General features: G+C 55.1%; 214 protein-coding genes, 2 tRNA genes, 2 other RNA genes, 1 pseudogene and 1 riboswitch (2 of these 220 cut by a window edge). Of the genes and pseudogenes, 92 read left to right on the top strand and 127 right to left on the bottom strand.

What is annotated here, in order from left to right; genetic code table 11:
• On the bottom strand, positions 1 to 311 hold the start of the coding sequence (locus IAI47_RS03850; protein WP_008925664.1) for an MFS transporter. The gene continues 853 nt to the left of window position 1, outside the view; the window shows 311 of its 1,164 coding nt (coding positions 1-311); it begins with the start codon at positions 309 to 311; the stop codon falls past the left edge of the window.
• A 360-nt stretch (positions 312 to 671) separates the two neighbouring features.
• Between IAI47_RS03850 and IAI47_RS03845 the strand changes: the two genes are divergently transcribed.
• A complete protein-coding gene (locus tag IAI47_RS03845) occupies positions 672 to 1,298 on the top strand; it encodes a serine protease (RefSeq protein ID WP_008925665.1) in 627 nt (208 codons plus the stop codon).
• A 304-nt stretch (positions 1,299 to 1,602) separates the two neighbouring features.
• Here IAI47_RS03845 and lysS read toward each other — a convergent pair whose 3' ends face one another.
• From lysS to xerD, 5 genes are all read right to left on the bottom strand, one after another.
• The gene (gene lysS / locus IAI47_RS03840; protein WP_003852896.1) at positions 1,603 to 3,123 is read right to left on the bottom strand and encodes a lysine--tRNA ligase; all 1,521 of its coding nucleotides are present in this window, start codon (positions 3,121 to 3,123) and stop codon (positions 1,603 to 1,605) included.
• 2 nt (positions 3,124 to 3,125) lie between these two features.
• Positions 3,126 to 4,224, bottom strand: a protein-coding gene (gene prfB, locus IAI47_RS03835) for a peptide chain release factor 2 (RefSeq protein WP_143756065.1) whose coding sequence is annotated in 2 segments (ribosomal slippage) — positions 3,126 to 4,148 and positions 4,150 to 4,224 — 1,098 coding nt in all. Because the reading frame shifts where the segments join, the coding sequence is not laid out codon by codon here.
• Positions 4,225 to 4,455: 231 nt separating this feature from the next.
• Positions 4,456 to 6,192: a single-stranded-DNA-specific exonuclease RecJ gene (gene recJ / locus IAI47_RS03830; protein ID WP_008925667.1), complete on the bottom strand. Its 1,737-nt coding sequence runs from the start codon at positions 6,190 to 6,192 to the stop codon at positions 4,456 to 4,458.
• A 3-nt stretch (positions 6,193 to 6,195) separates the two neighbouring features.
• Positions 6,196 to 6,909, bottom strand: a complete 714-nt coding sequence (gene dsbC / locus IAI47_RS03825; RefSeq protein WP_003852889.1) for a bifunctional protein-disulfide isomerase/oxidoreductase DsbC — start codon at positions 6,907 to 6,909, stop codon at positions 6,196 to 6,198.
• 21 nt (positions 6,910 to 6,930) lie between these two features.
• Positions 6,931 to 7,824, bottom strand: a complete 894-nt coding sequence (xerD, locus tag IAI47_RS03820) for a site-specific tyrosine recombinase XerD (protein WP_003852887.1) — start codon at positions 7,822 to 7,824, stop codon at positions 6,931 to 6,933.
• A gap of 102 nt (positions 7,825 to 7,926) precedes the next feature.
• Here xerD and fldB point away from each other — a divergent pair, with 102 nt between their 5' ends.
• Positions 7,927 to 8,445 carry a flavodoxin FldB gene (gene fldB, locus IAI47_RS03815; RefSeq protein ID WP_003852885.1) on the top strand — a complete coding sequence of 173 codons (519 nt, stop codon included), beginning with the start codon at positions 7,927 to 7,929 and terminating at the stop codon, positions 8,443 to 8,445.
• A gap of 79 nt (positions 8,446 to 8,524) precedes the next feature.
• Here fldB and IAI47_RS03810 read toward each other — a convergent pair whose 3' ends face one another.
• Positions 8,525 to 8,935: a protein YgfX gene (locus tag IAI47_RS03810; protein ID WP_008925669.1), complete on the bottom strand. Its 411-nt coding sequence runs from the start codon at positions 8,933 to 8,935 to the stop codon at positions 8,525 to 8,527.
• On the bottom strand, positions 8,910 to 9,176 hold the full coding sequence (gene sdhE / locus IAI47_RS03805) for an FAD assembly factor SdhE (protein ID WP_003852881.1): 267 nt from the start codon (positions 9,174 to 9,176) through the stop codon (positions 8,910 to 8,912). The genes IAI47_RS03810 and sdhE overlap by 26 nt, the downstream gene beginning before the upstream one ends.
• Before the next feature lie 226 nt (positions 9,177 to 9,402).
• Between sdhE and ygfZ the strand changes: the two genes are divergently transcribed.
• Positions 9,403 to 10,389: a tRNA-modifying protein YgfZ gene (gene ygfZ, locus IAI47_RS03800; RefSeq protein WP_008925670.1), complete on the top strand. Its 987-nt coding sequence runs from the start codon at positions 9,403 to 9,405 to the stop codon at positions 10,387 to 10,389.
• Between the two features lie 49 nt (positions 10,390 to 10,438).
• Here ygfZ and IAI47_RS03795 read toward each other — a convergent pair whose 3' ends face one another.
• Positions 10,439 to 11,104 carry a hemolysin III family protein gene (locus IAI47_RS03795; RefSeq protein WP_008925671.1) on the bottom strand — a complete coding sequence of 222 codons (666 nt, stop codon included), beginning with the start codon at positions 11,102 to 11,104 and terminating at the stop codon, positions 10,439 to 10,441.
• A gap of 169 nt (positions 11,105 to 11,273) precedes the next feature.
• On the opposite strand from IAI47_RS03795, the gene IAI47_RS03790 reads away from it, so the two are divergent.
• The gene (locus tag IAI47_RS03790) at positions 11,274 to 11,993 is read left to right on the top strand and encodes a MurR/RpiR family transcriptional regulator (RefSeq protein WP_003852874.1); all 720 of its coding nucleotides are present in this window, start codon (positions 11,274 to 11,276) and stop codon (positions 11,991 to 11,993) included.
• A 115-nt stretch (positions 11,994 to 12,108) separates the two neighbouring features.
• The gene (locus IAI47_RS03785) at positions 12,109 to 13,548 is read left to right on the top strand and encodes a 6-phospho-beta-glucosidase (RefSeq protein WP_003852873.1); all 1,440 of its coding nucleotides are present in this window, start codon (positions 12,109 to 12,111) and stop codon (positions 13,546 to 13,548) included.
• A 30-nt stretch (positions 13,549 to 13,578) separates the two neighbouring features.
• On the opposite strand, the gene IAI47_RS03780 is transcribed toward IAI47_RS03785, so the two are convergent.
• From IAI47_RS03780 to IAI47_RS03745, 8 genes are all read right to left on the bottom strand, one after another.
• On the bottom strand, positions 13,579 to 14,322 hold the full coding sequence (locus tag IAI47_RS03780; RefSeq protein ID WP_008925672.1) for an SDR family oxidoreductase: 744 nt from the start codon (positions 14,320 to 14,322) through the stop codon (positions 13,579 to 13,581).
• A gap of 66 nt (positions 14,323 to 14,388) precedes the next feature.
• The gene (gene gcvP / locus IAI47_RS03775) at positions 14,389 to 17,262 is read right to left on the bottom strand and encodes an aminomethyl-transferring glycine dehydrogenase (protein ID WP_187961171.1); all 2,874 of its coding nucleotides are present in this window, start codon (positions 17,260 to 17,262) and stop codon (positions 14,389 to 14,391) included.
• An 80-nt stretch (positions 17,263 to 17,342) separates the two neighbouring features.
• Entirely contained in the window at positions 17,343 to 17,729 is a 387-nt protein-coding gene (gene gcvH, locus IAI47_RS03770; RefSeq protein ID WP_003852867.1) for a glycine cleavage system protein GcvH, read from the bottom strand.
• A gap of 23 nt (positions 17,730 to 17,752) precedes the next feature.
• On the bottom strand, positions 17,753 to 18,850 hold the full coding sequence (gene gcvT, locus IAI47_RS03765) for a glycine cleavage system aminomethyltransferase GcvT (protein ID WP_008925674.1): 1,098 nt from the start codon (positions 18,848 to 18,850) through the stop codon (positions 17,753 to 17,755).
• Positions 18,851 to 19,282: 432 nt separating this feature from the next.
• Positions 19,283 to 20,485 (bottom strand): FAD-dependent 2-octaprenylphenol hydroxylase, encoded by a 1,203-nt coding sequence (gene ubiI / locus IAI47_RS03760; RefSeq protein ID WP_003852862.1) that lies wholly within the window; start codon positions 20,483 to 20,485, stop codon positions 19,283 to 19,285.
• 13 nt (positions 20,486 to 20,498) lie between these two features.
• The gene (gene ubiH, locus IAI47_RS03755) at positions 20,499 to 21,677 is read right to left on the bottom strand and encodes a 2-octaprenyl-6-methoxyphenyl hydroxylase (protein ID WP_033743128.1); all 1,179 of its coding nucleotides are present in this window, start codon (positions 21,675 to 21,677) and stop codon (positions 20,499 to 20,501) included.
• The gene (gene pepP, locus IAI47_RS03750) at positions 21,674 to 22,996 is read right to left on the bottom strand and encodes a Xaa-Pro aminopeptidase (RefSeq protein WP_008925676.1); all 1,323 of its coding nucleotides are present in this window, start codon (positions 22,994 to 22,996) and stop codon (positions 21,674 to 21,676) included. The genes ubiH and pepP overlap by 4 nt, the downstream gene beginning before the upstream one ends.
• Before the next feature lie 46 nt (positions 22,997 to 23,042).
• Positions 23,043 to 23,621: a YecA family protein gene (locus IAI47_RS03745; protein WP_003852855.1), complete on the bottom strand. Its 579-nt coding sequence runs from the start codon at positions 23,619 to 23,621 to the stop codon at positions 23,043 to 23,045.
• Positions 23,622 to 23,791: 170 nt separating this feature from the next.
• On the opposite strand from IAI47_RS03745, the gene zapA reads away from it, so the two are divergent.
• The 3 genes from zapA (at position 23,792) to IAI47_RS03730 (ending at position 25,029) form a co-directional block, all read left to right on the top strand.
• Entirely contained in the window at positions 23,792 to 24,121 is a 330-nt protein-coding gene (gene zapA / locus IAI47_RS03740) for a cell division protein ZapA (protein WP_008925677.1), read from the top strand.
• 39 nt (positions 24,122 to 24,160) lie between these two features.
• Positions 24,161 to 24,343, top strand: a non-coding RNA gene (gene ssrS / locus IAI47_RS03735) — 6S RNA.
• A gap of 92 nt (positions 24,344 to 24,435) precedes the next feature.
• Positions 24,436 to 25,029: a 5-formyltetrahydrofolate cyclo-ligase gene (locus IAI47_RS03730; RefSeq protein WP_033743153.1), complete on the top strand. Its 594-nt coding sequence runs from the start codon at positions 24,436 to 24,438 to the stop codon at positions 25,027 to 25,029.
• A 256-nt stretch (positions 25,030 to 25,285) separates the two neighbouring features.
• On the opposite strand, the gene serA is transcribed toward IAI47_RS03730, so the two are convergent.
• Both serA and rpiA read right to left on the bottom strand, forming a co-directional pair.
• Positions 25,286 to 26,524, bottom strand: a complete 1,239-nt coding sequence (gene serA, locus IAI47_RS03725; RefSeq protein ID WP_003852850.1) for a phosphoglycerate dehydrogenase — start codon at positions 26,522 to 26,524, stop codon at positions 25,286 to 25,288.
• 279 nt (positions 26,525 to 26,803) lie between these two features.
• A complete protein-coding gene (rpiA, locus tag IAI47_RS03720) occupies positions 26,804 to 27,463 on the bottom strand; it encodes a ribose-5-phosphate isomerase RpiA (RefSeq protein ID WP_003852846.1) in 660 nt (219 codons plus the stop codon).
• 181 nt (positions 27,464 to 27,644) lie between these two features.
• On the opposite strand from rpiA, the gene IAI47_RS03715 reads away from it, so the two are divergent.
• Positions 27,645 to 28,550: a LysR family transcriptional regulator ArgP gene (locus tag IAI47_RS03715; protein ID WP_008925678.1), complete on the top strand. Its 906-nt coding sequence runs from the start codon at positions 27,645 to 27,647 to the stop codon at positions 28,548 to 28,550.
• 30 nt (positions 28,551 to 28,580) lie between these two features.
• Here the strand turns inward: IAI47_RS03715 and IAI47_RS03710 are convergent, their stop codons facing one another.
• From IAI47_RS03710 to tkt, 7 genes are all read right to left on the bottom strand, one after another.
• Positions 28,581 to 29,306 (bottom strand): oxidative stress defense protein, encoded by a 726-nt coding sequence (locus IAI47_RS03710; protein WP_003852844.1) that lies wholly within the window; start codon positions 29,304 to 29,306, stop codon positions 28,581 to 28,583.
• Positions 29,307 to 29,450: 144 nt separating this feature from the next.
• The gene (gene argO, locus IAI47_RS03705) at positions 29,451 to 30,074 is read right to left on the bottom strand and encodes an arginine exporter ArgO (protein ID WP_003852843.1); all 624 of its coding nucleotides are present in this window, start codon (positions 30,072 to 30,074) and stop codon (positions 29,451 to 29,453) included.
• A gap of 125 nt (positions 30,075 to 30,199) precedes the next feature.
• Entirely contained in the window at positions 30,200 to 31,081 is an 882-nt protein-coding gene (gene mscS / locus IAI47_RS03700) for a small-conductance mechanosensitive channel MscS (protein ID WP_003852840.1), read from the bottom strand.
• Positions 31,082 to 31,289: 208 nt separating this feature from the next.
• Entirely contained in the window at positions 31,290 to 32,369 is a 1,080-nt protein-coding gene (gene fbaA, locus IAI47_RS03695; protein ID WP_003852838.1) for a class II fructose-bisphosphate aldolase, read from the bottom strand.
• Between the two features lie 105 nt (positions 32,370 to 32,474).
• A complete protein-coding gene (gene pgk / locus IAI47_RS03690; protein WP_187961170.1) occupies positions 32,475 to 33,638 on the bottom strand; it encodes a phosphoglycerate kinase in 1,164 nt (387 codons plus the stop codon).
• 51 nt (positions 33,639 to 33,689) lie between these two features.
• Positions 33,690 to 34,709: an erythrose-4-phosphate dehydrogenase gene (gene epd, locus IAI47_RS03685; RefSeq protein ID WP_003853362.1), complete on the bottom strand. Its 1,020-nt coding sequence runs from the start codon at positions 34,707 to 34,709 to the stop codon at positions 33,690 to 33,692.
• 314 nt (positions 34,710 to 35,023) lie between these two features.
• Complete coding sequence (tkt, locus tag IAI47_RS03680; protein WP_008925680.1) at positions 35,024 to 37,018, bottom strand: transketolase; 1,995 nt, start codon at positions 37,016 to 37,018, stop codon at positions 35,024 to 35,026.
• A 271-nt stretch (positions 37,019 to 37,289) separates the two neighbouring features.
• On the opposite strand from tkt, the gene IAI47_RS03675 reads away from it, so the two are divergent.
• A complete protein-coding gene (locus tag IAI47_RS03675) occupies positions 37,290 to 38,048 on the top strand; it encodes a M48 family metallopeptidase (protein ID WP_003853364.1) in 759 nt (252 codons plus the stop codon).
• 64 nt (positions 38,049 to 38,112) lie between these two features.
• Here IAI47_RS03675 and IAI47_RS03670 read toward each other — a convergent pair whose 3' ends face one another.
• The 3 genes from IAI47_RS03670 to speA form a co-directional block, all read right to left on the bottom strand.
• Entirely contained in the window at positions 38,113 to 38,523 is a 411-nt protein-coding gene (locus tag IAI47_RS03670; RefSeq protein WP_008925681.1) for a YidB family protein, read from the bottom strand.
• 192 nt (positions 38,524 to 38,715) lie between these two features.
• Positions 38,716 to 39,636: an agmatinase gene (speB, locus tag IAI47_RS03665; RefSeq protein ID WP_003853366.1), complete on the bottom strand. Its 921-nt coding sequence runs from the start codon at positions 39,634 to 39,636 to the stop codon at positions 38,716 to 38,718.
• 170 nt (positions 39,637 to 39,806) lie between these two features.
• Positions 39,807 to 41,783, bottom strand: a complete 1,977-nt coding sequence (speA, locus tag IAI47_RS03660; RefSeq protein ID WP_003853367.1) for a biosynthetic arginine decarboxylase — start codon at positions 41,781 to 41,783, stop codon at positions 39,807 to 39,809.
• Positions 41,784 to 42,623: 840 nt separating this feature from the next.
• Here speA and metK point away from each other — a divergent pair.
• Together metK and IAI47_RS03650 are read left to right on the top strand one after the other, a co-directional pair.
• A complete protein-coding gene (metK, locus tag IAI47_RS03655; RefSeq protein ID WP_003853369.1) occupies positions 42,624 to 43,775 on the top strand; it encodes a methionine adenosyltransferase in 1,152 nt (383 codons plus the stop codon).
• A 534-nt stretch (positions 43,776 to 44,309) separates the two neighbouring features.
• Complete coding sequence (locus IAI47_RS03650; RefSeq protein ID WP_003853371.1) at positions 44,310 to 45,707, top strand: sugar porter family MFS transporter; 1,398 nt, start codon at positions 44,310 to 44,312, stop codon at positions 45,705 to 45,707.
• Positions 45,708 to 45,787: 80 nt separating this feature from the next.
• Here the strand turns inward: IAI47_RS03650 and IAI47_RS03645 are convergent, their stop codons facing one another.
• The 3 genes from IAI47_RS03645 to IAI47_RS03635 are packed head-to-tail and all read right to left on the bottom strand — an operon-like array spanning position 45,788 to position 48,399.
• Positions 45,788 to 47,011, bottom strand: a complete 1,224-nt coding sequence (locus IAI47_RS03645; protein WP_003853373.1) for an O-antigen ligase — start codon at positions 47,009 to 47,011, stop codon at positions 45,788 to 45,790.
• Between the two features lie 25 nt (positions 47,012 to 47,036).
• Positions 47,037 to 48,185, bottom strand: coding sequence for a glycosyltransferase (locus tag IAI47_RS03640; RefSeq protein WP_008925683.1), 1,149 nt, complete (start codon positions 48,183 to 48,185; stop codon positions 47,037 to 47,039).
• A gap of 55 nt (positions 48,186 to 48,240) precedes the next feature.
• A complete protein-coding gene (locus IAI47_RS03635) occupies positions 48,241 to 48,399 on the bottom strand; it encodes a hypothetical protein (protein WP_003853375.1) in 159 nt (52 codons plus the stop codon).
• On the opposite strand from IAI47_RS03635, the gene IAI47_RS03630 reads away from it, so the two are divergent.
• The 6 genes from IAI47_RS03630 to ruvX all read left to right on the top strand — a co-directional run bounded on the left by IAI47_RS03630 (position 48,398) and on the right by ruvX (position 52,594).
• On the top strand, positions 48,398 to 48,910 hold the full coding sequence (locus IAI47_RS03630; protein WP_078804940.1) for a SprT family zinc-dependent metalloprotease: 513 nt from the start codon (positions 48,398 to 48,400) through the stop codon (positions 48,908 to 48,910). The genes IAI47_RS03635 and IAI47_RS03630 overlap by 2 nt on opposite strands.
• Positions 48,911 to 48,985: 75 nt before the next feature.
• Positions 48,986 to 49,690 (top strand): deoxyribonuclease I, encoded by a 705-nt coding sequence (gene endA / locus IAI47_RS03625; RefSeq protein ID WP_008925684.1) that lies wholly within the window; start codon positions 48,986 to 48,988, stop codon positions 49,688 to 49,690.
• Between the two features lie 70 nt (positions 49,691 to 49,760).
• Positions 49,761 to 50,492, top strand: coding sequence for a 16S rRNA (uracil(1498)-N(3))-methyltransferase (gene rsmE, locus IAI47_RS03620; RefSeq protein WP_008925685.1), 732 nt, complete (start codon positions 49,761 to 49,763; stop codon positions 50,490 to 50,492).
• An 87-nt stretch (positions 50,493 to 50,579) separates the two neighbouring features.
• The gene (gene gshB, locus IAI47_RS03615; RefSeq protein WP_003853383.1) at positions 50,580 to 51,524 is read left to right on the top strand and encodes a glutathione synthase; all 945 of its coding nucleotides are present in this window, start codon (positions 50,580 to 50,582) and stop codon (positions 51,522 to 51,524) included.
• Between the two features lie 87 nt (positions 51,525 to 51,611).
• Complete coding sequence (locus IAI47_RS03610) at positions 51,612 to 52,175, top strand: YqgE/AlgH family protein (protein ID WP_033743129.1); 564 nt, start codon at positions 51,612 to 51,614, stop codon at positions 52,173 to 52,175.
• Complete coding sequence (gene ruvX, locus IAI47_RS03605) at positions 52,175 to 52,594, top strand: Holliday junction resolvase RuvX (RefSeq protein WP_003853387.1); 420 nt, start codon at positions 52,175 to 52,177, stop codon at positions 52,592 to 52,594. Before IAI47_RS03610 ends, ruvX begins: the two co-directional genes overlap by 1 nt.
• Here ruvX and IAI47_RS03600 read toward each other — a convergent pair.
• Entirely contained in the window at positions 52,588 to 53,595 is a 1,008-nt protein-coding gene (locus tag IAI47_RS03600; protein ID WP_003853390.1) for a type IV pilus twitching motility protein PilT, read from the bottom strand. The genes ruvX and IAI47_RS03600 overlap by 7 nt on opposite strands.
• 14 nt (positions 53,596 to 53,609) lie before the next feature.
• On the opposite strand from IAI47_RS03600, the gene IAI47_RS03595 reads away from it, so the two are divergent.
• From IAI47_RS03595 to hemW, 4 genes are read left to right on the top strand one after another with little or no spacing between them, the layout of a single operon-like run.
• The gene (locus IAI47_RS03595) at positions 53,610 to 54,317 is read left to right on the top strand and encodes a YggS family pyridoxal phosphate-dependent enzyme (RefSeq protein WP_008925687.1); all 708 of its coding nucleotides are present in this window, start codon (positions 53,610 to 53,612) and stop codon (positions 54,315 to 54,317) included.
• Positions 54,318 to 54,329: 12 nt separating this feature from the next.
• Positions 54,330 to 54,884 (top strand): YggT family protein, encoded by a 555-nt coding sequence (locus IAI47_RS03590; protein ID WP_003853395.1) that lies wholly within the window; start codon positions 54,330 to 54,332, stop codon positions 54,882 to 54,884.
• A 21-nt stretch (positions 54,885 to 54,905) separates the two neighbouring features.
• Positions 54,906 to 55,499 (top strand): XTP/dITP diphosphatase, encoded by a 594-nt coding sequence (locus IAI47_RS03585; RefSeq protein ID WP_003853397.1) that lies wholly within the window; start codon positions 54,906 to 54,908, stop codon positions 55,497 to 55,499.
• On the top strand, positions 55,492 to 56,631 hold the full coding sequence (gene hemW / locus IAI47_RS03580) for a radical SAM family heme chaperone HemW (protein WP_008925688.1): 1,140 nt from the start codon (positions 55,492 to 55,494) through the stop codon (positions 56,629 to 56,631). Before IAI47_RS03585 ends, hemW begins: the two co-directional genes overlap by 8 nt.
• 49 nt (positions 56,632 to 56,680) lie before the next feature.
• Here hemW and IAI47_RS03575 read toward each other — a convergent pair whose 3' ends face one another.
• The 3 genes from IAI47_RS03575 to trmB all read right to left on the bottom strand — a co-directional run bounded on the left by IAI47_RS03575 (position 56,681) and on the right by trmB (position 58,508).
• Positions 56,681 to 57,397: a DUF2884 domain-containing protein gene (locus tag IAI47_RS03575; protein WP_003853402.1), complete on the bottom strand. Its 717-nt coding sequence runs from the start codon at positions 57,395 to 57,397 to the stop codon at positions 56,681 to 56,683.
• 65 nt (positions 57,398 to 57,462) lie between these two features.
• Entirely contained in the window at positions 57,463 to 57,789 is a 327-nt protein-coding gene (locus tag IAI47_RS03570) for a YggL family protein (protein WP_003853403.1), read from the bottom strand.
• The gene (gene trmB / locus IAI47_RS03565) at positions 57,789 to 58,508 is read right to left on the bottom strand and encodes a tRNA (guanosine(46)-N7)-methyltransferase TrmB (RefSeq protein ID WP_008925689.1); all 720 of its coding nucleotides are present in this window, start codon (positions 58,506 to 58,508) and stop codon (positions 57,789 to 57,791) included. Before trmB ends, IAI47_RS03570 begins: the two co-directional genes overlap by 1 nt.
• 154 nt (positions 58,509 to 58,662) lie before the next feature.
• On the opposite strand from trmB, the gene mutY reads away from it, so the two are divergent.
• Genes mutY through mltC form a run of 3 tightly spaced genes read left to right on the top strand, consistent with a single transcriptional unit; the run spans position 58,663 to position 61,154 of the window.
• Complete coding sequence (gene mutY / locus IAI47_RS03560; RefSeq protein ID WP_033743130.1) at positions 58,663 to 59,748, top strand: A/G-specific adenine glycosylase; 1,086 nt, start codon at positions 58,663 to 58,665, stop codon at positions 59,746 to 59,748.
• Positions 59,748 to 60,020, top strand: a complete 273-nt coding sequence (locus IAI47_RS03555) for an oxidative damage protection protein (protein WP_003853409.1) — start codon at positions 59,748 to 59,750, stop codon at positions 60,018 to 60,020. Before mutY ends, IAI47_RS03555 begins: the two co-directional genes overlap by 1 nt.
• Positions 60,021 to 60,074: 54 nt before the next feature.
• Complete coding sequence (gene mltC / locus IAI47_RS03550; RefSeq protein ID WP_003853410.1) at positions 60,075 to 61,154, top strand: membrane-bound lytic murein transglycosylase MltC; 1,080 nt, start codon at positions 60,075 to 60,077, stop codon at positions 61,152 to 61,154.
• 971 nt (positions 61,155 to 62,125) lie between these two features.
• Here mltC and IAI47_RS03545 read toward each other — a convergent pair.
• Positions 62,126 to 64,279: an ornithine decarboxylase gene (locus tag IAI47_RS03545; RefSeq protein WP_008925691.1), complete on the bottom strand. Its 2,154-nt coding sequence runs from the start codon at positions 64,277 to 64,279 to the stop codon at positions 62,126 to 62,128.
• 561 nt (positions 64,280 to 64,840) lie between these two features.
• Here IAI47_RS03545 and IAI47_RS03540 point away from each other — a divergent pair.
• On the top strand, positions 64,841 to 65,824 hold the full coding sequence (locus IAI47_RS03540; protein ID WP_008925692.1) for an MDR family oxidoreductase: 984 nt from the start codon (positions 64,841 to 64,843) through the stop codon (positions 65,822 to 65,824).
• A 28-nt stretch (positions 65,825 to 65,852) separates the two neighbouring features.
• On the opposite strand, the gene IAI47_RS03535 is transcribed toward IAI47_RS03540, so the two are convergent.
• The 6 genes from IAI47_RS03535 to IAI47_RS03510 all read right to left on the bottom strand — a co-directional run bounded on the left by IAI47_RS03535 (position 65,853) and on the right by IAI47_RS03510 (position 72,480).
• A complete protein-coding gene (locus tag IAI47_RS03535) occupies positions 65,853 to 66,350 on the bottom strand; it encodes a CinA family protein (protein WP_004571224.1) in 498 nt (165 codons plus the stop codon).
• A 91-nt stretch (positions 66,351 to 66,441) separates the two neighbouring features.
• Entirely contained in the window at positions 66,442 to 67,218 is a 777-nt protein-coding gene (locus IAI47_RS03530; RefSeq protein WP_187961169.1) for a heme ABC transporter ATP-binding protein, read from the bottom strand.
• The gene (locus IAI47_RS03525; RefSeq protein ID WP_008925694.1) at positions 67,218 to 68,216 is read right to left on the bottom strand and encodes an iron ABC transporter permease; all 999 of its coding nucleotides are present in this window, start codon (positions 68,214 to 68,216) and stop codon (positions 67,218 to 67,220) included. Before IAI47_RS03525 ends, IAI47_RS03530 begins: the two co-directional genes overlap by 1 nt.
• The gene (locus tag IAI47_RS03520) at positions 68,209 to 69,030 is read right to left on the bottom strand and encodes a hemin ABC transporter substrate-binding protein (protein WP_008925695.1); all 822 of its coding nucleotides are present in this window, start codon (positions 69,028 to 69,030) and stop codon (positions 68,209 to 68,211) included. Before IAI47_RS03520 ends, IAI47_RS03525 begins: the two co-directional genes overlap by 8 nt.
• Positions 69,027 to 70,058, bottom strand: coding sequence for a hemin-degrading factor (locus IAI47_RS03515; protein ID WP_004571228.1), 1,032 nt, complete (start codon positions 70,056 to 70,058; stop codon positions 69,027 to 69,029). The genes IAI47_RS03520 and IAI47_RS03515 overlap by 4 nt, the downstream gene beginning before the upstream one ends.
• 49 nt (positions 70,059 to 70,107) lie before the next feature.
• Entirely contained in the window at positions 70,108 to 72,480 is a 2,373-nt protein-coding gene (locus IAI47_RS03510) for a TonB-dependent receptor domain-containing protein (protein WP_008925696.1), read from the bottom strand.
• Between the two features lie 239 nt (positions 72,481 to 72,719).
• On the opposite strand from IAI47_RS03510, the gene IAI47_RS03505 reads away from it, so the two are divergent.
• Positions 72,720 to 73,016, top strand: coding sequence for a SelT/SelW/SelH family protein (locus tag IAI47_RS03505; protein ID WP_004571230.1), 297 nt, complete (start codon positions 72,720 to 72,722; stop codon positions 73,014 to 73,016).
• Here the strand turns inward: IAI47_RS03505 and IAI47_RS03500 are convergent, their stop codons facing one another.
• The 8 genes from IAI47_RS03500 to IAI47_RS03465 all read right to left on the bottom strand — a co-directional run bounded on the left by IAI47_RS03500 (position 73,017) and on the right by IAI47_RS03465 (position 79,986).
• Positions 73,017 to 73,556: a PadR family transcriptional regulator gene (locus tag IAI47_RS03500; protein WP_004571231.1), complete on the bottom strand. Its 540-nt coding sequence runs from the start codon at positions 73,554 to 73,556 to the stop codon at positions 73,017 to 73,019.
• Positions 73,557 to 73,627: 71 nt separating this feature from the next.
• Positions 73,628 to 74,410, bottom strand: a complete 783-nt coding sequence (locus IAI47_RS03495) for a siderophore-interacting protein (protein WP_004571232.1) — start codon at positions 74,408 to 74,410, stop codon at positions 73,628 to 73,630.
• A gap of 320 nt (positions 74,411 to 74,730) precedes the next feature.
• Entirely contained in the window at positions 74,731 to 74,925 is a 195-nt protein-coding gene (locus IAI47_RS03490; RefSeq protein ID WP_004571233.1) for a hypothetical protein, read from the bottom strand.
• 218 nt (positions 74,926 to 75,143) lie between these two features.
• On the bottom strand, positions 75,144 to 76,013 hold the full coding sequence (locus IAI47_RS03485; RefSeq protein WP_004571234.1) for a helix-turn-helix domain-containing protein: 870 nt from the start codon (positions 76,011 to 76,013) through the stop codon (positions 75,144 to 75,146).
• Between the two features lie 218 nt (positions 76,014 to 76,231).
• Entirely contained in the window at positions 76,232 to 76,405 is a 174-nt protein-coding gene (locus tag IAI47_RS03480) for a DUF2474 domain-containing protein (RefSeq protein WP_004571235.1), read from the bottom strand.
• 1 nt (position 76,406) lies between these two features.
• Positions 76,407 to 77,411, bottom strand: coding sequence for a cytochrome d ubiquinol oxidase subunit II (cydB, locus tag IAI47_RS03475; protein WP_008925697.1), 1,005 nt, complete (start codon positions 77,409 to 77,411; stop codon positions 76,407 to 76,409).
• 1 nt (position 77,412) lies between these two features.
• On the bottom strand, positions 77,413 to 78,825 hold the full coding sequence (locus IAI47_RS03470; RefSeq protein WP_008925698.1) for a cytochrome ubiquinol oxidase subunit I: 1,413 nt from the start codon (positions 78,823 to 78,825) through the stop codon (positions 77,413 to 77,415).
• A gap of 780 nt (positions 78,826 to 79,605) precedes the next feature.
• The gene (locus IAI47_RS03465; RefSeq protein ID WP_004571237.1) at positions 79,606 to 79,986 is read right to left on the bottom strand and encodes a helix-turn-helix domain-containing protein; all 381 of its coding nucleotides are present in this window, start codon (positions 79,984 to 79,986) and stop codon (positions 79,606 to 79,608) included.
• A 97-nt stretch (positions 79,987 to 80,083) separates the two neighbouring features.
• On the opposite strand from IAI47_RS03465, the gene IAI47_RS03460 reads away from it, so the two are divergent.
• Together IAI47_RS03460 and treF are read left to right on the top strand one after the other, a co-directional pair.
• Complete coding sequence (locus IAI47_RS03460) at positions 80,084 to 80,941, top strand: SDR family oxidoreductase (RefSeq protein WP_004571238.1); 858 nt, start codon at positions 80,084 to 80,086, stop codon at positions 80,939 to 80,941.
• Between the two features lie 356 nt (positions 80,942 to 81,297).
• Positions 81,298 to 82,956 carry an alpha,alpha-trehalase TreF gene (gene treF / locus IAI47_RS03455; RefSeq protein ID WP_050540840.1) on the top strand — a complete coding sequence of 553 codons (1,659 nt, stop codon included), beginning with the start codon at positions 81,298 to 81,300 and terminating at the stop codon, positions 82,954 to 82,956.
• Between the two features lie 72 nt (positions 82,957 to 83,028).
• Here treF and IAI47_RS03450 read toward each other — a convergent pair whose 3' ends face one another.
• The 5 genes from IAI47_RS03450 to IAI47_RS03430 form a co-directional block, all read right to left on the bottom strand.
• Entirely contained in the window at positions 83,029 to 83,535 is a 507-nt protein-coding gene (locus IAI47_RS03450; protein WP_008925699.1) for a ferritin-like domain-containing protein, read from the bottom strand.
• Positions 83,536 to 83,545: 10 nt separating this feature from the next.
• The gene (locus tag IAI47_RS03445; protein ID WP_008925700.1) at positions 83,546 to 84,028 is read right to left on the bottom strand and encodes a ferritin-like domain-containing protein; all 483 of its coding nucleotides are present in this window, start codon (positions 84,026 to 84,028) and stop codon (positions 83,546 to 83,548) included.
• Positions 84,029 to 84,531: 503 nt separating this feature from the next.
• Positions 84,532 to 84,696, bottom strand: coding sequence for a general stress protein (locus tag IAI47_RS03440; protein WP_004571242.1), 165 nt, complete (start codon positions 84,694 to 84,696; stop codon positions 84,532 to 84,534).
• 746 nt (positions 84,697 to 85,442) lie between these two features.
• A complete protein-coding gene (locus IAI47_RS03435; protein WP_008925701.1) occupies positions 85,443 to 86,408 on the bottom strand; it encodes a sensor domain-containing diguanylate cyclase in 966 nt (321 codons plus the stop codon).
• 632 nt (positions 86,409 to 87,040) lie between these two features.
• Positions 87,041 to 87,116 (bottom strand) — tRNA-Phe (locus IAI47_RS03430).
• 223 nt (positions 87,117 to 87,339) lie between these two features.
• On the opposite strand from IAI47_RS03430, the gene IAI47_RS03425 reads away from it, so the two are divergent.
• Positions 87,340 to 88,659: a PAS domain-containing methyl-accepting chemotaxis protein gene (locus IAI47_RS03425; protein ID WP_003848556.1), complete on the top strand. Its 1,320-nt coding sequence runs from the start codon at positions 87,340 to 87,342 to the stop codon at positions 88,657 to 88,659.
• A 27-nt stretch (positions 88,660 to 88,686) separates the two neighbouring features.
• On the opposite strand, the gene mrdA is transcribed toward IAI47_RS03425, so the two are convergent.
• The 10 genes from mrdA to prfC form a co-directional block, all read right to left on the bottom strand.
• Positions 88,687 to 90,558, bottom strand: coding sequence for a penicillin-binding protein 2 (mrdA, locus tag IAI47_RS03420; protein WP_008925702.1), 1,872 nt, complete (start codon positions 90,556 to 90,558; stop codon positions 88,687 to 88,689).
• A gap of 220 nt (positions 90,559 to 90,778) precedes the next feature.
• Positions 90,779 to 91,492 carry a purine-nucleoside phosphorylase gene (gene deoD, locus IAI47_RS03415; protein WP_003848553.1) on the bottom strand — a complete coding sequence of 238 codons (714 nt, stop codon included), beginning with the start codon at positions 91,490 to 91,492 and terminating at the stop codon, positions 90,779 to 90,781.
• A 26-nt stretch (positions 91,493 to 91,518) separates the two neighbouring features.
• Positions 91,519 to 92,742: a phosphopentomutase gene (deoB, locus tag IAI47_RS03410; RefSeq protein WP_008925703.1), complete on the bottom strand. Its 1,224-nt coding sequence runs from the start codon at positions 92,740 to 92,742 to the stop codon at positions 91,519 to 91,521.
• Between the two features lie 95 nt (positions 92,743 to 92,837).
• Entirely contained in the window at positions 92,838 to 94,166 is a 1,329-nt protein-coding gene (gene deoA / locus IAI47_RS03405) for a thymidine phosphorylase (RefSeq protein WP_008925704.1), read from the bottom strand.
• A gap of 61 nt (positions 94,167 to 94,227) precedes the next feature.
• On the bottom strand, positions 94,228 to 95,007 hold the full coding sequence (gene deoC, locus IAI47_RS03400; protein ID WP_008925705.1) for a deoxyribose-phosphate aldolase: 780 nt from the start codon (positions 95,005 to 95,007) through the stop codon (positions 94,228 to 94,230).
• A 248-nt stretch (positions 95,008 to 95,255) separates the two neighbouring features.
• Positions 95,256 to 96,053 carry a metal-dependent hydrolase gene (locus tag IAI47_RS03395; RefSeq protein WP_008925706.1) on the bottom strand — a complete coding sequence of 266 codons (798 nt, stop codon included), beginning with the start codon at positions 96,051 to 96,053 and terminating at the stop codon, positions 95,256 to 95,258.
• Entirely contained in the window at positions 96,050 to 97,102 is a 1,053-nt protein-coding gene (locus IAI47_RS03390; RefSeq protein ID WP_008925707.1) for a patatin family protein, read from the bottom strand. Before IAI47_RS03390 ends, IAI47_RS03395 begins: the two co-directional genes overlap by 4 nt.
• Positions 97,103 to 97,321: 219 nt before the next feature.
• Positions 97,322 to 97,483, bottom strand: a complete 162-nt coding sequence (locus IAI47_RS03385) for a DUF1328 domain-containing protein (protein WP_003848537.1) — start codon at positions 97,481 to 97,483, stop codon at positions 97,322 to 97,324.
• Positions 97,484 to 97,582: 99 nt separating this feature from the next.
• Positions 97,583 to 98,197, bottom strand: coding sequence for a molecular chaperone OsmY (osmY, locus tag IAI47_RS03380; protein ID WP_003848532.1), 615 nt, complete (start codon positions 98,195 to 98,197; stop codon positions 97,583 to 97,585).
• Between the two features lie 258 nt (positions 98,198 to 98,455).
• Positions 98,456 to 100,042 (bottom strand): peptide chain release factor 3, encoded by a 1,587-nt coding sequence (prfC, locus tag IAI47_RS03375; protein ID WP_008925708.1) that lies wholly within the window; start codon positions 100,040 to 100,042, stop codon positions 98,456 to 98,458.
• Positions 100,043 to 100,350: 308 nt separating this feature from the next.
• On the opposite strand from prfC, the gene IAI47_RS03370 reads away from it, so the two are divergent.
• The 7 genes from IAI47_RS03370 to IAI47_RS03340 all read left to right on the top strand — a co-directional run bounded on the left by IAI47_RS03370 (position 100,351) and on the right by IAI47_RS03340 (position 105,551).
• Positions 100,351 to 101,202 (top strand): MurR/RpiR family transcriptional regulator, encoded by an 852-nt coding sequence (locus tag IAI47_RS03370; RefSeq protein ID WP_008925709.1) that lies wholly within the window; start codon positions 100,351 to 100,353, stop codon positions 101,200 to 101,202.
• Between the two features lie 250 nt (positions 101,203 to 101,452).
• A complete protein-coding gene (locus IAI47_RS03365; protein WP_008925710.1) occupies positions 101,453 to 102,280 on the top strand; it encodes a transporter substrate-binding domain-containing protein in 828 nt (275 codons plus the stop codon).
• A gap of 3 nt (positions 102,281 to 102,283) precedes the next feature.
• The gene (locus IAI47_RS03360) at positions 102,284 to 102,913 is read left to right on the top strand and encodes a DUF1989 domain-containing protein (RefSeq protein WP_008925711.1); all 630 of its coding nucleotides are present in this window, start codon (positions 102,284 to 102,286) and stop codon (positions 102,911 to 102,913) included.
• Positions 102,897 to 103,544 (top strand): urea carboxylase-associated family protein, encoded by a 648-nt coding sequence (locus tag IAI47_RS03355; RefSeq protein WP_008925712.1) that lies wholly within the window; start codon positions 102,897 to 102,899, stop codon positions 103,542 to 103,544. Before IAI47_RS03360 ends, IAI47_RS03355 begins: the two co-directional genes overlap by 17 nt.
• Positions 103,545 to 103,550: 6 nt before the next feature.
• Positions 103,551 to 104,201 carry an amino acid ABC transporter permease gene (locus IAI47_RS03350; protein WP_003848526.1) on the top strand — a complete coding sequence of 217 codons (651 nt, stop codon included), beginning with the start codon at positions 103,551 to 103,553 and terminating at the stop codon, positions 104,199 to 104,201.
• Positions 104,201 to 104,866 carry an amino acid ABC transporter permease gene (locus IAI47_RS03345; RefSeq protein WP_033743155.1) on the top strand — a complete coding sequence of 222 codons (666 nt, stop codon included), beginning with the start codon at positions 104,201 to 104,203 and terminating at the stop codon, positions 104,864 to 104,866. Before IAI47_RS03350 ends, IAI47_RS03345 begins: the two co-directional genes overlap by 1 nt.
• Before the next feature lie 13 nt (positions 104,867 to 104,879).
• Complete coding sequence (locus IAI47_RS03340; protein WP_008925714.1) at positions 104,880 to 105,551, top strand: DUF1989 domain-containing protein; 672 nt, start codon at positions 104,880 to 104,882, stop codon at positions 105,549 to 105,551.
• Between the two features lie 44 nt (positions 105,552 to 105,595).
• Here the strand turns inward: IAI47_RS03340 and IAI47_RS03335 are convergent, their stop codons facing one another.
• Genes IAI47_RS03335 through IAI47_RS03325 form a run of 3 tightly spaced genes read right to left on the bottom strand, consistent with a single transcriptional unit; the run spans position 105,596 to position 107,835 of the window.
• Positions 105,596 to 106,699, bottom strand: a complete 1,104-nt coding sequence (locus IAI47_RS03335) for a M20 peptidase aminoacylase family protein (RefSeq protein ID WP_008925715.1) — start codon at positions 106,697 to 106,699, stop codon at positions 105,596 to 105,598.
• Positions 106,700 to 106,703: 4 nt separating this feature from the next.
• Positions 106,704 to 107,177, bottom strand: a complete 474-nt coding sequence (locus IAI47_RS03330) for a YjiG family protein (protein WP_003848518.1) — start codon at positions 107,175 to 107,177, stop codon at positions 106,704 to 106,706.
• Positions 107,167 to 107,835, bottom strand: a complete 669-nt coding sequence (locus IAI47_RS03325; RefSeq protein ID WP_008925716.1) for a nucleoside recognition domain-containing protein — start codon at positions 107,833 to 107,835, stop codon at positions 107,167 to 107,169. The genes IAI47_RS03330 and IAI47_RS03325 overlap by 11 nt, the downstream gene beginning before the upstream one ends.
• A gap of 488 nt (positions 107,836 to 108,323) precedes the next feature.
• Between IAI47_RS03325 and ftnA the strand changes: the two genes are divergently transcribed.
• Positions 108,324 to 108,830, top strand: coding sequence for a non-heme ferritin (gene ftnA / locus IAI47_RS03320; RefSeq protein ID WP_003848509.1), 507 nt, complete (start codon positions 108,324 to 108,326; stop codon positions 108,828 to 108,830).
• Between the two features lie 60 nt (positions 108,831 to 108,890).
• Here ftnA and IAI47_RS03315 read toward each other — a convergent pair whose 3' ends face one another.
• Together IAI47_RS03315 and IAI47_RS03310 are read right to left on the bottom strand one after the other, a co-directional pair.
• A complete protein-coding gene (locus IAI47_RS03315; protein ID WP_008925717.1) occupies positions 108,891 to 111,254 on the bottom strand; it encodes a TIM-barrel domain-containing protein in 2,364 nt (787 codons plus the stop codon).
• A gap of 10 nt (positions 111,255 to 111,264) precedes the next feature.
• A complete protein-coding gene (locus tag IAI47_RS03310) occupies positions 111,265 to 112,575 on the bottom strand; it encodes an MFS transporter (RefSeq protein ID WP_003848505.1) in 1,311 nt (436 codons plus the stop codon).
• 223 nt (positions 112,576 to 112,798) lie between these two features.
• Here IAI47_RS03310 and IAI47_RS03305 point away from each other — a divergent pair, with 223 nt between their 5' ends.
• Positions 112,799 to 113,863, top strand: coding sequence for a LacI family DNA-binding transcriptional regulator (locus IAI47_RS03305; RefSeq protein WP_003848500.1), 1,065 nt, complete (start codon positions 112,799 to 112,801; stop codon positions 113,861 to 113,863).
• Positions 113,864 to 113,904: 41 nt separating this feature from the next.
• On the opposite strand, the gene IAI47_RS03300 is transcribed toward IAI47_RS03305, so the two are convergent.
• Positions 113,905 to 116,754: a bifunctional diguanylate cyclase/phosphodiesterase gene (locus IAI47_RS03300; RefSeq protein WP_008925718.1), complete on the bottom strand. Its 2,850-nt coding sequence runs from the start codon at positions 116,752 to 116,754 to the stop codon at positions 113,905 to 113,907.
• Positions 116,755 to 117,026: 272 nt separating this feature from the next.
• The gene (locus tag IAI47_RS03295) at positions 117,027 to 117,638 is read right to left on the bottom strand and encodes a cupin domain-containing protein (protein WP_003848496.1); all 612 of its coding nucleotides are present in this window, start codon (positions 117,636 to 117,638) and stop codon (positions 117,027 to 117,029) included.
• Positions 117,639 to 117,947: 309 nt separating this feature from the next.
• Between IAI47_RS03295 and IAI47_RS03290 the strand changes: the two genes are divergently transcribed.
• Positions 117,948 to 118,430 carry a YlaC family protein gene (locus IAI47_RS03290; protein WP_003848494.1) on the top strand — a complete coding sequence of 161 codons (483 nt, stop codon included), beginning with the start codon at positions 117,948 to 117,950 and terminating at the stop codon, positions 118,428 to 118,430.
• Here the strand turns inward: IAI47_RS03290 and IAI47_RS03285 are convergent.
• The 3 genes from IAI47_RS03285 to IAI47_RS03275 form a co-directional block, all read right to left on the bottom strand.
• Positions 118,427 to 119,830: a PLP-dependent aminotransferase family protein gene (locus IAI47_RS03285; protein ID WP_008925719.1), complete on the bottom strand. Its 1,404-nt coding sequence runs from the start codon at positions 119,828 to 119,830 to the stop codon at positions 118,427 to 118,429. The two genes, IAI47_RS03290 and IAI47_RS03285, sit on opposite strands and share 4 nt — an antisense overlap.
• Positions 119,831 to 119,959: 129 nt before the next feature.
• Positions 119,960 to 122,104 (bottom strand): bifunctional diguanylate cyclase/phosphodiesterase, encoded by a 2,145-nt coding sequence (locus IAI47_RS03280; protein WP_033743133.1) that lies wholly within the window; start codon positions 122,102 to 122,104, stop codon positions 119,960 to 119,962.
• Between the two features lie 159 nt (positions 122,105 to 122,263).
• Positions 122,264 to 124,348, bottom strand: coding sequence for a bifunctional diguanylate cyclase/phosphodiesterase (locus tag IAI47_RS03275; RefSeq protein ID WP_008925721.1), 2,085 nt, complete (start codon positions 124,346 to 124,348; stop codon positions 122,264 to 122,266).
• A 543-nt stretch (positions 124,349 to 124,891) separates the two neighbouring features.
• Here IAI47_RS03275 and IAI47_RS03270 point away from each other — a divergent pair.
• The 5 genes from IAI47_RS03270 to IAI47_RS03250 are packed head-to-tail and all read left to right on the top strand — an operon-like array spanning position 124,892 to position 130,152.
• Positions 124,892 to 125,461, top strand: coding sequence for a spore coat protein U domain-containing protein (locus IAI47_RS03270; protein WP_008925722.1), 570 nt, complete (start codon positions 124,892 to 124,894; stop codon positions 125,459 to 125,461).
• Positions 125,462 to 125,507: 46 nt separating this feature from the next.
• Positions 125,508 to 125,999, top strand: coding sequence for a spore coat U domain-containing protein (locus tag IAI47_RS03265; RefSeq protein WP_008925723.1), 492 nt, complete (start codon positions 125,508 to 125,510; stop codon positions 125,997 to 125,999).
• A 25-nt stretch (positions 126,000 to 126,024) separates the two neighbouring features.
• Positions 126,025 to 126,723, top strand: a complete 699-nt coding sequence (locus IAI47_RS03260) for a molecular chaperone (protein ID WP_008925724.1) — start codon at positions 126,025 to 126,027, stop codon at positions 126,721 to 126,723.
• Positions 126,724 to 126,730: 7 nt separating this feature from the next.
• Positions 126,731 to 129,178, top strand: a complete 2,448-nt coding sequence (locus tag IAI47_RS03255; RefSeq protein WP_008925725.1) for a fimbria/pilus outer membrane usher protein — start codon at positions 126,731 to 126,733, stop codon at positions 129,176 to 129,178.
• On the top strand, positions 129,175 to 130,152 hold the full coding sequence (locus tag IAI47_RS03250) for a spore coat U domain-containing protein (protein ID WP_008925726.1): 978 nt from the start codon (positions 129,175 to 129,177) through the stop codon (positions 130,150 to 130,152). Before IAI47_RS03255 ends, IAI47_RS03250 begins: the two co-directional genes overlap by 4 nt.
• Here the strand turns inward: IAI47_RS03250 and IAI47_RS03245 are convergent.
• From IAI47_RS03245 to exbB, 3 genes are all read right to left on the bottom strand, one after another.
• Positions 130,149 to 131,474 carry an MFS transporter gene (locus tag IAI47_RS03245; protein ID WP_003848486.1) on the bottom strand — a complete coding sequence of 442 codons (1,326 nt, stop codon included), beginning with the start codon at positions 131,472 to 131,474 and terminating at the stop codon, positions 130,149 to 130,151. The genes IAI47_RS03250 and IAI47_RS03245 overlap by 4 nt on opposite strands.
• Before the next feature lie 236 nt (positions 131,475 to 131,710).
• Positions 131,711 to 132,133, bottom strand: coding sequence for a TonB system transport protein ExbD (gene exbD / locus IAI47_RS03240; protein WP_008925727.1), 423 nt, complete (start codon positions 132,131 to 132,133; stop codon positions 131,711 to 131,713).
• A gap of 6 nt (positions 132,134 to 132,139) precedes the next feature.
• Positions 132,140 to 132,862 carry a tol-pal system-associated acyl-CoA thioesterase gene (gene exbB, locus IAI47_RS03235; protein ID WP_181162245.1) on the bottom strand — a complete coding sequence of 241 codons (723 nt, stop codon included), beginning with the start codon at positions 132,860 to 132,862 and terminating at the stop codon, positions 132,140 to 132,142.
• 350 nt (positions 132,863 to 133,212) lie between these two features.
• Here exbB and IAI47_RS03230 point away from each other — a divergent pair, with 350 nt between their 5' ends.
• From IAI47_RS03230 to IAI47_RS03210, 5 genes are all read left to right on the top strand, one after another.
• Complete coding sequence (locus tag IAI47_RS03230) at positions 133,213 to 134,184, top strand: TRAP transporter substrate-binding protein (protein ID WP_008925729.1); 972 nt, start codon at positions 133,213 to 133,215, stop codon at positions 134,182 to 134,184.
• A gap of 49 nt (positions 134,185 to 134,233) precedes the next feature.
• Positions 134,234 to 134,740 (top strand): TRAP transporter small permease, encoded by a 507-nt coding sequence (locus tag IAI47_RS03225; protein WP_008925730.1) that lies wholly within the window; start codon positions 134,234 to 134,236, stop codon positions 134,738 to 134,740.
• 13 nt (positions 134,741 to 134,753) lie between these two features.
• The gene (locus IAI47_RS03220) at positions 134,754 to 136,040 is read left to right on the top strand and encodes a TRAP transporter large permease (RefSeq protein ID WP_003848476.1); all 1,287 of its coding nucleotides are present in this window, start codon (positions 134,754 to 134,756) and stop codon (positions 136,038 to 136,040) included.
• A gap of 133 nt (positions 136,041 to 136,173) precedes the next feature.
• A complete protein-coding gene (gene metC, locus IAI47_RS03215) occupies positions 136,174 to 137,364 on the top strand; it encodes a cystathionine beta-lyase (RefSeq protein WP_003848474.1) in 1,191 nt (396 codons plus the stop codon).
• Between the two features lie 174 nt (positions 137,365 to 137,538).
• Entirely contained in the window at positions 137,539 to 138,201 is a 663-nt protein-coding gene (locus IAI47_RS03210; protein WP_003848472.1) for a DedA family protein, read from the top strand.
• 50 nt (positions 138,202 to 138,251) lie between these two features.
• Here IAI47_RS03210 and IAI47_RS03205 read toward each other — a convergent pair whose 3' ends face one another.
• Entirely contained in the window at positions 138,252 to 139,160 is a 909-nt protein-coding gene (locus IAI47_RS03205; protein ID WP_008925731.1) for an AraC family transcriptional regulator, read from the bottom strand.
• Between the two features lie 204 nt (positions 139,161 to 139,364).
• Here IAI47_RS03205 and dkgA point away from each other — a divergent pair, with 204 nt between their 5' ends.
• Positions 139,365 to 140,189 carry a 2,5-didehydrogluconate reductase DkgA gene (gene dkgA, locus IAI47_RS03200; RefSeq protein ID WP_008925732.1) on the top strand — a complete coding sequence of 275 codons (825 nt, stop codon included), beginning with the start codon at positions 139,365 to 139,367 and terminating at the stop codon, positions 140,187 to 140,189.
• A gap of 99 nt (positions 140,190 to 140,288) precedes the next feature.
• On the opposite strand, the gene ftsP is transcribed toward dkgA, so the two are convergent.
• The 4 genes from ftsP to IAI47_RS03180 form a co-directional block, all read right to left on the bottom strand.
• Positions 140,289 to 141,719 (bottom strand): cell division protein FtsP, encoded by a 1,431-nt coding sequence (gene ftsP, locus IAI47_RS03195; protein WP_003848467.1) that lies wholly within the window; start codon positions 141,717 to 141,719, stop codon positions 140,289 to 140,291.
• A gap of 141 nt (positions 141,720 to 141,860) precedes the next feature.
• Complete coding sequence (locus IAI47_RS03190) at positions 141,861 to 142,598, bottom strand: 1-acylglycerol-3-phosphate O-acyltransferase (RefSeq protein WP_003848465.1); 738 nt, start codon at positions 142,596 to 142,598, stop codon at positions 141,861 to 141,863.
• 45 nt (positions 142,599 to 142,643) lie between these two features.
• The gene (gene parC / locus IAI47_RS03185) at positions 142,644 to 144,917 is read right to left on the bottom strand and encodes a DNA topoisomerase IV subunit A (protein WP_008925733.1); all 2,274 of its coding nucleotides are present in this window, start codon (positions 144,915 to 144,917) and stop codon (positions 142,644 to 142,646) included.
• Between the two features lie 189 nt (positions 144,918 to 145,106).
• Positions 145,107 to 145,871 carry a transporter substrate-binding domain-containing protein gene (locus IAI47_RS03180; protein ID WP_050540841.1) on the bottom strand — a complete coding sequence of 255 codons (765 nt, stop codon included), beginning with the start codon at positions 145,869 to 145,871 and terminating at the stop codon, positions 145,107 to 145,109.
• A 167-nt stretch (positions 145,872 to 146,038) separates the two neighbouring features.
• On the opposite strand from IAI47_RS03180, the gene IAI47_RS03175 reads away from it, so the two are divergent.
• Together IAI47_RS03175 and IAI47_RS03170 are read left to right on the top strand one after the other, a co-directional pair.
• Positions 146,039 to 146,620: an NAD(P)H-dependent oxidoreductase gene (locus IAI47_RS03175; RefSeq protein WP_003848461.1), complete on the top strand. Its 582-nt coding sequence runs from the start codon at positions 146,039 to 146,041 to the stop codon at positions 146,618 to 146,620.
• Between the two features lie 47 nt (positions 146,621 to 146,667).
• Positions 146,668 to 146,976 carry a putative quinol monooxygenase gene (locus IAI47_RS03170; RefSeq protein ID WP_003848459.1) on the top strand — a complete coding sequence of 103 codons (309 nt, stop codon included), beginning with the start codon at positions 146,668 to 146,670 and terminating at the stop codon, positions 146,974 to 146,976.
• A gap of 380 nt (positions 146,977 to 147,356) precedes the next feature.
• Here IAI47_RS03170 and IAI47_RS03165 read toward each other — a convergent pair whose 3' ends face one another.
• The 6 genes from IAI47_RS03165 to nudF all read right to left on the bottom strand — a co-directional run bounded on the left by IAI47_RS03165 (position 147,357) and on the right by nudF (position 152,807).
• Positions 147,357 to 148,256 (bottom strand): LysR substrate-binding domain-containing protein, encoded by a 900-nt coding sequence (locus tag IAI47_RS03165; RefSeq protein ID WP_003848458.1) that lies wholly within the window; start codon positions 148,254 to 148,256, stop codon positions 147,357 to 147,359.
• Positions 148,257 to 148,350: 94 nt separating this feature from the next.
• Positions 148,351 to 150,246, bottom strand: coding sequence for a DNA topoisomerase IV subunit B (gene parE / locus IAI47_RS03160; RefSeq protein ID WP_003848457.1), 1,896 nt, complete (start codon positions 150,244 to 150,246; stop codon positions 148,351 to 148,353).
• Positions 150,247 to 150,294: 48 nt separating this feature from the next.
• Positions 150,295 to 150,876: an esterase YqiA gene (gene yqiA, locus IAI47_RS03155; RefSeq protein WP_003848456.1), complete on the bottom strand. Its 582-nt coding sequence runs from the start codon at positions 150,874 to 150,876 to the stop codon at positions 150,295 to 150,297.
• A gap of 3 nt (positions 150,877 to 150,879) precedes the next feature.
• Positions 150,880 to 151,707: a 3',5'-cyclic-AMP phosphodiesterase gene (gene cpdA / locus IAI47_RS03150; RefSeq protein ID WP_003848455.1), complete on the bottom strand. Its 828-nt coding sequence runs from the start codon at positions 151,705 to 151,707 to the stop codon at positions 150,880 to 150,882.
• Between the two features lie 42 nt (positions 151,708 to 151,749).
• Entirely contained in the window at positions 151,750 to 152,175 is a 426-nt protein-coding gene (locus IAI47_RS03145; protein ID WP_008925735.1) for a DUF1249 family protein, read from the bottom strand.
• On the bottom strand, positions 152,172 to 152,807 hold the full coding sequence (gene nudF / locus IAI47_RS03140; RefSeq protein ID WP_033743135.1) for an ADP-ribose diphosphatase: 636 nt from the start codon (positions 152,805 to 152,807) through the stop codon (positions 152,172 to 152,174). The genes IAI47_RS03145 and nudF overlap by 4 nt, the downstream gene beginning before the upstream one ends.
• Before the next feature lie 213 nt (positions 152,808 to 153,020).
• On the opposite strand from nudF, the gene tolC reads away from it, so the two are divergent.
• The 3 genes from tolC to IAI47_RS03125 all read left to right on the top strand — a co-directional run bounded on the left by tolC (position 153,021) and on the right by IAI47_RS03125 (position 156,469).
• Positions 153,021 to 154,487 carry an outer membrane channel protein TolC gene (gene tolC / locus IAI47_RS03135; RefSeq protein ID WP_003848452.1) on the top strand — a complete coding sequence of 489 codons (1,467 nt, stop codon included), beginning with the start codon at positions 153,021 to 153,023 and terminating at the stop codon, positions 154,485 to 154,487.
• A 142-nt stretch (positions 154,488 to 154,629) separates the two neighbouring features.
• On the top strand, positions 154,630 to 155,301 hold the full coding sequence (locus tag IAI47_RS03130) for a DUF1190 family protein (RefSeq protein ID WP_003848451.1): 672 nt from the start codon (positions 154,630 to 154,632) through the stop codon (positions 155,299 to 155,301).
• Positions 155,302 to 155,308: 7 nt separating this feature from the next.
• Positions 155,309 to 156,469, top strand: a complete 1,161-nt coding sequence (locus tag IAI47_RS03125) for a glutathionylspermidine synthase family protein (RefSeq protein WP_008925737.1) — start codon at positions 155,309 to 155,311, stop codon at positions 156,467 to 156,469.
• Positions 156,470 to 156,521: 52 nt separating this feature from the next.
• On the opposite strand, the gene ygiD is transcribed toward IAI47_RS03125, so the two are convergent.
• Both ygiD and ribB read right to left on the bottom strand, forming a co-directional pair.
• Entirely contained in the window at positions 156,522 to 157,307 is a 786-nt protein-coding gene (gene ygiD / locus IAI47_RS03120; RefSeq protein WP_003848449.1) for a 4,5-DOPA dioxygenase extradiol, read from the bottom strand.
• A gap of 235 nt (positions 157,308 to 157,542) precedes the next feature.
• A complete protein-coding gene (gene ribB, locus IAI47_RS03115; RefSeq protein WP_003848447.1) occupies positions 157,543 to 158,199 on the bottom strand; it encodes a 3,4-dihydroxy-2-butanone-4-phosphate synthase in 657 nt (218 codons plus the stop codon).
• Positions 158,200 to 158,309: 110 nt separating this feature from the next.
• Positions 158,310 to 158,467, bottom strand: a riboswitch (FMN riboswitch).
• Positions 158,468 to 158,637: 170 nt separating this feature from the next.
• On the opposite strand from ribB, the gene IAI47_RS03110 reads away from it, so the two are divergent.
• Positions 158,638 to 159,024: an accessory factor UbiK family protein gene (locus tag IAI47_RS03110; protein WP_008925738.1), complete on the top strand. Its 387-nt coding sequence runs from the start codon at positions 158,638 to 158,640 to the stop codon at positions 159,022 to 159,024.
• A gap of 43 nt (positions 159,025 to 159,067) precedes the next feature.
• On the opposite strand, the gene hldE is transcribed toward IAI47_RS03110, so the two are convergent.
• From hldE to IAI47_RS03095, 3 genes are all read right to left on the bottom strand, one after another.
• Complete coding sequence (gene hldE, locus IAI47_RS03105) at positions 159,068 to 160,492, bottom strand: bifunctional D-glycero-beta-D-manno-heptose-7-phosphate kinase/D-glycero-beta-D-manno-heptose 1-phosphate adenylyltransferase HldE (protein ID WP_003848444.1); 1,425 nt, start codon at positions 160,490 to 160,492, stop codon at positions 159,068 to 159,070.
• A 70-nt stretch (positions 160,493 to 160,562) separates the two neighbouring features.
• Positions 160,563 to 163,415, bottom strand: coding sequence for a bifunctional [glutamate--ammonia ligase]-adenylyl-L-tyrosine phosphorylase/[glutamate--ammonia-ligase] adenylyltransferase (gene glnE, locus IAI47_RS03100; RefSeq protein ID WP_008925739.1), 2,853 nt, complete (start codon positions 163,413 to 163,415; stop codon positions 160,563 to 160,565).
• Between the two features lie 33 nt (positions 163,416 to 163,448).
• Positions 163,449 to 164,759, bottom strand: coding sequence for an inorganic triphosphatase (locus tag IAI47_RS03095; protein WP_008925740.1), 1,311 nt, complete (start codon positions 164,757 to 164,759; stop codon positions 163,449 to 163,451).
• A gap of 272 nt (positions 164,760 to 165,031) precedes the next feature.
• On the opposite strand from IAI47_RS03095, the gene IAI47_RS03090 reads away from it, so the two are divergent.
• Together IAI47_RS03090 and IAI47_RS03085 are read left to right on the top strand one after the other, a co-directional pair.
• Entirely contained in the window at positions 165,032 to 165,652 is a 621-nt protein-coding gene (locus IAI47_RS03090; protein WP_008925741.1) for a TIGR04211 family SH3 domain-containing protein, read from the top strand.
• Positions 165,653 to 165,810: 158 nt separating this feature from the next.
• Positions 165,811 to 167,043 (top strand): multifunctional CCA addition/repair protein, encoded by a 1,233-nt coding sequence (locus IAI47_RS03085; protein ID WP_033743156.1) that lies wholly within the window; start codon positions 165,811 to 165,813, stop codon positions 167,041 to 167,043.
• Between the two features lie 15 nt (positions 167,044 to 167,058).
• On the opposite strand, the gene bacA is transcribed toward IAI47_RS03085, so the two are convergent.
• Together bacA and folB are read right to left on the bottom strand one after the other, a co-directional pair.
• Complete coding sequence (bacA, locus tag IAI47_RS03080) at positions 167,059 to 167,877, bottom strand: undecaprenyl-diphosphate phosphatase (RefSeq protein ID WP_003848438.1); 819 nt, start codon at positions 167,875 to 167,877, stop codon at positions 167,059 to 167,061.
• A 190-nt stretch (positions 167,878 to 168,067) separates the two neighbouring features.
• Entirely contained in the window at positions 168,068 to 168,427 is a 360-nt protein-coding gene (gene folB, locus IAI47_RS03075) for a bifunctional dihydroneopterin aldolase/7,8-dihydroneopterin epimerase (protein WP_003848437.1), read from the bottom strand.
• A 108-nt stretch (positions 168,428 to 168,535) separates the two neighbouring features.
• On the opposite strand from folB, the gene plsY reads away from it, so the two are divergent.
• Complete coding sequence (plsY, locus tag IAI47_RS03070; protein ID WP_003848436.1) at positions 168,536 to 169,141, top strand: glycerol-3-phosphate 1-O-acyltransferase PlsY; 606 nt, start codon at positions 168,536 to 168,538, stop codon at positions 169,139 to 169,141.
• A gap of 29 nt (positions 169,142 to 169,170) precedes the next feature.
• Here the strand turns inward: plsY and tsaD are convergent, their stop codons facing one another.
• The gene (gene tsaD, locus IAI47_RS03065) at positions 169,171 to 170,184 is read right to left on the bottom strand and encodes a tRNA (adenosine(37)-N6)-threonylcarbamoyltransferase complex transferase subunit TsaD (RefSeq protein ID WP_008925743.1); all 1,014 of its coding nucleotides are present in this window, start codon (positions 170,182 to 170,184) and stop codon (positions 169,171 to 169,173) included.
• A 278-nt stretch (positions 170,185 to 170,462) separates the two neighbouring features.
• Between tsaD and rpsU the strand changes: the two genes are divergently transcribed.
• The 3 genes from rpsU to rpoD all read left to right on the top strand — a co-directional run bounded on the left by rpsU (position 170,463) and on the right by rpoD (position 174,714).
• Positions 170,463 to 170,678: a 30S ribosomal protein S21 gene (gene rpsU / locus IAI47_RS03060; RefSeq protein ID WP_001144069.1), complete on the top strand. Its 216-nt coding sequence runs from the start codon at positions 170,463 to 170,465 to the stop codon at positions 170,676 to 170,678.
• 118 nt (positions 170,679 to 170,796) lie between these two features.
• Positions 170,797 to 172,542: a DNA primase gene (dnaG, locus tag IAI47_RS03055; RefSeq protein WP_003848432.1), complete on the top strand. Its 1,746-nt coding sequence runs from the start codon at positions 170,797 to 170,799 to the stop codon at positions 172,540 to 172,542.
• Between the two features lie 330 nt (positions 172,543 to 172,872).
• The gene (gene rpoD, locus IAI47_RS03050) at positions 172,873 to 174,714 is read left to right on the top strand and encodes an RNA polymerase sigma factor RpoD (protein WP_003848431.1); all 1,842 of its coding nucleotides are present in this window, start codon (positions 172,873 to 172,875) and stop codon (positions 174,712 to 174,714) included.
• Positions 174,715 to 174,788: 74 nt separating this feature from the next.
• On the opposite strand, the gene mug is transcribed toward rpoD, so the two are convergent.
• Complete coding sequence (gene mug, locus IAI47_RS03045) at positions 174,789 to 175,307, bottom strand: G/U mismatch-specific DNA glycosylase (protein ID WP_003848430.1); 519 nt, start codon at positions 175,305 to 175,307, stop codon at positions 174,789 to 174,791.
• Positions 175,304 to 175,888 (bottom strand): TetR/AcrR family transcriptional regulator, encoded by a 585-nt coding sequence (locus tag IAI47_RS03040; protein WP_008925744.1) that lies wholly within the window; start codon positions 175,886 to 175,888, stop codon positions 175,304 to 175,306. Before IAI47_RS03040 ends, mug begins: the two co-directional genes overlap by 4 nt.
• Before the next feature lie 138 nt (positions 175,889 to 176,026).
• Between IAI47_RS03040 and IAI47_RS03035 the strand changes: the two genes are divergently transcribed.
• The 4 genes from IAI47_RS03035 (at position 176,027) to IAI47_RS03020 (ending at position 178,107) form a co-directional block, all read left to right on the top strand.
• A complete protein-coding gene (locus IAI47_RS03035) occupies positions 176,027 to 176,818 on the top strand; it encodes an SDR family oxidoreductase (RefSeq protein ID WP_008925745.1) in 792 nt (263 codons plus the stop codon).
• 202 nt (positions 176,819 to 177,020) lie between these two features.
• A tRNA-Ile gene (locus tag IAI47_RS03030) sits at positions 177,021 to 177,096 on the top strand.
• A gap of 172 nt (positions 177,097 to 177,268) precedes the next feature.
• Positions 177,269 to 177,844, top strand: a complete 576-nt coding sequence (locus tag IAI47_RS03025; protein ID WP_008925746.1) for a hypothetical protein — start codon at positions 177,269 to 177,271, stop codon at positions 177,842 to 177,844.
• 104 nt (positions 177,845 to 177,948) lie between these two features.
• Entirely contained in the window at positions 177,949 to 178,107 is a 159-nt protein-coding gene (locus IAI47_RS03020) for a hypothetical protein (protein ID WP_182630122.1), read from the top strand.
• Positions 178,108 to 178,830: 723 nt separating this feature from the next.
• Here the strand turns inward: IAI47_RS03020 and IAI47_RS03015 are convergent.
• The 4 genes and pseudogenes from IAI47_RS03015 to IAI47_RS21945 all read right to left on the bottom strand — a co-directional run.
• Positions 178,831 to 179,844, bottom strand: a pseudogene (locus IAI47_RS03015) (hypothetical protein); the annotation flags it as partial.
• A gap of 131 nt (positions 179,845 to 179,975) precedes the next feature.
• Positions 179,976 to 180,299 (bottom strand): DUF1493 family protein, encoded by a 324-nt coding sequence (locus IAI47_RS03010; protein ID WP_008925748.1) that lies wholly within the window; start codon positions 180,297 to 180,299, stop codon positions 179,976 to 179,978.
• A complete protein-coding gene (locus tag IAI47_RS03005) occupies positions 180,296 to 180,751 on the bottom strand; it encodes an STM2901 family protein (RefSeq protein WP_008925749.1) in 456 nt (151 codons plus the stop codon). Before IAI47_RS03005 ends, IAI47_RS03010 begins: the two co-directional genes overlap by 4 nt.
• An 86-nt stretch (positions 180,752 to 180,837) precedes the next feature.
• Positions 180,838 to 180,915: a hypothetical protein gene (locus tag IAI47_RS21945; protein ID WP_231001659.1), complete on the bottom strand. Its 78-nt coding sequence runs from the start codon at positions 180,913 to 180,915 to the stop codon at positions 180,838 to 180,840.
• Between the two features lie 70 nt (positions 180,916 to 180,985).
• Between IAI47_RS21945 and IAI47_RS02995 the strand changes: the two genes are divergently transcribed.
• The 3 genes from IAI47_RS02995 (at position 180,986) to ddlA (ending at position 186,301) form a co-directional block, all read left to right on the top strand.
• Positions 180,986 to 182,002 (top strand): tyrosine-type recombinase/integrase, encoded by a 1,017-nt coding sequence (locus tag IAI47_RS02995; protein WP_008925750.1) that lies wholly within the window; start codon positions 180,986 to 180,988, stop codon positions 182,000 to 182,002.
• Positions 182,003 to 182,097: 95 nt separating this feature from the next.
• Positions 182,098 to 183,897, top strand: coding sequence for a hypothetical protein (locus tag IAI47_RS02990; protein ID WP_187961168.1), 1,800 nt, complete (start codon positions 182,098 to 182,100; stop codon positions 183,895 to 183,897).
• A gap of 1,306 nt (positions 183,898 to 185,203) precedes the next feature.
• Entirely contained in the window at positions 185,204 to 186,301 is a 1,098-nt protein-coding gene (gene ddlA / locus IAI47_RS02985; protein ID WP_008925753.1) for a D-alanine--D-alanine ligase, read from the top strand.
• Positions 186,302 to 186,321: 20 nt separating this feature from the next.
• On the opposite strand, the gene IAI47_RS02980 is transcribed toward ddlA, so the two are convergent.
• The 4 genes from IAI47_RS02980 to IAI47_RS02965 form a co-directional block, all read right to left on the bottom strand.
• Positions 186,322 to 187,743 carry a GGDEF domain-containing protein gene (locus IAI47_RS02980; RefSeq protein ID WP_008925754.1) on the bottom strand — a complete coding sequence of 474 codons (1,422 nt, stop codon included), beginning with the start codon at positions 187,741 to 187,743 and terminating at the stop codon, positions 186,322 to 186,324.
• A 268-nt stretch (positions 187,744 to 188,011) separates the two neighbouring features.
• Entirely contained in the window at positions 188,012 to 189,487 is a 1,476-nt protein-coding gene (locus IAI47_RS02975) for a SulP family inorganic anion transporter (protein ID WP_008925755.1), read from the bottom strand.
• Positions 189,484 to 190,119: a carbonic anhydrase gene (locus IAI47_RS02970; RefSeq protein WP_008925756.1), complete on the bottom strand. Its 636-nt coding sequence runs from the start codon at positions 190,117 to 190,119 to the stop codon at positions 189,484 to 189,486. Before IAI47_RS02970 ends, IAI47_RS02975 begins: the two co-directional genes overlap by 4 nt.
• Before the next feature lie 569 nt (positions 190,120 to 190,688).
• Positions 190,689 to 191,498 (bottom strand): 5'-nucleotidase, lipoprotein e(P4) family, encoded by an 810-nt coding sequence (locus IAI47_RS02965; protein ID WP_008925757.1) that lies wholly within the window; start codon positions 191,496 to 191,498, stop codon positions 190,689 to 190,691.
• Positions 191,499 to 191,604: 106 nt separating this feature from the next.
• Between IAI47_RS02965 and IAI47_RS02960 the strand changes: the two genes are divergently transcribed.
• Positions 191,605 to 192,312 (top strand): polyphenol oxidase family protein, encoded by a 708-nt coding sequence (locus IAI47_RS02960; protein ID WP_008925758.1) that lies wholly within the window; start codon positions 191,605 to 191,607, stop codon positions 192,310 to 192,312.
• A gap of 192 nt (positions 192,313 to 192,504) precedes the next feature.
• Positions 192,505 to 194,523: an NADPH-dependent 2,4-dienoyl-CoA reductase gene (locus IAI47_RS02955; RefSeq protein WP_008925759.1), complete on the top strand. Its 2,019-nt coding sequence runs from the start codon at positions 192,505 to 192,507 to the stop codon at positions 194,521 to 194,523.
• Here the strand turns inward: IAI47_RS02955 and rlmG are convergent, their stop codons facing one another.
• Positions 194,524 to 195,642: a 23S rRNA (guanine(1835)-N(2))-methyltransferase RlmG gene (gene rlmG / locus IAI47_RS02950; RefSeq protein WP_008925760.1), complete on the bottom strand. Its 1,119-nt coding sequence runs from the start codon at positions 195,640 to 195,642 to the stop codon at positions 194,524 to 194,526.
• An 83-nt stretch (positions 195,643 to 195,725) separates the two neighbouring features.
• Here rlmG and IAI47_RS02945 point away from each other — a divergent pair, with 83 nt between their 5' ends.
• Positions 195,726 to 196,229 (top strand): M48 family metallopeptidase, encoded by a 504-nt coding sequence (locus IAI47_RS02945; protein WP_008925761.1) that lies wholly within the window; start codon positions 195,726 to 195,728, stop codon positions 196,227 to 196,229.
• Here IAI47_RS02945 and IAI47_RS02940 read toward each other — a convergent pair.
• Positions 196,226 to 197,914, bottom strand: a complete 1,689-nt coding sequence (locus IAI47_RS02940) for a chloride channel protein (protein WP_008925762.1) — start codon at positions 197,912 to 197,914, stop codon at positions 196,226 to 196,228. The two genes, IAI47_RS02945 and IAI47_RS02940, sit on opposite strands and share 4 nt — an antisense overlap.
• Positions 197,915 to 198,060: 146 nt before the next feature.
• On the opposite strand from IAI47_RS02940, the gene IAI47_RS02935 reads away from it, so the two are divergent.
• From IAI47_RS02935 to sstT, 3 genes are all read left to right on the top strand, one after another.
• Positions 198,061 to 199,047, top strand: a complete 987-nt coding sequence (locus IAI47_RS02935; protein WP_008925763.1) for a Gfo/Idh/MocA family protein — start codon at positions 198,061 to 198,063, stop codon at positions 199,045 to 199,047.
• 255 nt (positions 199,048 to 199,302) lie between these two features.
• Complete coding sequence (locus IAI47_RS02930; protein ID WP_008925764.1) at positions 199,303 to 200,271, top strand: TerC family protein; 969 nt, start codon at positions 199,303 to 199,305, stop codon at positions 200,269 to 200,271.
• 235 nt (positions 200,272 to 200,506) lie between these two features.
• Entirely contained in the window at positions 200,507 to 201,739 is a 1,233-nt protein-coding gene (gene sstT / locus IAI47_RS02925; RefSeq protein ID WP_008925765.1) for a serine/threonine transporter SstT, read from the top strand.
• A gap of 186 nt (positions 201,740 to 201,925) precedes the next feature.
• Here sstT and IAI47_RS02920 read toward each other — a convergent pair whose 3' ends face one another.
• From IAI47_RS02920 to uxaC, 3 genes are read right to left on the bottom strand one after another with little or no spacing between them, the layout of a single operon-like run.
• A complete protein-coding gene (locus IAI47_RS02920; protein WP_008925766.1) occupies positions 201,926 to 203,416 on the bottom strand; it encodes a UxaA family hydrolase in 1,491 nt (496 codons plus the stop codon).
• 4 nt (positions 203,417 to 203,420) lie between these two features.
• On the bottom strand, positions 203,421 to 204,869 hold the full coding sequence (locus IAI47_RS02915) for a tagaturonate reductase (RefSeq protein ID WP_008925767.1): 1,449 nt from the start codon (positions 204,867 to 204,869) through the stop codon (positions 203,421 to 203,423).
• 2 nt (positions 204,870 to 204,871) lie between these two features.
• Entirely contained in the window at positions 204,872 to 206,287 is a 1,416-nt protein-coding gene (gene uxaC / locus IAI47_RS02910; RefSeq protein WP_008925768.1) for a glucuronate isomerase, read from the bottom strand.
• Between the two features lie 399 nt (positions 206,288 to 206,686).
• Between uxaC and IAI47_RS02905 the strand changes: the two genes are divergently transcribed.
• The 10 genes from IAI47_RS02905 to IAI47_RS02860 all read left to right on the top strand — a co-directional run bounded on the left by IAI47_RS02905 (position 206,687) and on the right by IAI47_RS02860 (position 213,450).
• Positions 206,687 to 207,991 carry an MFS transporter gene (locus IAI47_RS02905; protein ID WP_008925769.1) on the top strand — a complete coding sequence of 435 codons (1,305 nt, stop codon included), beginning with the start codon at positions 206,687 to 206,689 and terminating at the stop codon, positions 207,989 to 207,991.
• Positions 207,992 to 208,077: 86 nt separating this feature from the next.
• A complete protein-coding gene (gene exuR / locus IAI47_RS02900) occupies positions 208,078 to 208,854 on the top strand; it encodes a transcriptional regulator ExuR (protein ID WP_003850218.1) in 777 nt (258 codons plus the stop codon).
• Positions 208,855 to 209,177: 323 nt separating this feature from the next.
• Entirely contained in the window at positions 209,178 to 209,852 is a 675-nt protein-coding gene (locus IAI47_RS02895) for a DedA family protein (RefSeq protein ID WP_003850219.1), read from the top strand.
• Positions 209,852 to 210,199, top strand: a complete 348-nt coding sequence (gene mzrA / locus IAI47_RS02890) for an EnvZ/OmpR regulon moderator MzrA (RefSeq protein WP_003850221.1) — start codon at positions 209,852 to 209,854, stop codon at positions 210,197 to 210,199. The genes IAI47_RS02895 and mzrA overlap by 1 nt, the downstream gene beginning before the upstream one ends.
• A 189-nt stretch (positions 210,200 to 210,388) precedes the next feature.
• Positions 210,389 to 210,763 (top strand): DUF1090 domain-containing protein, encoded by a 375-nt coding sequence (locus tag IAI47_RS02885; RefSeq protein ID WP_033743157.1) that lies wholly within the window; start codon positions 210,389 to 210,391, stop codon positions 210,761 to 210,763.
• A 35-nt stretch (positions 210,764 to 210,798) separates the two neighbouring features.
• A complete protein-coding gene (locus tag IAI47_RS02880; protein WP_003850224.1) occupies positions 210,799 to 211,104 on the top strand; it encodes a YqjD family protein in 306 nt (101 codons plus the stop codon).
• 2 nt (positions 211,105 to 211,106) lie between these two features.
• Positions 211,107 to 211,502 (top strand): phage holin family protein, encoded by a 396-nt coding sequence (locus IAI47_RS02875; RefSeq protein WP_003850226.1) that lies wholly within the window; start codon positions 211,107 to 211,109, stop codon positions 211,500 to 211,502.
• Positions 211,502 to 211,786 (top strand): YqjK-like family protein, encoded by a 285-nt coding sequence (locus IAI47_RS02870; RefSeq protein ID WP_003850228.1) that lies wholly within the window; start codon positions 211,502 to 211,504, stop codon positions 211,784 to 211,786. Before IAI47_RS02875 ends, IAI47_RS02870 begins: the two co-directional genes overlap by 1 nt.
• Before the next feature lie 202 nt (positions 211,787 to 211,988).
• Positions 211,989 to 212,384: a DoxX family protein gene (locus IAI47_RS02865; RefSeq protein ID WP_008925770.1), complete on the top strand. Its 396-nt coding sequence runs from the start codon at positions 211,989 to 211,991 to the stop codon at positions 212,382 to 212,384.
• Between the two features lie 91 nt (positions 212,385 to 212,475).
• Positions 212,476 to 213,450, top strand: coding sequence for a glutathione S-transferase family protein (locus IAI47_RS02860; RefSeq protein WP_008925771.1), 975 nt, complete (start codon positions 212,476 to 212,478; stop codon positions 213,448 to 213,450).
• 422 nt (positions 213,451 to 213,872) lie between these two features.
• Here IAI47_RS02860 and rnpB read toward each other — a convergent pair.
• Together rnpB and rsmI are read right to left on the bottom strand one after the other, a co-directional pair.
• Positions 213,873 to 214,251: RNase P RNA component class A (gene rnpB, locus IAI47_RS02855), an RNA gene on the bottom strand.
• Positions 214,252 to 214,284: 33 nt separating this feature from the next.
• A complete protein-coding gene (rsmI, locus tag IAI47_RS02850; RefSeq protein ID WP_003855541.1) occupies positions 214,285 to 215,151 on the bottom strand; it encodes a 16S rRNA (cytidine(1402)-2'-O)-methyltransferase in 867 nt (288 codons plus the stop codon).
• 62 nt (positions 215,152 to 215,213) lie between these two features.
• Here rsmI and IAI47_RS02845 point away from each other — a divergent pair, with 62 nt between their 5' ends.
• The 4 genes from IAI47_RS02845 to dolP are packed head-to-tail and all read left to right on the top strand — an operon-like array spanning position 215,214 to position 218,798.
• The gene (locus IAI47_RS02845; protein WP_008925772.1) at positions 215,214 to 217,256 is read left to right on the top strand and encodes a penicillin-binding protein activator; all 2,043 of its coding nucleotides are present in this window, start codon (positions 215,214 to 215,216) and stop codon (positions 217,254 to 217,256) included.
• On the top strand, positions 217,214 to 217,609 hold the full coding sequence (locus tag IAI47_RS02840; RefSeq protein ID WP_008925773.1) for a YraN family protein: 396 nt from the start codon (positions 217,214 to 217,216) through the stop codon (positions 217,607 to 217,609). The genes IAI47_RS02845 and IAI47_RS02840 overlap by 43 nt, the downstream gene beginning before the upstream one ends.
• Before the next feature lie 14 nt (positions 217,610 to 217,623).
• Positions 217,624 to 218,211 carry a DnaA initiator-associating protein DiaA gene (gene diaA, locus IAI47_RS02835; RefSeq protein WP_003855538.1) on the top strand — a complete coding sequence of 196 codons (588 nt, stop codon included), beginning with the start codon at positions 217,624 to 217,626 and terminating at the stop codon, positions 218,209 to 218,211.
• Between the two features lie 14 nt (positions 218,212 to 218,225).
• Entirely contained in the window at positions 218,226 to 218,798 is a 573-nt protein-coding gene (dolP, locus tag IAI47_RS02830) for a division/outer membrane stress-associated lipid-binding lipoprotein (RefSeq protein WP_008925774.1), read from the top strand.
• A 52-nt stretch (positions 218,799 to 218,850) separates the two neighbouring features.
• Here dolP and IAI47_RS02825 read toward each other — a convergent pair whose 3' ends face one another.
• Positions 218,851 to 219,555: a pirin family protein gene (locus tag IAI47_RS02825; protein ID WP_003855536.1), complete on the bottom strand. Its 705-nt coding sequence runs from the start codon at positions 219,553 to 219,555 to the stop codon at positions 218,851 to 218,853.
• Positions 219,556 to 219,684: 129 nt separating this feature from the next.
• Here IAI47_RS02825 and IAI47_RS02820 point away from each other — a divergent pair, with 129 nt between their 5' ends.
• Positions 219,685 to 220,584: a LysR family transcriptional regulator gene (locus IAI47_RS02820; RefSeq protein WP_003855535.1), complete on the top strand. Its 900-nt coding sequence runs from the start codon at positions 219,685 to 219,687 to the stop codon at positions 220,582 to 220,584.
• A gap of 4 nt (positions 220,585 to 220,588) precedes the next feature.
• On the opposite strand, the gene IAI47_RS02815 is transcribed toward IAI47_RS02820, so the two are convergent.
• The 11 genes from IAI47_RS02815 to pmbA all read right to left on the bottom strand — a co-directional run bounded on the left by IAI47_RS02815 (position 220,589) and on the right by pmbA (position 230,271).
• Positions 220,589 to 222,499, bottom strand: coding sequence for a transcription antiterminator (locus tag IAI47_RS02815; protein WP_008925775.1), 1,911 nt, complete (start codon positions 222,497 to 222,499; stop codon positions 220,589 to 220,591).
• A 104-nt stretch (positions 222,500 to 222,603) separates the two neighbouring features.
• Positions 222,604 to 223,347 carry a KDGP aldolase family protein gene (locus tag IAI47_RS02810; protein WP_008925776.1) on the bottom strand — a complete coding sequence of 248 codons (744 nt, stop codon included), beginning with the start codon at positions 223,345 to 223,347 and terminating at the stop codon, positions 222,604 to 222,606.
• Positions 223,344 to 224,465, bottom strand: coding sequence for a DgaE family pyridoxal phosphate-dependent ammonia lyase (locus tag IAI47_RS02805; RefSeq protein WP_008925777.1), 1,122 nt, complete (start codon positions 224,463 to 224,465; stop codon positions 223,344 to 223,346). Before IAI47_RS02805 ends, IAI47_RS02810 begins: the two co-directional genes overlap by 4 nt.
• A complete protein-coding gene (locus IAI47_RS02800; protein ID WP_008925778.1) occupies positions 224,449 to 225,579 on the bottom strand; it encodes an amidohydrolase/deacetylase family metallohydrolase in 1,131 nt (376 codons plus the stop codon). The genes IAI47_RS02805 and IAI47_RS02800 overlap by 17 nt, the downstream gene beginning before the upstream one ends.
• Positions 225,580 to 225,622: 43 nt before the next feature.
• Positions 225,623 to 226,264 (bottom strand): DUF4310 family protein, encoded by a 642-nt coding sequence (locus tag IAI47_RS02795; RefSeq protein WP_008925779.1) that lies wholly within the window; start codon positions 226,262 to 226,264, stop codon positions 225,623 to 225,625.
• A gap of 11 nt (positions 226,265 to 226,275) precedes the next feature.
• Positions 226,276 to 227,052, bottom strand: coding sequence for a DUF4311 domain-containing protein (locus IAI47_RS02790; RefSeq protein WP_008925780.1), 777 nt, complete (start codon positions 227,050 to 227,052; stop codon positions 226,276 to 226,278).
• A 127-nt stretch (positions 227,053 to 227,179) separates the two neighbouring features.
• The gene (locus tag IAI47_RS02785) at positions 227,180 to 227,479 is read right to left on the bottom strand and encodes a DUF4312 family protein (RefSeq protein WP_008925781.1); all 300 of its coding nucleotides are present in this window, start codon (positions 227,477 to 227,479) and stop codon (positions 227,180 to 227,182) included.
• 2 nt (positions 227,480 to 227,481) lie between these two features.
• A complete protein-coding gene (locus IAI47_RS02780) occupies positions 227,482 to 227,838 on the bottom strand; it encodes an SFCGS family glycine-rich protein (protein WP_003855529.1) in 357 nt (118 codons plus the stop codon).
• Positions 227,839 to 227,851: 13 nt separating this feature from the next.
• Positions 227,852 to 228,187, bottom strand: a complete 336-nt coding sequence (locus IAI47_RS02775; RefSeq protein ID WP_003855528.1) for a glycine dehydrogenase — start codon at positions 228,185 to 228,187, stop codon at positions 227,852 to 227,854.
• 294 nt (positions 228,188 to 228,481) lie between these two features.
• Positions 228,482 to 228,868 (bottom strand): cytochrome b562, encoded by a 387-nt coding sequence (gene cybC / locus IAI47_RS02770; protein ID WP_003855527.1) that lies wholly within the window; start codon positions 228,866 to 228,868, stop codon positions 228,482 to 228,484.
• Between the two features lie 62 nt (positions 228,869 to 228,930).
• Positions 228,931 to 230,271, bottom strand: a complete 1,341-nt coding sequence (gene pmbA, locus IAI47_RS02765) for a metalloprotease PmbA (RefSeq protein WP_033743140.1) — start codon at positions 230,269 to 230,271, stop codon at positions 228,931 to 228,933.
• Between the two features lie 114 nt (positions 230,272 to 230,385).
• Here pmbA and yjgA point away from each other — a divergent pair, with 114 nt between their 5' ends.
• Positions 230,386 to 230,686: the 5' portion of a ribosome biogenesis factor YjgA gene (yjgA, locus tag IAI47_RS02760; protein WP_003855525.1), read on the top strand. It continues 245 nt past the right edge of the window; the window shows 301 of its 546 coding nt (coding positions 1-301); its start codon is at positions 230,386 to 230,388; its stop codon lies beyond the right edge, outside the window.

The raw sequence follows: 230,686 nt of genomic DNA, 5'->3' as shown, positions 1-230,686 counted from the left end.
CAGAGTGCGGTAACGATTCTGGCCAGCATCAGCAGGTTGTAGTTGTAAGCCAGCGCACACAGCAGGTTGCCGACAATAAAGATCACCATCAGCAGAATCAGCGTTTTTTTACGCGGTAGTCTGGCGGTCAGCAACGCCATTATCGGCGCACCAATTGCTACCCCCAGCGCATAGCCGCTGATTAGCCAGCCCGCCGACGGAATCGACACCTGAAGGTCACGCGCCACCTCCGGCAGCAATCCCATAATGACAAACTCGGTGGTTCCGATGGCAAACGCACTTAACGCCAGCGCCATTAATGCTACAGGCATAACACTCTCCCGGTTTCATTTGCAGGTGAACCGCGCGGACACGCAGCCCCTCGACGCTTATTAATTTTGATCTGCGTCACAGTGAGTATTACAGCATAGCGCTGGTGCACGACATAGCCTGTATGCAGCAAAGGATTATTGCTGAGGCCGCAATAATCGTGTCGCTGTGCCTGTCGCAACTTTCTTTCTCTGCCTGCGGACCCTACCTTAAAGACCCTGGCGAACCCGGGCAAGGTTGCCATTCTCCGTGAACCGATTACGCTTTTTAATGCGTATTTAATTAATAAATCCTTAACGTTGCCGATATATCCCTAATGAATTGCCAGGTGATGTAATCAACTGCTGACGCAGGGAGAGAGAATGCAACGACTCATAGCCTTAATGGTTTTAGGCTTAACCGGCTGCTCGGTGGGGCATTATGAGTACAGTAAAGAAGCGGAAAAACGCGTTGATATGACCGTGACCGGCATTCCTACCGTGCTGGGGTTAGGCACGCTGGGTACTACCATCCCGCTGACGCCGGAGTACAGCCTGACCGCTGCGCACGTGGCGAAGTTCTCTCTTTACCGGGTTAAAGCCTGGCACCCGCAATGCGATCTGGCCGTGGTCTACCATAAAAACAGCGAAATGAATCTGCCACCCAACTTCCGCAACAGCCATATTGGCGACCAGGTGAATCTCTATGGTTACAGTTTTATTTCGGCCATGCCGGTCAGCTCCAGCGGACAGAACCTGATTAATACCACGCTGGCGAACAGCTGGAATAAGCCGGACTGTGTTGTAGTCGCGGCGAATGCGGGTGTGGTGAAAGGGATGTCAGGCGGTGCGGTCTATAACGCCTCTGATGATACGCTGGCGGGTGTGATTATTGGCTACAGCAATAACATCAATGACAATGTCAGCGGTAAGACACTTTATAAGAACGTTGCGCTCTATGTGCCCTATTCCCGCTTTCAGAGCTGGTTGAATCAGGCGATTAAGTCCTGATGTTTGCTGAATGGACAGTGGTAAAAAAGGCCGTAACTTCCGGGCTTTTTCGTGCTGACAACGCCGAATCAGAGTGCATCTGACAGCAACGTATAAAGTAAGCGCGCAGGGAATACGGTCAGAAAAGGAAAGCGTCCCGCGCCAGGGATGGCGTGGGCCGAGCGGTCATGGATGACGGCTTTTGCGTCTTTCCGATCTGACCGTCTTCCCTGAGCAGGCTCGATCTCATAGCGAACCAGGCCATACTCTTTCAGCAGACATAAAAAAGGCCGGTATGCCCGGCCTTTTCTGAGAACAGTCAGACTTACTTGCTGCCTGGACGCAGTGCAGGGAACAGAATCACATCGCGGATAGTGTGGCTGTTAGTAAACAGCATCACCATACGGTCAATCCCGATACCCAGACCGGCGGTTGGCGGCAGGCCATGTTCCAGCGCGGTAACATAGTCTTCGTCGTAGAACATCGCTTCGTCGTCACCGGCATCTTTGGCATTCACCTGCTGCAGGAAACGCTCAGCCTGATCTTCCGCATCATTAAGCTCGGAGAAGCCGTTACCGATTTCACGACCGCCAATGAAGAACTCAAAGCGATCGGTGATTTCCGGGTTCTCGTCGTTACGACGGGCGAGTGGCGAGACTTCAGCCGGATATTCAGTGATGAAGGTTGGCTGAATCAGATGCGCTTCAGCCGTCTCTTCGAAGATCTCGGTCACGACGCGGCCCAGACCCCAGCTCTTCTCCACTTTGATATGCAGGGATTGTGCAATCGCCACCGCTTTATCAAAGTCTTCCAGATCGGCCAGATCCGTTTCCGGACGGTATTTCTTGATCGCTTCACGCATGGTCAGTTTTTCAAACGGCTTGCCGAAATCAAACTCCTGCTCGCCGTAAGGCACGACCGTGCTGCCCAACACATCCTGCGCCAGAGTACGGAACAGGCTTTCGGTCAGTTCGATCAGATCTTTATAATCCGCATAGGCCATATAGAGTTCCATCATGGTGAACTCTGGGTTATGACGTGGCGAAATACCTTCGTTACGGAAGTTACGGTTGATCTCGAACACGCGGTCGAAGCCACCCACTACCAGACGCTTCAGGTAAAGCTCTGGTGCAATACGCAGATACATATCGATATCCAGCGCATTGTGATGGGTGATGAACGGACGCGCAGAGGCGCCGCCCGGGATCACCTGCATCATCGGGGTTTCCACTTCCATAAAGTCGCGGCCTACCATGAACTGGCGAATGCCGGCCATGATCTGCGAACGAATTTTGAAGGTGTTGCGTGACTCTTCGTTGGCGATCAGATCAAGGTAACGCTGACGGTAACGGGTTTCCTGATCGGCCAGGCCGTGGAATTTGTCCGGCAGCGGGCGCAGGGCTTTGGTCAGCAGGCGCAGTTCTGAACAGTGAATCGACAGTTCGCCGGTCTTGGTTCTGAACAGTTTGCCACGCGCACCCAGGATATCGCCGAGGTCCCATTTCTTGAACTGCTCGTTGTAGATGCCTTCAGCCAGATCGTCACGAGAGACGTAAAGCTGAATCCGGCCGCCCACATCCTGCAGAGTAACGAAAGAGGCTTTACCCATGATACGGCGGGTCATCATGCGTCCGGCGACGCTGACCTCAATATCCAGCGCTTCCAGCTCTTCATTGCTCTTCTCGCCATAGCTTTCCAGCAACTGGTTTGAAAGGCTGTCACGACGGAAGTCGTTGGGAAACGCCAGACCGTTGGCACGCAGCGCACTCAGCTTTTCGCGGCGCGTTTTCAGTTCGTTATTTAACTCAACGGCGGCATCAGCGCTCTGCGGTTGTTGTTCAGACATGTCTATAACCCTGCTTTTAAACTTGCTTCAATGAATCGATCCAGATCGCCGTCCAGCACCGCCTGGGTGTTACGCGTCTCTACGCCGGTGCGCAGATCTTTGATGCGTGCATCATCGAGAACGTAAGAACGGATCTGACTTCCCCAGCCAATGTCGGACTTGTTGTCCTCCAGCGCCTGTTTCTCAGCATTTTTCTTCTGCATCTCAAGCTCGTACAGCTTCGCTTTCATCTGCTTCATCGCCTGATCTTTGTTCTTATGCTGAGAACGGTCATTCTGACACTGGGTGACAGTACCGGTTGGAATATGGGTAATACGTACCGCAGATTCCGTCCGGTTAACGTGCTGGCCGCCCGCACCCGACGCACGATAAACGTCAATGCGCAGATCGGCTGGGTTGATGTCGATATCAATATCGTCATCCACTTCCGGGTAGATAAAGGCAGAGCTGAATGAGGTGTGACGACGGCCGCCTGAGTCAAACGGGCTCTTACGCACCAGGCGATGCACGCCGGTTTCGGTGCGTAACCAGCCAAAAGCGTAGTCGCCTGACACGCGAATAGTGACAGACTTGATGCCTGCAACTTCACCTTCAGACTCTTCAATAATTTCAGTTTTGAAGCCTTTCGCTTCGGCCCAACGCAGATACATACGCATCAGCATGCTGGCCCAGTCCTGCGCTTCGGTGCCGCCGGAACCCGCCTGCAGATCGATATAGCAGTCGGCGCTGTCATACTCGCCAGAGAACATGCGGCGGAATTCCAGTTCGCCCAGCTTGCCCTCAAGGACGTCCAGCTCGGCAACCGCTTCGTCGAAAGTCTCTTCGTCTTCCGCTTCTACAGCCAGTTCAAGCAGACCCTGCACATCTTCCAGGCCCTGCGACATCTGATCCAGCGTCTGCACGATCGCTTCCAGCGAGGAGCGCTCTTTGCCCAGCGCCTGAGCGCGCTCAGGTTCGTTCCAGACATAGGGCTGTTCCAGCTCGGCGTTTACTTCTTCGAGGCGTTCTTTCTTGGCATCGTAGTCAAAGATACCCCCGAAGAACGTCGCTGCGCTCACTGAGGTCCTGAATACGGTTTTTGACCGGGTTAATTTCAAACATGGCTTTGGCGTCTTTCTTATGTTCGATGGGACAGGAAAATTAACGCACAAGTTTACCCGAAACTGGCGGCAGATTGTAGCGCTGAGACAGCAGGCTGATGCCGGGGTTGCGTGACGTGTCGCATTTGCTTATCGGATCGCGGTGACATCCTCACGCGCAGCAGAATAACGCAGAAAACAATCGGGCGGTCGCGCATCTGCCGTAACCGGAGACGCGCGCACCCTGTTTAACTCAGTTCAGCGGCCAGATATGGTCGATGATCAGCTGCACCGAGCGGTTACCACGATACTCATTGATATCCAGCTTATAGGCCAGCTCAACCTGACGAATGCTGCTGTCGGGCCACAGCGTGGTATCGACATTAAAGGCGATACCGTCGATCAGCGGACCGCCGTCCAGCGGCTCGACCATGACTTTAAGATGTCGCTCGCCCACCAGCCGCTGTTGCAGCAGCTTAAATTTGCCGTCAAAAGCGGGTTCCGGGAACGCCTGGCCCCAGGGCCCGGCTTCGCGCAACATCTCGGCGGTCTGCAGGGAAAACTCCTGCGGCTGCAGGGCGCCATCTGACCAGATGATGCCCTGCAGCGATTCGCCATCCAGCCACTCACCGACCAGATCGGCAAAGCGCTGACGAAACTCCTCGTAGCGTGCGGTCTCCAGCGATAAGCCGGCTGCCATGGCGTGACCGCCAAACTTTAGCATCATACCAGGATTCAGGGTATCCAGACGCTCCAGCGCATCGCGCAGATGCAGTCCGGCAATCGAGCGGCCCGACCCCTTCAGCGTGCCGTCGCCTGCTGGCGCAAAGGCAATCACGGGACGATGGAAGCGCTCTTTAAGACGTGACGCCAGAATCCCCACCACGCCCTGATGCCATTCGGGATGATAGAAGGCCAGCCCCAGCGGCAGATCGCGCTGCTCGCGCTCCAGCGCCTGACACAGCGCCAGCGCTTCGCTCTGCATGCCCTGCTCGATCTCTTTACGCGTCTGATTCAGCGCGTCCAGTTCGCTGGCCAGCATCCGCGCCTGGCTGAGATCGTCGGTCATTAACAGCGCAACGCCCACCGACATATCGTCGAGCCGGCCTGCGGCGTTGAGTCGTGGTCCCAGCGCAAAGCCGAGATCGCTGGCCGCCAGCTGACGGGCATCGCGATTAGCAATCTCCAGCAGCGCGCGGATGCCGGGCCGGCATTTTCCGGCACGGATGCGGCTGAGCCCCTGCCACACCAGAATGCGGTTATTGACGTCGAGTGGCACCACATCGGCTACCGTGCCTAGCGCGACCAGATCCAGCATCTCCGCCAGATTCGGTTCCGTGCGGGTGGTGCCAAACCAGCCCTGGGTTCGCAGATGGGCGCGCAGCGCCAGCATCAGATAGAACGCGACGCCCACGCCCGCCAGCGCGCGCGAGGGAAAGTTGCAGTCCGGCAGATTGGGATTCACGATCGCCTCAGCGGCGGGTAAGGTCTCACCGGGCAGATGGTGGTCGGTAATCAGCACCGGAATCCCGTGCTGATGGGCAAAATCAACGCCAGCGTGAGAGGAGATGCCGTTATCGACGGTCAGGATCATCGCCGCGCCGCGCGCACGCGCCTGCTCAACCACTTCCGGGCTAAGGCCATAACCATCTTCAAAGCGGTTAGGGACCAGATACTGCACGTTGCCGCCGCCCATGCTGCGCAGCGCCATGACCGTCAGCGCGGTACTGGTCGCGCCATCGGCATCAAAGTCGCCCACCACCATAATGCGACGCCCATCCAGCAGCGCCTGATGCAGCAGTTCCACTGCACTCTCAATTCCGCTTAAAGACTGGTACGGCAGCAGGTTTTTCGCACCGCGCTCCAGCTCTGCGGCGTCACGCACGCCGCGTTGCAGATAGAGCCGCTTCAGCAACGGCGGCAGCGTGGCCGGTAGCGCATCGTCAACCGTCACCTCACGGCGACGCAGTTCCACTTCCTGTTTTACCACCGATTAACCACCACGCTTCTGATTGTCCAGCACCTGCTTCAGCTCCTGCGGCGACTGATAACCCGGGATCATCATGCCGGTGTCAGTCAGCATCGCAGGGGTGCCCTGAATGCCAAACAGCACGCCCAGTTTGTAATGCTGAGAAATATCGATTTTGCAGCTGTCTGGTGCGGCCATCTTCGGCGCATTGCCTTTCATCGCCTCATCAAACGCTTTATTGCGGTCAGCGCTGCACCAGATCGCCTTCATTGCCGGTTCGATCTGACCATTCAGTCCCTCTCGCGGAAACGCCAGGTAGCGCACGGTAATGCCCAGCGCATTGTAGTCCGCCATCTGCTCGTGCAGCTTGTGGCAGTAACCACAGGTGATGTCGGTGAAGACGGTGATCACATGCTGCTCTTTCGGGGCTTTGTAGACGATCATCTCCGGCACCAGCGCCTCGACTTTTTTGTCCAGCAGCTGGTTGGTGACGTTGACCGGCTGTTTGCCGCTGACGTCATAGAGCGGGCCCTGGATCATATGTTTGCCGTCATCGGTAACATAGAGCACGCCGCTTTCCGACAGCACGGTTTTAAAGCCAGGCAGCGGGGATGGACTGATCTCCGTCTGGTTCAGACCGAGCTTTTTAAGGGATTGCTGAATGGCGCTGTCATCGGCCTGTGCGAGACCGGAAAAGGCGCTGGCTAACAGGGCCAGCATGGCAAAATGCTTGTTCATTTTTATCCTTATGGCCGCGAATCAGGCTCGCGGATGGTGTTGTTGATGCAACTGACGCAGGCGCTCAGTGGCGACGTGCGTATAAATTTGGGTGGTGGAGAGATCGCTATGTCCCAGCAGCATCTGTACGACACGCAGATCTGCACCGTGGTTCAGCAGATGGGTCGCAAAGGCATGACGCATTACATGCGGCGATAACTTTTCGCTGTCGATCCCCGCCAGCGTGGCGTAATGCTTGATGCGATGCCAGAAGGTCTGGCGCGTCATCTGCTGCGCCCGATTGCTGGGAAACATCACGTCCAGCGTCTGCCCATTGAGCAGCCACGGACGACCATGTTCCATATATTGCTCCAGCCAGTAAACCGCTTCTTCACCTAAAGGCACCAGCCGCTCTTTATCGCCTTTACCGATAACCCGGACAACGCCCTGCCGCAGGCTGATGTCGCTGAGCGTCAGGCCAATCAGTTCGGAGACACGCAGGCCGGTGGCGTAGAGCAGCTCCAGCATTGCTTTGTCGCGTAGCTCCAGCGGAATATCGATATTCGGCGCCTGCAACAGTCGTTCGACCTGCGCTTCACTGAGATCTTTCGGCAAACGCTGCGGCAGTTTTGGCGCGGACAGCAGTGCGCTCGGATCGTCCGGTCGCAGCTTTTCGCGATAAAGATACTGGAACAGGCGACGCATGGCGCTGAGCAACCGCGCTGAGCTTGTCGCTTTGTAACCGCCCTCCAGCCTTTCGGCCAGGAACTGCTGCAGATCCAGTGGCGTCACGCTGAGCAGCGTCAGCTGATGATGCGCCAGCCAGCCGGTCAGCGTCTGAAGATCCTGACGATAAGAGGAGAGAGTATTCTGCGCCAGATTGCGTTCAATCCAGAGCGCATCAAGAAACTGTTCTGTCAGATCGCTGTCCTGCACGTTGTCTCCGCCGTCTGGTGTAAAATCATGCTCATTATGCCTGATTCAGCAGCGCTTCTGGTACAATTGCGCCAAAGTCAGTATTTACAGAGTGTTATCTGCATGAAAATCGGTCTTTTTTACGGTTCAAGTACCTGTTACACCGAAATTGTAGCGGAGAAAATTCGCGATTTTATTGGCGAAGAGTTAGTGACGCTGCATAACGTGAAAGATGACGACCCACGCCTGATGGAACAGTACGATTTGCTGATCATGGGCATCCCGACCTGGGATTTCGGTGAGTTGCAGGAGGACTGGGAGGCGATCTGGACGCAACTGCCCGCGCTGAATCTGCAAAACAAGATTGTTGCGCTGTATGGCATGGGCGATCAGATTGGCTATGGCGAGTGGTTTTTAGATGCGCTCGGCATGCTCCACGATTTGCTGCAGCCCATGGGCGTGCGGTTTGTCGGCTACTGGCCGCTTGAGGGCTATGAGTTCACCAGTCCTAAACCGCTGAGTGCCGATGGCTCGCAATTTGTGGGTCTGGCGCTGGATGATGTGAATCAGTTCGAGGTCACCGATGAGCGCGTTGAACAGTGGTGCGAGCAGGTATTAACCGAAACCGCTGCACTGCTCTGAACGATTCCGTGCTCTGGATTGCCGCTGTAGAACCCGGGCGCCTGCAGATGCCGGCAGATAATAGTCTGACCTGTTGCCATTAATGTCGCGCTTTGCTGAAACAGCAGGCGCGTAATGCACGCCATTCGCCGGGCTGCATATTGTCCCGCATCAGCCACCATCTCAGCGTAGCGCCCTTTTCACTCCTGGCCACCAGCAAGACGCCAATCGGTAACCAGCGCAGCGGCTGGGTCGGTCGCCAGCGTTTTCCCTGCCAGATCCAGCAATGACCGCCTTCCCGCTGTAACTCACCGTGCCGCTGACGCAATCGCCGGAAGCTGCACCAGCCTTCAGCCAGCAACAACAGAATAACCGGCACTTTAATCAGCCAGCCACCCACCGGCAGCGGCATCAACACGACGCCAGTCACGGCTGCCACCAGCCAGGCGCACAGACATCCGCACGCCAGGCGGGAGGGCTGCAGCTTACATTGCCACGGGGCCGCGATCATGGTTACGCTGCTGGATCAAATTCACCATCCGCTTAAGCTCTGGATCTTTTGGCTCACCGTGATTCATCAGCCAGTTAAACAGGTCGGGATCGTCACTCTTCAGCAGGTTAACAAAGACCTGCTTATCAGTGTCATTAAGCGTGTCATACTCAAATTTGAAGAACGGCATAATAGCCACATCCAGTTCCAGCATGCCGCGACGGCAAGCCCACTGAATACGTGATTTATCATTAATATCCATGCATCAATTTCCACAATTCACAACGTGGCCGCTAGTGTAACCTGGTTTAATGCAGCTCGCAGGCGCAGCGTCGCAGGCTGTGCAACCTGCCACATTTCAGATTGTAGCTTTTCAGGGTTATCACGCCTTTTGTGCGCCGTTTTCCGTAAACAGGTTGCATTGCCAGTCGGCTCTTTTAACATTGAAGACAATGTTCCGGATGAACCTTCTAATACAGGATATCTCCATGCCCACTTTTACTTTACCGCCGCGCCAGCCTGCCGCGTCGTCTCGCCTGCCATTAACCCTGATGTCACTGGATAGCTGGGCGCTGGTTTCCATTACCGGTGCTGACAGTACCGCTTACCTGCAGGGTCAGCTAACGCTGGATGTCGCGGCGCTGGATGCAGACCACCATTCGCCCGCCGCACACTGCGATGCCAAAGGCAAAATGTGGAGTAATATGCGCCTGTTCCATCGCGGCGAAGGCTATGCCTATCTGATCCGCCGTGAACTGCGCGACACCCAGCTGACTGAGTTAAAAAAATACGCGGTGTTTTCGAAAGTGACGATGGCAGCTGACGATGAGTGCGTGTTGCTGGGCCTGGCCGGTTTTCAGGCCCGCGCCGCGCTGGCAAATCTGTTTGATAACCTGCCCGACAGCGAAAAACCAGTGGTGCAGCAGGGAGAAACCACGCTGCTGTGGTTTGCCCAACCCGCCGAACGTTTTCTGATTGTTACCTCGCTGTCACAGGCAGAAGCGCTGAAACAGAAGCTTAATGACGATGCTCAGTTTAATGACAGTCAGCAGTGGCTGGCGCTGGACATTGAAGCGGGCATTCCGGTAATCGATCCGGCCACCAGTGTGCAGTTTATTCCTCAGGCCACCAACCTGCAGGCACTGGATGCTATCAGCTTCAAAAAGGGCTGCTATGCCGGTCAGGAGATGGTCGCCAGAGCGAAATATCGCGGTGCCAATAAACGCGCGCTCTACTGGCTGGCGGGTCAGGCAAGTCATCTGCCCGAAGCCAATGCTCCACTGGAGTTACAGATGGGTGAGCGCTGGCGTCGTACCGGCAGCGTGCTGGCTGCGGTGCAGTTAGATGATGGAATCAGCTGGATTCAGGTAGTGCTGAATAACGATCTGGAGCCGGACAGCGTGCTGCGGGTTGAAGGTGACGAAGGCGGGCATCTGACCATTCAGCCGCTGCCCTACTCGCTGGCTGAAGAGTGATGTAACCGCATGGCCCTTTCATTAACGGAAGGGCCATGCCGCAAACTACTCAGCGCACATAAAAATAGATGGCGCAGAAGTGGCAGAGACTGCCGCCCAGCACAAACAAATGCCAGATGGCGTGGTTAAAGGGAATGCGGCGTGCCACATAGAAAATCACCCCAAGCGAATAGATAATTCCGCCTGCGGCCAGCAGCCAGATGCAGCCCGGCGGCAGGATCATCGCCAGCTGATAAACCACAATCAGCGACAGCCACCCCATGCAGAGATAGGTCACCAGCGACAGCGCTTTAAAGCGATGTGCAATCGTGAGCTTGAACACAATACCCGCCAGCGCCAGCCCCCAGATCACCCCCATTAAGCCATACGCCAGCGGCGTCCTCAATCCGACCAGCAGAAATGGCGTATAGGTCCCCGCAATCAGCAGATAGATGGCACAGTGATCGAGCTTTTTCAGCCAGGGTCTGGCGGGCCCATCCGGGATTGCGTGATAGAGCGTTGAGGCCAGAAACAGCAAAATCATGCTGCCGCCATAGAGGCTGTAGCTGATAAAGGTGATGGTGTCAGCCTGCCTCTCAGTGGCCTGATGGAGCATCAGCACCAGCCCGACGATGCCAGACAGGCAGCCAAGACCGTGACTGATACTGTTGGCAATCTCCTCGGTAATGGAATAGCCCGCAGAGGGTCGATGTTTTTGAGAGAGTGTGGTGGTCATATTAGTTTCCTGAACAGCGCCATAGCAGTAGTCACTGTTACCCAGCCTACCCAATAATTTTTTCAGTGTACACGTGTACGCTAAAAATGCTCACAGAAATTCACTATCCCTTAAACCACGTACTGAATCTGGTAAACTGACCATCGGTCAACTGTTTAATGAGTCATTCATGTTTTCGCATCGCGATCTCGCCCGCCTTAACGATCTGGAAATGCAGGTCTATCAATTCATCATTAAGCACCGCGAGGGCGTCAGCTATATGACGATTCGCGAGCTGGCTGAGCAGGCTGCCGTCTCCACCACCACCGTGCTGCGCTTCTGCCGCAAGATGGATTGTGAAGGCTGGTCAGAGTTCCGCATCCGCCTGCGCTTAAGCGAACAACAGCGTGCACCGCTGCTCAACACGGCGGGCGTCAGTGAAATGCTGAGTTTTTTCAAGAGTATTAATAACCCGGAGTTTGAACAGCTCATCACGCAGGCTGCGCAGAAAATTAATCAGGCGGATCGGGTTTTCTTTATTGGCGTCGGCACCTCCGGCAGTCTGGCAAAATATGGCGCGCGGTTTTTCTCTAACCTCGGTAAATTCAGTCACGCCATTGACGACCCCTACTATCCGGTCAGCACTGACCTGTATGAAAATGCCGTCGCCATTATTTTATCGGTCTCCGGCGAAACGGAAGAGATCCTGCGCATTGCCAGTCAGTTCAGCCTGAAGAAGTGCAAAATCATTGCGATAACGAATACAGAAAGCTGCTCTCTGGCGAAGATTGGTGATTTTAACCTCTGCTATCACGTGCCGATTATTCGCATGGCCGACAATTCTGACATTACCACTCAGGTGCCGGTGACCTATATTATTGAAGCAATAGGCCGCCAGCTGGGGAAATAAAACAGCCTGTTTTTTGGATGTAACAAACGTAATTCCAGGCGCGCTGTTATATCGTGACTTTCAATATTGCCTTGCTACACTCAGCTCAATTTCAATATCCGTAATGGAGTAAAGCATGAGTGCAGAATTGCAGTTACCAAAAGGCTTTCTTTGGGGCGGTGCGGTCGCGGCGCATCAGGTTGAAGGTGGCTGGGATCAGGGCGGCAAAGGCGTCAGCATTGCTGACGTGCTGACCGGCGGTTCACACGGCGTTGACCGCGTGATCACCGACGGCGTACAGCCTGGTCATTTCTATCCGAACCACAAAGGCGTGGAGTTTTATTCTCATTATAAACAGGATATCGCGCTGTTTGCCGAGATGGGCTTTAAATGCTTCCGCACCTCCATTGCCTGGACCCGCATCTTCCCCAATGGAGATGAGCAGCAGCCTAATGAAGCGGGCCTGCAATTCTATGACGATCTGTTTGATGAACTGCTGAAGTATGGCATTGAACCGGTCATCACGCTTTCGCACTTCGAAATGCCTTATCACCTGGTCAAAGAGTATGGCGGCTGGCACAACCGCAAAGTGGTCGACTTCTTTGTGCGCTTCAGCGAAGTGGTGCTGAACCGCTATAAGAACAAAGTGAAATACTGGATGACCTTTAACGAGATCAACAACCAGCGCAACTGGCAGTATCCGCTGTTTGGTTACTGCTGTTCAGGTGTGATCTTTACCGAGCATGAGAAACCTGAACAGGCAATGTATCAGGTCATGCACCACCAGTTTGTTGCCAGCGCTAAAGTGGTGAAGCTCGGTCACGACATCAATCCTGACTTCCAGATTGGCTGCATGATCGCCATGGTCCCTGTCTACCCGTTCTCCTGCCACCCGGACGATGTGGTGCTGGCGCAGGAGTCGATGCATCAGCGCTATGTGTTCAGTGACGTGCAGATGCGTGGCTACTATCCGGCCTACACGCTCAGGGAGTGGGCACGTAAAGGTTATGACATTCAGATGGAAGCGGACGATGCTGAGACGCTGCGCCAGGGCTGTGCAGACTATGTCGGTTTCAGCTACTACATGAGCAACGCCGTGAAGAGCGATGCCAGCGGCGTTGACGATCCCATCACCGGCTTTGAAGGTGTGGTGAAAAACCCGCATGTGAAAGCGTCAGACTGGGGCTGGCAGATCGATCCGGTCGGCCTGCGTTATGCCATGAACGAGATGTATGAGCGTTACCAGAAGCCGCTGTTTATTGTCGAAAACGGCTTTGGTGCGATCGATAAGCCCGGCGCTGACGGCCTGATTGAAGATGATTACCGCATCGACTACCTGCGTGCGCACATCGAAGAGATGAAGAAAGCCGTAGCGTATGATGGTGTGGATTTAATGGGCTACACACCATGGGGTTGCCTGGATTGTGTCTCTTTTACCACCGGCCAGTACGATAAGCGCTACGGCTTTATTCATGTGAATAAAAACGATGATGGCAGCGGCGACTTTTCTCGTGCGAAGAAGAAAAGCTTCAGCTGGTATCAGCAGGTTATCGCCAGCAACGGCGAAAACCTCTGATTCCTGAAGCCGCATAAGCTACGAAGTGAGTTAACGACCACCGGCAGCGTCAATGATGCTGCCGGTGACGTATGAGGCCGCATCGCTGGCCAGCCAGACAATCGCTTCCGCTACCTCTTCTGCCTCACCGCCGCGCCCCATCGGAATCGCGCTGGCAAGTCTGTCTACCCTGCCCGGCTCTCCACCATCGGCATGCATCTCTGTATAGATAAATCCCGGACGTACGCCATTGACCCGAATCCCCTGCTGCGCCACTTCCAGCGACAATCCTTTGGTCAGCGTATCCATCGCCCCTTTTGAGGCGGCGTAATCTACATATTCGCCAGGCGCACCGGTACGCGATGCGGCCGACGAGACGTTTACAATCGCGCCGCCCTGACCGCCGTGATGCGTGCCCATCCGCTTAACCGCCTCACGACAGCAGAGAAAGGATCCGATGACGTTGGTCGCAAAGACCTTTTGCAGTCGCGCCGCCTCAAGCTGTTCGGTGCGGCATTGCTGAAACAGAATCCCGGCGTTGTTCACCAGCAACGCCAGCGGCATAGAGTGCTTGTCGAGCTGCGCAAACATCGCCATCATCTGCGCTTCATCACTGATATCCGCCTGAACCGCAAAGGCTTCACCGCCCTGCTGCTGGATCTGTGCCACCAGCTGTTGCGCTTCGGCCTCGCGCTGACGATAGTTCACTGCAACCCGATAACCCCGGGCTGCCAGTAATAGTGACGTGGCCCGCCCGATACCGCGGCTGCCACCCGTAACCAGTGCCAGTTTCATGCTGATTCTCCATAACAAAGGGCCGACGAATCGGCCCCTGATGATTAACGCTTGCCCGTAGGGAGATTACTGATAATCGCTCATCGGCACGCAGGAGCAGAACAGATTGCGGTCGCCAAACACATCATCCAGACGTTTTACGGTCGGCCAGTATTTGTTATGGCTGCCTGCCGGGAAGACCGCCAGTTCACGGCTGTAAGGATGTGACCACTCACTGACGATTTCCAGCTGGGTATGCGGCGCATTAACCAGTGGGTTATCGTCCAGCGGCCATTCCCCTGCCGCCACCCGGTCAATTTCCATACGGATCGCCAGCATTGCGTCAATAAAGCGATCCAGTTCGATTTTACTCTCTGACTCGGTCGGCTCCACCATCAGCGTACCCGCCACCGGGAAGGACATGGTCGGCGCGTGGAATCCGTAATCGATCAGGCGCTTAGCAATATCCAGCTCACTGATGCCGGTTTGCTCTTTCAGCGGACGGATGTCGAGAATACATTCGTGCGCCACACGGCCATCGCGGCCGGTATAGAGCACCGGATAAGCAGACTGCAGGCGGCTGGCAATATAGTTAGCATTCAGAATCGCGACCGAACTGGCCTGTTTCAGCCCTTCGGCGCCCATCATGCGAATATACATCCAGCTGATCGGCAGAATAGAGGCGCTGCCAAACGGCGCTGCGGAGACCGCGCCCTGCTGCGTCAATACACCGTCGATTTGCACCACGCTGTGCCCCGGAACAAACGGAGCCAGGTGCGCTTTCACGCCAATCGGTCCCATACCCGGACCGCCGCCGCCGTGCGGAATGCAGAAGGTTTTGTGCAGATTGAGGTGCGAGACATCTGCGCCGATGTAGCCTGGCGTGGTGATGCCGACCTGCGCATTCATGTTCGCGCCATCCAGATACACCTGACCGCCATACTGATGCACGATCTGGCACACTTCACGGATGGTCTCTTCATAGACACCGTGTGTGGAGGGATAAGTTACCATGATGCAGGAAAGTTTGTCGCCCGCCTGCGCTGCCTTTTCACGCAGGTCGCCAAGGTCGATGTTGCCCTGTTTGTCGCACGCGACCACGACCACATCCATGCCCGCCATCTGGGCTGAGGCCGGGTTCGTACCGTGTGCCGAACTCGGGATCAGACAGAGATGACGCTCGCCCTCGCCGCGACTTTCGTGATAGCGGCGGATCGCCAGCAGCCCGGCATATTCCCCCTGCGCGCCAGAGTTAGGCTGCATGCAGAGTGCATCATAGCCGGTGAGCTGCACCAGCCACTGCGACAGCTGGCCGATCATCTGCAGATAGCCGGTAGCCTGTTCAGCCGGGCAGAATGGATGCAGCTCAGCAAACTCCGGCCAGGTGATCGGGATCATCTCAGCGGCAGCGTTGAGCTTCATGGTGCAGGATCCGAGCGGGATCATCGCCTGATTCAGCGCCAGATCCTTTTTCTCCAGGCTGTGCATATAGCGCATCATCTCGGTTTCGCTGTGATGACGGTTGAACACCGGATGGGTCAGGATTTCGCTGTGACGCTGCAGGCCCGCAGGAATCGCGTGGCTTTCACTGGCGACTTCGCTGTCGAGTTTTTCCAGATCCTGCCCATGTTCATCACCCAGCAGAATAGCAAACAGCGCCAGAATATCTTCGCGGCAGGTGGTTTCATCCAGCGTGATGCCAACGGCATTATGGATGTCGCTGCGCAGGTTAACGCCAAAGCTCAGAGCGCGGTTCAGCACAGCGGCTTTATCCGCCACTTCCACCGTCAGCGTATCGAACCAGTGCTGATGGCGCAGTTTCAGGCCGCCCTGCTGCAGTCCGGCTGCCAGGATGCTGGTGAAGCGGTGAATGCGTGAGGCAATACGTTTCAGACCAGCCGGGCCGTGGAAAACTGCATAGAGACCCGCAATGTTTGCCAGCAGCACCTGCGACGTACAGATGTTGGAATTAGCCTTTTCACGACGGATATGTTGTTCACGGGTCTGCATCGCCATGCGCAGTGCTGTGTTGCCTGCGGCATCACGTGACACACCGATGATGCGGCCTGGCATAGAGCGTTTATGCTCGTCGCGGCTGGCGAAGAAGGCAGCGTGCGGACCGCCGTAACCCATCGGCACGCCGAAGCGCTGAGCGGAACCAAAGACAATATCTGCGCCCTGCCTGCCTGGCGCTTCCAGTAACACCAGCGACATAAAGTCTGCCGCCACGCTGACCACGACTTTGCGTGCTTTCAGCCCGGCAATCAGCGCGCTGTAATCGTGCGCGTTGCCCGTCGTTCCCACCTGTTGCAGCAGCACACCAAACAGGTCGTCGTGATCCGCGGCCTTGTCGGCGCTGTCGATGATCAGTTCAAAACCGAACGTCTCTGCACGAGTCCGGACCACATCCAGCGTCTGAGGATGAATATCGTCGGCAATGAAGAATTTATTGGCGTTTTTGAGCTTACTGACGCGTTTTGCCATCGCCATCGCTTCGGCTGCAGCCGTGGCTTCATCCAGCAAAGAGGCGGACGCAATATCCATGCCGGTAAGATCCAGCGTCAGCTGCTGGAAGTTCAGCAGTGCTTCCAGGCGGCCCTGCGAGACTTCAGGCTGATACGGGGTATAGGCAGTGTACCAGCCCGGATTTTCCAGCATATTACGCAGGATAACCGGCGGAGTGATGACCGCGCTGTATCCCATACCAATCCAGGATTTGTAACGCAGATTCTGACTGGCAATGGCTTTCAGTTCGGCCAGCGCCTGCTGTTCAGTCGCGGCTTCGCCAACGGCGGGTGGACCCGGCAGCTGAATATCTGCCGGCACAATCGTGCTGATTAACGCGTCCAGCGAACGGGCACCAATCGCGTCAAGCATCTGCGCCTGCTGCTCAGGTGAAGGACCGATATGGCGCTCAATGAATGCACCGTTGTGTTCAAGCTGGCTGAGAGTCTGAGTCATTAGCAGTAAATCCTGAATCGGGCTGGGGGAACCGGAGAGCAAACAAAAATCTGCGGCCTCTGTCTGAGGCCGCCTGACGATTACTCGTCGATGGAGGCTTTATAAGCATCCGCATCCAGCAGCGTGTCGATTTCAGACGCGTCACTGGCTTTGATTTTAAATAACCAGCCGCCGTCATAAGGCTCGCTGTTGACCTGCTCCGGTGAGTCAGTCAGGGCATCGTTGACCGCCACAATCTCACCGCTAATTGGCGCATAGATATCTGACGCCGCTTTAACGGACTCTGCCACCGCGCACTCTTCACCGGCGGCAAACGTCGCGCCCACTTCCGGCAGATCGACAAATACCATGTCGCCCAGTAACTCCTGCGCATGTTCAGTAATACCCACGGTGTAGCTGCCATCGGCTTCTTTGCGCACCCATTCATGGCTGTCGCGGTACTTCAACGTATTCGGCACATTGCTCATTGGCCATTTCTCCTGAATAAAATTTACTGAGCGACCGGTTTACCGGCGCGGACAAAAACGGGACGGGTAACCTGGACGGGCATCTGGCGGTTACGGATCTCAACGATGGCGGTGCTGCCGACCGAGGCCGGTACGCGCGCCAGGGCGATGCTGCAACCCAGCGTCGGTGAGAAAGAACCACTGGTGATGATCCCCTCCTGTGGCTGCCCCTGGTCATCGGTGAAACGCACCGGCTGGCCGTTACGCAGCACCCCTTTTTCTGTGAGAATCAGCCCCACCAGCTTTTCTGTGCCGCGTTCACGCTGCAGTTCCAGCGCTTCCCGGCCAATGAAATCGCGGTCAGAAGGTTCCCAGCACACCGTCCAGCTCATGTTGGCGGCCAGCGGTGAAACGCCTTCGTCCATCTCCTGACCATAAAGATTCATTCCGGCTTCCAGGCGCAGTGTGTCGCGTGCGCCCAGTCCGGCAGGTTTTACGCCAGCTGCCAGCAGGCGCTGCCAGAAATCGGCTGCCTCACCGGCGGGCATCGCAATTTCATATCCTGCTTCGCCGGTGTAACCGGTGGTCGCGATAAACAGGTCACCTGACTGCACACCAAAAAACGGCTTCATGCCAGCCACAGCCTGACGCTGCTCCTCGCTGAACAGCGTCTGCGCTTTCTGCTGCGCCTGCGGACCCTGCACAGCAATCAGCGCCAGGTCATCGCGTTCCATCAGCGTAATGCCATAACCCTGCGCATGTTGTGTGATCCACGCGAGATCGTTTTCACGGGTTGCGGAGTTCACCACCAGCCGGAAGAACGATTCGCTCATAAAGTAAACAATCAAATCGTCAATGACGCCACCCGACGCATTCAGCATCCCGGTGTAAAGCGCTTTGCCTGGCTGCGTCAGTTTTGCCACATCATTCGCCAGCAGATAGCGCAGGAATTCGCGGGTACGCGGTCCTGTCAGGTCGACGATGGTCATGTGAGAGACATCAAACATCCCGGCGTCAGTGCGCACCACATGATGTTCATCCATCTGGGAGCCATAGTGCAATGGCATCATCCAGCCATGAAAATCCACCATGCGGGCACCGCAGGCCTGATGCTGTTCAAACAGAGGTGTTTGCTGAGTCATAACCATCCTGTGCAGAAGCGAGTGAGGGCAAAATTGCGCCGGAATTGAGTGCCGACGCAAACGTTCTCTTACGACTGACGTTACCACCGAATCTGACGATTAACCATAAGCAAACCGGGGTCGAACGCAGATGCACAGCCTAACCAGAAACAGCCTGTGACAGGATAAAAAACTGCAATTTTGTGATTAATCGCGCAATAAATGCAGGGACTTTAAATATACACAGCAAATTTATGCGGCAAGGCGTTCAGGATGTTAAAAAAATCCCGCTGCCCGCGAAGAGATGAATGAGAAAAAGTAATGCGAAATTGCTAGCAAAATTAGAATAAATCAAACGAAGACCCGGACTGGTGCAGCATTGCCTTTTGGTGGTGCAGAGGGATTCAGACATAAAAAAAGCCAGCAGACGCTGGCTTATCAAAAGGCGAGAATTTAGCGAAGCCAGGCGGGCAAATCATTCAGGCCCATCGCCTGCTTCAGCATCATAGGTTTTACCCCTGGCAGACGATCAGCCAGTTTCAGACCGACGTCACGCAGCAGTTTTTTCGCCGGATTATTGCCAGCGAACATCTCCCGGAAGCCCTGCATGCCAGCCAGCATCATTGCGGCGCTGTGTTTACGGCTGCGCTCGTAGCGACGCAGATAGAGGTGCTGACCAATATCTTTGCCCTGCTGATGCAGGCGGCGAATCTCGCCAATCAACTCGGCGGCATCCATAAAGCCAAGGTTTACGCCCTGCCCCGCCAGCGGATGAATGGTGTGAGCCGCATCGCCCACCAGCGCCAGACGGTGTGCCGCAAAGTTGCGGGCATAGCGCGCTACCAGCGGGAACGATTTGCGCTCGCTTTCCAGCTGACACAGGCCGAGGCGCATATCAAACGCCACTGAGAGCTGCTGATTGAACAGCGCTTCCGGCATGGTTTCCAGACGGCTCGCTTCCTGTGGCGAGAGCGACCAGACGATGGAGCTCAGATGCGGATCCTGCATCGGCAGGAAAGCCAGAATACCGTCGCCGTGGAACACCTGGCGGGCCACCGCGTCGTGCGGCTTCTCAGTGCGGACGTTAGCCACTAACGCACGGTGATCGTAATCCCAGAAAGTCAGCGGAATATCGGCTTTGTTGCGCAGCCAGGAGTTAGCACCGTCAGCGGCAATCAGTAATCGCGCGCTTAACATACTGCCATCCTGCAGCGTAACAAAGGCTTCGTTGTCACCAAATGCCACCTGCTGTAACTGCGAAGGTGCCATTATCGTCACGTCGCTGCAGGCGCTGGCACGTTGCCAGAGCGCAGTGTGAATCACCGGGTTTTCGACGATATGGCCCAGATGTGACAAGCCCTGCTGCTCATCATCAAAAGCGATGGAGCCGAAGCTGTCCTTATCCCACACTTCCATGCCGTGATATGCGCGGCAGCGCAGCGAAAGAATGGTCGACCAGACATCCAGCTTCTGCAGCAGCCTTTCGCTGGCGGCGTTTATCGCCGACACGCGAATCGACGGTGACGCACTCAGCGCCAGCGGTGGCTCCGGCGATTTTTCCAGCACGGCGATACGCAGTCCGCTGCCCTGCAAGCCGCAGGCCACCGCCAGCCCCACCATACCGCCACCGGCGATCACCACATCAAAAGTTTGCATCTGAGCCTCTTTATTAACGCTTAACCCAGCCAAGCGTACGCTCAGCCAGTTGATTTCGTAGCCACGGCAGATGATCCATCGCCAGCAGGCCCAGGTTACGTCCTGCCACCAGTGGACCATACTGGTTTGCAAAAACGCGCACCAGTCCGTCGGTGATGCCGATAGTGGCGGCGCGATCGGGCTGACGACGCTGCAGGTAATGATGCAGCACGGTATAGCTGCCGGGATCCTGCTGTTGACGATGGGCGGCTGCCAGCGTTTCAGCCAGCGACATCACATCGCGCAGGCCAAGATTGAAACCCTGCCCGGCAATGGGATGCAGCGTCTGTGCTGCATTGCCCACCACCGCCACACGGTGCGTCACCGGCGACATCGCCCGGTGCAGCGCCAGCGGGTAGTATTCTCGCTGACCCGTGTGAGTAAATTTGCCCAGCCGCCAGCCAAAGGCACGCTGCAGCTGACTCAGGAATTCAGCCTCGCTCCACTGCTCAATGCGTTCGCGCTGCGAAAGCGGATGACACCAGACCAGCGAGAGACGGTTGCCAGACATCGGCAGCAGCGCCAGCGGGCCATGCTCGGTGAAACGCTCGAAAGCGCGGCCCTGATGGGGCAGCGCAGTGGAGACATTGGCAATTACCGCGAGCTGCTGATAGTCGTCTCTTTGCCACTGAATACCGCACGAGGCGGCCAGGGCAGAGCGCGTGCCATCCGCGGCCACCAGCAGCTTGCCGCTGAGTTGTTCGCCACTGTCCAGTGTCACCTCAACCTGCTGGTCGCTTCGGTGAGCCTGGGTAACGCGTGCAGGACAGCGCAGCGTCACGCCTGGCGCTTTTTTCAGTTCCGCAAACAGCCGCTGACCGACATCAAACAGCTCGACAACCTGCCCCAGCGCCGGAATGTCATAATCAGCCGCCGCCAGTGACACAAAGCCCGCGTGACCGCGATCGGAGACATGGATATGGGTAATCGGCGTGGCGCAACGGGCAATGCGCTGCCACAGGTTGATATCCGCCAGTTGCTGGCAGGTTCCGGCCGCGAGGGCAATCGCGCGGCCGTCAAAACCGGGATGCGCCCGGCTGCCTGGCTCGCTGCTTTCAATCAGCGTCACCGGCAGTGTGCCCTGGGTGAGATGGGAGATCGCCAGCGCCAGCGTCGCCCCGGTCATGCCGCCTCCGGCAATCAGAATTGTCATGCCTGTTTTGCCGCCGCCATCAGTGCTTCAATCTCATCGGCTTCTTTCACGACGCTGTCGGTGAGATTCTCAATGCCCTCTTCCGTGATCACAATGTCATCTTCGATTCGGATGCCAATGCCGCGATATTGCGCGGGTACATCCGCATCCGGCCCGATATAGAGACCCGGCTCAACGGTTAACACCATGCCCGGCTCCAGAATCCGATCGCGACTCGGGGTGCCGTAGTGACCTACGTCGTGAACGTCCAGCCCCAGCCAGTGGCCCAGGCCATGCATATAGAACTGGCGATGTGCGTCTTCGGCGATCAGGGTATCGATGTCACCCTCCAGGATACCCAGCTCCACCAGACCGGTCATCATAATGCGCACCACTTCGTCATTCACTTCGCGAATGCTGACACCAGGCCGGAACATCTCAAGCGATCGCTTCAGCGAAGCCAGAACGATGTCATAAATGGCGCGCTGCGCCGGGCTGAATCGGCCGTTAACCGGGAAGGTACGGGTGATATCACCGGCATAGCCGTGGAATTCACAGCCAGCATCGATCAGCACCAGATCGCCGTCGCGCATCTCACTTTCGTTTTCGGTGTAGTGCAGAATGCAGCCGTTCTCGCCGGCCCCCACAATGGTGTTATAGGAGGGATAACGCGCGCCGTGACGGGTAAATTCGTGATGGATCTCCCCTTCCAGCTGATACTCAAACATGCCCGGCTGACAGGTTTGCATCGCGCGAGTATGCGCCAGTGCACTGATTTTCCCGGCGCGGCGTAACAACTCAATTTCATCCGCATCTTTAAACAGGCGCATCTCATGCACCCATGGACGCCAGTCAGTGACGGTGGCTGGCGCGCTAAGATTCTGGCGGAAACCGCGACGCAGTTTATCCAGTGCGCTGAACACCAGAGTGTCTGCGTGAGCATATTCGCCCTGCGCATGGTAAATCACATCCAGGCCGTTCAGCAGCAGGTGCAGCTGTTCACCAATATCGGTCCAGGGTAAGGCACGATCCACGCCGAGTTTATCGGGCGCGGCCTCCTGACCCAATCGACGACCAGACCAGACTTCCGCTGCGGGGTCACGCACGCGGTTAAACAGCACGCTGTGGTTGTGATTTTCATCGCTTTTGATCAGCACCAGCAATGCCTGCGGCTCATTAAAGCCGGTGAAATAACTGAAGTCGCTGCTCTGGCGGAAGGGATATTCGGTGTCGTTACTGCGCGTCACTTCAGGCGCAGCAAAAATCAGCGCTGCGCTGCCAGGCACCATCTTCGCCAGCAGCGCCTGACGACGCTGCAGGTATCGTTCCAGTGAAATCATCTCTGCACTCCCTGTAAACTGACCGGTTAAACGCGTTGACCTGAAATTAGTGTAGCGTCGGTTTTTGCACTTCTGGCGCGGTTGGCTGCGGACGAGTGAAGGTATCGTGGCACAGCAGTGCAGCGACACGCACATATTCAATCACCTCTTCCAGCGACTGCTCCAGTTCTTCCTGGTCTTCATCCTCTTCGTAACCGAGTTGGGCAATCGTACGCAAATCATCGATTGCTTCGCCGGTTTCGCCGGTGACTTTATCCAGTTTAGGCTGTGTTACGCCCAGACCGAGCAGAAAATGGTTAACCCAGCCTGCCAGCGCATCGGCACGGTCAAATACGGTGATGTCGTCGTCCGCAGGCAGCATGAGCTGAAACAGGAAACCCTCATCTTCCAGCGTAGTGGCCGTGTGCTCGTGCAGCGCCGCCAGCGGCACCGCAAGCGTGTGTGAAAACGCCATGCCTTCGTTAGCCAGATCGTGTACCAGCGTTTTCCAGCTGGTGTCCTGGTTACCGCCGCAGAGGATGCCGCTTAGCAGGCCATGCATTTCTGCAGGCGTCATACCAACACCCTGCTGTGAGAGCACTGCCGCGAGCGCGTTGTAATCGGGGGTTGCGTTCTGTAAGGACATAAGTTTTCATCGTCGTTGGCAGAATAAGTTCGTGTTATGCTACCACTAGCTGCCTCAAGGTTTCCAGAAAAGGGGTTGTATCTTATTTCGTGGGTCTATATAGTTGCCCGCCTCCCAAGCCATTGACAGCTAAGGGAGTTGCGAGCGAAGTAATCAGTCAGGAAGGTGGCATGTCTGCACAACCGGTAGATTTACAAATTTTTGGTCGTTCGTTGAGAGTGAATTGTCCGCCAGAGCAGCAAGATGCGCTCAATAGCGCGGCTGAAGATCTCAATCAACGGTTGCAAGATCTAAAAGTTCGCACTAGAGTCACCAATACAGAACAACTGGTGTTCATCGCCGCGTTAAACGTCTGCCACGAGCTGGCGCAAGAGAAAGTGAAAACGCGCGATTATGCTGCTAATATGGAACAGCGTATCCGTATGTTGCAGCAGACGATTGAACAGGCATTAGTTGAGCAAGGTCGCATCTCTGAGCGTGAGGGTGCGAAGTTCGAATAAAACTTCATGGTTGCTATACTAAAGTAACGGTGAGGTAAATTTTCTCTGAGATGTTTGCATGTGGGCCAGTCCCCTGAGCCGATATTTCGAAAAAACAGAATGTGACGCTCGTAACCTGTGTGCATGCTCGGTTCGTCCGAGAAGCCTGATGGTTATGACGGCATGTTCACCTTGAACCAAGGGTTCAAGGGTTACAGCCTACGGCGGCATCTCGGAGATCTCTCTTCCTGCAGTCCTGCTTTCATCCCCATACCGACATGTTATAGTCGCTGTTCAGCGACTTATCAGGCGGGGAAATCATGTCTGAATCTTCCATGTCATCACCTTCAATGATACAGCGTCAGGTTATCCGTCAGCAGGTACGCCATTTGCGCCGTGCAATGACTGAAGATCAGCAGGCCCAGGCGGCCGAACAGCTCGCTGAACTTGCCCTTAACTATGCGCCGATTACTCACGCGCGCAACATTGCCCTGTTCCTGTCAGTTGATGGTGAGCTGAATACCCGTCCGCTGATTGCCAGGCTCTGGCATCTGAAGAAAGCGGTCTATCTGCCCGTTTTGCATCCCTTCTCGCCCGGTCATTTACTTTTTCTGCGCTACACGCCCGATACCCCATTGCATATCAATAAACTACGTATTCCTGAACCGCCGCTGGATATCCGGCAGTTGATCACGCTTGATCAGTTGGATCTGATGATGGTGCCATTGGTGGCGTTTGATCAGCATGGGCAGCGTCTGGGCATGGGCGGCGGCTTCTACGATCGCACCCTGCAGAACTGGCGACAGCACGGCTTTTTGCCGGTTGGTCTGGCCCACGATTGTCAGCAGGTCGATAGCCTGCCGGTGGCAGAATGGGATGTACCTTTGCCGGCGGTAATGACGCCGTCAAAGCTCTGGCAGTGGGAGTAGAAGAGCCGCTGTTATGGGCTTTTTCAGACGGATCAGCACCCCGAATCAGGGCGAATTTTGCAACAATGAAATAGCACCACGCGAAGGGGACACGGTAAGAAGAGGAAAGCGGCCCCCGCGCGGGCCAGGCAGTCAGGAATGACGTGTTTGCGACTTTCCGATCTGACCGTTTTTACTGAGCAGGCTCAGCCTCACAGCAGATCGTACCTGATAGCACGAAGTGGCGCTATTTAGCGCCACTTCGTGTCTGCATCGCTTAGTAAAGCAGACGGGCGCGGATAGTACCCGGAATCGCCTTCATCAGCTGCAGCGCGTTCTCGGCCACTTCTGGCTCGGCATCAATGTCGATAACCACATAGCCCATAAACGGCGAGGTTTGCAGATACTGGGCGGCGATGTTGATGCCCTGCTCTGCGAAGATCTGGTTGATGGCTGTCAGCACGCCTGGACGGTTCTCATGGATGTGCAGCAGACGACTAGCGCTGATACCGTGAATCGGCAGTGAGACTTCCGGGAAGTTAACAGCTGACAGCGTCGAGCCGTTATCGGAATATTTCGCCAGCTTGCCCGCCACTTCAATCCCGATGTTCTCCTGCGCTTCTTCCGTCGAACCGCCAATGTGCGGCGTCAGGATCACGTTGTCGAATTCACTCAGTGGAGAGATAAACGGCTCGCTGTTGGTGGCGGGTTCTGTCGGGAAGACGTCGATGGCCGCGCCACCAACATGTTTACTGGCCAGCGCATCACACAGCGCCGGGATATCGACTACGGTACCGCGTGAGGCGTTAATCAGCAGCGCACCGGGCTTCATCTGCGCCAGCTGTTCTGCACCGATCATATCCTGTGTTGAGGCAGTTTCCGGCACGTGCAGGCTGACAACGTCGCTCATGTTGAGCAGATCGGCCAGATGGCGTACCTGGGTGGCATTTCCCAGCGGCAACTTGTTTTCAATGTCGTAGAAGAAAACATGCATGCCCAGGCTTTCTGCCAGCACGCCCAGCTGCATCCCGATATGACCGTAACCGATGATACCCAGCTTTTTGCCACGTGCTTCAAATGAGCCTTTGGCTATCTTGTTCCAGATGCCACGGTGCGCTTTCGCGTTCGCTTCCGGGATGCCACGCAGCATCAGCAGCATCTCACCAATCACCAGCTCCGCAACCGAGCGGGTATTGGAGAACGGCGCGTTGAACACCGGAATGCCACGGCTGGCAGCAGCCTGCAGATCAACCTGGTTGGTGCCGATACAGAAACAGCCAACGGCGACCAGCTTTTCAGCCGCCGCAAAAATCTCTTCAGTGAGCTGGGAGCGGGAACGGATACCAATGAAGTGTGCATCGCGAATCGATGCTTTTAACGCGTCGGAGTCCAGCGCGCCCTTGTGGAATTCGATGTTGGTATAGCCTGCAGCCCGCAGGTTATCCAGCGCGCTCTGATGGACACCTTCCACCAGCAGGAACTTAATCTTATCTTTTTCCAGTGATACCTTTGCCATTTCCCAATCCTATTCAGCATTCAATGAGGACTACCATAAGCCAGCCTTCTGTCAAAATATCAAAAAAATCGCGTCCGGCAATACAAACGATTGCCCGGCAGCCAGCACGGCAGCGGCTGCCAGCAGTACATTGCCGGACAAAATCATGAGAGAGGCAAAGAAGAGAGAACGAACCCGCTGCCGATGACGCTTATGTGACATAAGTCACCAAATTTCACCAGTGTGAGAAAAGATGATTTTCAGGCAGAAATAACTGACGCCTTTACGGCGCCAGACAGATCATTTTTTGATAGTTTTGACCCCATCAGGTCCGCCAATCAGTGCAATATCGGCACCGCGCGCGGCAAAAAGGCCGACAGTGACGACGCCAGGCAACGCATTGATGGTTTTTTCCAGCTCAATCGGATCCAGGATACGCAGATTATGCACGTCGAGAATAATGTTACCGTTATCCGTTACCACGTTCTGACGATACTCCGGTAAGCCGCCCATTTTCACCAGCTGACGCGCCACATAACTGCGTGCCATCGGAATCACTTCAACCGGCAGCGGGAAGCGGCCCAGTACATCCACCTCTTTCGAGGCGTCAGCGATACAGATAAAGGTTTCAGCCACTGCAGCCACAATCTTTTCACGCGTCAGCGCCGCGCCGCCGCCTTTAATCATCTGCATCTGCGGGTTGATCTCATCCGCGCCATCGACGTAAACCGACAGCACATCAATCTCATTCAGGTCAAAAACCTGAATGCCCAGGCTTTTCAGCTTCTGGGTGGAGGCATCTGAGCTGGAGACGGCACCGTCGATCTGATGCCTGACCGTGGCAAGCGCATCGATAAAGTGGGCAGCGGTGGAGCCGGTGCCTACGCCAACAATGGTGCCCGGCTGCACGTAATCAAGTGCAGCCCAGCCAACGGCTTTTTTCAGTTCATCCTGGGTCATGGTATGTTTAAAACCTGTGCGACAACGAAGTGCGCGTAGTATAAAACAAGGCTTGCTGAAAATGCTCGGCTGACCGACGTGGATTTATCGCTTTGCAAGCCAGTCCACAAAAACAAGAGAACCATCACAGATAACAGTTTTGTGGCATAGTGACGTCCATCCTGAAGGAGAATGAATATTAATGAAACGCCCGGATTATCGAACGCTTCAGGCGCTGGATTCAGTGATCCGCGAACGCGGATTTGAGCGTGCCGCACAAAAATTGTGTATCACTCAGTCTGCAGTTTCACAGCGAATCAAGCAGCTGGAGAACCTGTTTGGTCAGCCGCTGCTGGTGCGCACTGTGCCGCCGCGCCCGACCGAACAGGGCCAAAAACTACTGGCGTTACTGCATCAGGTGGAATTGCTGGAAGAGGAGTGGCTGGGCGATGAGAACAGTGGCACCACGCCGCTGCTGCTGTCGCTGGCGGTCAACGCCGACAGTCTGGCGACCTGGTTGCTGCCTGCGCTAAAAGATGTGCTGGCTGACTCCCCCGTTCGCCTGAATCTGCAGGTTGAAGATGAAACACGCACTCAGGAGCGTCTGCGTCGGGGTGAAGTGGTGGGTGCGGTGAGTATTCAGCCGCAGCCGCTGCCGAGTTGCCTGGTGGATCAGCTGGGTGCGCTCGACTACCTGTTTGTGGCGTCACGCGACTTTGCTGAACGCTTCTTTCCAAACGGCGTTACCCGCTCTGCCCTGCTGAAAGCGCCTGCCGTGGCTTTTGATCATCTTGATGATATGCACCAGGCTTTCCTGCAGCAGAACTTTGACCTTTCACCTGGCAGTGTGCCCTGCCACATTGTGAACTCGTCTGAAGCCTTTGTGCAGATGGCCCGACAGGGATCGACCTGCTGTATGATTCCACATCTTCAGATTGAACGTGAGCTGGCGAGCGGTGAGTTAATCGATTTGACGCCGGGATTGTATCAGCGCCGGATGCTCTACTGGCATCGGTTTGCGCCTGAAAGCCGGTTAATGCGTCGGGTGACCGATGCGCTGATTGCACATGGACATCGGGTGCTGCGTCAGAATGACGTCGCCGCCTGAAAACAAAAACGGGGCAAAAGCCCCGTTTTTTTATTGTGCCGCGTTGGGCTTAATCTCAAACACTACATCAACCTGATCGTCAAAGTTGATGCTCTGCTGGTCATAAGTCTCCTGCGCCGAGGTATCTGCCGCTGCCGCCGCTTTGTACATGCGGTTCATCGGCATTGGCTGATAGTTGGCGACCTGATAACGGATGCTGTAGATCGATCCCAGCTTCGCGTTAAAGCCTTCAGCCAGTTGCGATGCCTGCTGAGTGGCGTTTTTAATCGCCGCTTTACGCGCCTGCTCTTTATAGCTTTCCGGGTTTGCCACGCCTAACTCGACGCTACGCACCTCATTCAGACCGGATTTCAGTGCTCCGTCCAGCAGATCATTCAGCTTGTCCAGCTGACGCAGGGTGACCTGTACCTGACGCACAGCACGATAGCCTTTCAGTACGGATTTACCCTCTTTGGTGTAGTCGTACTCTGGCTGCGTGCTCAGGTTAGCCGCATCGATATCTTTTTTCTCGATGCCATTCTTCTGCAGAAAATCGAAATATTGCGCAACCCGGCTATCTGCCTGTTTTTTCGCATCTGCGGCATCTTTCGATGACACGTTCACAACGATAGAGAGGGTCGCGATATCGGGACGAGCATCGACCGTTGCCTTGCCTGAGGTCACCACGTGCGGTCCGTTCGGTAACTCATCAGCGTGTACGCCAGGCAATGCCCCGGCGCTCATGATTGCGGCCAGAGCCAATGCTTTCAGTTTCATGAAAGTCCTCCTTGAAAAGGTCACTATGACGGCTTCCAACCGGCGAAGCCCAACAGCGCATCGGTATGCGCCATGCTTTGAGTGGTCATTATGCCAAAAGTTCGTCCGCAGCGCGGCAATTACCGCCCGGGATCGAGGCTAAGATCAAAAACCGGCAATACCCTGACGCGCCAGTTGCAGGGCGATAAACCACATTACCGCGCCGACCAGCAGGTTAATCACACGCTGTGCTTTCGCGGTGCGCAGGCGCGGTGACAGCCACGCGGCCAGCAGCGCCAGGCCGAAAAACCACAGGATCGACGCGCTGACGGTGCCCAGCGCGAACCACTGACGCGCCGTGGTGCTGGGCAACTGGCCGCCAAGACTGCCCAGCACCACAAAAGTGTCGAGATAGACGTGCGGATTGAGCCAGGTTACCGCCAGCAATGTTGCGATAATGCGTCCCCTGCTCTGCTTCAGTGGCTCGCCATCCGCCAGATCGGCGTTGCCACGAAAAGCGCTTCGCAGCGCACCCCAGCCATACCAGAGCAGAAAGGCTACGCCTGCCCAGGTGATGACCATCAGCAGCAGCGGAGACTGGCTTAGCAGGGCGCTGCCGCCAAAGATGCCGCCGCATATCAGCAGAATATCGCTCAGTGAGCAGAGTGCCGCCGTCATCAGATGATACTGACGTTTCACGCCCTGATTCATCACAAATGCGTTTTGTGGCCCCAATGGCAGGATCAGCGCAGCGCCCAGGGCAAGCCCCTGAAAGTAGAGAGATATCACAGAATTACGTCCTCACATGGTCAGATGTGGGGAAGTATAAAGAGAGGATATGATTAGCGGAAATTGAAAGAATTAATCCACGATTAGCAAAATTAATGGGCGACAGACGCCGCCCATTGAACAAATTACTGCGGTTGTGTCTCTGGTGCAGGTGTATCTGACGGTCTGACGCGGTGCAGATGCACATCCATCTGCGGATAAGGAATACCAATTCCTTTGCCATCCAGCGTACGCTTGAAGTTCTTCATCAGATCCCAGTAGACGTTTTGCAGGTCTCCACTGTTGCTCCAGCAGCGCACGACAAAATTCATTGAGGATGCGGCTAACTCGTTAAGCCCAATCTGGATACCCATATCTTTTAGTACACGTTCATCTGCTTCAACGACTTCCCGCAGCAGCGTCAGAACCTGATCCACATCGGCATCGTAGGAGACGCCGATAATAAATTCATTGCGGCGTACCGGCTCGCGCGAAAAGTTAACGATGTTTCCGGCAAGGATTTTACCGTTCGGCACCACCACGCGCTTGCCATCCGCTGACTTGAGCGTCGTAGAGAAGATCTGCACGTTCATGACTGTGCCCATGATGCCACCCAGATCCACAAACTCACCGGTGCGGAAGTGGCGGAAGATCACCAGCAGTACGCCGGCAGCCAGGTTTGACAGTGAATCTTTTAAGGCCAGACCCACAGCCAGACCGGCCGCACCGAGGATGGCAATAACCGAGGTGGTCTGTACGCCAATGCGACCCAGCGCCGCGATAAGTGTGAAGGCGATAATGCCGTAGCGCACCAGCGCCGACAAAAAGTCAGCAACGGTCGTATCAATATGACGTGCGCACAGCAGACGATTAACGGTGTTGGAGATGATGCGTGCAACAATCATACCCACAAAGATAATCGCAATAGCTGCGACAATGTTCACCGCATAGCTTATCAGCAGCTCCTGATTGCGTACTATCCAGTTACCTGCGTTGTTAAGCTCATCAAACATACCCGTATCCTGCATGGAACCATCCTGTAATTAAATTCCCAAGGGAAGTAACAACAGATTGTCAGAACAGCTCTGACAATCCCTGACAAAAGGGTAAACAATAAATGCCGGTGTGCCAAACCTGCATGACCTTTGACGCAAATCCGGCGAAAAAAGATCAAAAAAAAGGCCCTTTCGGGCCTTTTTTATACAGAAGACAGTTTATACCGTAACTCAATATCAGTTACAGAACGTCGACAGCGTTGAGCTCTTTGAAAGCCTGCTCCAGACGCACGACCATTGAGGCCTGGGCTGAACGCAGCCAGACGCGTGGGTCGTAGTATTTTTTGTTTGGCTTGTCGTCGCCTTCCGGGTTACCCAGCTGCGACTGCAGATAGCCTTCATTCTTTTTGTAGTACTGCAGGATGCCGTCCCAGGTTGCCCATTGGGTATCGGTATCGATGTTCATCTTGATCACGCCGTAGCTGATAGACTCTTCGATTTCTGCAGCTGAAGAACCTGAACCGCCGTGGAAAACGAAGTCCAGCGCGTTGTGCGGCAGGCCATGTTTTTCACACACGAATTTCTGCGAATCACGCAGAATGGTTGGGGTCAGTTTCACGTTACCTGGCTTGTAAACGCCGTGTACGTTGCCGAATGAAGCCGCAATGGTGAAGCGCGGGCTGATAGCATTCAGTTTTTCGTATGCGTAGTTCACATCTTCTGGCTGGGTGTAGAGAGCAGATGCGTCCATATGGCTGTTATCCACGCCATCTTCTTCACCACCGGTGCAGCCCAGTTCGATTTCCAGCGTCATGTCGAGTTTCGCCATGCGCGCCAGATACTTGCTGCTGATTTCGATGTTCTCTTCCAGTGACTCTTCTGACAGGTCGATCATGTGAGAAGAGAACAGTGGCTTACCGTTTTTCTGGAAGTACTCTTCGCCCGCGTCCAGCAGACCATCGATCCACGGCAGCAGTTTCTTCGCGCAGTGGTCAGTGTGCAGGATAACCGGCACGCCATACTGCTCTGCCATCAGGTGAACATGGTGTGCACCGGCGATAGCACCGAAGATTGCCGCGCCCTGTGGTTTGTCAGTCTTGAAGCCTTTACCGGCGATAAATGCAGCACCACCGTTAGAGAACTGGATGATGATTGGCGCTTTCACTTTCGCTGCCGCTTCCAGTGCCGCATTGATGGAGTCGGTGCCGACGCAGTTCACGGCTGGCAGTGCGAATTTGTTCTCTTTCGCAACTTTGAAGATCTTCTGTACGTCATCACCAGTGACAACGCCGGGTTTTACGAAATCAAAAATTTTAGACATGATTGTGTCCTGTTTCGTGACCGTTGTTCCCTTAAAGGAACGTCGATTTAAACGCCCAGATGGGCAAGACTTCAGACGATGCCGCGAGGCATCGCCCCCAAAGGATTACTGCTTCGCACGCTCTTCCAGCATGGCAACTGCTGGCAGTTTTTTGCCTTCCACGAACTCCAGGAACGCACCACCGCCGGTAGAGATGTAGGAAATTTTGTCTTCGATGCCGAACAGGTCGATAGCCGCTAAGGTATCGCCGCCGCCTGCAACAGAGAAGGCATCGCTGTCTGCAATCGCGTTAGCCACGATCTCGGTGCCTTTACGGAAGTTAGGGAACTCAAACACGCCCACCGGGCCATTCCACAGGATGGTTTTAGCCTCTTTCAGGATGGCAGCCATGGCCTGAGCGGTTTCATCACCGAAGTCCATAATCTCTTCGTTATCTGCTACTTCCGAAACCTTTTTCACGATCGCTGGCGCAGTTTCAGAGAATTCTGTGCCGACGCGAGAGTCAGTTGGAACCGGGATACCGTGCTGATCGCGCAGGCCTTTAGCCGCTTCAACGAAGTCGGGTTCATACAGTGACTTGCCGACATTGTTGTCGATAGCCACGAAGGTGTTCGCAATGCCGCCGCCGACAATCACGGTGTCCGCGATTTTGACCAGAGACTGCAGCACATCAAATTTGGTAGAGACTTTAGAACCACCAACAACAGCCACCAGCGGACGCTCAGGGTTGCTCATGACCTTACCCAGCGCTTCCAGTTCTGCAGAAAGCAGCGGACCGGCACAGGCGATAGGGGCAAATTTTCCAACGCCGTGGGTAGAAGCCTGCGCGCGGTGCGCAGTACCAAACGCGTCCATCACAAATACGTCGCACAGGGCGGCATATTTTTTAGACAGCGCTTCGTCATCTTTCTTTTCGCCTTTGTTAAAGCGAACGTTTTCCAGCACAACCAGTTCGCCAGCGCCCACTTCAACGCCATCGAGGTAATCTTTTGCCAGGGTCACAGTGGTGCCGCTCAGCTTCTCTTTCAGGTAGTTAACTACCGGCAGCAGCGAGAACTCTTCGTTGTATTCACCTTCGGTCGGACGACCCAGGTGAGAGGTAACCATTACTTTCGCGCCCTGTTTCAACGCCGCTTCAATGGTTGGCAGAGAAGCACGGATACGTGCATCAGACGTCACTTTACCTTCTTTAACTGGTACGTTCAGATCGGCACGGATCAGAACGCGTTTACCAGCCAGATCCAGATCGGTCATCTTAATTACAGACATGGTGAATCCTCTCGTTGATTCTCATAAGTTTTGCCAGACGCAAACCGCGTCTTACCTGAAACCGCTTGCGGCCATCGCTAACGTCGTGTCGAGCATTCGGTTAGCAAAGCCCCATTCATTGTCACACCAGACCAGTGTCTTGATAAGGTGTTGACCGCTGACCCGCGTTTGTGTTCCGTCCACAATGGCACTGTGCGGATCATGGTTAAAATCTACTGAGACTAACGGTAATTCCGTGTAGTCAACTATACCACGAAATGCCCCTTCTGCCGCGCTTCGCAACAAGGTGTTAACGTCACATGCCGTTACCGCGTTATGCACAGAAACGCTGAGATCAATGGCCGTCACGTTAATCGTCGGGACGCGAACGGCTATCGCCTCAAAGCGATCGTTGAATTTCGGAAAAATACGGGTGATGCCTGCCGCCAGACGCGTATCCACTGGAATGATGGACTGACTGGCCGCACGGGTCCGGCGCAGATCGCTGTGATAGGCGTCGATCACCTGCTGATCGTGCATCGCCGAGTGGATCGTCGTGACGGTGCCGGATTCGATACCAAACGCATCATCCAGCAGTTTAATGACCGGAATAATGCAGTTTGTGGTGCAGGACGCATTGGAGACGATGCGATCGCTGGCGGTGAGATCCTGCTGGTTAACACCGAACACGACAGTCGCGTCGAGATCGTTTCCGCCAGGATGAGAGAACAGCACTTTTTTGGCACCCGCCTGCAGATGGGCTTCGCCATCAGCCCGTGAGCCATAGACGCCGGTACAGTCCAGCACCACATCCACATCGAGTTCACGCCACGGCAAATCGGCTATGTCTGCACGGTGCAAAATGCGCAGGGTATCGCCACCCACCCACATAACATCGCGCTCCTGACGAACGTCGAAAGCAAAACGGCCATGGCTGGTATCGTATTTCAGCAGGTGCGCCATACCGGTGGCTTCAGCCAGCTCATTAATCGCGACCACGGTAATCTCTGCACGTCGGCCCGTTTCATAGAGCGCGCGCAGGACATTGCGTCCAATCCGGCCAAAACCATTTATCGCTATCCGTACCGTCATTTCTCTCCTGCCACGTCAGACTGAAAAAACGTGCCGTTAGCCTGAGCGCTTCACTGCATTTTGTACAGGAGATTCTTGCCCGGCATTGTCCGAAATCAGGGCGGCTGGCCCGACGACTGAAACGGTTCAGCCAGAATAATAGAAGGAAGGAATAACAGGAATGATTGCGATCAATCTGACTGCATAAATTTGGATCTGCGTCACAAATTTAAGCCAGAAAGTGTTATTACTGCAGGAATAAAAGAGCAAAAGGGACGAAAGGATCGCCCCTTTAATTTCACAACCAGGCGGGAGCAGACCCGCCTGGCCAGTTATTACGCCAGCAGCGCTTTCGCTTTCGCGACGACGTTGTCAACGGTAAAGCCAAACAGCTCGAACAGCTGATCTGCAGGTGCAGATTCACCGAAGCTGGTCATACCCACGATAGCGCCATTCAGGCCCGTGTATTTGAACCAGTAATCAGCGATGCCCGCTTCAATAGCAACGCGAGCGCTAACGGCTTTCGGCAGCACAGATTCACGGTATTCATCGCTCTGCTTGTCGAAAGCATCGGTTGACGGCATCGAGACCACGCGCACTTTGCGGCCTTCGCTGGTGAGTTTGTCCCAGGCACCGACAGCCAGTTCAACTTCTGAACCGGTTGCGATCAGGATCAGCTCAGGGGTGCCGTCGCAATCTTTCAGCACGTAACCACCGCGCGCCACGTTAGCCAGCTGTGCAGCATCACGTTCCTGCTGCGCCAGGTTCTGACGGGAGAAGATCAGTGCCGTTGGGCCATCCTGACGTTCGATAGCATATTTCCACGCCACCGCAGATTCTACCTGGTCACATGGACGCCACAGGCTCATGTTTGGTGTGGTGCGCAGGCTCGCCATCTGCTCAACCGGCTGATGCGTCGGGCCATCTTCACCCAGACCGATTGAGTCGTGAGTGTAGACCATGATCTGACGGATCTTCATCAGTGCCGCCATACGCGCTGCGTTACGCGCATACTCAACGAACATCAGGAAGGTAGCGGTGTATGGCAGGAAGCCGCCATGCAGTGCCAGACCATTGGCGATAGCGGTCATACCGAATTCACGCACGCCGTAATGGATGTAGTTACCCGCAGCATCTTCGTTGATTGGCTTAGAACCAGACCAGATAGTCAGGTTGCTCGGCGCCAGGTCAGCTGAGCCGCCCAGGTATTCCGGCAGAATTTTACCAAAGGCTTCGATAGCATTCTGTGACGCTTTACGGCTGGCGATCTTCGCCGGGTTCGCCTGCAGCTGTTCAACGAACTTCTGAGACTCTTCCTGCCAGTTAGCTGGCAGTTCGTTGCTCACGCGACGTTTAAATTCAGCAGCCAGCTCAGGATGGGCCTGCGCATACGCAGCGAATTTCTCATCCCATGCCGCTTCTTTCGCCTGGCCCGCTTCTTTCGCGTCCCACTCAGCGTAGATGTCTGAAGGAATAACGAACGGTGCGTGGTTCCAGCCCAGCTGTTTGCGGGTCAGTGCCACTTCGTCATCACCCAGCGGCGCGCCGTGTGAATCATGGGTGCCCGCTTTGTTCGGTGAACCGAAGCCGATAACGGTTTTGCACATCAGCAGTGAAGGCTTGTCGCTGACGCTCTTCGCTTCGTCGATCGCTTTAGCAATCGCATCTGCATCATGGCCGTCTACGCCGCGCACGACATGCCAGCCGTACGCTTCAAAGCGCTTAGCGGTGTCATCAGTGAACCAGCCATCAATGTGACCATCGATGGAAATACCGTTGTCATCATAGAAGGCAACCAGTTTGCCCAGCTTCAGCGTACCCGCCAGTGAGCAGACTTCGTGAGAAATACCTTCCATCATGCAACCATCACCCATGAAGACATAGGTGTTGTGGTCTACGATGTCATGACCCGGACGGTTAAACTGCGCGGCCAGTGTGCGTTCAGCAATGGCGAAGCCGACGGCGTTGGCGATGCCCTGCCCCAGCGGACCGGTGGTGGTTTCAACGCCCACGGTGTAGCCATATTCAGGGTGACCTGGAGTTTTTGAGTGCAGCTGGCGGAAGTTTTCCAGTTCGCTCAGTGGCAGATCGTAGCCGGTCAGGTGCAGCAGGCTGTAGATCAGCATTGAGCCGTGACCGTTAGAGAGGACGAAACGGTCGCGGTCGGCCCACAGCGGGTTGGTTGGGTTGTGGTTCAGGTAGCCGCGCCAGAGTACTTCAGCGATGTCCGCCATGCCCATTGGGGCACCCGGATGTCCCGATTTCGCTTTCTGTACTGCATCCATACTTAACGCACGAATGGCGTTGGCAAGCTCTTTACGAGAGGGCATTTTCTACTCCAGGTCGGATTAATGCTTCGCACCTTAACTGATTGTTATTAATGAGTTACCGGGCAAAACAAGGAAAAAGTTGCCCATCAATGTACATGAAAGTCAGGTCAAAAGTACATGTTGTAAAACGCTAAATGTCACCGCTTCGTATGGCTTTTTCGGCCAGGTCTGCTAGCAAAGTGCAGACTGGCACGCTATAACCAAATCGTTTATTCATCTGAGTGAGTTTCAGGTGTTTGTTTTTCTTACCTTGTTATGGATGGGATACAGCATGAAAACCAAAAAAATGGTGTTAGCACTTGGCCTGACAGCGATGCTCAGCGGCTGTCAGGGTTTAGACAATAATGCGCTGATGCAATCTGGCGCGCAGGCCTATCAGGCTTATAGCCTGAGCGACGATCAGGTAAAGCAACTGAGCGATAAATCCTGTGAGCAGATGGACAAGGATAATCAGCTGGCGCCCGCTAACAGTGAGTATCAGCAGCGTCTGAATAAGATTGCAGCCGCACTGGGCGATAATATCAATGGCGTTCCGGCGAACTATAAGGTTTATCAGACCAAAGATGTCAATGCCTGGGCGATGGCAAACGGCTGTATCCGCGTTTACAGCGGCCTGATGGATATGATGACTGACAATGAGGTGGAAGGCGTGCTGGGCCATGAGATGGGCCACGTTGCATTGGGTCATACGCGTAAAGCGATGCAGCTGGCGTATGCCACAACCGCCGCCCGCACGGCAGCCGCATCAGTTGGCGGCGTGATCGGTTCACTGTCTCAGTCGCAACTGGGTGAGATGGGTGAAAAACTGGTTAACGCACAGTTCTCCCAGACTCAGGAATCGCAGGCAGATGATTACTCCTACGATCTGATGAAGAAGCGCAACATTAATCCGGAAGGTCTGGTGACCAGCTTTGAGAAACTGGCGAAGCTGGAACAGGGACGTCAGAGCTCGATGTTTGACTCGCACCCCGCTTCTGAAGCGCGTGCCGAGCACATCCGTGAACGTATTGCGGCAGACGCGAAGAAGTAATGCCTGATACAGGCGCATGCACACAGCATGCGCCTGCAGTACGGATCAGGTCAGAATCACTGGCCTAACGTTTGAATATCTGATCCACCATCGAACCTAAATCGAGTTTATTCTCGTGCAGCGACGCCTCATCCATATGCCCCTGAGGTGACATTTTGTCGATCAGCTGCGGCAGAATAACCGCCAGCGTGCCCGCGGCGCCCTTAACGTCGGTTCCCAGCTTATCCGCCAGTGACTGTAGCTCAGCCTGACCAAATGCAGAGTGGATATCGCTGTGTTCTACCGGCTGATTCGCCCCGGTGCCGATCCACGAACCAAACACCTCGCCCAGCCCGCCCTGCTGGAATTTTTGTAGCAGCACTTCAATACCGCCCTGCTCCTGCACCCAGTGCCAGACCGCCTGCAGTTGTCCGGGCAGATGCCCATCACTCTGCGCGCCCTGTAGCGATCCCGCCAGTTCATCAAGAAAGCCCATGATTGCCTCCACGTTGAGAATTGATATCAATGAGTTTAGCTGCTGATGCGCGGTTACGCCTGAGCAGTGGGCGTCGCGATAAAGGGAAACAATCCTGAGGAGGAAAAGCGGATGGCGGTCGTTACTGGCACTGTGCCGCATTAGCCGGCGGCGCAAAACCTGCCAGGTTAACCCGGCAGGCTCATGACAGGATTAACCTTTGTTTGCAGCCTGAACATGCAGCATATCCAGCGCCAGCGTCGCCGCCGCCAGTGCAGTCAGATCAGCATGATCGTATCCCGGTGCCACTTCCACCAGATCCATGCCGACAATGTTCATGCCCTGCAGGCCACGGATCAGCTTGGTCGCTTTATCCGTGGTCAGGCCGCCAATCACTGGCGTGCCGGTGCCAGGCGCATGCGCCGGATCCAGACAGTCGATGTCGAAGGTCAGATAGATCGGCAGATCACCAACGGTGCGTTTCACTTCCGCGAGGATATCGTCAACGCTGCGGTCGTTGACCTGCGCCGCATCCAGCACGTTGAAGCCAAGGCTCCTGTCGAATTCGGTGCGGATACCGATCTGCACAGAATGCTGTGGATCGATCAGACCTTCTTTCGGCGCGGTAAAGAACATGGTGCCGTGGTCGAAGGTCGGGCCGTTGGAGTAAGTGTCGGTATGCGCATCGAAATGCACCAGCGCCATCTTACCGAAGTGTTTTGCATGGGCGCGCAGCAGTGGCAGCGTAACGTAGTGGTCGCCGCCAAAAGTCATCATGCGCTTGCCACTGGCCAGCAGTTTTTCCGCGTGAGCCTGCAACTTGTCGGAAAGATCCTGCGAATCACCGAAGGCGTAAACAAGATCGCCACAGTCGACCACGTTCAGACGCTGACGCAGGTCGAAATCCCACGGCCAGCGGCAGCCTTCCCAGGCCAGATTGGTGGAGATCTGACGAATCGCGCCCGGACCCAGGCGGCTGCCCGGACGGCCCGATGTTGCAGCATCAAATGGCACGCCAGTGATAACCCACTCGGCGTCGCTGTCGTAAGGCTGGAAATTCAGCGGAAAACGCATGAAACCAAAGGCGTTAGAAACCAGGGAGTTGTCATACTGATTGCCAAGGGTGTTATACATAATTGCTCTCTCTATGTGCGTTAGTCAGGCCAGGCCCGCAAGCCATTAAGGTTGAGATGAAAAAAATCCCCTCCGCGTCGTTAGGCCCGACGAGGAAGGGATTGAGTGGGTCAGATTATCGGCATAGTTAACGGCAACTGCAATATGCGATTGCAGGCTGCCAGCGCCGATTATTCATCTTCTAAATAGGTGTAACCGTAGAGGCCGCTCTCAAACTCTTCCAGGAACTGCGCGCGCAGCTCTTCGTCGACATCGGATGCCTGCACCTGATTACGGAACAGCGCCATCAGCTCGTTGGGATCAAGCTGCACGTAACGCAGCATGTCCGCCACGGTATCGCCTTCATCAGAGAGCTGGACTTCCACATCGCCATTTTCGCGTGCGTAGACATCCACCGCCTCGGTGTCACCGAACAGGTTGTGCATGTTGCCCAGAATTTCCTGATAAGCACCGACCATGAAGAAGCCCAGCATTGGCGGATTATCCACGTCATATTGCGGCATCGGCATGGTCGTCGCGATACCGTCGCCATCCACGTAGTGATCGATGGTGCCATCGGAGTCACAGGTGATGTCGAGCAGCACGGCGCGGCGCTCCGGCTTCTTGTTCAGCCCTTCCAGCGGCAGTACCGGGAACAGCTGGTCGATACCCCACGCATCCGGCATGGACTGGAACAGCGAGAAGTTAACGTAGATCTTATCTGCCATGCGCTCCTGCAGTTCGTCGATGATCGGACGGTGCGCACGGTTGCTGGGATCAAGATGCTGCTGAATATAGTGGCAGATGCTCAGATAGAGCTGCTCAGCCCATGAACGCTGCTTCAGATCGTATGTACCGGAGGCGTAGCCGGTATGGATATCAGACAAATCCATCTGGCTGTCGTGCAGCCATTCACGCAGCGAACGACGGGTGCTTGGCTCATGCATCTCCTGCCAGGTTTCCCACATGCTGAGAATCGGGCGCGGCGCATCCGCATCCGGCGTTTCAGGTTCGCTGAACTCGTTACGCTCGACACCAATGATATTGGAGACCAGTACCGTGTGGTGCGCGGTCACAGCACGACCCGACTCGGTAATGACGGTCGGATGCTCCAGACCGTGCTCATCACAGGCCGCACCAATCGCCCAGATCACGTTGTTGGCATACTCATTCAGGCCATAGTTGACCGAGCAGTCAGACTGCGAGCGCGTGCCTTCGTAATCGACGCCCAGACCGCCACCGACATCGAAACATTTGATGTTAACGCCCAGCTTCGCCAGTTCGACGTAGAAACGCGCCGACTCACGCACGCCGGTCGCGATGTCGCGAATGTTGGACATCTGCGAACCCAGATGGAAATGCAGCAGCTGCAGGCTGTCGATGCGACCCGCTTCGCGCATGATCTCAACCAGTTTCAGCACCTGCGTGGCGGACAGACCAAACTTCGATTTTTCGCCGCCGCTCGACTGCCATTTACCGGAGCCTTGCGAAGCCAGACGCGCACGGATGCCAAGACGCGGCACGACATTCAGACGCTCCGCTTCTTCCAGCACCAGCCGCACTTCCGTCATCTTCTCCAGCACCAGATAGACTTTGTGGCCCATCTTCTCGCCAATCAGCGCCAGACGAATATATTCGCGATCTTTGTAGCCGTTACAGACGATCACTGAGCGGGTCTGACCGGCATGCGCCAGCACGGCCATCAGCTCGGCTTTCGAGCCGGCTTCCAGTCCCAGCGGTTCGCCAGAGTGAATCAGCGACTCAATAACGCGTTTGTGCTGGTTAACTTTGATCGGGTAAACCAGGAAGTAGTCGCCTTTGTAGCCGTAAGATTCGCGCGCACGTTTAAACGCGGCGTTAATCGAGCGCAGACGGTGTTGCAGAATCTGTGGGAAGCAGAACAAGGCGGGGAGACGCTGGCCCTGTGCTTCGCGCTCTTTAACCAGGCGGGCTAAGTCGACGCGCACATCCGGACGATCCGGATCGGGGCAGACACTGATGTGGCCCAGTTCGTTAACGTCATAATAGTTGTTGCCCCACCAGGCGATGTTGTACGTACGCAACATTTTGCTCGCATCCTGATCGTTCATTGCCACCTCCTGCATGGAGCGGAGTGCACCCTGTTCGCCAGCTGACGAACCTTTGATATTCTTCATGTCGTCAGACATCGCGAACCTCAATTTTCCGTTGAAAGATAGAACTGCTAACCGGCTTTATGGCCGCTAATCTGAAAACCTGTTGCCACATTAAACACAATGTCCTGTTCACCTGACGTTGCCGTCAGCGCGATTCACGCATGAGAGTTAAGTGTAAAACACCCTGGCCATCTCCGTTTAAACAGAGAACATTTAGTTATGTATTGACCATGGATAACCTGCGTCGTTCCGCTACGCGGGCGCAGAGAAGAGACCAAACCAGCAGAACAGAGATAAAGATTAGCCGGCGCCTGTGTCGGTAAAATTACCGCATCGGACATAGTGTCGGCAGGACAAAGAAACAGATGGGAGGCAGGAGAGAGCCAGTGCAGCGCCGCAGCGCAAGGAACCGGAAGAAGAAAAAGCGTGGTTCATTACTTGTATCACCTCCGCATATGCCAGGGGCACATGGAAAACAACCTGGGTGAAAGCCAGACCAGAGTCTGACAGGCGCGACGCAAACAGTGGCGTCATCCTTGCTGCTGCTATCGAAGCAGCGGCGTTTTATACAGTTTACAGCGCTAAAATGCAAAAAGATTATCCGGGAATTGCGTGCAGTGTCAGCAAATTATGCCGATAACGGTTACAGGTTAAGCGCTTAAACAGAAAAAGGGCTGGTAATTGGTTTATCCTCTATCCTAAAATAGCCGTCCAGATGGTTTTCCATCTAAACAGGTTACTATCCAGGCGGTGTCAGCCTGCTGTGCTGATACTACCTCACTGCTCGCGGCTTTGCCTGAAGGGGCGTCAGGTCAGACAACCTCACTGGCGCTATGCAGTCGTACTCAAACCATATTTAAGGTAAAGAACAGAATGGCTAAACACCTTTTTACGTCCGAGTCCGTATCAGAAGGACATCCCGATAAAATCGCCGACCAGATCTCCGATGCTGTGCTGGATGCGATCCTCGAACAGGATCCTAAAGCGCGCGTGGCCTGCGAAACTTACGTTAAAACCGGAATGGTTCTGGTTGGCGGTGAAATCACCACCAGCGCCTGGGTCGATATTGAAGAGATCACCCGTCAGACCGTACGTGACATCGGCTATGTTCATTCCGATATGGGCTTTGATGCCAACTCCTGCGCGGTATTAAGCGCCATTGGCAAACAGTCTCAGGATATTAATCAGGGCGTTGACCGCACCGATCCGCTGGAACAGGGCGCGGGTGATCAGGGTCTGATGTTCGGCTATGCCACCAACGAAACTGACGTGCTGATGCCTGCGCCGGTGACCTATGCGCACCGTCTGGTTCAGCGTCAGGCTGAAGTACGTAAAAACGGGACCCTGCCGTGGCTGCGTCCGGATGCCAAAAGCCAGGTCACTTTCCAGTATGACGATGGCAAAATCGTTGGCATTGATGCAGTCGTCCTGTCTACCCAGCACGCTGAATCCATCAGTCAGAAAGATCTGCAGGAAGCGGTGATGGAAGAGATCATCAAACCGGTTCTGCCAACAGAATGGCTGAGTGCCTCGACCAAATATCACATTAACCCAACCGGTCGCTTTGTCATTGGCGGTCCGATGGGCGATTGCGGTCTGACCGGCCGTAAAATCATCGTCGACACCTACGGCGGTATGGCACGTCACGGTGGCGGTGCGTTCTCGGGTAAAGATCCTTCTAAAGTTGACCGCTCTGCCGCCTATGCAGCGCGTTACGTGGCAAAAAACATCGTGGCGGCGGGTCTGGCTGACCGTTGTGAAATTCAGGTCTCCTACGCTATTGGCGTGGCTGAACCGACCTCCATCATGGTGGAAACCTTCGGCACCGAGAAAATCTCAACTGAACAGTTGACGCTGCTGGTACGCGAGTTCTTCGACCTGCGTCCATACGGTCTGATTCAGATGCTGGACCTGCTGCACCCAATCTATAAAGAGACCGCAGCTTACGGTCACTTTGGTCGCGAACATTTCCCATGGGAAAAAACCGACAAAGCTGCCCTGCTGCGTGAAGCAGCTGGCCTGTAAGGTTAGCGGCTGCTGATAAAAACCCTGCCCCGGTGGCAGGGTTTTTTATCGCCCGATCAGCCCCATTGCTCACCTGAGAATGTCTGCCTCCGCCCGGCACCGGAATACGATAACCCTGCTGTTTATTCCAGACATCTGAAGACGAAAAAAACGAACCTGAATGACATCCTCTTTACTCTGCAGCAAATTTTCAGTTCTCAGCTACACTTCCTTTCGCTTTTTCTGACGACAAAATGTTAACGATTACAAATCGAAATGCTTTGTATATCTGACATTTAAGAATTAACGCACGTAGTTATTATGCTGAAAATGCGTTATTTTCAGCGTCGTCTGATAGCCACTAAATAGAGCATTGTCAGAAACTTAATGAGTGCTATACCTCACTGGTTAATTAATCTTTCCGGGAAAAATATGCTGAATTTCAGGGTTTCAGCGTGTGTAAGCGATTACACTGATGTGATCAGGCTCACTTTTTTCCCGCAAATGGTTTTTTAACATTGATAAAAACAATGATGGATAAACCTGGAGGCTACAATGCCTGGCAATACACACAAAAGCAGAACTTCAAATAAGGCGATGACCTTATTTGTCTGCTTTCTGGCGGCCCTTGCGGGACTGCTGTTCGGTCTGGATATCGGCGTCATCGCCGGTGCTCTGCCGTTTATCGCAAAGGACTTTAACGTCACCCCTCATCAGCAGGAGTGGATCGTCAGTTCCATGATGTTTGGTGCGGCGGTCGGTGCTATCGGCAGCGGCTGGATGTCATCCCGCCTGGGCCGTAAGAAAAGCCTGATGGCCGGTGCGATTCTGTTCGTGATCGGTTCACTCTGGTCAGCAATGTCGCCAAACCCGGAAATGCTGATCAGCGCCCGCGTTCTGCTGGGTCTGGCTGTCGGTATCGCCTCTTATACCGCCCCGCTTTATCTTTCTGAGATCGCACCGGAAAAAATTCGCGGCAGTATGATTTCGCTTTACCAGCTGATGATTACTATCGGTATTCTGGGTGCTTACCTGACCGATACCGCATTCAGCTTTACCGGCAACTGGCGCTGGATGCTGGGTATCATCACGATTCCGGCACTGCTGTTGCTGGTCGGTGTTTTCTTCCTGCCAAACAGCCCACGCTGGCTGGCGGCGCGAGGCAACTTCCGCGATGCACAACGTGTACTGGATCGTCTGCGTGACACCAGCGAGCAGGCAAAACGTGAGCTGGAAGAGATTCGTGAGAGCCTGAAGGTCAAGCAGTCTGGCTGGGGTCTGTTCACCAGCAGCAGCCACTTCCGTCGCGCGGTCTATCTCGGCATCCTGTTGCAGGTGATGCAGCAGTTTACCGGCATGAACGTCATCATGTACTACGCGCCAAAAATCTTTGAAATCGCAGGCTTCACTAACACCACCCAGCAGATGTGGGGCACGGTGATTGTGGGTCTGGTCAACGTTCTGGCCACCTTTATTGCTATTGGTCTGGTGGATCGCTGGGGTCGTAAACCTACCCTGATTCTGGGCTTTATGGTGATGGCAGCCGGTATGGGCGTGCTGGGTACAATGCTGCACTTCGGTATTCACTCAGCAGGCGCACAGTACTTTGCGATCGGTATGCTGCTGATGTTTATCGTTGGCTTTGCCATGTCAGCCGGTCCGTTGATCTGGGTACTCTGTTCCGAAATTCAGCCGCTGAAAGGCCGCGACTTCGGTATCACTGTCTCTACGACCACCAACTGGATCGCAAACATGATCGTGGGTGCAACCTTCCTGACCATGCTGAATACGCTGGGCAATGCGAACACCTTCTGGGTCTACGCACTGCTTAACCTGTTCTTCATTCTGCTGACGCTGATGCTGATTCCTGAGACCAAAAACGTCTCGCTGGAGCACATTGAACGTAATCTGATGGCAGGTAAGAAACTGCGCGACATCGGTTCACGCGACTAACGTTACGTCGTAAAAATCGCGGTAATAAAAAGGCGGGGTTTCCAGAGAAACCCCGCCTTTTTTATAGGTTCAGACAGAGACTATGCAGCGGTGACCGGCAGCGGCCGCCGTATACAGCAGAGCGCCAGAGCCATAATAAAAATGGTGGCGGTCTGATTATAAGGCAGTACCGAATCGGTCAGTCCGCAGATAAACAATCCCAGCATCGGCAGCGCAACACCGCGCAGATCGCACTTCTTCAGCACGCCTGCCAGCACGGTCAGATAGAGCAGCGCCAGCGACAGCGCACCCAGCCAGCCCTGCAGTGTCGTCACTTCCAGAAACTCGTTGTGCATGTTGTATTTAACGTTGGTATAGCCCTCAGTATTGTGAGGATAGTGCGCCGTGATGAACTGTCGGGCCTCGGTGGTGCGCGCATCCGGCGTCGCAAAACCGCCATGATGCTCAATAAAATTCATCGCCCCGCCCCAGATAGCCACACGTGCGCCCAGGGAGGTTGAGCTGTTTGAGCCATAGTTCTCGATATCCTGCACACCCTCCACCCAGCGGTTACTGGTCATCAGGATCAGCACCGCCAGCACGCCCACCAGCAAAGCACTAATCCGCCAGTTGGTCAGCAACGACAGCCGATAAGTCTGCACCAGGAACAGCAATCCTGCGGCAATCAGCGCAATCAGGGTCACCCGTGTACCGCACAGGTAGAGCAAGGCAAAGGTCACCGCCAGCGCAACGACATCAGCCACCTTCCAGTACGAGTGCGTCTCAAAGCGGCTCAGCCATAGCCAGGCACAGTAGATAAAAAGAATCATGTAGGAGGACATCGAGGCCGCTTCGGTGGTGAGTTTGATGCGGATATTTTCGGTATAAAGATGCTCGTGAATACCAAAGCCCAGCGTAATCAACAGTCCCACCAGAATTAACACTTTTCCGATGCGCAGCGTGGTAGCAGAGACCCGATGACCATAAATCGCCAGACTGAGCAGCACAAAGGCGCCCAGTAACAGTCGCTTCGCCCCCAGCAGATAGTTGCCGATATTGGTGATGGCATCTTTTGAGGGCGCGGTTTCGATCCCTTTAGCGTGTATCGCCCAGAAGAGACGGATCAGGGCAAAAATAATCAGTACAGCAAACAGGGCGATATAAAAACCGTTCTCTTTAAAGTCCTCTCGCCTGCGCACCAGGCCATACAACACGGAGGCAACGGAGAGATAAGAGACCAGATAGAATATTTTTTGCGGCAGGCCGGTAACAAACATATTCAGTGACAGCGCCAGACAGAGCGCAATAACTGAAAAATTAACCATTAACGTTAATCCATCGCGACTGGTTCTATTCGTCATGCTTAACCTCAGTTAGGCGGTTAAACACACTCATCAGGTGCTTCATATAATTTTCCTCATAAAAACCGGTAATGCTCGCTTTAATAACCTGATGATCAGGAAAGTGAAAATCCCCGCTCATGGTGTTGAGAATAGCGGCCAGTGCCATGCTGTCATTAGTGGGATAGAGCTGACCATTGAGACCATTCTGAATAATTTCTGACGGGCCGCTGATGCAGTCGGAGGAGACGCAGTAGACGCCACGTGATATCGCCTCCAGCAGAATCAGCGGGAAGCCTTCGAAGTTAGAGGTCATCACCAGGCAGGTGACCTGTTTAATATGACGGCTGACATACGCCCAGGCGTTCTCCTGCCAGCCATGCCAGGTAATGCGATCCTGAATCCCGAGTTCCGCCACGTAGTGCTGACAGCGCGTCAGATCTTCGCCGTCCCCCACGATCTCCAGCGTCCAGGGCGTATCGAGTTTCTGCAAGGCATCAAACAGGTCTTTGAGCTGTTTCTGTCGCTGAAAATGGACGCGACCAATATAGAGAAACTTCAGCGCCTGCGGTCTGCCGATAACCTCATCATTGCGCCTGATGGGGTTATAGATGACATCAACGTCAGAGGCATGGGCGCCTAACTCAACCAGTTGCGCTTTGATCTCATGACTGATAGCAAAATGGTGATCGGCCCGCAGCAGATAATGTGGGCGATATCGTTCGCGCGGTGGCAGGTGCATCCAGCTCGAAAGCACGATTTTGCGGCCAGAAAGCGTAATAGCCCGACGCGTCATCAGACAGGGAATGGTGTTGAGGGTCAGAACATGATCGGGTTGATAGCGACGAAAGAAAGCAGCCATTCTCAGCGTGTGAATAAGATTTTTAATTTTCTTATTCCGCAGCGTGCAGACGCTCTCTGCCAGTACGGCATTGGCGGTCCAGGCGCGGGAGTGGCTCTCCTCTCCGCTGTTAATAATAAACAGCCCCGCTTCCGTTCCGGCTTCCGCATTCAGGGCGGTGATCAACTGACAGGTCACATTTTCCATACCACCGCGACCGGCCATCAAATCCGTCACCAGCACAATCCGTTGTTTCCTGACGTTATCATTATTTTTCATTGCTTTATCCATGCTCTGTGCCGTTCGCTTTTCATCCATTCACTCGCCAGTGAATGTCTGCAATAGAATATTCTAAAAAAGGCCATAACTATATTTAATCCAGCAATTTCAGCCGATGGGCTTCGCCATTCCCCACCATCGGCAGGACGGCGTATTGCTTATCCGGAGACAGCTGGCGAAGTATAGACTCTGCGCGGCCCTGTTTACGGCTAACGTTGAGTTCCTGCGCGGCGGCGATTATTCTGAGCACCATGAAAACACCTCGTCTCCCCATTGCCCTGCAGCAGGCCGTTATGCGCTCACTGCGTCAGTCGCTTGAGCGCGCAAATCAGGTACTGAAAACCGCTTATCCGGAACCGAAACTGCTCTATCAGCAACGCGGAACGGCGGCGGGCACCGCCTGGCTGACTGCCTGGGAGATCCGCATCAATCCGGTGCTGCTGCTGGAAAATCAGCAGGCATTTATCGATGAAGTGGTGCCGCACGAGCTGGCGCATCTGCTGGTCTGGAAGCAGTTTGGTCGCGTCGCACCCCACGGCAAAGAGTGGAAGTGGATGATGGAGAATGTGCTGGGCGTTCCGGCACGACGCACCCATCAGTTTGAGATCGCCTCCGTGCGCAGCAACACTTTCGCTTACCGCTGTCAGTGCCAGCAACATCAGCTGACGGTGCGCCGCCACAATCGGGTGCTGCGCAAAGAGAGTGAATATCGCTGTGTGCACTGTGGCAGCCTGCTGGTCGCAGGCGAGTTTATCGCCTCCTGAGAACACTCCCCATTCCGCCCTATTCCACATTCTGTTAACCTGCCGCCCTTTTTCGTATTAGGTAGAAGCTGGAATATGTCTCGCATTTTAAGTCTGGCGGTTGCACTGCTGTTTGTCCCCGCCGCTGACGCCCTCAACCTGAATAACTATCATCAGAATAACTTTCAGCAGGCCAAAACCTTTGCGGCGGCGATCAATGCCGATGCGCCAGGTTCGTTTTATTGCGGCTGTAAAATTCAGTGGCAGGGAAAAAAAGGCACGCCCGATCTCAGCAGCTGTGGTTACCAGGTGCGCAAAAATGCGAACCGCGCTGCACGTATTGAGTGGGAACATGTGATGCCGGCATGGGAATTCGGTCATCAGCGCCAGTGCTGGCAGGAGGGAGGCCGCAAAAACTGCAGTAAAGATCCCGACTATCGCCGCATTGAAACTGACCTGCACAATCTGGAACCTGCGGTGGGTGAAGTGAATGGCGACCGTGGCAACTTCGCCTACAGTCAATGGAACGGCAGCGAGAAGCAGTACGGCCAGTGTGAGATGAAGATCGATTTTAAACTCAAACAGGCAGAGCCACCCGCTCGTGCGCGTGGCGCCATTGCCCGCACCTATTTCTACATGCGCGACCAGTATCATCTGCGCATTTCGCGCCAGCAGACGCAGCTGTTTACCGCCTGGGACAGGCTCTATCCCGTCACCCAATGGGAGTGCGAACGCGACCAGCGCATTGCAAAGGTTCAGGGCAATCACAATCCTTATGTGCAGCAGGCTTGCCAGCGCTAAAATCCCTGCCCTACACTAGCTCTTTTTCCCATGACGCCGCTGCAGCGCGGCGTCCGGTCTCAGGAATCTTATGCGCATACCTCGCATCTATCACGCCGAACCCCTGGACATCGGCAGTGAAATTACCCTGGATGAAGATGCATCCAATCATGTAGGCCGCGTGCTCCGGATGACGGCAGGTCAGCGTCTGGAACTCTTTGATGGCACTAATCTGACTTTTGCAGCAGAGATCACGCATGTTGATAAAAAGCGTGTAAAAGTATCCGTCACAGAGAGCCAGCCGGACGATCACGAGTCGCCTTTACATCTGCATTTAGGTCAGGTGATGTCGCGCGGTGAAAAAATGGAATTCACTATCCAGAAATCGATCGAACTGGGCGTGAATATCATTACACCCTTGTTTTCCGAGCGCTGTGGCGTAAAGCTTGATGCTGAGCGTCTGGCGAAAAAAATCCAGCAGTGGCAGAAAATTGCGATTGCCGCCTGCGAGCAGTGCGGACGTAATCGCGTGCCGGAGATTCGTGAAGCGATGACACTGGAAGCCTGGTGTGCGGAAGCTGACAGCGGTTTAAAGCTCAACCTGCATCCCCGCGCCAGTCACAGCATCAACACGCTGCCACAGCCTGTTGAGCGGGTACGACTGCTGATTGGTCCTGAAGGCGGTTTGTCTGCGGACGAAATTGCGATGACGGCGCAGCACGATTTTACTGACATTTTGCTTGGCCCACGGGTATTACGCACCGAAACTACCGCGCTGACGGCCATTACGGCACTTCAGGTGAGGTTTGGCGACCTGGGTTAAGCGATACTTTCAGCGGTCCTGACTCATCGGCCCACTGCAGACCGAACCAGACGAGGCGGTCAATGCCGCCTCACCGAGGAGATAATAATGATTAAACTTGGCATCGTGATGGACCCTATTTCGTCCATCAATATTAAAAAAGACTCCAGCTTCGCCATGCTGCTGGAAGCACAGCGCCGTGGTTACGAAATTCACTACATGGAGATGCACGATCTCTCCATGCGTGGTGGCGTGGCGTCTGCCCGCACCCGCCTGCTGACCGTTGAGCAGAACCCTGAGAACTGGTTCCAGTTCGGCAGCGAGCAGGTGATCCCGCTGGCTGATCTGAACGTGGTGCTGATGCGTAAAGATCCGCCATTCGATACCGAGTTCATCTATGCGACCTACATTCTGGAGCGTGCTGAAGAGCTGGGTACGCTGATCGTGAATAAGCCGCAGAGCCTGCGCGACTGTAACGAAAAGCTCTACACCGCCTGGTTCGCCGAGTTTACGCCGGACACCCTGGTCACCCGCAGCAAAGCGCAGCTGCGTGATTTCTGGCAGGAGCATGGTGATATCATCATGAAGCCGCTGGATGGTATGGGCGGTGCGTCTATTTTCCGCGTGAAGAAAGACGATCCTAACTTTGGCGTGATTACCGAAACCCTGACCGAGCATGAGAGTCGTTTCTGCATGGCGCAGAACTACATTGCGGCAATCAAAGAGGGTGACAAACGCGTGCTGGTGGTGGATGGCGAGCCGGTGCCTTACTGCCTGGCACGTATTCCGCAGGGCGGTGAAACGCGTGGCAACCTCGCGGCTGGTGGGCGTGGTGAAGCACGTGCGTTAAGCGAAAGCGACTGGGAAATTGCACGTCGTGTTGGCCCGACGCTGAAAGCAAAAGGACTGATTTTTGTAGGTCTGGACATCATCGGTGATAAACTGACAGAAGTTAACGTGACCAGCCCAACCTGCATACGTGAAATTGAGGCTGCGTTCCCGATCTCCATCACCGGCATGTTGATGGATGCCATTGAGAAACGCCTGGGCTGAGCAAAACGCCGGGGCGAGGCTCCGTGATCAACCCAATACCGGTGCGGTCGTCGCGTGCCGGTTATTTTTTTGGTACATCGTGTGACAATGAATTTACAACATCACTTTTTGATTGCCATGCCTTCATTGCAGGATCCTTTCTTCAAACGTTCCGTAGTCTATGTCTGTGAACATAACGAAGAGGGTGCAATGGGACTGATCATTAATAAACCCATGGAAAACCTGACGGTTGAAGGCATTCTGAAGAAGCTGAAAATCTCTGCTGAAGATCGCGATCCGTCGGTCAAGCTGGATAAACCTGTGTTTACCGGCGGGCCGCTGGCAGAAGATCGTGGCTTTATCCTGCACTCAGCCCAACGCACGTTTACCTCCAGCATTCGTGTGTCCGATAACACGATCATCACCACGTCCCGTGACGTGCTGGAGTCCATCGGCACGGCGTCTCAGCCCACCAATGTGCTGGTCGCGCTGGGTTACTGTGCCTGGGAAAAAGATCAGCTGGAGAATGAGCTGATGGAAAATGCCTGGCTGACGACGCCAGCTAACAGCAACATCCTGTTCCAGACGCCGATTTCAGAGCGCTGGCGCGAAGCGGCGCGCAGTATTGGCGTCGATATTCACAACATGGCCAGCGACGCCGGACACGCCTGATGTCAACTCAAACTCTGTTAGGTTTCGATTTCGGCACCAAAAGTATTGGTGTCGCCGTAGGGCAGCAACTCACTGGCAGCGCCCGACCGCTGACCGCCCTGAAAGCGCAGGATGGCATTCCGGACTGGCTGGTGATCGAAAAGCTGCTGAAAGAGTGGCAGCCCGATTTCGTGGTCGTCGGCTTACCGCTCAATATGGATGGCACTGAGCAGCCGTTAACTGACCGCGCGCGTAAATTTGCTAACCGTCTGCACGGTCGCTTTGGCATTCGTGTAGAGCTTCAGGATGAACGACTCAGCACGGTAGAAGCGCGTGCTGGCCTGTTTGAACGTGGTGGTTATCGCGCGCTCAATAAAGGGTCGGTTGATTCACAGTCTGCTGCCATCATTTTGCAGGACTGGTTCGAAAACCATTACTGACCTTCCGGCTTAATCAGCCCGTCAGCCTGACGCGCCAGCCTGCTCTGCTCAAACGTCTGCATACCGGCCTGTGCGCCGGTCTGTAGCATTGCCGGGATCTGGTGCATCTTGCCTTCCCTGATCAGATTCGTGATGCCAGGCGTGGCAATCAGTAGCTCAAACAGTCCAATGCGCGACCCGGCAGCAGACGGCACCAGTTTCTGTGCAATCACCGCTTTCAGGCTGCCTGCCAGTTGAGTGCGCACCAGATGCTTCTCCTCCGCCGGGAAGACATCCACCAGCCGATCTACCGCCTGTGCTGCGCCACGTGTGTGCAGCGTTGCCAGCACCAGATGGCCGGTCTCTGCCGCCGTTAGCGCCTGTCTGATCGTGTCGCTGTCGCGCAGTTCGCCCAGCAGAATGACGTCAGGATCTTCACGCAGTGCCGCCTTTATCCCCTGGGCGAACGAACTGCAGTGCAGGCCGATTTCGCGCTGCTGAATCAGCGACTGCTGGCTGTGGTGAATAAATTCAATCGGGTCTTCCAGCGTAATGATATGGCGCGCCTGCTGGCCGTTCAGCGCATCGACCAGCGCCGCCAGCGTGGTAGATTTACCGCTGCCCGTGGCACCGGTCACCAGAATCAGCCCATCCTGCTGCGTCAGTAACGTCGGCACAATAGCAGGCAGTTGCAGGCTCTCCAGCGTCGGGCACACAGAGGCAATAATGCGCAGCGCCAGTGACAGGCCGTTACGCTGCTTAAACAGGTTTGCGCGCAGACGCTGGCCGCAGGCCAGGCTCAGGGCGAAATCGAGCTGCCCTGTGCTCGCCAGTTCCTGACACTGCGGGTCACTGAGCCAGCGGGCCATAAACTGCGCCATCCAGTCAGCAGAGAGCACGGCCTGCTGTGGAATCGCCTCCAGCCGTCCCTGCCGTCGCCAGTAGGGCAAATGTCCGCTGCAAAGGTGCAGATCGACGGCATTATGCTTTACACTAAGCTCCACCATTTCATCCAGATTCATAATTTCTCCTGACTATGACCTCAATCCAGCAGAACCTACAGCAAGTGCGGCAGCGAATCGCCGCCGCTGCCGCGCAGTGCGGCCGCGCACCAGAAGAAATTACCCTGCTTGCAGTCAGTAAAACCAAACCTGCGAGCGCGGTCGAAGAAGCCTTTGCCGCAGGCCAGATTGGCTTTGGTGAAAATTACGTTCAGGAAGGGGTTGAAAAGGTCCAGGCACTGGCCGCACATCCTGAGCTGGAGTGGCACTTCATCGGCCCGCTGCAGTCCAACAAAAGCCGTCTGGTGGCAGAAAATTTCGCCTGGTGTCACACCATTGACCGCCAGCGTATTGCGCAGCGGCTCAGCGATCAGCGGCCCGCCTCGCTGCCACCGCTGAATGTGTTAATTCAGGTAAATATCAGTGACGAGAACAGCAAATCTGGCATCATGCTGGAGGCCGTTTCCGGGCTGGCGGAGCAGATTGCTGCGCTGCCGCAACTGCGGCTGCGGGGATTGATGGCGATTCCGGCTGCGGAGAGCGATTATCAGCGTCAGCTGGCAGTGTGTCAGCAGATGGCGGAAGCCTTCCGGCAGTTGCAACAGCAGTATTCGGATATTGATACGCTTTCACTGGGAATGAGCGATGACATGGAGGCGGCAATCGCCGCAGGCAGTACGATGGTGCGTATCGGCACCGCCATTTTTGGCGCACGAGATTATGCGCACAACTCACAACAATAATAGAGGAACTTCATGTTAACACTGACGTTTTTAGTAAAAACGCTGATCGATCTCTACGTCATGGTGCTGCTGTTACGCATCTGGATGCAGTGGTCCCGCTGCGATTTTTACAATCCAGTGGCACAGTTTGTCGTTAAAGTGACACAGCCGGTTGTTAAGCCACTGCGCCGCATACTGCCGGCTCTGGGGCCGATTGATACTGCTTCACTGCTGCTGGCCTTTGTGCTGACCACGCTGAAATACCCGATTTTATTGCTAATCCAGGTGGGTGTGTTCTCGGTCGATCCGACTAATCTGCTGGTCGGCCTGCTGTCGCTGGTTAAATCCGCCGGCTATCTGGTCTTCTGGGTCATCATCGTACGCTCTCTGATGAGCTGGATTAGCCAGGGTCGGGGTCCTGTCGATTATCTGCTGGTGCAGTTAACCGAGCCGATGATGGCACCGATTCGCCGTATTCTGCCTGCGATGGGCGGCATCGATTTCTCAGCGATGATCGTCATCCTGGTGCTGTATGCCCTGAACTTTCTCGGCATGGACCTGTTCCCGGGTCTCTGGTATCTGCTGTAAATGAATCAAACTGGAACTGTTATGCAAAAAGTTGTCCTCGCAACCGGCAATCCCGGCAAAGTGCGTGAGCTGGCGGAGTTACTCTCCGCCTTTGGTCTGGATATCGTCGCGCAGACTGACCTTGGGGTTGAATCGGCGGATGAGACCGGCCTGACCTTTATTGAGAACGCGATTCTCAAGGCGCGTCACGCGGCACAGATCACCGGATTACCGGCCATTGCCGATGACTCCGGCCTGGCCGTGGATGCGCTGGGCGGCGCGCCTGGCATCTACTCTGCGCGCTACGCCGGTGAAGAGGCCAGCGATCAGCAGAACCTGGAGAAGCTGCTGCAGGCGCTGGAAAATGTGCCTGACGGTCAGCGCCAGGCGCAGTTTCACTGCGTGCTGGTCTATCTGCGTCATGCGGAAGACCCGACCCCGCTGGTGTTCCACGGCAGCTGGCAGGGTGAGATTACCCGCTCCGCCTCTGGCACCGGTGGCTTTGGTTACGACCCGATTTTCTTTGTCCCGGCGCTGGGTAAAACAGCGGCCGAGCTGAGTAAAGCGGAAAAAGGTGCAGCTTCTCACCGGGGTAAAGCATTGACGCTGTTGCTGGAAGCCATGCGTAATGCCTAATCTGCCGCCTTTAAGTCTCTATATCCACATTCCGTGGTGCGTACAGAAATGTCCCTACTGTGATTTTAACTCCCATGCGCTAAAAGATGAGGTGCCGCACGTTGAATACGTACAGCACCTGCTGCGCGATCTGGAGATCGACCTGCCGCTGATCGGTGACCGTGAAGTGCGCACGATCTTCATCGGTGGCGGCACGCCCAGCCTGCTGAGCAGCAGCGCGATGCAGATGCTGATGGATGGTGTGCGGGCGCGTCTGACGCTCTCCCCTGATGCCGAAGTGACCATGGAAGCCAATCCGGGCACCGTGGAAGCGGACCGGTTCAGTGCCTATCAGCGCGCCGGTATTAACCGTATTTCGATTGGCGTGCAAAGTTTCAGCCCGCAAAAGCTGCAGCGTCTTGGCCGCATTCATGGCCCGGAAGAGGCCGTCCGCGCCGCTGAACTGGCGGAGTCTCTGTCGCTGCGCAGCTTTAACCTCGACCTGATGCATGGCCTGCCCGATCAGTCGCTGGAAGAGGCGCTTGATGATTTACGTCAGGCGATTGCGCTGAATCCGCCGCATCTCTCCTGGTATCAGCTCACTATCGAACCCAACACCCTGTTTGGCTCACGCCCGCCGGTGCTGCCGGATGATGATGCGCTGTGGGATATTTTCGAACAGGGCGATCAGTTGCTGCAGGCGGCCGGTTATCAGCAGTATGAGACCTCCGCCTACGCGAAGCCGGGTTATCGCTGTGAACACAACCTCAACTACTGGCGCTTCGGCGACTATCTGGGAATTGGATGTGGCGCGCACGGCAAGCTGACGCAGCCAGATGGCCGCATTGTTCGCACGGTGAAAACCCGTCATCCGCGTGGGTTTATGCAGGGCAACTATCGCGAAAAGCAGTACGACGTTGCCGATAGCGACAAGCCGTTTGAATATTTTATGAACCGCTTTCGCCTGCTGGAGGCCGCGCCGCGTGACGAATTCAGCCGCTACACCGGCTTGTCAGAGCAGGTGATTCGTCCACAGATGGATGCCGCGATTGCCGCCGGTTACGTGATAGAAACCGCTGAGCAGTGGCAGATTACGGAGAAAGGAAAACTCTTCCTGAACTCGCTGCTGGAGCTGTTTTTAGCGGAACAATAGGCGAGGAAGGGTAAAAAAATCGCCTCAGCCCGGCAGGCTGAGGCGATTTTTATTTTTTCAGTGCGCCAGTAAGCTGTTTACGCTGATCTTCCAGCGAAATAACGCGATTACACACCTCGTGACCGAAGTTCTGGAAATCCTGCTCCTGTTTGCTCCACTCAGCCTGAATCGACTGCTGCAAACCGCCAAGATTCCCCATAATCGCCTGCAGCGGATTACTTCCGCCGCTGCCCTGCTTACTGCCCATCTCATTCAGGCTATCCTGCATCACGCCGCCCAGCGTCGACTGCACCAGCCTTTCACCTTCGGCGCGCACCTGATCAATCGCCTGATGGTGGAATGTGAGCCCGTCTTCACGGTGTTCAATAATGCGATTCATCTGCTGTTTCAGCTGGCCATTCAGTGTGGTCAGGCGATTGCGCACGTTGCTGTCGGTGCCCAGTTTCTCAACGATGACCCGATCCAGTGCCGCCCGCCCTTTCTCCAGACGTGACGTCGCCCCGCTGTCGATCCACGGCAGATCGCGACGCAGCGCGTTCTGATAGTCGATCGCTTTCTGGCGCTCAGCATTATCCAGCGTGACCTTCTGTCCATTGAACTGCACGTCGCCCTGCGGCGAGATTTCCATATTGCCGTTGGCACCGACCACCTGCACACTCTGTGGTCTGATGACCACATCGTCCTGAGGCTTAACGCTGCATTCATAGGCTGCCTGCGCCTGAGTTGCTGCTACCAGCAGCACAGCAAGAAGCGTTTTACGCATCATATCTACTCCCTAAGAGCGGGTCTGAAACCCTCTGATCGGGCCTCAGCCCGACACGGTGTGACGACTTAGTCCCACCAGACGTCAAAGAGTTCAGTCATCTGCACGTCCTGCAGCTTGCGGTCTTCCAGCCATTTGCGAACCAGTGCACGATGTTCATCAGTACATTTACCGGTTTTCTGCAGGCAAACCAGACCTTCCCACACCAGGTAACCGCTGCCATCGAAAGCCAGACCGTTAGGATCGATCGCTTCGTTGATGAACTGGTTCAGCGTCTCATCAATTTCGCTTTCGCTGGTGCCTTCCGGGAAACGCCAGGCAACCGAGAAGCCCAGTTCCTGAAACTCATCGATGTGCAGTTTTTTACGTAAACGGCGGCTGCGTTGTGTGGCCATTATTTCACCCTCTCAAACATTAAATCCCATACGCCGTGGCCTAAACGCTGCCCGCGCTGCTCAAACTTGGTCAGTGGACGCGTCTCAGGACGCGGCACGTAATTCTGTTGTTCTGACTGGTTGCGGTAGCCAGAAATGCTGTTCATCACTTCCAGCATATGTTCCGCGTAGGCTTCCCAGTCGGTCGCCATGTGGAAAACGCCGCCCAGCTTCAGTTTACGCATCACCAGCTCGGCGAAAGGCACCTGAACGATACGGCGTTTATTGTGGCGCGCTTTATGCCATGGATCGGGGAAGAAAAGCTGAACCATACGCAGTGAGTTATCCGGAATCATCTTCTCCAGCACTTCCACCGCGTCATGACACATTACCCGCAGGTTCTGCACATCGGCTTCTTTCGCGGAAGCCAGACAGGCACCTACGCCTGGCGCATGCACTTCAATACCCAGGAAGTTCTGATGCGGCGTGTTCTGCGCCATAGTGACCAGCGAGGCACCCATGCCAAAGCCAATCTCCAGCGTCACCGGGGCTTCGCGGCCAAACAATGCGGGCAGATCGACAGGCTCCGGCTGATATTCCACCCCCATGATCGGCCACAGGGTGTCCAGCGCCTGCTGCTGGCCTTTTGTTAAGCGACCCTGGCGGCGCACAAAGCTACGGATCCGGCGCAATGGCCGCCCGTTCTCATCAAATTCTGGGGTGATGACGTCATTAATCATGTAAAAGCCTGCTGGTTAGCCTGTTCCGGGAAACGGGCATTATGCAAAGTTCATAAGCAGAAGCAAGCCTTTGCAATCTTCCGGTTTACACCCAGGTGCGCATGTGCTGGAATTCCTGCCTGAGTGTAGAGTAAACACGGAAAATTTCCTTCTTATGATGCAAGCGCCGCAGTTCGCGCAACAGGTGCTGGACTGGTATCAGCGCTTTGGTCGCAAAACCCTGCCGTGGCAGCTGGAGAAAACGCCTTATAAGGTGTGGCTCTCTGAAGTGATGCTACAGCAAACCCAGGTTGCCACGGTAATCCCCTATTTTGAACGCTTTATGGCGCGCTTCCCCACGGTTACCGATCTGGCTGCGGCACCGCTCGATGAGGTGCTGCATCTCTGGACCGGGATGGGCTACTACGCCCGTGCGCGTAATCTGCATAAAGCCGCAAAGCAGATTGTCGAGGTGCATCAGGGCGAGTTCCCACGTAATTTTGATGATGTCTCTGCCCTGCCCGGCGTTGGCCGCTCCACGGCCGGCGCGATTCTGTCGCTGTCACTGGGCCAGCACTTCCCGATTCTGGATGGCAACGTCAAGCGTGTGCTGGCTCGCTGCTATGCCATTGGCGGCTGGCCGGGTAAAAAAGAGGTCGAAAAACGTCTCTGGCAGATCAGTGAAGAGGTCACCCCTGCCGAGGGCGTCAGCCAGTTTAATCAGGCAATGATGGATCTGGGTGCTCTCGTCTGTACCCGATCGAAGCCGAAGTGTGAAATCTGTCCGCTTAACAGCGGCTGTGAGGCGTACGCCAGCAGCAGCTGGGCGAGCTATCCCGGCAAGAAACCTAAGCAGGTGCTGCCGGAACGCAGCGGCTGGTTCCTGATGATGCAGGATGGCGATGATGTCTGGCTGGAGCAGCGTCCGCCTGTGGGCCTGTGGGGCGGTCTGTTCTGCTTCCCGCAGTTCACCACCGAAACGGCGCTCACCGACTGGCTGACGGCGCGTGGCATCCATGCAAAACCGCAGCAGCTAACCGCGTTTCGTCACACCTTCAGCCATTTCCATCTTGATATCGTGCCAATGTGGCTGTCATGGCCTTCTGCCGGGGCGGCGATGGATGAAGCAGGCGGTCTCTGGTATAACTTAGCGCTGCCACCATCTGTGGGATTAGCTGCACCCGTTGAGCGCCTGTTACACGAGCTGCGCCATCCCCGACAACTGGCTTTGGACAGTTGTGAGATTAATGAGGAAGAGTAATGAGCCGCACCATTTTTTGTACTTTTTTACAGCGCGACGCGGAAGGTCAGGATTTTCAGCTCTATCCGGGCGACCTGGGTAAGCGTATTTACAACGACATCTCCAAAGAAGCCTGGCAGAAGTGGATGGCGAAACAGACCATGTTGATCAACGAGAAAAAGCTCAACATGATGAATCCCGAAGATCGTAAAGTGCTGGAGAAGGAGATGATCAATTTCCTGTTCGAAGGTAAAGACGTTCATATCGAAGGCTATACACCGCCAGAAGCGTAAACATTCCGGGCCTCATCACTGAGGCCGGTTATCCAGGTCAGGCTTGCATTCCCAATGAATAAAAAATTAATCGCCCTGCTGGTGATAGCACCACTTCTGGTTTCCTGCTCCGGGTCAAAGAAGCAGCAGACCCACGAGGAGTGGGTAAAAGACACCAACGCCTTTGATATTCTGATGGGGCAGTTTGCTCATAATATTGAGAATATCTGGGGTATCAATGAGGTCCTGATCGCCGGACCAAAAGATTACGTCAAATACAGCGACAACTATTACACCCGCAGCCACATCAACTTTGAAAGCGGTAAGCTGACCATCGAGACGATTTCTGGCACCGATCCGATGGCCAGTCTGCGTCAGGCGATCGTGACCACGCTGTTGATTGGTGAAGATCCGGGTAATGTCGATCTCTATTCTGACGCCAACGACATCGAGATCAGTAAAGAGCCGCTGCTCTATGGTCAGGTGCTGGATAACACCGGTCAGCCGATTCGCTGGCAGGGCCGCGCGGAAGCTTTTGCTGACTATCTGATCCAGAATAAGTTGATGCGTCGCACTTCGGGTCTGCATGTGATTTACAGCATTTCGATTCCGATGGTGCCGAACCACCTGGACAAACGTGCGCACAAATACCTGCCGATGGTGCGTAAAGCTTCCGAACAGTATGGTGTCGATGCCTCATTGATCCTGGCGATTATGCAGACCGAGTCGAGCTTTAACCCCTACGCCGTAAGCCACTCTGATGCGCTGGGTCTGATGCAGGTGGTGCAGCACACCGCCGGTGTTGACGTCTTCCGCATGAAGGGTAAATGGGGCAAGCCGAGTCGCAGTTATCTGCTGGACCCAGAAAACAATATCGATGCCGGTACGGCTTATCTGTCGCTGTTGCAGCGCAGCTATCTGGGCGGCATTCAGGATCCGGTATCACGCCGCTATGCGGTGATCACCGCCTATAACGGCGGCGCAGGCAGCGTGTTGCGCGTCTTCTCCAGCGATAAAGATCGGGCGTTTTCGATGATCAACGGTATGTCATCCAGCAAGGTTTACTCGACCCTGGCGAACCAGCACCCGTCGGCGGAGTCGCGTCGTTATCTGTATAAGGTGAGTACTGCGCAGAAGAGTTATCGGGGATTCTGATCGGCCCGCTGAAGCGGGGTTGTTGTTCGCTGCGCGAACGGGCTATGAGTTTCGCTTTGCAGCGAGCTGGCACTGAGCGGGTTCCGCCCGCCAGGCCGATGGTTCGCTGCGCGAACGGGCGCTGAGAAGGTTTCGTTCGCCTGGCCTATGGTTCGCTGCGCGAACAGGTTCCGAGAAGGTTTCGTTCGCCTGGCAGGCTGGGCAGTTTCAGTCACGCCTCTGCAGGCGACCAACAAGGGGGTGCCAGTCGCCGCGCCCCCTTGACCCCGGGCTCCGGCCTGCTTCACCGCCGCTTCGCGGTCCCTTCGCTTCTTCAGGATTTCTCACGGACCGTCGGGACGCGCCATCCCTGGCGCGAACCCGCCTCTTCGCGACATCCCTGTCGCTCGTCCTGAAATCCCTCATCCGCTCAGCGGTTCTGACGGCCTCCCTTTCCCCGCTTTTATCTCTTCTTTTGATGTTGATTCATTGTCGCTGAAAGTTTTCAAAATTAGCTTTGCTTTCGGTCCACCAGACAGCGCCGCACCACAGAAAACAAAAAGAAATCGCAGGCAGGGGTTTTACCAGAGGCGTCCGAAGCGCTGAGGAACAACCGGAGGCCAGGATGAGCCGACAGGACGTCGGCGAAAGGACGGAACGAGCCAGGGATGGCGAGTCCGGACGGTCCGTCGACCGCAGGGCGTGACGAAGGCACCCCGCAAAGCGGGGCGCGCAGGCAGCCGGACGCCTGGATTGTTAAGGGGCGGGCATACGCCCCTTAACACGTCCGCCAGCTCAGGCGAACTGAAACTCCCCCCACGCCTGGCGGGCGGAACCCGCTCAGCGTCAGTATGCTGGCAGGCGAGCGAAAACTTCTCAGCGCCCGTTCGCGCAGCGAACAAACACCAGCTTCAGCTCCGCACTCAAGCCCCCGTTCGCGCAGCGAACAAAAAGGCCCGGCGGGCCGCTACCCGCCTCTGCCCCCGCTCAGATCAGCGCTCCACTATCATATTCGCCACCAGATACTTCTGTCCCTGGTCATCCTCTTCGGTGTAAACACCCTGCAGCTCCGGCGAGAAACCGGGCAGTAGATTAAGCCCCTCTTCCAGCGCCAGGAAGTAGCGCTGCACCGCACCACCCCAGACTTCCCCTGGCACAACGCACAGCACGCCAGGAGGATAAGGCAGCGCGCCTTCAGCAGCGACACGCCCGGCTGCATCGGCAATGGGGACCAGCTCCACTTCGCCGCGAATATAAGCCTGATGCGCATCCTGCGGATTGACCCTCACTGGCGGGAACTCCGCAGCGCGGAACATCAGACGCTGCAGATCCTTAACGTTGTGACTGACGTAGAGATCGTGCATCTCCTGACAGAGGCGACGCAGAGTATAGCCGGCATAGCGTTGCGCATTCTTGCGATAAATCGTCGGCAGCACTTCGGCCAGCGGCGCATCTTCTTTTACATGCTGCTCAAACTGCGCCAGCATCGCCACCAGATTCGCCATCTTCTCCGGACTCTCAGCCGGGGTCAGCAGGAACAGGATCGAGTTGAGATCGCACTTCTCCGGCACAATGCCGTTCTCACGCAGGTAGTTCGCCAGTATGGTCGCGGGGATCCCAAAATCACTGTATTCGCCGCTGGCAGCATCGATGCCCGGCGTGGTTAGCAATAGCTTGCAGGGATCGACCCGATATTGATCGCGGGCGTAACCCGCAAAGCCGTGCCACTTCGACTGGGGTTCAAAGCTGAAATAGCGCAGATCGCGGGCGATCGTCTCCGTAGGCGCATCCTGCCAGCGCTGACCCTCTACCGTCTCCGGCACAAACGGCAGGATCATTTCACAGCGGTCCAGGATCGCTTTACGTGCATCAATGCCCACCATGACGCACTCATCCCACATGCGACGCCCCGCTTCGCCCTGATGCATTCTGGCGTTGATATCCAGCGCGGCAAACAGCGGATAGAACGGGCTGGTTGATGCATGCAGCATAAAAGCGTTATTCAGTCGCTTGTGCGGACAGAAACGCCGCTGTCCGCGAATGTGATTATCTTTTTTGTGAATCTGCGAGGTTTGAGAAAAACCTGCCAGCTGCTTATGCACAGACTGCGTAACAAAGATGCCGGGATCGTTCTCATTCAGCTCCAGGGTCAGCGGCGAACAGCCCTCCATCAGAGGAATGAACTGCTCATAGCCGAGCCATGCGGAGTCAAACAGAATGTAATCACACAGATGACCGATGCGATCCACCACCTGACGTGCGTTGTAAACCGTACCGTCGTAGGTGCCCAGCTGAATGATCGCCAGACGGAAAGGCCGCGCCTCTGTCGTGCGCTCTGGTGCCACTGTCGCTATCTGCCCGCGCAGATAAGCCTCATCGAAACAGTGCGCGTCAATGCCGCCGATAAAACCGAAGGGGTTACGTGCCGCTTCAAGATAAACCGGAGTCGCACCCGCCTGAATCAATGCGCCATGATGATTAGACTTGTGATTGTTGCGGTCAAACAGCACCAGATCGCCGCGGGTCAGCAGCGCATTGGTCACTACTTTATTAGCGCTGGAGGTGCCGTTAAGCACAAAGTAAGTTTTATCGGCGTTAAACACCTTTGCTGCATACTTCTGCGCATCTTTGGCTGAGCCTTCGTGGATCAGCAGATCGCCCAGTTTGACGTCGGCGTTGCACATATCAGAACGGAAAACATTCTCGCCATAAAAGTCATAAAACTGTTTACCCGCCGGATGCTTTTTAAAGAACGCGCCGCCCTGATGGCCGGGACAGGCAAAGGTGCTGTTCTGCATGTCGACATAGCGGGTCAGCGTCTCGAAAAAGGGTGGCAATAGCTCAGCTTCATACGCCTGCGCAGCCGCTTCCAGCGCTATCCACTCCTGCGGCTCGCCATTCAGTTCACCGCTGACGCCGGGCAGGTGCATCACCTCTTCTTCAAACGCATTTGCGACAAACACCGGCAGATTAAAGCCGGTATGCCGCAGCAGCGCCAGCACACCGCTGCGGGTATCTGCCAGCGAAACGACAACCGCTGCCACATCAGTAAAGTCAGTGTTATCCAGCGTCACTACGTCACGCGCGGTGTTCAGGGTCAGACTGGGCGCGACAGCGGCGCTGGCAGCAATTTTCAGTGGAGTCATAACAGAATCCCTAACGTCAGGGAGGAAGTGCCTGAGGCACAATCATGGGGACAGCGCCCCGGCGAATTATTAACAGAAAGGCATTACGCAGCCCATGGAGAAAAGCCCCACAACCGCGGCCTGGCTGGCCTCACCGCATGAGAAATAACGAAGCGTTCGGCAATGTGGAAAACACGATGTGCGCCGGAAAAAGCGAACGGTAATCCGGGCGAGTGCGCGGTGAACCGGACATGGCGACGTCCTCTGTGATGAAGAAGCAGGGTCAAAAAGTGGCGGTCATAATGTCATCTTTTTTATACGTGGACAACCCGACCCGGACAATTATTCAGTCACCCTGCAAAAATGTAACAACATGATTTTTATAGCCTATTTATCATAAAAAATTCATAATTCGACTAATTATCTGAATTATATGCAAATTTATGCATCATCCTCTACACTCCTGTCAGCACGCTTTTCCGCGCCAGCCACCCGCTTCACCTGGCGAGGCGGCCATTGCCCTACCGCATTACTGCTGTCAGGCGTAAACTGATCCCTCTTTCCCACTCTGCCGGAGGCTGCATGTTCAAGGCACTGGTCATTGAAAATGACGAACAAGGTTACCGTTCCCTGCTGAAAGATCTCCCCGAATCTCAACTGCCCGACCACGATGTCACACTCGACGTCAGCTACTCATCCCTGAACTACAAAGATGCACTGGCTATCTGCAACAAAGGCCCGATAGTGCGCCAGTTCCCGATGGTGCCAGGTATCGACTTTGTGGGGCGTGTAACCGCCAGCCGCCATCCCGACTGGAAAGAGGATGATGTGGCGCTGCTGACGGGCTGGGGCGTGGGCGAAAAACAGTGGGGTGGCCTGGCGCAGAAAGCCAGCGTCAGCGGCGACTGGCTGGTCCGTGTGCCCGCAGCGCTGAGTCCGCTGCAAACCATGGCCATCGGTACAGCGGGGCTGACCGCGATGCTCTGTGTGATGGCGCTCGAAAAACAGGGCATCACACCGGAACGCGGACCGGTGCTGGTGACCGGGGCCAGTGGCGGCGTCGGCAGCTACAGCGTCAGCCTGCTGGCGCGTCTGGGCTATGAAGTAGTTGCGTCGAGCGGACGCACCAGCGACCCTGCATATCTGATCGAGACGCTGGGCGCGGCATCGGTCATTGACCGTGAAGCGCTTTCCCAGCCTGGCAAACCGCTGGCAAAAGAGCGCTGGGCCGCCGCGATAGACAGCGTCGGCAGTCATACTCTGGCCAATGTGCTGGCCGCTACGCAGCGTGACGGCGCGGTTGCCGCCTGCGGTATGGCGCAGGGACTCGATCTGCCAGCCAGCGTTGCTCCCTTTATTTTGCGTGGCGTGACGCTGGCCGGTGTCGATAGCGTGATGTGTCCGAAGCCGCTTCGTGAGCAGGCGTGGCAGCGACTCGGTGAGCTGATGGACAGCGACAGGCTCAACAAGCTGAGTCGCGTCATCCCGCTAAGTGAAGCCAGAGAAGGCGCACAGGCATTGCTGGAGGGCAATGTGCAGGGTCGCCTGATTGTCGACTGCCGCTAACGCTTTTAAAGGCGCGTGAATCGCGCCTTTATCGATCGGCTCGCTGCAGCCGTTTGATCAGCCCTTCCAGCGCGAACTGCGTGCCCTGCTCCATCACCGATTTTGGATCGCCGCTGAACTGGTGGCACTCCGCCTCATCCCTTCCGTCGGGCAAGACCCAGCCAAACCAGATAGTGCCTGCCGGTGTGCCATCCTCGCCGCCGTCCGGTCCGGCATAGCCGGTGATTGAAAGTCCTACCGGTTCACCAGAGCGGGCGCAGGCTCCCTGCACCATCTCCCTCGCTGTTTTCTCGCTCACCGCCGTGTGCTGTTTCAGGGTTTCGGGCTTTACGCCCAGCAGACGGATTTTGGCATTTTCGCTGTAGGTTACGAAGCCGCTGGTATAGAAGTCACCGCTGTTTTCCACGGCGGCCAGCGTCATACTGATCAGCCCGGCGGTACAGGATTCGGCGGTCGCCAGATGAAGTCCGGAGGAGAGTAAAATATTACCCAGTTGCTCAGCGGTTTGATCTAATGATTTTGCCATTATGGTCTCCTTAAGGCTGCCCGGAACTCCAGGTATAGCGCAAAATCAGCGATTCAAAGCGCGCAACACAATGTTTTTAAAGCGAAACGGTCTAGATACGCAGCTGGATATGCGGCTGTCCACTTCCGGCATGCGCCACTACCTGAAGATCGGCCTGGTACCAGCGCGTCAGCGTCGCTTCCGTCATCACAGTCTGCGGCGAGCCTTGTGCCACCAGTTGGCCTGCGTGCAGCAGCAGTATGCGATCGGCCCACAATGAAGCCTGATTAAGGTCATGTAACACGGTACAGACGGTGAGATCTCCGGCGCGCGTCAGCTGGCGTAGTAAACGCAAGGTTTGCTGCTGCCAGAAGAGATCCAGCGCCGAGGTCGGCTCATCCAGAAACAGCCAGCCGCGTGGTCTTCCCTCCAGCCAGAGCTGTGCCAGCACCCGCGCCAGCTGCACCCGTTGTTGTTCACCGCCGGAGAGCTGGCGGTAATCGCGCTGCGCCAGCCCTTCACAACCGGTCAGCCGCATGACCTCAGCCACAATTTGCGTCGTCTGCGCTTCCGGCCAGGGCGCACGGCCCATCGACACGACCGACTGCGCTGACTGTGCAAAGGTCAGGTTGTTCTGCTGGCGCATCACTGCCCGACGTCGTGCCAGCTGCTCACGCGGCCATGTCGTCAGCCGTCGGTCGCCCAGCCAGCACTCGCCCCGATCGGGCGACAGAAATCCCGTCAGCATCCGCAGTAGCGTCGATTTACCTGCGCCGTTGGGACCAATCAGCGCTACCAGCTCTCCACCTGACAGCGTGACGTCGAGATTATCGATAACGGTTTTGTCGCCGTGCGCGAGACACAATCCCCTGGCCTGTAAAATTTCCATCACTCCAGCCCTCGCTGTTGACGCAGAATCAGCCAGAGAAACCACGGACCGCCAATCAGGCTTGTCAGTAGCCCGACTGGCATCTCGGCCGGAACCACCAGAGTGCGCGCCAGCGTATCGGCCAGCAGCAGCAGAATAGCCCCCGCCAGTGCTGAGCCGGGCAGCAGCCAGCGATGATCGCCGCCAAGGCAAAAACGCATCACGTGTGGCACCACCAGTCCGACGAAGCCGATCACGCCGCTGACCGAGACCGCTGTACCGACAAGCAGCGCGCTGAGGATCAGCAGCTGATGCTGAGTACGCTTCACATCAATCCCCATGTAGTGCGCATCCTCTTCGCCCGCTTGCAGCAGGTTAAGGTGGCGGGCGCGAGTCTGTAGCAGCAGCAAGGCTGGCAGAATCAGCAGCAGGCAAATCAGCAGTGCGGGCCACTGTGTCTGGCTAAGGCTTCCCATGCCCCACAGCGACAGCTGGCGCAGCTGCTGATCGTTGCTCAGCCATGACAGCACGCCTACCGCCGCACCGCACAACGCATTAATCGCAATACCGACCAGCAACAACCGCGAAAGATTGCCGCGCGCCAGCCGACTGAAACTGAAGAGCAGCAGTGTCACCAGCAGACTGCCGATAAACGCAGCGATCATCGGTAGCCACAATACCAGTGGTGCCGGCAACGCCAACGGAATAATGATTGCCAGCGCCACCGCCAGTCCCGCCCCGCTGCTGATCCCCAGCAGACCGGGATCGGCCAGTGGGTTACGAAAAACACCCTGCATCACCGCGCCAGAGACTGCCAGCGCCATGCCCATCACCACCGCCAGTAGCACGCGCGGCAGGCGGATATCCAGCCAGATCTGCCAGATAAGATCGCTAAGCGGTGCCTGCCATAGCGCCCGCACTGAAAGCGACATCGCCCCCAGATTTGCCGCCAGCACCATCGCCACCAGCAGGAAGATCAGCATCAGCAACAGGCCACGCAGCGCATTATCCTTAATCATGGTTCAGCGATTCCGCCGCCTGACGCAATTTCACGATTGCCCGCGGTGTATCAAGGCCAAACCCCAGCAGTGCCATGGTGTCGATCACCAGCAGACGGTGCTGCTGCCCGGCAGGTGTCAGCGTCAGACCCGGTAACTGCCACAGCTGCGCTTCGCCGCCCAGCGTTTTCAAGCCATCCTCGCCGATTACCACCAGATCCGGCGCGGCGGCGATCACCCCTTCCTGCGACAGTGCCTGATAGTGCGGCACCGAGCCCATAGCATTCTCCAGCCCGGCGCTGCGAATGGCGCCATCGGCCGCAGTCTGATTTCCAGCCGCCATCGATTTCATGCCGCTGTTCGCCATGATGTAGAGCACTTTTACCGGCAGCGGTTGCTGCGGCAACTGGCGAATCTGCTGCGTCATTTGCCGTGCCAGAGTCTGAGCTTCGCTTTCACGCTGCAGCGCCTGACCCACAGTGATAATTTTCTGCGGGATCGCCTGCAGGCTGCTGTCGCCGCTGACCGTGACCACCCTGACGCCCGCGCGGGCAATCTGTTGCAGCACCAGCGACGGCTGCGCCTGCTCGCTGGCGATCACCAGCGTTGGTTTCAGTGCCAGAATGCCTTCGGCGTTGAGCTGGCGCATATAACCCACGTCCGGCAGTCGGGTGGCCTGCGCCGGGCGCAGACTGGTGCTGTCGCGCGCCACTAGCTGTGACTGGGCATCCAGCGCATAGATAATCTGGGTGACGTCACCGCCAATCGACACCACCCGCTCCGCCGCCAGTGATGGCAGCGTCATGAGCAGCCATAACAACATCACTCTTTTCATGCCGCCGCTCCCGGCGTGTGGAGTGCGCCAATCTGCTCGCGCCAGCTTGACTGCTCTGGCGTACCCTCCGTGCGCTGACCGTAGAGCTGGGCGATCTGTGTGCCGTCGGCGGCGAACAGTTCCAGGCTGGTAACAAAGCCATCGCCCGTTGGCTTGCGTGTTACCCAGCTTTCGCTGATCTGATCAGCCATCAGATGCAGTGTGAACTGCGGATTGAAGATGTTGAGCCAGTTTTCCACTGGCTGCAGCTTCTCTACCCTGCCGGTGAAAATCTGAGTACAGCCACGGTTGCCGACAAAAATCATAATTTCATTGCCCGCCTGCTGTGCCATCTGTAGCAGGCGCTCAAGCGCATCGTTGCCGGTCTGCCTGGCGAGATCGTCACCCACCGCGCGAAACGCCTGCGGTCGTGACACCTGATGGCGCTTAAGCAACGCGAAAAATTGATGAACATCGGTCATGGCGCGCCATTCACGGTCGATGGCGGTGGCATCAACCGCCTCAGTCAGGGGAGCTGCGGCAGCCGGCTCAACCACAAGCGGCGTCGCCGCGGCGTCGGTAAAGTCGGCAATCAGCGTCTGCCACGCTGCCATGTTGGTCTGCTCCGTGACGTAAACTTTCAGCACCGCATCGCCATGACGATCAAAGATCTGAATACTGTGACGAACGCCCTGCCCGGTTGGCTCCTGCAGAGCAAAGGCGCTGCACCACTGACCGACGAACAGGCGCAGATCGAGTGCACGGGGATTAAGCACCAGGCCACCATGTGCGCCAATCTGCACATTGTGGTATTCACCCAGATGTTCATGTACCGCATAAGCGTTACGCGTAATGTTTTTGGTTTCGCCGACTGCGCCAAGTGCCTTCAGCAACGCCGGAAAATCGCGTTTCAGCGCCACGGCATCAACGCCGATGCGCGCTTCACACAATTCCGCTTCGCTGATGCCGATCAGCGCAGCCAGGTCGCGGGCATATTTCTTCGGTTGTTCACCTTTAAGGGCAAGATAGTGCTGATAAATCGGGTTCATGACTCAGGCTCTCTTAGTAATGCCCTGCATCAGCGCAGGGCGACGGCTATCAAAAATCGACGTTAACACCTAACTGGAAAGTACGGCCCGGCATCACGGCCAGTGCCTGATCGTTGCGCTCCTGCTGAGTGGCGCTGGTCAGTTCACGACTGCTGAGGTAATCCCAGTATTTGCGATCGGTTATGTTGTAAAGCCCGCCACTCAGCCTGACGTTATGTGCGACGCGCCAGTAAGCGGTCATATCCACCATGCCATAACCTGGTACCCGCATGTAATCGGTGCTGGAGTCGGCCAGGCTGCTGCCGTTGTTAGCGAAGCTTTCGCGGTTAGTCGCGCTGGCTTGCTTACCTTTGACAAAGGTAGCGGTAACGGCGGCCCCGTAGCCACGCGCCTCATCATCCCAGGCGAGTCCGACAATCGCTTTCATCGGAGCAACACTCTCCAGATCGATGTAGCGGTCACCAAGGTAGCGTGACTTTGCCGCGCCCTGCGTGTAACCCAACGCCAGATTGGCGCTCAGACCCTCGACCTCATTGAACCAGCTACCGAAGTTCACTTTACTGCTGATTTCAGCCCCGTAGATGTAGGCTTTATCGCGGTTCTCCGCCTGATAGGTGGTGTAAATGTTGGCGGGCACATTAACGAACTGACCCGGATTAGCCGCCCGGCTGTAACGGGTAAAGGCAATAAAGTTTTTATAGTCGTTATAAAAAGCGGCAGCGTTAAGCGTGACGCCTTTTGCCACCTCTCCTTTTACACCCCACTCGTAGTTGTTGCTGGTTTCGGTTTTCAGGTCTGCATTACCAATCAGCGCATACTGTGCGGTGCCGGCATAGCTGGAGCCAAGGTTCCATGAGCCATAGAGCTGGGTATCGTTGGGGAACTGCGCGCCACGGGTATATTGCAGATAAGTCATCAGCTTCGGTGTCAGATCGAACTGGAAGGCGATCGACGGCAATATCTGGGTGTCGCTGTTTGGCGATCCGTAGAGCGCTGAAACTTCGCTGGCGTCAAGCACGCTACTGTTCGTGGTCAGCGTCGCCACATCACGTGGTCGGGTGTTCTGATAGGCCACGCGCGCGCCCGGCACGATAGCCGCCCGATGTCCGTCAGCATCGAAGCTGATAGTATCCTGCAGATAACCGCCCACGCTGTAGCTGCGGCTGTTAGCCTGCGGCTGCATAATCGCAGTAAAAGCACTGGCTGGCGGTGACTGACGGAAAGGTCGCTCAGTATCCACCAGACGCGCATTCAGCCCGGCACTCAGTTCATGTCGCCCGACGCTTTTAAGCGCTCGGGTGTCAAAACCGTAGCTGTCGCTGTTGTAATCGGAATAGACGGTTTGCCTGGCGGTGGCACTCGACGGCATTAGGGTGTTGTCATGCGCCTGGGTCTGCTGCCAGTAAACGCGGGTCGTCAGGCTGTCGATCAGGTCATTGTAAGGGGTGTACTCATCCGCCAGGCTGATGCCCCAGCGGCGGGTATCACTCTGCTGCTGTGCCGTTCCCCAGACGGTATTGCCGGAAGTGCTCCAGCTGTCGTAATGGCTGTGGTGAGTTTTGTGATAGTAATCGACCGTCGCGCTGAGCTTGTGAGCATCATTGGGCTGCCAGATGCCGGAAGTCATAAAGGCATCGGAGTGCCAGTTGGCCGGATAAGCATCGAGCGTATCGCTGTTGTTACGGGTCTGCTGTCCGTCACGACGGCTGTAAACAAAAATGCCACTCAGCGTGTCATCGCCTGCTGCTGCAGTCATGCCGTTGTGCCAGCTGCGGCTGGCGGAGTCGTAGTCACTTTGATAGCCGAAAAAGGTCGGCTTGCCGGAGTACAGATAGTCGTCCGGGGATTTGTTACGGAACGAGACGTTGCCGCCAATTGAGGTGTTCGACTGATCCACTGCTGTGGCGCCCTTCTCAATCTCAATACGCCCAAACATATAAGGATCGATGTAATCGCGGCCAATGCCAAAGCTGTCGAGACCAGCGCGTCCTACATAGCTGCGGCCAGTGGCCTGCGGCAACGGAATGCCGTCCACATCCAGACCGACGCGGTTGCTCTCGAGGCCTCGAATGTTGTAGCCGGTATAACCAGCCCGATCAAAACCGCTCTTACCGGCTGATGAACCGCCACTAGTACCGGTGGCACTGATCAGCGGTTCATAGCGCATAATCGATCCAAAGTCAGTGGCACCACGCTGTTGCAGATCGCTGGCAGAGAGCGAGGTTTTACTGCCTGCCGTTTTTTTAATTTCCGGCGCCGTCACCGTCATTACCTGTTCGGTATTGCTGTCAGAGCGGTCAGAAAGGGCTAGCGTAGCAGATTCACTGCCCGCAGCATAAGTGCAGGTGGTATTGATGAAGGTGGCGAGCAACGCCAGTTGAGTCAGACGCGGTTGCGTCAATCTCCGAAAACGTGGTGACATAGGCGCGAATTACCTGATTAATTGTTAGTATTCGCTCACTTGTTTGCTGGCAACAGTAAAACGGCTCCGCATAAAAGCCGTGAAAAGTCAGAACATCATGCTGGTGTAGTAATTATCGACTTAAATTTAATGCAACTGATAATCATTATCAATCTTATTTACATTTGGATATAAACCACAGCGCACAAATTGTTCACCCGAATGCATTGGCATTTATCAACACGTAAAGGAATAGAGTTATGGCACAAAAACCTGTGGTTGTTATTCACTACTGTATGCAATGCAACTGGCTGATGCGGTCAGCGTGGATGGCACAGGAACTTCTGCATACTTTCGCTGAGGATCTGGCGGAAGTAACCCTGAAACCAGGTACCGGTGGTATCTTTGAAATTACGCTGGATGAGCACCTGCTGTGGGAACGCAAGCGTGATGGTGGCTTCCCGGATGCGACCACGCTAAAACAGCGCGTACGCGACATCTGTTTCCCGGATCGTACCCTGGGCCACATCGACAAAAACAAAGCCGAAATCAGCTGATTAACTGTGAGTGATTTTTTCAGCCGCGTCGTGCAGCGCCTTAATCAGCGTCTGCAGCGCGGTTTCTGAGATATCTTCCTGCGCCAGCCGCTGGTTCAGCGCGACCTTCAGCCCATAAATCGCCTGCTCTACAGCAGGAATGCTGCGGTTATTGACCAGAATCGCCAGCGTAGAAAGCCGCGTGATCAGGCTGGAGACCGTTTCCAGGTTCTCTGCCAGTTGCGCCTCTCCCGTTGCGGTCAGACGATAGGCTTTGCGCGCTGTCTGCGCATCCACCACCTCAATCGCCTCCATCTCTTCAAGCAGCGTCAGATTGGGGTAAATGATCCCCGGACTAGGCGAATACTCTCCCTTCGACAGCACCTCAACCGACTTGATCAGTTCATAGCCGTGCGCCGCATTCTGCGCCAGGAAATGGAGCATCAGCAGGCGGATCTCACTTGCTTCCAGCATCTTTTCGCGTCGTTTGCGTCGTCCGCCGCAGCCGCCTGCGCGCGTACTCTGATCGTCAGATGAGGTGGAATTCGGATGCTGTTTCATGGCCTGCCCTGCGGGAAAAAGTCGGATTGATGGTAGTCCGCCGTCTGGCAAAACTCAATTGGCAGAGCCGCTTACTTCTGGTGCCAGTAGGCCACCGCCCGCACAAAATCACTGCTGAGGCCGCGCTGCACCGTGAAGTAGTCAGCCAGCGCTTTCACAAACTCACCTTCGCCAGTCAGCCAGATAAAGTAATCTTCCGCCGGAAGTGTGAGCTGATCCAGCCGGGCAATCAGCTGGCTGAGCTGTGCTTTCTGCATCTGACCGCTGCCCAACCAGTTTGTCGTTACGCCAGTCGTATCCGATAAATAGCCGTGGCCCGTCGCGTCATCGGTAAAGGCATAGAGATGCAAAGACTGGGCACTTGCGTCACGCTGACGACGCGCAAACGCTGGCAGCCCGGTTTCATCACAGACGTAAAGCTGAAATGCATAATCGGTCGGCACCACCAGCGAACCGCGTGGCCCACCGATAATTAATTTATCGCCCACCTGTGCCTGCGTTGCCCAGTCACTCGCCACGCCCTGCTGGTGAATATAGAAATCCAGGGTCAGAGAAGAGGCACCATCGAATTCAAGCGGCGTGTAGTCGCGCGCCTGCGGACGCAAACCTTCGGGCCAGACAATGCCCGCGTCGGTCATCTGCGGCAGAGCCAGTGTTTCACCTTCAGCGGAAGGGAAAAATACCTTGATGTGGTCATCAAAGCCTGGCGATGTAAAGCCCGCCAGATCGCTGCCGCTGAACCGTATGCGCCAGAATTTACCGGCAATGTTAGTTTTACTGGCGACCTGAATATGACGGAAACGCAGTTCATTACGGACGCGCTGGGGTAAACGCTGATTAGCTGATGCAGTCAAAATATCTCTCCTCAAGCTATGCCCGTGATTCAGGGGCATGCGCACTGTCATGAAAATTTCATGGAATAACAATCATTCTCATCTCAAGCAGGGAGATTAGCTATGATATATCTTAAGCACAAGAACGAAAAATGCGATCGGACTTGTTAAGATATATTTTACAGAGATGCAGGTGTGCGTATCGCAGGCGTGAAGCGACCCTGACAAGCGTTCAGAGAGAGGTATTTGCGGGTTTTTAAGGCAGGCAGAGAAGGTTAAATCTGACCGACTCCTGACGAGCCGGTCATGTTGCGCCGCCGGGTCTGGCAGCGTATCAGCATTTACAGCGTGTCGTTAAATCCGGAGAGGGAAGCGTTACTGCTGGTGTGTTCCGGCAGCTCACCGTCACCCAGAATTTCATGCTGGGAGGCCTGAGAGTGCGGATGCAGTCCGGCAGGCGGTGAGAAAGGCTCAGCCTGCTGCGCCATTGCCATAACAGGCAATGCCAGAATCAGTGAAATCATTAAGCGTCGCATAATTATCTTCGTTTTTCGTTTTGGCCGGAAAAGGCCTGAAATGCAGATGAATGTTCCAGCCCCATCACGGATGCACGATGATTGCGGTATGACAGGGTTTCGGAAGAGGATTTTACGCCAGAACGGCGAGTTAGTTTATAGAATCGTGCGGTTTGTCACAGTTTACCGCACAAAATATGCATTAACGGGGCCGGGAATCACTCGCCCTGCCCTGCTGGCTACGCCTGCATCACCGGAATTGAAAATACGCCGCTCAGCCAGTCAGGCTTGCAATGTGCAAAGTCGAGACGCAGCAGGTCTTTGCCAGGACGCCGCGCTACACCCAGTGCTGGCAGATGTTGATAATAAATATCCTCAATAAAACGCGTCAGTTGTTCCGGTCTGCCGCTCCAGCGAATCGACGCATAGAGGCCCGCCGCTTCACTCCAACTGCTGGTGTGGTCACTCAGCAGATCGGCATATTGCGGCTCCAGCGCCTGAAACAGGCTGATATTCTGCTGGTCAGCCGAACTCTGGCCGGGGCCATACTGAAAGCCTAACCAGCCCTGCGCAACATGGCTGCCAGCAAGCGCGACCAGTTGCCGCGCCTGATCAGCCACCTGGTGATCGCGATCGGCAAAATAATCACCGAACTTACACTCCCACTCCTGCGTCTCTCCTCGCAGATGCAGCTCTTCCTCGCGTTCCACCAGCGTTGCGCGCTCTGCCAGCGACCGCACCAGAATGCGGCCATGGAAGTTTTTGACCGGCAAATGGGGAATACGCCGAAACGCGCCCGGCGTCAGCGCAAAGTGGCCTTTGAATACCCGGGTAAAGTTTTGCTGGTTATCAAAACCAAAACGCACGGCGATATCGATCAGTGTCATGCGCGTCAGTCGCAGTGCCATAGCGGCCATCGTCAGACGCCGTTTGCGGGTATAGGCTGCCAGCGTCTGTCCGGTCATCTCCTTGAACATGCGCTGCATGTGCCACTTTGAATATCCTGATTTCAGGGTAATTTGATCGATATTGATATCGTCGGTGAGATGGGCTTCAATCCACTCGACCAGATCGTTGATGTGCTTTTTTTTAATGGCCTGACTGAGCATGATGGCGATTTACGACGCGGGTTAAGACTGAGGTTTTAATTAAAAAAGGATAACAAATATGGCGAATCAGTGTAAGGAAAGGGTAAGCCGTGCACGTCCGTTCGGGGCAATTCCGCATTAATTGCTTAGGTTACTAACTAAAAAAGGCTGACTGCCGTCAGCCTTTTGATTCCTGATAAAAACTGCGCCTGATAACGGTGAGGCGGAGTCTGCGACAATTAATGACTACGCATACCCGCTGCCGTCATCATCATGCGGAACAGCGAGGCGACCACGCCCAGCGCCAGTACGCTGGCGGCATAGATAAACACCAGCCACATTACCCGTTTCCACCACGGCGCTTTCGTCTCTTCACTGTGATTGTGGTCTTTCATGCTGCTGAGGCTTTTCATATCAATGATATCCTTCATCTGCTTTGATTTTTCCACGGAACACGTAGTAGCTCCAGAAGGTGTAACCCAGAATCATCGGGATAATCAGCAGGCTACCCACCAGCATAAAGGCCTGGCTCTGCGGTGGCGATGCGGCATCCCAGATGGTTACGGATGGCGGAATAATGTTGGGCCACACACTGATGCCCAGACCGGAGAAGCCCAGGAAGACCAGCGCCAGCGTCAGCAGGAACGGTGAATAGTGCGCCTCACGCTTAATGGCGCGCACAATGCCCCATGAACAGAGCAGCACCAGCACCGGAACCGGCAGGAACAGGAACAGGTTTGGCTTGCTGAACCAGCGATGTGCGATGTCCTGATGCGTAAACGGCGTCCACAGGCTGACAATACCAATAATCACTAACAGCGCGATGACCAGTGGCGTCGCCAGCGCGGACATCTTACGGTGCAGCTCATTCTCGGTCTTCATAATAAGCCAGGTGCAGCCCAGCAGCGCATAGGCCACCACCAGACCCACGCCGCAGAACAGCGGGAACGGTGCCAGCCAGTCCAGTGCGGAACCGGCGAAACGGCGTCCCTCAACCGGAATGCCATCCAGAAACGCGCCGACTGCGACGCCCTGACTGAAGGTCGCTAAAACAGACCCGGCAATAAAGGATTTGTCCCAGAATGCCCGATGACCTTCAACCGCCTTGAAGCGGAATTCAAAGGCGACACCCCGAAAAATCAGGCCAATCAGCATGGCGGTCAGCGGAATCGACAGCGCATCGGTAATCACCGCGTAAGCCAGCGGGAATGCCCCGAACAGGCCTGCGCCTCCCAGAACCAGCCAGGTTTCATTACCATCCCAGACGGGTGCGACGGTGTTAACCATCATGTCGCGCTCGCCGGCATCTTTATTGAACGGGAACAGCAGACCAATACCCAGGTCAAAACCATCCATCACGATATACATCAGGGTTGCGAAGACGATAATCACAAACCAGATAACGGAATAATCGATCATCTTAGTGGTCTCCATCCTTAAAGGTGGCAGCGGAAAGCGGACGCGCTGGCGTTTTCTTCTGACCCGGTCCACCTTCTTCGGTGATATGACCTTCGCCGACAACCGGTCCCTGCTTAATCAGGCGCATCATGTAGTGGTATCCCACACCGAACACCGAGCTGTAGACCAGAATAAAGGCCAGCAGGCTGATGCTCATATGCATATCGCCATGTGCCGAGACCGCATCAATGGTGCGCTGCACGCCATACACCACCCACGGCTGACGACCGATTTCAGTGGTAAACCAGCCCGCCAGAATCGCAATCAGACCCGATGGCCCCATTAACAGAGCAAACCACAGGAAAGGACGCGACTCGTAAAGACGGCCTTTGAAACGCAGCCACAGGCTGACCACGCCCAGCGTAATCATCAGCAGCCCCAGCGCCACCATCACGCGGAATGACCAGAAGATCACCGTAGAATTAGGGCGGTCCTCTTTCGGGAACGACTTCAGCGCCGGAACCTGTTTATCCAGACTGTGCGTCAGAATCAGGCTGCCAAGGTAAGGCACTTCCAGCGCATATTTGGTACGCTCCTGTTCCATATCGGGAATACCAAACAGGATCAGCGGCGTGGCCTCACCCGGTGGGTTTTCCCAGTGTCCTTCAATCGCCGCGATTTTGGCTGGCTGATGCTCAAGGGTGTTCAGACCGTGTGCATCCCCAATCATCGCCTGAATCGGCGCAACGATCAGCGCCATCCACAACGCCATGGAGAACATCTTACGGATAGCAGGATTGTTATTCCCTTTCAGCAAATGCCAGGCCGCTGACGATCCCACAAAAAAGGCACTCGCCAGGAACGCCGCCACTGACATATGGAAAAGGCGATAAGGGAAAGAGGGATTGAAGACGATTTTCAACCAGTCCTGCGGCACCACAATGCCATTCTCGATGATGAAGCCCTGAGGCGTCTGCATCCAGCTGTTGGAGGCAAGAATCCAGAAGGTCGAAATCAGTGTTCCCAGAGCAACCATGCAGGTGGCGAAGAAGTGCAGACCCGGCCCCACGCGATTCCAGCCAAACAGCATCACGCCCAGGAAGCCTGCTTCCAGGAAGAACGCCGTCAGCACTTCATAAGTCAGCAGCGGGCCGGTGATACTCCCGGCAAACGCAGAGAAGCCGCTCCAGTTCGTCCCGAACTGGTAAGCCATGACCAGCCCTGATACCACACCCATACCGAAGTTAACGGCAAAGATTTTCGACCAGAAGTGGTAGAGATCGCGATAGGTTTGATCGCGTGTTTTAAGCCACATACCTTCAAGTACTGCCAGGAAGCTGGCGAGACCGATGGTGATGGCGGGAAAGATAATATGGAAGGATACAGTAAATGCGAACTGAATCCTGGCCAGATGAAAGGCATCTAATCCGAACATTGCTTACCTCTTTGCCACATAGAACACCATGTATTTACTTATAATTAACAACTTAAGCCTGATGCGCTGACTTCTCTGCGCTTATTGAAATTCCCGCCGCAAATTTAGAGCTATTTGCGACGAGGAAAAAGAAACAGTGGGGTTAATGAAAACTATAACAGTCTTTATTGATTTTGGTCATTGTTTTTGGCGGGAAATTTTTATTTAAAAATAAGGCCGAAAGGTTAATCAGAGGGTGCGTATGTGTCGTTAATGTTACGTATTTTCTCACTTTAAAAGTCGAACGCGCGAAAGCAATGCCTGCACGTAAAGTATCGTCAACGGCCTGTTTTCAGGCACTTTTTTGCTATAAAAATCGGAGTTATTTAAGGTTATAAGTGAGAAGCAAAGATCTAAATACCATTATATTTTAAGAGGTTAAACCCTTAAACCCACATCTCTGCCGGTTTGTTTTCTTTTTTGTTTAATGCTTACTAATCCTGAGGTGAGTATGGATAAAATAAAGTAGAAAACACGAAGTTAAACACACATTAAGATGTTAAATAAATGAGTCAAAAAACGCCTCACTATTAACAGCGCTCAACACACTCTCCTATATTGCGACCCGAAGATTGATAAAACGACTTAATAATCAGCAACAGGACGAAAAGCCTGAAGGATCTATTTCCATTGCTATCGCATGGCTGCGGCATCAGAGAGGCAGTAAACAAAAGTGGGCTCAGAAATTTTCAGGTAAAAATATCGATGCCGTCACATTCTGACGGCTGAGACGGGGTAGCTTTACTCTGCTGCAGATTTTTCGCGCTGCGCCAGAATCCGGCCCAGGTTTAGTTCCAGCCAGTCTGCCAGGCCCACAACCTGCTCACCGACTTCACGTCCAAGCGGGGTCAGGCGATATTCCACGTGCGGAGGCACCACATCGTAAGCAATTCGCTGCACGAAGCCATCTTCTTCCAGGTAACGCAGATTCTGAGCCAGCATTCGCTCACTGACGCCTCCGACGGTGCGGCGCAATTCACTGAAGCGCAGCGTTTGATCCTGAAGGGCCAGCAGAATCAATACACTCCACCGACTGGTCACGCGTTTCAGCACATCACGCGACGGACAATTAACGTTAAGTAATTCACCGCGACTAAATTTTTCACTCAATTTATCAGACATTTAATCAGCACACCTTAACTAACATTTCTGTAAGTACTTACTAAAAATTAGTTTATATCTTAGTCTGGATTTCAACAACAGCCACAGGAGTCATAGCATGATTGCAATAACAGGTGCCACCGGCCAGCTGGGCCGTTTCGTTATCGAAGCTTTACTGAAAAAAGTGCCGGCAGAAGAGATCGTCGCTGCTGTCCGTACACCCGCCAAAGCGGCCGATCTTGCGGCGCAGGGCATCACGGTCCGACAGGCCGACTACAGTCAGCCAGAAATGCTCAGGGCCGCTTTTGCAGGCGTCGATAAACTGTTACTGATCTCCGGCAGTGAGGTGGGTCAGCGTGAAGCGCAGCATAAAGCCGTTATTGAAGCGGCACAGGCGGCGGGCGTAGGCTTCATCGCCTATACCAGCCTGCTGCATGCGGACACCTCACCACTGGGCTTAGGCGTTGAACATCGCGCCACAGAAGCGCTGCTGAAAGCCTCCGGCATCCCCTTCGCCCTGCTGCGTAATGGCTGGTACACCGAAAACTATGCCGCCAGCATTCCACCTGCGCTGGCGCATCATGCATTTATCGGCGCGGCGGGTGAAGGTCGCATCGCGTCTGCAGCCCGTCAGGATTACGCTGAAGCGGCGGCTGAAGTCATGTCCCGTGAGGATCAGGCGGGCAAAGTGTATGAACTGGCAGGCGACGACAGCTACACGCTGGCGCAGTTTGCTGCAGAGATTGCCGCGCAGAGTGGTGAGAAGGTTGATTACGTCAATCTGTCTCAGGCTGATTTTGCCGCCGCGCTTAAGGGTGCTGGCCTGCCAGAGGGTCTGGCGGAGATGCTGGCAGACTCGGATGCCGGTGCAGAGAAAGGCGGTTTGTACAATGACTCCCGCCAGCTGAGCAAACTGATTGGTCGCCCGACCACGCCCTGGCAGACAGTCGTTCGCGCGGCGCTGGCGAACACCTGATTCTGCTGTCAACGAGCGGGCAACCAGGCCCGCTTAGTTCCCTGCTCCTTTCTGCGCGGCGTTCCGTTACGTATGCCATTTTCTGCACCCTTTTCGGCTGGCCTATCTTTTACAAAATGTGAATAAACGCCAGTTTTCTTCAGTTTGAATTTTTTTATCCATTCCGTTAAGAGATTCATCTGAAATGTATTTTTTGTGAACACTGCTATATTTGGTTGAATTGTCTGGGATTTATCAAAAAACCTCGATTAATAGACAATTTTTATTACGTTCATAGATATTCTGCATTGTTGTTCCGCTGAATGAGAGGTCTATAATTTGTCTTTTGTGCAACCACGACCGCTCAGGAGGCCGTTATTAATACCCATCGCCAGCAACAAAATGCACTTGAAGAGGTTCGTGCCGGGGCGGAAGTTGAGTATCAATACGATCCCCATGAACTGAAACTGGAACGCATGCAGGATTCTGAGCCCGAGCCGGAGTTAATTGAAGGCTTACCGGCTCCGGATGCACTCACCCCTGCCGATCGTTATCTGGAACTGTTTGAACATGTCCAGATGTCGCGGATTTTCGAGGATAGCAAAACCTTCCCCGACTGTTCGCCTAAGTACGATCCGCTGGACGTGCTTATGCGCTATCGTCGACAGAAACGCAGCAGTGATTTCGACCTGTCGCGTTTTGTCGCCGATCATTTTTATCTGCCTGGCGTAAACGAAAGCTTTTATGTCTCTAACCCGGATAAAACCCTCAACGAGCATATTGATGACCTGTGGCCGGTTCTGACCAAAATGCCGCAACAGCATATGCCGCACTCATCACTGCTGCCGTTGCCGAAACCTTATGTCGTGCCAGGGGGACGCTTTGGCGAAACCTATTACTGGGACTCCTACTTCACCATGCTCGGCCTGGCAGAATCAGGCCGCGATGATCTGCTCCGTCACATGGCGGACAACTTTGCCTGGCTGATCGATAACTACGGTCATGTGCCAAACGGCAATCGTACCTACTATCTCAGCCGTTCTCAGCCGCCCGTGTTTGCACTGATGGTAGAGCTGTTCGAAGAAGATGGCGTGCGCGGTGCGAAACGCTATCAGGAACAGCTGATGAAGGAGTATCAGTTCTGGATGGATGGCGCGGGTTCACTGATGCCGAACCAGGCTTATCGTCACGTAGTGCGGATGCCAAACGGCTCCCTGCTGAACCGCTACTGGGATGATCGTGATACGCCGCGTGATGAGTCGTGGATGGAAGATGTCGAAACCGCCCGCGAATCTAAACGTCCGGCCAGCGAAGTCTATCGTGATCTGCGTGCTGGCGCGGAGTCTGGCTGGGATTACTCATCTCGCTGGCTGAGAAATCCGAAACGCCTGTCGAGCATCCGTACGACACAGTTTATCCCCATCGATCTGAACGCATTCCTGTACAAGCTGGAGCTGATGATCGCGACCCTGTCGCACGCCAAAGGTGAAGAGCTGACGGCGCTGGCGTGGCAGAAAAAGGCGGAAGCGCGTAAACGTGCGATTACCCGTTATCTGTGGGACAGCACCGCCGGTGTGTTCCGCGACTATGACTGGCGTCGTGAGCGTTTCGGTGCCTTTACCGTAGCTTCAGTGGTTCCGCTGTTTGTGGGCCTGGCGACGCCGCATCAGGCGCATCTGCAGGCGATCTCGTTGCGTCATCTGCTGCTGAGCAACGGCGGTCTGCTGACCTCAATGGTCGAAAGCGGGGAGCAGTGGGATCGGCCTAACGGCTGGGCACCCATGCAGTGGATGGCAATTGTTGGCCTGAATAACTATGGCGAAGAGACGCTGGCAACAGAAGTGGCTGTGAACTGGCTGAATACGGTCAATAACTTCTATCAGTTGCATCACAAGCTGGTAGAGAAATATGACATCAGCGGTGAGCGTGCGCGTCCTGGCGGCGGCGGTGAATATCCGTTACAGGATGGCTTTGGCTGGACTAACGGCGTGACGCGTAAGCTGATGACGATGTATGGACATTTAATGGCTGACTGAATATCACCAGCCTGAAAAGCACTAACGCAAAAAGCCGGGAATCCCCGGCTTTTTCATGCGCGCTATTCAGCACTACTTCTTCGCTTCCATGCCCGGCTGGGACGCACGCTGCAGAAACTGCTGAGTGATCTCTGGCAGGTTCTGCAGCAGCCACTCAGCCATCGCCACTTCCTGGTCACGGATCTCGTTAAGTATGCGTACGCCCTGCGTATCACCTACCTGCTCTGCCGCGGCAATCAGGCTGGTGTAGCTGGCGATCTCAGCATTCTCGAAGACATAACCACTGATAGCGCCCTTCACGACTTCATCCGAATTGAACATACCGCCAACAGCCTGACCGGCCGCCGCCATTTTGCCCATCGCATCTTTCATCACAGAGTGATCGATACCGTGAGTGTCGAGCAGCTGCTCCAGCAGTGTCAGCTGATGTTTAGTCTCTTCCAGATGCTGCGCCAGACGCTGTTCCAGCGCCGGATAGTGCTCAAGACGGCCAGCCATCTTGCTCAGCATACTTTCAGCCTGCTTTTCCATGGCATGCGCATCGCGCAGCCAGTCATGATAATGTTCTATCGCAGTCATGTATTACTCCTTAAGAGACGGTAATAGACTCGGCTACCTGGGTGAGTTTCTCATCCGTTTGCTTCTCTTCGTTCAGAGTAGCTTCCAGTAGCTCTGCCGCTTTGGTGTAACCCAGCTTCAGTGCCAGCGCATGCAGAGTGCCGTAGGTCGCGATCTCATAGTGCTCAACTTTCTGTGCAGCACCAATCAGCCCCTGATCACGAACCTCACCTTTTTCAACCGAGTCGATAATTTCCTGTGCTTCTTCAACCAGACCTTCAAGCGCATGACATTTCATTCTTTTAATTTTGACTTCAGGTGTCACTTCCACCAGCTCGTCGAGTCGTTCAATCTGCGCACGGGTCTCTTCCAGATGTTGATTAAACGCAGCGATAAGATTTTCGTCACTGGCTGCACGCGCCATTTTAGGTAATGCACGGGTTATCTGTTTCTCAGCGCTGTAAACATCGGATAGGTCATGGATGAACAGGTCGTTTAACGTTTTCACTGTCATAAGATAGCCTCATTGTTTAAAACGCTGCGTCGGTAATAACGCAACGCCAGTCATATCGTTGACACCTGAAAAGTCTAGTGGAGATTTTTAATATCGCACGCTGCGTCAGTATGAATTTAAGACAAAAGTGGCATGTAAAATGCATTTTCCTTTTTACAGCAGACATTTAGCAGGGGAATGTTTTTATGTTTGCGGCTTCGCTAGCTGCATCGTAATTTGTACAAATTAATAAAACACTGTATACATTTTTTCAGATTAACTGCATAAAAAAAGAACCAGTCAAAACTTAGTTGTACACGGTTTTATTAAATCGTATAGCTTTAACCTATCGTAAATAAAAAACCGGAAGAGTAAACTCTTCCGGTTCAATTAACAGCTCCCGCTATTGCCAATGATGGAGCAATGACATAATTCAGGGAGTAATTATCTTCGCGAGGAACTAAACAGATTCAAAATGCCCGGCTAACAGAGTAACCCTGCCGTGACAGCAGTGTTAAAGACTTTCAGCTCCGGCGGCTAACCTTACCTCCTTTGCGCCCCGCTTCAATGGCACGTTCAGGATCGTTCTTAAAGTTACCGCCGCTTTTCTGGCCTCCTTTGCGTCCTGCTTCAGCAGCACGCTCTTTGTCGGCCGCAAAATTCCCGGCCCCACCGCGATATTGAGTCATATGCGTCCTCTTTGAATATTAAAAATTGGAATTTGCACAGTTAACACTTCATCAGGCCGATTCAGCAACATAAATGTAGTCAGAAAAACGGACCAATCAAGTGAGATAAATAAAAAACCCGTCACAGTTCTGGTTTATTGCTCGTACTACCCTCAACCGGATTGATAGCGGATTTCAACCAATGCTCCTTTCTATTCATAAAAGAGCCGCGGCATGAAAAAGCTTTATAACTAAAATCGCCGCGCCCTATTAATCGATCATTTTCAAAAAATGTCCAATTGAAAAAAATATAAGCGAAGCGGTAAGTGGATAGTTTAATCAATATCATGTAGTGAATATGATCAACAAACGATCAATTTCACTAAGCGAAGCGATAAATAGGATTTTGACTTCCCCTTCTTATCGTTGTAAATAAGCGAAGCGTAAACCTTGATCACGATAGCTGAAAACAGCCGAAATTGATCATTAAATGATCAATTATCCTGATTTGAATAAATTTTTTAATTTGAAAGAGACTCGGATTTAAGTCGGATATTGCACTTTAACCGAAGCGGTAAGACTTACATATTCTGGCAGTGAAAATTGAATTTTCAGAATAGTACTAAAAGTGATTTTTGCAGCGATACGCGGAAATTGCACACGCAGGCGCAAAACAAAGTACAAAATGTTGTGGGTGAGAGTAGGCAGTAACTGAAGATAAAGTCTTTCAACAGGAGCTGGCAAAGCCTATGCCGGGTTAATCGGAGTCAGAGTGGATCCGGGAAAGCGTGATCAAACGCCACGCCGCGCTTGCCGTTTTTCTTAATGCGGTACATCGCTTCATCTGCGCGCGCAAGGGCAGTATCAAAATCATCTCTTCCCTGTACCTGTGACACCCCGACAGAAGCCCCAATCAGGGCGTGACCATTTGCCATATCAAATGGGGCAAGCACCGCGTCCAGGCAGGCATGGGCCAGTTGTCTGACCTGCGGATGGTCAATCGCAAACGGCAATAACAGCACGAACTCATCACCGCCGAGCCGGCCAATCATCACTTCTGTCGGCGCGAGTTCGGTAAACCGATGGCTTAGCTGGATCAGCACTTCATCACCGCTGCGATGACCCAGGGTATCGTTGACGTGTTTGAAGTTATCCAGATCGATAAAGACAACGCAGAGTGGGCCCTGCGCTTTCAGCTCACAGAAATAGTTCTGCAAAGCATGGCGATTGTTAAGCATCGTCAGGGGATCGTGAAGCGCCAGCAGGGCAAGCTGCTCTTCATATTGCTTCTCTTTGGTCATGTCGATATGCGTGCCAATGACTTTGACAGGCTCGCCATGGGCATTCCACTCGCTGACCCGCCCCCGATCCAGCACCCACGTAATACTGCCGTTTTTGGCAATCATGCGGTGAAGTGCTTCGTAGTAAGGCGCTTTCCCGGCGATGTGATCGTTAAAGGCTTGCAAAACCTCATCGGCATCCTCGGGATGCAGACTCTCCTTCCAGGATTCGAAATTGGCGTCGGTCTCTTTCGGCTGGAACCCGAGCATCGCTCCCCAGCGCCGGTTGAAGATCACCAGCTTGCCACTGGGAATATCAAGCTGCCACAGGAACAGTCCGGTACCATCGAGCGCCGCGTTAAGCTTTGTACGGGCGTCATGCGCTATACGCTTCAGACGCGCATTATGCTTTTTCAGGTTCTGTATCTGCAGACGCAGCGCTTCTTCTGACATGACCGTGACGGAGCTGGAAAAAGGGCTATTGTGCCTGTCAGGTTGATTCTGTAAAGAGTGCCTTATAAAACACGATTAGCCCCGGTCAATTGCAGGCTGGACAGGATTTCAGGCGGCAACGCTCTTGCAATGCAGCACAGAGCCGGGACAGCAAAGTGATTTCGACGTGAAATCTATTTGTATTGCTACTGAATTAAGAGCCGGAATGGGCGGTTAGAGACCAAATTCGGATTGTTCGGGAAGGTATGGAGTCAGGTGGACCGGATTAGCGCTACAAACGCAAAAACCCGCCAGAGGCGGGTTCTTTAAAGATGGTGCCCGAACCCGGACAAAAATGCCGGGAGCATTTTTGCATCGCGTGCCAGCGCGACCCGGAGGGCGAGCCACAGGAACGTGGCGAGTGAATCGAACCTTCGATAACGGGTTCGCTCTATAAACGCAAAAACCCGCCAGAGGCGGGTTCTTTGAATTTTGGTGCCCGAACCCGGACAAAAATGCCGGGAGCATTTTTGCATCGCGTGCCAGCGCGACCCGGAGGGCGAGCCACAGGAACGTGGCGAGTGAATCGAACCTTCGATAACGGGTTCGCTCTATAAACGCAAAAACCCGCCAGAGGCGGGTTCTTTGAATTTTGGTGCCCGAACCCGGAATCGAACCAGGGACACGGGGATTTTCAATCCCCTGCTCTACCGACTGAGCTATTCGGGCAACGGGGCGCATTAAACCAAAGCGGCCCGGCAGCGTCAAACGCTTTTCGCCGAAACTCACTCGATTGACCGCTTTTCCATCAACTCAATGACTGGTTTTGAGCCGCCGCAAAAACCTCACGGCAAGCCGGATAAATTTCACTCAGCGGAGCGAGTTAAGGCTGCATTGTGCCGCGATTTTGCCGATATAGGATGCGAGACCAACACTAATAATAAGGATCGCTATGTTTTCCACCATTACATCAGGCATCGCTTCGCGCCATAGCTGGCAGAAGCGCTCACACTCAGTTGCCACGCTGAGCTCTCTCAACGGCTCCATCGCCATGATTGAGTTCTCTCCCGATGGCACCATTCTCAGCGCCAACGCGCTGTTTCTGGCGCGCATGGGCTACACGCTGGCTGAGATTGAAGGCCAGCACCACAGCCTGTTTTGCACTCCGGAACAGCTGCAGTCGCGGGAGTATCAGGATTTCTGGCTGCGACTGAACCGGGGCGAAAGCTTCAGCAATAAGTTTCTGCGTATGGCAAAAAACAGCCGCCCAATCTGGCTGGAAGCCAATTATGTGCCGGTACAGAACCGTCATGGCCGGGTGATCAAAATCGTCAAACTGGCGACCGACATCACCGGTCATATTAACGATGCGCATGAGCAGCGCGCCATCACCACCGCCATTGAACGGTCAATGGCAGTCATCGCCTTTAACCTTAAAGGTGAAGTGCTGAAAGCCAATGACAACTTCCTGAAAACCATGGGATACCGTCGTGAAGAGGTGGAAGGCATTCATCACAGTCGCTTCTGTTCGCAGGCCCTGCGTGAGAGCCGCGAATACAGTGAATTCTGGCAGCAGCTGAACCGGGGAGAATTTGTCTCGGGTCAGTTTCCCCGCGTGAATAAACGCGGTGAAACGGTCTGGTTGCGTGCCACCTACAATCCGGTATTTGACGAACAGGGCAGGCTCTACAAGATCGTTAAATTCGCCACCGATGTCACCGCACAGGTGGAAAAAAACCAGCAGGAGCATGACGCGGCACAGCGGGCTTATCACACTGCGCTGCAAACCGATCACAGCACAAAGCTGGGGGCTGATGTTATCGCCAGCAGTGTGCAGACCATGAACGCCCTGGCCGGTGAACTGCAGGGGATCTCGGGTGATATCACTGGCCTGAGTGAATCCTCCGATCGTATCGGCGCGATTGTGGAAGGTATCCGCCGGATAGCCGATCAGACTAACCTGCTGGCGCTGAATGCCGCAATCGAAGCCGCGCGTGCCGGAGCTCATGGCCGCAGCTTTGCGGTGGTCGCTAACGAAGTCCGCACGCTGGCGGCGAACATCAATCGCGCCACCAGCGACATTGAAAATCGGGTACAGCAAAACCACCTGCTGGCGAACCGGGCGCTGAAAGGGATTGAATCGAACCTGAAACGCGCCGATCAAGGCGTGCAGCTGGCCCAGGAGGCGGGCGGCGTGATTGCGGAAATCCGTGAAGGCGCAACCGACGTCGTGCGCGCCATCAGTCAGGTGACTAAAACACTTAAAGCCTGACACGTTGAGGGGGCAATCGCCCCCTTTTTACGGTGCAGGCTGAGCAGGTGCTTCGGGTGCTGAAGGAATAAAGATGTGATCCAGAATCGCCCGCATTACGGGTGCCGCAACAATCCCTTCATTACCGCCATTCTCCAGAATCAACGCCACCGCCACTTTCGGGTCATTAAACGGCGCAAAAGCGGTGTAGAAGATATGGTCACGCAGCCGCACCGGGATCATCTTCGCGTTATAAGTCTGGTTCTGGCGCAGGCTGAACACCTGCGATGTCCCACTCTTTGCAGCGATGCCATAAGGTGCCGTATGGAAATATTTATAACCTGTGCCATTTGGCGCGTTAGCCATGCCAAACATCGCGTGTCGAACCAGCGACCAGTAGGGTGAATGTGGATCGCCAATCTGCGCCTCGCGCTGCGCGGGATGGTAGTTCTCAACCAGCGTGCCACGCTGGGTTTTTTCCAGCAGATGCGGTGCAATGACCCGACCATTATTAATCAGCGCCACCATCGCCTTCACCATCTGAATCGGCGTCGCAACCCAGTAGCCCTGCCCGATACCCACAGACACTGTATCGCCCTGATACCAGGTCTTTTTATGGACCTTCTGCTTCCATTCACGGCTCGGCAGTAAGCCGCTGTACTCTTCATTGAGGTCGATGCCGGTCGACTTGCCATAGCCAAACTGGCTCAGCATGGTGTGAATCCGGTCGATGCCCATCATGAATGCCACCTGATAGAAGAAGGTATCGGCAGACTCTTCAATCGCCCGGGTAACATCCAGCATGCCGTGCCCGCTCTTTTTCCAGTCGCGATAGTGCCGGTCGGTGCCTGGCAGCGTCCAGGTCGGCGCGCCAAAGAACTGCGTTTGTGGCGTAATAACATGGGTCAGCAGCGCCGACATCGCCATATAGGGTTTCACCGTGGAGGCAGGCGGATAAAGGCCCTGCGTGACGCGGTTAATCAGCGGCAGGTCTTTATCCTGCAGCAGCTTTTTGTACGCCTGATAGCTGATGCCTTTTACAAAGGGGTTGGGGTCGTAACTGGGGCTGGAAACCATCGCCAGCACTGAGCCGTCGTGCGGATCTTCAACCAGCAGCGCCGCACGCTGTCCCGCCAGCAGACTCTCTATATATTGTTGCAGATGCAGGTCCAGCGTCAGCGTCAGGTTTTTACCCGCCACTGGCGGCACCTCTTTCAGCACCCGCACAATGCGGCCGTGGTTATCCACCTCCACTTCCTGATAACCCGGCTTGCCGTGCAGCAGCGATTCGTAATAGCCCTCAATCCCCTGCTTACCAATATTGTGGTCAGCGGCATAGTTTTCGGCGATGCCTTCTGCGTTCAGCCGTTTGTAGTCGCTGTCGTTGATTTTCGACACATAACCGAGCACGTGTGCCAGATCGGCGCCATAGGGATACTGGCGATCCTGATAGGTTTCCAGACTGGCACCGGTAAAGCGAAACTGATTAACTGCAAAGCGCGCGACCTGCTCTTCATTCAGCTCCTCTTTCAGCACCACCGGCTTGTAACGACTGGTCTGTTTCAGGGCACGGCGGAACGTATCAATCTCATCGGGCGTCAGATTAATTAAAGGTGTCAGCGCCCGCAGTGTGGCGTCCATATCGGTGATTTTGTATGGGGTCAGCGTAATGGCGTACCAGCTGACGTTGCGCACCAGCGGAATACCGTTGCGGTCATAAATCAGCCCACGCGTCGGGGCGATGGGGATCATCTTGATGTCGTTCTGGTTGGATCGCGTCTGGTAGTAGCTATGATCGCGCACCTGCAGGCGATAAAGGTTTACGCCAAGAATGGTGAAACAGATACAGACCAGAGCAAAGGCTATTGCGGCACGACGGGCAAACAGCTTCTCTTCAGCATCAAAGTTACGAAAGTTCATCAGGAGGCATATCAGGCGATTAATTTTTATCTGTTATTGCGCACTATGATAAGGCCCGGATGCAGAGGTGCCAGCGCGAAGATGCACAAGCCTCAGCAAAAGTGTGTCATTTGATGTGAATGTTACCGGGACGGCGAGGCGGGAAAATCAGATCCTCCCGCAAAGGAGGATCTGAACAGGGGATCGGATAGCGGGCGGGAACGATTACCCGCCGCGCGGATTAATCACCCAGCAGGACAGACTCCAGCGCAATCTTAATCATGTCGTTGAAGGTGGTCTGACGCTCAGCAGCAGTGGTCTGCTCGCCGGAACGGATGTGGTCGGATACAGTACAGATGGTCAGCGCTTTTGCACCGAACTCAGCGGCCACACCATAGATACCTGCAGCTTCCATCTCTACGCCGAGGATGCCATATTTTTCCATCACGTCGAACATCTGCGGATCCGGGGTGTAGAAGAGATCGGCAGAGAAGATGTTACCCACGCGCGCTTCAACGCCCAGGTTTTTCGCCGCATCAACCGCGTTACGCACCATGTCGAAGTCAGCAATCGCAGCGAAGTCGTGATCTTTAAAACGCATACGGTTTACTTTGGAATCGGTGCAGGCACCCATACCAATCACGATATCACGCAGTTTTACGTCGGCACGTACGGCACCACAGGAGCCCACACGGATGATCTTTTTAACGCCGAAGTCCGTGATCAGCTCTTTGGTGTAGATGGAACAGGAAGGGATACCCATTCCGTGACCCATTACAGAGACTTTGCGGCCTTTGTAGGTGCCGGTGTAGCCCAGCATGCCGCGCACGTTGTTCACTTCAACCGCGTTTTCCAGGAAGGTCTCTGCGATGTGTTTTGCACGCAGCGGATCGCCAGGCATCAGTACGACGTCAGCGAAATCGCCCATTTCAGCATTAATATGTGGGGTTGCCATTGTTTAATCCTTATTAAAGTGCTGATTTACAGCATGTTCTTGCCATAGTCCATCTCGGACAGGCCAAAGTAGTGTGCAATTGTCTGACCAATATCGGCGAACGTTTCACGGTATCCCAGTGAACCCGGCTCCACTTTCGGTCCGTAGATCAGAATCGGAATGTGCTCACGCGTGTGTTCGGTGCCATGCCAGGTAGGGTCACAGCCATGGTCAGCCGTCAGTATCAGAATGTCATCTTCGCCAACCAGCGCCATCAGCTCAGGCAGACGGCGGTCAAACAGCTCCAGACCACCCGCATAACCGGCTACATCGCGACGATGTCCCCAGGTTGAGTCGAAATCAACGAAGTTGGTGAAGACTATCGACTGATCCGGCGCGATTTTCATCTCCTGAATCGTCGCATCAAACAGCGCATCCAGACCGGTCGCTTTGACCTTTTTGGTGATGCCCTGCTCAGCATAGATATCCGCGATTTTACCCACGGAGATCACATGACCGCCCTTCTCGTCCACCAGCTTTTTCAGCATAGTGGCAGATGGCGGCTCAACGGCCAGGTCGTGACGGTTGCCGGTACGTTCGAACTGACCCGCTTTGTCACCCACAAACGGACGGGCGATAACGCGGCCAATGTTGTAGCCACCTTCAGTCAGCTCTTCACGGGCAATTTCGCACAGCGCATAGAGACGATCCAGACCAAAGGTCTCTTCGTGACAGGCGATCTGGAACACCGAGTCGGCAGAAGTATAGAAAATCGGCTTGCCGGTTTTCATGTGCTCTTCGCCCAGCTGGTCGAGAATCACTGTACCGGAAGAGTGGCAGTTACCGAGATAGCCCGGCAGGTCTGCACGCTCAACCAGCTTGTCCAGCAGGTCCTGCGGGAAGCTGTTCTCTTTGTCGCTGAAGTAGCCCCAGTCAAACAGCACCGGCACGCCGGCAATCTCCCAGTGGCCTGACGGTGTATCTTTACCTGACGAAAGCTCGCTGGCGTACGCGTACGCGCCAGTAATCTTCGTTTCAGGATCCAGGCCTGGCGGGAAGCGGCCGGTAGACAGTTCAGCGGCTTTGCCCAGACCCAGCGCGGTGAGATTAGGCAGATGCAAAGGACCTTTACGCCCCTTGTCTGCTTCACCGTTAAAACAGGCTTCGGCGATATGACCTAAGGTATCTGAACCCACGTCACCGAATTTATCGGCATCTTTACTGGAGCCAATTCCAAAGGAATCGAGCACCATAATAAAAGCACGTTTCATGCAAGTCTCCTGCGCTATGGCGCGTGACAAGTCAAAAAAAAGCGATCAGATCAGTATACCCGAATGCATCACGGCTGGCACCGGTTACTGGTCAGTTAGCTGATATCGCTCACACGGCGATAGACAACCGGCGTCTCAGCTGGCGCGGAATCCCCGAGTACCAGTGCGGCTTTAACCGCAGCGGCAGCCTGCTGCCATTTGTCTTCGCTGCTGGCGTGAATCATCGCCAGCGGACGCTGCGCATCGGCACGCTCGCCCAGGGTGATCATCTCACTGAAGCCAACGCTGTAATCGATGCTGTCGCTGGCACGCTGACGTCCGCCGCCCATCGCCACAACCGCCAGGCCCAGCGCACGAGTATCCATGCTGCTGACGATGCCTGGCTGGTCGGCGTAGACCGGTTTACTCAGCATCGCCTGGGGCAGATAAGTGTCATAGCGTTCAATGAAATCAGTCGGTCCCTGCTGGGCAGCCACCATGCGACCAAACACCTCGGCGGCTTTGCCGTTATCCAGCACCGTCATCAGCTTCTGACGTGCTTCGGCATCGCTGGCAGCCAGTTTGCCGGAGATCAGCATTTCACTGCAGAGCGCCAGCGTCACTTCCAGCAGGCGCGGATTGCGCTGCTCGCCGGTGAGGAAACGAACCGCTTCACGCACTTCAAGTGCGTTACCGGCTGAGGAGGCAAGAACCTGATTCATGTCTGTCAGCAGCGCGGTGGTCTGGCAGCCGGCACCATTGGCGACGCCCACAATCGACTGCGCCAGACTCTCTGATGCTTCATAGGTGGGCATAAACGCGCCGGAACCCACTTTGACATCCATCACCAGCGCATCCAGCCCTTCTGCCAGCTTCTTCGCCAGAATCGAAGCGGTGATCAGCGGAATGGAATCGACGGTAGCGGTGATGTCACGCGTGGCGTAGAAGCGCTTGTCCGCCGGTGCCAGCGAGCTGGTCTGGCCGATAATCGCCACACCGACCTGCTTAATGATTTCGCGGAAGCGGTCATCGCTGGGGAAGATATCGAAGCCCGGAATCGCTTCCAGTTTATCCAGCGTGCCGCCGGTATGGCCAAGGCCGCGACCGGAGATCATCGGCACATATCCGCCGCAGGCGGCAACCATCGGACCTAACATCAGCGACGTTACATCGCCGACGCCGCCGGTCGAGTGCTTATCCACCACTGGCCCGTTAAGGTTGAGTGATTTCCAGTTAAGCACCGTACCGGAATCACGCATTGCCATGGTCAGCGCGACCCGTTCTGGCAGCGTCATATCGTGGAAGTAGATGGTCATCGCCAGCGCGGCGATCTGACCTTCCGAGACGGTGTTATCACGCACGCCATTAATGAAGAAGCGAATCTCCTCTTCAGTCAGCGCATGGCCGTCACGTTTTTTGCGAATAATTTCTTGTGGCAGGAACAAGGTAGCCCCCTGGTCAGGGAAAACAGGATGGGGAACAGGCGGTCACCGACCGCCTGAGGGATCAGTAACCCGCTTTGCTGGTGTCGCTGTCGTGACCCAGCGTGTTAAGCAGGCTCGCCAGCAGGCTTGATGCACCAAAGCGGAAATGGCGCGCATCGGCCCAGTCGGCACCCAACGTATCTTCTGCCATTTGCAGATAGATCGCGGCATCTTCAGCGGTACGTACGCCGCCCGCAGGTTTAAAGCCAACCTGCTTACTGACGCCTTTGTCACGGATCACATTCATCATGATCTGCGCCACTTCTGGCGTAGCGTTAACCGGCACTTTACCGGTAGAGGTTTTGATGAAATCAGCGCCGGCATCAATGGCAATTTCGGAGGCCTGACGGATCAGCGATTCCTGTTTCAGCTCACCGGTTTCGATGATCACTTTCAGCAGCACGTCCGCTTCAGCACAAGCGGTTTTACAGGCTTTCACCAGATCGAAACCGACCTGACTGTTACCGGCGATCAGTGCGCGGTACGGGAACACCACGTCCACTTCATCGGCACCGTAAGCGATAGCGGCGCGGGTTTCGGCCAGTGCAATGTCGATGTCGTCATTGCCGTGTGGGAAGTTGGTCACCGTGGCGATGCGGATCTCCGGGGTGCCCTGCTCGCGCAGCGTTTTACGCGCGATCGGAATAAAGCGCGGATAGATACAGATTGCCGCAGTGTTGCCTGCCGGAGATTTAGCCTGATGACACAGGGCGATCACTTTTGCATCGGTGTCGTCGTCATTCAGGGTGGTCAAATCCATCAGTTTCAGGGCGCGCAGGGCAAGGTGTTTGATATCGGTCATGAGGCTCTCCAAAGGATTGGGGTGCAACCCACCGGCTTGCCGGCGGAATGTTATAATAATAACACTCTGAAGCGGCCTGATATGTGCCAGCAGTCACATTGGAATAAGAAAATGGTGCAATCCTGCCACATGAAACGTGACTGAAATCGCAAATTACACTACCTGAGGACGATTATACGCCAGCCGGTGTAATGTTACTATTATCACATTTTAGCGCAAGGGGTCGCGTTCAGGCGAAAGGCGGACAGTCAGTTACGCAGCGCCGGGAAAGCGGGATCGAGCTGAAACAGCTGCTGGCTGTTGTGCCACAGCGCATCGGCAATCTCTTCAGGTGACTCATTGCGCAGGCTGCAGAGCACTTGCCACACCTGACGCGCCCGTTCCGGACGGTTTGGCTGGCCCTGGAAACCCTGCAGCGGCATATCGGGTGCATCGGTTTCCAGCAAAAGCGAAGAGAGCGGCAGTTGCGCCACGGTCTGACGGGTCTTGCTGGCGCGTTCATAGGTAATGGTTCCGCCAACGCCAATCGCATAACCCAGCTTAATAAAGGCCTGTGCCTGTTGCAGGCTGCCAGCGAAACCGTGCACCACACCACGGCGCGGCAGATCGTGACGACGCAGAATCTGTGCCAGTTTGTCATGGGTCCGGCGCGAATGCAGGATCACCGGCAACGCATAACGCTTTGCCAGCTTAAGCTGTGATTCAAGAAAGCGCTGCTGCTTATCAAAATGCGGATCGTCGCGATAGAGATCCAGCCCGATCTCACCGATCGCCACCAGTTTACGCGGCCGCTGTTGCAGTAAGGTTTCCAGCTGATCGAGATGGGCGTTCTGATGATGTTCGATGACAATCGGATGCAGGCCCAGCGCCGCGTACAGCGGCGGATGTGCTGCGGCCAGCGCACAGACCCGTTCAAAACGGCTGGCATCAATCGCCGGGATGATGATCTTCTCCACGCCCGCCTCAGCGGCGCGCGCCAGACTGGCGGCGATATCCCCTTCGAACGGTGGAAAGTCGAAGTGACAGTGCGTGTCGATAAACCTCATGCCAGCGATCCTTTGTCGTAATCCGCATCATTGTCCGCCAGCGGAGGTGTGATGATCAACCGGGTATCGGGCGCATTGGCGACCGGCGCAGGCGGCGTAACGACCCGCGCTGAGACCATCGGTTCTGCATCACTCAGCCACTGGCCCAGCGTAGCGAGGAAATAGCGACCACAGCGCCGTCCCAGATGGTAATCCTGATTCAGTGCCGCGATGCTGCTGCCCAGCGCACTGCTGGCCAGTACGTGGGGCGGGAAAATTTCAATGATGCGTAAATCATCGGGGGGATTCTCAATAAACTGCTGAATTTCCCGATAGCTCTGCTCATGCTTATTCAGGACGTTAATCATCGGCTGCAGCGCGCCGGTGCTGAGCCAGCGCTCCATGCGCTTAAACCATTTCGGGGTATAGAACATCTGCGACGGCACGGTGCGAATCACCACAATCGTATCGGCTCCGCGTCGGGCGGCTTCACGCACCGGAATGGCATCGCTGATGCCGCCATCGTGATAACTGATCCCTTCCAGATTGACGCCCAGCCGGTAAAAACCGGGAATGGCACTGGAGGCTTTAATCAGATCCAGCCAGTTATCCGCCGTGGGATTAAAATAACCGGGCGTATAGTCATCGCTGCGGCAGGCGCACATATAGAACTCACGGCCGCTGGAGAACAACGGTTCCGCACTGCTCATCGCCAGCGGGAATTCACTGCGGGTGATATCGATCAGCCAGTCGAGATCGATCAGATTGCCCCCACGCACAAAGCGCAGCGGATCAAAAAAGAGTTTACTGGTTGTGTATCGGGTAATGACACGACGGGCATACCCATGCTGGCCACAGACAAAGGCTGAGAGATTTTGCGCACCGGCAGAGGTACCGAGCATCAGATGAAAGGGATTAAATCGGGCGCGCTGGAATTCGTCTAAAACGCCTGCGGTGAAAATGCCGCGCTGACCGCCGCCTTCACACACCAACGCAATTTTCTGAGATTTAAAGGGTGTCAGGGCCAGAGGTTCAATGGCGCCGAGTGTAACAGGAATGCGTATACCCACTGTGCGAACCTCAAAAAGGGTTCCGGGTATGCTGGAGGATCGATCCGTTTATGACGGCAGCATGCCGGAGAACCAGTCAACTATTCCTTTAACCGGCAGGCCAGCGGTGCTGGCTTACCTTGCAGCGATGTGAAAGTGTCCCTCTCTTCACGTCAGTCGCTACAGATGACTGGTCTCCGCTCTATGCTTTGCGTTGCATTAGACTGCAGAACTCATCGGCTAAAGCTTTTTACGGCCGGTAAACAGGCTGATGAGGAACAGGATAATACCAACGACGAAGACAACTTTAGCTGCCCATGCTGCTGTGCCCGCTAAACCGCCAAAACCTAATGCTGCAGCGATCAGTGCGATCACCAGAAAAATAATGCCCCAACGAAACATAAGCCTCTCCTTACCCTATTTAAAAATCGAACTGCTTAGTTTATCCCCGGATGGGTATCTTTTATTCGTGTGGCCACCTGAGCGGCCACACGTTAGCTATTAAGATTTAACCGTCAGGTCATTCTTAACGCTTTTCACGCCTTCAATGGCTTTAGCGATGCTTTCTGCACGATCTGACTGTGCCTGATTAGCAACATGCCCTGAAAGCTGAACAACACCGTCGGTAGTTTCAACTTTTACGTTGCGCGACGGAACAATGTCATCTGCTAATAGCTTAGCTTTAATTTCGCTGGTCGTTGCGGCATCACCGGCATAACCTTTCACTGAAGATGATTTGCTGTCTCTGACGTGTAGTTTGTCGCTGACGGATTTAACACCTTCGATTTTCTGCACCACAGCGACCGCTTTTTCAGCCTGGTCCTGTGAGGTGACGAAACCGCTTAAGGTCACGACGCCGCTATGCGTTTTTACCGAGATATCCGTGCTTTTAATTGCGTCGTCATCTACCAGCGCTGCTTTAGCTTTGGCAGTGATGCCGCTGTCATCCATATAACCATCGACTTTTTTCATAGAACTATCGATTTTCGAACCCGCGCTGTCGGCTGTCTGTGACGCTTTCTGCGACATTGATTCGTCAGCCAGTGCGCTGCCGCTGATCAGTGCTGAGCCAATCATGGCGGCCATCAGGGTTTTAGCAATCTTAGTCTTGTTCATCGATATCTTCCTTCTATCAGTTAACTCACCCAAAACTGTGGGCGAAACAGAGGCAACAAAGGCCGCTGCGTAACAGGACGTAAGGACAAGAGAAGTCTCTTCCGCCGTCCGATAGAGTAATCATAGACGGCATTTTGCAATTTGCCTGGCTAACTGGTTGATCACACGTCAAAACAGAAGAAAAACAGGGTTTTTAGGAGGAGTCTGGAAGGGGGAAAACAGGGCCATTCCCAGCTGGAATGGCCCGGAAACAGGCGATTAGTGCTCGCGCGTTTTGCGGAAACGGACGTCAGGATAACGTTCCTGAGTAATATTAAGATTAACCATGGTTGGTGCGATATAAGTCAAATTATCACCGCCATCAAGCGCCAGGTTAACTTCATTCTTACGCTGGAAGTCATCAAACTTTTTAGCATCGTCGCATTCAACCCAGCGCGCCGTTGAGACGTTAATCGCTTCGTAAATGGCTTCAACGTTATATTCGCTTTTCAGACGTGCCACTACCACATCGAACTGCAGTACCCCGACCGCGCCAACAATCAGATCGTTGTTATGCACCGGACGGAACACCTGCACGGCACCCTCTTCCGACAGCTGAACCAGCCCTTTCAGCAGCTGTTTCTGCTTCAGTGGATCGCGCAGACGAATACGACGGAACAGTTCTGGCGCGAAGTTCGGAATACCGGTGAACTTCATGTTCTCACCCTGCGTGAAGGTGTCGCCAATCTGAATCGTGCCGTGGTTGTGCAGACCAATGATATCGCCGGGATAGGCTTCCTCAACGTGTGAACGGTCGCCCGCCATAAAGGTCAGGGCGTCTGAGATCACCACATCTTTGCCGGTACGCACCTGACGCAGCTTCATCCCTTTTTCATATTTACCGGAGACCACACGCATAAAGGCCACACGGTCGCGGTGTTTCGGGTCCATATTGGCCTGGATCTTAAACACGAAGCCGCTGAACTTCTCTTCTTTCGCTTCTACCGTGCGGGTGTCGGTGTCACGCGGCATAGGACGTGGCGCCCACTCAACCAGTCCGTCCAGCATATGGTCAACGCCAAAGTTACCCAGCGCGGTGCCGAAGAAGACAGGTGAGAGTTTGCCGCTCAGGAAAGCTTCCTGCTCAAATTCGTGCGAGGCGCCCTGCACCAGCTCCAGCTCTTCACGCAGCTGTGCGGCCAGCTCTTCACCGACGGCAGTGTCGAGATCCGGATTATCCAGCCCCTTCACGATGCGGACATCCTGAATGGTGTGGCCTTTACCGGTCTGGTAGAGATAGGTCTCATCTTTGTAGAGGTGATAAACCCCTTTGAACAGCTTGCCGCAGCCGATAGGCCAGGTGATCGGTGCGCAGGCAATTTTCAGCTCGCTTTCCACCTCATCCAGCACTTCCATTGGATCGCGGATATCACGGTCAAGTTTGTTCATAAAGGTCAGGATCGGCGTATCGCGCAGACGGGTGACTTCCATCAGCTTACGGGTACGATCCTCGACGCCTTTCGCGGCATCAATCACCATCAGACAGCAGTCAACGGCGGTCAGCGTACGATAGGTATCTTCCGAGAAGTCTTCGTGACCTGGGGTATCCAGCAGGTTTACCAGGCTATCACGGTAAGGGAACTGCATCACCGAGGTGGTAATGGAGATACCACGCTGTTTCTCCATCTCCATCCAGTCCGACTTGGCGTGCTGGTTAGAGCCACGGCCTTTTACGGTACCGGCGGTCTGGATAGCCTGTCCGAACAGCAACACTTTTTCGGTAATGGTGGTTTTACCGGCATCCGGGTGCGAAATGATCGCGAAGGTGCGGCGGCGTGCCACCTCTTCTAAAAAGGGATTAGACATGGAATTCTTCTCAATAGGCAGCGCAACGTACTGGCGCTGCTGATAAATCACGGTGGCCGGCAGAACCTTACCGGCGGGTAAACGGTGCCAAAAACGATCTTTTATCGTTGGCGGGTCAGCGCGACGTTACATTGGCGTGAAGTCCGGTTACCTGGTCAGCTTTAAGGCGGCATAGCATACAATATTTTGCGCGCGGCGGCGAACAGCGGCGGAGGAAATTGTTGCCTGCCTGCGCGCAAAGGTCAAAACAGATGACAACCCGGCACACACTGTGCAGGATAAGGTTTTTCATTTTCAGGGAATCCCCCATGAGCGCCAAACCGGTCCCCCTCGAGGGCCGTATTCGACAATACTGGGATGAGCTTTCCCTTCACGAACAACGGCTGGCGGAGGTGCTGCTCGCGGCTCCCGGCCAGCTGGCGATGAATACAGCCACAGAACTGGCGCAGAGCGCAGGTGTCTCCAAAGCCACCGCTACCCGTTTTTTTCGTCATCTCGGCTATGAAAGCTACGAGGCGGCGCGTCGTCAGGCGCGCGAGATGCAGAACAGCGGATCGCCACTTTATCTGCACTCCGGCGTCAGCGCTTCCCCACTCGACAGCCTGATGCAGCAGCATCTTGAAAAAGAGATTGCCAATCTGGTCAATACCTTCCGCTCGCTGGATGGGGAAACACTACAGGCGTGCGTTGAGGCGATAGCGCAGGCGCGCCGCATCGTGGTGCTGGGCTGGCGTCACAGTCAGACTATTGCTGCCCTGATTTATCGCAATCTGCTGCACGTTCATCCCGGCGTTACGCTACTACCACGCGCGGGCGATTCTCTGGCCGAACAGCTTGCGACGCTCGGCCCGCAGGATATGGCAATCTGCGTCGGTCTCCGCCGCCGTATGCCCGCGCTGGATACGGCAATGGCAGCACTCAGCGTGCAGCAGGTTCCCATGCTCTATCTCTCCGATGCGCTGGCGGGAAAACCTGCACGCCACGCGTGCTGGACACTGCGCTGCCATACCGATAGCACTCTGATTTTTGACAGCACGGTGGCGCTCTCCGGCGTCTGTAATCTGCTTTGCTCGCTGGTAGCACGCCATTCAGGTAAGGCCGGTAGCGAACGCCTTGCCGCAATTGAGGTGCTGCACCAGCAACTCGACGAGCTGGAATAGTGCGCTACGCTGACGCATTTTTGTTCATCTGACGCCCTGTAAAGGTGCGCCGCTGTCCGGCGTGCCAGCCCTCTTAACCTCCTCACAGAAACAAAAGAAAAATAAATATCATTATATGAAACTCATGTTTCTCACTGATTCTGTTTACAAAAGCAGGTAGCGCATCAGCCATCTGCTTCATCACTGTTACAACGTGGCACAAAAACTGCTCAGGTACAGGTGACCATCACCCATACCAGGGACCACCATAATGAAAAAAATTGCACTGCTCATCGCCGCACTGCTTGCCGTCAGTGCGGCGCAGGCTGATACGCTAACGGACATTAAAAGTGCCGGCAAAATCACGGTCGGCATCGACCCGACCTTCCCGCCCTATGAATACACCAGTGATAATGGCGAGGTCACCGGTTACAGCGTGGCCATCATGCGATCGTTTGCCGACGATCTCGGCGTGAAACTGGTGTTTCAGAAAACCGCCTTCAGCGGCATTCTTCCCGGTCTGATCTCAGGATCTTTTAACGCGGAAGGATCATCACTCAACGTCACCGCAGAGCGCGCAAAGAAAGTGCTGTTTACCGTGCCCTACAGCAAAACCGTTAACGGTGTCCTGATGCGTAAAAGCGACGCCGAAAAGATCAGCAAATCCGGACTCTCTCCTGAGCGCCTGTCAGGACTGCGTGGCGCAGTGAAGAGCGCCAGTGTGCCGGAGCAGTTGCTGAAAAGCTTCAATGAGGCGCTGAAGAAAGCGGGTAAACCGCCCATTACCATCATCAGTGTCGATACCCTGGATCAAACCGTCAGTACGCTGATGACAAAACGCGCTGACTTTGTGCTGGATGATATTGCGGTGCTGGCACCGATCGTGAAGAAGTATCCCGACAAATTAGTACAGGCCGGAGAAGTGGGCCCTTCGCAGTGGATGGCCTGGGCCACGCGTAAAGAGGATCTCAGCCTGAACAAGGCAATCAGTGATCATATTCTGGCCATGCAGCAGAGCGGTAAACTTGCTGCACTGCAGAAGCACTATCTCGGCACCACTTTTACCGTGCCCGCCACCAACTTCATTCCCGCGGAGTAAGCGATGAGCCCTCTCTCTTTCACCATACCCGCCGGGCACGGCCGCACTTTTCTGGTTCGTAAAGGCCAGCTGATTACCATCATCGACAGCGAGGGCCAGCAGGCTGCCGATTTCGTTGCGGTGAATGCAGCGAATCATGATGAGAAACTCTCGCCGGTGCATACCCGCCAGCATCTTCGCTCGCTTTTCTTCAGACAGGGGGATTCACTCTGGTCCAGCGAAAATCGGCCGCTGCTGCGCATCGTCTCCGACACCATTGGTATTCACGATGCCAACGTCCCAGCCTGCGATCGCACCCGTTTTAGTGTCGATTTCGGTGTGGAAGGCCATCGCAACTGCGTCGATAACCTGCTGGAAGGGATGAAGGCGCACGGCATCACCTATTACGCATTGCCGGAACCCTTCAACCTGTTTCAGAACGGCCCGGTGACGGCCGATGGCCGCATGGAAGTTACCGATCCCCACAGTCAGGCCGGTGACAGGATCGTCTTCGAGGCGCTGTGCGATCTCATCTGCGCCGTCTCATCCTGTCCTCAGGACATCATTCCCGGTAATGGCCTGCAGGTCACGCCGATCGCCATTGAGATCCATGACAGCGAACCTGCGGAGGTCACCCATGCTGCTTATGCGTGAAGGTTTTACAGAAGATGCACCGCGTTCGGTTGCCGCCCCGCTCACCGTCGCGGCGGGCAGTGTGGGTTCGATTCAGGTTCTGCGGGGCCAGCTGCTGCGCATCAGCGCGCTGGCACCGGGCGCTGTGGCATCGCTGTTCGGTTTCAGCCTTGTGGATCCGGCGGTATGGCTCTCTGTTCATCACACCCGCGTATTCAGCAACAGTTATCTGCTCGGCTCCGGCATGCGCCTGGTAAACAATCGCCGCCGCCCGATGATGGTGCTGGGCAAAGATAGCGTAAAGCGCCATGACCTGCTGCTGCCCGCCTCAACGCGCGACTTCCTGGCCTCGCGGGGGTATCAGGATGAGGGGTGTGTGGAGGCAGTCAGTCGCGAGCTGTCGCGTCTCGGCATCCGGGCACCGAAGCTGCCAGACCCCATCAATCTCTTCATGCACGTCAGACTAACGCAGGCGGGAGAGATACTGCCCGAACCCAACCTGACCCGGGCTGGCGACGCGATTACCTGCCGCGTCACCATGGATATGCAGTTTGTCGTTTCTGCCTGCAATACCGGTATTGAGGGTAATGACCAGCCTGCGCCGCTTCGCCTTGCCGTTGCGGAAAATCTTTTCGATTTTAACGAGGATTAGTGGGTGATGGGGCTGAATGAACAGGTGGTCAGCGCCCTGCCCGAACTGGGACATGGTCTGCTGATGACGCTCTCACTCACGCTGCTGGCGGCGCTGCTTAGCCTTGTGATGGGCCAGCTTGGCTGTTTTCTTCAGCTGCGCCGCTTCTGGTTGTGGCGCTGCGCAGGCCGCCTCTATATCAGCCTGATGCGCGGCACTCCCGCCATCGTGCAGCTGTTTGTGGTCTTTTTCACCCTGCCACGTCTTGGTCTTGGTGGACATCCCATGCTGGCGGCGGTGATCGCCATTGGATTCAATAGTGGCGCTTACGTGGCTGAGATTCTGCGCGTGAATCAGAGCCTGGTGACGCGCGGTCAGCGCGAAGCGGCACGCACACTGGGACTGAGCCGGTGGCTGACCTGGTGGTATGTAATCAACCCGCAGGTCGTGCGATCGAGCCTGCCGATGCTGGTGAGCGAATTTACTATTCTGCTCAAGACCACGCCACTGGCGTCGGTGGTGGCGCTTACCGAACTGACCTACGCCGGACAGATTGTGATCGCACGTACCTATGAGGCAACCCAGGTATTACTGCTGGTCGCGGCGGGCTATCTGTTAATCGCGCTGCCGCTGATGCGCATTGCCCGCCGGCTGGAACTCAGAGGGAAACGCCTATGATGGACTGGCAGGCGATTCTTACAGCACTGCCCTCACTGGGCGAGGGGATGGCGGTGACGCTGCAACTCTGCGCCGTCGCTGCATTATGCTCGTTATTGTGGGGCATCATTATGGCGATCGGTATGCTGCGCGCTCCCCATTTCTGGCGAAAGCTGTTGCGTTTATACAGTGCGCTAACCCAGGCGCTGCCGTTGCTGGTGGTGATCTATCTGCTCTATTTCGTGTTGCCAGACTATAACATCACCCTCAGCTCGCCGCAGGCAGGCGTGCTGGCGCTGACGCTCTACTACGCCCCTTACGTTGCCCAGGTTATACGCAGTGCGATTGAGACGCTGCCGCGCGGTCAGTGGGAGGCGTGTCGCGTGCTCGGGCTGAGCCGGATGGAGCAACTGCGTGATGTGGCACTTCCGCAGACGCTGCCACAGATGCTCTCCCCGCTGGTCGGGTTGCTCATCGGTCTGATCAAGGATTCCGCGCTGCTCTCCATCGTCTCAGTACAGGAGTTTATGTACGCAGCTAAGGAAGCGATCTCCGAGACCTATGCTCCGCTGGAGATCTACCTCACCGTAGCGCTCAGCTACTGGGCACTCAACAGCCTGCTCGACGGGCTGACCCGCCGCATTGAATTTCGCATGACGCGCTACCGGCGCACCTTGCCACATTAGTCAGGAGAATCTTATGTCAGCTGAATATCCGCAGCGCGATACGCTGCTTATCCCCGCGCGTCACGGTAAAGCCGTTTTACTGCGCAAAGGCGAAGCGGTGCAGGTCATTAATCTGCACGGCACACAGGTCGTGGATTGCTGGGCGTATAACGCAAACGACCTGACTGAATATATGTCGATGGAGGCGACACGCGTCTGGAACCAACGCCTCAATCCTCACGTTGGTGACAGTTTTATCACCAGCCAGCGCCATCCTATCCTGACGCTGGTTGCAGATACCTCGCCGGGCGTACACGACACCTTTATGGCAGCATGCGATGCACGCCGTTATGAGCTTCTGGGGTGTACCGAACCGCACCGAAACTGCCATGACAATCTGTTTGAGAGTATGGCGGCGCTGGGCGTAAAGCTGCCGCACGGCAATCTGGCGTCGTTTAATATCTTTATGAATATTCAGGTGCAGTCAGACGGCATGACGCTAAAAACGCTGCCGGTTGTGACGCGTCCGGGAGACTACATCATCCTCCGCGCCGAGATGGATTGCTATGTCGCCTTTTCCGCCTGCCCGCAGGATATCGTCAGCATTCAGGGGGCGGGCGACAATACCCCACGTGATGCGGAACTGCGTATTCTCACAGGAGGATTTCCGCAACCCCAACTGGCCGGACCGTGGGTGCCAGCCTGACAGAATGACGTTGCCCGCCGCAAGGAGACGGGCAACGTTAATCTCTATCCCAGCACCTTTCTGACACAGGCTTTAAAGATCTGCACGCCAATTTCCAGTGAGCTGAGATCAAAACGCATATCAGGATGATGCAGTCCTGGCGTCAGGTTGGTACCCAGCCCCCAGAAGCCCGCTTTCACACCCGGACGCTTCACCGGATAGTAGAAAAAGTCCTCGCTGCCTGGTGTGGTGCGGGTCGACAGTGCGCCCTCTTCGCCCAGCACCTCGACGATGGCGGCGCGGATCACCGCCGTCGCCTCATCATCAATCTCGGCGGCGGGCATCTCTTTCAGCACGCGGACCTCAGCAGTGGCACCCAGTGCCGCCACGCTGTGAGTGATGGCACGCGTAACCTGCTCTTTCAGCAGCGTCATCGGCCCGTTCTCCTGCGAACGCAGATCCCAGACTACGCGCGCTTCATCCGGCACCGAGTTGGTGACACCCGCATCGCACAGGAAGCGAGTCGCTTTGACGCTCCAGGTCAGGCCGGGCGAAAGATGGATAGCGTTAACCGCCTGCACTGCCTGTACGGCCGCATCCAGCGCATTCACACCCAGATGCGGACGCGCCGCATGGGCGGGCTGGCCTTTGATGGTGGCTTCGAGCGTGCTGCAGGCGGAGTACAGTACCGCAGGCACCGCCTGGCCGACGACACACTCCTCCAGCGGACGCAGGTGGAAGCCAAGAATCATCTCCACATCATCCAGAGCGCCACCTTCGATCATTGCCAGCGCCCCGGCACCCAGCTCCTCGGCGGGCTGGAACAGGATCTTCAGCCGGCCACGTTTCACCGTGCCCTCCTGCAGCAGCGCCGTCGCCGCCGTCAGCACGACCGATGAGTGACCGTCGTGACCGCAGGTGTGACGCGCGCACGGCACGCCATCAATGATGTGACCCAGTGCATCCATATCCGCGCGCAGTGCCAGCACCGGACCCGGAACACCGCTGTCGATCTCCGCCACAATACCGGTGGTGTTATTGATGTTACGCGTTACCTTCAGGCCCGCTTTCTCCAGCTGGTCCGCGATATAAGCCGAGGTTTTCACCTCCTGAAAACCCAGCTCCGGAATTTCATGCAAATAGTGGTAATGCTCTAAAACCTCAGACACAGCGTTACTCCTGAATAAACAGACGCATAACAGACATTGCGATCAGCGCGTTAATGATGCTCACCAGCATCAGCAGCGGCCAGTATTTTTTGGGCACATCAGCCACGCCCAGCAGCCGCCCCATATATTGCAGCTGCGATCCCATCAGGAAAATTGCCGGGGCCAGAATCGTAATATCCGCACCGGTCAGCAGTCCTTTGGTCAGCAGGCTGACCGCGACACCCGTGCCTGCCGACGATGAGAGCCACGCGGTGAGCAGCACAGTAATCGCCTCACCCGGCAGACCAAACAGCCCCATCACCGGCGCAAAAACATGCCCGAGAAACTGCATGATGCCGAGCAGATTCAGCACCTCAGCCAGCACATACGCCATCACCACATTCGGCATGAGATTATGAATGGCGATGTGAAAGCCTTTACGCGCGCCGGTTACAAACACATCAAAGGGATTACTGCTGGTTGCGATTTTATTTTCCATCAGCGAAATCCTTTTTATAAACACTGTTTAACACAGCGCGCGTTATCGCCGCACCGACAAATTTAAGAACAAACATTAATAACAGCGGAATAATAATCGGCAGTGTCATGGAGGCGAACAGCGCTGAACCGATGGCGAAGTAATTATTGATTAACCCGGCACCGGAATATTGCCAGGCACTCATGACGACCACCTCTTTTTTGCTGATCTGCTTTTGATCAGCCATCTCTTTGGTTAATGCCGCGCCCGCATCTGTGCTTTGCAGGTCGGTGATTAACGCCAGACCGCAATGGCCAGGTAATCCCATCAGCGGTTTAAGCAAAGGTGTCAGCAACCGGTGCGCTGCGCGAATCGCGCCATAGTGGGTGAAGATTTCCAGCACGCCCAGCGCCAGCATCACCGTGGGCGTCAGCGACAGCGCAAACAGGAAACCCGCTTTGGCGCTGAGTCCGCCAGCGCCCAGAAAGGTGTTACTGGCGGGATCTTTCATGGTACCAAAGCTGCCGCCCAGGGTGGTGAAGTCGAACGCACCCAACCATGAAAGGCCCTCGACGTGATAAAACAGCCCTGAAAAAAACAGAATGGCAAAAATTAACGACACATAACTGCCTTTGGTCGCCGTTATTTTCACCGGATTAACCACACTCTCGTCTGACATTTCTTTCTCCTGATAACTGCCTTGCCGAAAATTCCCTGGCATTGCAAATTTCAACGTTGGGAAGTGAGTTTCAAGCAGGATTTATGCCAGAGCAGTTGTGAATATGATTATTACTGTCTCGTCTGTCGCAATGGGACGTTTTATTCATGCCGGCTATATACTTTTATTCAGAATAACGTTGTTATACCGCAACGTTATATTTTCGGGTCGTCATCAGAATGCGGTTATTTGACCTGTCGCTGCAGCGCCTGCACCAGCATGAACACCCCCGGTCGCACTATCATGGTGCTGATTACCCTGAATTAATTGGCCGGCAAAGTATGATGCAGGATGAGAATTGGTCGCATTCAATTTCCGAAATAATTCTATTTAAATCAATCAGATAAAATAGCTTATTTTGCCGAAAAGGCTTCACATTACGCACATGTTTGATGCATAATTCACCGACTTTACATCTGTATTTAACATCTTCTTAAAAGGACTCGGCCATGCTGACTGCTGAAATGACTGGGCGTTTAAACGACCAGCTGAACCTGGAATTTTTCTCTGCCAATCTTTATCTGCAAATGAGCGCCTGGTGCAGCGACAAAGGCTTTGAGGGTGCCGCTTCCTTCCTGAAGATGCATTCACGCGAAGAGATGCAGCACATGCAGCGTCTGTTTGACTACCTGAGCGATACCGGCGGCATGCCGGTGCTGGGTACCATTGCCGCACCACCCGTCGCCTTTACCTCGCTGAATGAAATTCTGCAGCAGGCGCTGGAGCATGAGCAGCTGATCACCAGCAAAATCAATGAGCTGGCCCACGCTGCTATGACTTCACAGGACTACTCTACTTTCAACTTCCTGCAGTGGTATGTGGCTGAGCAGCACGAAGAAGAGAAGCTGTTCAAAACTGTGCTGGATAAACTGGCGCTGGTCAGCAACAGCGGCAACGGTCTGTTCCTGGTCGATAAAGATCTGGGCCGCATGAGCACCGAGAATCACGCAGAATAATATTTATCGGCCCCTTTTCGGGGCCGATCTTATTTCCGTCTTGCTGACACTACTGCACCGCTATTCCAGCCGGTAACTTGCCGCTTTATCGCCATTCACCCACAGCTCACGATGTTCGCCTTCAGGCAATAACAGCGCGATCTCGCGCCAGGCGGGCTGGTAATCGCCACGTTTTTCCACCGTCAGGTCGATTCGGCTAGCGCTGCTGCACAATGTCCAGCTTAGCCACAGTGCATTGCCCTGCTGCCAGCCGTGGCTCTCACCATCGTCATCAAACATTTCGCCCTGAGTCGTTATGCCTTCTGGCGCTGGCCACAGTTGCCACTGCCGTACCGTGTCGCGGCGGGCATCCGTCGTGGTTTCACATTCGCCCAGTGGGATGATCGCACCAGCCCGCACCAGCAATGGCAGCCGATCCAGCGGTGCATCCAGCGTGATGGTTTCGCCGCCCGCAAACGCTTTACCGCTGTGCCAGTCATACCAGCCCCCACGGTTACGCGGCAAATAGACATCGCGGCTGCACGCGCCCTGCTCTACGACGCTGGCAACCAGCAGATCGCGACCCAGCATAAAGTCATCACACTCCTGATAAGTCTGCGGGTCCTGTTCATGATCGAGGAAGGTCGGACGCAGCATTGGCTCATCTTCTTCGCTCGCCTGCCACGCCAGATTGTAAAGGTAAGGCATCAGCCGATAGCGCAGGCGGATCGCCTCGCGGATCATCGGTGTCACTTCCGGATACATCCACGGCTCGTTCACCGTGTGATCGTCATTCCATGAATGGATGGTAAAACGCGGATGCATCACGCCATTCTGAACCCAGCGCACAAACAGCTCGGCATCAGGCTTATCGCCAGAGAAGCCGCCGACATCGTGTCCGACGTTAAACAGCCCGGACAGGCTCATGCCCAGCCCCATGCGGATGTTGTAGCGCAAAGTCTGCCAGCTGGTGCGATTATCGCCGCTCCAGGTCTGCACATAGCGTTGCATTCCGGCACAGCCGGAACGGGAGATCAGATAAGGGCGTTTGTCTGGCGCAAACTGCTGCTGGGCTTCCATCGAGGCGCGCATCATCAGCAGCGGCATTACCGGACGGATATGCTTGATAGCAATCGGCTGACCGAAACCGTGACAACGCGCTTCGCCATCCCACACCTCATATTCGTTGTTGTCGTTCCAGGTGGAATCGATGCCCTTTTCCAGCAGCTGTTGAGTCACATTCTCCTGCCACCAGCGCACCGCCTGCGGATGGGTGAAATCAAGGTGCGATCCCTCGTCATCCCAGAACACCGATCGCTCCGGGCGATCCTGCTCAGAGTCACAAATAAACAGCCCCTGTGATGCGACTTCCTGATAGCGAGGATGATCCTGCAGCAGACAGGGCTTGATGTTGGCCGCCAGCTTCATGCCGGCACGATGAAACGCGTCGCTCAGCGCATTGGGATTCGGGACTTTGTCGTAGTTCCAGTTGAAGACGTAGCGCTTGTTATTAATCGAGGTATAACCGGATGAGAGCTGGAACGAGTCGCAGGGAATCTCATGCTCGCGACACAGACGGATAAAGGATTGCAGCTGCTGCTGTGCGTCCGGCGCGTCGGTGTAATGCATGGTTGAACCGCTGTAACCCAGGCTCCACTTCGGCTGAAACAGCGTGCGTCCGGTCAGGCGTACAAAAGCTTTGGTCACGTCGAGCAGCGTCGGGCCGAGCATCATGTAGTAATCGAGATCGCCCGCCTCGGCGCGGTAACGGCGATAAGGCAGATGGTAGTTATCCAGCTCATTCCCCAGATCGAGCCAGCTGCTGCTGAGGTTGTCGTAAAACAGGCCGAAGCTGACGCCATCGCGCTGCGTCAGGGTAAACGGAATATGTTTGTAGAGCGGATCGGTACTGGCGGCGTTGTAGCCCATGGCGTCGAGATTACGCATCTCAAAGCGACGGTTAACGCGGTTCAGGTCGCCACTCTTCTCACCCAGACCATAGACCCGATCCTGCGGCTGACGACGCTGATAGTGCTCGACCCCGTCGCCGTGTGCATTCAGCAGATAAGCGCCGGTGTGCCGATCGGCTGTCAGGGGCTGCCAGCTCTCGCCGTCAAACTGCTCCCAGCTCAGGCAGAGCGGCTGATGCACGGTGACGCGCAACTGTTGCGTGCTGAGACGCAGTTGCTGCGCATCGTGCTCCACCTGAAACGTCGGTAATGTAAAACCATCCAGCGCCTCGCGGTCACGTCCTTCCCAGGGCACATCCTGACCGGGCGCAATACTCCAGGTGCGGTTCAGCGCCAGCTCACCGTCGCGTTTCAGCAGCACACGCATCAGCTTCTCTTCCAGCACATAAAGCCGCAGGAAATGACGATCGTCGACCTTGAGCTCAACAAAATGATCGGCCTGCTGATGCAGCGTCCAGTTCTTCAGGGTTTTCATCGCGATATCCTTATGGGTTAGCAGGGCGCTGGCGGCGTTCGGCGATCAGCATCACCAGGAAAACGGCACCGATCAGGTCAAAAAAGCCCATCGCCACAAACAGCGGATTGAAGCCGATGGTATCGGCGGTGACACCGATAATCAGCGAGAAGATAAAGCTGGCGATCCAGGCGCAGGAGCCGCGCATGCCGTTGACAGTGGCCATCTGGCGGCGATCGAAACGCTCGACCACCAGCGCACTCAGCATGCAGGAAATCACCTGATGGCCAAAGCCACCAACGGAAATCAGGGCAATGGCCAGCCAGGGATCTTTCACCAGCGTCATCAGCGCCAGCGAGACCATCAGCAGGGCGCCGGTCACCGAACTGGCGACGATCGAGTTGACGCGGGTCATGCCAAACCAGCGCACATAGATTTTGGTCAGATAACCGCTGGCGACGCTGCCGAGGTCGGCAGCCAGGAATGGCAGCCAGGCGAACATCACGATCTGCTTGAGATCCATGCCGCGCTCATTGGCCAGATAGAGTGGCACCCAGAAGCTCAGCACCGCCCAGGCCGGTTCGGCCAGAAACGCAGGAATCGCAATGCCGTAGAATTTCTTCTCTTTACCAATCACTTTCAGCGCGGTGAAGAACGGCAGTTTTTCACCGATGGCTTCATTATCCTGATTAATAAAGGCACGCTCTTCATCAGAGAGACGAGGATGGCTCTCCGGCGAGTGATAGCCCCACCACCAGAGTCCCACCCACAGCAGGCCCAGGCCGCCGGTCAGCAGAAATGCGCCCTGCCAGCCAAAAGTAATATGCGCGACATAGATAATCGGGGGAGCCAGCATGGCACCAATCGAAAAGCCGACACCTGCCCAGCCCGCCGCAACCGGGCGCTCCTTTTTGGGAAACCAGTCACCAATCGCTTTGGCGTTAGCCGGTGTGGCCGCCGCTTCCGACGCACCCATGACGAAACGCAGCAGCGCCAGATGCAGCCAGCTTCCCGCACCGGCGTGCAGCAGACAGGTCACCGACCAGATAAGCGCGCAAATCAGGAACCCCATCTTCAGTCCGATCACATCGATCAGCCAGCCGCAAACAGGCTGAAACAGGGTGTAAGCCAGCTGAAACGCAGCGACCACCCAGGAGTACTGCTCGGTACTCATATGCAGACTGTTTTTCAGTTCCGGTGCCAGAATGCCGAGCGAGTTGCGGGTGATGTAGTTGACGGTCACACCCAGCAGGAACATTCCCAGCATCCACCAGCGTAAATTTTTAATCACGCGCACCGTGCGTGACGCACTGATGGGTTTCGTTGTTGATTCGAGGCTCATTGTGCCACTCCTGATTACCATTGATGACGCACACCGCCAGCTGGCGTACCGCGTGTCCTTTTCACGAACTTAGAAAAGTGCGAAACGTGGGTACAGCCACTTTTTTGCAACGATTTTCATGGCAGGCTTTAACCCGACAGAAATGGGCACTGAAACGCTTATCTGACGCGATTCAGCAGACTATGAAAAATTTTTCATTAGCAGATTTGAAGGCGATCACAGAATGAAACAAAGGCTGAAAGTGGGTGAAATTGCGGCACTGAGCGGCGTCTCGATCAGCACGGTGTCGCGCGTACTGGCGGGTAAAGCCAATACCCGGCCCGCCACCCGCGATAAAGTGCTGGCCGTGGCGCAGCAGCAGGGCGTGCTGACCAATCTGCATAGCGGTCGCCTGCTGTTGAATAACCTGATGGTCTTTGCCCCGCCCCGCGCCTTCGATGTACGCAGTGATATTTTTTATTACAAGGTCATTCAGGGGATCAGTCAGGCGGTGGAGCCGCATGAAGTGCGGCTGCGCTACTGCCCCCTGGAAGAGGTGGAAAGTGATGCGGCATTGTTTATCGATAAGATGCAGCAGACCGAAGCGGCGCTGCTGATTGGCATTGATGATGAGCATATTCATCAGCTGGCGGCAGAGATGAACAAACCCTGCGTGCTGATTAACGCCCGAGATCGTCGTATGCGCCTGCCCTCGGTCTCGCCGCATCATCAGCTGATCGGAGAGTTTTCAGCGCGTTATCTGTTTGAGCAGGGACACCGGCAAATTCTCTCGCTGCACTGCCTGCGCCGCTACACCATGGAGCAGCGACTTCAGGGCGTCCGAGACGCCTGGCACGCCATGAACCTGCGCTTTGACAGTCGTCAGCATCTGCTGACCCTCAACAGTTTCAGCAGCAATGAGGCAGCGGAACGACTGGGTGAATATCTGCGCCATTGCCCTGATGCGCTGCGCCCTACGGCGATTCTCGCCAGCGGCGATTACATTGCAGCAGGTGCCGTCACGGCCCTGGAGCAGGCTGGTTTACGGGTACCGCAGGATATTTCGGTGATGAGCATGGATGGGTTTAACCTGGCCGCTATCCACGATATTCCGCTGACCTCGGTGCAGGTGCCGCGTGATGAGCTGGGTGCGGCGGCAGTGAGAATGCTGCAGGAGATGCGGCTGAATCCCGGTACGCCGACCGGCAGTCTGCTACTGAATGGCAGGCTGGTGGTGCGTGAGTCGGTGCGGCGCATCCGCGATAATCTCAGCCATGCGCCGGTCCAGCAGCATGGCCTTTATGATTGATCCAGCATTGATTATCCCAGCGTCGACTCATTCCGCGCGGGTTAACCCAGCGTTTTCAGCCGCAGTTCCGATGGCTGAGGCCGTCCAAACAGGAAGCCCTGGAACAGCGTACAGCCTTCGTCGCGCAGCTTAGCAAACTGCTCATCGCTCTCTACCCCTTCAGCGGTGATCTGGATATCCAGACTGCGGCTCATGCCGGTGATGGCGCGGATAATCGCCAGCGCCTCGCGACTGTCGCCCATATCGTTGATAAACGATTTGTCGATTTTAATTTTGTCGAACGGGAAAGAGCGCAGATAGCTCAGCGACGAATAGCCGGTGCCGAAATCATCCAGCGCAATCTGTACGCCCAGCGCCTTGAGATTTTGCAGCGTCCGGATGTTTCCCAGTGAGTCATCCAGCAGCACCGATTCGGTAATCTCGACTTCCAGCCGCGCCGGATCAAGACCCGACTCCTTCAGCGCGCCTTCCACCACCGGCACCAGTGAGCTGTTTTTAAACTGCAGCGGAGAGAGGTTGACCGAAACCGACTGCTCCCCTTCCCAGCTCGCCGCTTCACGACAGGCTTCATAGAGTGCAAACGCCCCCAGCATATGAATCAGGCCGGTCTCTTCTGCAATCGGGATGAAGTCATTAGGCATGATCAAGCCACGAATCGGATGATGCCAGCGCATCAGCGCCTCGTAGCCAATAATGGTGTGATGATCGCCGTTGGTGATGGGCTGATAGTAGAGTCGAAGGTGTCCGCCACTGATCGCATCACGCAGATCGTTTTCAATCAGGCGCCGACTGCGCGCCACATCGTCCATCTCCAGCGTGAAGTGCTCATAGCGGTTGCGGCCATTGCGCTTGGCTTCATACAGCGCCATGTCAGCACAGCGCAGCAGCTGCTCCGGCGTGTTAGTGATGGTGGTGCTAAGCGCAATGCCCACGCTCAGCCCCACCGACAGATTATGGCCTTCAATGTTAACCGGTGGACGAATCGCCTCGATCAGGCGCTGAGCTACTGCGCTCGCCTCATCATTACCGGCGACGTGAGGCAGCACGATGGCGAACTCATCGCCACCAATACGCGCCAGCGTATCCTGATCACGCAGCGCGTTGCGCAGACGCTTAGCCACGCTGCGCAACAGCTCATCGCCAATCTGGTGACCCAGCGCATCGTTCACATTTTTAAAGTTATCAAGGTCAAGGCATAGCGCAGCAGTCTGGCGTTGCATCTGTCCAGCGGTGCGTAAGGCTTCGCTCAGACGCTGGCGGAACAAAATGCGGTTAGGCAGGCTGGTCAGATTGTCATGATGCGCCATATGGTGAATTCGGGCATCGGCTGCGCGCTGGTCGGTGACATCTTCCACTAGCAGCATTAAGTAGTTACGCCGTGCATCCTGACCATTAATCGCGGTCGCGCGGGTATGCAGGATACGCTCGCCGCTGGCGGTCATCAGCAGTTGCTCACGCTCATGCATGCCCTCACTGCGCAGCGCAACATCGGCCAGATTATTGAAGTAGTCACTGAGTTCAGGGGACATGCATTCGTGCGGGCGCTTGTTGACGATCAGTGATTTCGACAGGCCGAACAGCTGCTGAGTGCGGTCGTTAACCAGCAGAATTTCACGTGTGATCGCATCTTCCACAATCACGCAGGAGGGGATGTTGGCAATGATGTTATCGAGAAATTTGGACAGCGCGGTTTTCTGAGTGCTCTGAGCTTCAGCCAGATCGCGGGCGCGCAGAATCTGTTGCTCCTGCTCACGGCGTTCGGTGCGATCACGCGTGATTTTGGCGAAACCGACCAGCTTACCGTCATCATCGTGGATGGCGTCGATCACCACATGCGCCCAGAAAGCGCTGCCATCTTTGCGGTAACGCCAGCCCTCATCTTCAAAGCGGCCAGTTTTGAGCGCGATACCGAGGTTAGCTTCCGGCGTCCGGTTCAGCCGCTCATGGGAACTGTAGAACAGTGAGAAGTGCTGACCGACCACTTCTTCTGCCTTATATCCTTTGGCGCGCTCGGCACCGGCATTCCAGTTCACCACCACGCCGTCGACGTCGAGCATATAGATGGCGTAATCAGTGACGCCCTCTACCAGCAGACGGAAACGCTGCTCCTGCTCCCGCTGCTCACTGCGAATGCGCTGCTGTTCGGTGCAGTCGCGGGTGATTTTGGCGTAGCCCAACAATTGGCCCTGATCGTCGCGGATCGTGTCGATCACGACATGCGCCCAGAAGGCGCTGCCATCTTTGCGATAGCGCCAGCCCTCATCCTCAAAACGGCCGGTGCGATACGCGGTTTGCAGGTTCTGCTCCGGGACATGGTTCAGCCGATCCTGCGCGCTGTAAAAGCGGGAGAAATGCTGACCAACGATCTCTTCCGCCACATAGCCTTTGGCCCGCTGTGCACCCGCGTTCCAGTTCACCACGTTGCCGTCATGATCGAGCATGTAGATGGCGTAATCGGTGACGCCCTCCACCAGCAGACGGAAGCGCGACTCCTGCTCCCGCTCTTTGTGTTGCTGCTCCTGCTGCCGGGTACAATCACGGCAGATAGCGGCGAATCCGACCAGCCGGGCCACTTCATTGCGGATCGGATAGATCACCACATGCGCCCAGAAGGTGCTGCCATCTTTACGACAGCGCCAGCCTTCGGTTTCAAACCGTCCGGCGTTCGCCGCAATATCGAGTTCACGCTGCAGCTGACCGCGACGACGATCCTCTTCGTTGTAAAACAGGGTGGCGTGCTGACCAATAATTTCGTCTGGCCTGTAACCCAGGACGTGCAGGCCTCCGCCGTTCCAGCTGGCGACGGTTCCGTCCGGTTTAAGCATGGTGATCGCATAATCGATCACGCTTTGTACCAGCATGCGATAGATGACATCAGAGTTATTATCCATTGTTATTTGCCTGCTGCTCGATAGCCGGGTAGTGGCTTAGGAATGTTCTTAATAAACTGGCCGAGACTAAAGCGGAAAAGGTCTGCAAACACAAGCGCATTAAGAAGAATAACTAATATTAGCAGGTGATATATCGGCAGCGGCGGACAAATATTCAATGGAATGACAACAGAATTAGGCCCATGGCATTAACGTTTAAAAGAGATTTCAGGCCAGAAAAGCAAAGCGCGAGCCGTGCTCGCGCTTAACCATTTCACGACGGACGCAGGTCTCTACAGGTCCATCTGTTGCTGTAAATGCATGGCGGCAATCGGCTGCCAGATCTCCGTCAATGCGCCCTCTTTACCGGTGAAAGGGTCCTGCGTCGGCAGTGGCACTTTTTTTACCTGTTCCTGGGCCATTTTCAGCTTAGCCGGTTCATCACGCAGCGTCTCCGGCGACATGCCGTGCGGATAGGCACCAATCACCATGAAGTCGTCGCTGGCGCTGACCTGACGATGGCCGACGCCTGCCGGAATCAGCACCGCATCACCGGCGCGCAGCGTCACCATCCGGCCACTGTCGCCGCCAAATAGTACTTCTGCCCAGCCCTCCGCCACGCCCAGCAATTCATGGGTGTTGGGATGAAAGTGGGTGTAGGGAAAAATCGGATAGCGCCAGGCGGGTGGCCAGCCGTTCTCTTCAAACGTTTTCTCAAACCACGTCGCGATTTCCTCATCTTCCGGCACCACGCGCGGCCAGATAATCAGAGGTAACGGGTTATTCGGGACGCCACCCGACGGGATGCCAAGCATAAGATGCTGAGGATTATCAGAAGCCCCTGCCGAGAAAGTGCCTGCGGCAAAGGACATCATTAACATCAGGCTGGAGGATGAGGCACACATACAGGTTCTCCGGTTTTTTATTAAGTGTGGCAAACCCGCGGCACAATGCAATGTGCGCCAGACAACACATTTTGGATAATTGACTGATATTGCTGCCTAAAGCCAAATGTGTCGTTAACAATAGGGCAAGAGTGTGCATGGGTGGCAGAGGGTAGCGGTTTTTACTGCGGCAAAGTGTTGCAAAATGTCAGGTGGGAGGATGGCCAACAACTGTTTTATCAACTGTTATATAAAAAATGCACGAATCTGTTTCTGATATGCTTGACTGTTATCTGTTGTAATAGCTAACAGATGACAGTGAGGTAACAAATGGACGCTATTAAACAAATCCTGATTGACGAGATCGCTACGCTTAATCGCGAAGAACGTCGCGACAATTTGCCGCGCTTTAGCCTCTCGTTTCTGAAAAAACACCCCGGCCTCTGGGCAGTCATGTATCTCTGCTACGGCCTGTGCGTGGCGCTGATTTTCTCTACCGAGATGCTCGGCTGGCCCGCCTTCTGGTTTGCCACCGCATTTGTGCTGGTCATGAGTGTTCTGATGCTGCTGGATATCAATCCGAAATATCGCTTTGAAGATATTGATGCACTCGATCTGCGCGTCTGCTACAACGGCGAGTGGTATTACATTCAGCCCGTGCGCGAGCAGGCTATCTCTCGCATTCTGTCGCTGCCTGAAGCACCGGAACGGGTGAAGACAGGCATCCAGCGTCTGCTGACGCAAAAAGGGGAAGTGGACTTCTATGATGTCTACTACCTGACCTGGGGTCACCAGGAAGCGGCGCAGGTTTAATCTGCCAGCGGCTTCGCCATCAACTGACCCAGCGTTTCTATTGCCGCCTCGGCCCGGCTATCCCACGGCCAGGCGGTATTCAGCCGAAAACAGTGGCTGAACTGCTCTCCTGCCGAAAATAACTGCCCCGGTGCAATGCTGATCCCCTTCGCCAGCGCCTGCTGATAGAGCCGGGTCGTATTAATATGGTCCGGCAGTGTCACCCAAAGAAAATAGCCCCCGCGCCCTTCACTGACCGTTGACTGCGGTGGCAGTACTTTCAGTAATGCCTGGCGCACCATTTGCTGTCGTTTCGCCAGAATCTGTCGCAGCCGCTTAAGATGGGTGTCGTAACGCCGCGTAGCGAGGAAATCGGCCAGCGCCAGCTGCATTGGCGCGCTGGTAGAAAGCGTGCTCATCAGCTGAAGCCGCTGAATGCGCTGCGCATGTTGCCCTGCCGCAACCCAGCCAACGCGAAATCCTGCCACCAGCGACTTTGAAAACGAGCCGCAATGCAGCACGTTCCCCTGACGATCCCAGGCTTTAGCCGGCAGCGGCGCAACATCACCCGCCCAGAGTTCGGCATAGACATCATCTTCAATCATCGGCACCTGATAACGCGCCAGTAGTTCGATCAGCTCTTGTTTACGCTCCGGGGTTAAGGTCACGCTCAGCGGATTTTGTAGCGTCGTCATCAGCCAGCAGGCTTTCACCGGCCAGCGCTGCAGGGCCTCCTCCAGCTGGGCAAGGTCGATGCCCTGCTTTGCATCGACCGGAATTGCCAGCGCCTTGAGTTTGAGCCGTTCAATCGCCTGCAGCGCACCATAAAAACCCGGATGCTCAATTATCACGTAATCGCCCGGCTCGGTCAGGGACTGCAGGCTGAGATTGAGTGCCTCCAGTGCCCCGCTGGTGATGACAATTTCATCCGGCGACAGCGTAATGCCCTGGCGCGCATAGCGCTGGGCCAGCAGCTGTCGCAGCGTGGCGTTGCCAGGCGGCAGATTGTGCAGCGCATCCGTTGGGGTGAGATGATGAGAGACGTTTGCCAGCGAGCGCATGAGCTGGCGCTGCGGAAACAGAGCGGGATCAGGGAAAGCAGAACCAAACGGCACGATGGCGGGATCGCGCGTGGCCTGCAATACATCAAACACAAAGTCGTTGATATCAACCTGTTCGCTGATCGCCACGCTCAGCGGTGCGGGCGCCAGGGCACGCGGTGCCACGTAGTAACCAGACTGAGGACGAGAAACGATCCAGCCCTGGCTTTCCAGCAACTCATAGGCATGCAACACAGTCATCAGGCTGACACCCTGCTGCGCAACCTGCTGACGCAACGAAGGTAAACGGGTGCCTGGCAGCCAGATGCCGGCCTCTATTTGCTGCTGAATCTCATCCATCAATCGCTGGTATTTCGCCACGGGTCGCCTCTCCCTGTTTTACCGTGAATAATCTGGCCGCGAGACTTTACCACGGCAGGCGATCAATGACAGGCGGTGCGAATCGCTTATCGTCTCAATTCACGCAGATGCTACGCTGTGTCAGGTGTGTCAGATCGCAGCAACCTGCGGTGTCAGCAGCGGTTCAGCTTCACTCATCTGGCGGATATCCGTAACGACCTCTTCGTCTTCTGCTACCACAAAGTTAGCCAGCTCCGGCACCTGTTCCGCGGGAACCGGCCTGCCCAGCAGGAAGCCCTGCAGCGTATTGCAACCCAGGCCGGTCAGAAAGGCCTGCTGTTCAGCGGTTTCAACGCCCTCGGCCACCACTTTCAGTTGCAGTGACTGCGCCAGTGCCACAATCGCCGACACGATGGTGGCATCTTCCGGCTGATGCTGGAGTTCATTCACAAAGGCCCGATCGATCTTAAGTTCGCTGGCCGGTAGCCTTTTCAGGTAGAGCAGGCTGGAGTAGCCGGTGCCAAAGTCATCAATCGAGGCTTTCACCCCAAGCTGAGTCAGCTGGGTGAGAATACGCACACTCTCATCGGGATCGCGCATCGCAGTGGTTTCCGTCACCTCCAGCGTCAACAGTTCGGCCGGAATCTGATGTTTTGCCAGCGCATCTACCACTGTCTCTACCAGATTCGATTGCTCAAACTGCAGCGCCGACAGGTTCACCGCCACTGACCAGTCCGTATGGCCCTGCAAATGCCACTGGCGCAACTGGCGACACGCTTCATTAATCACCCAATTGCCGATGTTGACAATCATCCCGGTTTTTTCCGCCATTGGCAGAAATTTGTCAGGCGATAACAGACCCCGCTTTGGATGTTCCCAGCGCAGCAGCGCTTCGAAACCAAGAAGCGGGCCGCGTGGCGCGCAATATTTTGGCTGATAGAACAGGCGCAGCTCATTGTTATCCAGCGCCTGCCAGAGATCATTGTTCAGCTGAAGCTGGCTCTGCGCCTGAATGTTCATTGAGGGCTGAAAAAAGGTGTAACCATTGCGGCCATTATTTTTGGTGTGATACATCGCCGCATCGGCGTTGAACATCAGTTCACGCTCATCCTCGCCATCGCCAGGATAGACAGCGATGCCGAGGCTCAGCGAGACCACCAGCTCATAGCGTGAGATATCAAACGGACGGTCCACCGCTTTCACCAGTTTATCGGCAATGGCCGCCGCATCGTTGGGATCGTCGATCTCCACCAGCAGTACAAACTCATCACCGCCGAGTCGCGCCAGCGTGTAATAGCCAGCCATCTGCTGGCTCATCCGCTCGGTCACACCCACCAGCAGACTGTCGCCAATGTGATGCCCGAACGCGTCGTTAACCGCCTTAAATCCGTCCAGATCCATAAACATCAGGGCAAACAGCGTCTGCTCACGATTGGCTTTGTTGATCGCCTGTTCCAGTCGATCTTCCAGCAGAATGCGGTTTGGCAGGCGAGTCAGATTGTCGTGCAGCGCCAGCTGTGCCAGCTCGCGGTTCGCTTCAGCCAGTGAGCTGGCGAGAATGGAGGTGCGCGCCTGCATCCGCGCATCCAGCATCGAGACCAGCAGAGTAATCCCCAGGATTGAGATAGTGACTACCGTGACCAGAATCGCCAGCCAGTTACTGTTAACGCCCTGCCCCATCGAATGGCTGTGAGCGGGAAACTCTGCCGCCATCATGCCGGTGTAGTGCATGCCCGCAATCGCACAGCCCATCACTACGGATGCGCCAATACGCAGCAGGGTCACCCGGCCAGTCTGACCTTCACGCAGGTTAAATGCCAGCCACAGCGCTGCGCCAGAAGCGGCCAGCGCGATCACCACCGAAAGGCCTATCCAGCCCCACCGCCAGACAATACCCGGCGAGAACATCAGGGCTGCCATCCCGGTATAGTGCATCGCCACGACGCCGCTGCCGAGAATCAGTGCGCCGCCCGCCAGGCGCGGCAGGGGCAAATCGCCACTGCAGACCAGCCACAGGGCAAATATCGATGCGCAGACCGCGATGGCAGCGGAGAAGGCGGTCAGCCCGGCGTTGTAGCTCATCACCATCTCCATGTTCATCGACAACATGCCAATAAAGTGCATCGCCCAGATGCCGATGCCCATGGAGAAACCGCCGCCAAACAGCCAGACCAGCGCGACTTTGCCCGTGGAGTGCACCACCCGTCCCGCCATATCTAAGGCGGTAAACGAAGCCAGCATCGCGACAAGAACGGAGACGATGACGATAAAAGAGTCGTATGAGGTTGCTAACATAGTGCGTTCCCGCGGAAAGCCGTGCTTGTGTTTAGGTAAGGGATTTTTAAAACTTCTTTTCTTAATTATCGGCACTGCCCGGCGGTTAATGAGCCGCGAACCCTGCATCTTTCCACTCACTCTGAGTGCTGAAATCTATCGTCAGTGTCAGCGTCAGCGTCAGACGGATGCTGATGCCAGAGGCGGTCGCAGTCCGGGAAAACGAAACGCCTCTATGCGATCCGCTGGCGTCGGCTTGCCCAGCAGATATCCCTGCAGCGCATCAAAGCCCAGGCTGGTGAGCAGGTGCTGCTGCTCTTCTGTCTCAACCCCTTCCGCCACCATGCGCAGGTTAAGACTCTGCGCCAGGGTCAGCATGGCGCTGACCACGGTCGCATCTTCACTGCCGGGTCGCAGGCAGTTAATAAAGCTGCGATCGATTTTGAGTTCGCTGGCATCCAGATCTTTCAGATGCAGCAGGTTGGCATAGCCGATGCCAAAATTATCAATGGCCACACTGACGCCCGCCTGCTGCAGTTCACGAATACGTTGCTGGCTGAAGAGGGGATCACGCATGGCAATCGCTTCCGTGATTTCCAGCATCAGTGCGCTGCCTGACAACTGGTAACGCGCCAGCGTCTGCATCAGCGTGTGGAGTAAATCACGCTGGTGAAACTGCAACGCGGAGAGATTGACCGAGACCGTCCAGTCGCTGTTGCCCTGGTTATGCCAGATTTTCAGCTGACGGCAGGCCTCATCAATCACCCAGTTGCCCAGTGCAACGATCTGGCCGGTTTTTTCGGCGCGCGGCAGAAACAGCTCAGGCGTCAGCAACCCGCGTTGCGGATGCTGCCAGCGCAGCAGTGCTTCAAATCCCATTAGCCGTGTGCCGCCGGAACGGAATTTGGGCTGATAAAAGAGTCGCATCTGTTGCCGATCGATCGCCTCCCACAGATCGTTTGCCAGCGCCAGCTGATGCTGCGTTGCATCACTCATCGCCGGCTCAAACAGGCACCAGCCGTTACGTCCGCTGTGTTTAGTGTGGTACATCGCCGAGTCGGCATTGAATAACAGCTCCTGCCGGTTACGACCGTGCAGCGGGAATATCGCAATGCCCGCACTGAGGGAAACGTGTAACACATAGCGATCCAGTTCAAACGGCGTACTGATCACTTTGACCAGTTTTTGCGCCAGCTGACGGGCTGGAGTGACATCGCATGCCTCCGCCATCAGTACAAATTCATCGCCTCCCAGACGCACCAGCAGCATCGTGTTGCTGAGCTGGCTACGCAGCCGTTCCGACACAGCCACAAGCAACCGATCACCGACGTGGTGTCCCCAGGTGTCATTGACCGCTTTGAACCCATCAAGATCCATGTAGATCACGGCAAAGCGATTTTCGTTGAGCATAGCCTGTTTAATCGCCAGATCGAGCTGCTGCTCCAGCATGGCCCGATTGGGTAGCGCGGTCAGATTGTCATGCATCGCCAGCTGACGCAGTTCCTGGTTAGCGTGTCTGAGTCGGGTCGCCAGTCGCGCGGCACGCAGTTGGGCATCCAGCATGGAACTCAGCAGCGTAATGCCCAGAATAATCAGCGTAATGAGCGTTACCCAAACCGCCAGTCCTGAATTGCTCACACCACCCGACTGCATCATACTGCTCTCGCTGAATCGGGCTGCCGACATGCCGACATAATGCATACCAGCAATGGCCATCCCCATCACCAGTGAGGCCAGTCCCCGCATCAGCAGCAGATGATGGTCGCCCTGGCGCAGATGAAACGCCAGCCACAGCGCCACGCCCGAAGCAACAAACGCAATGATCACGGAGAGCGCCACCCGCAGCACATTCCACTCAGGTCGCGGCTCAATCAGCAGCGCATACATGCCGAGGTAGTGCATCACGACAATCCCTGAACTCAGGATCAGTGTGCCGCGCAGTAACCGATAACGGGTGAGATGCAGGCCGCCTACTGTCTGGCCAAAAGCAAACATTGACGGCATGATCGCCACCAGCAGCGAGAGTATCGTCAGCCGCGTGTCATAGCGCATCGTCATCGGCATCATCATCGCCAGCATACCAATGAAATGCATTGCCCAGACGCCAATCCCCATCGCAGTTCCGCCTGCCAGCAACCAGAATCGGGCGCTCCAGCCACGGGATACCGCCACCCTTCCGGCAGTATCCAGCGCTGTAAATGAGGCAATAAACGCGACGATCAGCGAAACGCAGATCAAAACGCTATCCCAGGTGACAAGCAACATGTGCAGCTCCTCACCACCCGCTGAGAAACGGGTGCTGTGTAAAGTCAGAAAGTAATTCAAAAAACACCCGTTGGGTGAAAGTCATTAAATTTCGGTTTTTTGTTATCCCGGAGGCCCGGTAAAGCGCGCCCCCAGACGCAGGGCATTTTAAACCTGCATCTTATTTCCCGCCTGCTGAGACAGCCGGTAAATCGTTATTATGTCTGATTGGTAAAGGAACATATCACCGAAGCGGAAAGCATGCCAGAGACCGAAAAAACAAAGAGTTTTCTTTTTCTTTCTTGCTTTTATGCCTTGCTGTTACTGGGTTATCGGCCACTTAGGCCATTTGATTAATGAAAAATAACTGGCAGGGCTTCGCGTAACGCTTTAACTGATCTATAGTAAGTAAAACTAATATAAATCATCATTCTTAAGTCTAAGATTTCCCTCAGGACAGTGGCACTAACCGCCTTGTAATTTTTATTTCATCATTTTGAGTTGAATCGTTAATAAACACCGGGTGAAAAAGCACTGACTCTCGATAATCCGTAAGGAAATATTATGAAACTCAAGCTTTTTCTGTGTGCCGCTGCAGGATTAACTGTCGCAATGACACCCTTAACCCAGGCGGCAACGACCTCCGGAACCATCAATGCCACGTTAACGCTGACCACGGGTTGCCTGGTAAACGGTCAGTCAGCTACGGCGGGCGTTAACTTCGGTACCCTGAATTTTGGTAGCAGTGCAGCGACCTTCGACACCCTGAACGCCACGCTGGTCGGTGCGGCGGGTAACGGTATTTTTGTCCGCTGTACCACGGGTCAGGACTATAACGTGGTGGTGACCAGCAGCAATACTGCGCCAGCGACCATTTATGGCACCGCCTCTGCATCACCACGTTATCTGGTTCTGGGATCGGATAATGCACAGGGCATCGCCTATACCCTCTACAGTGACGCCTCTTTTACCACGGCTATCGCCAACAATACGCCAATCGCCGCCAGTGGAACCACGGACCCAACACTGGGCACCAACTACGCCATTTATGGCCGGGTTGTTGGCGGCGGTTTTAATCCCCTGATTCCTGCCGGAACTTATACCGATACGATTAACGTTGCCGTGAACTATTAACGACTGTCGCAGGTAGATAAGGGTGGTTCTCTGGCGATCCAGCCTGATGATCGCATGCGGTCTGCCTCTGCTGATAAGGTGTTTCAGCGCCTGGGGTCTGCCCACCAGCACCTTTCAGGTCACGGCTTCTGTCGTGGCAGGCTGCGTAATATCCGGAACCAATACCGGTGTTTTCGGCACACTTAACTTTGGCACACAGTCTGGCGTGGCGGCCACTCCCGCCAGCGCCAGCTTTGTGCAGAGTACCTCGATAAATCTTGCCTGCACGCCGGGCACCACGCTGAGCATGAGCATTAATCAGGGCGCCAATTTCACGACCACCCGCAACCTGAAACTGCCCAACTTCAGCAATACCGTTCCCTATACGCTCTTTAGTAATGCCAGCCGCACCACGGTGATCCCGGTCAATCAGGCGGTGCCGCTGAGCTATAGCAATGCCAATAACATTACGCTGCCGATCTATGGCCAGCTGCAACTGCCCGGCACTGCGCGCGCCGGCGTTTATACCGATACGCTGACCGTCACCCTGAGCTGGTGAGGTGATAGAAAACAAGGATACGATCATGAAGCCACTGCGCGCCCTGCTGTTGCTGTTAAGTTCTCCCCTATTCCATGCAGCCTTTGCTGCTAACTCTGTGATGATATGGCCTATCGATCCCGCCATTAATCCTGAAGAGAAAGCCAGCGAACTCTGGCTGGAGAATCGCGGTAACACGACCACGATGATGCAGATCCGTGTTTTCAGCTGGCAGCAAATCAATGGACAGGAACAGTACCAGACCCAGCAGCGGGTGGTCGCCAGCCCGCCAATGGTGCGAATGGAGCCAGGACAAAAACAGCTGGTCAGACTGATTAAACAGACGCCGCCTGCGGCCGGTAAAGAGCAGGCTTATCGGGTGGTGCTGGATGAGATTCCCACGCCGCGCAATCCTGGCGAGAATCAGGCCGGACTGACCTTTCAGATGCGCTACTCAGTGCCGTTGTTCGTGTATGGCACCGGGCTCTCCACCGACAGTGCCCGTCCGGCTCTGCGCTGGCAACAGATTAGCGAGGGAGGCAAGCGCTGGCTGCAGCTGACCAACAGCGGCAATGGCCATGCCCGACTGAGCAATGTGACTATCGGCGGTCGCAAACTGGGCGACGGTTTATATGGCTATGTGCTCGCGGACAGCACATATCGCTGGCCACTCACCACGCCGGTCAGCGGCGAACTCACTGCAGAGGTCAACAAGAGCCCGTGGCGCAGCGCTGCCCAGAAATAAGCGCTGAATGAGACCTTTTTCCCTGCATCCCTGCGCGCTGACGGTAGCCAGCGTCATTTACGCCTTAACGCCGGATCCTGTGCTGGCGGAGACCTATTCATCCCTGCCTCCACCGCACAGCCTGCAGACCAGCAGCAGCGGTCAGCAATATATGCTGGAGCTGGTGATTAACCAGCAGGAAAACGGCAACATTGTGCCAGTCGAGCAGCGCAACGACCATTTCTGGCTGCGTAGCGGCGATCTGCAGCGTGCCGGTCTGCCACTGGATAAGCTGGGTGAGCAGGCGCAGATCGATGTCAGCAGCCTGCAATCCGTCAGTGTGGAATATGACGCCGCCCGTCAGCGGCTGCTGCTCACCGTACCACCGGAATGGCTTCCCGGTCAGGTGATTGGCGAGGCGAAGAACGGACCGCGCTATCCGGGGCGCACCAGCGCCGGCGCGCTGATTAACTACGATCTCTACGCCAGCCGTACCGATACCACCGGCACCCGGCTTTCTGCCTGGAACGAACTGCGCCTGTTCGGTGATGCCGGACACGTCTCTACCAACGGCGTCTGGCAGCAGCAGCTGGAAGGCAGCCCCGCTTATCAGGACAACGGTTATATCCGTTACGACAGCTGGTGGAGCAATGAAGATGAGAACGCGGTGATGAGCTGGCGGGTCGGGGATCTGGTGACTGACTCGCTTGCCTGGAGCAGCAGCATCCGACTCGGCGGCATCAGTGTGGGTCGCGACTTCAGCGTCCGTCCTGACCTGGTGACCTATCCGCTACCCGCCTTCTCTGGCCAGGCTGCAGTCCCCTCCACCGTCGATCTCTTCATCAATGGCTATCGCTCTGGTCAGGCAAATGTGCAGCCTGGCCCCTGGTCATTAACCAATGTGCCATTCGTCAATGGTGCGGGTGACGCGGTGATCACCACCACGGATGCGGTCGGCCGACGCGTCACCACCACCATGCCGTTTTATGTCTCCAGCAATCTGCTGAAATCGGGGCTGGCTGACTACGCTATCTCCGCCGGGGCGATTCGCGAAAATTACGGCATTAAAAACTTCGATTACGGTGCGGCTGCCGCCAGTGGCTCATATCGCTACGGCATAACCGACTGGCTGACGCTGGAGAGTCACGCCGAGGGCAGCGAAAATCTGGCGATGGGTGGGCTGGGAGGTCAGCTTCGGGTTGGCAGCTGGGGCGTGGTTAACGGCGCGGTGGCACAAAGTCATCTTGATGGCGACAGCGGCAGGCAATATAGCTGGGGCTATCAGTACAACAATCGCTGGTTCAACATCGGCACGCAGCAGACCCAGCGCAGCAGCGACTTTGGCAATCTGGCCCTGGTCGGCAGCCGTGCCGGTAGTCAGGCGGATAGCCGTTACACGCTATCGCGCCGCACTGCCCAATACAGCGCCAGCATCTCACTGAACCGCTTTGGCAGCGTCGGCGCCGCCTTCATCGATATCACCGACGGCCAGGGCGATCGCACCCGCCTGTGGAACCTCTCATGGAGTAAGAATCTGTGGGGAAATAGCAGCCTCTATGTCTCCGCCAGCCGCGATCAGGAGGAGAAGAGCTGGACCGGTGCGCTCTCGGTGGTGATCCCGTTTGGCGAGCAGGGCAGCGCGGCGATCAGCACCGAGCGCGATCAACGCGGTCGCGATAGCCAGCGTCTCTATGCCTCCAGTGCCATGCCCAGCGACGGTGGATTCGCCTGGGATGCCTCATGGGCGAATCAGAGTGGCGACAGTGGCGACTACCGGCAGGGCAGTCTGCGCTACCGCAATAACCATATCGACACCTCGGGGGGCTTCTACGGTGATGATGACAATCTGACTCAGTGGGCCGATGTCGCCGGTGCACTGGTATTAATGGACAACAGCGTCTTTGCCGCCAACGCCATCAACGACGCTTTTGTGCTGGTGAAAACGGGCTATCCCGACGTTAATGTTCGCTATGAAAATCAGTCGATGGGACGCACTAACCAACAGGGCTATCTGCTGGTCCCCGCCATCAGCAGCTACTACCCGGCCAAATATGATATCGACACCCTCGACCTGCCCGCCGATATGACCACGCCCCATGTTGAGCAGCGTTTTGCGGTGAAACGTCAGAGCGGCTACCTGCTTAACTTCCCGGTGGAAAAACTACGCTCTGCCAGCGTGATTCTGGTTGATGCACAGGGCCAGCCGCTGCCGGTCTCAAGCCTGGTACAGCGTGCGGATCATGCCACTGAGTATGTCGGCTGGGATGGCATCGTCTGGATGGAAAATCTCACTGCCAGAAACCCGATGGAGGTGGTGACGCCCGATGGCCGCCACTGTGAAACCGAACTGCGCATCGCCAGCGGTCAGCCGCAGGCGCTGAAAACCTATGGCCCTCTGACCTGCGCGCTGCCCGCGCCCGCCGCAGGCAGCGCCGCCTCTCCCGCTGAATCTTTCACGTCCGGAACCCAACCATGATCAAATCTCTGTTACTGGCTGCCCTGCTGCTGACACTGCCGTCGCTGAGCTACGCCGCCTGCGGTCTGCCCGCGTCGACCGCCAGCTTCGGCTCGGTCACGACGTTTGTGGCGAATACCACCGTCAACTCGGTGACCACTAACGCCAACGTCAACTGTGGCGCAGGCTCGGCGTTGTCACTGCTTGGCAATAACCAGATAACGTTTCAGCTGACCGGCGCGACCAATATCAGCGGCACACGGGGCGTCCTGAAACGCAGTGGTGACACCGGCAGCGATAATGTGCCAGTACGGCTCTGCACCGACAGCGCCTGCGCCAGCGAACTGACGATTGGCAGCACGCCGTTTGTTTACAGCTCACAAACCCTGATAAATCTGGCAGGTTTGCTGGGCAGTCTTAACTTTGCCCTTCCCGTCTATCTGCGCACTGTTCCCGGTCAGGTGGTTGCAGCGGGAACCTATTCCGTTACGCTAAATATGGCTGTGACTTACCGCATCTGCACCAGCATTGGCGTGGGTAATCTCTGTTTAAGCGAGCAGAAAGGCAGCGGCGTGATTCCGATTAACGTTACCGCTGTCCTCACCAACGATTGCACGACGATCACCGCACCCAACATCAGCTTTGGCAGTGCGCCGCTGGTGAGTAGCTTCTCCGCTGTATCGCAGACCATTAACGTGCTGTGCAGTAAAGGCAGTACCTATACCGTCGGGCTGAACAATGGCAGTTATCCGGCGGGCAGCGTCAGGAACATGGCGAGCGGAGCGAACCGTCTGAGTTATGAGATTTATAAAAGTGCCACCAGCAATCGCTGGGGAGCGGCAGGCACTGAACGCTGGAGCAGTACCACCTCGACAGCGGTATCAGCGGATGGACTGACGCGCGGCTTTAACTACACCGCGCGCATCCTGACCACTCAGAACACGCCGCCTGCGGGAAATTACAGCGACAGCGTGGTCGTCGATTTATCGTTTTAAAGTGACGCGCTGACCGTCGTTGTGGCGCTGTGACGCCGCTGGTACTGCTTCACCATCCGGCCAATCAACAGCGTACCGATCAGCCCGCAGACCGCCGCAAAGGTGAGCCAGACGCCAGGCATCGCTTTGTCACCGGTGGCGTGAATCAGATAGCTGGAGATGGCAGGTGTAAAGCCGCCAAATAGCGCCGTTGCCAGACTGTAAGCCATGGAGAAACCGGCAGCGCGCACTTCAGCAGGCATAATTTCTGCCAGATAAACCACCATCGCACCGTTATAGCTGGCATAGAGAAACGACAGCCACAGCTCAGCTTCCAGCAGGTGAGCGAAGCTGGCCGATCCCACCATCCAGTGAAGCACCGGCCAGGTGGTGGCAATCATCAGCAGGGTAAAAATAATCAGCAGCGGACGTCGTCCCACGCGGTCCGACAGCGTACCCATCAGCGGCAGCCAGAAGAGGTTGGAAACACCCACACAGAGCGTCACCAGAAACGCCTGCTTGTCGCTCATCATCAATACAGTTTTGCCAAAGGTCGGCGTAAAAGCGGTGATCATGTAGAACATCACCGTGGTGGTGACCACCATCAGCATGCCCGCCAGCACCAGCGCCCAGTTGCTGGCGACCGACCGCATGATTTCCGTCATGCTCGGGTGATGTTTACGTTTACTGAACGCTTCAGTCTCTTCCAGCATCCGGCGGATATAGAACAGGAACGGCACAATCAGACAGCCAACCACAAACGGGATACGCCAGCCCCACTCCGTTACCGCTTCTTTCGCCAGCAGATGATTCAGCATCAGGCCCAGCAGGGCAGCAAAGATCACCGCAATCTGCTGACTGCCCGACTGCCAGCTCACGAAGAAGCCTTTGCGTCCTTTGGGTGCAACTTCGGCCAGATAGACCGATACGCCACCCAGCTCAACCCCCGCCGAGAAGCCCTGCAACAGACGCCCCAGCAGAATCAGAATCGGTGCTGCCACGCCTAAGGTAGCGTAACCCGGTACCACCGCAATGGTCAGGGTACCAATCGCCATTAAGCCCAGCGTCAGCAACAGGCCTTTACGGCGCCCATGATGGTCGATGTAGGCACCTAAAATGATCGCCCCCAGCGGGCGCATCAGGAAGCCGGCACCAAAGGTCATCAGGGTCAGCATCAGGGAAGCAAACGGGTCATCACCCGGGAAGAAGGTTTTTGAAATGGCGGTCGCGTAGTAGCCAAACACCATGAAGTCGTACATCTCCAGGAAGTTACCACTGGTGACGTTGAAGATAGTTCGGGCAGCACTTTTCGGCGGCTTTTGTAAAGACGGGGTGTGACTCATAACGGCTTCCTATTGTTTTTTAGCCGTTTTAGCCTGACTGAAGCGGGATTAATGTGACGTGAGTCACCATTGCAATTTACAAATCTATGTACATAAGTAACAACAAATTAACAATCCGAATCAGGCAGCATAAGTGATCGGCTTGAGCACTGCTTGACCCGATTTTATGTGGTCAGAGAGCCAGCATAAAAAAAGGCGACCTCAATAGTCGCCTTCTAAGGATGCCCGATAATTCGCTATTTCTTCACGGTTTCCATGCCCATCAGCCCGATTTTCAGATAGCCCGCCGTGCGCAGTTTATCCATGACGCTCATCAGGGTTTCATAATCCACCGACTTGTCCGCCTGGAAGAAAATCGTCGTCTCTTTGTTGCCCTGCGTCTGGCTGGTCAGCACGTTCACCAGCGAGTCAGGCGTAACCTGATCGTTACCGACGTAGAGCTGCTTATCCGCTTTAATAGACAAATAAACTGGCTTCTCCGGGCGCGGCTGCGGCGCGCTGGTTGAGGCGGGCAGATTGACGCGCACGTCGACCGTCGCCAGTGGCGCGGCTACCATAAAGATGATCAGCAGAACCAGCATGACGTCGATAAACGGCGTCACGTTAATCTCATGCATTTCACCGTCGGTTTGCAGATCGTCGTTTAATCGCATGGCCATAACAGCTTACCCTAAGCGCAGTTTCTGGGCGGTCGCGGGACGTGGAACCTCTTTGGCCACAGTGCCCAGGTCGATGTCACGACTCTGCAACAGCATCACCTGAGCGGCAACATCACCCAGCGAGGCTTTGTAGTTAGCGATCATGCGGGCAAAGACGTTGTAAATCACCACCGCCGGAATCGCAGCGACCAGACCCACCGCCGTTGCCAGCAGCGCTTCGGCGATACCCGGTGCCACCACCGCAAGGTTCGTCGTCTGGGTTTTCGCAATACCGATAAAGCTGTTCATGATGCCCCAGACAGTGCCGAACAGACCAATAAACGGGGCGACAGAGCCGATGGTTGCCAGGAAGCCATTGCCCCGGCCTGCATGGCGGCTGAAAGCAGCCACGCGGCGCTCAAGGCGGAAACTGGTGCGATCTTTAATGCCGTTGGTATCTTCCACACCTGCCGACAATTCGAGTTCATTCTGCGCATCGTTCAGCAGCACGACGCTGTGGCTGTGACCGGTAAACGACTGAGCAATGCGGGCGGCGTCATTAAGACTACGGGCTTCGCCCAGCGCCAGTTGCTCACGCTTCAGGCGGCGCTTAGCGGCGCTGAGTTCAGCATATTTGCCGAAAAAGATTGCCCATGTCACGACCGATGCCAACAACAGGCCAATCATGACGACCTTTACCACGATATCGGCATGTTGATACATGCCCCAAACGGAGAGGTCCGTTTGCATCAAATCACTGGCTACCACGCTGCTTCTCCAACTTCTGATTCAGGGATGCGAAACAAGCGCGAATAATAGCAAAATGGCGGCGAATTGATAGTAGTTCTCATTAGTATTTACAAACCCAACCCTGGTCACAGACCTCGCTTTGACCAGCTTTGCACACTTTCCGTCAGGGACGTTTCGAAAATGTGAAGCTGCATGAAAATTTATTAAAACAACGTTTCAAAATGTGACGCCATTCATTCAATCAACATTACTGCATTTTACTCAGACGCATTTTCACTATGCTGGCTCCACACGGCACTCTGCGGTTAGCCCAGACTCCAGGCCGTCCTACCTCTGCGGGAGACAAAATAATGAGACTGACAAAAACATGCCTGGCCAGTGCCCTGGCGGCAATCATGATAAGTTCCACCGCCACGGCACAGGTGATTAAAGTCGCTGAAGTGCAGCCAGCCGGCTATCCCACTGTGGTTGCCCTGCAACACATGGGCGACAAACTCAAACAGGCCACTGATGGACGGCTGGAGATGAAGATCTACGCCGGTGGCGTGCTGGGTGATGAAGACCAGACGCTGCAACAGGTGCAGCTGGGCGCCATCGATATGATCCGCGTCTCACTGGCTCCGGTCACGTCTATCGCCCCGGAAACCAGCGTGCTGACCCTGCCCTACGTTTTTCGCGACATCGACCACATGCATAAAGTGCTGGATGGTGAGATAGGCAGCGAGATTGCCAGCAAGTTTGATAAGGATCCCAACGCCCGCATGGTCTTCCTGGGCTGGACGGATGCCGGTGAGCGCAACATGATCACCAAGAAGCCGCTGGCAAAACCCGACGATCTTAAAGGTATGAAGATCCGGGTGCAGAACAGCGCCATTTCACTGGCGACGCTGAAAGCGATGGGCGCAAATCCGGTGGCAATGGGCGTCAGCGAAGTCTTTAGTGCGATGCAGACCGGCGTGGTCGATGGCACCGAGAACAACCCACCTACCTTTGTCGCCCACAACTACATGCCGGTCGCGAAGTACTACACCCTCACCGGCCACTTTATTCAGCCAGAGATGATTCTGTTTTCGAAACGCGCCTGGGATCGCCTGAAACCCGACGATCAGACACTGCTGAAAAAGCTCGGCAAAGAGGCACAGGATGAAGAGCGTCAGCTCTGGGCGACCTACACCGAACAGTCGATCGCCAAAATGAAGTCCGGTGGCGTGACCTTCCAGCAGACCGACCGCGACTACTTCGTTAAGGCTACCCAGCCGGTGCGCGATCAATTCGGCGGCAAATATCAGGATCTGATGACCCGAATCGCCGACGTGAAATAACCCTTCCCGCGCCACACTGCCGTGTGGCGTGCTTAATCAGGTATTAATTATGTCTGCTTATACGCGTCTGATGGATGGGCTTTATCTGCTGTGCATGCTGGTGGCCGCCGTGGCGCTGTTGATCATGGTGACGGTCATTCCTGTTGGCATCTTCGCCCGTTACGTGATGAACGGCGCACTCTCCTGGCCAGAACCGGTCGCCATTATCTGCATGATCATATTCACTTTTATCGGCGCGCCGGTCGGCTTTCGTGCCGGAACACATATCTGCGTGTCAATGGTCACCGATCGTCTGTCACCTGCCCGCCAGCGCCTGATGCTGCGGGTCTGCGATCTGCTGATGATCCTCACCTGCCTGGTGATCTTCCAGGCCAGTTACAGCCTGTGTGAAGCGATGTGGGTGCAGACGCTCGCCTCACTGCCGGCGGTGACCTACGGCGAAATGTATCTGCCGATCCCGATTGGCGCGATCTTCACCCTGCTGTTTGTTGTTGAGCGATTGCTGACCGGCGATCAAAGTCAGCGACCCATTGTCACACTGGGCGGCACCCACTAATCCGGAGCAGAAGATGGATGCATTAATCTTGATAGGCAGTTTGCTGGTGTTGCTGTTGGTGGGGTTTCCGGTCGCGTTTGCGGTCGGCCTGAGCGCTTTTATCGGCGCCTGGTGGATCGATCTGCCCCTGGAAGCGGTGGTGATTCAGATAACTAATGGCATTAACAAATTTTCGCTGCTGACCATCCCGTTCTTTATTCTTGCGGGTGCGATCATGGCGGAGGGTGGGATTGCCCGGCGGCTGGTCAATTTCGCCTATATCTTTGTCGGCTTTATTCGCGGTGGCCTCTCACTGGTTAACATCGTCGCGTCGACCTTCTTTGGTGCCATCTCCGGATCGTCAGTCGCGGACACCGCTTCGATTGGTTCGGTGATGATCCCGCAGATGGAGGAGAAAGGCTATCCGCGTGATTTTGCCGCTGCGGTAACGGCCAGCGGCTCCGTTCAGGCCGTGCTGACGCCACCCAGTCACAACTCGGTGATTTACTCGCTGGCAACCGGCGGCATGGTCACCATCTCTTCGCTGTTTGTCGCAGGTATCCTGCCGGGACTGATGCTGGGAGGCTGCCTGATGGTGATGTGCCTGGGGTTCGCACGCAAACGCGGCTATCCCAAAGGCGAGCGCATTCCGTTTCGTCAGGCGCTGAAGATTTTCTTTGACGCGTTCTGGGGCCTGTTTACCGTGGTCATCATCATGGGTGGGATTCTCTCCGGTATTTTCACCGCCTCAGAGTCCGCGGCGATCGCCTGTATCTGGGCCTTTTTCGTCACCATGTTTATCTATCGCGACTTTAAATGGAATCAGCTGCATATCCTGCTGTTTCGTACCATTAAAACCGTCACCATCGTGATGGTGCTGATCGCTTTCGCCGCCGGGTTTGGTGCGGTGATGACGTTCATGCAACTGCCGACGATGATCACCGAAGCCTTTACCAGCCTCTCTGATAATAAATATGTGATTCTGATGTGCATCAACATCCTGCTGCTGGTGGTGGGCACGCTGATGGATATGGCGCCGCTGATTCTGATTCTCACGCCCGTATTGCTGCCGGTGGCGACCTCACTGGGCATTGATCCGGTGCACTTCGGCATGATCATGCTGACCAATCTCGGCATCGGACTGATTACGCCGCCGGTCGGCACAGTACTGTTTGTCGCCAGCGCGGTAAGTAAACAGAAGATTGAGCAGGTGGTCGGGGCGATGCTACCGTTCTACGGCATGCTGTTTATCGTTCTGATGCTGATTACCTATATTCCCGCCATTTCGCTCTGGTTACCGCGCCTGATGGGCGTGATGTAACGCAAAGAAAAACGGCCCGTGAGCGGGCCGTTTTTTTTCCTGCGATGCACTCTGATAATCACCATTGAGTCTCAACCCTGCTGGCTGTTTCGTGGTAACGTGAGAGCTTAGTCCGAAGCGGTAAAGGCGACTCATGACCACCAGAAAAATTGATACCACGCTCGTCAATGCAGGACGCAGCAAGCGTTATACCCAGGGCTCGGTGAACAGCGTGATTCAACGGGCCTCCTCACTGGTTTTTGATACCGTCGCGGAGAAAAAACGCGCCACCGCCGGTCGGGCAAAAGGTGAACTCTTTTATGGCCGTCGTGGCACCCTGACGCACTTTGCGCTGCAGGATGCGATGACCGAGCTGGAAGGCGGCGCAGGCTGCGTGCTCTACCCTTGCGGCGCGGCTGCCGTGGCCAATGCGATTCTGGCATTTGTTGAAGCGGGTGACCACGTGCTGATGAGTGGCGCGGTCTATGAACCGACGCAGGACTTCTGTACGAAAATTCTGGCTAAGCTGCAGGTTTCTACGGGCTGGTTCGATCACTGCATCGGCAGCGAAATCGGTGAACTGGTTCAGTCGAATACCCGGGTTGTTTTCCTGGAATCTCCCGCGTCTATCACCATGGAAGTTCAGGATATTCCAGCGATTGTGGCGGCTGTACGCGCCAAAGCGCCCGAGGCGATCATCATGATCGACAACACCTGGGCGGCCGGTATTCTGTTTAATGCGCTGGCGCACGGTATCGATATTTCCATTCAGGCCGGCACCAAATATCTGATTGGTCACAGCGATGCGATGATTGGTACCGCAGTCGCTAATGCGCGCTGCATCGACCAGCTGCGCGAGAACTCCTATCTTATGGGCCAGATGGCCGATGCCGATACCGCTTACATGGCAAGCCGGGGTCTGCGCACGCTGGGTACCCGTCTGCGCCAGCATGAAGAGAGCGCAATTCAGGTGGCAGAGTGGCTGGCGGCGCGTCCCGAAGTGGCGCGGGTGAATCACCCGGCGCTGGCGCAAAGCAAAGGTCATGAATTCTGGAAGCGCGATTTTAACGGTAGCAGCGGCCTGTTCTCATTTATCCTGCAGGAAAAATTAGACGCACCCCAGCTGGCGGAATATCTCGATCACTTCCATCATTTCAGCATGGCTTACTCCTGGGGCGGCTATGAATCGCTGATCCTGGCGAATCAGCCGGAAGAGCTGGCAGAGATTCGTCCGGCGGGCGGTGTGGATTTCACCGGCACGCTGGTGCGGTTGCATATTGGCCTGGAGCATGTTGATGACCTGCTGGCTGACCTGGAAGCCGGTTTTTCGCGCCTGACGCGCTGAGTCGCTCAACAGAAAGTAAACAGAAGATAAACCGGGTCGCGGTGGCCCGCAGTGTTTGCCGGGCAGCGGCTCATTTGTTGTTAAAATTTATCCCGCATCGTTCAGATTGTTGGTGAGTTCACTGTACTGTCTGAACGCAGACGGATTGTTCCTTGTGACGTGATGGAATCGCTAATGGGTGTTTTACACGAGATTGTCCAGGCGCTCTGGCATCAGGATTTTGCCGCACTGGCAAATCCGGATGTGGTATGGGTAGTGTATGGCGTGATGTTTCTGACGCTGTTTCTGGAAAATGGTCTGTTACCCGCCTCTTTCCTGCCGGGAGACAGTCTGCTGTTGCTGGCAGGCGCGATGGTGGCTAAAGGGGTGATGGATTTTGTACCGACCATGGTGATCCTGACGACAGCTGCCAGCCTCGGCTGCTGGCTGAGCTATTTGCAGGGTCGCTGGCTGGGCAATACCCGACTGGTTAAGAGCTGGCTGATGCATCTGCCCGCGCAGTATCACCAGCGCGCCTGGAATATGTTTAACCGTCACGGTCTGATGGCGCTGCTGGTCGGCCGCTTCCTCGCGTTTATCCGCACCATCCTGCCTACCATGGCGGGCATTGCGGGCTTACAGAACAGTCGTTTTCAGCTGTTTAACTGGCTCAGCGGTCTGCTGTGGGTCGGCATTGTGGTGACCTTTGGCTATGGCATCAGCCAGGTGCCGTTCATCAAGCGTCATGAAGATCAGGTGATGGCGATTCTGATGATACTGCCGATGGTGTTGCTGGTGCTCGGTCTGTTCGGCAGCATTCTGGTGATCTGGAAACAGCGTCGCCAGAAACGCGCCTGACGTGCCCACAGCCTCGGGATCCGCCGCCTCCGGGCGGCCGGATCGGCGACCTACAAAGATGAATCCGTCACCGTCTGCCTGACACGATTAACCTCTTCCCCCGGCGTCACGCCAAAATAACGTTTAAATTCCCGCGAGAACTGCGAAGGACTTTCATAGCCAACCCGCACCGCCGCCGCACTCGCTTTCAGTCCATCGTGCAGCATCAGCAATCGCGCCTGATGCAGGCGATAGCGCTTGAGATACTGTAGTGGCGAGGTTTGCGTTACCGCTTTGAAGTTATGGTGAAAGGCTGAAACGCTCATGTTCACTTCTGCCGCCAGCGCATCGACGCTGAGGTTTTCCGCATAGTGATTTTCAATCCGCCGGAGGGCGCGCGCGATCAGGCTGAACTGCGTCTGTCGGCTCACCAGTGAGAGCAGTGCGCCGCCAATCGGGCCGGTCAGCACATAGTAGATAATTTCCCGCACGATGTGCGGCCCCAGCACCCGCGCATCGCGCGGCTGGGTCATCACATCCAGCAGTCGCTCAGCGGCACACAGCATCGGCTCCGTCAGCCAGGCCGAGTGAATGCCCGAGGTCTGTGGCTGCGGCTGAAACTGATCGTCATCACCAATTTCAATCAGCAGATCCTGCAGACTGGCGGTATCGACGTTGAGGCACAGCCCGGCAATGGGTATCTCCGGCGAAGCCCAGGTTTCGCACTCCACCGGCAGCGGCACGGTGAGCATCAGATACTTGCTGGCGTCATACTGAAACACGGTGCTGCCGAGATAACCGGTTTTGCTGCCCTGAAACAGGATCACAATGCCGGGCTGATACATCATCGGCGTACGCGGACGATATTGATTCGCATAAATCAGCGACACATTTTCGACCGGACAGAGACGGTCGTGACCGTGGGTCATTAACGTGACGACCTGCTGTGCCAGCCGGTGACACAGTGCATCGTGCGCCATAGCGACTCCTTTTTCGGACAAAAAGCCAGTTTGCCGTGCGAATGCCTGAATCGCCAGCAGCCAGGAGAATCAGGCAATAAATTTACCGAATCGGGCATAAGACCAGGCGTGCTGTTATCGACTGAGCTAAGCAGGCTGAGAATTGTTGGCTAGACTTAAGCACAGTGAAATCTCACGGATTAACCGCAACGGAAAGGAGCAACTATGGCAGACCAACCCATTATCAAACTGCGCGATGGCAATATGATGCCGCAACTGGGACTCGGCGTATGGCAGGCCAGCATTGAAGATGCACGTCATGCGGTGCTGAAAGCGCTTGAGGTCGGCTATCGTTCCATCGATACTGCCGCCGCCTATAAAAATGAAGAGGCGATTGGCCAGGCGCTCCAGGAAACCGACGTGCCGCGCGAAGAGATTTTCGTGACCACCAAACTGTGGAACGACGATCAGCAGAACGTTCAGCAGGCGATGGAAACCAGCCTGGAGAAACTGAAACTGGATCAGGTCGATCTCTATCTGATGCACTGGCCGTGCCCGGAAAAAGACAACTACGTTGATGCCTGGAAGAAGATGATCGAACTGCAGCAGCAGGGACTGACCAAAAGCATCGGCGTCTGTAACTTCCATGAAGCGCACCTGAAGCGCCTGCTGGATGAAACCGGTGTGACGCCAGTCGTAAACCAGATTGAGCTGCACCCGATGCTTCAGCAGCGTACGCTGCATGCGTGGAACGCGCTGCATCAGATCCAGACCGAATCCTGGAGTCCGCTGGCTCAGGGCGGCGAAGGGGTCTTCGATCAGGAGATCATTAAGTCGCTGGCGAAGAAATACAGCAAGACACCTGCGCAGATCGTGATCCGCTGGCATCTGGATAGCGGCCTGGTGGTGATTCCGAAGTCGGTGACGCCAGCGCGTATCGAAGAGAACTTTAAGGTGTTCGACTTCCGTCTTGATAAGCATGAAGTGAGTGATATTGCGAAACTGGACAGCGGCAATCGTCTGGGTCCGGATCCGGAGACGTTTAACTAAGGGGATGCGTCGCCCGGTGATGCGTACACGCTGCCCTGGAACTGCAGAGTAGCGTGTAATTAACGCGGTCAGGCCGGTCTTTCCAGCCTGACCGCGCTGTTATGAAGTGGGCTGCACCTCAAGCTGCCCCGCCGTACCCCGATCGGCCAGTTCCAGCGTCTGGCTGTAATAGACGAACGGGAAATGATCGGATGAGCTTTGCGGGAAGGTGACCATCAGCTCCACGCTGCCATCCACCCACACCGTATCTTTCCAGCCACGATCTTCGCCCATCGGCTGTGCCCCATTCACGCTTTTAATCAGGAACATCACGCCCTGAATATGCAGTGACTGTGGCCGGTCAGCGTGCAGGATCCAGCGCTCAAAAGTGCCCTGCTGCGCGGTCGTGTCAATGCGGTTCATATCCCAGAGCGCGCCATTAATGCCCGGCATGCTGTCGCCAATGCGGAATTCGCGTGTGCGAACCGCCACACCATCCAGAATCTGATCGGCTAAAAGCCGCATCGGCAGATTATCTGTCACCAGCGGCAGTAAGCCGGTGGGTCGCAGCGTCAGGATCAGGGTAGAAGTAAGAATAGAGGATGGCTCAAAGAAACCGCGCAACCTGTCCATGATGCCCGCCGCCGTACCCGCCGTTATCGACACTTCATCACCCTGCGACATATCTATCAGCACTTCGCGGCGTTCGCCCGGTGCCAGTGACAGACGCTGCACCGCCACCGGTGCAGGCAGATAGCCCTGATCGCTGGCGATGACCATAAACGGACGGTTGTCGCTTAGCACCATCTCATAACGTCGCGCATTTGAGGCGTTCAGCAAGCGCAGACGTACCCAGCCACGTGACACCTCGACAAAGGGATTACGTACGCCATTCACCAGCAGAGTGTCACCCAGGAAGCCGCCATCCTGTGGCGGGTCATAGACTGGCGTGGCGAAGTTATCGAGCCGTTTGTCCTGAATGATAATCGGGAAGTCATCGACACCGTAATGCTTCGGCAGCGGCAGCTGTTTGCCGATATCATCTTCTACCAGCCACATGCCCGCCAGACCATTATAAATGTGCGGAGCCATGCGGTTTGGGGTATTAGCGTGATACCAGCAGGTTGCAGCCGCCTGACGAATCGGCAGCACCGGCGACCAGTCCACACCGGCCGACATCATACGTGGCGCACCGCCCATTAACGCCCCTGGCAGCTGCAAACCGCTGACCGTCATGGAGACTGACTCATTCAGCCGATTGCTGTAGATCAGCTTAACGTCATCGCCGCTGTAAACCCGAACGGTCGGCCCCAGATAGAGGCCATTAATGCCCCATACCGGCACTTTGTTATTGTCACCATTAAAGGACCAGTGGCTGCGCTGCATCGTCAGAAACAGCGGCTGGCCACGACGGGATTCCAGTAACGGCGGAATGGGCAGTGGCGTATCGCCATTAGCTGGAGAAGCGGCGCGCGCCGCATGAGGTAGTACACTGGCGCTAAGCGCCGCTCCGGCAGAAAGCTGGATGAACTGACGTCTGCTGAAAGACATAAAACTTCTGACCCTTTACGCGTGGCGCTGAGCGCCGACCCTGTTTTTATTGATCTGTTTTGCTGTGCTGCGTTCACGACGAGCCGGTAAAGGCTCGCCGGGTTGCATCCCTGCAGATGAGTTCGGCGAGTGATTCGCCGGTCAGATTTTTCCGTTTTTTTCGCGTTCGGCGACTTCGGCGTTCAACTCTTCCAGCTTTGCCGCCATCTGTTCGCGACAGTGGGTTGCCAGCTTACGTACCGACGACGACTCGAAAGCTTTAACATCAACCGGTGGCAGCATTTCAACGATGACCAGTCCATTGTTCCAGCGGTTAAGATTGATCTTGCCGTGTGTGTTCGAGACCACAATCGGGATGATCGGCACACCGGCCGCCACGGCAGCGTGGAAGGCACCCGTTTTAAACGGCAGCAAGCCACGACCACGACTGCGCGTCCCTTCCGGGAACATCCAGATCGAGATGCGCTTGCTGTTGAACTGATCCACCAGCTCACCGATGGTGCCGCGCGCTTTAGCCCGGTCATCGCGATCAATCAGCAGATTACCGGTCAGCCAGTAGAGCAGGCCAAAAAACGGCACCCACAGCAGGCTCTTCTTGCCCACGGTGACCGTATAGGGCTGCACCATTTTAGCCGCAGTGACCATGTCGTAGTTGTTCTGGTGGTTGGCGATGTAGATCGCATTACCATAATTCTCTGCGCCTTCCGGTCTGCGCAACTCTACTTTCAGGCCAAACACCGTCGACAATTTGCCGAACAGACGACCAAACGTCGCGACGTGGCGCGGATCGCGGGGTGAAAAAAGACACCAGATACAGCCAAAAATACAGATTAAAATCGAATAAATGATGACGATAATGGCACGCAGAATCAGTAACATAGTTCCCTCATTGAGCCGCGGCTGACGCAGGGTCAGCCGGGTAGTTTACGCTTCGCTATCCGGGCTCGCCGGACGCGCAGGCGCATCCAGTTCAACACGATCAATTTTTTGCAGGCCGCGCGGTAACAGCGTGCCGCGACGTCCGCGATCGGCGCGGAATTTCTGGAGTTCTTCACTTCGCAGCAGCATTTTACGCTTGCCCACGTGCAGCGTGATAGCGCTGCCCGGCGGCAGAATCATCAGCCAGGCCAGTTTATCCTGACCGGCAGCCGCTTCCGCTGACGGAATCGAGATGATTTTATTGCCCTTGCCTTTCGACATTTGCGGCAGTTCGCCAACCGGGAACATCAGCATCCGTCCCGCCTGTGTAATCGCCAGTAGCATGTCATCTTCATGATGGACGGCCATCGGCGTCATCACGCGGGCATTTTCCGGCAGCGCCAGCAGCGCTTTACCGGCGCGGTTACGTGATACCAGATCGCTGAAAGTACAGATAAAGCCGTAGCCTGCATCAGAAGCCATCAGCAGACGCTGGTCATCCGGCTCCATCAGCACCTGTTCAACGACGGCACCCGGCGGTGGCGTCAGCTTGCCGGTCAGCGGCTCGCCCTGACCGCGCGCGGAAGGCAGTGATGTCGGATCCAGCGTGTAGCTGCGGCCGGTGGAGTCGATAAAGGCCACCGGCTGATTGCTCTTGCCGCGTGCCGCAGCCAGATAGCTGTCGCCCGCTTTGTAGCTCAGTCCGGCCGGATCGATATCGTGACCTTTGGCGCTGCGCACCCAGCCCATCTGCGACAGCACAATGGTGACCGGTTCAGACGGCACCAGCTCGGTTTCGCTCAGCGCTTTGGCTTCTTCACGCTCACGCAGTGGTGAACGGCGATCGTCGCCGTAACTGGCGCTATCAGCCTGTAACTCTTTTTTCAGCAGGGTGTTCATCTTGCGTTCAGAGGCCAGCGTGGCCTGCAGCTGATCGCGCTCTTTTTCCAGATCCGCCTGCTCGGCACGGATCTTCACCTCTTCGAGCTTCGCCAGGTGACGCAACTTCAGTTCGAGGATCGATTCGGCCTGGGTTTCGCTGATGCCAAAACGTGACATCAGAACCGGCTTCGGCTCATCCTCAGTACGGATGATGTCGATGACTTCATCAATGTTCAGGAACGCAACCAGCAATCCTTCCAGGATATGCAGGCGGCGCAGCACGCGATCCAGTCGGTAATTAAGACGACGCTTGACCGTGTCGCGGCGGAACACCAGCCACTCGGTCAGGATCTCATGCAGGTTTTTCACCGCCGGGCGGTTATCCAGCCCGATCATGTTGAGGTTAACGCGGTAGCTTTTCTCAAGATCGGTGGTGGCGAACAGATGGTTCATTATCTGATCGAGATCGACACGATTGGAGCGTGGCACGATCACCAGACGGGTCGGGTTCTCATGGTCAGACTCATCACGCAGATCCTCAACCATTGGCAGCTTTTTATTGCGCATCTGGTTAGCAATCTGTTCCAGCACGCGTGCGCCGGAGACCTGATGCGGCAGCGCGGTAATGACCGCCTCACCCTCTTCCTTTTTCCATACCGCACGCTGGCGAATAGAGCCGCGACCGGTCTGATACATTTTACGGATCTCGTCACGCGGCGTAATGATCTCCGCCTCGGTCGGGTAATCCGGTCCCTGAACGATATCCAGCAGCGCTTCCAGCGTCGTTTTTGGTGCGTCAATCAGCGCAATGGCGGCCTGAGCGACTTCGCGCAGATTATGCGGCGGAATATCGGTCGCCATACCGACGGCAATGCCGGTAGTGCCATTGAGCAGGATATTAGGCAGACGCGCCGGCAGAATTTTTGGCTCCTGCAGCGTGCCGTCAAAGTTCGGCTGAAATTCCACCGTTCCCTGGCCTAGCTCACCTAACAGCAGCTCGGCATATTTTGACAGGCGTGATTCGGTGTAACGCATGGCTGCAAACGACTTGGGATCATCCGGTGCACCCCAGTTACCCTGTCCATCGACCAGCGTATAACGGTAAGAGAACGGCTGCGCCATTAATACCATCGCTTCATAACAGGCGCTGTCGCCATGCGGATGGTATTTACCCAGCACATCACCCACGGTGCGCGCGGATTTTTTAAATTTGGCGCTGGCATTGAGACCCAGTTCCGACATGGCGTAGATAATGCGTCGCTGTACAGGCTTCAGCCCGTCACCGATATAAGGCAACGCGCGGTCCATGATGACGTACATCGAATATTTTAAATACGCATCCTCGGTAAAGGTATGCAGGGCAAGACGCTCTGCACCATCCTGCGTCAGTTCACTCATGAATTTCTCATCCTCACATCGTGGCCCACAACGGCGGGACACCCGGCGGTGGTTTGGCGAGGATAGTACCTTATTCGCCAGTGTTAGTCACAGGGGAAGCGCGGGACAGCAGGCGTCACTCAGCGCGATTTCAGCCGACGGAAGTACCTGATTCTCGCGCCAGGTGCATGGACTCTCAGCGCGAGTGCGTCAGGGCTTTGCGCCCATCCACTGGCGGGCAATATCACGATATTCGCCGGTGGCGGTGCTGAGATGCACCCACTGGTCGACATAGAGCTTCCAGCTGATATCGTCACGCGGAATCATATAAGCCTTCTCGCCATACTGTAGCGGTTTGTCGGGATTGATCGCACAGAGCGTCGGGTAATGCTGCTGCTGAAAACGCGCTTCAGAGGCATCGGTAATCATCACATCCGCCTTTTTATCCACCAGTTGCTGGAAGATGGTGACGTTATCGTGGAACAGCGTCAGTGAGGCTTTCGGCAGATGGCTGTGTACAAAGGCTTCGTTGGTGCCGCCAGCCGGTTCAATCAGCCGCACGTCAGGCCGGTTTAGTTGCTCAATGGTCTGGAAGCGGTCTTTATCCGTGCAGCGCACCAGCGGGATTTTTCCATCCACATCCAGCGGCCGGGCGAACCAGGCGGTCTGCTGACGTTTCAGCGTGACGGAGACGCCGCCGACGGCGATATCACACTGTTTTGCCAGAAAGTCAGGCATCAGGGTTTTCCAGGTGGTCGGCACCCACTCCACTTTCGCGCCGAGCGACGTCGCCAGTGCGTTCGCCATGCTGATATCCAGCCCTTCATACTGACCATCCGGGCGAAGAAAGCTGTAAGGCTTGTAATCCCCGGTGGTGCAGACCCTGAGCGTTTTAGAACTGAGAATGGTGTCGAGATGAGATTGTGCCTGGACCGCACTGCTGGCCAGCAGTAAAGAGAAAACGATTTTTTTCATTTTGATGTTTTCTTGACTGTTTTCATAGTGAGTTTGCCCAACGATGGTGCCATAAACCGGCGTATTGTTGCTGCCACAGCAAAAGTGTTGTGATCTACCTCCCATTTTTCCGGGAATGGCGCACGTGTAAGCTAGGCGCCATATTCAGAAAACGAGGCAACCTGTGCATGAGCAAGATTTTAATTATTGATGGCGGCAAAACGTTTGCCCACTCTAAAGGTGAACTGAACCACACCCTGACCGATGTTGCAGCCAGTCAGCTGCGTGATATGGGCCATGAAGTGTCAGTGACCGTGGCCGACAGCAACTACGTGATTGCCGATGAAGTGCAGAAATATGTCGACAGCGATGTCGTGATTTATCAGATGCCGGGCTGGTGGATGGGCGAACCCTGGACCGTGAAGCGTTACATTGATGAGGTCTTTACCGAAGGTCACGGCTCGCTCTACGCCAGCGATGGCCGAACCCGTTCTGATGCGGCGAAGAAGTACGGTTCCGGCGGTCTGCTGCAGGGCAAAAAATATATGCTGTCACTGACGTGGAATGCGCCGCTACAGGCTTTTACTGACCCGGAGCAGTTCTTTGAAGGTGTTGGCGTCGATGGTCTCTATCTGCACTTCCACAAAGCCAACCAGTTCCTGGGAATGGAAGCGCTGCCGACCTTTATCTGCAACGATGTGATCAAAGCACCGGACGTGCCGCGTGATATTGCCGCTTATCGGACCCATCTTAGCCGCGTTTTTGCGTAAGATGATGAGGGGCTACCCCTATTTTCCCACGAAAGAGGAATTCACGAATGTTAACCGTCGTTGCTGAAATTTGTGTTAAACCCGGTCGCCGTCAGGCCGTGCTGGATGCGGTGAAAAAGCTGATCCCGCTGGTGTTAGAAGAAGATGGCTGCCATCAGTATGACGCGTTGCTGGACCATCAGGCGCAGGTGCCGTGGAAGCAGAACTCGCCGGACTCCATTTTCATGTTAGAGCAGTGGGAAAGCCTGCGCCATCTTGAGCAGCATCAGCAGATGCCGCACATGGATGCGCATCGCAGCATCATTAAAGATGATGTGGTGGATGTGAAGATTCTGGTGCTGGAACCCAGCGCCTGATTAGTGCTGAAGGCTTTACTGCGGTTGTGTAGCTGGGGTTAAGGCTGGGGATAAATTCCGGCCACCGTCGCTGTGAGATCGAGCTGGCACAGGGATCAGGGTCAGATCGGAAAAACGCAAAAGCCGTCATCCATGACATGCCCGGCCCGCGCGATTACGCACCTCATCCCTGAGGTGCGCCCGTTACCGGGCCAACGCGTTGCGTTGTTCAAAAACGCTCCCGGCGTTTTTGTCCCATGGCGCGGGACGCTTTCCTCCTCTGCCCGTGTTTCCTGCGCATTGGGCTTATTTACTGCGGTCAGATGTGCCCGAATGCGAAATTGTCATCTATCTGAACCTCTGTCCTGCGACAGAGGTTTTTTTGTTTCTGGCAGACCGGCTTACAGCAGTTGCCGCCGATCAATCTCACTGCGAAGAAAATCCAGAAAGCAGCCGATGCGCGAAGAGAGCGTGGTGTTTCGGTAATAAACCGCATGCACCGGCAGGCGCAGATCGCGGGTTTCCGCGGAGAGTACAGGCACCAGCCGGCCAGTGGCGCAATCTTCCCGGCTGAAAAAGTCGGAGATACGCGCAATGCCCTGTCCCGCCAGCGCCAGCTGCCGGATGGTTTCGCCACTGGAAGCTGAGATAGTCGGCTTAATACGCATGAAATCACCATCAGGCTGCAGGACCGGCCAGACGTTGAGGGATTCAGGATGACTAAAGCCAATTTTTTGATGCTGTGCGAGATCGGCCACGCTTTGTGGCGTGCCCGCTTTTGCCAGATAGGCCGGACTGGCCATCAGCTGAATCGCACTGCTGCCGAGCAGCCGTGCATGTAATGTAGAGTCACGCAGTTCACCGATACGAATAGCAATGTCCGTCTGCTGCTCCAGCAAATCGATCATAATATCGTCGGTATTCAGCTCAAGCTGGATCAGCGGATAACGGGCGCGGAAATCGTCTACCAGCGGCACAATCACATGCAGCATGAAGGGTGTGGCAGCGTTCACCCGAAGCCGTCCTGACGGCATCTCGCGCCGCAGGGCAATCTGCTCTTCGGCCTGCTCAACGGAGGCCAGGATCTGGCGCGCATGCTCCAGAAAAACCTGACCCTCTTCGGTCAGCGCCAGCCGTCGGGTAGTGCGATGCAACAGCGTGGTCTGCAGCTTGCTCTCCAGCCGGGAGAGTGCCCGGCTGATGCCTGAACTGGTCTGCGCCAGCTGGGATGCCGCCGCAGTAATGGAACCACTGTCTACCACCGCCACCCAGGCACGTAGCTCTTCCAGGGTAATTTTCACAAGATTGCTGTCTCTGCTCTCTAAATCAGCCAGGTTCGATGAAGGTGTACAGGTGCAAGCATAAACAAAACAGGACGCTTTCGCGTCCTGTCTTTTACACGTCGATATCGGCCGTGTCGCCTTTTTCCTGCAACCAGTTGCGCCGGTCTTCGGAACGTTTTTTCGCCAGCAGCATATCCATCATGCGTATCGTCTGATCGACATCCTCTTCGCTGATAGTCAGCTGTACCAGGCGGCGGGTATTCGGATCCAGCGTGGTTTCACGCAACTGCAGTGGGTTCATCTCACCCAACCCTTTAAAGCGCTGAACGTTAGGTTTACCCTTTTTGCGTTTCAGCTGCTCCAGCACGCCCTCTTTCTCATCTTCATCCAGCGCATAGTAGACCTCTTTACCGAGATCAATACGGTAAAGCGGCGGCATGGCCACATAGACGTGACCATTGCTGACCAGTGAGCGGAAATGTTTGACGAACAGCGCACAGAGTAGCGTGGCAATATGCAGACCATCTGAGTCCGCATCCGCCAGAATGCAGATTTTGCCGTAACGCAGCTGCGAAAGATCTTCGCTGTCAGGATCAATGCCGATCGCCACAGAAATATCATGGACTTCCTGCGATGCCAGCACCTCATCGGACGAGACTTCCCAGGTATTCAGGATCTTGCCCTTGAGCGGCATGATCGCCTGATATTCACGATCGCGCGCCTGCTTGGCCGATCCGCCTGCCGAATCCCCTTCGACAAGGAACAATTCCGTTTTATTCAGATCCTGTGCGGTGCAGTCCGCCAGTTTGCCCGGCAGCGCCGGACCGCTGGTGAGCTTTTTACGCACCACTTTTTTGGCTGCCCGCATACGCCGCTGGGCGCTGGAGATCGCCAGCTCAGCCAGCTGTTCTGCCGTCTGAATGTTCTGGTTCAGCCACAGGCTGAAGGCATCTTTGACGACGCCAGAGACAAAGGCTGCGCACTGACGTGAAGAGAGACGCTCTTTGGTCTGCCCGGCAAACTGAGGATCCTGCATTTTGACCGACAGCACATAGGCACAGCGATCCCAGATATCTTCCGCTGAGAGTTTGACGCCACGCGGCAGGATATTGCGGTATTCGCAGAACTCGCGCATCGCATCCAGCAGTCCCTGACGCAGACCGTTAACGTGTGTCCCGCCCTGCATCGTCGGGATGAGGTTAACGTAGCTTTCCGTTAACAGCTCACCGCCTTCCGGCAGCCATAACAGCGCCCAGTCCACCGCCTCCACATCGCCGGCAAAACTGCCGACAAAGGGTTTTTCCGGCAGCGTCGGTAAGCCATTCACCGCTTCGCACAGGTAGTCCGTCAGGCCATCTTCGTAGCACCAGGTCTGTTCGGTATTGTTCAGTTTGTCTTTAAAGACAATCTCAACGCCAGGACAGAGCACCGCTTTGGCTTTCAGCAGATGGGATAAGCGTGATACCGAGAAGCGTGGGCTGTCGAAGAAGCTTTCATCAGGCCAGAAATGGACGCGCGTACCGGTGTTGCGTTTCGCCACCGTGCCGGTAACCGTGAGATCCTGAACTTTGTCACCATTTTCAAACGCCATGTCATAGATTTCGCCATTACGGCGCACCGTGACTTCGACGCGTTTTGACAGGGCGTTAACCACAGAAATGCCGACGCCGTGCAGACCGCCCGAGAACTGATAGTTTTTATTGGAGAACTTGCCGCCCGCATGCAGACGACACAGGATCAGCTCGACAGCAGGTACGCCCTCTTCCGGGTGAATATCCACCGGCATGCCGCGCCCATCATCAATAACTTCCAGCGACTGGTCAGCGTGCAGAATCACTTCAACCCGCTTCGCGTGGCCGCCCAGCGCCTCATCGACGCTGTTATCAATCACTTCCTGACCCAAATGGTTGGGCCGCGTCGTATCGGTATACATGCCCGGACGACGGCGAACAGGCTCAAGGCCAGTCAGGACCTCAATGGCATCCGCGTTATAGTTTGATTGACTCATCGTAAATGTCTGATTAGAAGGGTGAAATTGGTGCGATTTCCGCATTACTCAGGGATGATTCAGACCAAGAAAGTCCAGAATCTGCGGGAAATGGCGCTCGAATCCAGTAAATGCATGATTTCCGCCCTCTTCTACCGTGTGACGGCACGCGCTGTAATAGTCGAGTGCCTGTCGGTAATCGAGAACTTCATCGCCGGTCTGTTGCAGCAGCCAGAGTAAATCGGGCGCTTCCAGCGGTTCAATCTGCATTACTTTGAGATCGTAAATGTGGCGTGACTCTAACACATATTGCTGGCCCGTGTAGGGATTCTGATTTTCGCCAAGGAAATCCACCAGCAGTTCAAAAGGGCGTACTGCGGGATTGACGACAACAGCCGGCAGCATAAAACATTGGGACAGCCAGGTAGCGTAATAACCGCCCAGCGACGATCCTACCACGCCCAGGGTTTCGCCACTGCGGCTCAGCACCAGGTCTTCCAGCACTGCCGCCGCATCAGCGGGAAAGGTCGGCAGCTGTGGCACGATCATGTCGATCTCCGGGTGCTGCATCGCTAACCATTGCCGGAACTGAGTCGCCTTCGCGGACTGCGGCGAACTGTTAAAACCGTGCAGATAGAGCAGTGCTGCCACGCGTCAGTATCCTTCGGAGTCTAAATCGGGACGAAAAGCGTCGGTGTCAAGCCGGTTCACTTCGGTCTCAAGGCCGCCATCCGGATGCAGTGTAAACCAGCGCCAGCCGGGAGCCACGGTGTCAATCGCAAAACTGGTACAGTGCGGTTTGAACTGGACACAGGTAGAGGGCGTCGCCAGCACCCGACGGCCATGCCATTCCATATCCAGCTCCTGGTGAATATGGCCACAGACCAGCGTCCGGGCTAACGGATAGCGCTGTAACACGGCATCAAGCTGATGCGAATTGCGCAGGCTGTGCTGATCGAGCCAGGTGCAGCCAGAGGCCAGCGGATGGTGATGCAGCATAACCAGCGTATGCCGTTGCGGAAAGCGGGCCAGCGCGTTGTCGAGCCACTCCAGCTGATAGTCGCTCAGCATTCCATGCGGAACACCGTAGACCTGGCTGTCGAGCAACACAATCTGCCACTGCTCACCCACCAGCACCTGCTTATGGGCATTGATGTGCGCTGCCGCCAGTGTATCCACCATTGCGGGCTGAAAATCGTGATTACCGGGTAGCCAGACGCAGGGCCGCGGCAAGCGAGAGATGCCCTCAGCAAAATGCTGATAGGCTTCGATAGAGTGATCCTGGGCGAGATCGCCCGTGGCGATGATCAGATCATAGTCGCGATGTTGCGCAATAATCGCATCCAGCACGGCGTCGTAGCTCGACCAGGTGTTCACCCCAAGCAACGATTCATGTTTTCCCGCGAACAGGTGGGTATCCGTGATTTGCAAAATCCTGATTTCGGAACCGTTCGCTGCAGGAAGAGTTAGCAGGCTATCCAAAGCGTTTCCTTCGTCTCCACGCCATTTACTGCATTATACGCATCAGCAGACCGGAACCGCCATCGCGCCATGTGCCAGGCAGTAACGCAGCCAGTCTGCGAGAAACTGGTTTATCTGATGTTTTTCATCGCGCTGATGCAATTTTTTATTAGGATAATCATAGCGCGCTTTGAACCGATAGATCTGTTGAGTTGAACACACTTCGGCGACCATCGCATCGTGATAGAGCCTGACCGACATCGAGGGCAGACTCCAGTAACTCACGGCAGGTGCGACCTGGCGGATCTCCACCAGCGTGGTGTAGCGTGTCGACTCCTGAATCGTCAGTTGATAACGGGCGCCACTCACCTGATAGATCACCGATTCTCCCGCCTCATCGTTACGCGGCAGCAGGCGGCGTAACTGGGCGAAATTGGTTTCGCAGAGCCGCATCATTTCGGGAAAGTCAGGGGTATAGCGCTGTTTCATTTTTGTATCCACTCTTCGCGTAGTTTTTCATGGTGCAACGCCAGCCATTGCAAGGCGATGACAGACGCCGCATTATCAATTATCCCCTCTTCCACCCAGCGGTACGCCTGTTCGCGGCTCACCACATGGACAAGAATATCCTCATTCTCTTCCTCCAGACCATGGCATCCCTCTGCATGGCTGGCATCCACTTCCCCAATCAGCACCGACAAACGTTCGCTGGTGCCGCCAGGGCTGGCCAGATAGCTAAGCATGGGCTTAACACGACCGACGTCCAATCCTGCTTCTTCAACAGCTTCACGGCGCACAACCTGCTCGACTGATTCACCGGGTTCGATAATACCGGCGACCATCTCCAGCAGCCAGGGTGAAGCACTGCTGTCATAAGCCGGGATGCGGATCTGTTCAATCAGCACCACTTCATCGCGTAAGGGATCATAAGGTAGCAGCACGGCAGCATGTCCGCGCTCAAAAACTTCGCGTTGCACTTCTCCACTCATTTCGCCATTAAACTGGCGGTGGCGGAAGCGGTATCGCTCAACGGAAAAAAAACCTTTGTAGAGTGTTTCTCGTGCAATAATTTCTACATCGTTTTTTGTGAAAGTCACAGGGGATTTTTTTTCTTCCGGCATCATCAGGTTCCTTGTGCAGATTGGGGTGGAGCGAAAAAAGCCTGTAACCGTGCTCCATGTAAGTAGTTCTTTCTGAAATATTTACGTAGATTAGAGATAGAAGGCACTTTCAGCCAACTTATCTCACAGTTGCCCTCTGCTAGAATCGGCGATAATTTTTTGGCTTACCCGGCAGCGCACCCACTGCAATTTGCTGCAACAAAAGGAATGCAAATGAAAAAACTGCTCCCATTTTTTATTGGGCTTAGCCTGGGCGGTTTCAGCTTCGCCAGCCAGGCCGAAGACCTGCTTCAGGTTTACCAGCAAGCACGTCTGAGCAACCCGGATCTGCGCAGCGCCGCTGCCGATCGTGATTCTGCTTTTGAGAAAATCAACGAAGCGCGTAGCCCATTATTACCTCAGCTCGGACTGGGTGCAGACTACGCCTATAATAACGGTTATCGCGACAGTAGTGGTCTTCATTCCAACACGACCAGCGGCTCTCTGAATTTAACCCAGACTATTTTCGACATGTCGAAATGGCGCGCGCTGACTCTGCAGGAAAAGACCGCCGGTATTCAGGATGTGACCTATCAGGTGGCGCAGCAGGATCTGATTCTGAACACCGCAACAGCCTACTTCAACGTGCTGAAAGCGATTGATACCCTTTCTTACACTGAAGCGCAGAAACAGTCTATCTACCGCGAGCTGGATCAGACCACCCAGCGTTTTAACGTTGGCCTGGTTGCCATCACTGATGTTCAGAACGCTCGTGCGCAGTATGACAGCGTGCTGGCCAATGAAGTGACCGCGCGTAACAATCTTGATAACAACGTAGAAACGCTGCGTCAGATTACCGGCATGGACTATATGTCGCTGGCTTCGCTGAGCATTGATCGTTTCAGAACCGATAAGCCCGAAGCGGTGAGTGCGCTGCTTAAGCAGGCAGAAAGCCGTAACCTGTCACTGCTCTCTGCGCGTCTGAATCAGGATCTGGCGCGTGAGCAGATTCGCTCAGCGGAAACCGGCCATATGCCGACGCTGGATCTGACCGCCTCCACCGGCATGTCAAACAGCAAATATGGCGGCAGCCGTGCAAACCAGAGCCAGGGTTCTACCGATTCAATTACCGGTTCAAACCAGGTTGGCCTGAGTTTCTCACTGCCACTGTATAGCGGCGGCAGCGTTACCTCTCAGGTGAAACAGGCGCAATACAATTTTGTCAGCGCCAGCGAACAGCTGGAAAGCGCTCACCGCACAGCAGTACAGACGGTACGCTCCTCGTTTAACAACGTGAATGCGTCTATCAGCAGCATCAACGCCTACAAACAGGCAGTCGTCTCTGCGCAAAGCTCACTGGATGCGTCCGAAGCGGGCTATCAGGTGGGTACACGTACCATCGTCGATGTGCTGGATGCAACGACCGTGCTCTACAACGCGAAACAGCAGCTCTCTGATGCGCGTTATAGCTACCTGATTAACCAGCTGAATATCAGCTATGCACTGGGTACGCTCAACGAGCAGAGCCTGCAGAAACTGAACAGCCAGCTGGGTAAAGAGATTCCGACTTCCCCGGAAACGGTGGCGCCGGAAAATGCCCAGCAGACCGCTCGTGTGGATAGCGGTCCGGTGGCAACTGGCTCGTCTGAGGCAGCGCGTCCTGCGGCTCGCCACAGCAGCGGTAATCCTTTCGGTCAATAATCAGTGGACGGGCTGCTTTGCGGCCCGTCTCTCTGTTGAACGTATAACTAAGTAAAGATCCCTGTTGTATCAGGCCTCCAGCTTCAATTTTACCCCCCCTTCCCCTATTCTATGCGCTACCTTTGGGCACAGGATAATCATAATGAAACGCACAAAATCTATTCGCTATGCCGCTTTTCGTAAAAGCTGGCAGGCACGCCACTTGACGCCCGTTGCTATCGCCGTTTCAGCCGTATTTATGCTCGCTGGCTGCGAACAGAACGATGAAACGGTTTCGATGTACCAGAATGCGGATGACTGTTCGAAAGCCAATCCGGGCCAGAGTGCGCAGTGTACTACCGCATTCAATGAGGCTAAAAAAGAGGCTGAACGTACTGCGCCAAAATATGCCACGCGTGAAGATTGTGTCGCTGAATTTGGTGAAAATCAGTGTCAGCAGACACCGGCTCAGGCGGGCGTTGGCACCACCAATGCTGAATCGCAGCAGAGTGGCGGCAGCTTCTGGATGCCACTCATGGCCGGTTACATGATGGGCCGCATGATGGGCGGTGGTTCGGGCTTTGCGCAGCAACCGCTATTCTCACCGAAAAATGCCCGCAGCCCGGCAAACGGCCAGTTTGTTGATGCCTCCGGCCGTAACTATGGTGCTGCCACTTCCGGCAAAACCATGACCGTGCCTAAAACGGCGCTGGCACCGAAACCGGCAACGACCTCCACCATTACCCGTGGTGGCTTTGGTGAAACCGTCGCGAAACAGAACAGCATGCAGCGAAGCAGCGCCAGCGGTACATCCAGCCGCTCAATGGGAGGCTAACGCCCCGATGGAACGCATTGCCATTTCAGAACGCCCAGGCTGGCGTGAAAAAGCCACCGAGTTCGGTTTTCGTTTTCATACCATGCATGGCGAACCCTACTGGTGTGAAGATGCTTATTACCAGTTCACGCTGGCGCAAATCGAGCATCTGGAAGATGTCACTGCAGAACTGCATCAGATGTGCCTGCAGGTCGTGGATAAGGTCGTAAACAGCGAAGCGCTGCTGACCAAATTCCGCATTCCAAAACACACCTGGGACTTCGTGCGCGATTCATGGCATCAGCGTCAGCCGTCGCTTTACTCACGCCTTGATCTTGCCTGGGATGGCAAAGGCGATGTGAAGCTGCTGGAGAACAATGCCGATACGCCGACCTCCCTGTATGAAGCGGCGTTTTTCCAGTGGCTGTGGCTGGAAGATCAGCTCAACGCAGGTCAGCTCCCGGCAGGCAGTGACCAGTTTAATAGCCTGCAGGAAAAGCTGATTGAACGTTTTGCCGCATTACATCAGCAGCACGGCTTTAACTGGCTGCACTTCGCCTGCTGCCGCGACACCGACGAAGATCGTGGCACCGTGCAATATCTTCAGGACTGCGCTACTGAAGCGGGGCTGCCGAGTGAATTTCTCTATATAGATGAAATTGGCCTGGGCGAAAAAGGGGAATTTACTGACGCTCAGGATCAGGTGATCAGTAACCTGTTCAAGCTCTATCCGTGGGAGTTTATGCTGCGTGAGATGTTCTCAACCAAGCTGGGTGATGCTGGCGTACGCTGGCTTGAACCGGCATGGAAAAGCATCGTCTCGAACAAAGCCCTGCTGCCGTTGCTGTGGGAAATGTTCCCGAATCACCCTAACCTGCTGCCCGCCTGGTTCGGCGAAGATGACGTTCCGCACATGGACAAATATGTGGTGAAGCCGCTATTTTCACGTGAAGGTGCCAATATCCGGATCGTAGAAAATGGTCAGGAGATTGCCCGCGTTGATGGGCCATACGGTGAAGAGGGAATGATCGTTCAGCAGTTCCATCCTCTGCCTAAATTTGGCGACAGCTATACGCTGATCGGCAGCTGGCTGATTGACGATCAACCGGCGGGTATTGGCCTGCGTGAAGATCGCGATTTGATCACTCAGGATCTCTCCCGTTTCTACCCGCACGCATTTATCGGCTAACGCGCCGCGAGAATACAGGTCAGATTCTGGCCTGTATTCTCTTAGCTTTGCCCTAACCTACCTGAACCGACAACATGCTGATTGCACCCATCTCCATGCCATCAATCGGAATGCTGATGGTTTCATCCGGCTGACGTGCGCCCAGCACATACAGCAGCGGCAGATAGTGTTCGGGTGTTGGATTAGACAGCGCCGCACCCGGATGGTCCATAAAGTTGACCAGCGGATGAGAAGCCGCATCGCTCTGCACCGCCAGGTTATCGCGGACAAACTGCTCAAAACTGCTGGCCCACGGATAGACTTCGCTGTTGCCGTCCCAGCGCACTTTACGCAGGTTATGCACCACGTTGCCGCTGGCGACAATCATCACACCCTGATCGCGCAGCGCAGCCAGTTTCTGGCCCATCTCAAAGTGCCACGCCGCTGGTTTAGTGCCATCAATGCTTAGCTGCACGACCGGAATGTCGGCATCGGGATACATCCTGATGAGGACGCCCCATGATCCATGATCCAGTCCCCATTCCTGATCAAGCTTTACGTCGACAGGCGCTAAAAGCTCTGCCAGTTGCTGGGCCAGTTCAGGCGATCCCGGCGCCGGATAGCGTGTGTCAAACAGCGCCTGCGGGAAGCCACCAAAATCATGAATCGTCTTAGGATGAGCCATTGCTGTCACGGCGGTGCCGCGCGTATACCAGTGCGCTGAAACCGCAATAATCGCACGTGGACGTGGCAGAGTGTCACCCGCATGACGCCATGCGGCGGTATAGCGGTTCTCTTCAAGGGCATTCATTGGGCTGCCATGACCCAAAAACAGCGCTGGCATACGTAACTGGCTCATTCGTGATCCCCGGGATCGTCTGTTTGATAGCCACTACGATACGCGCATTCGCCGCTTTATCACGCTGATAAGCATGATGGAGATCATCAGGAAATTTGAATGAAATTTAACGTAGCAGGAATTTCAGATATTTATCGGACAAAAGAGAAGGAATGCGAAGAATTAAACCGGGCCATCCTGAGGACGGCAGAAAGGAAACAGGCCCGAAAGGGGCCCGTTAAATGCAGCAGAACGATTAGCTGGCGTGGCGCGTTTCGTGCGTGCGACGCCATGCAATCAGGTCTTCGATAGTCACTACTGGCATGTTGTGCTGGCGAGCGAAAGTAATCGCTTCGGGTGCATGAGCCATGCTGCCGTCATCGTTGGTCAGTTCGCACAAGACACCGGCAGGCTTGAAGCCGGCCAGCGTCACTAAATCGATGGTCGCTTCCGTATGTCCGCCACGTGTTAATACACCGCCTTCGCTGGCGCGCAACGGGAAGACATGGCCCGGGCGATGCAGGTCAGAAGGTTTGGCATTGTCGGCGATAGCTGTACGGATAGTGGTGATACGATCCTGAGCGGAGACACCCGTGGTGACGCCTTCTGCGGCTTCAATGGTCACAGTGAATCCGGTGCCAAAGGAGCTGGTGTTGTTCTCCACCATCATAGGCAGATCGAGCTGCTGGCGACGCGCTTCGGTCAGGCAGAGGCAGACGATGCCACTGCCGTGACGAATGGTCAGCGCCATCTGTTCAACCGTCATGGTTTCTGCGGCGAAGATCATGTCGCCTTCGTTTTCACGATTTTCATCGTCGAGTACCATCACACCGCGTCCCTCACGCAGGGCGGCGATAGCACGTTCTACACGCTGTTCAGGCGTGCCAAATTCAGAAAGTAGCGTCTGATTCATGGTAATAAAAACCTTAAAATGTATGGGTTACCAGAATCAGGGCGTGCTTAGGAGTGACGTCAAAAAGACGTGGCAATAACGTGAAGCAGACACAATTGTCCGACAGAAGTCGTTACCCTCTCCCATCCGGACTGTAACCGTCGGCCCCGGAATTACACCGGATCTGCTGACCTTTATCTCTCTTTTCATCAAGATAAAGCGCTCGCGGGCTTTCAGCCGAAGCTAATTTACCGCCGGTGGGGAATTGCGCCCCGCCCTGAGAATAAGCCTTTAAACTATAACGCCGATCGTTTGAAGCGGCAATCATCAATAGCGCAATTGCTTTTGCATTTCCTGCGTTACCGATTTGAGGTTTATCCTTTTCATTTCTGGCATTACACTTAACACTTATTACGTTGGTAAACACGCTGACACAGCTCCCGTAACCAGGAAATCATCATGATCGACACGAAAAAAATTGAACAACTTGCCCGTCAGGTTCACGAAGCGATGCCTAAAGGTGTTCGTGAGTTTGGTGATGATGTCGAGAAGAAAATTCGTCAGGTTCTTCAGGCGCAGCTGACCCGTATGGATCTGGTCAACCGTGAAGAGTTTGATGTGCAGACGCAGGTATTGCTGCGTACGCGTGAGAAACTGGCGGCGCTGGAACAACGTCTGGCCCAGCTGGAAAGTCAGGGTTCGTCAGCCGGTACGCCACCGACCGCAACGGCACCTGTCACCACTTCTGCAGCAGTCACCCCTTCTGCCTCCGTAGCGAGTTCGCCAGCGGCGTCACCGGCACCGGCTGCCGACGTGGCGAAGCCTGCTGCGGATAATAAGCCATAATAAGCGGTTTAGCGGGAGCCCGGCTCCCGCTTACTGCTCTGCTTCAGCTACCGCGAATGGTTTTAATAATGTTGGTGGTAGAGATACCGTCTTCGAAGTTCAGCACCTGCACGTCGCCGCCATTTGCCCAGACCTCTTTACTGCCCGCGATATCTTCCGGCTTGTAATCGCCACCTTTGACCAGCAGGTCCGGCAGAATGCCTGCAATCAGACGCTGCGGCGTATCCTCTTCAAATACCACCACCCAGTCGACCGCTTCCAGTGCGCCCAGCACGATCATCCGGTTTTCCTGTGGATTCACCGGGCGGCTTTCGCCTTTCAGACGTTTAGTTGACGCATCACTGTTCACCGCGACGATCAAGCGATCGCCGAGCTTGCGGGCATTTGCCAGATAGGAGACATGGCCGGCATGCAAAATGTCGAATACGCCGTTGGTCATCACCACTTTTTCGCCACGACGGCGGGCCATCTCAACGGCGGCTTTTAACTGCGCTTCCGTCATGATGCCAAAACCCTGTTCAGGGCGGGCGTGAATCGCATTTTCCAGCTCGACGGTGCTGACAGTCGACGTACCCAGTTTACCCACCACCACACCCGCCGCGGCATTGGCCAGGAAACAGGCTTCTTCCAGCGAGTCACCCGCAGCCAGCGCCGCAGCCAGCACGCCGATCACCGTGTCGCCGGCACCGGTCACGTCATAAACTTCCTGTGCCTGAGTCGGCAGATGCAGCGGTGCTTTGCCCGGCTGCAGCAGCGTCATGCCATTTTCTGAACGGGTCACCAGCAGCGCAGCGAGATCAAAATCTGCAATTAACTGCGCGCCACGCGCGACGATCTCTTCTTCGTTTTTGCATTTGCCGACCACGGCTTCAAATTCAGAGAGGTTCGGCGTCAGCAGCGTCGCGCCCCGGTAACGCGCAAAATCAGTGCCTTTCGGATCGATTAATACCGGCACGCCCGCTTCGCGCGCCAGCGTAATCATGGTCTGCACGCTGGAGAGCGCGCCTTTGGCGTAGTCGGACAGCACCAGCGCACCGGCTGCTGCCAGTGACTCACGCATTTTCTGATGAATCGGCGCCGGATCAACCTGATCAAATCCCTCTTCAAAATCGAGACGGATCAGCTGCTGATTGCGGGAAAGCACGCGCAGTTTGGTAATCGTCGGATGGCTTTTGATCGCCACAAAGTCACAATGAACGTTGACGTCTTTCAGCGTGTTACTCAACACGCGCGCCGCATCATCTTCACCGGTCAGGCCAATCAGGCGCGACGCGGCACCGAGTGCTGCAATGTTCATCGCTACGTTTGCCGCGCCGCCAGGGCGCTCTTCAACCGTGTCCACTTTCACCACCGGCACCGGCGCTTCAGGGGAGATACGGCTGGTTGGGCCATACCAGTAACGATCCAACATTACATCGCCAACAACCAGCACTGAGGCTTGGCCGAACGCGGGCAGAGTCACTTTCATTCCAGACACTCCAGACTGCATTAAAAATAGTGCGCGGATGATAGCACAGTTGCGATTTGTGCTATCAGCATCACGCCAGGATAGACGCAGGGGTTACCAGCCAGCGCTGCCAGCTGTTCATCACCGTCTGCCGTTCCGCTGCATACGCCTCGGGTTCAACATGACCCGGCAACTCCTGCAGGGCGCGATGGTGCAGTGCGTCGCGCAGCGTCACATAGGCCTGCGACAGCGCCTGCGCTTCATCTGCGGGCATTTTATGGTACTTCGCCATCAGCTCAAAAATGCGCACATTGTCAGACCAGCGCGTCAGTTCAGGCTGCTCAGCGGCGTAGCGTAAGACAAGATATTGGGCGATGAATTCAATATCGGTGATGCCACCCGCGTCGGCTTTGATATCCCAGCGCCCTTTATGTTTGTTACTGAGATGAGTACGCATCTTTTCACGCATCTCGCGTACTTCGGTTTGCAGCGCATCCGCGGCGCGTGGCAGTGAGAGAATCGCCTGACGGATTACGTTAAAACGTTCACCCAGTGTCGCCTCGCCAAATACTACGCGCGCCCGGACCAGCGCCTGATGCTCCCAGGTCCAGGCCTCACTGCGCTGATACTCCTCAAAGGCCTCAAAGGTACTGACCAGCATGCCCGCCGCACCCGAAGGACGCAGCCGCGCATCGACTTCATAAAGAATGCCGGACGAAGTGCGGGTACTGAAGAGATGCATGATGCGCTGGGCCAGGCGCAGATAGAACTGACGGCCATCAATGCTGCGCTCCCCTTCTGTTACCGCGTCAGCCGGACAGTCATGCAGGAAGACGAGATCCAGGTCGGAACTGTAACCCAGCTCCCAGCCACCCAGCTTGCCGTAGCCCAGCACCGCAAAGCCGCGCTCATGTTCATTACTCAGATGCGAAGGACGCCCGTAGCGCTGTACCATCATATTCCACGCCTGACGGACGACCGATTCGATAATCGCCTCTGCCAGCCAGGTGAGATGGTCACTGACTTTCATCACGGGCAGCGTGCCCGCGATATCAGCCGCAGCAATGCGCAGATGCTGCGCCTGCTTAAACTGCCGCACAGCTTCCAGCTGCTGCTCCTCATCCTCAGTGGGGATGCGCAGCAGGTACTGACGCAGCTCATCGCGATAGGCGTCGGTGGCCGTCGGCTGATAGAGCGTGGCGGGATCGAGTAATTCATCCAGCAACAAGGGGTGACGCGCCAGCTGGCTGGCCACCATCGGTGAGGCGGCGCACAGGCGAATCAGGTGACGCAGCGCACCGTGATATTCGGTCAGCAGCTCCAGATAGGTACTGCGGGTCAGCACGCCGATCAGCAGCGGTGTCAGGCGACTCAGTGTGACAGCCGCATCGTCACGCGGGCAGACTTCGCTCAGCAGTCGCGGCATCAATTGATCCAGCGCCTGACGACCACGCGGACCGATAGTGCGTCGATTGATATCCTGACGAAACGCCTCCAGTGTCTGATGCAGCGTTAATCGCTGCTCGTCGCTGAGCTGCGGGACCAGCGGCGCCAGCTCGCTATCCTCCAGCTGGTCCTGCCACAGCACCTGAAACTCTGCCAGCTCACGCTGATCGCCAATGTCTGGAGTATCTTCACCAATCAGCTCGTCAAAGATGGCGCGTACCGCCGCCATCTGATCGTCGAGCCGCGTCATCAGAGCATCCCAGTCGACACAATCCATCGCCCATGCCAGACGGGCACGATGCAGTTCATCTTCTGGCAGCGTTTGGGTCTGCTCGTCGCCCAGGCTTTGCAGCAGATTCTCCAGCCGCCGAAGGAAGAGATAAGCGTCGCGAAGTGCATCGACCTGCTCAGCAGGAAGCAGGGCCAGATTTTTGATCGCCTCCAGCGTCGGCAACAGCGATCGCAGCTGAAGCGAGCGCTCTCGTCCGCCACGAATCAGCTGGAACACCTGCACGATAAACTCGGTTTCACGGATGCCGCCCGCACCCAGTTTGATATTGTTTTTGAGCCCACGTCGACGAACTTCGCGGCTGATCATCCCTTTCATGTTACGCAGAGACTGGATCACGCTGAAGTCGATGTAGCGCCGGTAAACAAAGGGCCGCAGCATCTGCTGGAGCTCCAGACTCCAGCGATCGTAGTCATCCCCCATCAGCCGCGCTTTGACCATGGCATAACGCTCCCAGTCGCGCCCCTGCTCCTGGTAATAATCTTCCAGCGCGGCAAAACTCATCACCAGCGGGCCGCTGTCGCCAAACGGACGGAGCCGCATATCCACCCGATAGACAAAGCCATCCATGGTGGGTTGATCCAGCACTTTGATCAGCCGCTGTCCCATGCGGGTAAAGAACTGGGCGTTGTCGAGCTCACGCCGTCCGCCGCGTGTGGTGCCGTTTTCCGGCCAGGCAAAAATCAGGTCGATATCAGAGGAGAAGTTGAGTTCGCCGCCGCCCAGCTTGCCCATGCCCAGAATCAGCAACGGTTGAGCATCACCCTCCGCATTACAGGGTGTACCAAAATCACGACAGCAATCCTGATAGACCCAGTCACGCGCACGGCTGATCAGCACTTCAGCTAAGACGCTGAGCTGCTGCAGGCTTTGTTCGGTCGTCGCGTGTTGCAGAGCCTGCATCCAGGCGACACGTACCAGCATACGGCGTCGAAACAGCCGCAGTTCGCGCATCAGGCTCGCTTCGCTGTCGACTGCATTCAGCGCCTGATTCAGCCATGCAGAATAGTGTTGCCACTCATCAGGCTGCGGCGGCTGGTCGAGCATCGTCTGCCACCAGTCGGGATGTTGTTGCAGGTTTTCCAGCACAAAATCGCTGAAAGCCAGTCCGGCAGCCTGCTCCGGACTGAGCGAATCCAGCGGAATCTCCAGCTGTCGGGCGGCCGCTTCGGCCTGGTCGCGTAGCAACGCGGGCAGTGCTGACAACATAACTCCCTCCTTGATGGCGTGACGGAATGTCCCTTAGCGGGCAGCGCCGCTGGTGAGCCAGAACGGCTGCTGTTTCAGGGCCTGCGACGTCAGCCAGGCTAATCCGGACGTCTGTTTTTCGTGAATCGCTGACTGCAGTTGCTGCCAGGGATCAAGCCAGGCCATCACCGTTTCCACAGGATAAGAACCCGCCAGCAGGTGCACCGTCAGCAGCTGACGCGCCAGGCGGGTGGCTTTATCCTGATACTCATTCGGCTGTTTTACCGTGATGAAGGTTTCTCTCAGATCGGCATTCACGCGGCTCAGCATGATATCGCTGAAGCGCTTAAACGACCCCTGCAGCTTGGTTTCGCCTTTGGCATCGATCCACTGACGCCACTGAGATTCCGCCAGCCAGTGGGTCAGCGCCAGTTGCGTTTCAACAGAGAGGGAAGATAAGCAGAACGTGGTGGCTTCCTGCTCTTCATTCACCAGCGTCTCTTCCAGCGTGGTCAGTTGCTGACGCAGAGCGCTACTGGCTTTACGCGGCACCAGCGCACCAAACAGACTGAACGCCTGACGCAGCAGATCCAGCGCTTCGCGCACTGCGTCCTGCGCCGCCGCGTTACCACGCAGCCAGACTTCTTCATGATATTGCCAGTGACGAAGCCCCGCCGACATTGAGGCGACCATACCCTGCTCCACAGTCGCTTTCGCACCGGCTTTCAGCAGCGGGAACGCCTCAACCTGACGCGGTGGATTACCCTGGGCCAGCTGATAGCCTCGGGCGGCTTTGCTCAGGCTGCCCATACGCAGACCGCCCAGCGCCACCAGCTGCTGCGCAAAGGCCAGCAGATCCTGGCGTTCACCCCGTTTCAGCTCTAATTCGATCTCGCACAACGGTTCGCTGAGCTCACCCGCCGTGACTTCGCCCTGATCAAATGCCACTTCAATTTCACTGTTGCCTGCGGTGATCAGCCAGACTTCACGCTGGAAATGGGTAGTGAACAGCGGCTGTAAGCGCGGCTGCAGCGCAGTGACATCGGTGCCCTGCGGCCAGATCTCTGCGGGCAGGCGCGCAATGTCGAGTACTGGCTCACTGAGTTCTACATTGTATTCCGGACGCTGATGCAGTCCGCCAAGCGTCTGCCCCGCGGCTTTCAGCGTCATTTCATAGCGCTGGTCAACGCCACGGATACGCAATCCCATGTCCCAGCGTCGCAGCTGGTTGTCGTCGGTTTCGAAGTAGATGTTGGTCAGCTCGCGAGCAGCCTGATGCTGATGCGGCAGAGTGGAGAGCAGTTCAGCCAGTTTCCCGGCTGCCTGTGGAGTTGCAATGAACTTTAGTTCGATTTCGATGGTCATAATTTTTTATTCACTACGCCGCTGGCACTTAAGAGGGTTTTTCCTGCATATTTCAGGCGATTATCAGCAGGTTACTCATGCTGTCGCCTGGAGGGCAAGGGGTTATCAGGCGAAGATTAATGCACAGAAGCCGCGCTGTCTCTGCTTTCTTTGCTCTTTCGCAGACCTTTTCGCACTCTCATGAGACCAGGATAGTTCTCATTCAGATTTATGCGAGGCCTCTCCAGACTGTGCCGGTAAATTTTAAGTCAGACTAAGCCAAACGAAATCGAATGAAAAAAATTACACTCGCTGGACTCACTTTGCTGGCCCTTAGCACCCTTGCACCTGCCCATGCCGACGAAAAACGTTATGTGTCTGATGAGCTTTCAACCTGGGTTCGTAGCGGGCCGGGCGATCAGTTCCGCCTGCTCGGTAAGCTGAATGCCGGGGAAGAAGTTCAGCTATTACAGACCAACAACGATACTCATTATGGCCAGATCCGCGATTCCGAAGGCCGCACCACCTGGATTCCTCTGTCGCAGCTCAGCGCAAATCCGAGCCTGCGCACCCGGGTGCCGCAGCTTGAGCAGCAGGTGAAGGATCTGACGGCCAAGCTGGATAATATCGACAACAGCTGGAACCAGCGTACCGCTGAGATGCAGAACAAAGTCGCCAGCAGCGACGGCGTGATTAATGGGCTGAAAGGCGAAAATCAGAAGCTCAAAAATGAGCTGATTGTCGCGCAGAAGAAAGTCAGCGCCGCCAACGTTCAGCTGGATGACAAACAGCGCACCATCATTATGCAGTGGTTTATGTATGGTGGCGGCGTGCTGGGTGTCGGCCTGCTGCTGGGACTGCTACTGCCGCATATGTTGCCGCGCCGTAAGAAAAGCGATCGCTGGATGAACTGACCCCATTCTGTCGGGTTTTCGCGGGGGATCGCAGGATCCCCCTTTTGGCATGTCTGCAATCCGGGGAATCTGTGCAACAATAAAATGAGATGCACTGCTGATTTCAGGCGCGGGACGTGCCCGGCATGCAGATCATTTCTTTTTCTCTGGAGTTTTGCGTGAAGACGTTTCTTGTTGGCGGTGCGGTGCGTGATGCGCTGCTGAATCTGCCGGTTACAGATAAAGATTGGGTTGTCACTGGTTCCACACCCGAAGCCATGCTTGAGCAGGGTTATCAACAGGTCGGTCGTGATTTTCCCGTTTTCCTGCATCCCGTCAGTCGCGAAGAGTATGCACTGGCACGGACCGAGCGGAAAAACGGGAAAGGCTACACTGGATTTGTCACCTGGTCCGCGCCCGACGTGACGCTGGAGCAGGATTTACAGCGCCGCGATCTCACCATCAATGCTATCGCGCAGGATGAAAACGGCGAACTGGTCGATCCCTATAATGGCCAGCGTGACATTGCCCTGCGCCTGCTGCGTCATGTCTCTGAAGCCTTCAGTGAAGATCCGCTGCGGGTATTGCGCGTCGCGCGTTTTGCTGCGCGTTTCGCTCATCTCAACTTTCGTATTGCCCCCGAAACCCAGCAACTGATGCAGCAGATGGCCGAAAGCGGCGAGCTGTCGAATCTCACTGCCGAACGCGTGTGGAAAGAGACGGAAAAGGCGCTGAGTGCCCGTAATCCTCAGGTCTATTTTCAGGTTCTGCGTGACTGCGGTGCGTTGCAGGTGCTGTTTCCTGAGCTGGATAATCTGTTTGGTATTCCCGCGCCGATTAAATGGCATCCGGAAATCGACACCGGTGTTCATACGCTGATGACACTGGCGATGGCAGCGGCCCTCTCCAGCGAGATCGATGTGCGCTTCGCCACATTGTTCCATGACGTCGGCAAGGCGCTGACGCCGCCTGAGCTGTGGCCGAGCCACCACGGTCATGGACTGGCGGGCGTTCCATTGGTCGAGGCGCTGTGTCAGCGACTGCGGGTACCTAACGCGATTCGCGATCTGGCGTTAATCGTGACCGAATTCCACGACATTGTGCACACCATCGAACGGCAATCCCCGGCATCACTGGTGGCGCTGTTTGATCGGATCGATGCCTGGCGTAAGCCGCAGCGTATTGAGCAGATGGCGCTGACCAGCGAAGCGGATGCTCGTGGGCGGGCCGGACTGGAGAGCATGCCTTATCCGCAGGGCGACTATCTGCGTCGTGCTTTTGCGCTGGCGCAGGCGGTGCCGACTAAAGCGGTCGTCGAAGCAGGGTTTAAAGGTGCAGAGGTGCGGGAAGAGATGACGCGGAGACGAATTGACGCCGTCGCGCAGGGTCTGGCGATCAGGCAGCCTGACTAGCAGGCTGCCCAGGGTTTACATGAAGACCATGTAAACCGCTGCCGCCACGATAAAGCGATAAATCGCGAACGAGACGAAAGAGATACGCTTAATCAGCTCAAGGAAGGCTTTGATCGCAATCAGCGCCACGATAAACGCCGTGACAAAGCCGACGGCGAACATCGGGAAATCCGCCATTGTCAGGAAACCGATGCTCTTGTACATGTCCAGCACGGTCGCACCCATCATCATTGGCACCGCCAGAATGAAGGAGAACTCTGACGCGGCATAACGGCTCACGCCCATCAGCATGCCACCCGATATGGTTGCACCAGAACGTGAGAAGCCCGGCCACAGTGCTAAGCACTGGAAACAGCCAATCATAAACGCCTGACGATAGGTAATATCATCAACGCCGACGGCTTTCGGCTGTTTTGGTTTGAGGTACTCAGCAGCCAGCAGCAGAACGCCCCCCACCACCAGCGCGTACATCACGTTGATCGGGTTAAACAGCGTTTTAATCTGATCGTGCAGCACCAGACCCACGACCACCGCCGGAACCATACCCAGCAGGATGTGGATCAACGACAGACGGCCGGTGCCGACACCTTCATGTTTAACTTCGCCAAAGTGGATGCCGATCAGGCCAAACAGACGGCGCCAGAACATCACTACCACAGCCAGAATTGATCCTAACTGAATCACAACTTCAAAGGTCTCGGCTTTTTCACCTTCAAAGCCCAGCAGGTGACCCACTATAATCATGTGCCCTGTGGAAGAGACCGGTAAAAACTCGGTCAGCCCTTCCACAACGCCCAGGATTGCAGCTACCCAAAGCTGATGAATATCTGCCATCAAATGTTCCCTCTATCCGTTTCAAACCATTAAAAAGGCGGTAGCGCACTGCTATCGCCTGAAATTATGCCGCTATAAGCCTGAATTAAACCTTAAGGTCTACACCGTTTCGCCTGCTGTAACGAAACGGCACACGCTATGACAGACAGTAATTTGGTTTGGTTTCATTGTGATGGCAATCACATCGTATTTATTTAGGAATAGTCCCGCGCTCAATTCGCACGCCAACCTGCGCCGCCTGGGCTACAGCCCCCGGTTTGCTTACCTTTATTCGCACGCCAGGCGAACTGAAACGGTTCATCAACAGATCCGCGATTTCTTCAGCAACCCGCTCAACCAGGGCAAAACGCCCCCCGTTCAGATGCGTCAGGATCGCCGATGAGACATCCGCATAGCTCAGGCAATCTTTCACATCGTCGCTGCTGGCCGCCAGACGGTTATCCCAGGCCATTTCGACATCGAGCACCAGCTTCTGCTGTATGCCCTGTTCCCAGTCGTAAACGCCAATGGTGGTGAACACCGTGAGTTGTTCTATAAATACGATATCCATGATGAGGGTCTCTGTTTTTGGCTAAGCCGGATACCACTTCCGGCGGATTATGCGTATTATCCACGGTTGATGAGATCAAAACGACCCTAAAGGGAACGGTACGGTGTTATGAGTGCTTTCGCGCTTGGTATGATTATTTTCGCGTATCTTTGCGGCTCGATTTCCAGTGCGATTCTGGTTTGCAAACTCGCTGGCCTGCCCGATCCGCGCACACACGGTTCCGGCAATCCCGGTGCGACCAACGTACTGCGTCTGGGCGGTAAAGCCGCCGCAGCAACCGTATTAGTGTTTGATGTGCTGAAAGGGATGGTGCCGGTCTGGCTGGCCTATCTGATGCACGTCACGCCGCTTTATCTCGGCCTGACCGCCATTGCGGCCTGTCTGGGTCATATCTACCCGGTGTTCTTTCACTTTCGCGGCGGCAAAGGCGTGGCGACTGCATTCGGCGCGATAGCGCCAATTGGCTGGGACTTAACCGGTCTGGTTACCGGGACCTGGCTGTTAACGGTCTTACTCAGCGGCTATTCCTCGCTGGGTGCCATCGTCAGCGCGCTGATCGCGCCCTTTTATGTCTGGTGGTTCAAACCGCAGTTCACGTTCCCGGTCTCCATGCTCTCGTGTCTTATCCTGCTGCGTCATCACGACAATATTCAGCGGCTGTGGCGGGGTCAGGAAGGCAAGATCTGGAAGCGCAAAAAGAAATCTCAACCATAAAAAAAGCCGGCAAGCCGGCTTTTTTCACATCAGATGGCGGGCAGTTCCGCCAGCGGCCAGCGCGGTCGCACGCTGACGCTCAACTCGCCTCGGGTGCCGCCTTTTAACCGCACCATGCCCGCATACGCGATCATCGCACCGTTATCGGTACAGAACTCAGGACGGGCGTAGAACACCTCTCCGCCGCGCTTTTGCATCATGATCGCCATCTGCTCGCGCAGTGTGCGGTTAGCGCTGACACCGCCTGCAATCACCAGACGCTTAAAGCCTGTCTCATCCAGTGCACGCTTGCATTTGATCGACAGCGTATCGACGACTGCATCTTCAAACGCACGGGCGATATCAGCACGGGTTTGATCATCGTCAGGATTGGCGCGAATGGTATTCGCAGCAAAGGTTTTGAGGCCGGAGAAGCTGAAATCCAGGCCCGGACGGTCAGTCATCGGACGCGGGAAGGTAAAGCGTCCCGCTGTGCCCTGCTGCGCCATTTTCGACAGCATTGGCCCACCCGGATAATCCAGACCGAGCAGCTTCGCCGTCTTATCAAAGGCTTCACCCGCGGCATCATCGATCGATTCACCGAGCAGCACATATTCACCGACGCCGGTAACGCTAATCAGCTGAGTATGTCCGCCCGAGACCAGAAGGGCGACAAACGGAAATTCCGGTGGATTCTCTTCCAGCATCGGCGCCAGCAGATGGCCTTCCATATGATGGACCGGCACCGCAGGCACTTTCCACGCAAATGCCAGGGCGCGACCAATGGTGGCACCGACCAGCAGCGCACCAACCAGTCCGGGACCCGCTGTGTAGGCTACGGCATCAATCTGCTGCGGCGCCAGACCGGCCTCTTTCAGTGCGGCCTGAATCAGCGGCACGGTTTTACGCACGTGATCACGTGAGGCCAGTTCCGGTACCACACCGCCATAATCGGCGTGCAGTTTTACCTGGCTGTAGAGCTGGTTAGCCAGTAATCCAGTCTCGTCATCATAAATAGCGATGCCAGTTTCATCGCACGACGTTTCAATACCCAGAATTCGCATTGCATCACCTCATTCTTGCGGCGCGCAGTTTATCACAGCAATAGGATGTGCAGCGCGGACATCCGGCGTAAAAAGTCATTTTCTGTCGGCTAAAGAGTGCGCTATACTCCCGCCCCTGGAAAAACCGGCAGCCGCACAGGCAAACGCTCCTGTTGGTTTCAAATTATCCTTGGTGCTTTACAAACCAACGCGAGTTGGAGTAAAATGCTGCACCATTTTGAAATGTGCTGGCGCCGCAGTCAGCAGCAAAAACCGAATTTTATCGAGGTGAGAGTTACATGCCGGTAATTAAAGTACGTGAAAACGAGCCATTTGACGTAGCACTGCGTCGCTTCAAGCGTTCATGCGAGAAAGCAGGCGTTCTGGCTGAAGTCCGTCGTCGTGAGTTCTATGAAAAACCGACTACCGAACGTAAGCGCGCTAAAGCGTCAGCAGTTAAGCGTCACGCCAAGAAACTGGCTCGCGAAAACGCACGCCGCACTCGTCTGTACTAAGTCGTTCCGGAGGTTCGCCTCCACCGCGTGATTCACGCAGACAGAGTCAAGTAAAAGGCCGTGCTTTCCGAAAGGAAGCGCGGCTTGTTGCCGTTTATGAGCTGAAAATCTGGGGCGTATGGCTGGACGAATTCCACGCGTATTTATCAACGATTTACTTGCCCGCACGGATATCGTGGATCTTATCGATGCCCGCGTTAAGCTGAAAAAGCAGGGTAAGAATTTCCATGCGTGCTGTCCTTTCCATAATGAAAAAACGCCCTCTTTCACCGTAAACGGCGAAAAACAGTTCTATCACTGTTTCGGCTGTGGTGCACACGGCAATGCTATCGACTTTTTAATGAACTTTGATCGTCTGGAGTTCGTTGAAAGTATTGAAGAGCTGGCCACTTCCCACGGTTTAGACGTGCCTTACGAAGCAGGCAGCGGGCCCAGCCAGATGGAACGCCATCAGCGCCAGAGCCTGTATCAGCTGATGGAGAACCTGAACGGTTTTTATCAGCAGGGCCTGCAGCAATCCAGTGCGCAGCCAGCACGCGACTATCTTGATCGTCGTGGTCTGAGCGCCGACATCATAAATCATTTCGCTATAGGTTATGCGCCAGCCGGCTGGGACAACGTTCTCAAACGTTTTGGCAAGCAATCGGAAGACCGCGAGTCATTGATGGAAGCGGGCATGCTGGTCAGCAATGACAAAGGCCGTACCTATGACCGGTTTCGCGACCGCGTCATGTTTCCGATCCGCGATAAGCGTGGACGCGTCATTGGTTTTGGCGGACGCGTGCTGGGTAACGATACGCCGAAGTATCTCAACTCACCGGAAACACCCATTTTTCATAAAGGCCGTCAGCTCTATGGCCTGTATGAAGCCGTTAAGAACCATCCTGAACCCGCCCGCCTGTTAGTGGTCGAGGGATACATGGACGTGGTTGCGCTGGCGCAGTACGGCATCGATTATGCCGTTGCGTCATTAGGCACCTCAACCACTGCTGAACATATTCAGTTGCTGTTTCGCAGTACCGACACCGTGATCTGCTGTTACGACGGCGACAGAGCGGGTCGTGAAGCGGCCTGGCGTGCGCTCGAGACCGCATTGCCTTACATGAATGATGGTCGTCAGCTACGCTTTATGTTTTTACCCGATGGTGAAGATCCGGATACGCTGGTACGTAAAGAGGGTAAAGCCGCCTTCGAAGCGAGGATGGAGCAGGCGATGCCGCTCTCTTCGTTTTTATTTGATAGCCTGCTGCCGCAGGTGGATCTGAGCTCACGCGATGGAAAAGCGCGCCTGAGCACATTGGCTTTACCGCTGATAACGCAGATTCCCGGTGAGACCTTACGTATTTATATGCGTCAGGAGCTGGGGAATAAACTGGGTATTCTTGACGATAATCAGCTTGAAAAGCTGATGCCGAAGCAGGCCGCAAGCGGAACCGCACCGGTTGCGCCTCCGTTGAAGCGTACCACCATGCGTGTACTGATTGCGTTACTGATTCAGAACCCACAACTGGCCACGATGGTGCCTTCTCTGGATGGGCTGTCTGAGTCAAAAATGCCGGGTTTACCGCTATTTATTGAATTAGTGGGCCGTTGTAATGAGAATCCTGGATTGACCACCGGTCAGCTACTAGAGTTATATCGCGGAACAAATTTTAGTCAGACGCTTGAAACACTGGCGATCTGGAACCACATGATAGTAGATGAAGAAGCCGAAGCGGTGTTTCAGGACTCGCTGGCCAGCATCTATGATGCTGCTCTTGAAGAGCGTCTGGAGTTTTTGATTGCGCGTGAGCGCACTCAGGGACTCAGCGCCGATGAGCGCCGTGAATTCTGGACACTCAGTCAGGCGTTTGCCAGGAAATAACTGTTTTCAGCATGCTGTCCATTCCGAATGATGAAAGGGCAGCCGCACGAATTTTAAGGGTCGGCGTCGATGCCAGTCTGGTTACCGCCAGCGCACAGCTCCCGGAGCGTACTGATGTACGTGAGGAGAGCGAGCACTGCCGGGAAGCAGAATGGCAAGTAAGCCAGGCCCTTAGCACAGAGTTAACAAGCGGCTTAAGTGCCGATTACTGATGGGCAAAGCCCACGCCGCGACGAAGGCAGCGGCAAGAACTAAACGCCTTCACTGCTTATTGTTGGCGCGCTGCCGACCGACACCAATCTAATTTAACAGAAGTGTGGATACCGTCTTATGGAGCAAAACCCGCAGTCACAGCTCAAGCTTCTTGTCACCCGTGGTAAGGAGCAAGGCTATCTGACCTATGCTGAGGTCAATGACCATCTGCCGGAAGATATCGTCGACTCAGATCAGATCGAAGACATCATCCAGATGATTAACGACATGGGTATTCAGGTGGTTGAAGAAGCCCCGGATGCCGACGATCTGATGCTGAACGAAAACAGCTCCGATACTGATGAAGATGCCGCAGAAGCTGCCGCTCAGGTGTTATCCAGCGTTGAATCTGAAATCGGGCGTACTACCGACCCGGTTCGCATGTATATGCGTGAAATGGGTACCGTTGAACTGCTGACGCGCGAAGGCGAAATCGACATCGCTAAGCGTATTGAAGACGGTATCAACCAGGTTCAGTGTTCTGTCGCCGAATACCCTGAAGCCATTACTTATCTTCTGGATCAGTATGACAAAGTTGAAGCAGGCGAATCACGCCTCTCCGACCTGATCACCGGTTTCGTCGATCCTAACGCAGAAGAAGATATTGCCCCAACGGCAACGCACGTAGGCTCTGAACTTTCTGAAGCCGATCGTAACGACGATGAAGAAGAAGATGAAGAGGATGACGACAGCTCCGACGACGATAACTCAATCGACCCGGAACTGGCGCGCGAGAAGTTTTCTGACCTGCGTAAGCAGTATGAAGCGACCCGCAGCGTGATTAAGAGCAAAGGTCGCAGTCATGCTGCTGCCGTTGCCGAAATCCAGAACCTTTCTGACGTCTTCAAACAGTTCCGCCTGGTACCGAAGCAGTTCGACTACCTGGTAGGCAGCATGCGCACCATGATGGAACGTGTCCGTACTCAGGAACGTCTGATCATGAAGCTCTGTATTGAGCTGTGCAAAATGCCGAAGAAGAACTTCATCACGCTGTTTACCGGCAACGAAACCAACGAAAGCTGGTTCAAAGCCGCTCTGGCGATGAACAAGCCGTGGTCTGAAAAGCTGCTGGAAGTGCAGGATGACGTGATGCGTTCCCTGCAGAAACTGGCACAGGTGGAAGAAGAGACCGGCCTGACCATTGAACAGGTTAAAGATATTAACCGTCGCATGTCGATCGGTGAAGCCAAAGCGCGTCGCGCTAAGAAAGAGATGGTGGAAGCTAACCTGCGTCTGGTTATTTCGATTGCGAAGAAATATACCAACCGTGGTCTGCAGTTCCTCGACCTGATTCAGGAAGGTAATATCGGCCTGATGAAAGCGGTAGATAAGTTTGAATATCGCCGTGGTTACAAGTTCTCGACTTATGCGACCTGGTGGATCCGTCAGGCTATCACCCGCTCTATCGCCGACCAGGCGCGTACCATCCGTATTCCGGTGCATATGATTGAGACAATCAACAAGCTCAACCGTATTTCGCGCCAGATGCTGCAGGAGATGGGCCGCGAACCAACGCCGGAAGAGCTGGCTGAGCGTATGCTGATGCCAGAAGATAAAATCCGCAAAGTACTGAAAATCGCTAAAGAGCCGATCTCTATGGAGACGCCGATTGGTGATGATGAAGATTCACATCTGGGCGATTTTATCGAAGACACCACGCTGGAGCTGCCGCTGGATTCTGCTACGTCAGAGAGCCTGCGTTCTGCCACCCATGACGTGCTGGCTGGCCTGACCGCGCGCGAAGCGAAAGTGCTGCGCATGCGTTTCGGTATCGACATGAACACGGACCATACGCTGGAAGAAGTGGGCAAACAGTTCGACGTTACGCGTGAGCGTATTCGTCAGATTGAAGCGAAAGCCCTGCGTAAACTGCGCCATCCGAGCCGTTCGGAAGTGCTGCGTAGCTTCCTCGACGATTAAGTCCGACAAAAACCCCGGTTCGCCGGGGTTTTTTATGCCTGCCTGTTCGCGCCACTCCCCTGCCCTGCCCGACGTCAGTGACTCTCCGGATGCAGTTCCAGCCAGAGCTGACGATACGCCCCGACCATCTCGTCCAGTGATGCACGATTCAGTCCGCTGGGATTCGGCAACACCCACACCTGAGTTTTCCCCATACATATCGGCTGTTTGCCCCATTCGACTTTGCTCTGTTTAAAAGCACGACGGAATGCATCCTTACCCAGAATGGCCAGCGCGGCGGGTTGATAATCCAGAACCTTCTCCATCAGGCGTTTACCGCCATCCCGCAGCTCATCAGGCGCAAGCTCATTTGCCTGCACAGTTGGCCGTTCTACCAGCATGGTGATGCCGCAGCCGGTTTCCGTCAGGCGCTGCTCCTCTTCCGGCTTCAGCTGCTGCCGGGTGAATCCCGCCAGATGAATAACCTTCCAGAACCGGTTTCCGGGATGCGCAAAGTGAAATCCCTGATGGGCCGTTGACTGACCTGGATTGATGCCGCAGAACAGCACATCAAGATCGGAGCTGATAATGTCGCGGATAGCATGCTCACTCATGCCGCCACCTCCAGCGTACGCTGCTTAAGCGCGTCGCGACTGCGTTGCAGCATCTGACTGGCCCGCTCAGCATCCGGACAGGCCCGTGCCAGCGCCAGTGCGCCCACCATCTCTGCCAGCATGCTGGAGGCCAGCGCTTCCACATCCGGCAATCTCAGCTCACGCAGTATCTGCACCAGACCGGCATGCATCGTATTGAAGCCCTGGGCGAAGATCTGCCGTGTCGGCTGTGGAAGATGGGCCACTTCGCTCACCAGTGCCGCCAGCGGACAGCCCTGAGCCGGTGCATTGCGATGCGCCTCGGAAAGATAGCTATCAATAAAATCAGCCAGCTGCGTTGCTGGTTGGGTCACGGATTTAGCAGGCCTGAAGGTATCAGATTCAGCAAACATATGTTTCAGCACCTCCTCAACCAGCTCCTCGCGTGACGCAAAATGTGCATAGAAGCCGCCATGTGTCAGGCCAACCCGCTTCATCAGCGCCGCCACTCCAATCCCTTCAGTGCCGGTTTCACGCATCACACGCGCCGCCTCATCAAGGATACGCTGGCGGGTCTGCATCTTGCTGCTCTGCTTCTCCATCTCATCTCCTGCGGTTTTAACTGCATGGCTTCTGGCTATTATAGTAATTATTACACTCATCATATTCCAGCTTGACGAATCATATGATGGTCGTCATATTGATAACCATTATGACGACCATCATACGAGGAAGCAAACATGTCACAATCAGGCACAGCATTAATCACAGGCGCATCCAGCGGTATCGGTGCAACGTACGCAAAACGACTGGCAGCACGCGGTTATGACCTCATCCTGGTCGCACGGGATCAGGCACGACTCACCGCACTGGCTGATGCGCTGACGCAGCAGCACGATATCCGGGTAACCGTGATGAAGGCTGACTTAACGCATGAGCAGGACCTGCAGCGCGTGGAGTCGGAGCTGTCAAATAACGCTCAGATTACGCTGCTGCTGAACAACGCAGGCATGGGTGTCGAAAGCGAGTTTCTGGAGGCGGACATCACACGCATCAACAGCATGCTGGCGTTAAATATTCTGGCACCGACGCGTCTGGCACAGGCGGCTGGCCGGGCATTTAAAGCACGCGGTCACGGCACTATTATCAATATCGCCTCGGTGCTGTCGCTGGTGCATGAGATGTTCAATGGCGCCTATAACGCCACTAAGTCTTATGTGCTGACCCTGACGCGCGCCATGCAGCGTGAACTCGCGGAGAGCGGTGTGCAGGTACAGGCGGTGTTACCCGGCGCAACCCGTACAGAGATTTTTGATCGCGCAGGCCAGTCTATTAATGAAATTCCGACTGAAATGCTGATGGACGTTGATGAGATGGTGGACGCCGCGCTGGCCGGACTCGACAGCAAGGAGACGGTAACTATTCCGGCGCTGGAAGATCTGCAGATGTGGCACGACTACGATCAGGCACGTGGCGCCATGGTTCCCCATCTTTCAAGGGATCGATCAGCATCCCGCTACCGTCAGGGCTGAGTCAGTCATCTGCCATAGCACCTGACATCGGGTTTTACTTAAGGCACGGGGAAGCATTATCCGTGCCGATTTGCGACTACTGCGCCAGGCGTTGCCAGTTTTGTTATATAAATCAGCAGGTAAATCGCTGCTGCTTATTTCAGCAACCGGTAGCTGAGTGCTGGATCGTCCTGAAGAGATACTTTATAATCCCCGCTCCGCTGGCCCCTTAGCTCAGTGGTTAGAGCAGGCGACTCATAATCGCTTGGTCGCTGGTTCAAACCCAGCAGGGGCCACCAAATTTAACTAGACATATCATGCAGTTAAGCCATCTTCCATAAGGTGGATTTTTGTTTCCATTATTTTACTGTCCCTTTTTTTCCCCCCCAGTAATGGACGTGCATGTAGTTGAATCCCTCGCCGCCCCCATATACCATGCCTAGCAACGAATAATTAATAAAAGAAAAGAGTATGCTTTCGCTTAGTAACGTTCATATTTTTGCTGTGAATGCGGTCCAAGCAGTCGCTGATAATTTTAAATGGCCAATCGGGTACGGTCGGCTTAATGAGCAGGATATTGCCCTATTGAAGAGTGGCGCTTTCGGGTCTTTAGACTGGAGGTGGGCGATAGAGACTTATGGCGAACCATTAATCGATGTAAGTAATGGCGTCCTAGACGTATCAATGAAAATTGTTGATGCGCCTGACGCGGTCTTAGGTGGGGTGATTCTTTGCCAGCTTGATTTTCGCAGAACTAGGCTTAACGTATGCATGATGGAAAATTTCCAGAAACATAGTAAAGGCCCTATATCTGGTAAGGTTTGGCTGTCCGCGATGATCTATGCTCACACTCTTGCCAAAGCTACTAAGATGGAAGAAATTTACATCCTCAACCCAACAGATGATAACTTGTCTCGGTATCGTAGCTCCGGATTCTACGAAGATGTAACTTGTGTACCTCATCTTTCAGCATCTATCGAAACTATCGAAGCAAGTATTGAAGCTTCAATAGTCGCTTTAAGAACTTCCAGAAGCATCAAGATTTGATAATAGTAAAATATTATCTTATAGTGACGACATCGTCAGGTACTCATATGAATGCCTAACATCACTACTTACTCCCCGTTAGGGTTAAAATACTAAGGTAAGTTATGAATACTCAAGAGATTAGCTTCGATGTTACGGAAACTCTCTCGTTGATAGCCGAAGCCACATCGTTTTGGCAAAAGTTCAATGTACAAGATGTTGAAGCTTTAAGTTGTTCTGCAATGGACCAATCTGGTCAGCCGCATGAACCTAAAGCAGCATAAAACCCCGCCCTGCGGGGTTTTTTACTCCCTTTCCTAACACTCATAAGCACCTAGTCAAGCCTCTTTTTCTTTCTTCTAGATCGTATCGCAAGTGTGTTTTCTCTAAATTTTATGAACATAAAATTGCGCCATTGAGTGAAAAACGTCGCATTTCTCCGCCCTCTTGCCAATATCAATACTGCGTATAATAACAGTGTTTTTCTTGCTGTGTTTTTCAGTTCTGCAAAAAGTCCCGAAACCTCTGCAGCCCTTGGCCTGTCTGGAATTGCTGCTTGGTCACAAACAACCTACAGAGATCCGCCTGAGATCCGGAAGGCGACCAAAAAAAATAATATCCTTAAAATTCAGTTAGATGAATTTAAGACGAGATCCACTTTAGATCCTCAAAACAGAAAAGCGCTGAAATCCTTTTCAATCTTTTCAGTTGGCGAAATCCGATAGAACCCCAGCCCCGGCGCGGTCTGGCCATGCCCTTTGTAAAAAAATAAAACTGAAAAAATTTTATGATGCAAAACCTGCAGGCGGGTGCGGTGTAGCGCCGATTTTGTCTGCGCGACGATTATTTTGCCGGGGCTGACGCGCAGCCAGTGCCGCGCTGTGCGGATGATCTGTTTATGGTTGTCGTGCGTGATGGGCGCGCCTGTGCGTGGCGTGGCGTGCGTCTGAGGCGTTCTGGTGACGTGCAATAAAAAACCCGCTGCGATAGCGGGTTAGTGTGCTGGCTTACTTGCCGATGACGGGGGAATATTTCGAACTGAGCGCGGCGGCCTGCTGGCCACTCTGCGCGATGGCACTGCTGTTCGTGGGCTGGCCGGTTGACGGGTGCGTGTGGCTGGCCAGCTGTTCTGCCAGTTGCTGCACAAGGGCCACGGTATCAAGCATCAGCTGGGCCACGTTAATCTTCTCCGAACCAATCCACACCACCGGCGCGATAATCTCCTGACGCGTCCCGGCAATGCTCTGGCGCAGCTGGCCAATTTTTTCAGTTAGTGCCTGACCGACTTTTATCGCCACGCTGCCGGTGACGTCCGTTTCCGTATCACCGCCCACTGTAATCAGCTGGCTCTGCTGTGCGGCCACGCTGTAACTGCCGGTGGTTACGTGCTGAATTGCCCCGGCCATCAGTGACGACGTGCCGATCACCGTGGTTTTGTCCGTGGCTTTGACAGTCGTTTCCCTGCTGACCAGTTCTCGCGTTTCCGTATCGGCTTTAACTTCACGACTCATCGATGTTTCACGGATGGCCTGATCGGTCTGGCGCTCCCAGTCTCCCGCCTGCGTTACGCGCTGTGATACTTCCGCGCGCTGCTGCTGCAGCTGTTCGCCCGGCTTCACGTCCGGCAGGCTGGTCCCTTCCGGCATGGTCTGGCGCACAAACGGCTTGTCTGGACGTCCGCCGGTGAACCCGACCTCAACCAGCGTCCCCTCTGGCGGAAACTGAAACATCCCCGAATCATTACCGGCCATCGGAACGGGCAGCGGCACGGCAGGATAAACCGGCGTGCTGCCGTCCGGATTGCCGTCAGCGTCCAGCAGTTGCAGATCGACGGCATAGCGCGGCCTGAATGGGTCAGCAAAGTTTCCGCTTTTAACCGCCTCAGACGGGGCAACAACACGCGCCATTTTAGGCAGGTGCAGACCGCTGGCCAGCTCCGGATAATGGCTTTCAACCTGCCGCTGTACGGGTGTTTTCTGCAACGGCTGGCCTGTTGTGCGGTTTCGCGGCGTCCAGGTGATAATTCTGTGTTATATGGCGATACTTCTGTGAAGGAGTTCCGTTATGGTCAGGCCTTAGGGAAGGTAAATCATATTATTGTAATTGTGTGGCAGCTGACAAAACGGGGAACTTTATCACCTGCTGTGAGCAATCAGAAAAGCCAGCGCCCTGCACGGGCTGACTCAATAAACATTCTTATGGTCAGTGGCTCTTTATCCTGTTTTACATTTTTGCGTGAGAACAGCGAGGAGGTTTTCCAGGGGAAATAAACGACAAGATTGAAGCCTGCGGGCTGCACATCAAAGTCATTAAAAAACTTTTTCGCCATTTCAGCGATATCATCCGCCTCGAACTGTTCCTGCAGAATGTCATCGTCGCCGACTTCAATTTTCTTCAACAGAAACGTCGTCACCAGCGGCAGCTCACGCAGAATAAATTCGCGCACTGCATCAGGGGTTGCTGTCATATTATTCACCAGATTTTATCCTCCGGTCGCACAATCAGGTTATAGCGATGGACAGTGTGGAAACTAATTTGTGCAACATCGTTTGCCAGAATCAACCATCCGACAACAGGCACGGCTCTGCCTACAAATGCCCCCAGATTATTTACCCAAAAAATCTTCAGCCCACGCAGGCTGAAAGATTTGGCGGTCAGCGTTGGCAGAATGCGCCGCCGGAATTTGTAAGAAAGGTGTTTGCGGAAAAAGAGCGACGCAACGGAAGTACCGGGGGTTGCCGTGTTAGGTTTCCCCGGAACGTCGATATTATTGTTGCCCAGAATTAATCCCGCAACGGCCAAAATATCCTGAACGCCTAGTTGCTTTTGTGTCTCATCAATAAGTATCCAGAACAGAAACTCCTGCGGCGTCAGATTAGGCAATTGGTTGAAATAATACGTACCATCCAGTTGCTCTGTTGTATCCATACCTGCTGATCCCTTTCGTTAAATGGTTAGCGAATTTTACTTTACCATCTGTGTGCCAGGTTGTTAATCCATTGCCAGTTCGCCAGTCAGGCGGGCTTTTCGGGCCAACTGATATGCGGCGTGGCTAACACATTGGTGATCTGCACTGCCCATACGTACTTCATCCAGGCGGTGAGCGCGGCCATAATATCAAGTTTTTGGGCAAGTCGTTGCCCGCTCAGAGAAAGGCATAGCATGGCGATAGGTAAATTACCCACTGGGGAATGGCAGACTCAGGTTTTCCCGAACGGCCGAGACGATAAGAGAATACGCCGCCAGTTCGCCACTAAAGGCGAAGCGCAATCTTTTAAGAAGTTCGTAAAAGATCAGCGTCAGGACAAGCCTTGGCTGGGTGAGAAAACAGATAAGCGCCGGATAATTGAGCTGGTTGAATTGTGGTTCAACACGCATGGCATCACCTTGGCGGATGGTGAGAAGCGGCGAACTACGATGGCGTTCGCCTGCGAAGCGATGGGAAATCCACTCGCTACCGAGTTCAACGCGAAGATTTTTGCGTCTTATCGCGAGCAGCGGTTAAGCGGGAAGATCACCCGCTCCAGCCGAGTGAAGACAGTTACGCCGCGCACAGTTAATTTAGAGCTGGCGTATTTCAGGGCGATGTTCAACGAGCTGCGTCGATTGGATGAATGGACCGCAGCTAATCCACTTGAGAACGTACGCGAATTTAAGATCAGTGAATCCGAGATGGCGTATCTCACCATTGAGGAAATCAGAACCCTCCTCGCCGAATGTGAGAACAGCCGATCTAAAGATCTGACGACCATTGTGAAAATCTGCCTGGCAACAGGTGCACGATGGAGTGAAGCCGAAGGCTTGAAGGGCAACCAAATCCGCGCCGGTCAGATCATCTACGTCAAAACTAAAGGCAAGAAAAACCGCGCGGTGCCAATAACTGAAAAATTACACTCTGATTTGCCATCGAGCAGAAAAGCGGAGTTGCTCTTTAAACCATGCTATTCAGCCTTCAGAAAGGCCATGCAGCGCGCCGGTATTGAAACTCCTGCTGGGCAGCTGACACATGTTTTACGCCACACATTTGCTTCTCATTTCATGATGAACGGTGGTAATATTCTTGTACTTCAGCGTATATTAGGGCATACAGATATCAAGGTTACAATGAGGTATTCCCACTTTGCACCAGATCATTTATCTGAGGCGATGCTACTTAACCCTCTTTCTAGAATTGAATGATGTATGCTATTAAGTATTCACCTTCATTTAATTGAAATATTTGAAATAATTAGCACCTCAATATTTAACCTCTGAAATAAAGTGGAATATTAAAAATGAATTTGACTGAAGTGATTGCTAAAGTTAACAGAATATTATCTCGCAAACGGACATCGCACTTAGATTTCTTATTTATTTTTTTCTGCGTCTGGACGCTAATTTCTGTTGGAGGAGAGGCACAGTATTATCTATTTAAATTCATTGGGAGTGATAGCGCAACCCTTTACGGTAGTGCGTTTGAAGATGCCATTGCAAAAATACCCGATCTGAATAAATATATATTAATGAGTTACTCATTACATGACAACTATAATTATATTGCAGCATTTTTAATAGTTTTGACGTCTTTATTTTTCCAGTCTTCTTTACAAATATTCTTTGCAAGCATAATCAGCTCAATACTTACATTAACAACTACAGATATCGCTCATCTTTTTTTTAGCAAAACACTTACAATCCAATCAGCAGTTGAATGTTTAATAGCAAATTTCTTTGGATCCCCAGTCATATCAGCATTTATAATATTTCTCTATTGTATTAAAAAAAATTTATTATCATTAAACAACGTCAACATTAAAGTTCGCCATTTAACTAGTTATATATCCTATATATTATTATGCCTTTTTATACTAATAGTCAGCTATTATATCATTTGTTTTTTTTATCGACCTACAAGCATCAACTTTAGCGTATCAACCTCTCAAGATTTTTCTGGAAATTACTTCACCACTAGCGAAAGAGATGATCAAAGAAAAACCAAAAAACAAGAAAAAAAAGAGGAATTCTCAATATTCGGTAAGCCTGTAAAGATTGAAAAAGAAGTTCAACTGACAGGTATGATTACTGAAATTAACTCTAAAACAAAAGAAGATGAATCCTACAATATAACACTTTCACTTTTTACTAACTGCCCAGATGATACCATTGCTAAAGCATTACCATCAGAATCATATAACTTTAGAAATGTTAAAAGCCTTAAAATAAAACCTTCTGAATCGATGTCAATGATTCGTATTAGTGATAAAAATGGCTATACAAAACTCACAGATGAAATAGTTAATTTATTTTCCGTCAAGAGAAATAGTAATAACGCCTATGACATTAACAAGACAAATGACGGAACAGCTTATTACTTCCCATCTCATACTGATGGAGGTATCTACATTGCCACTCCAACAATAGATTATGAAAAAAACAAGAATAAAAAAACCTCTAGTTTCACTTTGACTATCAATGGAATAACAAAAAAAATCAACATTGAAACTGAGCGCTTGCGGTCAAGTAAATTACACTCTCCATTAAAGTGCGAATCGGTATCAATTAATAAACTGGGCGAAAACCTACTTATTAAAAAAAGTGACGCTATGATTATAGGTTTATTTATAAAAATAGAGCCTAATTTAAAAGATGAGTTTTATACTCCTGAAATATCTAACGGCAATAGTCACTTTGAAATTAAAGGTGAAATATTATCTCTTATAAACAAAGACATCAATAAGGATAACTTCTTAAAAAATTACTTTAAAAATGGATATACAGGGGGAATAGTATTGCACTCATTCGATAAACTTTCAATTAATGGGAAAAATATTGAATCTAACAGAATGGATAACATCATAGCAATAGGAGATGATATTTACACTCATACATCTTTAGAAAACAACTTGGTTTCAACCGGGAAAGTAAGCCTTTTTTATAGGAATAGACTTAGAGAGAACAAAACTCTTTGGGAAGATTCTAGTGACAATACATTAGTACTTGGCGGTGCAGGCGCTTTAATTTTGAGTTTACTAACATTAGCCATAAAAATGATAATTTCAACACTCCGAAAAGACGAAAATATCAATATACATTAAATAATGTCAGCCAAGATGATTCTTGCTTTATCCTCTGGGGCTGTATAGATGAAGCGTGAGCGATTCTATGCAAGTTCGGATTGAGTGGCAGCAAAGTGGCAGCAGAACGCAACGCTATATGCCACTTTTCATCTGTATTAGGCCTAGGCAAGACATAAAAATCAGTAAGTTACTGATTTAACTCACTTCGAATTGGGACTCATAATACCCTGGTCGCTGGTTCAAACCCAGCAGGGGCCACCAAATTTAGTGATAAAAAAACATATACTTAAGCCGCTCGTTGAAGCGGCTTTTTTGTTACTGGCTTTTCGAGTGGCGGCAAAGTGGCGATGCATTTTCACTGCCATGGGAAATCCTCAACTGATTATCCTGAGCAGCCCGAATCAAGACCGTGAATTGCAGAGCCTTCTGCGAGTCTTTATCATCAATGGCACGGCTGGCGCCACACAGCAGAATCAGTAGACGGTTTCAAAGAGTCCACCACGCATCAATAATGGCTGAAGCCGGAAACAGCGACCCGGTTTCTCACCTGTAACTAACCCTCAACGCCTCTCATAAATCCGGCCCATTAAATATTAGCTTCATGTTAAAGTCATTGGCATTGCCTGACTCGAACAAGTGAGCAACAGCTATGCATCAGATTTTCGAAATACTCTCAGAGTTATTTAGCGCGTGGCCTGTCATGTCGGGAAAGCGAAAGGAGAAGAAGCCCGCCAAGGACACCAGGAAGATCTCAGGTCTTGCCTACGAACCTTTATGCAAGATAACGCCCGACCAAAAAAGAAATGATGTGCCGCACAAAGATGAGAGCAACTGAGAAAACGTACTCATCCTCATATTTGCTGGTGTGAACACAAGCGAGACTGGCAGAAGCTATCTTCCACGCTGACCGTTTTACCTCAGCTCACAGTTTTCATCCTCTCAAGCGGCACCGCGAATCGTCAGCGATAGTCCTGAATGTGGCGTCATCGCCACATCGCAGATCATTATCCCGAAAGCGCCCGCAACACCATACTGGGTAAGGTACGACAACGGGTTGTGATATTCTCCAGCCAAACCTGGCGATATCCCGCATTGCCCTCTGCCTGATCGTCAGATTTAGTCATCTCTCATCCTTTCTGATCTGCAACCGCTCTTCATCCGAAGTCATCCCTGCGACCTGTCGATAACGTATGGAGAAAAGGTAGCTGCGATTAAAACAACCTGACGAGGCAATTACTGTCGCCAGCATTTAGATTTCAGGTAATTTAACCCGCGCAAACCCCATGCTATCTTGTGGTTTTGATTTTTTCAGTGGGCAAAACAGATGACAAAGTTGCGGGTAGGGATCGTGTTTGGCGGGAAGTCGGCCGAGCATGAGGTGTCGTTGCAGTCGGCCAAAAATATCCTTGAGGCGATCGACAAAACCAGGTTTGACGTGGTGTTGCTGGGCATCGACAAACAGGGACACTGGCGTCTGAATGATGCGTCCAACTTCTTACTTAACGCTGAAAATCCGGCGCTGATCGCACTGAATCACGCCGCTGAAGATGTGGCGCTGGTGCCGGGCAAGACGCAGCAGCAGATCATCACCCGTCACAACGCCCATCCACTGTCGCAAATCGACGTTATCTTCCCGATTGTTCACGGTACGCTGGGTGAAGATGGTTCTCTGCAGGGTCTGCTACGTATGGCCTCTTTACCGTTCGTCGGGTCCGATGTGCTGGGTTCTGCGGTGAGCATGGACAAAGATTTCACCAAACGCCTGCTACGCGATGCCGGCCTCAACGTCGCGCCGTGGCTGAGCGTCACTCAGGCACAACGCGCCCATCTGGATCCAGAGGCCGTGATTGCCCGCTTTGGACTGCCGCTATTTATCAAACCCGCCAACCAGGGTTCTTCAGTGGGCGTGAGCAAAGTAGATAGCATTGAAGAGTTTGATGCCGCGCTGGCACTGGCTTTCTCCTTTGACCGCAAAGTACTGATTGAACAGGGGATAAAAGGTCGGGAGATTGAGTGCGCGGTGCTGGGCAACGATGCACCTGAAGCCAGCCCCTGCGGCGAAGTGGTGGTGCATGACGCCTTCTACTCGTATGACACCAAATATATTTCTGAGAACGGAGCACAGACGGTGGTCCCGGCGGCCATCGCAGCGGAAACCAGCGATGCGATTCGTGATGTCGCCATCAAGGCCTTTACCGCGCTGGAGTGCTTTGGCATGGCGCGCGTCGATGTGTTCCTGACTGACGCCGGCGAAATTATCGTCAATGAAGTGAATACCCTGCCCGGCTTTACCAACATCAGCATGTACCCGAAACTCTGGCAGGCAGCCGGGCTCAGCTATCGGGATCTGATCAGCCGTCTGATAGACCTGGCGATTGAACGCCACCAGCAGGCCAGCACGCTGAAAAGCAGCGTCAGCTGACCCGCCCCGGCGGCGTGGCGTTATGCCACGTCGCTGGAGATGCCGCAATAGTTGACGGGTGAGGTCTGATTACGGCCATTGCGCTTCGAGAGATAGAGGTTTTTATCCGCCGCCGAAATGAGCCGGTTAATCACACGGTGCCACTCCGTCGCTTCTCCGGCACTGCTATGCGCCAGTCCCAGACTGACGGTCACGGTAGCCGTACTGCCCTGTAGCCAGAATTTCTCTTTCGCCATCTTCTGCCGGATGCTCTCGGCGAGAAAATAAAGCTTTGCGGGATTCTGGTCGAACAGCACCACCACAAATTCCTCTCCGCCAAACCGGCAGACGCGTCCCTCTTTACCGATAACCTGCTGCATCCGGCGAGCGATCTCTTCCAGCACGCTGTCTCCCGCGTCATGACCAAAATTATCATTAATCGCTTTGAAGTAGTCGACATCCAACAGAATCACACCCACCTTACGATCCGGGAAAATAGGCTCCGCACGCAGGCTTTCATATAAGCCGGAACGCGACAGCAGCCGGGTCAGGAAATCGTAATTCGCGCGCAGCGCGAGCCGTTGATTCAGCTGGCGAATGGCATCCATGCTCGCGGCCACGATCAGCGGGCTAATTGCGATAGTCGCCACACCCAGCCGCGCCGAGGTCAGGTGGCTGACGGGCAGAAGGGTATCATCGCCCTGAATGTTCATTACGCCGTGCGAAACCAGAATGATTTCGACAATACCGCTCAGCAGAATCACCAGGCTGGTCAGCGGCATCGGCAACACGATGGCACACCACACCAGCGCCGGAACCGGTAACGTCAGGCTACCTGCGCCACCCATTATTGCCCCAATCATCATCGAAAAGATCAGAGCGATAACGGGTGCCAGCTTGCGCAGCTGCAAAAACTGGCGGGCTGACAGCGACGACCAGTCACGCGTCAGCAAAAACGGCAGCACCATGAGCCCGGTAGAGAACTGCTCACTAAACCACTCACCCCAGGCCATCGCCAGACCGACAGTGAAATCAGCCTGCTGTGCCAGTGCCCCCCAGCTGGCACAGGCTAACGCGGCCAGCAGGCAGGCGGGGAAAATACGTAACACATTGATAATACGCTCCCTTCCGGAATCATTCTGACGATGCTTTATCAGCAGCGTAACCGCTATCAGCACAAACAGAAGATTCGCCAGGTTCAGCGTGAAGGCAGAAAGCGCCCAGCCTGAAAAAACAGTGTCGTTAAACACCATGCCAGCAAACGTAGCCAGGTAATAGCGGGTCTGATGCAGATAAGGATTTCGGACGATAACGCCAGTGACGATCGCGTTGACTGGCCAGAACAGTGACAGCTCCTGTGGGATGCGCAGGTGTCCGCCGATAAAGCAAAATAACAACGTCACTAAAAACAGCGAAAATGCGTTCTTCTTAGCGTTGTGCTCTTCAAACAGCTGCATGCGCATACATCCGGACCTTGTCGCAGAGAGGCTGGCTGTCCACGTCAGCCTGCACAGGCGCGTGGTGTCAGAATGATTAAATCCTGGATACTCTCACTGTCATCCGACGGTCAACCGCCCTTCCTGGGCTGACTCCGCAAAGTGACCCTGAAGAGTCTAACCCCATCAGATGACAGTAAAAATTGGGGACTTATTATGCCTCGCAAATAAAAAAATCGGATATCCGAGATATCCGATTTTTGCCTCTCAAACGACTTTACCGTTGCGTTTATCGCTATTTTACCGCAACCGGCCACTGACTCAGGCGAATGCCGCGTTTATCAGCGTTATCGCCAAAATCTTTCAGCACCGCTTTGACGTCGGGATCGATATATTCCGCATTGTCGTTATCAACGATGACCACGCTGTTCTCTGGGATCTCATCCAGCAATCCCTGGAGCCTGGGATTATGCATAAAGGTCAGGTTCTGCTGAAAGCGCAGCACATAGTGGTCATCATAGCGGGTGAGCTGCAGTGCGTTGCGATGACTCTTGTAGATGCTATAGAGGATCTGGGTGGCGATACCGATGCCAATACCGACCAGCATACCCAGCGTGATAATCCCAACGATGGTGGCCAGAAACGGCACGTACTGCTGCGCGCCCATCCGGAACTGCTCAACGAACAGTCGCGGTGTCGCCAGTTTATAACCGGTATAGAGCAGTACGGCAGCGAGGCTGGCCAGCGGAATGGCATTCAGCATCTCGCTAAACCACATGCCGCAAATCAGCAGCAGTACACCGTGAATGAAAATCGACAATTTGGTCTGCGCGCCCGCGCTGACGTTCACTGAACTGCGCACAATCACCGCCGTGATCGGCATCGCGCCAAGGAAACCGGCCACCAGGTTACCGATACCCTGCGCGAACATCTCTTTGTTGGGCGACGGCGCGGGCGTCTGAGGACGCAGTTTTTTCAGCGCCTCCTGGCTCAGCAGAGTTTCCAGACTGGCGACCAGGGCTAAGGTCACCGCAACCACCCAGACCTGCGGATTCTGCCAGGCCATCCAGTCAGGCGTTTCCAGCTCCGCCACCAGCGCAGAGACGCTGTCAAAAGCGGGCAGCGAAATGCGAGCCAGACCCTGCGTCATCTCAGGAAACAGCCTCCCACCCATCACGGTAGCCAGGCAGCCGATGAGCACGGCAATCAGCGGGCCGGGGATCCAGGCCAGCGCCTTGATCCGTTTCACCGGTGCGGTGGTCCAGAGACATAAAATGGCCAGACCAACACCTGCTACCACGATGGCGGGCAGCGAGAAGGTCATCTCGCCGGTCACCAGCGACACCAGCTCCGCATCGCCAGCGGCACCCAGTGCCACCGGGATCTGCTGCATGATGAGCAGCAAACCAATCGCCGCCAGCATCCCTTTGATAACGCTGCCCGGCACCAGCGAAATAAACCGTCCGGCACGCAGCAGACCAAACAGGCATTGCAGCGCCCCGGCAATAATCAGTGCGGTGAGAAACGCGGAGAAGCTGCCTAGCGACGCCATTGAGGCGACCACGATAGTGACCAGGCCCGCTGCCGGGCCACTGACGGCAAATCGGGATGGACTCAGCGACGTCACGACCAGACCGCCAATCACACCCGTCAGCAGACCGGCAAACGGCGGTAATCCGCTGGCCTGTGCGATGCCAAGACAGAGCGGTAAGGCGACCAGAAACACCACCAGACCCGCCGGAATATCGCGACGCAGGGTATCGAGGTTCATAATGAAGGTTCCTCTGCAGATTGATGAATCAGTTCTTTGAGATGACCGGAGCGCAGGTCATAAACACAACCAAACACCTCCAGTTCCTGGCCCGATTGCCAGATTTGCCGGACCGGTTCAGATTTCACCAGTCTGGCGAATTGCGCCTTCACGTTGGCCTCAACCAGCCGATCAAGCTGTTCACCCGGCGCCACGTCTGAGGCCGGGCTTTCTGCCAGCCCCTGCTGAATATCATTTCGCAGCGTCTGAATACGTCTCGCCAGCGCGCTTTCCTGTCCGTCCAGCACGCTGCCCGGCAGGTTTTGCGCGGCTTCTACGCCGCCACAGCCATAGTGGCCGCTAAGGACAATGCGTTTCACACCGAGAAAGAAGAGCGCGTATTGCAGTACGCTCAGCAAATTGTCGTCGTCCTCAATCACCATGTTGGCGATATTACGATGTACAAAGAGTTCGCCAGGATGTGAGCCGGTTAATACCTCAGCCGGAACGCGACTATCAGAGCAACCTATCCAGAGTGAGTGCGGCTTTTGCTGATGAAGGAATTTTTTAAAATAATCCGGATTACGCTGGCGGCGCTGCAAGGCCCAACTGCGATTTTTCGCTAATAAGGGTTTAAGTGTCGTCACAATCATCTTCTCTCTACTACCGGGATGTCGCATCCTGGCTAACCACAACATGTGTCGGCACACAAATAAAGCATGAGCCGCCAAGGAAATAAGAACTGAATCACAGAAAAAGGTTATAGACGCTAACCATTTCCAATGCACGGGCAATATTTCACAACGCTTTGTTCTCACGGGTTTTGTCAGTTTGCCGTCAGTAAGAGTCAGGGTTACGTAAATTTAATTAAGCAGCAAAGATGAAAAGGAATCACCAGAATTAATTTTTAATAGATTAAAATCATGATTTTAGAAAATTAACTAAAGTTAATGCTGACAAATAAATACAAGCACTAACAAAGGGGGTTTTCAGCACCATACCAGTCAGCGTTCATTTCACCAGGAATCCTCTTAATTAAAAAATTAACCATTAGCACAATCAACCGGCTTAATGGGTATAAGCCAGTCAGATATACCTGTATTGAGTTAAGAAGGGAGCAAGAGATGATTAATTTAATTTGCAGGAAAATAGTGACGACAGTAAGTAAATAAGGACCAATAATAAACAGAGCCTGAACGAGCAGGCTCTTTTTCTTGACGAATTATTTACCGTTCCAGCTCTGCAGACGTGATTCACGCACCGACAACTGCTGTTCCGGGGTCAGCTTATTGTAGTTTTCCGCCATTCCGCTCTCCCAGTCGCCGTAGAGTGGATTAGGTAACACGATAAACTGCGTCCCGAACTGCTGATGATTAAGATTCACGAAATCGCGACGCGTCTGATTCCCTTTATGCCAGGTCGCCCCACCAAAATCGTTGAGGTTATCGCCGACGTAAAGCACCACGTTATAGCCCGCATTTTTGATGGCATCGAAACGTGCCTGCTTATTGGAGCTGTCGGTATTCAGACGTACCGTTTTATCGCTGACGTCAGGGAAGCCGAGCTGCTGCATATTGGCGACCGTGGCAGCGTAATCTTTCTGATCGCGGTTCGACACATAAAACAGCGTGCCGCCATTTTCTGTCACATGACGCGCGAACTCAACCGCGCCCGGCACCGCTTTCGCCTGACGCGCCTGCGTCCAGGCTGACCAGGTTTTGCTGCTGAACGGCTGGCCGTTTTTCGCCTGCCACGCGCTGTAGGCGCTGTTATCCAGCATGGTTTCATCCAGATCGACAATCACCGCTTTGGGTTTGCCGGTCAGCGACGGTGCCTGATCAAATGCCATGCGCGCGGTGTTAAACGCCTGCCAGGTCAGCGCCTGATATTCGCCAGACTGCTGGAACCAGTTTACAGCCAGCACCGATTGCTGACCGAGTTGCTGTTGCGCGGTCTGATGTGTCGACGAGGCGCAGCCGGTCAGGAGCAGCGCGACCAGTCCGGATGCTGCGAGTTTTGCGGAGGTTTTCATCATTTCATCCTTAAGGTGAGAAAGGTCTGAGGAGAAGCTTCAAAAATGTAGCAGTTAACGTAAGCTGTTGGCAGCCCAATGCACGCTGTTATAACAGGAGATTCTTATGGCCGTGATCCCGCGCTCGCCGTTGCTCGATTCGCTGGAGTGGCTCGATTATGCGTTTCAGCCAGCCGGTGAGCCACCTCCCGCCGATGCCGCCTATGGACATCAGCGCCACAGCGCAACCGTGGTCACCGATAGTGAGAACATTCCGCCCAAAAGCTGTGAGTCCGATGGCGTGATCGGCAGCGGAATGCGACCGGTAGCGGTCTACACCGCCGATTGTCTGCCGGTGCTGTTCGCCGACCGCCAACAGCGGATCGTGGCGGCGGTGCATGCCGGACTTAAGGGCACACTGGCGGGTGTGCTGACCCGCGCCGTGGAAAAACTGGGCGAGCAGGGCTGCAACCCGCAGGATCTGGTGGTGGCGATTGGCCCGGCGATGGGCCCCTGCTGCTATGAGCTGGCCGAACCGCAGCTGGCGGAGATTGCGCAGAACCCAGCGTTTGCCAGCGGGCTACGCTGGCACCGGAATCAACCGGTAAACCCACAAGCACAACGTCCACAGGCCGCAGCCCATCAGCAGGGTGTCTGGTTCGATCTGCCCGCACTGGCGACGCAGCTGCTGGTCAACGCGGGTGTGCCGGCCGCGCAGATCGACAACGTTAATGTCTGCACCTATTGCATGGCCGAGAGCGGTTCCAGCTACCGCTTCAATACCCACCATAGCAGCGGCTATCGCTCGCGCTATTCGTGGATCCGGCGGCGTTAACGGTTTCAGAGCCAGAAACATTAAAAGCCACGGATGGCCGTGTTGCTTAAGGCCCGGGTTCCCTGCGCACGCTCGCCCTGCTCACCTGCCGATGTTTATGATTTCACTCACACCCTGACATTCTTTCACTTTTTTTTAATGCAGAAGGGGCTAGAGTAAACTCATCCGACCACTTTGCTGTGAGTGACTACCATGTCCGTCAATCCTGATTATCCTGCGCTGTTTACGCCGCTGGATCTTGGCTTTACCCGCCTGAAAAACCGCTTTCTGATGGGGTCGATGCATACCGGCCTGGAAGAGCATCCGGATGGCGCAGCCCGGCTGGCGGTGTTCTACGGCGAGCGGGCACGGGAAGGCGTAGCGCTGATTGTCACCGGCGGCATCGCCCCCAATGCGCAGGGTGTTACCACCGCGCATGGCGCGATGCTCACCGACGAAGCACAATGCAGCTGGCATCGACAAATCACAGAAGCGGTGCATCAGCATCAGGGCAAAATCGCCCTGCAGATCCTGCATACCGGTCGTTACAGCTATCAGCCCGATCTGGTCGCGCCCTCCGCCCGTCAGGCACCGATTAACCCGTTTACGCCCCAGGCGATGAGCGAGGCGGCGATTGAACAGACCATTGATGACTTCGCCCGCTGCGCCCGGCTGGCCCAGCAGGCAGGTTACGATGGTGTGGAGATCATGGGGTCCGAAGGCTACCTGATTAATCAGTTTCTGGTGAAACACACCAATCAGCGCACCGACCGCTGGGGCGGCGACTTCCGGCAACGGATGCAGTTCGCGCTGGCAATTACCCGTGCCGTTCGCGCAGCTACCGGTGACGCCTTTATCATTATCTTCCGGCTGTCGATGCTCGACCTGATCGAAGAAGGCAGTTCGCTGGAGGAGACCCTGTTGCTGGCGGGCGAGCTGGAACAGTGCGGCGTCACGCTGTTCAATACCGGCATCGGCTGGCACGAAGCGCGCATCCCGACCATCGCCACCTGCGTGCCACGCGCGGCCTTTGCCTGGGTGACGCAGCGCCTGCGTGCCCACATTTCGGTGCCGGTGATCGCCACCAACCGTATTAACCATCCCGCTGTCGCTGAGGCGCTGCTGCAGTCGGGCTGTGCCGATATGGTGTCGATGGCACGCCCTTTCCTCGCCGACCCCGCCTTTGTCAGCAAAGCGCAGCGCGGCGAACCGGACAGCATCAACACCTGCATCGCCTGTAATCAGGCCTGCCTCGACCAGGTGTTCGCCGGTAAAATCACCTCCTGCCTGGTCAATCCGCGCGCCTGCCATGAGTCGCTGATGCCGGTCATCGCCAGCACCGCACCGCGCAGACTGGCAGTAGTGGGTGCCGGCCCGGCCGGAATGGCGTTTGCCCTGCAGGCGGCGCAGCGCGGACATCAGGTGACGCTCTATGAGGCCGCGCCCGAGATTGGCGGTCAGTTCAATATTGCCCGGCAGATCCCCGGCAAATCTGAGTTCAGTGAAACGCTGCGTTATTTCCGCTATCAGCTGGCGGCAGCAGGCGTGACGGTTCAGACGGGCTGTCGGGTCACGCCCGATCAGCTGAGTGACGCCGATGAGGTGGTGCTGGCAACCGGCATTAAGCCGCGTACACCGGCTATTCCGGGCATCCATCACCCCAGTGTGCTGAGTTATCTGGAGGTGCTGCGCGATAAGCGCCCGGTGGGTAAACGGGTGGCGATTATTGGCGCGGGTGGGATTGGCTTTGATGTGGCGGAGTATCTGTCTCAGCCGTCGCATGACGAGGACCTGGCGGCGTTTTACGCCGAATGGGGCATCGACCACAGCCTGACACAGCGCGGCGGCCTGGTTGCCCCACAGCCGCCTGCCGCATCACGGCAAATCTGGCTATTGCAGCGCCGATCAGGGAAACCGGGTGCCGGGCTGGCAAAAACGACCGGCTGGATTCATCGCACCAGCCTTCAGGCGCGCGGCGTGGAGATGTGGGGCGGCATTGAATATCTGGCCATTGATGACAGCGGCCTGCACCTGCGGCGTAACGGTGAAACGCTGCTGCTGGAGGTGGATAACGTGATTATCTGTGCCGGCCAGGAGCCGCAGCGCGAACTGGAAGCCGCGCTGCGTGCAAAAGGACAGGTGGTAACCGTAATAGGCGGCGCAGATGTCGCGGAGGAACTGGATGCGCGCCGCGCGATTGCGCAGGCAACGCAACTCGCTTTGACGATCTGACTAGCGCATTTTCACCGCGCGCAGCACCACAAACTTCTGGTTTGAGGCGATCAGTGTACAGTTGCCGAACAACTTCTTCAGCTTGTGGTGATAATCGAGGTGGCGGTTGCCGACAATGCGCAACTCGCCGCCATACTGAAGGCAGCGTTTCGCATCGCGGAACATCTGCCATGCCAGATGATCGGTAACAGCGTGCTGCTGATGGAATGGCGGGTTGCACAGCACCGCGTGCAGCCGATCTGATGGATAGCCGCTCAGCACGTTATTCACCAGGAACTGACAGCGCGACAGGTCATCAGGACGGTTTACTTCCACGTTAAGCTTGCTGGAGGCGACCGCCATATAAGACTCATCAAGGAAATGCACCTCGGCCTGCGGATTCTGCTCCAGCGCCACCAGCCCTACCACACCGTTGCCACAGCCCAGATCGACAATCTCACCTTCAATGTTTTCCGGCAGATGCTGCACAAACAGCCGTGCACCGATATCCAGCGAAGAACGCGAGAAGACGTTAGCGTAGTTGTGGATCTGATAAGGGGTGCCATCCAGCGGCCAGACCAGCGTCGGCGTGGCCTCACGCAGTTCAGGCTGACTGAACTGGCTGTAGATCAGGCGCGCTTTTTTCCAGGCCAGTGAGGTTTTGGTTTCACCGATGATCTGTTCGAACAGCTGCAGAGTCGAGTTGTGGATCTCTTTGGCACGCGCCGCCGCCACAATCACCGTATCTGGCGTGACGACTTCACGAATAGCACGCAGCTGATGCTCCAGCAACGCCAGCGTTTTAGGCACTTTAATCAGCACCGCCGCCGGAGCCGCGGGCAGCTCAGCCAGGCTATCAACAAAGTGTACGTTGCTGTCATCCATCTCATTGAAGCTCAGATTTTGGCGGGCGGCCTGCTGGCTCAGCCAGGAGTCGCTGACGTGCCAGACAGTGCGCGGATTCAGGGCGCAGGTTAACGCCCCGAAGCTGTCGTTGAAGATCAGCACGGGTCCTTCTGGCAGCGCCTGCTGTAACAGGTATTCATCAGCCGCATCCCAGGCTTGTAATGGACTTTCGTCACGCATCTGCGGGAAGCGATGCAGGATCAGTGTGCGATCGTTCAGTTCAAGTTGGCTCATGAATTCTCCGGCGTGGTACACTTTGATTGATTTTCGCCCCAAAATCGGGGGCGCAGTATACTGTCTTTCGCCAGGAATCCCTAATGTCCTCACTGATCTACCTTCAGGGTTATCCTGCCCCTCTTCTTGAGCAGGTCCAGACGCTAATCGCCCACCAGCGCTTAGGTGCATTTCTGCAGGAACGCTATCCTGACACCCACGACGTGATCAGTGATAAGGCGCTGTATGACTACACGCAGGCGCTGAAAAACCGCTATATGCGCAACGCGCCGCCAATCAGCAAAGTGATGTGGGATAACAAGATCAAGGTGATGAAGCATGCACTCGGGCTGCACACGGCTATCTCGCGGATTCAGGGCGGCAAACTCAAGGCGAAAGCGGAAATCCGTATCTCAACCTTCTTCCGCCTCGCCCCTGAGCCATTTCTGAGGATGATCGTGGTGCATGAGCTGGCCCACCTGAAAGAGAAAGATCACGATAAAGCGTTTTACCAGCTCTGCTGCCATATGGAGCCGGATTACCATCAGCTCGAATTTGACGCACGCCTGTGGATGACTGACCAGGCGATGCGCGGCAATGCGGCTTAAAGAAACTCCTGCGCTTTCTGAATCAGGCTGGTTTTAGTCAGCGCCCCCAGAAAGCGTCGCTCCTGAGGATTATTCAGCACCGGCAGACGCTCCAGCGTGACCGCGGCAAACGCCTCCCATCCCTCACGCATGCTCTGATTCTGAAAGACCACCGGGAAATCCTGATCCATGACGCACTGCACCGGGGAGTCGAGGGTGATCTCCTGCGCCAGTACCCGGCGCGAAATCTCATGGATCGAGACCACACCGAGGAAAGCACCTGCGGCGTTGATCACATAGACGTAGCGCTCACGCTTCAGCGAACTGACCGCCAGCGCCTGCCCCACTGACTCCTCCGGCTGCAATGCCGCACCGGGAATAATCAGCTCAGCTATACGCATGTTATCGAAATCATACTTCGCCTCTGAACGGCTGAAGTGATGACTCACCACTGGATAGGTACTGGCGGATTGCAGGCGATAAACCACCATCGACGCCAGCACTGTTGCTATCATCAGCGGAAACAGCAGGCTGCTATTCAGCGTCATCTCCAGCACCATCAGCATCGCCATCAATGGCGCCTGACTGACCGCCGCCAGCACCGCCGCCATGCCAATCGCGGCATAAAGCAGCACATTGCCCAGCGGCAGATGCAGCGCCGCCCCGATCATCGCGATAATCACCCCAAGCAGCGCGCCTATCAGCAGCGAAGGCGTAAAGAGTCCGCCGACAGCGTTGGACCCCACAGACAGGCTGGTGGCGAGGGTCTTCAGCACCAGCAACAGCAGTAATCCCGGCAGCAGATAGTCGCCTGCCATGACTTTGACGATCACTTCGTAGCCGTTGCCGAGAATATCAGTTGAGATCAGCGCCAGTAAGCCGACGGCGAATCCACCCGCGCCCAGGCGCAAGGGCAGAGAAGCGATGCCGCTGAACAACACTTTGCTGCGGGCGATGCATTTAATCAGAAGCCAGCCCGCCAGACCGGCGCTCAAACCAATGACCACCGTCATCAACAGGCTGCTGAGATCCATGGCGAAGTTTGCGTCTGCCAGCGGATAGAGCGCGCTACGGAAGCCCAGCGTCCACATGGTCATCACCGCTGTCGCCGACGCGATAATCAGAGGGATCAGCCGCTGCAACGCAGAAATGCCAAACGCAATCTCCGCCACAAAAATCGCCGAGGCCAGCGGCGCATGATAGACCGACGCCAGGCCCGCCGCAGCCGCCATCGCCACCACGTCACTGTTTTTCAGGTTCAGTGAGGCCGGTAACAGGCGGCCAATCGCACTGCCGCACAGCGCCGAAAGCTGCACCATCGGCCCCTCTTTACCGATCGACGCACCGCTGCCGATACTGGCAATCGACGATAAGGCACGGAACAGCGAGGTTCGCGTCGGTACCGCATCGAGTCGGGCGTTGATCACTTCAAGATAATCCGTTTTCACCGTCTGCTGTTGCTCAATGGCGACCGCATAACGCAAAAAATAGCCCGCCAGCACCCCGCCCGCCCCCACCAGCAGCGGCCAGAAGATCCACGGCCAGAGATGCAGGGATTCGGTAATTTCGCCACTTCGGGCAAAGAGCAGATGGTTGATCAGTTCTATCACGCCGCGAAAAGCCAGCGTCACCAGCGACGCCGCACACCCGACCGGAATGGCGATCAGTAGTGTGGTCCAGTTTAATGCGTGCTTACTTGCTTTCACCTTCGCTCCCTGGTTGATGCCTGAATATCATGGCTTCAGCATATTATTGGAATGCGGATCGCAGGATCAATCCTTGCGTACCCGGCCCCCTTGCACCGCCTCGGGGAGATGTTACTCTGCCGCTTTAACGCTGCCGGAGAGATGACGTGATTCGTTTTGCCATTGTGGGAACAAACTGGATTACACGCCAGTTTATTGATGCCGCCCATGAAACCGGAGCGATGAAGCTCTGTGCGGTCTACTCACGCAGTCAGCAGCAGGCCGACGCCTTTATTGCTGATTATCCCTGCAAACAGACCTTTACCTCACTGGATGCCCTGGCCGCCTGCCCGGAGATCGACGCGGTCTATCTTGCCAGCCCCAATGCCCTGCACTGCCAGCAGGCGCTGCTGTTTATGTCGCACGGCAAGCATGTGATTTGCGAAAAACCGCTGGCCTCTAACCTGGCGGAAGTGGAGCAGATGATCGCCTGCGCCCGTGAGCATCAGGTGGTGCTGTTCGAGGCGTTTAAAACCGCCAGCCTGCCAAACTTCCAGCGGCTGAAGCAGGCGCTGCCAGACGTGGGTACACTGCGAAAAGCCCTGCTGAATTACTGCCAGTACTCCTCACGTTATCCGCGTTATCTCAACGGCGAGAATCCTAATACCTTTGATCCCCGCTGGTCGAATGGCTCAGTCATGGATATCGGTTATTACTGCCTGGCATCGGCAGTAGCACTATGGGGCGAGCCAGACCGTGTGCAGGCCACCGCGACGTTGCTGGCGAGCGGCGTGGATGCCCATGGCGTGGTGGTGCTGAGCTACGGCGATTTCGACGTGACGATTCTGCATTCCAAGGTGAGTGACTCTTCACTGCCCAGCGAAATTCAGGGTGAAGCCGGTACGCTGGTCATTGAGAAGCTTTCGGAGTGCCAGAAGCTGACCTTTATTCCTCGTGGTGCTGAAAAGCAGGCGCTGAGTGAGCCACAGCATATCAACACCATGCTATATGAAGTGGCCGCGTTTGCCCGGCTGGTTGAGCAGCGTCAGGTGGACCATCCCGGACTGGAGATTTCGCGGATTACCGCCGCGCTTCTGACCGAAATCCGCCGCCAGACCGGTGTTATCTTCCCGGCCGATCAGGCTGCTGTGTAAATATTTCTAAATATGTCTGGGATAGGTTGCTTCCTGTGCGGCTAAAACGTAACTTACTCTCCTGCAAAGGGGAGTAACTTGTAAGCTGATTGATCGTCACTACGTTGCGAAAGCATCCGGTCATCAGGCAACCCGGAATCGATTTCTGTGTTGTAAGTGAGACCTTGCCGGAAGGCGAGGTTTGCTTACACAAAAATAAGCGGCTGACGTCTTCTGACTTCAGCCGTTTTTTTCTTTTTAAGACAGGATACGAATATGCAAACTGTGGGTACGCCTTTACTCTGGGGCAGCTTTGCGGTTGTGGTGCTTATCATGCTGGCTATCGACCTGCTGTTGCAGGGACGCCGCGGCGCGCAGACCATGTCTTTCAAACAGGCGGCTGTCTGGTCGCTGATCTGGGTTTCCGTCTCACTGCTGTTTAGCGCCGCTTTCTGGTGGTATCTGGAGGGCAGCGTGGGACGTGAAGTCGCTAACACCCAGACGCTCGCCTTCCTGACCGGCTACGTTCTGGAAAAAGCGCTGGCGGTAGATAACGTCTTCGTCTGGCTGATGCTGTTCAGCTACTTCTCTATTCCGGCCAACCTGCAGCGCCGTGTACTGATCTACGGCGTGTTAGGCGCTATCGTGCTGCGTACTATCATGATCTTTGCCGGTAGCTGGCTGGTCACCCAGTTCAGCTGGATCCTCTATGTGTTCGGTGCCTTCCTGCTGTTTACCGGTGTGAAGATGGCGCTGGCGAAAGAGGATGACAGTGCAGTGGGCGACAAACCGGTGGTGCGCTGGTTACGTAAGCATTTACGCATGACCGATGATCTCGACGGCGAGAAGTTCTTTACCCGCAAAAACGGCGTGCTGTTTGCGACCCCGCTGCTGCTGGTGCTGATCATGGTGGAACTCAGCGACGTGATCTTTGCCGTCGACAGTATCCCGGCCATTTTCGCCGTGACTACCGACCCGTTCATCGTGCTGACCTCAAACCTGTTCGCTATCCTGGGCTTGCGTGCCATGTACTTCCTGCTGGCAAACGTGGCGGAACGCTTCTCGATGCTGAAGTATGGTCTGGCGATTGTGCTGGTGTTTATCGGCTTTAAGATGCTGATTGTGGACCTGTACCATATCCCGGTTGGTATCTCACTGGGTGTGGTCAGTGCCATTCTGGCCTCAACCCTGCTGATTAATGCCTGGGTTAACCGCAAAAGAGATCAGAAAAAGATCGCACCATAATTACCTGCAGGGGCAGCGTATGCCCCTGTTTTATTTTGCGACAGACTGTCGTGCCATTTCATCCCTCTGTCACACTTCCACTATTCAGCATAATTAAAATCTGACCTGCGCCACACTGACAGAACTTTCTCTTTTCTCATCTGATGTTTTCCTTATACTCCGCCGGGCAAACCGTTTTAGCCGATGTAAAACATCGCGTCTGAAACTACATCCGCGACAAAACACAGAAAATATTATGCAGAAAACTTTCTCCGCACGTCTGGGCACGCTGCTCGCCGGAAGCCTGGTGAAGCAAATCTTGATTGGGCTGATCGCTGGTGTGGCGCTCGCCTGGATTTCACACGATGCCGCGCTGGCAGTCGGTCTGCTGGGTGAACTGTTTGTCAGTGCGCTGAAAGCGGTCGCGCCATTGCTGGTACTGATGCTGGTGATCGCCTCGATTGCCAACCACCAGCAGGGCCAGAAAAGTAATATCCGGCCAATTATCATGCTCTATCTGCTGAGCACCTTTTTCGCGGCGGTGGTCGCGGTGGTCTTCAGCCATCTGGTTCCGCAGACACTTACACTGGCGGCAGGCACAACGGAAATCGTTCCTCCTTCCGGCATCACCGAAGTGCTCCATGGGCTGCTGATGAGCATGGTCGCCAACCCAATCACCGCGCTGATGCAGGCTAACTATATTGGCATTCTGGTGTGGGCCATTGGCCTGGGGCTGGCGTTCCGTCACAGCAGTGACAGCACCCGCGCCTTGCTGAATGATGCGTCTCATGCCGTAACCTGGCTGGTACGCTGCGTCATCCGCTGCGCGCCAGTCGGTATTTTCGGTCTGGTGGCATCGATTCTGGCTTCAACCGGCTTTGGGGCACTGTGGCAATATGCGCATCTGCTGGCGCTGTTGATCGGCTGTATGCTGCTGATGGCACTGGTGGTGAACCCGATGCTGGTGTTCTCTAAAATCCGCCGTAACCCTTATCCACTGGTCTTCACCTGCCTGCGTGAAAGTGGCGTCACCGCCTTCTTTACCCGCAGTTCTGCTGCCAACATTCCGGTGAATATGGCGCTGGCGAAACGTCTGGATCTGGATGAGGATACCTATTCGGTGTCGATTCCTCTGGGCGCAACCATCAGTATGGCGGGTGCGTCGATCACGATTACCGTGCTGACGCTGGCGGCGGTGCATACGCTGGGGATCAGCATTGATGTGCCGACGGCGATTCTGCTGAGTCTGGTGGCGTCACTCTGCGCTTGTGGTGCATCGGGCGTGGCGGGCGGTTCGCTGCTGCTGATTCCGGTAGCCTGCAATATGTTCGGCATTCCGAATGACCTGGCGATGCAGGTGGTGGCGGTCGGCTTTATTATCGGCGTACTGCAGGATTCGGCGGAAACCGCGCTGAATTCCTCTACTGATATTCTGTTTACTGCCGCCGTCTGTCAGGCAGAAGCAGAGCGCGAAGCCAGCCGGGCTTAAGATAGTTATTACCGTCTGTTAATCCTGTGCTCTTCGCGGATGGCAGAGTCCGATCGCAAAGTCGCTTTACGCATCCCTGCACGCTCGGCCCGCGCCTTCTCTGGCGCGGGACGCTTTGCTCTTCGGACTCTGCTACCCGCTCTCTGAGCTTTTGAGCTATCTGAAAGAACAAGATCGCGTTTGGTTTTAGAGCGTCACACCACTTTTGAAAATCGCCAGCTCGCGGAAGTCGTTCTTCTCGTTGTTGGTCGGCTGACCGCTGGCAATCGCCACAATGCTGTCGACAAAATCTTCCAGCAGCGCATCCATGCTCATGCCCTCGATCAACCGTCCGGCATTAAAGTCGATCCAGTGCGGTTTCTTCTCCGCCAGCGGCGTGTTGGTCGCCAGCTTCACTGTTGGCACAAAACCGCCATATGGCGTGCCGCGTCCGGTACTGAACAGCACCATGTGGCAACCGGCTCCTGCCAGCGCACTGGTAGCGACCGCATCATTGCCCGGCGCACTCAGCAGATTGAGACCAGGCGTTTTTAACCGCTCGCCATACTTCAGCACATCGACGACCTGGCTCTGCCCCGCTTTCTGAGTACAGCCCAGAGACTTCTCTTCCAGCGTGGTGATGCCGCCTGCTTTATTGCCCGGCGACGGATTCTCGTAGATGGGCTGCTGGTGATCGATAAAGTACTGCTTGAAGTCATTGATCATGGCGACTGTTTTGCCGAAGGTCTCTTCGTCGCGACAGCGACTCATCAGAATCCGCTCTGCGCCAAACATTTCTGGCACTTCAGTCAGCACGGTCGTGCCGCCATTGGCGATCATCTGGTCCGAGAAACGCCCCAGTAACGGGTTGGCCGTGATGCCAGACAAACCGTCCGAACCGCCGCACTCCAGACCAAACTTCAGCTCGCTGAGTTTGCCTGGTTCACGCCGGTCATGCCGCATTTTTTCATACAAGGCATGCAGGCGCTCCAGCCCGGCTTCAACCTCATCATCATGCTGCTGGCACACCATAAATTCGACCCGGTCGCTTTCAAACGCGCCGAGGGTCTCACGGAAAACATCGACCTGATTGTTTTCACAACCGAGACCAATCACCAGCACCGCACCCGCATTAGGGTGGCGCACCATATTCTGCAGCATGGTGCGGGTATTTTCGTGGTCCTGCCCCAGTTGCGAACAGCCGAAGGTGTGGCTGAACAGGAATGCGCCATCGATTCCTTCGGCCTCCTGTGTCTCTTTCAGGAAACGCTGCAGGATCTGACGCGCAATGCCGTTTACACAGCCGACGGTCGGCAGGATCCACAGCTCATTGCGGATGCCGACTTCGCCGTTAGCACGACGATAGATCTGTACCTCACGATCACCCGGCTGCGGCGGTAAGGTCACGAACTCAGGCTGATACGCATATTCATCCAGATCGCTGAGATTGGTGCGGGCGTTCTGCGAATGGATTAACTCACCGGCGGCCACAGGCTGGGTGGCATGGGCAATCGGCAACCCATACTTGATCACCAGCTCATCCTGGGCGATAGGATGCAGGGCAAATTTATGCCCGCGCCCGACCGCCTGTTGCACCGACACACTCAGTGGTGGCAGCTCTATGGTGGCGCCCGCCTCTAAGTCACGTAACGCCACGGCGACATTGTCGCGGGGGTCAATTTTAATTGCGTCTTGCATAGCGTTATCTCAGTTGGCTCAGCGCCTCACGCATTCCGTGGGCGATGATATTTTGCAGGTGTTGGGTGACAACCGTAGCCAGTCCGGGCTGACGGGTTAAATCTTCGCCCCAGTGTTGCGCGTCGCTAAGCACGCCGTGCACCAGCTGTTGCGGTGACAGCTGATCCGCATCAAGTGCTTTCCAGGCGTCGGCGTAGTGCTGTAACCACTGCGGCTCATCCTGTAATGGCCAGCTTTTACCGGCTGACTCGCCGCGATAAAAGGCGATCAGCGCCGCCAGCGCAAAAGTGATGTGTGTCGGCCAGTTGCCCGTTTGCTGATGCGCGGCAAGCAGTGGCGTCAACAGACGGGTGCGGAACTTGGTCATGCCATTAAGCGCAATCGACAGCAGCGCATGGCGAATGAACGGATTGCGGAAGCGGCGTTGTACCGCATCAGCAAAGGCGTGCAGTTCATCGGCTGGCAGATCCAGCGTCGGGATCACTTCATGACGCAGCAGGTTATCCACAAATCCGGCAATCGCCGGATCGGCCATCGCCTCCCCGACACTTTCAACACCGGCCAGAAACGCCACCGGCACCATCGCGGTATGTGCGCCATTGAGGATCGCCACTTTCTGCGCTTTATAGGGCGCAATGTCATCCACATGACGCACCTGTGGCGACAGCGCCGCCAGTTTCAGTTCACTGAACAGCGCCGACGGCCCCTGAATCACAAACTGGTAGTAGACTTCGCCCGCCACCAGATAGCGATCTTCATAACCCAGTTCACGTTGCAACTGCTCGCTTTCCGCCGGAAAGCCGGTAACGATGCGGTCAACCAGGGTGTTATAGAAAGCACAGTGCTCATGAACCCAGGTTTTAAATTCGGATGGCAGATGCCAGTGATCGGCGTAACGCAGCACCAGATCGCGCAACGCGTCGCCGTTATGGTCAATCAGCTCACACGGCACCACCAGCCAGCCACGATCGCTGGCGCCATTGAAATGGGAATAGCGCGCCCACAGCAGCTGCGTCAGTTTGCCGGGGAAGCTGCTGGCGGGCTGATCGGTGAGCTGATCCGTGCCAACAAAGGCGATGCCCGCCTCAGTGGTGTTGGAGAAAACCATGCGCAGGTCGGGATTCCGGGCCAGCGCCATAAATTCAACAAACTGCTGCCAGGGCTGGATCTCACGGTTGAGGCTGCGGATCAGCCGGGTTTCACTGACCTGCTCGCCCTGATCGTTGAGTCCGCGGATCAGCGTGGTGTAGAGGCCATCCTGCTGATTCAGGCTGTCGCTGACTTCACGGTTGCGCGGCCGCACCACCACAATTCCGGCATCGGTGCCCTGATGTTCATTCAGCCAGTCAATCTGCCAGTCAATAAAGGCGCGCAGGAAGTTACCTTCGCCGAACTGAATCACCCGGTCGCGATAGCGTGCGCCCGGGAAGTCGTGGCGGTTTAGCCTTTTCATCATCAGGCTCCCAGCTCGATGCCGAAGTAATCGCGGGCATTGTTGAAGCAGATGTTCTGAACCATCTGGCCTAACAGCGCTTCATCGGCTGGCGCTTCACCCTGCTCTACCCAGCGGCCAATCATCTGGCACAGCAACCGGCGGAAATATTCGTGGCGGGTGTAAGAGAGGAAGCTGCGGCTGTCGGTCAGCATCCCGACGAAGCGGCTCAGCAGGCCAATCTGCGCCAGCTGGGTCATCTGACGCTGCATACCGTCCAGCTGGTCATTGAACCACCAGGCGGAACCAAACTGCATTTTCCCCGCCTGACCTTCACCCTGGAAGTTGCCTGCCATCGTCGCCAGTACTTCGTTATCGCGCGGATTCAGGCAATAGAGGATGGTTTTCGGCAGCGCATTATTAAGGTTCTGTGCGCCCAGCAGGCGGGCCAGCGGTTCAGCCAGCGGCTGGTCGTTAATGGAGTCAAAGCCCACATCCGGCCCCAGCAACTGGTACTGGCGTGGGTTGGTATTGCGCAGTGCGCCAATGTGATACTGCTGTACCCAGCCACGGCGGGCATATTCGCTGCCCAGCCAGACCAGTACCGCCGTTTTGAACTGCGCCGTTTCGTGCGGATTCGGTGCTGTACCGCTGCGTCGGCGCGCCAGAATCACATCCAGCGTGGCGTCGTCCGCCTCGGCATAACAGACCACATCCAGCGCGTGATCGGAGACTTTACAGCCGTGCGCCGCAAAGTGATCCAGCCGCTGATACAGTGCGCTGCGCAGATCGTCAAAACGCTGCACGCTGATGTCGGTCAGATGTTCCAGCGTCTCAATCCACGGCAGGAAGGTGTCGGCTTCGATATTAAAGGCTTTGTCCGGACGCCAGCTTGGCAGCACTTTAACGCTGAAACTGGTGTCGTCTGCCAGCGCGCGGTGATGGCGCAGGTCATCCAGCGGATCGTCTGTGGTGCCGACCATCTTCACCTTCATCTGCTGCATGATGCCACGCGTGGTGAAGCTATCCTGCGCCAGCAGTTCATTGCAGCGATGCCAGATGCTGTCAGCCGTTTTCTCAGAAAGCAGCGTGTCGGTAATGCCGAAAGGCCAGCGTAATTCCAGGTGGGTCCAGTGATAGAGCGGGTTGCCGATGGTGTGCGGCACGGTACGCGCCCAGGCGTCAAACTTTTCACGATCGCTGGCGTTGCCGGTACAGAACGCCTCAGCCACACCGTTGGCGCGCATTGCCCGCCACTTGTAGTGATCGCCCTTCAGCCAGATGTCATAAAGATTGGCAAAGCGATAATTTTCGGCAATCTGCTGCGGCGGTAAGTGGCAGTGATAGTCGAAAATCGGCTGATCCTTCGCGTAGTCGTGATAGAGACGGCGGGCGAATTCACTATCCAGCAAAAAATCCTCGGTCATGAAACGTGACATACATGCTTCCTCATCTACTGAACCACTGATGGCCCAAAGTTATCATACCAATTTTAGTCCGTTACGGATTTATTTGCGATCCTGCTCACATAAACGGCGATGTCTGGCTACCGTTATGGACATTTTTGTCGCCCGCAGCGCGCTAAATGGCTGTCATTACGCAGGTTTCCAGTATCCCACAGTGCAGAAAGGGTTTTTGTGATGGCTCTCAACTTTTAAAGTTGTATAACAAGTTAGGCTCTCGTCCTATCGTGAGGTCGTTAGCGGCCCACAAATGGCAAGGTAAGAACAGGGTTGCTCAGACAGAACCTGCGGGCGTGAGCAGAGCTGCATCACGGGCTGTCCCGCTCCAGATAACAACAGCGGCAAGACCGCATACAGAACTGGAAGAGGTAGAGGATGCGTAAGATCAAAGGGTTACGCTGGTACATGATTGGACTGGTGACGATCGGTACGGTATTAGGGTATCTGACCCGTAATACCATCGCCGTGGCGGCCCCGACATTGATGACAGAGCTGCATATCACTACGCAGCAGTATTCATACATCATTGCGGCCTATTCAGCCTGCTATACGCTGATGCAACCGGTGGCGGGTTATGTGCTGGATCTGCTGGGCACCAAAGTCGGCTACGCCGTGTTTGCTGTGCTGTGGGCAATCTTCTGTGCCGCCACGGCGATGGCAGGCAGCTGGGGCGGCCTTGCTCTGGCGCGTGGTGCCGTCGGTGCGGCTGAAGCGGCGATGATCCCGGCGGGTCTCAAAGCGAGTAGTGAGTGGTTCCCGGCCAAAGAGCGTTCGGTCGCGGTAGGCTACTTTAACGTCGGTTCATCTATCGGTGCGATGCTGGCTCCGCCGCTGGTGGTCTGGGCAATCGTGGCACACAGCTGGCAGATGGCCTTTATCATGACCGGTGTGCTGAGCATGGTCTGGGCACTCTGCTGGCTGGTGTTTTACAAACATCCGAAACAGCAGAAGAAGCTGAGTGATGAAGAGCGCGACTACATTATCTCCGGTCAGGAAGCACAGCATCAGACCGGCAACACCCGCAAAATGTCGGCGCTGCAGATTATCCGTAACCGCCAGTTCTGGGGCATTGCTCTGCCGCGTTTTCTGGCAGAACCGGCGTGGGGAACCTTCAACGCCTGGATTCCGCTGTTTATGTTTAAGGTGTACGGCTTCAATCTGAAAGAGATTGCGATGTTCGCCTGGATGCCGATGCTGTTCGCGGACTTCGGCTGCATCCTGGGCGGCTATCTGCCGCCGCTGTTTCAGCGCTGGTTCGGCGTTAACCTGATCGTTTCCCGTAAAATGGTGGTGACGATGGGTGCGCTGTTAATGATTGCGCCAGGCACCATTGGCCTGTTCACCAGCCCTTACGTCGCCATTGGTCTGCTGTGCGTCGGCGGCTTTGCGCATCAGGCCCTTTCAGGTGCGCTCATTACCCTGTCGTCAGACGTTTTCGGCCGTAATGAAGTCGCGACGGCTAACGGCCTGACCGGCATGGCAGCCTGGACCGCCAGCACGATGTTTGCGCTGGTCGTGGGTGCCCTGGCCGATACGCTGGGCTTCAGCCCGCTGTTTGCTGCCCTGGCGGTGTTCGATCTGCTGGGTGCCGTGGTGATCTGGACAGTCCTGAAAAATAAACCGATTTCAGAGCTGGAAGCGGAAGTGGCGATTCCACCAGCCAGCGCCGTTCACAATTGATTTGCCGGGCTGGCGCGAGCCAGCCCATTTCCTCGCACCGCCTGAAGTGGTATAACAACTTATCTGTCTGCTACCAGGATTGTGCTATGGACCTCACTGAATCCCGTCGACTCTACCAACAGCTTGCCAGCGAGCTCAAAAGCCGCATTGAAACCGGAATCTATCCGGTGGGCGACAAACTGCCTGCTGAACGCCTGATTGCCGAAGAGATGGAAGTGAGCCGCACCGTTGTCCGTGAAGCGATCATCATGCTGGAAGTAGAAGGCTATGTTGAGGTCCGTAAAGGATCGGGTATTCACGTCATTGCCAGCCAGCAGCAGAATCGCATCGCCCCCACCAGCAGCCAGCTGGAATTTGCCACCTTTGGCCCGTTTGAGCTACTGCAGGCGCGCCAGCTCATTGAAAGTAACGTGGCCGAGTTCGCAGCCACCCAGGTCACGCGTCAGGACATTATCGACCTGATGGCGATTCAGGAAAAAGCCCGCCAGGAGGATCACTTCCGTGATTCCGAGTGGGACATGCAGTTTCATGTGCGCATCGCGCAATCCACCCAGAACAGTGCTTTAGCCGCCATCGTTGAAAAAATGTGGCTGCACCGCCTGCACAATCCCTACTGGCTCAAACTTCATGAACATATCGACCAGCGCAGCATTCTCAGCTGGTGCGACGACCACGATCAGATTCTCAAAGCGCTGATGCGTAAAGATCCCGCCGCCAGCAAACTGGCGATGTGGCAACATCTGGAAAATACTAAACAGATGCTGTTTAACGCGACGGCGGATGATTTTGAATTTAACGTGGATCGTTACATGTTCGGTGAGAATCCGGTCATCCTGCCTGATGGGTCCAATAACGCCCGCTAAAAGCGCCTGAAAACAGCCTGAGATGGTCAGTTAATCTGCAATAGTGTCAGGTCATGTAAAGCTCCTTTTTACAGGGCGTTTCACAAGGTAAAACTCCTGTTCGCAAGAGAGTTTTACTGTCTCAGACAGGCGATTTTTGTTACAGTTATCGCCCTTTTATTACCCTTTGCGACAAGGGTTTATAAAGTTGCTGATTTAACAATCGATTCTGGAAGGATCCGGAAAATCCCGCCCAGGCTGCGCGCCTAAAATTTATAACGAAATGCCGGTCTGCGTTTAAGTCCCTGTGGGACATGTTTAACAATGATGTTCAGGAATGATTGATGGATATTTTGCAAGCGTTGCTGCATGCCCTGTGGCAACAGGACTATGAAACTCTCTCCGATCCCACGCTGGTATGGGCCATTTACGGCGTGTTGTTCATGATTTTATTCTTAGAAAATGGCCTTCTTCCTGCCGCATTCCTGCCAGGTGACAGTCTGCTGATTCTGGTCGGCGTACTGATTGCCAAAGGCACCATGAGTTTCCCTTTAACGATTCTGGTTCTGACGACCGGCGCCAGTCTGGGCTGCTGGGTGAGCTACATACAAGGCCGCTGGCTGGGTAATACGCCCACGGTTCAGAAATGGCTCTCTCATTTGCCTGCCCAGTACCACCTGCGCGCGCACAGCATGTTTCACCGTCACGGCTTATCTGCCCTGCTGATTGGTCGCTTTATCGCCTTTGTGCGAACGCTGCTGCCCACCATTGCCGGGCTGTCAGGCCTCAGCAATGCCCGTTTTCAGTTCTTTAACTGGGTAAGTGCATTCCTGTGGGTGGTAATTTTGACCGTTATCGGCTTCGCGCTGGGAAAAACCCCGATTTTCCGTCGTTACGAAGATGAGATGATGTTTTTCCTGATGATGCTGCCACTGGCGCTGCTGGTATTTGGCCTGGTGGGATCGCTGGTGGTGTTATGGCGTAAACGACAGGCGAATCAAAACGGGAAAGCCGAGTAATGAAACTGCTGCAGGCTATTCCTAAACGGTGGTTACCGTGGTTGATTGCTGGCGCGTTTGCGCTGGTCGCGCTCTGTGCAATTCCACCGCTGATGAAACACGAGACGGTCGTCCAGATTCGAGTTTCCCATGCAGGTGCAACGCTGCCAGATGGTTTTTATCTCTATCAGCAATTAAGCGCACAAGGTATTCGTATCAAAAGCATAACGCCCGCGGGTGATGCGCTGATCATTCATTTTGACAGCGAAGAACAGAGTCTGGCAGCACAGAAGGTGTTGCGCCGCCTGTTGCCACAAGGCTTTATTGTGGCGCAGCACGATCATTCTCAGCACCTTTCGCTTGCGTAATCCCCCTCTCCCTCTTTTTCAGACCGTTGCCGCATGCCGCGACGGTCTGAAAGCCGCTCTATCTCCCGGTCTTCTTTGAACTTTTTACTATCGGTGTCTATGCTTAAGCGAGAGTCGATTCTTAGCACCCGCAGGCACAAGATCGCGCAGGTGATGAGGAGTCAGGTCGCAATGGAAGGTTCAGGACCGATGAAATATCAAGTATTGATGGGCATTGCTCTGTTTTCGCTATCGGGTTCGCTGCTGGCAGCAGAATCGCTGTGTGAGCAGAAAGAGCAGGATATTCAGCGTGAAATTGGGATGGCGCAAAAGCATAACAACCAGCGCCGGGTTAATGGTCTGGAGCGCGCGCTGACCGAAGTCCGGGCAGATTGCAGCGATAAAAAGCTTGAAGCCGCCCATCTGGAAAGAATTAACGCGCAAAAGCAGAAAGTTGCAGAGCGTGAGCACGCACTCAGGGAAGAGCGTGAAGAGGGCCATGACAGGGAAAAGATTGCTAAGCGACAACAAAAACTGGATGAAGCGCGCCGGGAACTGAAAAAGTTACAGGCGGAGCCCTATTAATTGGAATTAACCAACTGATGTTAAAGGAGTATTTTATGTCTAAAGACACATCATCGGAACATTTGCGTGCTGAACTGAAAAACCTCGCCGATACCCTGGAAGAAGTACTGAGCAGCAGTACTGAAAAATCCAAAGGTGAGCTGGATAAACTTCGCAGCAAAGCGCGTGATGCGCTGGACAGCTCACGTGAACGTCTGGGCGAATCAAGCGAGCGCATTGCTGCGACTACGCGTGAAGCGGCACAGAGAGCTGAAGGCTATGTGCGTGAAAATCCATGGCATGGTGTGGGCATCGGTGCAGCGATTGGCGTCGCACTGGGCATGCTCATTTCGCGTCGTTAACTATGGCTGACTCACAGCACAACCACGGCCCGGCTAAAGGGGTCATTAACATCGGCCAGCGTATTGTGACCACGCTGGTTGGCATGGTCGAGACGCGTGTTCGTCTGGCAGTGGTGGAACTGGAGCATGAGAAAGCTAACCTGATTCAGCTGCTGTTGATGGTTGGCCTGACCATGCTGTTCACTGCATTTGGTCTGATGAGCCTGATGGTTCTGATTATCTGGGCAGTAGATGCACAGTATCGTCTGATGGCCATTGGCATCACAACCGGCACACTGTTCCTGCTGGCGGTCATTCTGGGACTCTGGACACTTCACAAGTCGCGTCAGTCAACGCTGTTACGCCATACGCGTAAAGAGCTGGAAACTGATCGTAATTTGCTTGAGGAACAACGCTGATGAGCCGCCGCGAGCGTGAAGAACGCATCCATGAACTGCTTAAGCATGTGCAGCAGCAGCGGCTGGATTTAAGCGCTGCGCGGCGTGACTGGCTGGAAGGGACCGCCCATTACGATCGTGGCTGGTTTACTTTCCTCAGCTTACGTCGCTATCTGGCTATTGGCAGCAGCGCGCTGGCCGTCTACTCAATTCGTAGTCCCAGTAAGATCTTACGCTGGGCCAAACGGGGATTCGGTGCCTGGAGTACCTGGCGCATGATTAAATCGGCTCTGCCACCGCGTTAATTTTGTTAATAGCCGGTCCTGAAAAGGCCGGCTTTTCTTCATCAGATTTTCTGAAAAACACAGACAGTATATCTCGCTTACAACCTTTCCACTCCGCGATTATCATCTCCAGCCATCAACCCAATGAACGCAGTAGTGCTTTCAGCGGGCATAAACCCTGCGGGCAGCTTGCCCTGCATTCCTGATAGCGCTGGAGTAGATGATGAAAAAATTCGAAGATGTCGGTTTATTAGTGGCTCGCATCCTGATGCCAATCCTGTTCATTACGGCCGGCTGGGGCAAGATCACCGGTTATGCAGGTACTCAGCAATATATGGAAGCGATGGGCGTCCCTGGCTTTATGCTGCCGCTGGTTATTCTGCTGGAGTTTGGCGGCGGTCTGGCCATTCTGTTTGGTTTCCTGACCCGTTTCACTGCCCTGTTCACTGCAGGCTTCACCATCCTGACCGCGTTTCTGTTTCACAGTAACTTTGCCGAAGGTGTGAATCAGTTGATGTTCATGAAAAACCTCTCTATCGCGGGTGGTTTCCTGGTGTTAGGTCTGGTGGGTCCAGGCGCATACAGCATTGATCGCCTGATCAGCAAAAGAAAATCATAGGCGATTGCGCGCTAATCTCACATAAAGCGTAATGCCACATATACTTAGCAGGGCGGGGACATTTCCCCGCCCTGCTTGCATTGGAGCCATTATGGGACAGTTAATTGACGGTGTCTGGCATGACACCTGGTACGATACTAAATCTACCGGCGGACGTTTCAAACGTTCAGAGTCGGCTTTTCGCAACTGGGTCACGGCGGACGGTAGCGCCGGTCCGGTGGGCAAAGCGGGATTTGCTGCTGAGCGCGATCGCTATCATCTTTATGTCTCGCTGGCCTGCCCCTGGGCGCACCGTACGCTACTGATGCGTCAGCTGAAGGGTCTGGATAGCATGATCGACGTCTCCGTGGTGCATCCGTTGATGCTGGAGAACGGCTGGACCTTCGATGACACCTTTCAGGATGCGACGGGCGATAAGCTCTATCAGAACGAGTTCCTTTATCAGCTCTATTTGCATGCTGACCCGCAGTACAGTGGCCGTGTAACCGTGCCGGTATTATGGGACAAGCAGCAGAACACCATCGTCAGCAATGAATCGGCTGATATCATCCGCATGTTCAACAGTGCGTTTGATGCGGTCGGTGCCCGTGCCGGTGACTACTATCCGGTAGCGCTGCGCGAGAAGATTGATGAGCTGAATGGCTGGATCTACGATACGGTTAATAACGGCGTGTATAAATCGGGCTTTGCGACGTCGCAGTCCGCGTACGATGAGGCAGTGACTGCGCTGTTCCATTCGCTGTCGCGACTGGAGCAGCTCCTGGGCCAGCATCGCTATCTTACCGGTGATCAGCTGACCGAAGCGGATCTGCGTTTGTGGACCACGCTGGTGCGCTTTGATCCCGTCTATGTGACTCACTTTAAGTGCGATCGCCACCGGATCAGTGATTACAGAAACCTGAGCGGTTTCCTGCGTGATATCTATCAGATGCCGGGCATTGCAGAGACAGTCAATCTGCCGCATATCCGTCATCACTATTACTGCAGTCACAAGACCATCAACCCGAACGGCGTGATTTCGCTTGGGCCAGCGTTTGACTGGGATGAACCGCACGGCCGCGGTTAAGCTGCATTCGTATAGCGCCACAAAGCAAAAACCCCGCCGAAGCGGGGTTTCTGGTAAAAAATCGACGCTGACCGTTAAGCCGCGTTCTTTTCATAGAGAGCGTCGTGGACAGTCATTCATCGCTGCCTGCACCTAGCCCGCAAAAGCAAAAACCCCGCCGGAGCGGGGTTTCTGGTAAAAAGTCGACGCTGACCGTTAAGCCGCGTTCCTTTCATAGAGAGCGTCGTGGACAGTCATTCATCGCTGCCTGCACATAGCCCGCAAAAGCAAAAACCCCGCCGGAGCGGGGTTTCTGGTAAAAAGTCGACGCTGACCGTTAAGCCGCGTTCTTTTCATAGAGAGCGTCGTGGACAGTCATTCATCGCTGCCTGCACATAGCCCGCAAAAGCAAAAACCCCGCCGGAGCAGGGTTTCTGGTAAAAAGTCGAAGCTGACCGTTAAGCCGGGTTCTGTCGTGGACAGTCATTCATCTAGGCCAGCAATCGCTCACTGGCTCAAGCAGCCTACCCGGGTTCAGTACGGGCCGTACCTTGTGAACCCCTATTTGGCCTTGCTCCGGGTGGAGTTTACCGTGCCACGAACTGTTGCCAGTCGCGCGGTGCGCTCTTACCGCACCCTTTCACCCTTACCTGATCCCATTTCTGGGCCATCGGCGGTTTGCTCTCTGTTGCACTGGTCGTAGGCTTGCGCCTCCCAGGCGTTACCTGGCACCCTGCCCTATGGAGCCCGGACTTTCCTCCCCTCTGCCCGTCTCCCCACAAATGAGGACGACGACAAAGCGGCGACTGTCTGGTCAGCTTCGGCGCGGGATAATAGGACATCCGAAGGCATTTGTCACGCCTCTTGCTGCTCCAGCGCATACTTATAAAGGGCATTCTTCTTCACGCTGTGGATCTCAGCGGTCAGCGCAGCCGCGCGCTTCAACGGCAGCTCTTTCTGCAACAGCGCCAGCGTACGCAGCGCATCAGCGGGTAACGCATCGTCATCGTCAACCTTGTGCCCTTCAACAATCAACACCATCTCGCCTTTACGACGATTCTCATCTTCTTTGACCCAGGCCAGCAGCTCGCCGACCGGCGCACCATAAATCGACTCCCAGGTTTTGGTCAGCTCACGAGCCAGCACAACGTAGCGCTCAGGCCCCAGCTCACTCACCATATCCTGCAGGCTGTCGACTAAACGATGGGTTGATTCATAGAAAATCAGCGTGCGTGGCTCCTGCACCAGCGCTCGCAGGGCATCGCAACGGCCTTTGGTTTTTGCGGGCAGAAATCCTTCGTAACAGAAACGATCGGATGGCAGTCCTGCGGCGCTCAATGCGGCAATGGCGGCACAGGCGCCCGGTAGCGGCACTACACGAATGCCCGCTTCACGGCAGCGGCGCACCAGATGGTAGCCCGGATCGTTAATCAGCGGCGTGCCAGCATCGGAAACTAAGGCTATGCTTTGACCCTCTTGCAGCTTCGTCAGCAGCAGCTCAGCCTTATGCTGCTCGTTGTGGTCATGAAGTGAGAAGAGTCGCGCATTGATGGCGAAATGTTGTAGCAACAGCCCGGTATGACGTGTATCTTCCGCAGCGACCAGATCGACGCTCGAAAGCACCGTCAGCGCCCGCTGGGTGATATCACCCAAATTACCAATCGGGGTTGGAACGATGTAGAGCGTGCTGGCAGAAATCTCTGCCCGATCGAGTTGTTTCATTGTTTCATCCGAATTGCCGATTTAATATTGAGCATCTTGAAAAAAACATCACTGGATACAGTATGCTTCCTTCAAAAGTCGTTCGTCATAAAGCAGGACGCTTTCTGCCTGTCATTCTTGCCGGGCTGATTTTAGCCGCATGTAGCGGTCAGGCGCCGCAAACCTCAACCGTCAATATTCAGGGGCCAGCCACCGCCAGCTCCGCTTACTATCTGCAGCAAGCGCAGCAAAGCAGCGATGATAGCAAGACCGACTGGCAATTACTCGCAATCCGCGCCCTGCTGAAGGAAGGAAAGTATCCCGAGGCCACTCAGCAACTGAGCCAGTTGCCGCAGCAGCTCTCTGAGACGCAGCAACAGGAATCTCTGCTGCTGAAAGCGCAGTTGTTGATTGCCCAGCAGAAAACCAAAGACGCTGAACCGCTGTTAGCAGCGGTAAAAACCAGCGCACTGTCGCAGGATCAGCTGGCGCGTTACTACAGCCTGCAAATTGCCAGCGCGCAGGGCCGCCCTTCACTCTCACTGCTGCGCAACTATATTGCTCAGGAACCGCTGCTGAAAGACGCCGATCATCAGAGCAATATTGACGCTACCTGGCAGACCCTGACGCAGATGTCGCCACAGGAAGCCAGCAACCTGGTGATCAATGCCGACGAAAATGTGCTGCAGGGCTGGCTGGATCTGCTCGCGGTCTGGCGTGCTAATGCCCAGGATGCAGAAATGCTGAAGTCCGGCATCAAAGACTGGCAGACTCGCTATCCGCAGAACCCGGCGGCCAAAACGTTGCCGACGCAGCTGAGCCAGATGCAGAACTACACCAAAGCCTCTACCAGCATCATCGCGCTGCTGCTGCCGCTGAATGGCCAGGCACAGGTGTTCGCGAATGCCATCCAGAAAGGCTTTAACGACGCGAAGAACGGCGTATCCGCGCCGGTCGCACAGCCTGCGGCAGCAACTGCCCAGCCCGCCGCTGCGGATGCAACAGCCAGCGCGCAACCTGCCGCCGCTGCGGGATCGTCTGCCGATCCGATCAGCGCACCGCAGCAGTCTGCTACCACCACACCACAGCAACAGCCTCAGTCACAGCCTCAATCTCAGCCTGCCGCCGCCGCACCGGCCAGCAACGCTCAGATCAAGGTCTATGACACCAGCAGCCAGCCGATTGAGCAGGTGATGCAGCAGGCACAGCAGGATGGCGCCACTATCGTGGTTGGCCCACTGCTGAAGAGCAACGTTGAGAAGGTCGCCAACAGCCAGACACCCTTAAACGTGCTGGCGCTCAACGAGCCGGAAAAGATCCAGAACCATCCGAATATCTGCTACTTTGCGCTTTCTCCTGAAGACGAAGCACGCGATGCCGCGCACCATATCTGGGACCAGGGCAAACGTCAGCCGCTGCTGCTGGTTCCGCGCAGCGGCCTTGGCGATCGCGTGACAAACGCTTTTGCACAGGAGTGGCAGACGCTGGGTGGCAGCACCGTCATGCAGCAGCGCTTTGGTTCGACCGCTGAGCTGAAACAGGGCATTAACAGCGGCGCGGGCATCAGCCTGTCAGGTACGCCGGTCAATGCGGCACCTGCTGAGCCGCAGGGCGTTTCTATTGCGGGCCTGACCATTCCGGCACCGCAACAGAGCACGCCTGATGTGGTCAGCACCAGCAGCGGCGGTGGCATCGATGCGGTCTACATCGTCTCAACCCAGGATGAACTGCAGCTGATCAAACCGATGATCACCATGCGCACCGGCAGTCGCAGCAACATCTCGCTTTACGCCAGTTCGCGCAGCGCGCAGGCCGGTGCCGGCCCGGACTTCCGGTTAGAAATGGATGGCCTGCAGTTCAGCGATATTCCGCTGCTCTCCGGCAGCAATCCTGGCCTGATGCAGCAGACATCGAAGTCATTCAATAATGACTACTCGCTGGTGCGCCTCTATGCCATGGGTATGGATGCCTGGACGCTGGCGAACCACTTTAACCAGATGCGCCAGTCACCTGGCTTCACGCTGGATGGCAATACCGGTAAGCTCAGCGCCGACACGGATTGTGTGATCAACAGGAAGTTGACATGGAACCAGTATCGCCGGGGCGAAATCGCGCCGGCCAACTAAATCGCCGTCAGATTGGCGCCGGACATGAAGAAGATGCCCGGCGCTATCTGGAGCAGGCTGGCCTGATATGGGTCGCCAGTAATGTTCACTTTCGCAATGGTGAACTTGACCTGATTATGCGTGACGGGCACTGTTGGGTGTTTGTTGAAGTCCGCTACCGACGCGATGCGCGTTATGGTGGCGCGCTCGCCAGCGTAACCCGGAATAAACAACAAAAGCTGCTGCGCGCTGCCGCTCTCTGGCTGGCGCAACGCGGCGGCAGTTTTGAAACAGTGAATTGCCGTTTCGACATCATCGCCATTACCGGCACGGCGCTCGAGTGGCTGCCGAATGCCTTTAATGCAGACGTTTAGAACCAGGTGGTCGTGTGCAGGAAAGAATTAAAGCGTGTTTTACCGAAAGTATTCAGACTCAGATTGCCGCAGCCGAGGCGTTGCCCGATGCCATCTCCCGCGCGGCCATGACGCTGGTGCAGTCGTTATTGAATGGCAATAAAATCCTGAGCTGTGGCAACGGTGCCTCATCCGCCAATGCCCAGCACTTCGCCGCCAGCATGATCAATCGTTTCGAGACCGAACGCCCCAGCTTACCGGCGCTGGCGTTAAGTGCCGACAACGTGATGCTGACCGCGATTGGGAATGATCGTCTGCACGATGAGATCTATGCCAAGCAGGTACGCGCGCTGGGACACGCAGGTGATGTGTTACTGGCCATCTCGACCCGTGGCAACACCCGTGACATCGTTAAGGCCGTAGAAGCAGCGGTGACACGCGATATGACTATCGTTGCGCTTACCGGGTATGATGGCGGAGAGCTCGCCGGACTGCTGGGTCCGCAGGATGTGGAAATCCGCATTCCGTCGCACCGCAGCGCCCGTATTCAGGAGATGCATATGCTCACCGTTAATTGCCTATGCGATCTGATCGATAACACTCTCTTTCCCCATCAGGAATGACTGAAGGAGCACGAATGAAAGCATTGAATGCTATAGCTATTCTGTTAACCGCCATGCTACTGCAGGGCTGCGTGGCGGTCGTCGCTGGCGGCGCAGCTGTTGCCACCAAAACGGCCACGGATCCCCGCTCGGTGGGTACACAGGTTGATGACGGCACGCTGGAGCTACGCGTCACGAACGCGCTGGCAAAAGATCAGCAGATTAAAACCGATGCCCGCGTTGTCGCCACCGCCTATCAGGGCAAAGTGCTGCTGACCGGTCAGGCGCCTTCGCAGGAGATCGCCAATCGTGCCAAACAGATCACCATGGGCGTTGATGGCGCAACCGAGGTCTATAACGAGATCCGCATCGGCCAGAAAGTGACGCTGGGCACCACGTCGTCAGACACCTGGATTACCACCAAAATCCGCTCGCAGCTGTTGGGCAGCGATCAGGTGAAATCCTCCAACGTGAAGGTGACGACGGAGAATGGCGAAGTGTTCCTGCTGGGTCTGGTGACACAACAGGAAGCGCAGGCCGCGGCTGATGTCGCCAGCCGCGTCAGTGGCGTGAAACACGTCACCACCGCCTTTACCATGCTGAAGTAACACGCTAAAACGCAAAAAGGCGGCTATGGCCGCCTTTTTTATTGCCCGATTTTCAGACCGGAATATCGATGACCAGCGCGCGGGTCGCGGTTTTCGCTTTCAGCTGCAACAGCTTCTCTTCCTGCAAAAACGCACCATCGCCACAGCCCAGCTTTTCCTGATGATCTGTGCCGGACATCGCCTCCAGCGAACCATGAATTGACTGCAGATAGGCGCGTGGCCCCTGTATCCGCAGCGAGTGCTGTTCGCCCGGCGCCAGCTCAACCTGATGAATCCACACCTGCTGACGCAACTGCAGACTGTCATCTATCCCATCCGGCGAGGCGATAAGTTGAGACAACCGGCCTTCCGTCAGGGCAATCTTTTGCATCCGCGGATTTTCGCGCTCAGGACAGGCTGACAGCCATAGCTGCATACGTGTCAGTGGACGATCTTTGCTCAGGTTAATTTCGGTGTAACTTACCCCCTGCTGGGCAGAGAGCAGCAGCGCCTCTCCTTCCCGCACGCTGATGGTGTTGCCTTCGCTGTCGCGGTATTCAGCTTCACCCTGCAGCACGATGTTCAGCACATCGACCTGAGGATAGGTACGCGGCTGAAATGCGGCGCCCGGTGCCAGTACTTCCTGGTTCAGAACACGCAGCGATGCGTAGCCCATCAGTTTGGGATCAAAATAGTGGCCAAAAGAGAAACTGTAACGCCCCTGCAACCAGCCGAAATCGGCCTGACCACATGCGGACGCACTGCGTGTCGTTATCATTATTTACCTCCGGCATCCGGTGACGAGGATCGGCCACGGACTTTATGCACCCATGGTAAAAGTCTGGACGCCGGATTGTTAGCCAGTTAATCTGCCCGGCATGTTCAAATTTCCTGACAGAGAACCGGGATGGCCAAAGAGCGTGCGTTAACCCTTGAATCTTTACGCGTTATGGATGCGATTGATCGACGTGGCAGTTTTGCAGCAGCAGCAGATGAACTGGGGCGTGTCCCTTCAGCCCTCAGCTACACCATGCAAAAGCTGGAAGAGGAGCTGGATGTGGTGCTATTTGACCGCTCCGGTCACCGCACTAAATTTACCAACGTGGGACGCATGCTGCTGGAGCGTGGCCGGGTACTGCTGGAAGCGGCCGATAAGCTCACCACCGATGCGGAAGCGCTGGCGCGTGGCTGGGAAACCCATCTGACCATCGTTACTGAAGCGCTGGTGCCCATTGATGCACTGTTTCCGCTGGTGACAAAGCTGGCTGACAAAGCCAATACACAATTTTCGCTGGTTACCGAAGTATTGGCAGGCGCGTGGGAGCGGCTGGAACAGGGCCGTGCCGATATCGTGATCGCCCCCGATATGCACTTCCGTGCCTCCACCGAGATCAATACCCGTAAGCTCTACACCATGATGAGTGTTTACGTCGCCAGTGCTGACCACCCGATTCATAACGAGCCTGAACCTCAGTCTGAAGTGACGCGGGTGAAATACCGGGGCATTGCAGTGGCAGATACCGCGCGTGAGCGCCCGGTGCTGACCGTGCAGTTACTGGATAAACAGCAGCGCCTGACCGTAAGCAGCATGGATGATAAGCGCCGTGCCCTGCTGGCGGGGCTGGGTGTCGCAACCATGCCCTATTCACTGGTGGAGCAGGATATCGCGGAAGGCCGTCTACGCGTGGTGAGTCCGGAATACACTCGCGAGGTTGATATTATTATGGCGTGGCGGCGCGACAGCATGGGCGAAGCCAAATCCTGGTGCCTGCGCGAGATCCCCCGCCTGCTGGCGAAGAAAAACTAAAAGCCTATGGCCGACTCAGGCAATCCATCGCCACCGCCCTGAAGCAGGTGAAATCGGTGCAGTCCCGCAGTCGGGTCATCGCCCTTTCACGCAGGAACGTCACAAACAGATCGTATATCGCCATCGCCTCTTCATATTCACTTTTGCTGATCGCCAGCAGGAAGATGACATAGGCGGTATCGTCTCCCCAGGGAATACCGTGTGGGGCCAGCACGGTATAGACCACGGTTTTCTTTGCCAGGAGTCCCAGCGAGTGCGGCAGCGCAATGCCTTCGCCCAGCATCGTGCTGACAATCGCTTCACGCTCTTCGACCGACGGATAGAACGCCTCATCCACAAACCCCTCCTCCTGCAGCTGATCGCTCAGCTGGCGAAACAGCTCAGACCGGGTTATTGGCTTGTCGACGATATGAAAGTGCTGGGCATCAAAAAATTTCGCCAACATATAGGGCCGGGTACGATCGACCAGCACCAGCTTGCCAATCTGCTCCAGCTGAAAACCGGTGGGAAACGGTGACATCACCACCACGGGTTTCTCTTTTTCGCTGAGCCGGATGGTTGAGATGACAAAATCTTCGTCAATGCGACTGCGCGCCTCATACTCGCGCTGTGACAGGCGGGCCGTGACCTGCAACTGCGGATATTTCCGCAGCAACATCGCTTCAATCATGCGCAGCGTGGAGTTACCGCTGTCGCACACCAGCAGCACCTGTGGATGACGCTGATAGCCCACGTCATAGTGGCGCTCCAGTCCGACACCAATATGCAGCACCAGAAAGCCAATCTCATTCTCGGTAATGACGTAAGGCGTATATTTTCCCCAGCTGGTCACCGCCGCCAGGGTGACATCATAGGCCATCGGATAGTGCTGCTTGATGTTGCTGAGCAGCGGGTTAGGGATGTGAATCTGATAGCGCACCCGGGTAATCATGGTTTTGATGTGGGTAAGCAGATCGGCGCGCAGCTGTTGATCGTTTTGCAGATTGAAGTTGTAGTGCGTGTTGATAAAGCTGAGCAGGTAATCCACCAGCGCGTCGGCGTCATCGGCATTGATGGCGCTGGGAGCGATCGCCTGAATGCGCCGCGCGGCAATGTTGACCCGCAGCCAGTTTTCTTCAGCGGGTGAAATTGGTTTGCTGACCAGGGGACGCATCAGATTAATCAGCTGATGTGCCGCTTCACGCACCTCATCGCCAATCTCCTCAGCACCGGGATCGTTAAGCGGATAACCTTCGCTGATGCGACGCACAGCAACGGCGCAATAGAGCCGCAGATAGCGCTCGCCCTCATCACTGAGGCGAATGTTGTGCTGCGCAAAACAGCTTTGCAGCAGCGGACGCAGCGTCTCCAGCATGCCGCTGTTCAGCGCTTCAATAGTCAGCAGCGGACTCTCTGGCATCGCCTGATCGATTTGCCATAACAGGTCGGTGAGACAGGTCCGAATCGCCACTTCGCTGCCAAATAGCTTCATGCCGTAGTGCGGTTTACTCTCAATGGTGAGGTGATAGCGACCCAGCCACTCGCGCACCTCGGCCATATCGTTCTGCAGGGTCGCGCGGCTGACAAACCACTCTTCCGCCAGCTCTTCAAGTTTCAGTGAATAGGCAGCGGTAAGAAAACGGGTCAGGAGGTAGCGAACCCGGTCCTGCGAGGTACGCGGCACCCGCAGCGGCGACGCGGTATGCTGCTGCAGATGCTGAAAGCGCTGAGCATCCTCGATCTTCAGCTGATAACCTGCGCCACGGCTCAGGATAAACTGCGCACCATGATCTGCCAGCAGCGCATTCAGCGCCGTAATATCGGTACGCACGGTGCGTGTCGAGACGGCAAAACGCCGCGCCAGCTCATCCTGAGGCAGCGTTTCGTTTTGCAGGGCATCGAACAGTTGCGCAAGGCGCTGATTGGGAAATCTCACAAGCGTTACCTGTTTGCTGGCAGAGAGTGAAAACTTCAGCCTACGGCGTTCGTCACGCAACGTCCATGCGGCACGATCTGCCTGTCAAAGGCAGATCGTGTCGATCACCGGGCCAGTACTGTTTTACAGATGGCCAGCAGCTGCTTCACATCGTCAATGCGGGTCTCTCCGCTGGCTTTGTCAATGATCGAACTGTAGACGTGCGGGATCACTTTGCTGACGCCCGCGTCCAGCGCAATGCGCACGATCTCGCCGACGTTTTCCAGATCGATGCCGCCGGTGGGCTCCAGCCAGAAATCCTGTTTTGCACAGGCTTCCGCCACAGCGCGGTACTCATCCACCGCCTGCAGACCGCCCATCGGGAAATATTTCACCGAGCTGCCGCCCATATCCTGCAGCATCGCAATCGCCGTTTCGATGGACACAATCCCATCCTGCCGTTTTGCGCTGCGCGGTCCGGTAGAAATTTTTACCTGACCTGGCGTGCCGGTTGGCGAGACCAGACCGTTCACAATAGTCTGTGACTGACCCAACAGCGCACGACTGGTGGCGACACCGGTAAAGACCTGATTCACATGCTGCGGTTGCAGCACCGCCGAAATCTCACTGACCATCTGTGACTGATTTGGATCGCCCGCGCCCAGGCCCACCGAGAGTGCATTATCGATCAGCGCAGCATATTCATGCATATCAGCGATAGCGGCGTCATTGCTGGTGTAGTTTTTTGACAGCACGCCGACCAGCACGTGTCCTTCTGCTGCCTGCCAGATAGCGCGCGCATTCTCTTTTGATCCCGCAAGGACGTTAAGGCAGAGACGATCCTGATAAAAATTAGGTGTCAGCGTCATGCGTGTTTCTCCCCGTTTAACAGTGCCTGAATGCGGGTAAAAATAGTGTGCAGTTGATCGGCGCTGACGCTGCGCACATCCGCTTCAATGATTCCTTCGTTGGCTTTATAGCCGCGGAAATAGATCGCTACATCGCCCTTTTTCAGCGCCTGCACCAGATCGCCGGTGCGTTGCTGAATCGCGGCTTCATCGAACTTAATTTCAGCGCGGGCGATATCGCGTCCGGCACTGTCCCACACGACGCGGGCCGTCACGCCGTTCAGGCTGTTAAGCTGTTCAATAAACGGCGTCATTTTTTCCACCATCTGCGCGCCGCTGATTTTTGGCTGTGACAGATAATTTTCAATCGCCTGGGTCAGCCCCAGAATCCCCTCTTTGCCCACTTTCATTGCGCGGCCAATGCCGTTGGTCTGGCGTTTGACCCACTCAACGTAATGGTGTCTGCCAATCACCAGCCCGCTGGTCGGCCCTTCAATCGCTTTTGCGCCGCTGTAGATCACCAGATCGGCTCCCGCCTGGTAATAGCATTGCAGATCCTCTTCTGCTGCCGCATCGACGATCAGCGGAAGCCCATGCTCCCGCGCAACTGCCGCGGCCTGCCCGACATCAAGATGGCTCTTCTGTACGCAGTGGTGCGATTTCACATAGAGGATCGCCGCCGTCTGTGGCGTGATCGCCGCTGCCAGCTGGGCAGATGAGCATTCGTTGCTGTAACCCGCTTCAACCAGTTGCCCGCCACCCAGCGCCACCATGCTGCCGACCGGCGCGCCATAGTTCACGTTGTGCCCTTTCGGCACCACAATCTGGTGCGGAACGGTCAGCGGCGCGGCGTGCAGGTTATCCACCAGCCAGTCGTTGTCTTTTACAATCACCGCCGCCACGCACTGGGCGATTCCGGCCGAGGCGCAGGAGACCACCAGCGCGTTCTCCACTTTCAGCAGACCGGCGATATACGCACCGGTCTTATCCACCAGATCTTTCATTTCGAAGTAGTGATCGAGGCCATACTTCACCGTATCGACCACGTCACTCGATGGGGTCGATACGCCGAGGATCGTCATACGGCCAGAGGCGTTAATCACCGGCTTCAGGCCATACTTTTCATAAACCGAGGTCATGCGCTATTCCTTCTTCAGTGGCGATCCACGTACCAGCGACCACCGCCGCCAGCGGAACCAGATGCTTCTCACCGGCGACCTCTTCACCTTCGGAATCGATAAAGGGCCGGGTTTCCTCTTTGATGCTAAAAACAGTCAGATCGGCGTCGTAGCCGACTTTCAGCTGGCCTTTACGCAGCAGGCGCAATCCGGCGGCCGCGTTTACCGTCACGCAGTCGATGACCTGCGGCAACGTCATGCCGACGCTGAAAAATTTCGACATCACATGCGCCAGGCTGTGAACCGGCCCGGCCAGACGATTGCGGCAGTAAATGTCAGAGCTGATGGTGTCGGGCAGAATGCCCTGCGCAATCGCCACCCGGGCGACCTCAAAGCTGAAGCTGGCGCTGCCGTGGCCGACATCAAGTTTTACGCCGCGCGCAATGGCATGTTTAACCGCTGCTTTGAGTTCACCCTGCGGCGTCAGGATGCGGTTGGGTTTGCCATTAAAGCAGTGCGTGATGATGTCGCCCGTGGTGAGCAGATCGGCAATCTGGTCAAGATTGGGCGGATTATTGCCAATATGAACCATCAGTGGCAGACCGCCGCTCGCCTGCTGAATAGCCTTCGCTTTTATCAGTGGCTGGACGCCGTTCTGACCGACCACGCTGCTGCTGATGCGCGCCTTAAGGCCGACGATAAAATCGGGCAGTCGCGCTACAGCCTGCTTCACCGCCTCCCCGTCGATCTGCGTCATGTCGGCCAGCTCATTCTGAGTGACGATGCCGGTGCGGGCGATATTAATCAGCGCATAGACCTGGGTCTGTGCCGCGCGCGTCAGCTGGTAGAAATCATCGATGTGCTCTGCGCCGGTGCTGCCTGCATCGACCACCGTGGTGACACCGTGCGCTACGCCAATCGCGTCCGCTTCATCATGATAAAGGGGAGATTTGGGATAGCAGTGAACGTGGGAGTCGATCCAGCCCGAGCTGAGGTAGAAGCGACCCGCCAGATCGCGCTCGCGCCGTGCCGTGCCCTGCACGTTGCCCACGGCGGCGATGCGGCCATCCTGCAGCGCAATGTCGACCACCTGCTCATCGCTAAGGCGCGCATTGCGGATAATCAAGTCGTACATGGTTTCTCCTTAACGGCAGCCCGCTGCCGGGCTGCCGGTGAGATCAGAGAGCAATCGGGAACAGCGCACCCAGGATCATCGCGCCGAGAATCGCACCGCCGGTGATCGGCTTGTTCCAGAGATAGAACAGCAGCGCACCCAGCAGCGAACCCAGACCAATCGGAATCGAGGCCGCCATGGCGGACAGGATAATCAGCGGACCCAGAAAGCGCCCTGAGGCATTACCGGCTCCCATCATCACGTCTGCGCCGTAGGTGGAGTCGCTCTGATTGATGGTGAATTTACGCGCCAGAATAATCAGGTAGCCAATCGCCACACCAATCACCAGGCCCGTCACCAGCGAGGCCGCAAAATTCGCTACCGGAAAGACGATGCCCGCGCCCAGCAGCAGTGCCGGCACGCCCAGGCCGACGCCGGTCTGAATCGCCCCGCCGATATCCAGAATGCCCACCAGTGAACCTTCAATAATGCGGGCAAACAGGAAACTGGCACCAAAAGCGGCGACTGCGCCGTAGACGCCGGTCTCCATGCCTGCGCGCAGCATCGACACAAATGCCACTTCGTTGAACGCGCCGATGCCGTAGAGGTAATACATGTGCGTCCCGGCAAAGACACCCGAGGAGAGCAAGCCAACAAAGATCGGGAAAGACCAGTCGGCATACCAGAAGCCTTTATTTTCGTTCATCGCATCGCCTCTTATTTGCCGCTGACTGAGTTGTGGATCATGTCGAGCCAGCCGGGAATGCCGAGCTGGAAGGACTGCAGCAGCTTCATATCGAAACCACGGAAGAAGCCGCTCAGCACAAACAGCAGCACGATAGCGGTCATCATCACTTTGGTAACCCGATTCCAGCCGCTCTCTTCCACCCCTTTGCCGATCAGAATACCCAGCACCAGCCCAGGCACGGCGTTGCCCATGATTAGCTGTGCCAGACCGCCAAAAATGGTGGCCCAGAAGCCTGACTTTTTACCTGCGTCGATTGCTGCCAGCCAGAAGATTACCGGCATCACCGTGTTCACCAGCAGGTTAGCGGCGGGCACCAGCACTTTGACTGCGGTAACCTGCAGCGCAGCGGGAACAGCTGACGCGGTAGAGTTGAGAAAGGCAACGACGATCATGCCGATAATGCCGCAGGCGATGGCCATTTTTTTCGGGTCGTGCAGCGTCTCTGCCACATTACGATTCTTCACCATCAGCGCGGCCGCGCCCCAGTTTGGGATGATGCGGTGATCGACATCCTGCGTGAATGAACCGGCTGCAACCGACGATGCCCAGGCATTGAAAAAGAAGCCAAGACCAAAGGAGAAATGAGAGGCCGGATCGCCTTCGCACGAGTTCAGCTCGCCCAGCGTACGAAAGGCGCCCATGCCCTGGGTGGTGGGCGCGTGGAACATGCGTGCAGCACCCGCCCCCACACCCACACCGACCAGTCCGCCAATGATCAACGACTTAAACAAAATGATTAAAAACATGTTGTTGTACCTTGTTGTCGTTTTTACCCATCCTGCCTCAGCGCCCGCGTCGCTCCGGTCTTAGCGTCGCGCTATCGCGACAGCTGAGATTCGGTTCAGTAGCGGGCTGATGTAAACAGGTTCTGTTTTACGATGCCGCCGTAAACGTCACCCGTTCGGTGTCGAAAACGGTGACGCTGACGGTGATCTCCAGGGTGACGCTGAAGCTTCGCCGCTGACGTGCCAGAAAGAAGAAGAGAAACTTCTCGGTTTTGACGCTCTCCTGCGCGCGCAGCACCCGGACATCCTGCGGTTCGATGCGCAGCAGAATTTTTTGCGTCGCGCGCAGAACCTGGTTTTGCACCCGACTCAGCGCGTCTGCAAAGGCTTTCGCTTTGGTATCGCCTTTGCCTTCGACCGTCACCTGAGTAACGTATTGTTCTTTCATAATCAGCTGCCGTGCTTCTTGTTCCAGGCCTGCACCAGCCGCTCGCCTAACTCTTCTTTATCCATGAAACCAAAACCCAGTACCGTGGCACCTTCATTAATGGCGGTGACGCCCTCATCGATAGAGCGCATACCATGCTTTGCTTTGTAGCCATATTTGTTCTGGGCGGTAATGGCGCCAGCGCCGCCGCTGCCGCAGAAGGAGATACCGAAATCGGCATTTTCTGCCTTCATCACGTCACCCAGTTTCATATCAGCCGCCACACCGGGTACCACAACAGCACGGCCACCCGCTTTTTCGATGCCAATAGCCACTTTCTGGCCTTTACCTAAACGATCGCCAATCACTACTGTTACCATGTTGTCTTCCTCTCTAGTTGTTGGATCGCGCGACTTCAATATGCACTGACAGCAGCCAGGCCTCTTCCCGGGGCAGATTGCCAAACAGATCGACCACCTGCTGCGCCAGTGCCACGGTTTCCGGTGGAATATCTTCAAACAGCTCCGCTTCCACGTCCGGCAGCGGCTCTCCGCTCAGCGAGCGTGACGCCATGGCGCCGACATGGGATTGCAGCATCTGCTGCTGGACCGCGTTGGGCTGAATGCCATGCTGCTGATAGAGCGCCGCAATCTGCGTCATTACGCTGTCAGCCAGTTGCTGCACTTTCTCCGGTGACGCTTCATACACCGGGACGCCCTTATTGCTCACCTTGCTACTCCTGTTAAACCGGATAATTCGCGTTAAAAATAAATTAACGGTCATCACCCCGACTGTGGAGAGGCAACATTTCCAGCAGTAAGTGGAAATTGACGTGAAGGTTGTGCGTCAGATCGCAGCCTGCACGCTTAGTGCGACAGGCGTCGCATAATGCGCAAAATGCGGGTTTTAACAGGTAAAGACGACGATGTTGTGCGGCGACAGGCGCGTTGCAAGAGGCTTTACGGCGCGGTAATAAGCAGAAGTGATGGTAAAAATCGCCGGTCAGGGTGACCGGCGATCTGATTAACGGAATTTCTTATGGTTGGTATTGCGGATGTCATCAAATTTAGCAGCTTCGCGCTTAGCGCCATCCACGTTGTTGGCTTTCGCCAGTGCACTGACCACGTCGATCTGCGCAATCAGCGAATCGAGGCCCGCCTGATAATCTTTGACCTGCGCGCTATCAGCAGGCTGACCTTCCAGCTTATCCGGCGTTGATTTTTTGGCATCCTGCGCCGCGGCACGCATTTTGGTTAACGCCTGCTGCATCTCCTGAGCATTGTCACTTTTCTTGACGATTTTCAGGTTCGCATTCAGCGTGTCCATATCCTTTTCCAGATCCGCCGCATAGAGGCTGACGCTGGAGAACAACAGAGAAGCCGACAACATTGCAATCACATGCTTACGCATCATTATTTCCTTTTTATTGTGATGAAAAAAAAGCAGCCTGCAGGCTGCTTCAGAAATCCATCTTATTGTCCCGCTATTTTCATCTCAGGCAGTAACACGGAACCGCACTGGATATTACTGCGGGTTTCAATATCGTCACCAATGGTCACCATGTTGCGCCACATCTCTTTGAGATTTCCGGCGATAGTGACTTCGCTGACCGGGTACTGAATAACGCCATTCTCGACCCAGAAACCGGCTGCACCGCGTGAGTAGTCCCCAGTAATGGCGCTGACGCCCTGGCCCATCAGTTCAGTCACCACTAATCCGGTGCCCATCTGCTTCAGCAGTTCGTCAAAGCTGTGGCCCTGGCCCGCAATGCGCCAGTTATGGATGCCACCAGCATGACCGGTGCTGGTCAGGCCCAGTTTACGGGCTGAATAGCTGGTCAACAGCCAGGTCTGCAGCACACCATCTTTGATGATGTCGCGCGCCTGAGTCCGCACCCCTTCGCTGTCGAATGGCGTGGAGGCGAGCCCTTTCAGCAGATGCGGCTGCTCATTAATAGTGAGCCACTCCGGCAGGATCTGCTGCCCCATGGAATCCAGCAGGAAGGTCGATTTACGGTACACGCTGCCACCGCTGATCGCGCCCACCAGATGACCAAACAAGCCGGTCGCCACTTCAGAAGCAAAAATCACCGGGGCTTTCATGGTCGGCAGTTTACGCGGAGCCAGACGGGAGAGCGTACGGCGTGCGCACTCTGCACCCACCCACTCCGGGCTTTTCAGATCCTCAAACGCACGGCCAATGGTATAAGCGTAATCACGCTCCATATTGCCATCCTGCTCGGCAATGACGCTGCTGGAGAGCGAGTGGCGGCTTGAGCAGTAGCTCTGCAACATACCGTGGCTGTTGCCAAAGACTTTGATGCCGACGTGGCTATTGAAACTGCCCCCTTCGGTGTTCGTAATACGCTTGTCTGCACGCAGCGACGCCTGCTCCGCCTGTGCCGCCAGTTCAATGGCGCGGTCGGCGTCAATCTCCCACGGATGGTAGAGATCCAGGTCCGGCGCATCATACGCGAGTAACTCCGCGTCAGCCGGGCCGGCAAACGGATCGGGCGAGGTGTAGCGCGCAATATCAATCGCCGCCTGCACGGTGCGTTTGATGGCGTCCGGACTGAGGTCGGTCGATGAGGCGCTGCCTTTACGATTCTGATGATAGACGGTGATGCCCAGCGCACCATCGCTGTTGAATTCGACGTTTTCCACTTCGCCATAGCGGGTGCTGACCCCGATGCCGGTAGTTTTACTTACTGCCACTTCCGCGCTGTCAGTGCTTACTTTAGCCAGTTCAAGTGCCTGCGCAATGGCCTGCTCCAGGACTTTTCGCTGTTCTGCAACCTGAGTAGATACGTTCATCGACCTGCCCATAATCTTATGTGTGAATGATTTGAGTCTATCAGAGTCAGAGAACAATTTCGCAGTCACCCGATAAACTGGTACGATTAGCCTCTTTTTTTTGGGAGCCCGGAAATGACCAAACAGCCCGATGAGTGGCTCGACGATGTGCCAGATAATGACGAAGAAGAAGATGAAGAGATTATCTGGGTCAGTAAGAGTGAAATTAAACGCGATGCAGAAGAGTTAAAGCGCCTGGGTGCCGAACTGGTTGATCTGGGTAAAAACTCGCTGGATAAAATCCCGCTGGATGAGCGCCTGCGTAACGAAGTTGAACTGGCGCAGCGCATTAAGAAAGAGGGTCGCCGCCGTCAGCTGCAGCTGATCGGTAAACTGCTGCGCAGTATAGATGTGGAGCCGATTCGTGTTGCGCTGG

Source organism: Pantoea sp. MT58 (assembly GCF_014495885.1).
Lineage (GTDB): Bacteria > Pseudomonadota > Gammaproteobacteria > Enterobacterales > Enterobacteriaceae > Pantoea > Pantoea eucalypti.
This window is presented reverse-complemented; position numbering and strand designations above follow the sequence as displayed.

Coding starts and splice junctions, on each gene's coding strand:
- ribB (WP_003848447.1), bottom strand. CDS start 158,199: ATGAATCAGACGCTACTTTCTGAATTTGGCACGCCTGAACAGCGTGTA.
- IAI47_RS03260 (WP_008925724.1), top strand. CDS start 126,025: ATGAAGCCACTGCGCGCCCTGCTGTTGCTGTTAAGTTCTCCCCTATTC.
- IAI47_RS21945 (WP_231001659.1), bottom strand. CDS start 180,915: ATGAAGTACGTATGGGCAGTGCAGATCACCAATGTGTTAGCCACGCCG.
- IAI47_RS03325 (WP_008925716.1), bottom strand. CDS start 107,835: ATGTCAGACGAGAGTGTGGTTAATCCGGTGAAAATAACGGCGACCAAA.
- parC (WP_008925733.1), bottom strand. CDS start 144,917: ATGAGTGAACTGACGCAGGATGGTGCAGAGCGTCTTGCCCTGCATACC.
- IAI47_RS03170 (WP_003848459.1), top strand. CDS start 146,668: ATGTTAACCGTCGTTGCTGAAATTTGTGTTAAACCCGGTCGCCGTCAG.
- mutY (WP_033743130.1), top strand. CDS start 58,663: ATGATGCAAGCGCCGCAGTTCGCGCAACAGGTGCTGGACTGGTATCAG.
- tsaD (WP_008925743.1), bottom strand. CDS start 170,184: ATGCGAATTCTGGGTATTGAAACGTCGTGCGATGAAACTGGCATCGCT.
- cybC (WP_003855527.1), bottom strand. CDS start 228,868: ATGCGTAAGCATGTGATTGCAATGTTGTCGGCTTCTCTGTTGTTCTCC.
- hldE (WP_003848444.1), bottom strand. CDS start 160,492: ATGAAAGTGACTCTGCCCGCGTTCGGCCAAGCCTCAGTGCTGGTTGTT.
- IAI47_RS03255 (WP_008925725.1), top strand. CDS start 126,731: ATGAGACCTTTTTCCCTGCATCCCTGCGCGCTGACGGTAGCCAGCGTC.
- IAI47_RS03225 (WP_008925730.1), top strand. CDS start 134,234: ATGTCTGCTTATACGCGTCTGATGGATGGGCTTTATCTGCTGTGCATG.
- IAI47_RS03210 (WP_003848472.1), top strand. CDS start 137,539: ATGGGTGTTTTACACGAGATTGTCCAGGCGCTCTGGCATCAGGATTTT.
- IAI47_RS03345 (WP_033743155.1), top strand. CDS start 104,201: ATGGACTGGCAGGCGATTCTTACAGCACTGCCCTCACTGGGCGAGGGG.
- IAI47_RS03090 (WP_008925741.1), top strand. CDS start 165,032: ATGAAAAAAATTACACTCGCTGGACTCACTTTGCTGGCCCTTAGCACC.
- IAI47_RS03330 (WP_003848518.1), bottom strand. CDS start 107,177: ATGGAAAATAAAATCGCAACCAGCAGTAATCCCTTTGATGTGTTTGTA.
- IAI47_RS03175 (WP_003848461.1), top strand. CDS start 146,039: ATGAGCAAGATTTTAATTATTGATGGCGGCAAAACGTTTGCCCACTCT.
- IAI47_RS03350 (WP_003848526.1), top strand. CDS start 103,551: ATGGGGCTGAATGAACAGGTGGTCAGCGCCCTGCCCGAACTGGGACAT.
- speB (WP_003853366.1), bottom strand. CDS start 39,636: ATGTATAACACCCTTGGCAATCAGTATGACAACTCCCTGGTTTCTAAC.
- dolP (WP_008925774.1), top strand. CDS start 218,226: ATGAAAGCATTGAATGCTATAGCTATTCTGTTAACCGCCATGCTACTG.
- IAI47_RS03220 (WP_003848476.1), top strand. CDS start 134,754: ATGGATGCATTAATCTTGATAGGCAGTTTGCTGGTGTTGCTGTTGGTG.
- IAI47_RS03145 (WP_008925735.1), bottom strand. CDS start 152,175: ATGAAACAGCGCTATACCCCTGACTTTCCCGAAATGATGCGGCTCTGC.
- IAI47_RS03845 (WP_008925665.1), top strand. CDS start 672: ATGCAACGACTCATAGCCTTAATGGTTTTAGGCTTAACCGGCTGCTCG.
- IAI47_RS03555 (WP_003853409.1), top strand. CDS start 59,748: ATGAGCCGCACCATTTTTTGTACTTTTTTACAGCGCGACGCGGAAGGT.
- IAI47_RS02825 (WP_003855536.1), bottom strand. CDS start 219,555: ATGATAACGACACGCAGTGCGTCCGCATGTGGTCAGGCCGATTTCGGC.
- IAI47_RS03295 (WP_003848496.1), bottom strand. CDS start 117,638: ATGTGTGCCTCATCCTCCAGCCTGATGTTAATGATGTCCTTTGCCGCA.
- serA (WP_003852850.1), bottom strand. CDS start 26,524: ATGGCAAAGGTATCACTGGAAAAAGATAAGATTAAGTTCCTGCTGGTG.
- IAI47_RS03300 (WP_008925718.1), bottom strand. CDS start 116,754: ATGGATAATAACTCTGATGTCATCTATCGCATGCTGGTACAAAGCGTG.
- rlmG (WP_008925760.1), bottom strand. CDS start 195,642: ATGAGCCAACTTGAACTGAACGATCGCACACTGATCCTGCATCGCTTC.
- IAI47_RS03505 (WP_004571230.1), top strand. CDS start 72,720: ATGGCACAAAAACCTGTGGTTGTTATTCACTACTGTATGCAATGCAAC.
- gcvT (WP_008925674.1), bottom strand. CDS start 18,850: ATGACTCAGCAAACACCTCTGTTTGAACAGCATCAGGCCTGCGGTGCC.
- IAI47_RS03035 (WP_008925745.1), top strand. CDS start 176,027: ATGTCACAATCAGGCACAGCATTAATCACAGGCGCATCCAGCGGTATC.
- IAI47_RS02920 (WP_008925766.1), bottom strand. CDS start 203,416: ATGCAAGACGCAATTAAAATTGACCCCCGCGACAATGTCGCCGTGGCG.
- IAI47_RS03780 (WP_008925672.1), bottom strand. CDS start 14,322: ATGAAACTGGCACTGGTTACGGGTGGCAGCCGCGGTATCGGGCGGGCC.
- mltC (WP_003853410.1), top strand. CDS start 60,075: ATGAATAAAAAATTAATCGCCCTGCTGGTGATAGCACCACTTCTGGTT.
- IAI47_RS03595 (WP_008925687.1), top strand. CDS start 53,610: ATGACCTCAATCCAGCAGAACCTACAGCAAGTGCGGCAGCGAATCGCC.
- IAI47_RS03600 (WP_003853390.1), bottom strand. CDS start 53,595: ATGAATCTGGATGAAATGGTGGAGCTTAGTGTAAAGCATAATGCCGTC.
- IAI47_RS03530 (WP_187961169.1), bottom strand. CDS start 67,218: ATGGAAATTTTACAGGCCAGGGGATTGTGTCTCGCGCACGGCGACAAA.
- IAI47_RS02790 (WP_008925780.1), bottom strand. CDS start 227,052: ATGTTTTTAATCATTTTGTTTAAGTCGTTGATCATTGGCGGACTGGTC.
- IAI47_RS03275 (WP_008925721.1), bottom strand. CDS start 124,348: ATGTTGCTTGTCACCTGGGATAGCGTTTTGATCTGCGTTTCGCTGATC.
- IAI47_RS02865 (WP_008925770.1), top strand. CDS start 211,989: ATGAAAAAATTCGAAGATGTCGGTTTATTAGTGGCTCGCATCCTGATG.
- IAI47_RS03040 (WP_008925744.1), bottom strand. CDS start 175,888: ATGGAGAAGCAGAGCAGCAAGATGCAGACCCGCCAGCGTATCCTTGAT.
- mrdA (WP_008925702.1), bottom strand. CDS start 90,558: ATGAACTTTCGTAACTTTGATGCTGAAGAGAAGCTGTTTGCCCGTCGT.
- IAI47_RS03710 (WP_003852844.1), bottom strand. CDS start 29,306: ATGAAACTGAAAGCATTGGCTCTGGCCGCAATCATGAGCGCCGGGGCA.
- IAI47_RS03715 (WP_008925678.1), top strand. CDS start 27,645: ATGAAACGCCCGGATTATCGAACGCTTCAGGCGCTGGATTCAGTGATC.
- IAI47_RS03635 (WP_003853375.1), bottom strand. CDS start 48,399: ATGGTGCTCAGAATAATCGCCGCCGCGCAGGAACTCAACGTTAGCCGT.
- IAI47_RS03610 (WP_033743129.1), top strand. CDS start 51,612: ATGAATTTACAACATCACTTTTTGATTGCCATGCCTTCATTGCAGGAT.
- IAI47_RS02780 (WP_003855529.1), bottom strand. CDS start 227,838: ATGGTAACAGTAGTGATTGGCGATCGTTTAGGTAAAGGCCAGAAAGTG.
- IAI47_RS03230 (WP_008925729.1), top strand. CDS start 133,213: ATGAGACTGACAAAAACATGCCTGGCCAGTGCCCTGGCGGCAATCATG.
- IAI47_RS02970 (WP_008925756.1), bottom strand. CDS start 190,119: ATGATTGTGACGACACTTAAACCCTTATTAGCGAAAAATCGCAGTTGG.
- IAI47_RS03535 (WP_004571224.1), bottom strand. CDS start 66,350: ATGGCAAAATCATTAGATCAAACCGCTGAGCAACTGGGTAATATTTTA.
- IAI47_RS03450 (WP_008925699.1), bottom strand. CDS start 83,535: ATGACTGCGATAGAACATTATCATGACTGGCTGCGCGATGCGCATGCC.
- IAI47_RS03730 (WP_033743153.1), top strand. CDS start 24,436: ATGTCATCACCTTCAATGATACAGCGTCAGGTTATCCGTCAGCAGGTA.
- rpiA (WP_003852846.1), bottom strand. CDS start 27,463: ATGACCCAGGATGAACTGAAAAAAGCCGTTGGCTGGGCTGCACTTGAT.
- gcvP (WP_187961171.1), bottom strand. CDS start 17,262: ATGACTCAGACTCTCAGCCAGCTTGAACACAACGGTGCATTCATTGAG.
- gcvH (WP_003852867.1), bottom strand. CDS start 17,729: ATGAGCAATGTGCCGAATACGTTGAAGTACCGCGACAGCCATGAATGG.
- IAI47_RS03340 (WP_008925714.1), top strand. CDS start 104,880: ATGTCAGCTGAATATCCGCAGCGCGATACGCTGCTTATCCCCGCGCGT.
- IAI47_RS03190 (WP_003848465.1), bottom strand. CDS start 142,598: ATGTTACTGATTCTGCGTGCCATTATCGTCATCATTTATTCGATTTTA.
- IAI47_RS03510 (WP_008925696.1), bottom strand. CDS start 72,480: ATGTCACCACGTTTTCGGAGATTGACGCAACCGCGTCTGACTCAACTG.
- IAI47_RS03575 (WP_003853402.1), bottom strand. CDS start 57,397: ATGATGCGTAAAACGCTTCTTGCTGTGCTGCTGGTAGCAGCAACTCAG.
- deoB (WP_008925703.1), bottom strand. CDS start 92,742: ATGAAACGTGCTTTTATTATGGTGCTCGATTCCTTTGGAATTGGCTCC.
- IAI47_RS02785 (WP_008925781.1), bottom strand. CDS start 227,479: ATGAAAGAACAATACGTTACTCAGGTGACGGTCGAAGGCAAAGGCGAT.
- IAI47_RS02845 (WP_008925772.1), top strand. CDS start 215,214: ATGCTTCCTTCAAAAGTCGTTCGTCATAAAGCAGGACGCTTTCTGCCT.
- IAI47_RS03490 (WP_004571233.1), bottom strand. CDS start 74,925: ATGCGACGCTTAATGATTTCACTGATTCTGGCATTGCCTGTTATGGCA.
- ftsP (WP_003848467.1), bottom strand. CDS start 141,719: ATGTCTTTCAGCAGACGTCAGTTCATCCAGCTTTCTGCCGGAGCGGCG.
- IAI47_RS02795 (WP_008925779.1), bottom strand. CDS start 226,264: ATGAACGAAAATAAAGGCTTCTGGTATGCCGACTGGTCTTTCCCGATC.
- sstT (WP_008925765.1), top strand. CDS start 200,507: ATGCAGAAAACTTTCTCCGCACGTCTGGGCACGCTGCTCGCCGGAAGC.
- IAI47_RS03790 (WP_003852874.1), top strand. CDS start 11,274: ATGTTTTCGCATCGCGATCTCGCCCGCCTTAACGATCTGGAAATGCAG.
- IAI47_RS02905 (WP_008925769.1), top strand. CDS start 206,687: ATGCGTAAGATCAAAGGGTTACGCTGGTACATGATTGGACTGGTGACG.
- IAI47_RS03810 (WP_008925669.1), bottom strand. CDS start 8,935: ATGATCGCGGCCCCGTGGCAATGTAAGCTGCAGCCCTCCCGCCTGGCG.
- pgk (WP_187961170.1), bottom strand. CDS start 33,638: ATGTCTGTAATTAAGATGACCGATCTGGATCTGGCTGGTAAACGCGTT.
- IAI47_RS03470 (WP_008925698.1), bottom strand. CDS start 78,825: ATGTTCGGATTAGATGCCTTTCATCTGGCCAGGATTCAGTTCGCATTT.
- fbaA (WP_003852838.1), bottom strand. CDS start 32,369: ATGTCTAAAATTTTTGATTTCGTAAAACCCGGCGTTGTCACTGGTGAT.
- metC (WP_003848474.1), top strand. CDS start 136,174: ATGACCACCAGAAAAATTGATACCACGCTCGTCAATGCAGGACGCAGC.
- IAI47_RS03500 (WP_004571231.1), bottom strand. CDS start 73,556: ATGAAACAGCATCCGAATTCCACCTCATCTGACGATCAGAGTACGCGC.
- IAI47_RS03670 (WP_008925681.1), bottom strand. CDS start 38,523: ATGGGCTTTCTTGATGAACTGGCGGGATCGCTACAGGGCGCGCAGAGT.
- epd (WP_003853362.1), bottom strand. CDS start 34,709: ATGACGGTACGGATAGCGATAAATGGTTTTGGCCGGATTGGACGCAAT.
- IAI47_RS03545 (WP_008925691.1), bottom strand. CDS start 64,279: ATGACTCCACTGAAAATTGCTGCCAGCGCCGCTGTCGCGCCCAGTCTG.
- nudF (WP_033743135.1), bottom strand. CDS start 152,807: ATGCCGGAAGAAAAAAAATCCCCTGTGACTTTCACAAAAAACGATGTA.
- IAI47_RS02995 (WP_008925750.1), top strand. CDS start 180,986: ATGGCGATAGGTAAATTACCCACTGGGGAATGGCAGACTCAGGTTTTC.
- IAI47_RS03265 (WP_008925723.1), top strand. CDS start 125,508: ATGATCGCATGCGGTCTGCCTCTGCTGATAAGGTGTTTCAGCGCCTGG.
- IAI47_RS03785 (WP_003852873.1), top strand. CDS start 12,109: ATGAGTGCAGAATTGCAGTTACCAAAAGGCTTTCTTTGGGGCGGTGCG.
- IAI47_RS02810 (WP_008925776.1), bottom strand. CDS start 223,347: ATGACGCTGACACCTAATTTTTATCAGGATCGTCTCTGCCTTAACGTC.
- speA (WP_003853367.1), bottom strand. CDS start 41,783: ATGTCTGACGACATGAAGAATATCAAAGGTTCGTCAGCTGGCGAACAG.
- tkt (WP_008925680.1), bottom strand. CDS start 37,018: ATGCCCTCTCGTAAAGAGCTTGCCAACGCCATTCGTGCGTTAAGTATG.
- endA (WP_008925684.1), top strand. CDS start 48,986: ATGTCTCGCATTTTAAGTCTGGCGGTTGCACTGCTGTTTGTCCCCGCC.
- IAI47_RS03130 (WP_003848451.1), top strand. CDS start 154,630: ATGAAACGCACAAAATCTATTCGCTATGCCGCTTTTCGTAAAAGCTGG.
- IAI47_RS03110 (WP_008925738.1), top strand. CDS start 158,638: ATGATCGACACGAAAAAAATTGAACAACTTGCCCGTCAGGTTCACGAA.
- dsbC (WP_003852889.1), bottom strand. CDS start 6,909: ATGAACAAGCATTTTGCCATGCTGGCCCTGTTAGCCAGCGCCTTTTCC.
- IAI47_RS03305 (WP_003848500.1), top strand. CDS start 112,799: ATGAAACAAAGGCTGAAAGTGGGTGAAATTGCGGCACTGAGCGGCGTC.
- exuR (WP_003850218.1), top strand. CDS start 208,078: ATGGACCTCACTGAATCCCGTCGACTCTACCAACAGCTTGCCAGCGAG.
- IAI47_RS03290 (WP_003848494.1), top strand. CDS start 117,948: ATGGACGCTATTAAACAAATCCTGATTGACGAGATCGCTACGCTTAAT.
- glnE (WP_008925739.1), bottom strand. CDS start 163,415: ATGTTGTCAGCACTGCCCGCGTTGCTACGCGACCAGGCCGAAGCGGCC.
- IAI47_RS03365 (WP_008925710.1), top strand. CDS start 101,453: ATGAAAAAAATTGCACTGCTCATCGCCGCACTGCTTGCCGTCAGTGCG.
- folB (WP_003848437.1), bottom strand. CDS start 168,427: ATGGATATCGTATTTATAGAACAACTCACGGTGTTCACCACCATTGGC.
- IAI47_RS03440 (WP_004571242.1), bottom strand. CDS start 84,696: ATGACTCAATATCGCGGTGGGGCCGGGAATTTTGCGGCCGACAAAGAG.
- IAI47_RS03270 (WP_008925722.1), top strand. CDS start 124,892: ATGAAACTCAAGCTTTTTCTGTGTGCCGCTGCAGGATTAACTGTCGCA.
- ddlA (WP_008925753.1), top strand. CDS start 185,204: ATGACAAAGTTGCGGGTAGGGATCGTGTTTGGCGGGAAGTCGGCCGAG.
- IAI47_RS03585 (WP_003853397.1), top strand. CDS start 54,906: ATGCAAAAAGTTGTCCTCGCAACCGGCAATCCCGGCAAAGTGCGTGAG.
- IAI47_RS03540 (WP_008925692.1), top strand. CDS start 64,841: ATGTTCAAGGCACTGGTCATTGAAAATGACGAACAAGGTTACCGTTCC.
- gshB (WP_003853383.1), top strand. CDS start 50,580: ATGATTAAACTTGGCATCGTGATGGACCCTATTTCGTCCATCAATATT.
- IAI47_RS03795 (WP_008925671.1), bottom strand. CDS start 11,104: ATGACCACCACACTCTCTCAAAAACATCGACCCTCTGCGGGCTATTCC.
- IAI47_RS03245 (WP_003848486.1), bottom strand. CDS start 131,474: ATGAGTCACACCCCGTCTTTACAAAAGCCGCCGAAAAGTGCTGCCCGA.
- ygiD (WP_003848449.1), bottom strand. CDS start 157,307: ATGAGCCAGTTACGTATGCCAGCGCTGTTTTTGGGTCATGGCAGCCCA.
- IAI47_RS02990 (WP_187961168.1), top strand. CDS start 182,098: ATGAATTTGACTGAAGTGATTGCTAAAGTTAACAGAATATTATCTCGC.
- rpsU (WP_001144069.1), top strand. CDS start 170,463: ATGCCGGTAATTAAAGTACGTGAAAACGAGCCATTTGACGTAGCACTG.
- pmbA (WP_033743140.1), bottom strand. CDS start 230,271: ATGAACGTATCTACTCAGGTTGCAGAACAGCGAAAAGTCCTGGAGCAG.
- rpoD (WP_003848431.1), top strand. CDS start 172,873: ATGGAGCAAAACCCGCAGTCACAGCTCAAGCTTCTTGTCACCCGTGGT.
- mug (WP_003848430.1), bottom strand. CDS start 175,307: ATGAGTGAGCATGCTATCCGCGACATTATCAGCTCCGATCTTGATGTG.
- osmY (WP_003848532.1), bottom strand. CDS start 98,197: ATGAACAAGACTAAGATTGCTAAAACCCTGATGGCCGCCATGATTGGC.
- IAI47_RS02840 (WP_008925773.1), top strand. CDS start 217,214: ATGGAACCAGTATCGCCGGGGCGAAATCGCGCCGGCCAACTAAATCGC.
- exbD (WP_008925727.1), bottom strand. CDS start 132,133: ATGGCCATGCGATTAAACGACGATCTGCAAACCGACGGTGAAATGCAT.
- uxaC (WP_008925768.1), bottom strand. CDS start 206,287: ATGTCACGTTTCATGACCGAGGATTTTTTGCTGGATAGTGAATTCGCC.
- IAI47_RS02870 (WP_003850228.1), top strand. CDS start 211,502: ATGAGCCGCCGCGAGCGTGAAGAACGCATCCATGAACTGCTTAAGCAT.
- IAI47_RS02945 (WP_008925761.1), top strand. CDS start 195,726: ATGTCCTCACTGATCTACCTTCAGGGTTATCCTGCCCCTCTTCTTGAG.
- parE (WP_003848457.1), bottom strand. CDS start 150,246: ATGAGTCAATCAAACTATAACGCGGATGCCATTGAGGTCCTGACTGGC.
- IAI47_RS03640 (WP_008925683.1), bottom strand. CDS start 48,185: ATGGATGAAAAGCGAACGGCACAGAGCATGGATAAAGCAATGAAAAAT.
- IAI47_RS03525 (WP_008925694.1), bottom strand. CDS start 68,216: ATGATTAAGGATAATGCGCTGCGTGGCCTGTTGCTGATGCTGATCTTC.
- IAI47_RS02800 (WP_008925778.1), bottom strand. CDS start 225,579: ATGTACGACTTGATTATCCGCAATGCGCGCCTTAGCGATGAGCAGGTG.
- dkgA (WP_008925732.1), top strand. CDS start 139,365: ATGGCAGACCAACCCATTATCAAACTGCGCGATGGCAATATGATGCCG.
- IAI47_RS02885 (WP_033743157.1), top strand. CDS start 210,389: ATGAAATATCAAGTATTGATGGGCATTGCTCTGTTTTCGCTATCGGGT.
- IAI47_RS03645 (WP_003853373.1), bottom strand. CDS start 47,011: ATGGTTAATTTTTCAGTTATTGCGCTCTGTCTGGCGCTGTCACTGAAT.
- pepP (WP_008925676.1), bottom strand. CDS start 22,996: ATGATTTCACTGGAACGATACCTGCAGCGTCGTCAGGCGCTGCTGGCG.
- IAI47_RS03570 (WP_003853403.1), bottom strand. CDS start 57,789: ATGGCCACACAACGCAGCCGCCGTTTACGTAAAAAACTGCACATCGAT.
- IAI47_RS03425 (WP_003848556.1), top strand. CDS start 87,340: ATGTTTTCCACCATTACATCAGGCATCGCTTCGCGCCATAGCTGGCAG.
- bacA (WP_003848438.1), bottom strand. CDS start 167,877: ATGGCAGATATTCATCAGCTTTGGGTAGCTGCAATCCTGGGCGTTGTG.
- IAI47_RS03125 (WP_008925737.1), top strand. CDS start 155,309: ATGGAACGCATTGCCATTTCAGAACGCCCAGGCTGGCGTGAAAAAGCC.
- IAI47_RS03360 (WP_008925711.1), top strand. CDS start 102,284: ATGAGCCCTCTCTCTTTCACCATACCCGCCGGGCACGGCCGCACTTTT.
- IAI47_RS02915 (WP_008925767.1), bottom strand. CDS start 204,869: ATGAAAAGGCTAAACCGCCACGACTTCCCGGGCGCACGCTATCGCGAC.
- ygfZ (WP_008925670.1), top strand. CDS start 9,403: ATGCCCACTTTTACTTTACCGCCGCGCCAGCCTGCCGCGTCGTCTCGC.
- IAI47_RS03485 (WP_004571234.1), bottom strand. CDS start 76,013: ATGCTCAGTCAGGCCATTAAAAAAAAGCACATCAACGATCTGGTCGAG.
- IAI47_RS02930 (WP_008925764.1), top strand. CDS start 199,303: ATGCAAACTGTGGGTACGCCTTTACTCTGGGGCAGCTTTGCGGTTGTG.
- IAI47_RS03480 (WP_004571235.1), bottom strand. CDS start 76,405: ATGAAAAGCCTCAGCAGCATGAAAGACCACAATCACAGTGAAGAGACG.
- IAI47_RS02875 (WP_003850226.1), top strand. CDS start 211,107: ATGGCTGACTCACAGCACAACCACGGCCCGGCTAAAGGGGTCATTAAC.
- mzrA (WP_003850221.1), top strand. CDS start 209,852: ATGAAACTGCTGCAGGCTATTCCTAAACGGTGGTTACCGTGGTTGATT.
- zapA (WP_008925677.1), top strand. CDS start 23,792: ATGTCTGCACAACCGGTAGATTTACAAATTTTTGGTCGTTCGTTGAGA.
- IAI47_RS03445 (WP_008925700.1), bottom strand. CDS start 84,028: ATGACAGTGAAAACGTTAAACGACCTGTTCATCCATGACCTATCCGAT.
- IAI47_RS03460 (WP_004571238.1), top strand. CDS start 80,084: ATGATTGCAATAACAGGTGCCACCGGCCAGCTGGGCCGTTTCGTTATC.
- ubiI (WP_003852862.1), bottom strand. CDS start 20,485: ATGCAAACTTTTGATGTGGTGATCGCCGGTGGCGGTATGGTGGGGCTG.
- metK (WP_003853369.1), top strand. CDS start 42,624: ATGGCTAAACACCTTTTTACGTCCGAGTCCGTATCAGAAGGACATCCC.
- IAI47_RS03095 (WP_008925740.1), bottom strand. CDS start 164,759: ATGACCATCGAAATCGAACTAAAGTTCATTGCAACTCCACAGGCAGCC.
- sdhE (WP_003852881.1), bottom strand. CDS start 9,176: ATGGATATTAATGATAAATCACGTATTCAGTGGGCTTGCCGTCGCGGC.
- cydB (WP_008925697.1), bottom strand. CDS start 77,411: ATGATCGATTATTCCGTTATCTGGTTTGTGATTATCGTCTTCGCAACC.
- IAI47_RS03630 (WP_078804940.1), top strand. CDS start 48,398: ATGAAAACACCTCGTCTCCCCATTGCCCTGCAGCAGGCCGTTATGCGC.
- IAI47_RS03025 (WP_008925746.1), top strand. CDS start 177,269: ATGCTTTCGCTTAGTAACGTTCATATTTTTGCTGTGAATGCGGTCCAA.
- IAI47_RS03590 (WP_003853395.1), top strand. CDS start 54,330: ATGTTAACACTGACGTTTTTAGTAAAAACGCTGATCGATCTCTACGTC.
- IAI47_RS03355 (WP_008925712.1), top strand. CDS start 102,897: ATGCTGCTTATGCGTGAAGGTTTTACAGAAGATGCACCGCGTTCGGTT.
- IAI47_RS03465 (WP_004571237.1), bottom strand. CDS start 79,986: ATGTCTGATAAATTGAGTGAAAAATTTAGTCGCGGTGAATTACTTAAC.
- IAI47_RS02955 (WP_008925759.1), top strand. CDS start 192,505: ATGTCCGTCAATCCTGATTATCCTGCGCTGTTTACGCCGCTGGATCTT.
- IAI47_RS02965 (WP_008925757.1), bottom strand. CDS start 191,498: ATGAAAACCTCCGCAAAACTCGCAGCATCCGGACTGGTCGCGCTGCTC.
- IAI47_RS03515 (WP_004571228.1), bottom strand. CDS start 70,058: ATGAACCCGATTTATCAGCACTATCTTGCCCTTAAAGGTGAACAACCG.
- ruvX (WP_003853387.1), top strand. CDS start 52,175: ATGTCAACTCAAACTCTGTTAGGTTTCGATTTCGGCACCAAAAGTATT.
- IAI47_RS02895 (WP_003850219.1), top strand. CDS start 209,178: ATGGATATTTTGCAAGCGTTGCTGCATGCCCTGTGGCAACAGGACTAT.
- lysS (WP_003852896.1), bottom strand. CDS start 3,123: ATGTCTGAACAACAACCGCAGAGCGCTGATGCCGCCGTTGAGTTAAAT.
- IAI47_RS03205 (WP_008925731.1), bottom strand. CDS start 139,160: ATGGCGCACGATGCACTGTGTCACCGGCTGGCACAGCAGGTCGTCACG.
- IAI47_RS02860 (WP_008925771.1), top strand. CDS start 212,476: ATGGGACAGTTAATTGACGGTGTCTGGCATGACACCTGGTACGATACT.
- rsmE (WP_008925685.1), top strand. CDS start 49,761: ATGCGCATACCTCGCATCTATCACGCCGAACCCCTGGACATCGGCAGT.
- prfC (WP_008925708.1), bottom strand. CDS start 100,042: ATGTCTAATCCCTTTTTAGAAGAGGTGGCACGCCGCCGCACCTTCGCG.
- dnaG (WP_003848432.1), top strand. CDS start 170,797: ATGGCTGGACGAATTCCACGCGTATTTATCAACGATTTACTTGCCCGC.
- ubiH (WP_033743128.1), bottom strand. CDS start 21,677: ATGACAATTCTGATTGCCGGAGGCGGCATGACCGGGGCGACGCTGGCG.
- hemW (WP_008925688.1), top strand. CDS start 55,492: ATGCCTAATCTGCCGCCTTTAAGTCTCTATATCCACATTCCGTGGTGC.
- plsY (WP_003848436.1), top strand. CDS start 168,536: ATGAGTGCTTTCGCGCTTGGTATGATTATTTTCGCGTATCTTTGCGGC.
- fldB (WP_003852885.1), top strand. CDS start 7,927: ATGAAAATCGGTCTTTTTTACGGTTCAAGTACCTGTTACACCGAAATT.
- IAI47_RS03435 (WP_008925701.1), bottom strand. CDS start 86,408: ATGTCAGAAGAAGCGCTGCGTCTGCAGATACAGAACCTGAAAAAGCAT.
- trmB (WP_008925689.1), bottom strand. CDS start 58,508: ATGATTAATGACGTCATCACCCCAGAATTTGATGAGAACGGGCGGCCA.
- mscS (WP_003852840.1), bottom strand. CDS start 31,081: ATGCAGGATACGGGTATGTTTGATGAGCTTAACAACGCAGGTAACTGG.
- IAI47_RS03675 (WP_003853364.1), top strand. CDS start 37,290: ATGAAAACCAAAAAAATGGTGTTAGCACTTGGCCTGACAGCGATGCTC.
- IAI47_RS03370 (WP_008925709.1), top strand. CDS start 100,351: ATGAGCGCCAAACCGGTCCCCCTCGAGGGCCGTATTCGACAATACTGG.
- deoD (WP_003848553.1), bottom strand. CDS start 91,492: ATGGCAACCCCACATATTAATGCTGAAATGGGCGATTTCGCTGACGTC.
- IAI47_RS03745 (WP_003852855.1), bottom strand. CDS start 23,621: ATGTCCTTACAGAACGCAACCCCCGATTACAACGCGCTCGCGGCAGTG.
- IAI47_RS02980 (WP_008925754.1), bottom strand. CDS start 187,743: ATGCGCATGCAGCTGTTTGAAGAGCACAACGCTAAGAAGAACGCATTT.
- IAI47_RS03650 (WP_003853371.1), top strand. CDS start 44,310: ATGCCTGGCAATACACACAAAAGCAGAACTTCAAATAAGGCGATGACC.
- IAI47_RS03520 (WP_008925695.1), bottom strand. CDS start 69,030: ATGAAAAGAGTGATGTTGTTATGGCTGCTCATGACGCTGCCATCACTG.
- IAI47_RS03310 (WP_003848505.1), bottom strand. CDS start 112,575: ATGAGCCTCGAATCAACAACGAAACCCATCAGTGCGTCACGCACGGTG.
- IAI47_RS02975 (WP_008925755.1), bottom strand. CDS start 189,487: ATGAACCTCGATACCCTGCGTCGCGATATTCCGGCGGGTCTGGTGGTG.
- IAI47_RS02805 (WP_008925777.1), bottom strand. CDS start 224,465: ATGACCTCGGTTTATGAAAAGTATGGCCTGAAGCCGGTGATTAACGCC.
- IAI47_RS03315 (WP_008925717.1), bottom strand. CDS start 111,254: ATGAAAACCCTGAAGAACTGGACGCTGCATCAGCAGGCCGATCATTTT.
- tolC (WP_003848452.1), top strand. CDS start 153,021: ATGAAAAAACTGCTCCCATTTTTTATTGGGCTTAGCCTGGGCGGTTTC.
- IAI47_RS03250 (WP_008925726.1), top strand. CDS start 129,175: ATGATCAAATCTCTGTTACTGGCTGCCCTGCTGCTGACACTGCCGTCG.
- IAI47_RS02880 (WP_003850224.1), top strand. CDS start 210,799: ATGTCTAAAGACACATCATCGGAACATTTGCGTGCTGAACTGAAAAAC.
- deoC (WP_008925705.1), bottom strand. CDS start 95,007: ATGACCGATATCAAACACCTTGCCCTGCGCGCCCTGAAACTGATGGAT.
- IAI47_RS03180 (WP_050540841.1), bottom strand. CDS start 145,871: ATGAAAAAAATCGTTTTCTCTTTACTGCTGGCCAGCAGTGCGGTCCAG.
- exbB (WP_181162245.1), bottom strand. CDS start 132,862: ATGCAAACGGACCTCTCCGTTTGGGGCATGTATCAACATGCCGATATC.
- IAI47_RS02820 (WP_003855535.1), top strand. CDS start 219,685: ATGGCCAAAGAGCGTGCGTTAACCCTTGAATCTTTACGCGTTATGGAT.
- IAI47_RS03395 (WP_008925706.1), bottom strand. CDS start 96,053: ATGAGGTTTATCGACACGCACTGTCACTTCGACTTTCCACCGTTCGAA.
- ftnA (WP_003848509.1), top strand. CDS start 108,324: ATGCTGACTGCTGAAATGACTGGGCGTTTAAACGACCAGCTGAACCTG.
- IAI47_RS03280 (WP_033743133.1), bottom strand. CDS start 122,104: ATGTTAGCAACCTCATACGACTCTTTTATCGTCATCGTCTCCGTTCTT.
- IAI47_RS02960 (WP_008925758.1), top strand. CDS start 191,605: ATGGCCGTGATCCCGCGCTCGCCGTTGCTCGATTCGCTGGAGTGGCTC.
- rsmI (WP_003855541.1), bottom strand. CDS start 215,151: ATGAAACAACTCGATCGGGCAGAGATTTCTGCCAGCACGCTCTACATC.
- IAI47_RS03005 (WP_008925749.1), bottom strand. CDS start 180,751: ATGGATACAACAGAGCAACTGGATGGTACGTATTATTTCAACCAATTG.
- IAI47_RS03385 (WP_003848537.1), bottom strand. CDS start 97,483: ATGTTTCGTTGGGGCATTATTTTTCTGGTGATCGCACTGATCGCTGCA.
- IAI47_RS03020 (WP_182630122.1), top strand. CDS start 177,949: ATGAATACTCAAGAGATTAGCTTCGATGTTACGGAAACTCTCTCGTTG.